The sequence below is a fragment of the Halorientalis brevis genome (assembly GCF_023077655.1).
Genome location: NZ_JALLGV010000001.1, coordinates 164,259 through 389,577, shown reverse-complemented (window position 1 = coordinate 389,577; position 225,319 = coordinate 164,259). Strand labels below are relative to the sequence as shown.

Below are 225,319 nucleotides of genomic sequence, written 5' to 3'. Positions count from 1 at the left end.
TCCGAGGAAGTCGGCGATCAGGGCCATCTCGGCTGGGTCGTCGACGAAGTCCGGCAGGTCACGCCGGTGTCGGACGACGAGGTCAACGACTCGCCCGACGAGGACGCCGAATACATCAACGGCATCATCAACCGCGAAGACGAGGACGACTTCGTCGTCTGGACGACGCCCGAGCTCGCGTTGAACTCCTCGTAACGGTGGCCTTCTCGAACCCAGACACTCTCCTGTGATCGCTGTACTCTCCGTTTCACTATGACCTTCGTTGTTCCATTCGACGGCTCGCCGCTGTCCGAGGCGGCACTGGCCCGCGCCGGCGAGTTCCACGGCCGATTCGACGAGTCGGTCGTCGCCGTGAGCGTCATCCCGAAACGGAACGCGGAGTTCGCCAGAACCAACGCCGGGCTGAACGCGGACAGTCCGCCAGAGACCGACGCCGTCGCGGCGCGCCTCCGCTCGAAGGCGACCCGAATCGTCCCCGACGCAAAGTTCCACTACGAGGTCGTCGGGAAGTACGCACAGGTCAGCTCGATCGCCAACCGCCTCCGACGCGTCGCCCGCCGACTCGACGCGACGATGGTGTTCATCGGCAGCGAGAACGCCGGGCAGGTGGTCAACTCCCTCTCCAGCGTCGGCAGTAGCATCGCCGCCGATACGGCCTACGACGTGGTCATCATCAGACACACTGGCGGCTGACCGACTCGCTGGACGCACCGTCGTCAGTCTCTGCCTGTCGCGGGTTCATTCGTTTGGGTTTTCGCCGCCCACGATCCGGTCGTCGGAGTCGCCGGGCTCCCCGTCTCTCGGCTGGGCCTCGCTGGTGGTCTCTCCTGTGAGTCCGAACTCTTCGCGAACCAGATCGACTGCCTGGTGGACGGTTCCCACCGAGGAGAGATACCCGGCACCGACGGTCGTCTTCAGTGCCACTGCTGCGGATCCCGTGAGGACGGCGGACCCGACCTGTGCGACGGCGCCGTTCCCGATCGAGACCAGCCAGCCGGGCGAGTCGAACGTGAAGTTCGCCAGCCTCGGCTCGAAGCCGCGCCGGTCGGTCCGGTCGTACTCGACGAGTCGCTCGACGTTGTCGGCCGCGACGCGGGCCGCACGGACTGCCGATTGGGCGCTGGCTGGCACGGCTTCTCCGTCGGCGTCGACGATCCGCGCCGCATCGCCGACGACGAACGTGTCGTCGACGAGTCGGAGATGGCTCCTGACGATTGGACGCTCGCCGTCCAGTGCCGTCGGTCCGCGAATCCCGCCGGTCCAGATTAACTGGTCGTAGGCGACGGTCGAGCCGTCTGTGAGACGGACGGCGGCGTCTGTTGCCTCCGTGACCGTCGCGTTCGTCTGCACGACCACGTCGCGTGCGACCAGTTCGTCGTGGACGGCGGACTGGAACCGTTCGGGGAAGTTCGGTGCGACGGCGGCTTTCTGTTCGAGCAGTCGAATCTCCACGTCGCCCGCGACGCCCTCCTCCCGGGCGAGCGCGGCCAGTTCGCCGGCAGTCTGGATGCCGGACAGTCCCGCACCACCGACGACGACCTGTGCCGTGTCGTCGCCCGTGGCGACGTCGAGGAAGTCGGCTCGAATCCGCGCTGCGTCTTCGAGTCGTTTCAGCGGCGTCGCATGGGATTGCAGCCCGGGGAGGTCGTAGAAGGCGGTTTCGGCACCGAGACAGACTGCCCCCACGTCGTAGGTGAGCGTCTCGCCGTCGGCGAGCGTCGCGACGCCGGCGTCGCTTTCGACGTCGGTGACCCGTGCCCGTCGTACGTCGGCACGGTCGAGCACCTCCGTGAGTGGGATCCGTAGGTCGTCGGCGATCGCCGGCCGGCGAATCGCGCGATGGATTTCGTGCTGGACGAGGTGATACTCGTCCTCGTCGACGACGACGAGTTCCACGTCGGGCGGTAGCGTCCGTTCCAGGCGACGCGCGAGGGTGAGACCGGCGTACCCAGCTCCGAAGACGGCGATTCGCATACCGGAGTATGGGGCTGGGCCGTGGTAAAGACCGCCGTCGCTCAGAACAGTGCCTGACTCTCGTCTAGGATCTGTGAGGGACCGCCGACTGTCCAGGTGCGGGTGTCGACGCCGCAGTCGGCGATGGCACCCTCGACGCGGTCGACGTAGTCGGCCGTCGTGTTCACGTAGACGCTGGCGCCGGTGTCGACCGAGAAGTACACCGGTACGTCTTCCTCGCGGAGTTCCCGGACGGTGTTGAACACCTCGAGCGTGCGGGGCTGCCAGTACACCCAGCCGGCCGGTCCGGTCATCGTCGTCGCCGCGAGCGAGAGTGAATCGTGCTCGGCCAGCTCGAAGGTGCGGTCGAAGTCGCCCGCGCGGAGCGCGTCGCGCATCTCGGCGATCTGCCCGTGGATGTGGGCCATCCGCGCCTCGAACATGTGGCTGTCCGCTGCTTCCTTGTGAGCCTCTTCGGTCTCCTTGTAGGCCGGCACCTCCGCGCCGACGATGCGGAGATCGTCCTCCAGGTCAGTCTCGATGCGCTCGGAGCGGCAGTCCTCGTCGTTGAGGCCCGTGCGGAGATGTGAGAACGCGCCGGTGACGGCGCGTGCCGCAGACGACGATCCGCGGCGTGCGACAGCTGAAATCTCCGGGAGGGACATGTCCAGCCCCGCTGCCTCGACGAGGGCGCGCGCTGCCGCCGCGAACCCCGACGACGAGGAGCCGAAGCCGATGTTCGTCGGGAAGTTGTTCTCGGACTCGAAGCGAACGTGGTGATCGATGCCGGCGAGGTCTCGGACGTGATCCACGACTGCCTCGATTCGCTCTGCTCCCCGACCGGTGACCTGTTCGCCGTCGATGACGTAGCGGTCGGCGGTGAGCGACGGGTCGAACTCGGCGGTGGTCTTCGAGTGACTCGGTGCGGTACAGACGCTGATCGAGTCGTGATACGGGAGTCGCAACTCCTCGTCGCGCATCCCGTGATACTTGACCAGCCCCTGGATGGGGTGAGCCTTCGCGGTCGCTTTCATACCTCCCGCTCGGAGCCACCGGGACTTCTAAGTACCTCTTCTCTCGTCCCGAAACCGGTGACCTGTCAGCGTCTCTGGGTTGCCTCTCTGCTCCCGACCGCCAATTCGGCCACGCAGCCAGTCACGGCTGGTCGCTGTCACACTCACGACACTCACTGCGACCACTGTCATCGGTGTAACCTGGTTACAGGTATGTCGCCAATAATATATGTGTCCGCAGGACCGACAAGATACTACGATGTCTCTGACAGACGAAGACCGCAAACTCGACGACGAAGTCGCCGCGCACCGCACGCCCGAACACGACGTCGATCCGTTGTTCGTGAACCGGTGGTCGCCGCGTGCGATGACGGGCGAACCGCTGGCCGAAGCGGAGTTCCTGCCGCTGTTCGAGGCCGCCCGCTGGGCGCCGTCGGCGTTCAACAACCAGCACTGGCGGTTCGTGTACGCGACGCGTGACGACGACGAGTGGGAGACGTTCGTCGATCTGCTGACCGAGAACAACCAGGCGTGGGCGACTGACGCGAGCGTCCTCGTGGCGATCTTCTCGAAGACGACCTTCGAGCACAACGGCGAACCTGCACTCACCCACTCCTTCGACACGGGTGCAGCGTGGCAGAACCTGGCTCTGGAGGGGACGCGACGCGACCTCGCGCTGCACCCGATGGCCGGGTTCGACTGGGAGCGCATCCACGACGCCCTCGGCGTCCCCGAAGATGAGTTCGATGCGGAAGCGATGGTGGCCATCGGCAAGCAGGCCGCCACGGACACCCTCCCCGAGGAACTGCAGGAACGCGAGGTACCGAGCGACCGGAAGCCGCTCGCCGACATCGTCTCTCACGGCTCGTTCGAGTAGCTACTTTTCCGCCACGTCGACACTTGCCTGTTCCACGCCCGCGGTGCTCCTTCACGGGAGTCATTTCGACGACTCGCGGCTTTCCAGACTTTCTGAACGAGGTGCCGAGCCAACGCTCCGGCCGAGTACTGCGACTTCGCTGCCGCTGTGAGCGTTCGAGTCGGGCAGAAAAACGAATCGCGTGTTCGGTGGTTAGAACAGCATCGCGGCGGCGTCGGTCGCCGTGCTGGAGACGGGACCGAACGCGACCAGCAGCAGGAACGTCATGACGCCGGCGGCGACGACCGCGGCGTACAGGCCCGTCGGGTACGAGGAGACCTCGAAGCTCCCGTCGGGTTCCTCGATCCACATCGCCTTGACGACCCGCGAGTAGTAGAACAGCGACAGCGCGCTGTTGACGATGAGCGCCGCGGCCAGCAGCCACGCGCTCGCGCTCGTCGCCGCGACCAGCAGGGCGTACTTCGAGAAGAAGCCGCCGCCGATCGGGAGCCCGGCGAGGCTAAAGAGGAAGATGGTCATCGCGGTACAGGCGATCGGTGCCTGCTTGGCGAGTCCGTTGTAGTCCTCGAAGGTGCGCCCGACACCCCAGTACTCGGCGAGTGCGATGAACAGGAACGCGCCCGTGTTCATGAAGCCGTAGACGAACAGGTGCATCATGCTGGCTCCGAGCGCGAAGCTCTGGTCAGCAGCACCCGAGAGCACGGCCAGCCCGATCAGCGCGTAGCCGGCGTGTCCGATCGAGGAATACGCCAGCATGCGCTTGACCTTGTCCTGCGTTGCAGCCGCGAAGTTCCCGAGCGTCATCGTCACCACTGCCAGGACCGTAAAGGCCAGGCCCCAGTCGATGGCGACGCCGGCGACCGCTTCGATCGGGAACGCGACGGTGAACACGCGGAACGCCAGGACGAACCCGGCGGCCTTCGAGGCCGACGAGAGGAAGCCCGAGATCGGTGCGGGTGCGCCTTCGTAGGCCTCCGGCGCCCAGAAGTGGAACGGGACGGAGGCGGTCTTGTAGGCGACGCCGCCGACGATCATCAGGATGCCGACGCCGAGGATGCCGGGGTCGAGCAACTCGCCAGCCGTGATGACGCTCGCGATGGCCGGCAGTTTCAGGACGCCGGTCGCGGCGTACACCAGACTGATCCCGTACGCGAAGACGGCCGAGGACAGCGCGCCGATGAGGAAGTACTTCAGGCCCGCCTCGACGCTCCCGCGGTTGTTCTTGAGGAACGCGACGAGCGCGAACGAGGGCAGGCTCGCGAGTTCGAGGCTCACGAACGCCGTGGCGAGGCTGTTGGCCGAAGCCATCAGGCTCATCCCCGTCGCAGCGAGCATCACGAGCGCGTAGTACTCGGCCTCGTAATCGTGCCCTTTCAGGTAGTCGTAGCTCGCGACGGTGACGAGCGCTGCCACGCTCGCGAAGATGAACGTGAAGAACAGGCTCATCCCGTCGACGACGAGTGCCCCGCTGAACTGGACGATCGCACCGCCGGTGCGTTCCATGCCGGTCCCAGCGACGAGGAACCAGCCGGTGATCACAAGCGCAACCAGCGAGCCGAGGCTCGCGATTCCGGCCAGCAGGCCCGGCGCGCTCGAATCTGGGTCGATACTGTCCACCACGAGCAGCACCAGCGCCGTCAGTCCGAGGGCGAGGGTGGGTGCCAGCGACGTCCACAGCGGCAGCGGCGCGCCGGATTGTAGCGGAATCATTTAGGCACCACCTCCCAGCATCGGCGTAATCGCATCTTGGATCATCGTGTAGAACAGGTCCGGTGCGACACCGAGCGCGATGACGAGCAGGAGCAGGACGATCAGTGGTGCGACGTCCTGGAACGGCGCGCGTCCGACCTCGTAGTCAGTTTCGAGCCGGAACGGCCCGAACAGCGTCTTCTGCATCGCCCGCAGCAGGTAGCCGGCCACGATCACGATACCGAACATCCCGATACCGGTGAACAGCGGTGCGGCCTGGATGACCTCGGAGTGGAACGAACCGAGGAACACGAGCACCTCACCGACGAATCCGGACATGAGCGGCAGGCCCATGTACCCGAACGCCGCGGCGACGAACACGCCGGCGGTGACGGGCATCCGGTCGGCCATCCCGGACATGTCGCCGATCATCCGCGTGTGCGTCTCGTTGTAGATGACGCCGACCGTCATGAACATCAGCCCGGAGATCAGCCCGTGGCTGACCATCTGGAACGTCGCGCCGCCGACGCCGTGTGGCGTGAAGGCGACGAGGCCCAGGATGACGTATCCCATCGACGAGATGGAGGAGTACGCGACGATCCGCTTTAAGTCCTGCTGGGCCAGCGCCAGCATCGCCCCGTAGATGATGCTCACGACGCCGAAGATGGCGATGATCTCCGCGTTGGCCTTCGCCACGTCGGCGAGCATCGTGAAGTTGAACCGCAACAGTGCGTAGGTCCCCATCTTCAGCAGGACGCCGGCCAGGAGCACCGACACCGGGGTCGGTGCTTCGACGTGGGCGTCCGGCAGCCACGTGTGGAACGGAACGACGGGCACCTTGACCGCGAATCCGCCGAACATGGCGATGAACGCCAGGAGCTTCAGCATGCCCGGCTCGATGCCGGCCAGCGAACTGAGCTGGCCGTCGTTCAGTGCCTGGGCGATTTCGGGCAGGCCCAGCGACGTGATCGAGTCGCCGAGGCCGAAGACGAGGGCGAAAAAGCCCACGAACATCACCAGGCTCGCCACGTTCGTGTAGACGAAGAACTTGATGGCGGCGTACTTCCGGCGCGGGCCGCCCCAGACGCCGATCAGCAGGTACATCGGCACGAGGACTGCCTCCCAGAAGACGAACCAGAGGAAAAAGTCCAGTGCGGCGAACACGCCGATGAGGCTCGCCTCCATGAAGAGGACGAGGCCGTAGAACTGGGACTCCCGCTCGTCGATGGGCGTCCACGCGCTGACGATCGCGAGCGTGGTCAGGATGGTGGTCAGCACGATCAGCGGCATGCTGACGCCGTCGAGGCCCACGTGCCAGTTGATCGTGTAGGCACCGAACGAGATCCACTCGGCCATCGTCTCGAAGGCGAGTTCGCCGCCCAGCAGCGCGTTGCCCGAGCCGTCGAAGATGCTGTACATCCAGAGGCTCAGCACGGCCGGGACGACGCTGAGTGCTGCTGCGAACTTGCCGGCGTACTCGTCGGGTGCGAGCATCACGAGCACCGACGACAGCAGTGCCGTGACGAAGAGGAGTTCGACCAGCATCTAGAACCACCCCCCGACGATGCCGAACGCGACAAGCAACAGCGTCAGTCCGAGCGTCAGGAGTGCGGCGTAGTTGCTGACGACACCGGTCTGGATACGGCGGACGCGGTCGCCCGAGAACAGGCTCACGCTACTGATGCCGTTGACGACGCCGTCGATGATTCCCTGGTCGAAGCGGTCGGCTGCACGAGCCAGCGGCAGCGTAAAGCCCTGTGCCAGCCAGACCTGGTACTCGTCCTGGTAGTAGTTGTGCATGAGTATCGTCTTCACACCTCCGAGTTTGTTCGTGTGCTCGGTGGGTTCCGGCCCGCTGTACAGCATCCAGGCCAGCCCTGCACCGAACAGCGCCAGGCCCAGCGAGACGGCGGCCGATGCTAGCATCGTACCGAGTTCGCCGAGCGGGTAGGCCGCGGAGACGCCCGCGACTTCTTCGAGCACCACTTCGTAGTGGTGCAGTCCAGTGCCGAACTCATCGGCGACGAGTTCAGATCCGCCGAGCCACGTGTGCAGGAAGTCGATGTGTGCACCCGTGATCTTCGCGACCGGGGCCATGTTGATGAACCCGATCGTCGCTGCCAGAATCCCGAGAACGGCGAGTGGAACCTTGACGTTCCAGCGCACGCCGTGTGGGTCCTCTGCGGTGTCGGACCGCGGCTCACCGTGGAACGTGAGCAGGACCATCCGGAAGGTGTAGAACCCGGTGAAGAACACCGCCAGCAGACCCATCGCCCACGCGGCGAGGAACAGCGGGTTTCCGCCAAGCCCGTGGATGAGCGCCTCGAACAGCACTTCGTCTTTGGACCAGAAGCCCGAGAACGGGACGATGCCAGCGAGTGCGAGCGATCCGGAGAGGAACGCGTAGTAGGTCACGGGCATCTTCTCTTTCAGGCCGCCCATGTCCCACATGTTCTCGTTGTGGTGCATCGCGATGATGACCGACCCTGCGCCGAGGAAGAGGAGGGCTTTGAACACGGCGTGGGTCGTCAGGTGGAACACAGCAGCGATGTAGCCACCCGAACCCAGCGCGAGCATGATGTACCCGTACTGGGAGATGGTGGAGTACGCCAGCACCTGCTTGATCTCCTGTTTGACGACGCCCATCGTCGCGGCGACGAGCGCCGTGAACCCGCCCGTCAGCGCGATGATCGCGAGCGCCGTCGGCGACAGCGCGTAGAACCCGTACATGCGCGCGACGAGATAGACGCCGGCCGCGACCATCGTCGCCGCGTGAATGAGCGCGGAGACGGGGGTCGGACCTTCCATCGCGTCGGGCAGCCACGTGTGCAGCGGGAACTGCGCGGACTTGCCGATCACACCGCCCAGTACGAGCACGCCCAGGATCGTGATCCACTCCTGAGCACCGAACGGCACGAGGCTGAGCATCTCGCTCGCGGCCTCGGGCGTCTCTCCGCCCGTGAGCATCTGTTCGGCCATGTGCGGGAAGCTGTGGAGCGTCGTCCCGTCGCCGTGGACGCTCGCGAACAGCCCCGTGCCGAAGGTCGCGAAGATGCCGACGACGCCGATCAGGAAGAAGAAGTCACCGAAGCGGGTGACCAGGAACGCCTTCTTCGCTGCGCTCGGCGGGCCGTCCTCGCGGAACCAGAAGCCGATGAGCAGGAACGAACACAGGCCCACCAGCTCGAAGAACATGAACGCCATCAGGATGTTGTCCGAGAACACGAAGGCGAGCATGCTGAAGCTGAACAGCGAGAGGGAGGCGTAGTAGCGTGCCAGCCCCGTCTCGCCCTCGTCGTTCATGTATCCGAGCGAGAAGATGAACACGAGCAGTGCGATCAACGAGACGATGACCAGCATGAGCGCCGACAGGGGATCGATGTACACGCCCAGATGCAGGTCGAACGTGTTGATCCCGGACACCCAGTGCCAGATCGTCGCGTGATGGGCCGTTTCACCGGGAAGGATCCCGGCGACGGTCAGTAGGGTCGCAATCGAAATCGCCAGCGAGCCGGCGAGCGCGAAGATGCCGGCTAATGCACCTCCCTTGGGCATGTAACGCCCGAACAGCAGCGAGATCAGGAAGGAGACGAACGGGAGTGCCGCTATCGCGGGCACGAACGCGTACGCGGTGAGTGTTTCTCCTGCCATCTTACCACCTCATCGTCGTCGCTTTGGTCACGTCGACGTCCTGGAAGTTCCGGTAGAGAACCATGATGATGCCGATACCGACCGCCACTTCGGCGGCCGCTAACGCCATCGTGAACAGGGAAAAGACCTGTCCCGTGAGGTTGCCCCACAGGAACGAGAACGCGACGAGGTTGATGTTCGCTGCGTTGAGCATCAGCTCGACCGACATCAGGAAGATGAGCGCGTTCTTTCGCGTCAGGATGCCGAACAGGCCGATACAGAATACGCCCGCCGACAGGACGAGGTAGTACTCGGCTGGAACGGCCATTCAGTCGTCACCTCCCTCGTCGTTTTCGAGCGTGCGCCGGATGTCCCGACCGCCGTCGGTCAGTGCGCCGCGGACGCTCCCTTCCTCGCGTCGGGCGAGCATGACCGCGCCGACCAGCGCGGCGACCAGCACGACGTCGATGATCTCGAACACGACCAGGAACTGCTCGCTCTCGTAGGCAGCCAGGTCGCCCATGTTGAACATCGCGTAGCCGATCGACGCGGTGATCGAGCCGCTTCCGGGGAAGCCGGCTGCGCTGGGCAGGTCAGCACCCAGGAACACGACGGCCAACACGGCGAACAGCGCGGCCGCGGCCAGCCCGGTGAGCCAGTTCGCCTCGGTCGCGATCTCGGGTCGGGTAGTCATGTGGTCACCTCACTTAGCTCGTCCATGCTCTCCTGGCGGGTGAGCATGACGGCGAAGGTGATCAGGATCAGCACACCGCCCACGTACACGAGTATCTGCATCGCCGCCACGAATTCGGCGCGCAACATCACGTAGTGGACGGCCACGCTCAGCAGTGCGATCCCGAGCATGAGCGCGGAGTGCCACACGTCCCGGAGTAGGACGACGCCCAGGGCGCTCGCGAGGGTTACGAACGCGAACAACCCGAACGCTATGGTTTCGTACAGTGCCATCTTACATGAGTCTCCTTCCGGCGGGCCTTTGAAGATTTCTTTATCAAATTCACGCGCGTGCGCTATGACCCCTCGAATCTGCCAACTAATCCACGGTTATTTTGTGCTCGGGGTGTGAACTACGTGTGACAATTCGTCACAACTGGTCCTCCGGTGTCACTAAGACCGGCTTTCGACCGGGAGTTTTTTAGAGGAGATACCACGCGGAAACGGTACGACGGACCTCCGAGTCGCAAGCGAGTATTTCTGCGGTGAACGAGTGATTGGAGTGCCGGTTTTGCGATCGAGCGGTACCCTAACAGTCACGGAACGAGCGGAATCGCATGGTGTTCGATTCTGCTCGGCGGTCGCACCGAGCGCGCGTCCGACTGCAACGCTGAGGAAGAACGGGATGCCGAGGGTGACCACTGCCATGACGGCGGCGCCGAAAAGCGTGAAGTAGAGCCACAGGCCGCCAGCAGTGAGAAGTGTGATAATGGCTTTACTTGGCTCTCCACTCAGTACGGATGGGAGACCTGGCGCTCCCATCACGAACCTGGCCGCAAGGAAGGCTGCGATGGGCATCGTCCCGGTGAGATAGGTCACGAGTCCAATGGTGCCGCCTACGACTGTCCCGCCCCCTGCTGTCAGGTTGCTTCCACTGTGTTCAGCCAACCGGTTCCAGAGCCACCCGCCGACGTAGCCGGCGTTCAGTACACAAAAGAGACTCATAGCCACCGCTCCGACGACCAACCCGGCGAGTTCGAGGCTGGTCCATTCCCCTGTTGCGAGCGCCTCACGCTGAACGGGATCGAAGATTGCGGTCCCCAGATACACGGTCGCGAACCACACCCCGCTGAAGACGGCCGCAACGCGACAGAAGAGTCGGCGGACATCCGCCGCGTTCGTCGGGTCGTCCACGTATCGACTCACGACCCACTGCATGGGCAAACGTACAGTCTAAGCGACATTCAGCGTTGGGGTCGGTGGGGCCATCATAAAACAAGCATCCGGCGAACGAAGTGAGCCGGCTCACTCCGCGCGAGTATAACGAGCGCGGAGCAAGTTTTAGTCCAGGTTTTGCGAACGAGTGGTTCCCGCAGCGAACGAAGTGAGCGAGGAAACCCGAGTGAGTAAAAAGTGGTTATTGGTAGTCGACTTCGCCGTCGCCTTCGCCGATCCACGCGCCGCGGTCCGGCTCACGCGATTCGAGCGGGTCGATGTCTTTGTACCACGGGACGTTCTTGAGCTGCTCTTTGTTGTAGGCGAGTTCGTCCTTGGTGTCGGCGGTGAACTCGAAGTTCTGGGTGAGCAGGATGGCGTCGACGGGACAGACCTCCTCGCAGAGTCGGCAGTAGATACACTGGCCGATGTGGAGGTTGTACTGCTCGCCGTTGCGCTGTTCGTCGGTGACGATGTTGATCGTGTTGTTCGGGCAGACGTTCTCACACTGCCGACACCAGATGCAGCGTTCCTGGCTGAACTTGTGAACGCCGCGGAAGCGCGGGCTCACGTCGGGTGCGGTGTCTGGATACTCGACGGTGAACGTCTCGCCGTCGAGCGCGTGTTTCATCGTCGTCGCCATGCCTTTGAGGAGTCCGATCATTGGTAGTCACCTCCGGTCGTGGAACGCGTCGAGTACATCAGACGACCACCCCCACGAGGACGGCCGTCAGGACGAGGTTCGCCAGCGAGAGCACGAGCATGCCCTTCCAGCCGATCTCGATGAGCTGGTCGATGCGCACGCGGGGGAGCGCCGACCGCGCCCACTGCGTGAACAGGAACACGCCCCAGATCTTGATGACGAACCAGACGATCCCCGGCAGGACCGGGCCGGCCGGGCCGCCGAGGAAGATCGTCGCGATGATGGCACCGCCGAGGAACACGTGGATGAACTCGCCCAGGTACAGCAGGACGAAGTACACCGACGAGTACTCGGTCTGGTACCCGGCGACGATCTCGGTCGGCGCCTCGGGGATGTCGAACGGGTTCCGTCCGACCTCCGCGAGGTTCGCGACCATGAACAGCACGAACGCGAACGGGTTCACGAACGCGTACCACGACGGGATGGCCAGGCCACCGATCGAGAACAGCGTCTCGGTCTGTGCGGCGACGATCTCGCTCATCTGCAGCGTGCCCGCGAAGATGACGACGGACGCGCCGGTCAGTACCAGCGGGATCTCGTAGGCCAGGTTCTGCGCGACTGCACGCAGCGAGCCGAGGAACGAGTACTTGTTGTTCGATGCGTAGCCGGCCATCACGAGGCCGATTGACGCGATCGAGGCGACGGCGAAGACGTACGCCAGCCCCGTCTCGGGGTCGGCGACCTGGATACCGTTGCCCATCGGGATGACCGCGAAGCCGAGCAGCGCCGAGCTCGCGAGCACGAGCGGCGCGAGGTCGTAGGCCGGGCGGTCGACTTTTTCCGGAACGATGAGTTCCTTCGAGAGGAGTCGAACCGCGTCAGCCACGATGATGAGCAGGCCGAACGGTCCGACTCGGTTGATCGCGATGCGGTCCGTGAACGCGGCCGTGATCTTCCGCTTCGCCCAGATGACCAGTGCCGTGTTCGTCAGCATGAACGTGCCGACCAGCGCCGACGCGATGATCGCTGCCAGGAAGAAGTGCAGCGGATTGTCGGCGTTGAGACCCAGCAGGTCGACGAGGGTCTCCGGCAGCGGTGCACTCGGTGCGTTCTGGAGCGGTACCATCACCGATCCACCTCCCCGAGCACGATGTCGAGGCTACCAAGCGACGCGACCATGTCCGGGATGTACTCGCCCTCGGACATCACGGGCAGCGTCTGCAGGTTCGAGAAACACGGGCTGCGGATCTTGAACCGGGCGGGCTTGTCCGTCCCGTCCGAGCGGATGTAGATCCCGAGTTCGCCCTTGGCCCCTTCGACCGCGCGGTAGATCTCCGTGTCGGGGTCGGGCTTGAGCGTCCGCGGGACGTTGGCCTGAATCTCGCGCTCGTCTTCGGGCCAGTCCTCCAGCAGGTCGACACACTGCCCGATGATCTTCGCGGACTCCTCGACCTCCTGCATGCGCACGAGGACGCGCGCGTAGTTGTCGCAGCCGTCCTCGGTGACGACGTCCCAGTCGAGTTCGTCGTAGTAGCCGTACGGGTCGTCGCGCCGCAGGTCGTAGTCGATGCCCGAGCCACGAGCGACCGGGCCGGTCGCGCCGTAGTTCTTGGCGACCTCCGGCTCCAGCACGCCGGTGTCGACACACCGGAGCTGGAAGATCTCGTTGCTCGTGATGAGGTTGTGGTACTCCTCTAGCTTCTCCGGCATGCCGTCGAGGAAGTCACGAATCTTCTCGAAGAACTCCTCGCGGGGTTCGGGCAGGTCCCACACGACGCCACCGAGCCGGAAGTAGTTGAACATCAGCCGCTGGCCGGTGAGGTCTTCGAGGATGTCCTGTGCGATCTCGCGGTCGCGAATGCCGTACTGGAAGATCGCCGTGAAGTCGCCGTAGACGTCCAGCGCGAACGTCGCGAGCGCGAGCATGTGCGAGGCGATGCGGGAGAGTTCCGCGCCCATCGTCCGGATGACCTGGGCGTATTCGGGCACCTCGATGTCTGCGAGGTCCTCCGCGGCGCGCGCGTACGCCCACTCGTTCAGCAGCCCCGCCGAGATGTAGTCCCAGCGGTCCGGGTACGGCATGATCTGGTGGCGGTACGTTCCCTGCTGACAGAGCTGCTCCTCACAGCGGTGGAGATAGCCGATGTCGGGGTCGAGGTCGGCCACCTGCTCGCCGTCCAGGACGGTCTTGACGTGCAGGACGCCGTGCGTCGCAGGGTGGTGCGGGCCGATGTTGATGAACATCGTGTCCGAGTTCTCGCCCGCACGGTGGTCCTCCTGCAGCGGGTTGGCGTGCTCGCGCAGCGAGACGATCTGGGGCTGGGTCTGATTGTAGTCCAGCGACAGGGGATGGCCCTGCCAGGTCTCGGGCAGGAGGATGCGGCGCAGGTCCGGGTGATCCTCGTACTCGATGCCGACGAGGTCGTAGGCCTCCCGCTCGTGCCAGTCTGCGGTTCGATAGACGTCGTTCGCGCTCTGACTGACCGGATCGTCTTTGCTGGTCGGCACGACGACCGACAGCTCCTGCGTCGGGTCGTCGTACTTCTTGAGGTGGTAGATGGACTCGTAGCGGTCCTGGTACTCCTGGGCAGTGACGCACGAGCAGTGGTCGAAACCGGCGTCCTGCTTCAGCGTGCTGAGTGCGTCCTGGACGTCGTCGGGACGGACGACGAACCCCTCGGCGTTGACGTGCTCCTCGCGGTCGAGGACCAGGTCACCCAGGAGGGTTTCCAGAGCGTCGTAGTCGAGGCCGTCGTCGGTGACGCCGACTTCCATCTCGGCGTCGCGTGGTTCTTCTAAACTCATGGCGAATCAGTCCAGTTATAGCGCATGACGAGGTCGTCCTCGTCGATCTGGTCGGCGAGCTTCTGGACGATCTCGTCGCGTTCGAGGTCGCCGAACTGCTCCAGCTCGTAGGGTTTGACCGTCACGGGTGCGGACTCGCCGTTGGCGACACGTTCCTGGAGCTTCGCGACTCCGTAGATGAGTGCCTCCGGGCGCGGCGGACAGCCGGGGACGTGAATGTCCACCGGAATGACTTCCTCTGCACCTTTGATGACGTTGTATCCTTCCTGGAACGGGCCACCAGAGATCGTACACGAGCCCATGCCGACGACGAACTTCGGCTCGGGCATCTGGTCGTAGACGCGCTTCATCCGGGGCGCGAACTTCGAGACGATCGTCCCCGGAACGATAATCACGTCAGCCTGTCGTGGTGACGCACGCGGAACCCCTGCACCGAAGCGGTCCAGGTCGTGTTTGATCGCGTACGTGTGAATCATCTCGATGCTGCAGCAGGCGATTCCGAACTGCAGCATGAACATCGAGGAACCCCGGACCCAGTTCATGAACTTGTCGAACTTCGTGAGGATGAACGGCGACGAGCCGAACGCCTCCCGAAGCGGTGAGTTGAACCGGTTGTCCGCTTCCTGCCCCATCCGGGCTTCCTGCGTCGAAAGTGAGTCGTTTGTCGTGTCGTTACTGCTCATTGGTTTGTCCTCCGTTCACTCGCAGCCCGCGGGGAGCGGACCCATTTGACTGCGCCGTTGCGCCAAGCCCACCCGAGACCGATGACGAGTACGCCGATGAACACCAGCATCGGCGCCAGGGCCTTGTCCAGCCCGACGCCGCTCTCCAGTGCGCTCCGGTAAATGACCGTCCAGGGGAAGATGAGGACGGTCTCGATGTCGAAGACAACGAACAGGAGCGCGACCATGTAGTACTGGATGTTGAACCGTATGCGGGTGTCACCCGTCGGAATTTCACCGCTCTCGTAGGTGGTGAGTTTCCCTTGCTCGGGCACGCTTGGCCGGAGAAGCTTTGAAATCGCCATCATCCCAAGTGGGATGAGTACACCAACCAGCGCCAGCGCCCCGATGGCTATCCATGGATTGCTCATCCGTGTGCACCTATCGTTTTGCGGGTTAGGAACGGGGCCATATAAGGGTTCATTCTTCCGGATTTGGCCCCGCTCGTTACTTCCTCGGGCGAGCGGTCACCGGTGTTCCCCGACCTCGACTTCGCATACCCTACCCGCATCTACCTGCCGGGAACCGGGTACAGAGGATGCTACGAGCCGTAGTAACGCCGTATGCACTCGTCTGCCAACTGACGATCGCTGCTTCGTAAGCTGGTCTTTCTGGCTCCCGTCACGGCTCGATCCAGTGGAAGCGTCGGGACTACGCTCGACGGAGGCGACGCATCGGCGCGCACCCGACGGAACGCTACGGCCGGTTCGAATCGACGAGTTCCATCGTCAGGAAGGTTTGTCCGGCCTGCGAACCGCGCATCGAGACGGCGAAGGGATAGTCCTCGTTGACGCAGGTCCGGAGTTGCTGCTGGGAGTCTTCGGGGACGACGACGTACTCGGTACACTGAATGCCGTTCACGGTTGTTTCTCCCTGCGGTGCGACCGTCGCAGTTCGGCCAGCCACCGAACTGTTCGTCGGGAGTTCGTTGCCGTCGACGGTGAAGTTCTGACCGGACCCGTCGCCCATCCCAGCGATCGCGAGCGGCGCGCGTGCGTAGACGAACATCCCAGCCACCTCGTCACGACCCGCTTTTCGCACGATCTCGCTGTGCGTTCCCGTGATCGTCGTGTTCTTGGTCGTGTCTCCGTTGCTGGAGGTGACCTCGACTGTCACGTCGTCACCGTCCACTGCGACGACTGTCCACGTCTCCGTCGCCGTCGATCCGAACAACGAGCTGTCGTAGGTGTACGACTCACCGTCAGTGAACTCGTAGGTCGAGAGTCCGATCTCCCCTGGATCTGACCCACCCCCGTCCCCTTCCGCGGGTGCGTCTGTGGGCGCGTCCGTGGTGGGTGACTGTCCGCCGGTGTTACAGCCTGCCAGTACCAGCAACAGACTCATCAACAGGACGCCGACAGTCTGCCGGGTTGCTAATCGTCCCATGCCAGCTAGTTTGTCTATTGGTCATAAAATGCTATTGTGTGTCAACATATGTTCACCATATTATAACTGAGTGTCACAGTGTTCTGTTATGTGTGGGGTTTTAGAAAATGTGCTTATACTTTCGGCTACCCGTAGCGGTTACTGAAAGGGCTGGTCGTTCCAGAACAGCGTGGTTCCGGGAGGCTCAGTCCCGCTGCGATTTGAACTCGGGCGTGCCGAGTTCGTGCAGGTCACGCGAGACGTCGCCGACGCCGTCCTGGAGCCCCTCGTGATAGGAGACGAGACGGTCGCGGAGGTCCTCGTGCTGGCGGGCGAGTATCTGGACGGCCGACAGCGCGGCGTTGAACGACTTGCCGGCGTCGACGGCCACGATTGGGGCTCCCTGGGGCATCCCGATGACCGACGGGAGCGACTTCTCCTGGACCGGGACCCCGATGACCGGGAGCGGGTAGGCGATCGAGGCGGTCATGTTCGGCAGGTCGGCGGATTTTCCACCCGCGCCAGCGATGATGACGTCCAGTCCGCGGTCTGCAGCCGTCTCCGCGTAGGTGTACATCAGTCCTGGGGTGCGGTGGGCCGAGACGACGAACGTCTCGAACGTGAACCGCGACTCGGGGGGGTCGTCGTAGTCGGTCTGTTCCTCGAAGCCGAGTTCCTCCGTCAGAACGTCGTACGCGCCGGGGCGGCCCGCTTCGGACCCGGCCATCACGTCGAGGTCCGAGTCGGACCCCATGATGATGCCGATCTCGGGCGTCGCCTCGTCGGGGGTGTCCTGCTGTGCCTGTGCTTCGAGGTCGTCGATGAGTGACTGAACGTTCTCTGCGGTGGTCATGACTGGAAGGTGAGTCCGTCGCGCAGTTCGCGTACCGATTCGAGCAGTTCCGTTGGGTCGTCGTCGGCGTCACCGGTCAGGGTCACGTGGCCCATCTTTCGGAGCTCGTAGACCTCTTTCTTTCCGTACCAGTGGAGGTGTGCCTGCGGGGTCTTGAACACCGACTCTTCGCCGGTGAGCGTTGCGTCCTGACGCTCGGCAACGTCGCCGAGGATGTTGGCCGAGACGGTCGGCGCTCGGCGCTCTGTCGACCCGAGCGGACGGCCGGTCACGGCGCGGACGTGCTGTTCGAACTGGGAGGTGTGACAGCCCTCGATGGTCCAGTGGCCGGAGTTGTGGGGCCGCGGTGCGATCTCGTTGAGCAGGATCTCCTCGCCGGTGTCGAACAGTTCGATCCCGAAGACGCCCCGGCCCTCCATCACGTCGAGGACGTCGGTCGCGACGTCTCGGGCGTCTTTCCGGACCACTTCACTCGCGCGTGCGGGCGAGACTGTTTCGCGGAGGATCTCTTCCTCGTGGATCGTCTCGGTCACGGGGAACGTCGTCGTCTCGTGGGCGCCGCGACAGCCCATGACGGCGAGTTCGCGCTCGAAGTCGAGGAACTCCTCGACCATCGCCGGGCCCGCGATCTCGTCAAACGCCGCCGCGACGTCGTCGGGCGACTCGACGAGGATGTTCCCGCGGCCGTCGTACCCGCCGGTCCGGGCTTTCAGCATCGCGGGATAGCCCAGCTCGTCGAGCGCGTCCCGAAGTTCGTCCTCGGTATCGACCTGTCGGAACGCCGGAACAGGGACGCCCGCGTCCTGAAGCCGTTCTTTCTGGACCAGTTTGTCTTCGATGAGTCGGAGCGTGTCGGGTGCCGGGTGGACCGGCACGCCGGTCTCCTCGCTGACCGCTTCGAGGAGGTCCGGGTCGGCCAGTTCGATCTCGTAGGTGAGGTAGTCGGCGCGTTCGCCGAGTTCGTGGAGCGCGTCGTGGTCGTCGAAGTCTCCGACGACCTGGTCGCGGACGACCGGTGCGGCCGGTGCGTCCGGCGTCGGGTCCGAGACGACGAGTTCGACGCCCAGCGGCCCGGCGGCTTCAGCGAGCATCCGGCCGAGTTGGCCGCCACCGACCACACCCAGCGTCGGTCCTGGCGAGGTGAGTGTCATTGGGCGCCGCTTCCCGAGCGACCTGCTTAAGCGTTGTTACAGCGGGTCGCTCCCCGTCCAACTGCGCCCGAGCTACCCGGTCGCGTTGGGTTCCGTGGCGTAGTCCGGGTGGAACAGGAAGACGGTCTCCGTCCCGTAGGAGCGCAGTTCGTAGGTCGCGAGCCAGTAGTCCGGGAACTCCTGGCGGACCGTGTCTTTCTCGGACTGCCGCGTGATGATGACCGGCGGCGGGTCCGACTCGTACTCGCTCAACTCGGCCGAGTCGTCGGCACAGCTCACCGTCGAGTTCTGCTTCTCGAAGTACCAGGGTAAGGGGAGCGAGTTGAACCACTTCGCGCACGCGGGTTGCCTATCGGCCTCTTCGGCTCCGTCCACGAAGAACGACCCGTACAACAGCACGTCGGTCCCGTTGTCGTGCCGATCCGACGCGGCGGCCATCCGGTCGAGCGACGGCTGGAGGTTGCCGGCGGGCTGTGCGTACTGGACGAGCTTGTTCTCGTCGGACTGGGGTTGCATGTACACCCACTGGCCCGCGGAGAAGGCGACGAAGCCGACGATGACCAGCAACAGCATTGCGCTGAGTCCGACGGACAGTGAGTCGTCACGGGCGAGTGCCGACCGGCCCCAGCGAACGATCACCGCCACCCCGACGGCGGCGGGGATCGCCAGCGGGACGACGGCGTGCATTCCCGCCCACGGTGCTTGGATGTCCGTGATGATCGGGTAGCCGAGCACGGAGACGAAGCCCGCGTAAAAACTGAACGCGACGACGTCTCGCGGCCCGTCCTCTGCGTACCGGTCGACGACGAATCCCAGCACGGCGAGCAGGCACAGCGCCAGCGCGCCGTATCCCAGCGTTTCGAGGAGGTCGCCAAGATACGGGAGGTAGGAGTGGTCCTGGTGGCCGCCGTTGACCCAGAGGCCGAAGAACCGCTTCCAGGAACCGACGACCGCTTCCTCGATGACGGCGGGAAACAGCGTGGGATCGTTCAGCGCGTCGCCGAACGTCGCCGTTCCCTCGAGATCCGTCCCCTCCAGGTCCCCGCGCGGCGCGTAGAAGTACACGATGATAGCCACGAATTCGAGGATCGCGAACAGCAGGGACGGCAGCCAGTGCCAGAGCTTATAGGCGGTCGTTTTGACGTACTCCCACAGCAGCGTCGACCACTTCTGGTCTTGTTCGGTCGCGTAGAGGAGTCGGTGGTCGAGCAAAAGCACTGTCGCGCCCAGCCAGGTCACCAGGTAGATGAGCACGTTCTCTTTGGCGGTGGTCGCGAGCGCGACGCAGGCGACGCCCGCAAAGAGGTATCGCCGCCGGCCGGTGTCGATGAGGCGGACGAACAGCACGAACGCGAACAGCATGAAGAAGGCGACGAGGGGGTCCCCGCGCATGAACCGGGAGTAGTACAGCAAGAGCGGGTTGACGGCGAGCAGCAGCGCCAGCGCCCCGACTTCCACGTCGCGGAGCCGCTCGCGGAGACCGAGGGCTGCCAGCGGCGTCAGGCCACCCAGCAGCGCCACGACCAGGCGCATGTTCGCGTCCGAAACGCCGAACAGATCGAACACGAGCGCGTTGACGTGGTGGTAGAAGGGACCGTGGATGATCGGGCGATAGTACATGTCGCCGGTTTGCATGTAGTCGAGAATCCACCAGCCGACGCGGGCTTCGTCCCAGTGGGCGGTGCGCTCGCCGAGGGCGAACAGGCGGATGAGGAGAGCGAACGCCACGACGGCGCCGACCGCGAGGGTCAGGCGGTCGACGCCGTATCTGGTGAGAAAGCCGGTCTCGGACTGGTGGCTACTATCAGTCGTGGAGGGCGAGTCGTCGTCCTCGACCGTTGCCATTGTGAGTCGTCATGCTCCCGGGGGTTAGGATTCTTCTGGTTCCGGATGCCCGTCGGTGCCGAACGGTATTTCTTTAGGTCCCCGTTGCTATCCCCGCCATATGGTACGGCTCGGACTGGTGGTCGCGAGGTTCAATCGCGACGTCACCGAGGAAATGGAGCGGACGGCCTTGGAAGCCGCCGAGGAACTGGACGCGGAGGTCGTCGAGACCACGCACGTCCCCGGTGCGTACGACGCACCGCTGGCAGCGGATCGGCTGGCTCGTCGGGACGACATCGACGCAGTCACGGTCATCGGCGCCATCAAGTCGGGTGACACCGACCACGACGAGATCATCGGCAACGCGATGGCCCAGGGCCTGACCGAGGTGAGCCTCGACCGAGACACCCCCGTCACGCTGGGCGTCACTGGCCCCGGCATGAGCATGGACGAGGCCCACGCTCGCACCGGCTACGGCGCGAGCGCACTGGAAGGAGCCGTCGACCTCGTGGAGTCACTAGCATGAGCATGGACTTTGCATCCCGCGTACGACGAGTCGAACCGAGCGCAACTCTCGCGATCAGCAACCTGGCGTCCGAACTGGAGGCCGACGGCGTCGACGTCGTGGACCTCTCGGTCGGCGAACCGGACTTCGATACCCCCGAGAACGTCAAACAGGCTGGGAAGGACGCGATGGACGCCGGCCACACCGGCTACACGTCCTCGAACGGCATCCCACAACTCCGAGAGGCCATCGCGAACAAACTGCAGGACGACGGCCTGGACTACGAGGCCGACAACGTCATCGTCACCCCCGGTGGGAAGCAGTCCCTCTTCGAGATCTTCATGTCGCTCATCGACGACGGCGACGAGGTCTGCCTGCTGGACCCCGCGTGGGTCTCCTACGAGGCGATGGTCAAGATGGCCGGCGGCTCGCTGTCCCGGGTCGACCTCTCGCCCCACGACTTCCAGCTCGAGCCCGCGCTGGACGAACTCGCCGACGCGGTCTCTGACGACACCGAACTGCTCGTCGTCAACTCCCCGTCGAACCCCACTGGAGCCGTCTACTCCGACGCCGCCCTCGAAGGCGTCCGCGACCTCGCCGTCGAGCACGACATCACCGTGATCTCCGACGAGATCTACAAGGAGATCACCTACGGCGTCGAGCACACGAGTCTGGGCACGCTCGACGAGATGGGCGACCGCACGATCACGGTCAACGGCTTCTCGAAGGCCTACGCGATGACCGGCTGGCGGCTGGGCTACTTCGCCGGCCCCGAGGAACTGATCTCCCAGGCGGGCAAACTGCACAGCCACTCCGTCTCGTGTGCCGTCAACTTCGTCCAGCACGCGGGCGTCGAAGCACTGGAGAACACCGAGGAGTCCGTCGTCGAGATGCGCGACGCGTTCGAGGAACGGCGCGACATGCTCGCGGACCTGTTCGCCGAGCACGGCGTCGACGTGCCGGTCGGCGACGGCGCGTTCTACATGATGCTCCCGGTCGACGACGACGACCAGGCCTGGTGTGAGGGCGCCATCGAGGACGCCCACGTCGCCACGGTTCCGGGCAGCGCGTTCGGGACGCCCGGTTACGCCCGGCTCTCTTACGCGGCGAGCAAAGAGCGCCTCAAGGAAGGCGTCGACCGACTCGCCGAGAACGGCTACCTGTAGACTCACACCGCTCTTTTACTCTCACCAAGGCGTATATCCCTGGCTGGACAGCAATCGAGTAGGATGATCCAGCGCGCGCTTCCGCTCTTGCTCGTCGCCGCGATGCTGGTCGCTGGCTGTGTGGGTGGCCCCGGCCAGACGCCCACGGACACCGAGACAGCCGTTCCGACCGCGACGGAGTCGCCGTCGACGACGACCGACGAACCGACGCCCGACGAGAACGCGACCGTCGAGTGGCCCGAGGGACCGAAGTCACAACCCGACCGGCCAGCGACCCTCACGACCGAGCGCGTCCGCGAGTTCGCGAAGACCCACGAGTACCGCTACGTGTACAACTCGCTGTGGGTCAACGAGCACACGAACGTGACGCTGGACTGTTCCGTGAACGAGGTCGGCCCCGCCGGCGACGGGTACGAGGCGATCGTGAGCTGTACCGGCTATTCGAACACCCGCGGTCCGACAGCCGGAACGCAGACGGCCACTGACGTCCACGCCGACTGGTTCACGCAGACGTACGTCTACTACGTCGACGATGACTCCCTCCGGCGGACGCGCGCCGACGAGTGAGCGGTTCGGACGCCGCTGGGATCGACACCGATCTGCCTGTGTTCCGGTCGTATGTGGGTGAAAACCGCAAGCGGGCGGACCAATCCTTTTCCGCCGCCTCGGCGTACCGATCCCATGCGGCTCGTGCAGATCTCAGTCTCCGACGACACGCGCGACGCCGTCCTCGACGTGCTTCGTGACAACAATCTCGGCTACACCATCACGGCGGGCGCGGGCGAGCAGTCCGACCGGTCGCTGGTCTCGTTCGTCCTGCCGGCGGACGCCGTCGAGCACGTGCTCGAAGATCTCCGGGAGACCGGGTTCGAGGAGGATCAGTTCACCGTCTCGCTCAGCGCGGAGTTCGCCGAAGTCGAGGGGCTCGACTCCGTCCAGGACCACTGGGCGAACACCTCGAACAAGATCGCTCCGCGAACCCTCCGGTCGAAGGCCAAGGACATCCGGCTGAACACCCGGTCGTACGTCTGGCTGATGTTTCTGAGTACGATCGTCGCCACCGCGGGACTGTTGCTCGGGTCGCCGGCGATCATCGTCGGGTCGATGGTCATCGCCCCGCTTGTCGGCCCGATGCTGACCGCGAGCGTCGGCGCGGTCCGCAATGACCGTCGGATGGTCGTCCAGAGCCTCCACATGCAGGCGCTCGGATTAGGGGTAGCTATCCTCGGCGCCGTCGTCGTGAGCATGCTCGTCCGTGGATTGCAAATCGTGCCGCCCACGCTGGCGATCGAAACGCTGGAACTCGTCGCACTCCGCGTCTCCCCCGGAGTCCTGTCGGCGGCCGTCGGGCTCGCTGCCGGCGCGGCGGGCGCGTTCAGTATCGCCACGAAGGGTCGCGTGAGTCTCGTGGGAGTGATGATCGCGGCTGCCCTCATCCCGACGGCGGCGACGACCGGGATCGCCCTCGCCTGGCAGAACGTCCTCGTCACGGTGGGGTCCCTACTCTTGCTCGTTGTCACCGTCGTGGCCGTCAACGTCGGCGCGTTCGCCGCGTTGCTGTATCTCGGTTACAGACCGGACGAACAGAACAGCGACGGCTCGTTCGTCCCGGAGTCGACGAAAGCCCGGGTCGTCGTCGGGACGACGCTCCTGCTCGCTGCGTTCATCTCCCTGGTCGTCCTCGGTGGGTTCACACAGCAGGCCGTGTTCGAACAGCAGGTCAACGTCGCTGTCTCGAACACGCTGGACGACGGACAGTACGAGAGCCTCCAGTCTGCAGGGCTGACGATGGAGTACACGTCCCCGGTGTTCGTCCAGCAAGAGCCCGTGATTACGGTCACGATCAGCCGCACGTCCGACCGCGAGTTCTCGGAGTTACCGTCGGTGCTCGAGCGCGCCATTCGCGAGAAAACTGGGCGGACCGTCGCCGTTCGAGTCAGGTTCGTCGACTACGAGCACTGAGGCGCGCGGTCAACAGCGCTGGTCGCAGACCCGGTCGATGATGTCGCCGGTCGAGAGCAACTCGTCGTCGTGGTTCGGTTCGCGACCGGACGCGCGACGGACCTCACAGTCGATGCCCCGTTCGTCGAGGGCCTCGGCGATGGAGTCTTCCTCGTGATGCTGGTCGTAGCCGAGGGCGATGACGTCCGGTTCGATGTCGCGGATGGGGACGAAGATGTCCTCGGGATGGCCGATCCGCGCCTCGTCGACGACTTCCAGCGCCGCGACCATGTCCCGCCGTTGCTCGTTCGAGAGCACTGGCGGTTCCTTGTGGGTGACGTTCTCGCGGCGGGCGATGATGACGTGGAGTTCCGTGCCCATCGACGCCGCGTCCGAGAGGTAGTGGACGTGGCCCGGATGGAGGATGTCGAAGGTGCCCTGTGCGACGACTGTCGTCGATGTGTCCGATGGCGATGGCGTCATAGATCGTCTCGTAGTTCCGCGTCGATGTCTGCCTGCGTGAAATCGAAGAACTCCTCATCGGGGAGTTCGACGTCCAGCACGTCCAGGTCGCGGGGATCGCCGTCCTGGTCGAACGCCCGCCAGTCCGTCGGCCCGTAGGGGGCGCCCATGATGATGTGGACGTTGCCCTTGTGGAACGTCTGGAGATCGGCGTCGCTCGGTCTGAGGGCGCCGTTCGGGTGAGAATGGATCGACCCGGCCGCACGCATGTCGTTCGGAATCATGCTCGTTTTGACCGTCGCGCTGACGGGATTGGACTCGGTGCCCGGAATGACGAGCACGTCGGTGATGACCGTCCCGTCTCGTTCGAGGCCGAGTTTCTGTGCGTCCTCGCCGCGGAGGAGTCCCATGTACTCGTTGGGGTGTGCACCCTCCGCAGCTTCGCGGGCGAAGTCGAGGGCCGCCTCGGCGATCCCGAGGATTTCACCCGACCGAAACAGCCGCATAGCTTATTCTCGGTGCGGTTGCCTTCTAAGGGTTCCGGAACCCGCGTGCCGCCTCCAAGAAGACGGTTTCCAAAGCTTGAAACCGGCGAGTGTCGAAGCACGGCTACATGTCTCCAACGCCGACTCCCGACGACGGGGCGGACCTATCCGCCGACGGGGAGCCTGTCGTTTACGACCTCGCCGATGGCTGTACACTCGACGACGTCTCCGAAGGCAACCGCTATCACGCCACGGTCAACGGCGTCGTTGCGTACGGCGTCTTCGTCGACCTCTCGGCTTCGGTTTCAGGACTCGTGCACGAATCGAACCTGGTCGCCGACTACGACGTCGGCGACGAACTGATCGTCGAACTCGCGGAAATCCGTGAGGACGGCGACATCAGTTTCGAGGAAGTGGAACTGGCGAGCTACGAAACCGAACGCGTCGACGCCGGTGCCCAGGTCCCCGTCACGGATCTGGAAGCCGCCGTCGGTGACACGGTGACGCTCGACGGTATCGTCGTACAGATCAAACAGACCGGCGGCCCGACGATCTTCCACGTTCGGGGCGAATCCGGCGTCGTCCCCTGTGCCGCCTTCGAGGAAGCCGGGGTCCGCGCCTATCCCGACGTCGAACTCGACGACGTGGTCCGACTGACCGGACGCGTCGAGCGGCGAGAGGAGTCGGTCCAGATCGAAGTCGACGAGATCGAACGGTTCGAGCCGATGGACGCGAAACCCATCCGCGAGCGACTCGACGACGCCCTCGACGAGCAGGCCGAACCCGCCGAGGTCGAACCGCTCGTCGACTGGCCGGCGTTCGAGAAGCTCCGGCCAGATCTGGAACGCGTCGCCAAACGCCTGCGTGCCGCCGCCCTCGACGGCCGTCCGATCCGGATGCGCCACCACGCCGACGGTGACGGCCTCTGTGCCTCGGTGCCGCTCCAGCTCGCCCTGGAGCGATTCCTCGCCGAGCACCACCACGATCCGGACGCCCCGCGTCACCTCCTCAAGCGCCTCCCGAGCAAGGCCCCCTTCTACGAGATGGAGGACGTCACGCGGGACCTCAACTTCGCACTGGAGAACCGCAAGCGCCACGGCCAGAAACTGCCGATGCTCTGCATGCTCGACAACGGGTCGACCGAAGAGGACACGCCGGCCTACCGCAACCTCGCGCACTACGACGTGCCGATCATCGTCGTCGATCACCACCACCCCGACCCCGACGCGGTCGGCCCGCTCGTCACCGACCACGTCAACCCGTACCTCCACGACGAGGACTACCGGATCACGACCGGGATGCTCTCGGTCGAACTCGCGCGGATGATCGACCCGTCGCTCACGGACGAACTCAGGCACGTCCCGGCCGTCGCCGGGCTGTCCGACCGGTCCCAGGCCGAGGCGATGGACGAGTTCATCGACCTCGCCGCACAGGAAGGGTACGACGAGGCGGACCTGCGCGACATCGGTGAAGCGCTCGACTACGCCACCCACTGGCTCAAGTACAACGACGGGCGCCAGCTCATCAACGACGTCCTGAACGTCAACTGCGACGACCGGGACCGTCACGAGGAACTGGTCGAGTTCCTCGCCGCCCGCGCCGAGCGCGACGTGGAGAAACAGCTCGACGCCGCGATGAGCCACGTCGAACACGAGGAACTCGACAACGGCGCGCACCTCTACCGGATCGACGTCGAGAACTTCGCACACCGGTTCACCTACCCCGCTCCGGGGAAGACGACCGGCGAGATCCACGACCGGAAGGTCCAGGAGACGGGCGATCCCGTCATCACGATCGGTTACGGTCCGGACTTCGCCGTCCTGCGCTCGGACGGCGTCCGTCTCGACATCCCCGAGATGGTCGTCGAACTCACCGAGGAGATCGACGGCGGTGGCGTCTCCGGCGGCGGCCACCTCGTCGTCGGCTCGATCAAGTTCGTCTCTGGCATGCGCGAAGAAGTGCTCGACGCGCTCGTCGAGAAGATGGCCGACGCCGAACTCGACGAGGCGCTCGCAGCCACGTTCCAGGCAGACGAGTAACCCCGTTCGCTGATCGCTGTTCTTCTCCATCGAGTGCCGCAGTGCGCTCCGTCGACCGCTCGGCCTGTGAGTGCAGACAGCGCCTGAACGTGGGAATCCGGTGTCACTGGGTACGCTGAGGTCGAACACGCGATATGCCAGAGCGTGTCGAGTGTCCGGTACGCAGGCCCCCGCAGAGAACGCGGCGGCGTACCCGAGCGACATCAAAAGGTAAAGTGCCTCTGTCTCGGAGACACTGGTATGGCCGACGAGGAGATCGACGACGTGGACAGGGCGGTTCTCTACGCACTCCAGGAAGACGCTCGGAACATGTCGTCTGGAGACATCGCGGAACGGACCGGTACGTCGGACAGCACCGTCCGCAAGCGCATCCAGCGTCTCGAATCCGACGACGTAATCAAAGGATACAGCGCGAACGTCGACTATCAACGGTCGGGCTATCCGCTCCGCATGTTGCTCTATTGCACCGCTTCGATCCCCGAACGCGGCGACATGATCGCCGAGATTCTGGAGATCGACGGCGTCGTCTCGGTCCAGGAGCTAGTTACCGGCGAACAGAACCTCCTCGTGACGGTCGTCGGCGAGTCGGACAGCGACATCACGCCCGTGGCACAGGAACTCCTCGACATGGGACTCACGGTCGCCGACGAGGTACTCGTTCGGAGCCACGAGACGACGCCCTTCGGCAAGTTCGATTCCGAGAACGACGGCTAAACGACGACTCGTTTGACGTCCAGTCCGGTCGCGCGCCGGACGACTGCCCGTATCGGATCGACCGCGCCAGCCAAATTGTCCGAGTCACCGTCGAGAACAGTGAGCGCCGCCCGCCGGCCGGGGGCGATGACGCCACAGTCGAGCCCGGCAAGCTCGGCACCCGCCGTCGTCGCCATCCGGAGCACTTCCCGCGCTGTCACGTCGAACCGCTTCGCCGTGTACGCCATTTCGCGAAACATCGACGGGGAGTTCAACATCACGTTGTCCGTTCCGAGTGCGACCGTCGTGTGGTCGAGTAGCTCCCGTATCGGAGGGGTTCCGACCTCGAGAACGGTGTTCGCGCGCGGACACACGGCGACTGGAACCGACTGCTCCGCGACTCGGTCGAGGTGCTCCTGTTCGGCGTGTACCATGTGGACGAGCAGCTCCGGCTCCAGGTCGAGCGCCGGATGAATGTCGGTCGCGTCCGGTTCGCCGGCGTGGATGGCAAAGGGGGCGTCCCGTTCCTCGCACGCAGCACGCTGTTCACTGAAGTCGTCGTCGTTCGCGCCGGACGCTCCGTACCCGTCGGCGACGTCGAGGACGGATTCGGCTCCGCTCCCGAAGATAAACGGGTCGACGTCTACCGGCCGTGCCGCTTCTCGGAGCGCGCGTGCGCCGGCGGTTCCGGACTCTCGAAAATCCAAACAGGCGATCGTCCCGGTTCGCTGCATGTATCGAAGGGTCCGACGCATGGCCGTCACCAGATCGGACCGATCGGCAGCCGCCAGTTGCCGGTGTTTCAGGCTATCCGGCGGTGCGACCGCCTCGTCGAGCGAGAGCCCGACGGCCGCTTCTTTCGCGACGGAATCTCCCAGGTGCGTGTGGGCGTTGACGAACGCCGGCAGTACGACGTCGGTCGATGCCGTCTCCGCCTCCTCGATCGCCTCGATCCGACCGTCCTCGATGACGACACGACCTCGGATCGGCTCGAACGACCGCCCGACGAGAACGGTCCCAGCGATTTCCTTCATACGAAGATCTCGGATCAGGTAACGATATGGTTTTTCAAATCGATATATCGAACAGTTCGGTAATTTTACTTTGGCACGGGGCCTGATCTGTCCCGGGTGCCGATGGTCGATACTGACGCGCGCGAACGGAGGAGGTCACCTGTCGATGAGCGGGGCCTCTTCGCGGAATCCACACCGCTGCGGACGGTGTGGTATCGACTCGTCGAGTACAACGTCAGCCGCCAGGTTCAGTACCTCCAGCAGGTACTCCCGCCGTCGGTCACGATCGCTGGCTACGTTCACGATCAGGACGGGGCGTACAGTTCGTTCCCCGACAATCGGTATCTGGTCGCGCTCGACGGTGAGACCGACCCGTCTCGGATCAGGACGTTGCTCCCCGAAGACACTTCGGTCCAGGTCGCGAGTCTCTTGCATTATTCCTAACTGTTAGATCTCCTCGCGCAGCCCGAGCCACACAACCATAATGTTCTATAATAACGAACTCTGCGAACACTCTGGTAATATAGATAGCTTTAATAGACGTATTGTTCGTAGATGTGGGTAGCAACGACCGATAGTCGAGGTCGCGGGTCGGTTCGGCCCGCTGACACGGCGGTCGGTCGCAGATAGATCAAACGATGACAGGAGACGAACAGGCGACGACCGTGGGACAGCTTCCAACTCCGACGACCGAGCAGGCGCGTCTGCCGGCGCTGTTGACGCGACTCGTGTGGCTGCTGTGGATCGGAAGCGTCGGCGCGTTTACCGCCCATCTCTGGAGCGGTGAGGCCTGGGCAGTCCCCGGACTCGTGCGAATCGACGGACTGACGGTCGTGATGTGGGTGACGGTCACCTTCTTCAGCGGCATCGTCCACAGCTATTCGCGGCGCTACATGGCCGGGAGTCGCAGTATCGACCAGTTCTTCGGCCGTGTGTTCGCGTTCACGCTCGTCGTGATGGCGCTCGTCGCGGCTGACAACCTCCTGGTGTTCGGAATCGCGTGGCTCGTGATGGGGCTCGTGATGGCTAGTCTGATCGGCCATGTCGACGGGTGGCCACAGGCACAGGCCGCAGGGTCGCTCGCGCGTCGGTACTTCCTCGCGGGGAGTGCGTTCCTGGGAGTCGCGCTCGCGACGCTGTGGTGGACGACCGGAGCGACGACCATCTCAGGGGTCGCGTCGGCTGTCGGACCGACGTCGTCGACGGCTGTGCTCGTCGCCGCCAGTGGGCTCGTGCTCGCGGCGATGATTCAGTCGGCGCTCGTTCCCTTCCACACGTGGCTGCTCTCGTCGATGACGGCACCGACGCCGGCCTCGGCGCTGATGCACGCTGGCTTCGTCAACGCGGGTGGGATCCTCCTGGTGCGTTTCGCGCCGGTCGTCACCGTCGAGTCGGGATTCATGCTCGCGGTCGTGCTCGTCGGCGCGGCGAGCGCGCTCGGCGGGAAACTCCTGAAGACCGTCCAGACGGACGTCAAGGGAACGCTCGGGTGCTCGACGGTCGGTCAGATGGGCTTCATGATCATGCAAGCCGGGCTCGGATTCTTCGGGGCCGCCATCACGCACCTCGTCCTCCACGGGTTCTACAAGGCCTACCAGTTCCTCGCGTCGGGAAGCCAGGTCGCACACGAGAGCCCGGCGAAGGCGAAGCCGACCGGCGCTGCTGGCGTCGTCGGCGTCGCCGTGATCGCTGCCACTGCTCTCGCAGGGGGCGTCCTGTTTGCCGTCCTCACCGGCAAGGGCACCAAGCTGGGCAGCGGCCTCCTGCTCGTGTTGCTCGTCGTCCTGACCGTGCTCCACGCCGCCCGCGACGTCGTCACGGACGCCTCGGTGCCGGCTGCGATCCGGTACGGTGCGATGCCGCTGGTGGCCCTACCGGCAATCGCGGTCTACGCGGCGGTCTACAGGCTGATCGAAGGACTTCTGGCCGGACTGCCTGCGATCGGCCAGCCGGCTGAACTGACCGCGATCCACGGTCTCGTCGCCGCCGCGTTCGTCGTGGCGTATCTCGCCATTGAGAGCGGTGTCTACACGCACAGCCACCGCCTGTACGTCGCGCTGGTGAACGCGACCCAACCCTCGTCTGAAACCCTGCTGACATCTACGGAGGACTACAATGAGTACTGAATCCGCGATCGACGAGAGTATCGACGCAGCAGCCGACGCGGTCGGATCCGTCTGGCCGCTCCACTCGTTCGTGACGGCCAACCCGCTGGCTGGCTACGAAGACCAGCCGTTCCACGAGGCCGTCGCGGACGCTGAACGAGTCCTCGGCGGCGAGGGCTATCCGAGCGCCGACGTGTTCTGCCGGGCGCTCGAATCCGGCCAGATCGACCGCGAAATCATCTCGGACAAGCTGACTGAGCACGGCTACGAGGCCGATCCCGAGTCGTCGCTCGCGGAGATGGACGCTCCGGACGCAGGAGCGACGCCCGACGCGACGACGACGGCCACCGACCGCGTGGTGGACGCCGTACTGACGAAGTGGCTCGCGGCCTTCCTCGACCAGGGAGAGGCGACGTGGTCGATGCCGAACCGCGAGCAGGGCTTCTACGACGCGTTCAGGACCGTGGCCCCACACGACGGTGACGTCCCGAACGGGAGCGCACTCGCGGATCTTCCCGACCAGCCGGTCGACGCGATCCGCGACCGTCTCGCGGCGTATCCGGTCGGGGAGTGGCAGGACATCTTCGAGTACCACCTGTCGGCGCTCCCGGGCTGGACGGGATATCTCAAACAGCGTGCGGCCGACGGCGACGATTGGCAGTCGGCGTACCCGATCACGCTCACTGGCTATCTCGCGGTGCGCCTGGCGCTCGCCGAGGCGTTCGACGCACCGATCGAACCGCCAGAGGGGTTCGACAGCGAGGCCGACGACACCGGGTCCGACGAGCGGGTCCCTCTCCCCGAGGTCTGGTTGAGCGCGTGGGAAGCGACGTACCGCTCGGAGCTGGTCGAGTCACTTACCGAGACCAGTGCGTCGGTGGCCGAGTCCGAGAGCGCCGACCGTCCGGACGCCCAGCTGGTCTTCTGTATCGATACGCGCTCGGAGATCATCCGCCGCCACATCGAAGCCGTCGGCGAGTACGAAACCCACGGCTACGCCGGGTTCTTCGGCATTCCGATGCGCTACGCCGGATACGACGCTGACGTGACTGTGGACGCCTGCCCGCCGATCCTCGACCCACAGCACCGTATCGCGGATCGTCCCGCGAAGGGAAGCGACGCTGGACAGGCAGCCTACGATCGCTGGCAGCGCACCGTCGAGGCTGGGCAGAGGGTCATCAAGCGTCTCAAGTCCAACGCCGCGACGGCGTTCAGCTTCGTCGAGAGCACCGGCGTCGGGTACGGCGCCGCGCTAACCGCACGCACACTCCTTCCGGCGCGCGTGTACGATCTCCTCGAGGGCGCCGACGGGTGCGTCCCCGACGACCACGAGGTCTGTGAGCCCTCGGTCGACTACAACCCGGATTCGGTCCACAGCCTCCGCGAGGGGCTCACGCTCGACGAGAAGGTCGAGTACGCCGTGACTGCCTTCGAACTGATGGGCTGGGAGCAGTTCGCCCGCGTCGTCGTCTTCACCGGCCACGCGAGTCAGACCACCAACAACCCCTTCGATTCGAGTCTCGACTGCGGCGCCTGTGCCGGCAACCCGGGCGGCCCGAACGCTCGCACGCTCGCGGCCATCTGTAACGACGACGCGGTAAAAGCTGAACTTCGCGAGCGCGGAATCGACGTTCCCGAGGACACCGTCTTCGTCGCCGGCGAACACAACACGACCACCGACGAGATCGAACTGTACGACGGTGACGTCCCGGCGTCCCACGAGGACGACGTGGAACAGCTCCGTGCGGACCTCGCAACCGCTCGCGCCGGCGCGGCCACCGAACGCGCAGGCGACATGGGTGCCGACGCCGACTCGGCCGTCCGCGAGACCGAGCGCCGCGCCGCAGACTGGGCGGAGACGCGCCCCGAGTGGGGACTGGCCGGGAACGCCGGGTTCGTGGTCGGCCCCCGCGAACTCACCGACGGGCTGGACCTGGACGGGCGGTCGTTCCTCCATTCCTACGACTGGACGACCGACCCGGACGGCGACGCCCTCGAAGCGATCGTGACCGGCCCCATGATCGTCACCCAGTGGATCAACACCCAGTACTACTTCGCGGCGGTCGACAACGCGGCCTACGGGAGCGGGTCGAAGGTGACCCACAACCCGGTCGGGAACGTCGGGGTCTACCAGGGCAACGGGGGCGACCTGATGACCGGGCTCCCGCTCCAGTCCCTGATGAACGCCGACGACGAACCGTACCACCAGCCGCTTCGCCTCTCGACGGTCGTCCACGCGCCGGTCGACCGCGTCACCGACGTCTTGACCGACCACGAAGAGGTGATCGAACTGCTGGACAACGACTGGCTCTCGCTGACGGTCGTCGACCCGACTCAGGGTCACAGTGCTTTCCACTACGAGGAGGATCTGGAGTGGACGCCAGTGTCCGAACAGACCGAAGCATCCCCGGAGATGCCGACCGCTTCCGCTGTCGCGGACGATTAACTCTCTCTTCGGTCCGGAAAACGTCGGTGGGCTGTTCCGACCCTGTTTCTGATCGCTGATTCGTTCGCGACCACGCAGTACACGGCCGCTAAACCTACTGTAGTCTCACCACTCGACCCCTGTATTTGTTATAGCGGCATGCGATTCATAGACGGTACGTCAGCAGACATCCGGCCTGGCCGGTGGAACACCTGCGATCCGCCCTAGTGGACAGACGGCCCAAACTGTTAATTTACAATAGTTAGTATAGTGTAAATATGGATGCGATGCAGCCCTCCAGGCGAACAGTGCTGCGGTCGATGGGGTGTGTGGGTGTTTTCGGTATCGCCGGTCGGGCGATACAGGGGACACGTGCCCAGCAGGCCGACGCCGAGTCGTGGCCCAGGCCACGATACGACGCGGGTCACTCCGGCTATGCCCCGAAGAACACGGGCCCAGAAGGGGAGGTGGCGGTCGCGTGGACGCTCGACGTCGAGTCGTGGCGAGCGTTCCAGCCGGTGATCGTGAACGGGAACTGGATTCGGGAAACGGCGGACGGGGCGGTCAGCGCGAACGCGATGGCTGACGGAACCGAGCGCTGGTGGGTCGAATTCGACGCCGAGTCGGTCAGCGTTCTGTCGGCGTTCGATGGAACCGTCTACGTCCAGATGGCGTCCGGGAACGATCCCGAGAATCCGACGTTGCACGCTCTGTCTGCGGCCGACGGTAGCGAACAGTGGCAACGTGCAGACGGCGCCACTGCGATCGTGGACGACGTTGCGTACCGGACAGCCAACGGCCTCGTCGCGACGGCAACCGAAGACGGACTGGGTCGATGGCGGACCGATGGGCGGTTCTCCTCTGTTTCGGTCGGGGACGGAACGGTCTACACCGTCGGCGTTCGAGACCCGGAGACTCACCCCAGTAAGGACGATGAGGCGGTGTTTGCGTTCTCGGCCAGCGATGGTTCTCAGCAGTGGACGTTCGAGCCAGACGGGAAGGAAGTCTCGACGGTCGTCGTACGGGGCGACACCGTCTACTTCGAGACCAGCGCGAGCCTGGTGTACGCAGTGGCAGCCAGTGACGGGACGGAACGCTGGAGGACTGTCACCAGCGCCGGAACCGCCCCGGTCGTCACGGACGACACTGTCTACGTCCAAAATTCCGAGCGACTGTCGGCCTTGTCGGCAACCGACGGGAGCGAGCGGTGGCGGTACACCGCCGAGATCACCGGAACCAGTCCGATCGTCGTCGGTGACACTGTCTACGTCGGCACCGCCGAGGGGCTCTTCGCGCTGGCCGTCGATGATGGCTCCGAGCGGTGGCACTTCGAGACGAAGTGGCCGGTCAAACAGTCGCCCGCGGTCGTCGACGGAACCGTTCTCTTCGTGACGCGGGACCCACGACCGCAACCGGGCGGAACGGTGTACGCCCTGTCCGGCACGAGGTCGACGTCGTCGCCAACCCCGAGCACGACGACCTCGTCGCCGCCGTCGACGACGACACAGACGACGCCCGCTCACGAATCGACCACAGAACCGACGACTGCTCCCCGAACGACGACCCAACAGACGGACTCCGATTCGTCTTCGTCGACTGATACGGTCACGGCGTCGACGGCGAGTTCGCCCGCAGACGATCAGCCGGCCACTGTCGTGACGGAGACGGCGACCACCGACGAGGACGGCCCCGGTTTCGGCGTCCTCTCGACGCTTGCCGGCTTCGGCGTCGCTGGGTGGCACATCCTCTCAGACAGCGACGAATAACTCTCTGTAGGCCCGAACTTGCCGTTTCCCGGGTCCTTACACCTCTCTTCCCGATCCGAGACCTGCCCTCGCATCGTCGCCAGCCTCGAACTGGATGCGGCGGCCGAGTAGCACGGCGACGAATAGCCCGACCACGAGGGTGCCGATCAGCCCGAGCGGAAGGGTCCAGTCGCCGCCTTGCCAGTCCGCGTCGAACACCGCTGCGTAGTATTCCGCGACGTCTGCCCCCTCTAACAGGAGCATCACTTCCCGGTTCTGGCGCGCGGAGTGATTGTTCCAGTTCAGCGATCCAACGAGGACCTGCTCGTCGTCGATCACGACGCCCTTGGCGTGGATTTTCTCGAAGCGTCCCCTGGGTGCCGCCATTCGTGCCTTCAGCGGGATGTTCTCCTGAGCCGCCCGGTCGTTGAGCCACTGGATCAGGCGTCGATTGTCTTCGGCGACGTACCAGGCGCTGCTGAGCAGGATTCGGACGCGAACCCCACGTCTCGCGGCCCGAAGTGCGGCCTGCAGAAACGGCTGGCGGCGACCTCCGATCGACATCTGCTCGACCCGCACGGATTCGGAGGCGTTGTCGATGAGTGCGACGAGCCGCCGCTCGGCGTTGTCCGGTGCGCGAAGCAGTTCGATCCGCTCGGCGGTCACTCGTCGCGAATCGAACCGACTCGGGTACGTCTGGTTTGCAGGCGGAGCCTGGGGGGGCTCGAAGGTTCGTCCCTGGCGGTAGTCCGGCCAGGGGAGTGCGTCCCGCCAGGTCGCGTCAGCGCGGAACGTCTCTGCCAGACCGGTGACGACACGGGGGTCCGAGACGACGACGCCCCACCCCCGGCTGGCGTGGCCGCCGGTTCCGGCGGCCTTCCAGTTTTCCGTCGTCACCAGGGCCCTGTCGTCGACGACGGCGTACTTGGCGTGGTGAAACTCGTAGCGGGCTCGGTCCCCGCCGAGGACGGTGACGGTGACGCCCTCGGCGACGAGTCGGTCGAGCGCGGTCGCTTCGCGCCGGGTGAGTCCACCGACTGGACTGCTATCGACGAGCACCTGCACGTCGACGCCACGGTTTGCGGCGTTCGAGAGCCGGTCGACGATTCGCTGGGCGGTCAACGTGTACCCCGCCAAGCGGATTCGGTCGTCGGCAGTCCCGATCGTCTCGGCGGGAACGTCGCTCCCGTCCGGGAGCACGAACGCACGAACCTGGCCGCCTGACCCCGAGACGACGGGGAAATTCGTCGCACCGACGGACTGCCACTGGAGACCCCGAGCGGTCGCACGTCCCCGTTCACCTTCCGGTGCATCGGTGTATCTGACCGAATCGACCTGGGTCGATCCCCGTTCGAGCGTCAGTCGTTCGCCGCTGTTCGCGAGCTGCAGGCCGGGTGTGAGGTGGACGACTCGACGTGACGTGAGGTTCCGGGTGCGGTTCGGCGCCATCGAGAGAACCGTGTGATTTTGCACGGTGACGTCTGGCAACTGGACGCGACGCTCGCCGTCATCGAGCGACCAGTTCCGCAGCGATGTGGGCTCGTCGACCTGGAGAACGACGAATTCGCCGGCGTCGCCGTCGGCGACGGGATTCGGGTAGACGCCGGCGATGCGAACTGTTCGGTTGCCGTCGGCGGGGTGAGCGCTGGCCGGGGTGACACCGGCGATCGCGAGCACAGTGAGGAGAGCGAACGCCGTGAGTGCAGCGGTTTTCGACACCACACGGGCGAGTGGTCCCGTTTCTGGTCATAAACCTTCGTCCGCGATATAGAATGCTGTCGGGTGCGGGTCGCCTGGAACGGACGGCGCAATCGACGACGAGCGGCTACGGCCCCGCAGTCAGGCTGTTTCGTAGCTCTTGCAGTGACTGCCGGATCTCGACGATCAGGTTGTACTTCGAGATCGCAATCGACTGAGCGGCTGATTGCGGTGGAACCGAGTTGATCTCGGCCTGCGCTTTCTGTTGTTGGACGGTGAGCGAGTTGTCGAACTCCTGCAGTCGATCGTACAACTGCTGGACGTTCGGTTGCGTCGTGGGCTGCTGTGGCTGACCCGGTTGTCCGCCGGGGGCTGGTTGCCCCTGCTGGGTTGGGGGCTGCCCAGATCGCGCAGTCGGTTGGCCGGTGGCGGCCGTGGGGGCGCCGGGTTGTTGCGGTGGCCCGCGTTGTGGCGTCGGTTGCTGTGCCGGCCGTCCGTACGGTTGCTGACTGGGCTGGGTGGTGGGCGGTGTCGCGGCGCGTCCTGGCGGTGAGGGGCTCCCCTCCGGTCCGGCACCTGTGGGTTGGCGCGGGTCTCGACCCCCTGTAGCCTGCGTCTCGCTCGGTGCCTGGGGCTCCGGTTGCGGTGGCGTTCGTCCGGTCGGTTCCGGCGTTTCGGTCGATGGCTGCTCGGCTTCCGGCCGTCGTCGGAGCCTGTCGATGAACTCCCATTCGCCGTCGATGGCGTCCGTTCCTAACTCGTTGCGATACTTCTCGACGAGTTCCGGGTGGTAGGCGTCCCTGATCTCGTCGATGTCGATCTCGTCTTCGTCTTCGCCTTCGAGTGCCCGTCGGAGGTCCGAGGCGTACCCTCGCGACGAGTCGGTCAGATCGCTGACGTCCGTCGTTTTCCCCTCCGGGCCGACCGCCATCCAGGCGTTGATGAGCCGCTGTTTCTTCGAGAGTTCCGCTTCGAGTTCGTCCACGTCGCGATTAGCCATGCTGGGGCTGTCCACCGCTCAGCGCTTCGTTATACGTTGCATAGGGTGAACTAAGCCTGAGCAACTGGAACGCACGGACGCACGTCGGGACGGACCCCCGGAATCTACCGGGCGAGCGCGTCGGCGACTTTCTCGACCGGATGCGGTGGCTCCGCGTCAGCGTCGGGTTTGTCGCCGAGTTGCGTCCGGCAGGACGCCCCGGGGGCGACGACGACGTCGCCCGAACTCGCGTCGACCTGGTCGAACAGGATCGAACCGATCGCTCGACTCATCGAGTAGTGTTCAGTTTCGTAGCCGAACGACCCTGCCATCCCGCAGCAGCCCGAATCCAGGGGGTCGACGGCGTAGCCCGCGCGGCGGAGCACGCCGACCGCGTGGTGGTCCTTCGTCAGCGCTTTCTGGTGGCAGTGACCGTGATAGGTCAGCTGTTCGTCCGGCGCGTCGAAGGCGATGGCGTCGTCGAGCCGGTGGGCGTCGACGTACTCCAGGACGCCGTAACTGTTCGCGGCGACGCTGTCCGCGTCGTCCGAATCGAGCAGATCCAGGTAGTCGGACTGGTACATCACGGCGTCGGACGGCTCGACGGCGACCACGTCCCAGCCGTCCGCGACCTTCGGCGCCAGCGTCTCGACGTTCGCTGCGGCCGTCTCGCGAGCCGCCTCGAGGAATCCCTTCGAGAAGGCCGCACGGCCGCTGTCGCTGACGCTCGTCGGAACGTCGACGTGGACGCCTGCTGCTTCGAGGACTCGAACGGCCGCTTTTCCCGCTTCCGGCCGGCTGTAGTTCGTGTAGGTGTCCGGGAGCAACAGTGCGCGGTGGTCGGCCTCGGTCGCCGGGACGGCGGGGTCGTGGGCCTCGAACCAGTCGACGAACGTCGACCGTCGGAACGTCGGGAGCGACCGCTCGCGCGCGATACCGAGCGTCTTCTCCATGACGGTTCGCATCCCCGGGAGTTTCGGCAGCCAGTTCGAGAGCGGTGCCAGGCGACTGCCCAGCGCGGAGAGGCGGTCGACGTTTGCGAACAGTTTGTCCCGGCTGCTCGCCCCTTCGCGCTGGTGGTACGCGTGCGTAAGCTCGGCTTTCAGCTTCGCCATGTCGACTTCGCTCGGGCAGTCTTTCGCACAGCCCTTGCAGCCGATACAGAGGTCGAGGATCTCGGTCACGAACTCGTCGTCGAACTGTTCGCCGTCCGGGAGGTCACCGGCCATGGCTTGCCGGAGCATGTTCGCGCGACCGCGCGTCGAGAGCGATTCCTCGTTGGCTGCACGGAACGTCGGACACATGACGCCGCCGGTCGTGTCCTGGTGGCCGCGGCAGCCGCCACAGCCGTGACACAGCTCCGCCATCCCCTCGAAGCCGTTCTCGGTGTCCCACTCGAGCGTCGGTTCGAACCCGGGATCGAACTCGTACTCCGGCGAGAATCTGAGATCGGCCGTCATGTCCGTCGGGTCGTCGTCGCGGAAGACGACCTGGCCGGGGTTGAGCAGCCAGCTCGGATCGAACGCCGACTTGAGGTCCTTGAACGTCTCCCAGACGTCGTCGCCGTACAGTTTGTGGTTCCACTGCGTACGCGCGCGACCGTCACCGTGTTCGCCGGAGACGCTGCCGTCGTACTCGACGACGAGGTCCGTCGCCGCGTCGGCGATGGCTTCCATCGTCTCGACGCCCGGGTCCGTTTTGGTGTTGACGAGCGGTCGAATGTGGAGGACGCCCGGCCCCGCGTGTGCGTAGAAGCTCGCGTAGGTGTCGTGATCGTCAAGCACGTCTTCGAAGTCCGCGACGAACTCGGGGAGGTGTTCGGGCGGGATCGCGGTGTCCTCGACGAAGGCGATGTGTTTCGCGTCCGTCGTCCGACCCAGAAGGATCGGCAGTCCGGACTTCCGGAGTTTCCAGAACTGCTCGCGCTCGGCGGCGTCGTGGGCTTCGTCGGCCGACACCGCACGGGCTGGCTCGCCGGTCGCCACGCCGCCGTCGGTCGGCGTCGCCTGGGTGTCGGTTCCCGGTGCCCGATCCGCCAGCAGGTCCGCGACCTGCTGACGGCCGTCTTCGTCGTCGTCGGCGTAGAACTCCACGAGCAACACCGCACCGGTCCCTTCGGGCACCATCTCGTCGACGAGGGTGCCGAACTCCTCGGTCTCGCGGGAGAGATCCAGCAGGACGTCGTCCAGTACCTCGACGGCCGCGGGGTCGTGCTCCAGGATCGCTCCCACGTCCTCCATCGCGTCGAGCAGCGTCTCGTATCGAAGCAGTCCCATCGCCTTCGTTTCGGGAATCGGCTCCAGCGAGACCACGGCTTCGGTCACGATCGCGAGCGTCCCCTCGCTGCCGGCGATCAGTCCCGGCATGTCGACGACGCCGTCCTCGCGTGCGCGGTCGACGACCCAGTCGAGATTGTATCCGGAGACGTTCCGTTTGAGGTCGGGATAGGCGGCTTCGATAGTGTCGCCTTCGTCGTCGATGACGCGCTGGACCTCGGCGTAGATGCGGGCCTCGAGGTCGCCGTCGGGATCGGCCCGCTCGCCGAGTTCCGCCACCGACAGCTCCTCGAACCTGGTCACGGTCCCGTCGGCGAGGACGACCTCCAGTTCGTCGACGTAGGCGTCGGTCTTCCCGTACTTCAGCGAGTGTGCGCCGGTCGAGTTGTTCCCGATGGCGCCTCCGAGGACGCTCTTGTCGCCCCACGCGGGGTCCGGCGCGAACTTCAGATCGTGGTCGGCCAGCGCTCCGTTGAGGTGGCCGAGCGTGATTCCGGGCTGGGCGCGCGCCTGGCGCTCGTCGGGATCGACGGCCAGCAGGTCGGTCATGTGGCGGCTGGTGTCGAGGACGACGGCCCGGTTGACCGTCTGGCCGGCCAGGCTCGTCCCGCCGCCCCGAGGCAACACTGGAATCTCCCGCAGCGCGCAGTACTCGACGACGGCTGCCACGTCTGCCGTCGAGGTGGGGAACACGACGCCGATGGGCGTCACCTCGTAGATGCTGGCGTCGGTGGCGTACAGCTCCCGGGAGTACTCGTCGAAGCGTACCTCGCCCTCGACGCGTTTGTCGAGGTCCCTGACCAAGCCCGATCGGGCGACGTCGCCACCGGCGTAGTCGTAGTCAGCACGCCGGTCGACTGCTGGGTCGGCGTCGGGCGCAGGTGTCATGTCCGGGGTTTCGACACCGGACGCGAAAAACGGTTGGCTTTCTAGGCCGCGGACTCGGTCGTTGCCTTCTCGGCTTCGACCTGGACGATGTACGCCGTGTCGTCGGTGTACGACGCGACGGCGTCACGTGCGCGCTGCGTGCCGATCTGGTTGAGTGCCCACGCGGCACTCGCGCGAACCTCGTCGGCGTCGTCGTCGGCGAGCACGTCCGCCAGCGGCTCGATCGCGCGGGTGTCGCCGATGAGGCCGAGCGCTCGGGCCGCGGTGCTGCGGACTTCGGGGTTGTCGTCGACGAGTTGATCGGCGACCGACTGCGTGGATTCCTCGCTGCCGATGGCGCCGAGCGCGCGGAGCGTGGTCTTCCGGAGCGCCACGTCTCCACCCTCGACGTAGTCGGCGATCGTCTCCAGTGCGGCCTCGTCGCCGATCTTGCCCATGATCTCGATGGCGTCCTTGTTACGCTTGGTGGCCAGCGGTTCCAGCGCGTCGAGGGCTTCCGGCGGCGCGATCCGGCGCAGCGTGTCGAGGATGTTCTCCTCCATGTAGTCCGAATCGAACGTCTCCAGCCCGAGCAGGATCATCTCGATGGCGTCGGTGTCGCCCTCCTTGTAGGCTTTCTCGTGGAGCATGATCGCGTTCCACTCGGCCGGGAAGTCCTTGCGGTTCTCGGATTCGAGCGGCTCGTAGAACCCTTTCCGTTCGAGTTGCTCTCTGACCGAGAGATCGGTCCACTGCTCGGCGGCGTCGAGGTCGTCGGTGAGCGTCTCGGCACTCTCGAGCAGCGTTTCGATTGTCCCCTTGTCGTCGTCCGGGTCCAGGTCCGTTTCGTCCACGATTCCGCGGACGTTGGACAGTGCCGCAGCCAGGTCGTCTGGACTGTCGCTGTCCGGCTCGAACGTGTCCACGAACTGGCTGCCGGCGAGATCGAGGAACTCCTCGACGGCGACGGCGGCGTCGTCGGCGCCCTCCGGCGTCCAGTCGCCGTCGGTCAGCGTCCCTTCTGCCGCCTCGATCTCGTCCTGGACGTCCTCGCTGTACGGGCCGCGCTCGTCCTCGACGGCGCTCCGGAGGTCGTCGATGCGGCCGAGCAGGTCCTCCTGTGCGTCCGCCTCTTCAGGCACTTCGGAGGCCTCGACCTCGTCCTCCACGGCGTCGAGTTCGGTCTCGATCTCGTCGAGTTCCGACTCCAGTTCCGCGTCGTCGAGTTCTGCCTCGATCTCGTCGAGTTCGGCCTCGAGGTCCCAGACGGTCGGGTGGTACTCCTCGGGCATCTCGCTGTCGAGGTCCGCGACCCGGCTCTCGAGTTCCTCGCGTTCCTCGGCGTCGGCCGGGATGTCCGAGTCCTCGACGTCAGATTCGACGTCGGCGAGGTCCGCCTGGAGAGCGTTGATCTCCTCGGTGGTCTCGACGGCGTCGATCTCGGTCTCGATCTCGTCGAGGCGGCCCTCGAACGACTCTGCCGCCGGTTGCCACGCCGGCGGGAGTCGGTCGCGAAGCTCCTCGATCCAGGATTCGAGCGTCTCGCGCTCCTCGGCGTCGGCAGGAACGTCCGACGCGTCGAGCGTGCTCTCGATGTCGTCGAGTTCCTCCTCGGCAGCGACGATCTCTTCCTTCGTCTCGACGCCGTCCTCGACCGTCTCCAGAACGTCGTCGAGTCGCGCGCTGAGGTCCTCGACGACGGGTTGCCAGTCCGGCTCGTCGTCGTCCCCGATGAACATACCTAAACCTGCGAGAGTCCCCACAAAAGGCGTTTCCATTCCACTTTTTACTTCGGGGGGTTTCCTCGGCCCGTTCGGGCCTGCGGGAACCCCCCTCGTAAAACCTGGACTAAAACTGCTCGGCGCGAAGCAACTGGCTTCGCGCCGAGGGAACCGCCTCGCGACGCTCGGCGGATGCTCGTGCGTCCCCGATCGAGACTCTCGATCGCTCCGTCAACTCGCTGGTCGTCACGACACCGTGCTGAGTAGCAGGAGCAGAGTTAGTGGCAATGGTCTATCAGATGGAGAGGGCCGACTGCATATAGCACCGTATTCGTCGAAGCGGAGTTGGTGTCTGTGTTCGTCCACTTACTAATTGGTTGCAATTTTCTGCGCGGCTGCAGAGAGACCGTCGTGATAATTGAGGAAGTGACTCTCACCTTCGATGTCCCACTGACCGTCACCGGACCCGACCGCGTCGTGGACTACTGCTCTTCCGTTGTCAGTGTGGACCCGGATTACTTGCAACTGTTCGCCTTCTTCGACGGAGTCTCGCTCGTCAGAATCAGTCGTGAACGCGACCATCGTGGAATCCTCTAATTCGTCGATGAAGCGGATGGTGACGTCGTGATTGTCTGCGATGGTGCGCGCAGCGTCTTCGATAACCTTCAACATATCGGATTTTTGGTTGGTTGGTGAGGCACTAAGATGCTTCGGTGAATCCGGGAGTTCGCGTGAGAGGGAAACTCACCCCGGTTTGAGCTGATCTGAGGGCGAGTACCGGCTCCCGGCATATCGCGTTGAGGAGCGCGAGGATGACCAGACCAACCCAGATCCCGGCGGCAGCGAGCAACCGGATCGGTCGGACCAGTCGCTGGCGGTCGGTTCGACCGACGGCAGCGCAGGTTGGTTCTTCCACGGTCTTCACCATCCGTAGAACTGGTCAGACTGCCTATGACAGTTGGTATCGGTTCTCAGCCCCAGGGAATACGTTTCGGAGCTGTATCGAACGCTCGGTCGGTCTCGGCTCCCGACTTCCCTGTTCCGTCGCGAGTAGTGGCAGCGAAGTGAGGGTATCCGAGCGGGAAACGGGTTAGACGAGGTAGCGTCGGTAGAACCACGGCCCGATGAGGTAGAGCACGGCCATGAACAGCAGCGCGCGCGGGAACAGGCGGTTGAACGCCGTCGGCGCGACGATCGCGCCCAGCTGAATGATCGCCATGCCCATGACGTGACTCACCTTGAGGTCCGGGTACGTGATCGTCGTGACCATCAGGTAGGTGAAGGCCGCGGTGAGTGCGACCAGCAGGGCCGCCTGCTGGAAGCCGGCCAGGTAGACGACAGCGAGGATGGTCGCAGCGAGCGTGGTCTGGACGCCCTCGGTCGAGTCGCTCCCGATGTCGTAGGCCGTGTACATTCCGAGCCGGACGACGCCGGCACCGACGAACAGCGCCGGAATCAGGAAGGACGCAGCGAGTGCGAGCGGCGGATCAGCGGTCGTCAGCGTCAGTCCCCACTCCTGGCTGGCGACGCTGAAGACGAAGACGGCGGGCGCGACGCAGAAGGAGGCCACGTCGGCCAGCGAATCGATGAACTCGCCCACCGGCGTGCCGCCGTACTTCTCGGCGATGACGCCGTCGAGGCCGTCGGTTCCGGCTGCCAGGAGGATCAGGCGCGCGCCGAGGCTGGGGTCGATCGTCGCGGCGACGGCGGCCGCAAAGCCGAGCGCTGCGTTTGCGACGGTCATCGCGTCTGCCGGTCCCAGCCGGCCGACGAACCGCGGCTGCATACGTCCCGGTCCGCCCACCGCCGTCTTAGTCGGTTCGATACGGTCCCGTCACGGCGTCGTCACCTCACCCGAGCAGGAGCATGACGCTCGTCACGATGAGTCCGAAGCCGGCGACGGTCCCGAACACCGTCACCAGTCCGAGCAGCGGCCGGTCCCGGTCGGCGTCGAAGCCGTAGCCTCGTCCCGCGAGCGTCACGGCCCCGACGGCAGCGAGCACGACGCCCGTGACGACGCCGAGCGCGGCGAGCGGGGGAATCTCGTGGCGCAACTGGACGGCCGCGACCGCCACCAGAACGACGGCGAGCGCGATCGATCCGTAGCCGAACGTGTCCGATCCCATACTCCGTCGATGGGGGGCCTGGGTGAAAAGTCCGCCCATCCGGTCGAAACCGCGCGACATTTGACCGTCGAGTCCTGACAATCGACCATGGACAGACGGGCCTTCCTCGCGACGGTCGGCGGCAGTACCGTCGCACTCGCGGGCTGTTTGGGCGCCGGCGGGCAATCCAGCGGCGATCACGACGTCGGCATGTCGTCGTCCCGGTTTCTGCCGGGCGAGTACGCCGTCGCTCCCGGCACGACCGTCGTCTGGAAGAACACGAGCTCGCATTCCCACACCGTGACCGCCTACGAGAGCGGGATTCCAGACGAGGCCGACTTCTTCGCCTCGGGAGACTTCGCGACGCTCGACGCCGCTCGTGACGGCTGGACGTCGGGACTGCAGGGCGCAATCGAGACCGGGGAGGCCTACGAACACACGTTCACGGTCCCCGGGACGTACAAGTACTTCTGTATCCCCCACGAGCAAAACGGGATGATCGGCACCATCGAGGTGACCGACGACGCGACGCGCACACCCACGGGTGGTCGTGAAACCGTCTCGACGCCGCAAAAGAACGAGCGTACTGTGACCGCGACCGAATAGAAAGCAGCGACGAGTTACTCTTCGTCGGCTTCGGCTTCTTCGTCGTCGGCTTCTGCGGCCGCGTCCTCGTCAGCTGCTTCGTCTTCGGCTGCTTCCTCCGCTTCGTCGAGGTCGACAGCGGTCTCTTCCTCGTCGAGGTCGACGGAGGTCTCCTCCTCGGCGGCGACCTCTTCGGGGTGTGCCTCGAGGGTGGCCTTCTGGATCTCGACGCGGCGCACCGGGTAGATCTGCTTTGCCTCGTTGTAGATGGCGCTGGAGAGGCGGCCGGTGATGACGCTGTCGATGAGGTCCTTGAAGGTGCGGTCGCTGGCGCTCTCCTCGACGATGTCGATCATCTCGCGTCGGATGGCCTTCTCCTGGCTCTCGTCGGCGGACTTCGTGGTGAAGGCGACCGGCTGGATCTGCAGGCGGTAGTCGTCCGTCGTGAGGACGGTGATGAACGCCTCGATCTTCGAGGAGCCGCGTCGAACCAGGCTCCGGGTGTAGTCGCGCGTGAGTTCGTACTTCGAGAACTCGGTGTAGGCGGACTTGCCGGCGACCTCGTTGACCTGGAACTTGAGCTTCTTGTTGTTCTCGCTGGCGTCGTTCTGCAGTTCGCCCAGCGTCGTTTCGATGGTCCGTCCGAGGACCTGCTCCGATTCCTCTGCGGGCGTGGATCCGAGTTCCTCGCGCTCGAACATCTCGGGTGCGAGTACGTCGTACCACTGCTTGCCCTGTTTCCGTCGTGAAACTGATCGTTCACTCATGATTGTGTCGTATCTGTCAGTTGATCTGCGATCCGTAGGTTGACCACGTAGTCGTCGACCGTCGCGTGGAGACCGCCTGTCCCCTCGCGCTCGATCGTCGTCCGAACCGTCTCGCCGTCGGCCGTCGTCTCCATCTCGTCGGTGTTGTCCGGGCGCAGGGCGGCTGCGACGCGCGCGGCCCGCTCGTCGTCGCCGTGCGTCGTCGTAATCGTCGCGCGGCGCGTCATAGTGCCTCCCTGAACGCCGTGATGAACGCCGCGGTGTCGGCGTCGAACCTGGCCTGTGCCCCGTGACTCGTCGCGGCCGCGTGGCCGTCGACGGTCGCAGCGGCCTGCTCCATCGTCGCCGTGACGTCCCGGTCGTCGGTCGCCGTGACGGCTGCGCAGCCGTCGGTGACGAACAGCGCGACCGGTTCCGGTGACCGGAAGTCACCGAGGAGTCGCGCGATCGTCCCGACTGGCACCTCGGAACCGTCCGAGACGTCGAGGTCGTCGGTGTCGCCACGGGCGACGAACAGCCCGTCGTAGCGGCCGGTCGTCGCCGACCGGAGCGCGCGATGGGCGCGTTCGCCGTGCGTTCGCCAGGCGGCGAGTGCCGACTCCCGGGCGTCGTGGCCGAGTGCGAGCGCGACGCCCGTTCCCGGCTGCTCGCGAGCGATGGCGTCGAGTACGTCGCCGTACCCTTCGACCGTCGCGAACGGACCGTCGATGGCGTGGGGGCGGAGCGCCCGCTCGACCAGCTCGGCTCCCCGCGCGGTGGCGGCTTCGGGTTTGACGGTGTGGACGGCGACCAGCGACGCGATGCGTCGGTGGGTCTCCTCGTCCACGTCGTCGGTTGCGTCGGAAGCGCCCACCGCGCTGAGCATCTCGCGCGCCCTATCCGCGTCACCGGAGAACGGTGCGTGGACGAGCGTGCTGTGTACCAGGCCGTCGGCAACGTCGTCGGTCGGCACTGCGACGCCCGGTCGCCGTGCGGCACCGGCAGCGGCAGCCCCCTCGAAGAGGTCGCCGCTCGGCGTCGCTGGGGCGGTCGTCGCGCCGGCCAGTGCGAGCACTGGATCGCCGTTCCCGGCGAGTTCGCTCGCGGCAGCGTTGGCCAGTTCGCTCACTGGCTGCTGTCCGTGCGGGAGCGCGCAGTCGCCGGCCGCGGGAGCCAGTCCGATGGTGATGGTGACGTCGGCCTCCGTCTCGCGGGCGGTGTCGGCCGCTGGCTCGACGACGCTGGCCTGAAACGGCCGGTCCGTGGCGTCGAGCGCACGGGCGAGGACACCGGTCGCTGCCAGCGCGTCGCCGTCTGCGGCGGCGACGAGGCGAACGAAGTCGGCGTCGCGGCAGGCGGCGGCGACGTCGCTCGCGGTGGCGGCTGACCCGGCGGGACGGTCGGCTGTGGACATCTATTCGAGAATCTCTTTCGCGGTGTCGTACGAGTAGGTGAAGTCGGCGTCGACTTCGTCGCCGCGGTAGTAATCGACGAGGCGGCGAATCTTCGACTCCGTGTTCTGGAGCGCGCGCTTGTTCTGGTGGTCACCGGGGTTCTCGTCCATGTGCTCGCGCAGGCGGACGGCCCGCTCCATCAGGTTGCGGAGGTCCTCGGGGAGGTCCGAATCCGCGTCGTTCTCCTCGAGGATCTCGGTGATCTTCTTGCCGGTCGCCAGTTTGACGTTCGGCACGGGCGTCCCCTGGACGCCCTCGTCGCGGAGCTTCAGCCCGATGACGCTCGGGTTGTGCCCCTGCTCTGCTAGTTCGACGACGCGCTCTTCGATGGCGTCTTCGTCGACGTCACTCCACTCCGGCGGCTCGTCTGCCACGGGCTTGTCCGAATCGGACGACCCGCGGCGGCGTGTGTGCATTCGTGCCATTGTTCTGATTGTTGGAACCGCATCGACCGCTGTCCAGCGTGTCGCCGGCAGGCGCTCCTGGTCGGAGACCAGCACCGCGAACCGGCGTGTCGCCGAAACACTACCGCAATCCCAAGCCGCGGAAAGGTCGGTGACTCGGGGCGTCGTGCCCGAGAGCCACGTGAGCGGCGAGTCAGAGTTGCGGCCGTGCTGTTCCCACGTGACCGTTCTCCTTGTGACACTAAACGGTTGCTACTCGCGACGAGCGCCCCGCCGCCGTGGCTCTCGGACCCAGAATAGTAAGTGTATTTATATATGGCCAGTGGGCTTATGCCAGCACCTTCCAAAATCCACGCAGTATGAGTCCAGGCGGGGTCCGCCAGCGGCTGTCGGGTGACGCGCGCGGTCAATCCAGCCCTCTCGGGTATTTGCTCGTCATCGCGGTCGTGCTGGCAGGGACGATCGCGGTCGTTTCGCTCGGCACGACCGCGATGGAATCGACGCGGGGCCAGTCGGAACTCCAGCGGGCCGAACACTCGATGACGCTGTTCGACTCGCGCACGGCCATGGTCGCGCTCGGCGCGTCGAACACGCAGACCATCTCGTTCGGCCAGGACAGCGGGTCGTTCACGACGGAACCGGACGCCGGCTGGATCGCCCTCAAACACCACAACTACTCCGAAAACGACAACGTGGAGGTCCTGTACAACGAGTCGCTCGGCAAACTGCTCTACACGAACGGCAAGACCGAGATCGCCTATCAGGGCGGTGGCGTCTGGCGGAAAGACGACGTGGGCGACGCGATGATGGTCTCGCCGCCGGAGTTCCACTACCGCCGGGCGACGCTGACGCTTCCCATCATCCGGGTTCGCAGTGACAGCGAAGGCTCGAGCACGTCGCGGGTCTCCGTGAGCCGGACGTCCCCGGAGCAATCGGTGTATCCGAACGCGACGAGCGCGACCGTCGACGCAGTCGGTGCTCCGTACAACCACACGAGCGGCCCGAAACAGTACGAGAACCCGATCGAGAACGGGACCGTCTACGCCTGGGTCAACAGCGAGTACTACGAGGGATGGGCCGAGTACTTCCGGCAGCGGACGACCGGGAACGTCACGGTCTACGACAACAACCAGACCGTTCGGCTGGAACTCGTCTCCTTCGGCGGTGCACCTGGCCAATTCACGTTACCACAGGCCGGTGACAGCGTCGACGCCGGGGGCATCTCGGACGGCCACCCGATCAACGAGTTCGACGTCACGCTGGACATCGAACAGAACAAGCCCCACTTCTCGTTCTACGCGACCGAGGAGGGCAAAGAGTTCGAGATCCACGTCTACTCGGACGTGAACCCGAACAACGCATGTTCAGACCCGGACGAGGACGTCTACGTCGGCGTTTACTACCACGACGGCGACGGCTCGACGGAGTACGAGTCCTTCGAGACGGCCGTCGATCCCGATTCGGTGTCGGGCATGAACTGGCAGTGCAGCGGCGGCGACCTGAAGCTCCACGTCGACTTCCTCAGCTCCATCCCGATGGAGTACGACGAGATCGGATCTAAAGGCGACAACGACCCGAACATCGACGATCCGAACTGCGGGACCTCGACGGGCGTCACGCTCGGCAACAAGTACGCGTTCAACGAGCACATGCAGGACTGTGACGGCAACGGCTGGGAGCTCCGTGACACCGCGACCTGGGACGAACACGAGGACACCGTGAGCGACGAGCCGGCCGAGTACGACGAAGGCGCTGGGGACACGGAGAGTATGAACGCAGTCGTCAACCACTACTTGCAACTGACCGGCCCCGACGTCGATCTCATTGCCAAGACGGGGCCGGGGAACAGCGACCCGATCAACGAACCTGCCTCCCGAGGGGCGCTCAACTACGACGAGACGAAAGGTTCGGAGTTCATCGCGTTCCTCCACGTGACAGAAAACGACGTGCAGGTCGAGTTCAACTGAACCGGACTACTTTTCCAGGGCGACGGTGATCCCGCTGACTGAGACGTACAGTTCCTCGGGCACGTCGAGCGCACAACTCACCCGGCTGGTGCCGGTCTCCTCGTCGATGGCACACGACGTGACCACTTCCTTCCGTTCCAGGTACTGTTGCCAGATGTCGGCCCGTGGCGTCGTCACGTTGATCCGCAGCTGGCCATAGTGGCTCAACTCGTCGTCCCGTATCTGGCCGGCCGACCGCGCCTCGCTGGCGCGGACGCGAATGGTCGTCCCGCTCAGGCTCTTCGGCGAGTTGGTCTGGGTCTTGACGATCGTGAGGAACATCCTGTCGTCTTCGAGGACGAGCGGGGGCCTGTTGAGCACGACACCCCCGTCCCGTTGGGATCGAACGACGGCCCCGAAGGAGTAGGCGATCTGAGTCTCGCGCCCTCGCGTCGCCGTCCAGACGATGGGTTGGGCCTGGACGTTACGGATCGTCTCCCAGCTGCCGCTCGTGGTGTTTTTCGCCGTGACGTTCATGCGGACGACTGTCGCCGTGTTCAACTGGGCTTTTTCGAGGCTGATCTCGGTCGCGCGATGGGGCGCGCCCTCCTGGTGGACGTCGGCCATGTTGTCGGCCAGCACGTCGAACGCTCGCTCGGCGTTGTTGATCTGCTCCGCGTTCCGAGAGTCCTGGAGCGTCCCGAGGCCGCTCACCGAGATGATGGCGACCGTCGTCGCGACCAAGCCGAACACGAGGACGAACCCGATGACGTCGCTCACTGCGCGCTCGTCGCGGCGACTCATCTGCTGGCACCCCCGCTGACCACTTCTAGATCACCGCTCGCCGTCTCGTTGATGTGGAGCGTACCGCCGTTGATCGCGGTGTCCTGCACGTCGGATTGATTGACCAGATCCACTCTGACGCGGACGGCCGGGTTCTCCGTCGTGAGGATCAGATGGGCGTCCTTCGACGCGACGACTCTGACGTTGTAGGTCCCGCCGGCGACAGTCTCGGGCATGGTGCGTTCGAGCCTGACCGTCGAGTTGCCCTCAGTCGACTGGGACAGTCGGTCCGCCGTCGCGACGTCGGCGGCGATCTGCTGGCCGACGACGCGCAACTCCGTCCGGATGGCGCTCTCGCGCTGGTCCGTGACGAAGGTGCCACCGGCTATCAACAGGCCCGTGATGAGGATGACGCCGATGGCCATCCCCATGGCGTAGTTGAGCGTGATGGCCTGCCCGCGGTCGGTCTGCGGCCGTCGATCAGTCATCCGTCTCACCCGGGACGACCCGTGCGTCGCTCTCGTATTCCATGCGTCGTTCTTCGTACTCGACGAAAATCTTCGCGCCGTAGATCGCCTCGTCCGTGATCGGCGGCGGACCACTGGATCCGGGGGCGTTGTAGGTTGATCCGTCTCTGACGTCGCTTTGCGACTCGTTGACCAGCACCCGGTAGGTGCCCTTCACGTTGTTGCTGTTCCGGAAGCGCAGGTCGTACGTCGGACCGATGTCCTCGCCGAACCTGAGCGCTCGGCACTCGGTTCCGTTGAACGTGCCCGCTGAGACGTTGACCCAGAAGGATTCGACGCCGCCTGTATCATCGAGCACGTCACAGGTGTGTCGGTCGTCGTCACCATCGACGACGGAGACCACGTAGCCCGACTCTGACAGGCCCAACTCGTCGTTGTCCTCGTGTACGATCTCCATTGTCCACGTCGCACCGCTCGTATCCTCGGCGACGATCGTGAAGTTGTGGAGGTCGTCGAGGTCGTCGACGCTAGGGGACGCCGAGATGTTCCCGGTGTTCTCGATCGCGTCAGGGTCTGTGACGTGCAGCCGGAGATTGCGGGCGCCGTCCGCGTCCTCGACCAGCGTCCAGTCGGCGTCGTAGGTTTTGTCGGTGAAGTTCCTGGCCTCGAACGACTGGTTGATCCAGGTCCCCTCGTCGGTGGCGACGAGCGTCGCGTCGACTGCCTGGCCGTTAGCCACCTGAAACTCGCGCGCGTACTGGGTCGTGTTGTTCACCCCGATTCTGACCTGCTCGACGAGCGTCTCGTAGCTGGTCCCGCCGCTGGCGTTGTGTTCGTTGACGTAGCTGATGATCGCGGCCGTCGCGTCGGCCATGTCGGATTTGACCTTCACCGCGTCGGACGCTTTCGCGGCCTCGCTCCGGGTCGCGAGGTTCTCCGTGTAGATGACCGAGTTCAACACGAGCGCGAGCGCGACGAACGACACTGCGAGCGCGAAGCCGGTCACCAGGATGATCTGGCCGCGACTCCGGCTCTCGTCGGCCATCCACTCTCTCAGATCCGCCATACGATCACCTCCACGCGCACCACGGTGTGAACCGGACTGTTCTTGGCGACGTCGTTGGACATGTACGAATCTTCCACGCTCGTTCCGGGCCGCTCGCCGCTTTCGTTGTAGAGGCGCGCGTCGTCTGTCAGCACGACCGTCCGAGCGGACATCACCGCGTTGTCGCTCGGCTCTCCCTGGTTGACCATCAGTTGCTCGCCGACGTTCCCGCTCGCCGTCCGGTAGTAAACTCTGACGTTGTACGCGACCCCGCGGTCGCCGAACTGCCGTTCGAGCGTCCTGCCGAACTCGTTGGGCGGTGCCTTGATCGTGTAGAACGTCTCCGAACTCGTGTTCTGGAACCGCTCACCGGTTTCGTTCCAGTACAGCACGGCGCGACGGAGCGCACCGCTCTCCGCCGCGCTCGCGAGAACGCCCTCGACGCTCGCCTGCTGCTGGTTCTCGATGTGCTGGCTGGACGTACTCGCCGAGAGGGGCGTGACGGCGGTCATCTGGAGCGCGAACACCACGCTGGTCAACAACAGGAGCGCGCCGACGATGGCCTCCAGCGTGTGCACCTGTGCCCGCATCGTCACCACACCTCCACGATGAGCACCACATCGACTTTCTCCGCCGACCCGGCGCTCCGGTTGATCGAGACGACCCGTCGCGCAGTCACGGTCGCGTCGGCACGGTTCGGCGGCGTCTCCCCGATGGCGAACGGTCTGTCACAGGACTTCGCCGCATTGTTCGACGCGTTGCTCTGTTCGACGAGTCGCCCCGGATCTGTTCCGTTGTTGTCCCAGCACAGGAGGTCCTCGGCCCCGCCGTGCGCGGAGAGGTTGCCCCGGAGGGTTACGTTGACCAGTCGCCTGTCCTGGACGCCGATGCGCTCTTCTAACGTCGATCCGGTGAACTGGCACCCGCCGTGACCCGGCGTCGTGTTCTGGAAGAAGTCGATCGTGCAACTCGCGTTCACGATGTGCGGGTTCGCCGGGTCTCCGAGGAGTCCCTCAGAGAGCTGGTCCCCCACTCGGTTCGAGGTCACGATGTTGTCCTGTGCGCCCTTCGTGAACGGTTCCAGCGACCCGGGGATGAACAGGAGCACCGAAATGAGAATAATCAAGAAGACGCTCATCCCCGTCGCGAAATCCAGCGTCGTCTGTCCGCGTCCCCGCGAACGCGTGTTCGTCCCGGTCTGTCGTAAGAGACGACCACTTCTTCGAGCCTCGCTGCCACTGTCAGCGTGTGAACTCCCAGTCCCGCGCGTAGGGTGGTGGGACTGGGAATTCGCGTTCGTATCTGTTGTCACGGAGATCGGTCTTCGATGACTGGGGGGAGTTCGCAACTCTGTACTCTTCGACTATGTGTCCGACTTCTGGTAATTGATAAACGGCTAAGGATATGTTATGGGTTTTGGCCGAGTGTTGATATGAAATGACAGTGTGACTCCCTGACGGTGGCCGGGTGGCTTCGATGGGTTTAAGAAAACCCACCGGAAAGCAGAGAGTGCGAGGGCTCGTAGATCAGCGGTAGATCACTCCCTTGGCATGGGAGAGGCCCCGGGTTCAAATCCCGGCGAGTCCATCACGTTTCCTACGCCGTGGTCGTTGAATTCGTCGGTAGTTCCTTCTCACCCTTTCGACTATACCTACTCATTCCAGCGGATCGCTCTCCCCCTCGTCGTCTTGCAGATTTTCGAGAGACCGTTCGTCGTTGTACTCCTCTGGTCCCGCTTGCTCGCCCGTGAGCTCGTTGAGAACTGCCTCTTGAGCCTCGGCGGGGGATTCGAACCGTTCGTCGGTCAGGCGGTCGAAGACTGACCCCAGAGACTCGGTTTCGTTCGGGAGGTCGACAGTTTCGTCGGCGTATTCGACGGCCAGTTCTTCACTCGTGACCGGATACTTCGCCTCGTCGAGCATGCCGACGCGTCCCAGCATGGATTCGACGGAGTCCGTGCGTTCGCGTGTGCGGTCCCTGGCCTGTTCCTGGACGCGCTCGTGATTCGGGTCCGACTGCTCGGGATCGTTTGGAACCATCGTCTGACATACCGTGAGGAGCCTGAAGTCCTCCGCGGAGATGAGATGGAACTCGTAAGGAAACGGGTGGGAGCGAGACCTTGTTGAGCAGTATCGGGACGGTAGCGGAGAAGTAGTCGACGGACGCGATCAGTCGTCGAGCAGTCCGAGGTCCTTGGCGACGAGATCCGCGACCTGGTCTGCGACGTCGGGGTCCACTTCGGCGATTTGCTCCCCGTCGTGCTGGTTCTCGTTGTGTCGCTCCAGTGTCTCGGCGAGCTGAGACAGGGCGACACGCGTCGTGGTCTCACAGGCCGTACAGACGATCGGGACGGTGGCCTCTTCGCTGGACTCTCCAGACATTGGCCGCAGGTTCTGGGCCGAGTGATAAAACCTGGTCGAATTCCAATCGTCGGGGCGACTCCGCTGTACCTGTTGGGTGGGGTTGCCGTCGAACCAAGAGTTATTCTGGGCCGGGGCGCCCACAGTAGATATGCAGCTACTGGTCGACCTCCTGGAGCGGAACTGGGAGCATGCGGAGGCGTTCCAGGACAGATTCGACAGCGTACAGGACGCGCAGGAACCCGACGTGGTCACGGTCTGCTGTTCCGACTCGCGCGTCCTGCAGGATCAGATGTGGGGAAACGAGGACCCGGGGCACATTTTCACGTGCGGGAACATCGGTAACCGCGTCGTCCAGCGGACTGCGGCCGGCGAAGCGGTCTCCGGCGACGTCCTCTATCCGATCGAGCACACCGGCACGAAAACGGCCGTCGTCGTGGGTCACACCGGCTGTGGCGCGGTGACGGCGACCTACGACGAAATCACTGACGGCCTCTCCGAGCCCGCTGGCATCGAGCACTGTCTCGGGCTCCTGAAACCCCATCTCGAAGCGGGCGTCGACGCGCTGCCGGACGATCTCGACCGAACCGAGGCGATCAATCGCCTCGTCGAGTACAACGTCGACCGGCAGGTGGCGTTCCTCAGAGAGAGCGACGACGTTCCAGCGGACGTGGACGTGATCGGCGTCGTGTACGACTTCCAGGACGTGTACTCCGACCGGCGCGGGGAGATTCAGGTCATCAACGTGAACGGCGAAACCGCAGTGAAGACGCTTCGGGACGACCATCCAGCGATCGAGTCGCGAATCGAACGGCTCTGGGAGTACTAACTCGCTTCGACCGCGTGCTACAGACACACCGAAACGTGCCGACGTGTCGTTGCTGGCCTGGAAACGGCAGTCTTAGCGCGATTCTCGCTGCTCAATCTCGTTCAGTTCGGTAAACGCCACCGTACAAGACGCTGACTGGTGTCTCTTTCCGTCATCACTCTCGATGCTGATGTCGTGTCCGTGCTACGAATACTTCTCACCCCCAAGTGGCTCGTCAGGGGCGAAACTGCCTTGAGTATGAATATGATATGAATACGTATGTTCCAGAGCGAGGAGCGGAAGGTGGGCGAGCGCGGTCAGGTCACCATTCCGAAAGAACTCCGAGAAAAGCTCGACATCCACGGTGGTGACGAAGTCATCATCCACGAGGAAGACGGGAAAATAACCATCGAAAAGCCCGTGAGCCGTGATGAGCTTGCCGAAGGGTATCGGCAGTATGCGGAATCGTCCGAAGCCCTCGCAGAAGAGATGGCTGACGTGTCCCGTGAGGCCGATCAGTATCACGATGATGCGCCGGATTGGTAAGTAATGAAGGTTCGACGCGGAGACGTCGTCATCGTCGAATTGGACCCGACGGAGGGGTCGGAGCAGCGCGGCACTCGGCCCTGTCTCGTCGTGCAAAACGACGTCGGCAACGAGAACGCACCGACCACGATCGTGGTTCCGTTCACAACGTCGAGAGGTGGCAAACTGTATCCGTTCGAAGTTCGTGTCTCGGCTGATGAGTCCCCCCTTCGAGAGGATTCAGTCGCTCTCTGTAGTCAGATACGCACGATCTCTATCGAACACTGTATCACGGACAATATCGGGTCCGTCCCCGACGAACGTCTGCAAGAAGTCGATACCGCACTCGAATACAGCCTCGGTCTGAAAGAACTCTAGCGCGATTCTCGCTGTTCGACCTTGTTCAGGTTCCAAAATGGTGTTACAGATTCTGTCTCGATTGCCGCTTTTTACCTCGTGTCAAACGAGGATTCAACTTCATTGGTCGAGAAGACAGGAACGAGGTCTTGTTCGTCGAAGTCCGAATCGTCGCTCCACACACCTGCTTCACGTGCGAGCGCACACGCCACGTACAACACGTCGTCTGGGTCAGTTTCTCCAATTGCTGCGTCTGCTTGTTCGATAGACGAGTAAAACTCGCTGGCAGGGACCGTTTCGATGTACTGGAACAGCAGGTCGACGAACTGCTGGACTCTCTCTGCGTCCATTCCCGACTTTTCAATGATGAGGTCTTCGTAGTTCCCGATTTCCTCGTGGACGACTTCGGGCGTCAGCATTTCCGGTTCGAGTGTAACGATGAGTTCCCGCGTTTTCGAGTCGGCAACCAGTGCCGAGATGACGACGTTTGCATCGACAACCAACTTCATCTGGCCGAACTACCTCGTCTCTTCATCGACACGCTTGCGTGCGCTTTGATTGATTTTTGCGGCAATTTCTTCGACCCCTGACTCGGTGAGCTCGCTGTCAGCAGTCAGTTGGTCAAGTAGTTCGAGATTCTCGACTTTCTCCCGGATGGCCTGACGTGTGACTTCGCTCCAGTTGATTTCAGGATGCTTTTCCATTCGTTCTTTGAGGTCGTCGTCGACGCTCACCGTGATAGTCGGCATGCAGAAAACTATGGAGACACAGAATACTGTGTCTTTCGGTCAGCACACACCGGACCAATCAACTGGTCAGAAAACCAGTTCCAATATGGCTCTTCGAGGCCTCAGACCGCGAAAAGGGAACTCCTTCACCGGCTCTCGCGCTGCTCGACTTTGTTCAGTTCGATGAGCAGGCGGAACACGGCTTTCACGAGGTTCGAGTCGACGTCGAACTGTTCGGCGTTGTCGCCGGCCCGTTCCATGACGGCCTGCTCCTGTTCCTCGTCGGTCGTCGGCAGTCCCTGTTCTTCCTTGACGTCGGCGATCGCCTCGGCGACGTAGGTTCGCTGGGCGATCAACTCCACGATGTCGCGGTCGATCGTACGGATCTCCTCGCGGAGTTCGTCCAGGCTCATTTCGTCTGTGCGCCGTCGGTCTGTGTTGTCGTCAGCCATGTCGTACCCTCTCGAGTGCTCCAGATGTCTTCGATTCGTTCCAGGTCGCTCCGTTCGCCGATCGCGGTGAAACTCGGGCCCGTGCCGGACAGCGACACGCCCTCTGCGTGGGGCATCGCCTCCACGAGCGGATCGGTCGGGAACCCGAGCGCCGCACAGAACGCGAGGCCGTTGACCGTCATCGCGCGCGGGTAGGCGCCGTCGAGCGCCAGGTCCGCGACGAGGTCGGCCATCGGCGCGATCTGCTTGCAGCGCTCGACGTCCGCATCCGCGGAAAAGGACCGCTCTGGGGGCGTCCAGACGAGGACGTCCCAGTCGGGTTCGTCGCGAGCGAGCAGTTCGTCGGTCGTGTTGTCCGTGACCGTCACGCCGCCGAGCATGCTCGCGCTCGCGTCGTCGAACGCGCCCGTGATCGTGACGCCCACGTCCCGAGCCGCTTCGACGCCGAGGCGACACGCGTCCTCACGCGAGATTTCGTCGGTCGCGTCGAGCGCGGAGAGCGCTGCCAGCACGGTCGCGTTCGCGGCCGCGCTGGAACTCTTGAGCCCGGAGGCCATCGGCACGTCGCTCTCGGTCTCGACCGTGCCACCCTGGCCGTCGCCGAACCGCTCGGTCACCAACTCGACGCAGCGCTCGATGAGCCGCGTGTCGGCGTCGGGGGCGCCGGCGATCGTGCCCGTCACCTCGTCGTCGTCCGTCAGGTCCACGGTGGCAGTCGTGTAGACGTCGATGGCGAACGCCGACCCGGTGCCGGTCGCCAGCGCGTTCAACACGGTCCCTGCCGCGGGTGCTGCTGCCCGACCTTCCATCGCCTACCTCTCGAATACCTCGATACTTACTTGTGATGGTTGCCGTCGAACACGCCACTCGCGGGGAATCCCGTCGCGGCGTGCTCGTCGGCCAAAGAGAGCGCTTTTCCGCTCGCCGCCGGTACCATCGAGCATGACTCTCCGCGACGAGATCTCACCCGATTCGCTGCCCGTGGAACTCCAAGAAGATGGCATCCAGGTCCAGTACACGGACGGTCGCACGGTGTACTACCGCGGCGTGCCGGCCACACGCGAGGGGAGCGTTCGGACGGCACCGGGCAAGGACGTGCACGTCCTCGTGACCGACCCGACGGGCACCGAGGGTGTTCTCACCTACGTCAACGATCAGAAGACCCACGACGACATTCTCCGTGACACGGGCGTCGGACGCGTCCTGCTCGAGACGGACGAGTCGACGACGGTGTTCCCGGGCGTCTCGGTCACGAACGAACAGCACCGCGTCGTCGTCGAGGCGGACCTGGACACCGTCGACGGCCGCGTGTTCGTGTTCGAAGAAGACGAGATGAGTGAACGCTCCTACGAGATCGTCCCCGCGGAGTCCGAGACCAGCGACGACGAGCAATGACCGACGACACGAACGTGCTCGGCGGCCAGCTGCTCCCTTGCAGCAAAGACCCGATGACGGGCTGGGAGCGGGACGGCTGCTGTCGCTCGAATCCGCAGGACACCGGCCGCCACGAGATCTGTGCCGTCGTGACCGAGGAGTTCCTCCAGTTCAGCGCGGCGCGGGGGAACGATCTGGTCACGCCGCGGCCGGAACTTCAGTTCCCGGGGCTGGAGCCCGGCGACCGCTGGTGCGTCTGTATCGACCGCTGGCTCGAAGCCGAGGAGGCCGACGCGGCACCGCCGGTCGTGTTAGAGGCGACAGCCGAGGCCGCGCTCTCGAAGGTGCCACCGTCGACGCTCCGCGACTACGAGTACGACCCCGACGAGAACTGAGTCACTGGATGCCGTTGGGCAGTGCGAGGGGCACCGAACCCTTGGTGTACCCCTCGAAGCGCCCGTTCGGATGGGCTCGGAACACGACCGCTGGTTTGTGTCGAACGTCCGGTTGATCGGCGAGGAGCGCCTTCCAATCGTCGTCGTCGAACGACGAACAGTCGACGAACATCGTGACGCCGCCGTCGTGAGCCTGCAGCTGTCCGCTGGTCTTCGTTTTCGCCGTCTCTCTGATGGACGCGATCGGTGAGGAGGCCGACCGCCGCGACGGTGGGCGGGGCCGGGTCACCTCGACGAGTTGCCCCGATCCGTTGCTGTCGGCCCGGAAGTCGATGAAGTGGCCGGTCGTGACCTCGATCTCCGGGGTGACCTCGTGACCGGCGTCGTCGAGCAGGCGTGCGACCGTGAACTCGCTCATCGCCGAGCGCATCCGGTCGAGGTGGAGCTGCTCGCTGGTCCCCAGTTTCGAGGCCATCACGTAGCGGTCCTCGAACACGTCCCGGTCGAGCAACTCCTCGTAAAAGCCGAGTGCCTCGTCGGTGTCGGCGTCGGGGAAGCCCGCCGCGTGCTCCTTGAGGAACTCCCTGGTCGTGTGTCGGCCGTCCTTCGACAGCAGCACTGGGAGGAAGAACCACGAGACGTTCGGGTACGCTTCGAGCCAGGGCGACTCCTCGTGGAGCTGGGCGAGCAGTTCCGTCTCGGCCCACTCGGCTACCCCGTCGGGAACCTCCTCGAAGGTGTACTTGTTCGTTCGCCAGAGCGTCTTCGGCGTCTCGGTGTTCCCCATCCAGTAGGCCTCGCCATCGGCCCAGCAGAACAGCGCTACGTCGCCGTTGTCCATCTCGAGGCGGCAGGCGTCGTAGCCCTCGGGGGGTTTGTACCACGGACCCTGCTTCGTCGCCCCGAACTTCGATTGCAGGGGCTGGAGGAGTTCGGACCGGACGCGACCGTCGGTCCAGCGCTCGGTGGACCGCCGAAAACGGAGAGGCTTCGCCACGGTCGAGCTATGCAGTCGAGCGATATACCTCTTTTGCGAGTGGTTTTCGCACGATCGGGAAAAAAATTCTCGTACCGAGTCGTCACGCCGTCGTCACGACGGGGTGGTCGCCGGAATCCCCGTGAATGATTCGGTCGACGACGTCGGTGAGGTCCGGTACCTCCCCGTCGTCCGGCTCGTCGGACGGGTAGTGTGGGACCAGAGGCATGCTATCGCCCCGTTCGAATTTCGAACTTACAGTTATAAATGTGTACCCCGGCTCGCGTCCCCGTCGTCGTCGGTCGCTCGATATTCAAGGCTGGAGCGGTTCGTGGCGACCATGGCGGACGAACACGGTGGGTTCGAGACCGTTCGGGAGAACGTGGACGGACACCCGATGTGGAACCTGTTGGCCTACGCGCGGCCGTACTGGCTGCGCCTCACCGTCGGCGTGCTCGCTTCGTTCGTGACGCGCTTCGCCCGACTGATGCCGCCGATCATCGTCGCGACGGCCATCGACCGCGTCGTCCTCGGCTCCGCTGAACCGGGGCTGCTGGCGCGCGCTGGCCTCGTTCCGTCAGCCGCGATCACGGGCGAGGCCGCTCGACTCGCCCTTCTCGAACGGTTAGTCGTCATCGCCGCGCTCGCGTATCTCGTCCGGTCGGCCACGCGGTTCGCCTCCAGATACCTCATCCAGTCCTCGGCCCAGAAGATACAGCGCGACCTCCGCAACGACACCTACGACCACTTACAGCACCTCTCGATGGGCTTTTTCGCCAATCACCAGACCGGCGGGATGATGTCGATTCTCAATAGCGACATCAACAGGTTAGAGAAGTTTCTCAACACCGAGTTCCGCCAAATGATCCGCGTCGTGGCGACGGTCGGCGGCATCGCCGCCGTCCTCGCGACGTACTCCGCGAAACTCGCCCTCATCGCGTTGGCGCCGGTCCCACTCATCGGGTTGGCCAGCGGTCGCTTTCTCACCTGGATCGAGCCGCGGTACAAATCGATCAGAGAGACCGTCGCCCGGCTGAACACGCGCCTGGAGAACAACCTCGGCGGCGTGGCCGTCGTCAAGGCGTTCAACCGCCACGCCTTCGAGCGCGAGCGGGTCGCCGCCCAGAGCCAGACCTACCACGACGAGAAAGTCGGGGCGCTGCGCGTCCGTCGGGCCTTCTTCGCGGCACTGCGACTGCTCACGGGCGTCGTGTTCGTCCTCGTCCTGTACGTCGGCGGCCGCGACATGATCCTCGGGACCCCCGGCGCGCTCTCGACCGGCGCGTTCGCCCTCTTTTTCCTCTACCTTCGCCGGCTCTACTCGCCGATGCGCCGGATCGGGAAGTCGGCTAACAAGTACCAGCTCGCGAAATCGAGCGCCGAACGCGTGTTCGGACTGCTCGGTCGCGCCCCGTCGGTCACGTCCCCGGAGAGCCCGTACTCACCCGACGGCGTCGCTGGTGACGTGACCTTCGACGACGTGACATTCAGCTACGAGCAGGCGCACGATCCCGTCCTCCGCGGCGTCTCCCTGGACGTGTCCGCGGGCGACACCATCGGACTGGCCGGGAGCACTGGCGCCGGAAAATCGACGCTCCTGAAGCTGATTCCGCGGCTGTACGACGTTGACTCGGGCGCCGTCGAGGTGGACGGGACCGACGTGCGCGAGTACGACCTCCAGACACTTCGCGAGGAGATCGCCATCGTCGAGCAGAACCCGTATCTGTTCTCCGGGACCGTCGCCGCGAACATCGCCTACGGCGACCAGCAGGCGCTCGACGCCGAAACCGGCGACGGCGACCCCGATCCCGAGATTCGCGAGCGAATCGTCGAAGCCGCGAACGCAGCGGAGGCCCACGAGTTCGTCAGCGACCTGCCCGAGGGCTACGACACGCAAGTCGGCGAGCGCGGGATCAAACTCTCCGGCGGTCAGCGCCAGCGCATCGCCATCGCCCGGGCGCTGCTGAACGACCCGTCGATCATCGTCTTCGACGAGGCGACGAGCGACGTGGACACCGAGACCGAAGACCTGATTCAGGAGAGTCTGGACCGACTGATCGCCGAGCGGACCGCGTTCGTCATCGCTCACCGGCTCTCGACGATCAAGGACGCCGATCGCATCGTCGTACTGGAAGAGGGAGAGATCATCGAGACCGGCACGCACGCCGATCTCCTCGCGGCCGACGGCGAGTACGCGGGCCTCTGGGACGCCCAAGCGGGCGCCGGCGACTCGGCTGCCGTCGGGGACGACTGAGTGTCGCTCGTCGCGAACGACGATGGCGTTTCAGTATCACGTCTGGTCAGGCAAAGACGGCCAATCGCGTCAGCACGGGCTGGAACTGAATGCGGGAGCGAACCAGGTACCAGGGCGTGACGAGTGCGGTACCGATGGCGTTCGCGTAGGCATCACCGAGGCTGAAGTACCGATTCGGAATCTGAGACTGGCCGACCTCGATGCCGATTCCGTAGAGGACGGCGACGCCGACGACGAACAGCAACCTGAATCGGACGGACCGATCCACGTCGACCGTCGCGTACACGAGCGCGCCCGTCAGTGCGGCGTACGCCAGGAAGTGACGCCACTTGTCCAACGGTAAGAGATCGGGTTTCCCCGGGACGACGGGATTCGGTGGTGGTGTCGTCAGTATCGACGTGTAGAAGATGAACGCTGCCACAGCGCACGCGCCGACCCAGCGCAGCCATCGCGGGAGGAGCGGAACCCGAACCATACGTGTGTCAGGCGGCCGACCGATACAAAAAACTCGCGGCTCACGTGAGCGAGTCGGCGAGTTCGTCCTCGAACTCCTCCAGCGGCACGTCGATGCGGCTTCTGAGGTCTTCGATCCGACTCGTGACCTGTTCGTACGTCTCGTGTTCATCGGTTTCGGCCGGTGACAGTTCGATCTCCATCGCTGCCTGGCTTGCCGCCAGTGCGAGGTATTCCTGCTTCTGGACGGCTTCGTCGGAGCGGGCTGCCATCGTCTCGACCGTCTCGAGCAACGTCGACTCCGCGACCGGACGCACCAACTCTTCGCTGAACCGAGAGCCGAGGCCAGTCGTGCTCTCGCTGTCGTCGCTCAACCCGACGATCGGGCGATCGATCCCCATCGCTCTGAGGTCGTCGAGCAGGACTCGGGGTCGCCGTCGATCAGATCCCTGCCGAGGAGAACGAGGGCAACGTCCGGACGCACGGCTTCCACGAGCTCGTCCCTGTCCTCGACTGTCGTGACAGTCCAGTCGTCGTCGAGCCACGCCGCGTAGTCGGTGTCACGCGCCGACGAAGAGGCGATGAGGACGGCACCTGTAGACTCTGACATATTATCGTATATTCTGTACTATCTGATAAACAACCGTTACTGTTCACTCGGTTTATTTCAGTCTCGTAGCGACAGATGACATCCCCGCTGTGTGCTGGTTCGATGAGGACGACCAGGAGACACGGAGCAGTGGGCCGGGACACTCAAGTGCCAATGCAACGAGTGATTACTGATGACGGTTCTCGTCGACATTAACTGTCCGTCGTGCGATAGTACCGGGGCAGTGCGCAAGCTCGGGATCGGATCGTACCGCTGTGAGGACTGTGGCTGTGAGTTCTCGCAGGCGGATATCTTGCCTTCGTGAGTATAAACGATAATCGTGTGATAAAGATTCCCGAAGTTATTATGGGGTTGCTCCGAAGTGTCGACCTAATGGTAACGACTGAGGAACTGCTGCGGGCGGAGGCTGATTACACGGACGAGCTAACGGGGAGGGGAACGCTGTCGAAACTGTTCGTGGAGAGTGCTCAGCGTCACGCCAACCAGCCGGCTCAGCAGTACAAAGGAGGGGTGTACGATCGATCGCTGACGGACGACGTCGTGCCGGCGCCGCCGGCCGACGAGTTCGCGTTGTTGACCTACGACCAGATGCACGACATCGTGAAGAAGCTGGCAGCGGGGTTCCGCGAACTCGGCGTCGACCGCGGTGATCGCGTCGGGATGTTCGCCAACACGCGGATGGAGTGGGCACAGGCCGACCTCGGCCTGCTCGCGGCAGGGGGCGTCGTCTCGACGGTCTACACGGAGTCGTCGCCACGGCAGGTCCGATACCTGCTCGGCGATCCCGGGGCGAAGGGCGTCGTCGTCGAAAACGAGGAACTGCTGGCACGAGTCCTCGGCGTCGAGGACGACCTCGACCTGGAGTTCATCGTCATCATGGACGACGTGGACATCTACGACGAACGCGACGACATTCTCACCCTGGAGGAAGTCTACGACCTCGGCGAGGAGAACTTCGACCAGTCCGAGTACGAGTCGTGGATCGAGGCCCAGGAACCGGACGACCTCGCGAGTCTCATTTACACGTCCGGGACGACGGGCAAGCCGAAAGGCGTGAAACTCACTCACGCCAACTTCACGGCGAACTTCACGCAGATTCGCAAGCGGTTCGGTCCGCGCCCGGACAAGGACCCCGACACACCGGTGCTCGATTCGCACATCAAGACGCTATCCTTCCTGCCGCTGGCCCACGTGCTGGAGCGGACCGCCGGCCACTTCACGATGTTTTTCTCGGGGGCGACAGTCGCCTACGCCGAGAGCACCGACACCATCCAGGAGGACCTGCAGGCCGTCGAGCCGACGATGGCTACCAGCGTGCCCCGCGTGTACGAGCGCATCTTCGACGCCATGCGCGAACAGGCTGCGACCTCGGACATCAAAGAGCGCATCTTCGAGTGGGCGCTCGAAGTCGGCCGGAAGTACGGCCGCACCGAGAACCCGAGCAACTCGCTGAAGATGAAGTACTACGCCGCGGACAAACTCGTGTTCAGCGAGGTGAAATCGAAGCTCGGCGGCAACGTCGAGTTCTTCATCAGCGGCGGCGGGAGTCTCAACAAGGAACTCGCCGAGTTGTTCCGCGGGATGGGCCTGGAAATCTTCGAGGGGTACGGACTCACGGAGACGGCGCCGGTCGTCTCGGTCAACCCGGCGGAAGACCCCCGACCGGGGACGCTCGGCCCGCCGATGCACGACATCGACGTCAAACTCGACGACAGGGTCATCGGTCAAGACCGCCGTGACAAGGCAGACGGCGAGATCGGTGAGCTCCTCGTGCGAGGGCCGAACGTCACCGAGGGATACTGGGAACGTCCAGAGGCAACCGAGGACGCCTTCACCGAGCACGAAGACGGGCGCTGGTTCCGCACAGGGGACATCATCGAACAGACCGACGACGGCTACTTCATCTACCACGACCGGCTGAAACAGCTCATCGTCCTCACGACGGGGAAGAACGTGGCGCCCGGTCCCATCGAAGACGCCTTCGCCACCAGCGAGCGCGTCGATCAGGTGATGGTGCTGGGCGACAACGAGAAGTTCATCGGCGCCCTTATCGTGCCGAACTTCGAGGCCGTCGAGCGCTGGGCCGAGGAGGAAGGCATCGCGATTCCCTCCGATCCGATCGACATCTGCGAGGACAACCGCGTCAAGGAGTGGGTCCAAGAGACGGTCGAGAACGTCAACGACCGCTTCGAGAAACACGAACGCATCAAGCAGTTCGAGCTCGTGCCCATGGAGTGGACGGCCGAAAACGACATGCTGACTTCCTCGATGAAGCTCAAGCGCCGGAACATCCTGGAGAAGTTCTCCGGGAAGGTCGACGACATCTACAGCGAATAATCGCGCCGCGCACTCCCGGCCTACAGTTCTGCCACCGCCGCTTCGACGTCTTCGCGTGGAAGCGGTCCGATCCACTCCTCGGCGACGTAGGCGAACTGCACCTCCCGGTCGGGAGTCACGACGAACACTGACCGCCAGGGGGTCGCGGTGTTCGCCATGTGCGATCGGTCGGTCCGGAGGTCCAGGGCGTCCATGATCCCGCCGTTCACGTCTGCGAAGATCTCGAACGGCGGCTCGTCGAGGCGGCGCAGGAATGCGTTCTGCGCGTAGGGGCCGTCGCGACCGAAACCGAGGACCGGGACGTCCGCGAACTCGCCCCAGCCGTACTTCTCGAACCGTTTCCACCAGTTGCGAGCGATCGCGCTGAACGCGAACCCAGTGGCGACCAGGACGCCGCCGCGAGCACCGAGCGCGTCCGACAACTGCGTCGACTGGAACGTCTCACCGTCACACAGCAGCGCCTCGAAATCGGGAACCGTCTCCCCCTCGGTCGGTGGCATACGCCGAAATCTCGGGGAAGCCACAAAAAACTCTCCCCGAGACCGGGCGTGTGAGCCCCCGGTACCTTTACCGGTCGCGTTCGTACCGGGAGCCATGACGCTGACGCTCTATCGCCTCGAGGGCTGTCCGTTCTGTGAACTCGTGGTGGATCGGCTGGAGGAACTCGACGTCGAGTACGAGAGCATCTGGGTCGAGGGCCTCCACTCCCAGCGCGACGCCGTTCGACGCGTCTCGGGCCAGCGGGCCGTCCCCGTCATCGTCGACGAGGACCGCGGCGTCACGATGGCGGAGTCCGAACGGATCCTGGAGTATCTCGACAGTTCCTACGCCTGAACTCAGGCGCCGTCGATCTCCTCGTCGTTGATCCCGTGTGGGTCGAGTCCCGGGTCGTCGACGGCGGGCGCACCGACTGCCAGCACGACGCCCGTGTCGTCACCGACGTAGCGGTGGCCGTGGCCGATCTTCGGCTCGGCGACCCAGAACGCTCCCGGACCGACTTCGACGTACTCCTCCTCGCCGGACCGTCCCAGTTTGAGCGAGAACTCGCCCTCGATAGCGTAGTACAGTTCCTCCTGTTCGGAATGTGCGTGATACTGGATCTCCTCGCCGGGCTCGAAGTACCAGAGCGTGACGTGCATGTTACTGACGCCGAGTTGCCGACCGACGGGCCTGATGTCGAGGTCGGGCGGCACGCCCTCCACCTCTGAGAGGTCGGTGATCGGGACGTCTTCGGTGTCGATTACTTCGTAATCCATGACACCACGACCCACGCTACCGATGGGCAAAAACGTGTGGGACCTGGCAGTTACGCGACGAGTCGGTCGCGAATGCGCGGGAGGACGTCCGTGACGTCGGCACGGAAGTCGAAGTCCGCGTAGCCCGACGCCGGGGTGGATTCGAGGTTGGCCAGCACGAGCGTCGCCCCGCGCTCGTTGGCGACCAGCGGCAGCGACGCCGCGGGTTCGACGGTCAGCGAGGAGCCGACGGCGAGGAACAGGTCCGCGTCCTGTGCTGCCGACTGCGACTGCATGAGCGCGTGGTCCGGGAGTTGCTCACCGAACAACACGGTGTCGGGTTTGAGCGTTCCGCCACACTCCTTGCAGGTCGGCGGGAGTTCGCCGTCTCGTGCCCGTTCGATGACCGGGTCGGCGTCGAACCGACGCCCGCAGTCCCGGCAGGCGACGCGGGCCGCCGACCCGTGGATTTCGACGACGTTCTCCGAGCCGGCTTCCTGGTGGAGGCCGTCGATGTTCTGCGTGATGAGCGTATCGAGCTGGCCGGCCGCCTCCAGGTCGGCGAGCGCATCGTGGGCGCCGTTGGGGCCGATGCTCTCGTCTTCGAAGATGGCCGCCTGGAGGTCGACGCGGTCCTCCCAGAACCCCGCTGGGTCCGCCCGGAACCGATCGATGTGAAAGTCCATCGGGTCGTGGCGCTCCCAGAGCCCGTCGTCGCCGCGGAAGTCGGGAATGCCCGACGCCGTACTCACACCGGCTCCCGACATCGCTACCGTCGTCTCCGCGTCGCAAATGGCCGCTGCGACAGCTTCGATCTCATCGTCCTCGACGCTCATGTCCACGACTCAGCGGTTCGATCGACTAAAACGCTCTGTCGCCGCACGAACGGGACAGGGCTCGATTCCCCCGGACTCGTGTCTTCCGCATTTCTTTCCGAACGACCGGCTACAGCGTCCTGGATTCGACTGTCGGGTCGACGTCCGCCTCGGCGAGGTCCTGTCGAATCCGTTCGCGGAGCGGGTCGGGCACGGTGTCTCTGCCGACCGGGACCGCGACGTCACCGTCCGGCGAGACCTTCCAGTACACCACGCAGTCGCTCGGTTCGTAGTACTCGATGCTGTAGCGGTCCGTACCACCTTGGTAGTGGACGCGCGCGGCCTCGTCTTCGGCGTGCCATCCTTCCTGCCGGGCGAGAGACTCGACGGATTCCCCCATACCTGACGATGTGGGACCGTACTCCTACCGGTTTCGATGTTCGACCCCGGGAGGCTATCGACGATCGTGATCCGAGCGGCCACTGACCGGTCCCGGCACGGTGAAAAGCGATCGCTCCGGACGGGACTGGTCCGGAACGTTGCGTCCGACGAAACTGGGGAAATTCGGGCGAGGGATTGGGTGCGAACTGCAACGAGACGTACCACTGCAGTCTGCATCAGTATTTTTCACGATATTATCGGGTGTTTATATCCGTCCCCCGGGTTCGATCAGAAAAGCGGTTCCATATCACCGTCGCCGCTCGAGGAGACGTCTGCGAAGTCGTCGCTGCCGTCTCGCATCGACCGCTGCGTCTCGACGGCGGTCTGTTTCAGTCGTTCGATGCGTGGGGCGTTCGAGACGCCCGAGAGGACGACCACTGCGGCGATGTACTCGGAGTCCGGCACCGGGTAGTCTCCGCCTCGAACCTCCACGGTGGCGGTCGCCTCCTCCAGCCACTTGCGGCTCCGTTCGGCCCCTTTCCGGTCGAGATACGCTGGCGGTCCAGCGACGACGACCAGGGCGCGTTCGGTGCTCGCGATCTCACACGGGAGCGTCAGCCGTCCCTGCGTGGCCAGGCGAACCGTGCTCGTGATCTGGTTCTGCGTGTCGCTCGGTTCGGGTTTGGACCCGGAGAGCCGGGAGAGGAGGCCGCCCTGCGGTCTATCGATGTGGGACGTTGCGTATCCGATCGTCGTCACGCCGCCCGTCCCGAGCGTGTTGCGTATCTCGCTGGCGTCGACGACGCTCTCGGCCACGGTGCCGGTCGCGCCTTCGCCCGCGCTGAACAGGATCCCGACCCGTCGGGCGATGTCCGTGTTGAAGCGCTCGTACTCTGATTCGACGCTCGCGCCCTGTTTGCGCCAGCCGTCGTTGTCCACGAGGAGCAGGTTGTCCGCCTCGCGGACGAACGTCCGTATCGACCGCGCGGCGTTGAGCGCGTAGATTCGGCCTTCGTCCTGTCCGGGCAGGGCCCCAAGGCCGTACACCGGTTCCGTGTAACGTCGACCGAGTTCCCGCGCGATCGCTGGCGCGCCCCCGCTGCCGGTGCCACCGCCCAGGCCGGCAGCGACGAGAAACCCGTCGAGTTCGTGTACCGGGATCTCGTCGACGGCGGCCATCACCTCCTCGATGTCTGCCTGTACGAGTTCCGCGCCGAGTTCGTTATCAGCACCTGCTCCCTGTCCCTTCACCCGCGTTTGACCGATGAGAACCCGATGGTCTTTCGGAACACGTTCCAGCCCGAGGAGATCGGCTTCAGCGGAATTGATCGCGACGGCGTCGGCGATGAACTCCGCTCGCGAGTTCGCTTCGTACGCCACGAGGGCATCGACCAGCTTCCCACCGGCTTGCCCGACGCCGATCAATCCGAGTTTCACGCGTGAGTCCCCGTACGTCTACGTGAGGCTTGACACACATGAAGGTCGCGGCAGACGAAGACGGAGAAGGCGCGTGGGTCTACGTGTGCCGGACGATGTGAACGTCGTAGCGCGGATCCTTCGAGATCGGACTGCCGACGCTCGTGACCGGCGTCGAGACGCGGCCGGCGTTCTCGCTCCCGATGAAGATGATGGAGGCATCGACCTCGTCGGCGACGTTCCGGATCGTCCGCGTGATGTCGTCGATGACGGTCGCAGTCATCGAGTCGCTCGAATCCGGCGTCTCGCATCGGAAGGTCGCCTCGGGCGCGATCTCGCGGACGCCCCGCTCGAACTCCGCACAGAGTTCGTCGACGTCGAGGGACTCGTTTTTGGCGAGCAGTCCCCTGTTCTGGAGGTACTCCTCGTCGTCCGGGACGACGCTGAGTGCGACGACCTCTTCGTCGCGGTACTCGGCGAACTCGGTCGCGCGCTCCAGCGCCGCCTTCGAGAGTGTGGACCCGTCGAACGGAACCAGCAAGACCATACTCTCGCATTCACTCGCCGGTTTCTTAATCGCGGGGGACCCGGCAATGGGCCGGTCGATTCCAGTCGGTCGCTGAGCCGTCCCGAGGTTCTTTGTTCCGGCCGGGCCATCCCGCCAGTATGGAAACCCTGGGTGAGGGCGACGGGCCCATCGACATCCACGACTACCGCCACGGTCTGAAACTGCTCAAGGAGACCCGAGAGACCAGCCTCTGGACCAACAAGAAAGGGTACGCCTGTCCGGCCTGCGGCAAGCCCTTCGAGCAACTGTTCACCTCCGAAAAACAGCACAACACGTTCAGCCCCTCATCGGTGACGCCCTTCTGCATTCGCCGCGAAGCCGACCGCGTGCTGATGTTCCGCCACTGACCCACGAGCGCTCGGCCCGAGACGCCCGCGGCTTACGACACGCCGAGTTGCTTGGCGATGGTGTTGAGCTGGATCTCGTCGGTCCCCTCGACGATCCGCAGGATGCGCGCCACGTGGAGGTGGTCCATGAACGGATTGTCCTCTGAGAGTCCGTTGCCCCCGTGGACCTGGACCACGTCGTCGGCGACCTCCCAGAAGGCGTTCGTCGCGAACCACTTGAGGATCGACGACTCCTCGATGGCCTGGTCGCCCCGGTCCATCTGCCAGGCCAGCTTGAGTCCCGCGGCGTCGGCTGCGTAGGTTTTCGCGCGCCCCTTTGCGAGTTTGTGCGAGATTCCCTGGAACTTCCCGATCGGCCGACCGAAAGCCTCGCGGTCGGTGGCGTACTCCACCCCTGTCTCGATGAGGTTCTCGGCGTACCCGATGGCCTCCGCGCCGAGTTCGAGCCGCCCGAGCGACAGGAAGTCCATCGCGTTGTAGAATGCGGCGTCGACCTGTCCCAGGACGCGGTCTTCGGGGACGCGCACGTCGTCGAACACGAGTTCCGCCTGGAGACCCTGCATCCCGACGGCGTTGTTCATCGATCCGAGTTCGTACTCGTCGTCCTCGACGATGAAACACGTGATCCCGCCGTAGCGACCCGCGTCTTCCTGTGGGGTCGTGCGCGCGAACACCTGTACGAAGTCGGCGTACGGCGCGTTCGTGATCCACTGCTTCTGACCGTTGATGATCCACTCGTCCCCGTCTCTCTCCGCCGACGTCTGCATGCTCGGCGAGTCCGATCCGACGCCGGGTTCGGTCTGGGCGAACGCAGTCGACTTCTCCCCCCGGATGGCCGGCTTCAGGTACTCCTCGACCTGTTCGCCCTCGGCCTGCAGGAGCAGCGGTTTCGGACCTTCGGGACCCGCGAGGACGAACTCGGTGAGCCCCATCCCGTGGGAGGCGACGTGCTTTTTCGCCCGATACCAGGTGACGTTCGAGACGCCTTCGCCGCCGACGTCTTCGGGCAGGTTCATCGCGTAGAAGCCGGCGTCGGCGCTCTTCCGGCGGATCGTCTCCATCGCGTCGACCACCTCCCCGACCAGTCGCCCGTCGTCCTCGTGTCGCAGCCGCGGATTCGACCACGTCTCGCCCAGCTCGGACTCGAGCGGCTCGACTTCCTGTTCGATGAACTCGTCTAAACTGTCGAGGATGAGCCGCGTCTCCTCGTCGGTCTCGAAACTGACCCCGCCGGGACGGGTCGAGTCCTGTGTTGCCATACCGCACTAAACTGTCCACTGGTGCATTAATCCCATCGCTCCCCTGAACCTTCGTGCGTGTCTCGGACGAAAGCGGGAACAGGCGGCTAACGCCGCCCGTAACGGCTCACACCCCGAGCCGGCGACTTAGTGAGTGACGGTGCTCACTCCGCCGGTTCGGTCGGCGGTTCCGTCGGTTCCTGTTCATCTGGCTCTTCGGCGTCCGCTTCCTCGGGTTGGGTCGGCGTGTCTTCCTCCTCGACCGGCGTGTCTTCGTCCTCAGCCTCTGTTTCCGTCGGGGTGTCTTCGTCCTCAGCCTCCGTTTCTGTCGGGGTGTCTTCGTCTTCAACCTCCGTTTCTGTCGGGGTGTCTTCGTCTTCAACCTCAGTTTCCGTCGGGGTGTCTTCGTCTTCAACCTCAGTTTCCGTCGGGGTGTCTTCGTCTTCAACCTCAGTTTCCGTCGGGGTGTCTTCGTCCTCGGCTTCGGTTTCCGTCTCAGTCTCTTCGTCGTCTTCGTCATCGTCGTCTGCCGCTGCCTCGTCGATCTGGACCACCAGCGACTCGCTCCCGTTGACGTCGACCTGCTCGCCGTCTTCCGTCTCGGCGGTCAGCGTGTACTCGCCGGGATCGAGTGCTGACGTAACCGTGTCGTCGGCCGGAACGTCGATCGTCTGCTCCTCTCCGTCCTCGTCTGTCGCGGTTACCACGACCGTTTCGTCGTTCGGGTTCTCGAGAGTGAGCTGGTCGTCGTCCGTGCTGGCCGTCAGACTCTCTACCTCCGCGTCGACTTCTTCGATGGAGAAACTGTACTCGTCTTCGTCGTTCACCTGGACGGTCTCGCCGTCGTCCGTCTCGGCGGAGGCCGTGTAGTTGCCGGCCGGGAGCCCCGCCGAGACTGTCTCGTTCCCGTCGACTTCGAGCGTATCGGTCGCGCCCGCTTCGTCACTGACGGTCACGACGACTGACTCGTCGTTCGGGTTCTCGATCGTGACCTCGCTGTCGTCAGTGCTGAGGTTCAGGCTTTCCAGCGTGGGGCCGGGAGCGCCCACCTCGAAGGAGAAGGCCGACTCGTCGTTCACTGGGACACGGACGTCGTCTCGGGTCTCCGCTGTCAGCGTGTAGTTACCGGGATCGAGCTCTCGCGTGTCGTTCTCTCCGGCCAGCACGAGGAACTGCTCCGTGTCGTTCGCCTCGTCCGTGAGCAGGAACGTCAACCGAACGTCGGTGGGGTTCTCGACGTTGAGCGTCTGTCCGTCGACGCTGGCGGTTGCCGAGGGGAGCGCCTCGACCGGTAGCGTGGCTTCCGATTGCCCGTTCACCGGCACTGCGAAGCGCCGCTCCTCGGTGGCTGCCGTGACGACGTACTCGCCCGGCGAGAGCGTGGTCGTCCGCGAGTCGTTCGCGCCGACCGTGATGGATCGCTGCTCGCCCGTCTCGTTCTCGAACTCGACCGCGACGGACAAGGAGTTGGGGTTCTCGACGGTGACCACGCCGTCGGTGGCGGAGACGGTCACGCTCTCGACGGTCGGCTCGACGGTCAGCTGGAACTCGGCTTGCCCGTTGACGGGAACCGGCTCGCCGTCCGCCGTCTGGGCAGTCACCGTGTAATTGCCGTGCGGGAACGACTCCGTGAGCGCGTCGTTCGCGCCGACGGTGACATTCTGCTCGTCGAACCGGTCGCCCTCGACAGTGACGACGACCGCCACGTCGTTCGCGTTCTCGAACGACACGCTCTGGTTCTCGACCGAGACGTTCAGGCTCTCCAGGTCTATGGGCGGTTCCTCGTCCTGGTCGTCGGTGACGTTCTCGTCGTCAGTGATGTTTTCGTCACCGTCCTCGCCATCAGTAACGTTCTCGACGTCCCCGGTCTCAACAGTAACCTCGACGTTCTGCTCGACGTTCGTGACGGCCTGCTGGATGATGACGTCCGGTTCGTCCGTCCCGGTCTGTGCGGCGTCGTCTGCCGCGTCGGCCGCTGCATTCAGCACGATCGTCTGGATCTGCGTGATTTCGATGGTCTGGATCTGCGTGACGGCGCCTCGCGACGCCCCAGTGGCCGCCGCCTGGATCTGCCGCGCCGATGCCTGCTGGGACTGAGAGATCGCTCCCTGTGACGCACCGACGGAGATCTGCTGTATCTGGACGATCGACACCGACTGACTCTGTTCGAGTGACCCCTCGCAGGCGCCGCGGGCGGCCGCTTGGACCTGCTCGACCGTCACGGCCTGTCTCTGGAAGAGCGCGCCGTGGGCTGCGCCCACCGACGCCTCCTGGATCTTCTTGGGGTCGGCGTCTCCACCGTTCGCGACGCCGCCGCTCGCGGCACCGAACGCGGCAGCTTGCACCTGTTCGATGCTGACGGTCTGGTTCTGACTCAGTGCGCCGTACGCACCGCCCTGTGCTGCTTCCTGGAGCTGGCTGACGCTCAGGTCCTGTGCCTGCGTGGATTCGCTGGCGACGCCTGCAGCCCCGCCGATCGCTGCGGCCTGAATCTGGGTCACGTTGGCCTGCTGGTGCTGGGCAACCGCGCCGTGAGCCGCCCCGTACCCGGCACTCTGTAACTGGACGACGCTGGCGTTCTGTGACTGCACGAGCGCCCCAGCTGCGCCGCCGTACGCGCCCGCCTGCACCTGTTCGACGGCTGCCGACTGACTCTGCACGAGTGCACCGTGCGAGGCACCTTTCGCGGCGGCCTGTATCTGGCGGACCGACGCGTCCTGGCGCTGGGTCTGCCGCGCTGCGCTGACGGCGCCGTCGACGGCTGCCTGCACCTGTCGCTGCGTGACGTTGACACCTTGCTCCTGAGCGAGCAGCGCGCCGTCGCGGGCGCCCCTGATTGCCGCTTCTCGCAACTGCGGCGGCAAGTCGTCGTCCTGGGAGACCTCGGCGCGTGCCAGGGCGGCTACCTCGCCTGTAGCACCGCTGTCTCCGGACCCGGGTGCTGCAACTGTCGCATCGGCGTGACTCTGCGAGGCGAAAACCGGTGTTACAAACGCGCTACAGACGACGATGCCGGCGAGGACGAGCGACGGAACCGCTCTCATCGCTTCCCCGCTCGCGGCTCTCGCTCGGCGGTCGCGTGACTGATCGCTGTGACGTGTGTATGCATACTGATTCCCCACCAGCCGCGGCGTCGTGGCCGCCGCTGGCACTAGAACGTCTCCGAAACAGTGAATAAAGCCGAGCGAACGTTCGTGTCCGCTGAAGGTATCTGTTCCCGAGCCCCGGTCTGTCGAGCCGCTGGCAAGCGCTGGGTAGGGAAGGGTTACTCGCCGCCGTCCACGAGCGCGCTGCACCGGAGCTCGACGGTCCGACGCCGAATCCGCGGGTCAGTCTCGGTACGGTGGCACAAACCCGTCTCGCAGCCGTTAGTTCTGAAACGTGACTGGTCGAGACGCGGAATCGATAGCGGCGTCGACCCCAACCACGACGGCTGACACTTATTGCGCTCCCGGCTGAGGGGCCAGTATGCGACTCGATGGGATACGCGTCCTCGATCTCTCTCGATTGCTCCCCGGCCCGTACGCGACGCAGTTGCTGGCCGACGCGGGCGCCGAAGTCATCAAGATCGAGGACACGGACGCCGGCGACTACGCGCGGCTGATGCCTCCGTACACTGACGACGGCGTCGGGGCGATCTTCGACGCGATCAACCGGGGGAAACAGAGCGTCGCACTCGACCTGAAGAGCGACGAGGGCCGCGAGGCGTTCCTGCGACTCGCCGAGACTGCCGACGTCGTATTCGAGCAGTTCCGGCCGGGCGTCGTCGACCGCCTGGGTGTAGACTACGACTCCGTCCGGGAGCGAAACGAGGACGTCGTCTACTGTTCGCTGTCGGGGTTCGGCCAGACCGGCCCGTACGCCGACCGGGTCGGTCACGACCTGAACTACGTGGGGATGGCAGGCCTGCTCGACCTGACGCGGGAGGACGAGGACAGTCAGCCACAGATCCCCGGCTACCCCATCGGCGACATGGCGGGGGGGCTCTTCGCGGCCTTTAGCATCGTCGGTGCGCTCCTCTCGCGGGAACTTGGAAACACCGGCGGGGAGTACGTCGACGTGGCGATGACGGACGTGGTCGCGTCGTTCTCCCACGCCGTCGCCGACGGTGCGCTCACCGGCGACGACCCCCGACCCAGCGAGACGCCGCTGACCGGCGGGCTGCCGTGGTACGACGTCTACGAGACTGCCGACGGCGAGTACGTGACGCTCGCCGCACTGGAACCGAAGTTCTGGACGCAGTTCTGTACGGCCGTCGACCGCGAGGACCTCGTCGACGTCCACATGACACAGGACCCCGCCGAACGCGAGGCGCTCCGTGAGGAACTCGCCGCGATCTTCGCGACGCGGACGCGCGAGGAGTGGGAAGACCGTCTCGGTGACGTGGAAGCGATGGTGGCTCCCGTCCAGCGCCTCTCCGCGACGCTGGACAGCGAGTACGCCGACGCCCGCGACCTGGTCGACCGGGACGGCGGCCGTCCGCGGGTCGGATTCCCCGCGCTGTCGTCTGAGACGCCCGACGCGTCTGGCGGCCCGCTTCCCGAGCACGGCGAACACACCGACGAGGTGCTCGAAGCCGTCGGGTACGACGCCGCCGAGCTCGTGGCCCTCCGAACAGCCGACGTGATCGCGTGACCAGCGGTCCAGCGCTGGTGGCTGGACCCCCGAGTCGACGCGAGCGGACTTTTTTGGTGACGGCAGTTGGCTGGCCTGTATGGAGCCAGGACTGCTCTTGCCGCCCGCGGACGTGATGGACCCAGTCGGGGTCGCCACGACTGCCGAAGAGCTTGGGTACGACTCCGTCTGGATGCCCGAACTCTGGGGCAGCGACGCGTTCGTCCAGCTCGGCGTGCTCGCCCGCGAAACCGAAGAGGTCGGGCTCGGCACGGCGATCGCGAACGTCTTCTCGCGCTCGCCGGCCGTCGTCGCGATGGCGGCGGCGACCGTCGACCGATTCGCCGACGGCCGGATGACGCTCGGCACCGGCGTCAGCACGCCCAAAGCCGTCGAAGACCTCCACGGGATGGAGTACGACCGGCCCGTCCGCCGCGCCCACGAGACCATCGCTATCGCCAAGCGATACCTCTCGACCAGCGACGAGCCGGTGTCGTACGACGGCGAACTGTTCGAGGTCGCCGATTTCGACCCGCTCGAGGTCGACGTACCGATCTACCACGCGGCGCTCGGGCCGGCGAACCGCCGGGTTGTCGCGCGGCTCGCGGACGGCTGGATTCCGCACAACGTCCCTTTTCCGGACCTCGACGACGCCTTCGCGGAGATCGAGGAGACCGCGCGGGCGGCCGACCGCGACCCGGCGGAGATCACCGTCGCCCCGTACGTGCCGGCCGCAGTCAGCGAGGAGAATCCCGACGCCGCGAGAGACGCGATTCGCGGCCACGTCGCCTACTACGTCGGAAGCGGCGAGGGGTATCGTCGGGCCGTCGCACAGCGGTTCCCGGACGCGGCCGCGACCGTCGCCGACCACTGGCGGGACGGTGACCGCGACGCCGCGACCGAAGCGGTGACCGACGAGATGGTCGACGCGCTGGGCGTGGCTGGCTCGCCGTCGGCTGCGCGAGAACAGTTGGAGCGTCTGCAGGCCGGCCTCGTCGACTTGCCGATCGTCACGGTGCCGGCACAGGCCGCTGGCGACCTGGCGCTCGAAACGATTCGGGCGCTCGCGCCCGAGTAATCACCGGGTTCGCTCGCCGGGCAGCTCGAACTCCGATTCGATGTCTTCGAGTTGCGTCTCTAACTCCTCGATGCGGGATTCGAGCCGGCTGAACTCCTCGTTGTCGGTGAGTTCGGCCTCGGGCTTCTCGACGGCCAGGACGTTTCGCTTCACCTTCAACGTGCTGAGCTCCTGATAGGCGTCGTCGTGCTCTTTCAGCGCCAGCAGCCGCTCTACCGTGGTGAGGAGTCGCTCTTTGCCGACCGGCTTGACGACGTAATCGTCGACGCCCAGCGAGAGGATGTCGAAATCGGGGTTGACGGCCGTCACCATCGCGACTCGACAGTCGAGGTGGCGGTCCTTGATCTCCTGGAGGACTTCGTTACCCGAGATATCGGACATCCGGCGGTCCAGGAGAACGACGTCAACCTCCTCGTCGATCCGGGCGAGCCCCTCCTCGCCACCGTAGGCGATTCGCACGTCGTACTCGTCGTCGAGCGCTGCGGCGTACGTGTCGGCTGCTCGCTTCTCGTCGTCGACGATCAGAACGGTGGCAGTGGCCGAGGACTCCTCGCTCATCGATGCGTTGCCGGGTATTTCCGGCATCAGGTAATAAAATTGACTTTGTATCCTGGCCGATACGTTGTGTCGGCCGACTGCGCGACCCCGGTTCAGTACGTGAACAGGTCCACGCCGCCGGTCACGCCGATGACCTGACCGGTGACGTAACTGGCCTGCTCGCTGGCCAGGTACGCGATGAGGTTCGAGACGTCCTCTTCCCGACCGAGATGGCCCATGGGCGTCGCCCGTGCGATGTCCGCCCAGTGTTCGTTGATGTTCTCGATCTGGTCGGCCGGCAGCTCCGCCAGGTCCCCGACGACGATGGACGGGGCGATGACGTTCGAGGTCACGCCATCGGGAGCGCCTTCGAGCGCCAGCGTCTTCCCCAGCCCGATGAGGCCGGCCTTCGTCGTCGAGTACGAAATCTGTCCGAAGCCGCCGTACGCGCCTGCCATCGAGGACATCGAGATGACGCGGCCCCACCCGCGCTCGCACATGTGTGGAAACACCTCTCGGGTGATGTTGAACGTCCCCGTCAGGTTGATGCTCATGTCTCGGTCCCAGGTACTCGGGTCGAGGTCGCCCGTTCGGCCGACGGCGTCGACCATCCCCGCGTTGTTGACGAGGACGTCCACGCCGCCGGTCGCGTCCCGAAGGTCTTCGACGGCGTCGGCCACGTCGTCTCGGTCCGTCAGGTCACACTCCAGCGCGATGGCGTCCCCGCCGTCTTCCTCGATCTCGTCGGCGACGTCTTTGGCACCGTCCTCGTCCACGTCGAGGACAACGACTTCCGCGCCCTCCTCGCCGAGAATTCGACAGTCCTCGCTTCCGATACGACCCGCTCCCCCCGTCACGAGGGCCGTCTTGTCGTCGAGTCCGAAATCCATTGCAACCGACTGTTCACCACCAGGTGTGTTAACGGTTCGCCCTCACAAACGAGGTGAGCTTACCAACAGTGCGCTGAACTCGCCTTCTCGAAGTCGTTGTTCACTCGTCGACGCCGACGATCTCGAGAAGCTCGCGGTGGTCTTCGACGAAAAAGTCCACGGCTGGGTCCCCGACTACACGGTGACCGTCACGGGAGTCGTCAGCGACGTCCTCGCCGATCCTGTCGCCGTAAGCGACGGTCCAGAGCCCGGCTCGCTGCCCGCCCTGCATGTCATGTTCGTAGCGGTCGCCGACGTACAGGGACCGCGCTGGGTCGACCTCTGCCTCGTCGATCGCCGCGTCGAAGATGCGGTCGTCCGGTTTCTTGTACCCGACGGCCTCCGAGGTGGTGATGCCGTCGAACGCCTCGTCCAGGCCGAAGGTGTCGAGCATCCGGTGTGCCTCCCAGGTGTCGATGTCAGAGATGATGCCCAGGTAGAGACCCGCCTCGTCGAGCGTTTCGATCGTCTTGACGACGTGCGGTTCCGGTTCCATGGCTTCGCGCGTCGTCGCTTCGAAACCCGGCCGCCAATCCGCCTCGGTGAGGTCGGCGTCCACGAGCGCGTCGAACGCCTTGGTGTAGCCGTCGCTGGCGGTCCGGTACTCGTTTCCCTCGGCCGCTTTGAAGTGCTCGCCGAGCGTCTCGCGCCAGGCGTCGATGGCCCGCTCTGGATCGAGGTCGTACTCGGTCGCGAACTCCTGGAGGTACGCCGCGTACCCGGCGCGGATGGACGGGAGGTTCACGATGACGCCGCCGATGTCGAAGAAGACTGCCGCCCACTCCTCGGGGACTGTCTCGGTCATGCCACCGTGAACCGACGGACGCCGTCTTCGAGGGTGCTCGACGCTTCGCCGTCGCGATCGAGTTTCGCCAGTGCGCTCGTGGTCTCGATGACGAGATACCGGATGTCCCGGTCGCCCTTCCGCTGGAACGCCACGTCGACGGCGGTCTTCCCGTCGTCGTCGAGCATCTCCAGGCTCCGCTCTAAGAGGTGGTCGAGGCTCTCCCTGTCGTCGGCGATCGCGTCGTCGAAGTCGGCGTGAACGGGACCGTGGCCGGGGTACACGCGGTCGACGGTGAGTTCGGCCAGGCGGTCGACCCCGGTGTAGTAGGCGTCGATCGCTTCGTCGTAGCCGTCGTCGAAGCCGGTGTGCATCGCGACCGGCCGGAAGGTCGCCAGCGCCATGTCGCCGGCGAACAGCCGTCGCTCACCGTCGAACTCGGTCTGAAAGACGAGGTGATCAGCCTGATGCCCGGGCGTGTGGGTCGTCTCGAACGTCAGCGGCCCGATGTCGATCTCCGTCCCGCCGTCGACCCAGTGGTCCACGTAGTCGGGGCTGAGGAGACCGCCGTCCCGCTCCAGGGATTCGACGGACATCTCGACGGCCTCGTCGAGATACTCGCCGCGGAGGCCGGCCGCCTTGGCGTTCTGCTCGACGGTCTCGGCGAGTTCGTCCGGATCACGATCGAACCGCTCGTCGACCCCCGCTGGCGCGTACACTTCTGGATCGGCGGTCTCGACGATCGCCGGAACTTGCCCGATGTGGTCGACGTGGGGGTGCGTGACGACCAGGTGGTCGACGTCAGCGAGGTCGTAGCCGCTGTCGGCGAGGCCGGCGACGAGTTCCTCGTGGGCGTCCTCGCCCGCCATGCCGGCGTCGAAGAGGATCGGTTCCGCACAGTCGACGAGATACGCCGCCACGTGTCCCGGCGGCCAGTCGACGCTGAACTCGATCCGATGGACTGCGACTGATTCCGCTCGCTGTTCGGCGTCCTGTTCGCTCATTACCCCAGAAAAACGGTTTCGACCCGTTAAGAGTTTGGTTTCCATACAATGTGGTGAACTGATATAAACTAACAACCGATATCGAAGCCAGGTTTTGTTTTACGAGCTACGAACGTGTGTGACAATCTCCCGCATTTCGTAAACTCGTCTGCTCGGCCGGATCGGGTGGCAACGTACTTTTATTAACGATGAACCCGACAGGGCTGATGTAGATTAACAATGGTAAGTACTGATGGTAGCTCGACCGGACCGAGCGGGGTGGCCCGATGAGATCGCAGTTCGGCGTCGACGGCCAGGCGGTCATCGTCACTGGCGCGTCACAGGGGATCGGTCGCTCGATCGCGGAGCGGTTCGCCGACGACGGGGCCGACGTGGTCGTCTGTTCGCGCGAACAGGAGAAAGTCGACGACGTGGCCGCGACGATCAACGACCGCGACGGTGGCGAGTGTCTCCCCGTCGAATGTGACGTGACCGACCGGGACGCCGTCGACGCGCTCGTCGACGCGACCGTCGAGGAGTTCGGCGGCGTCGACACGCTGGTCAACAACGCCGGCGCGTCGTTCATGGCTAACTTCGAGACGATCAGCGAGAACGGCTGGAAGACCATCGTGGACATCAACCTCCACGGCACCTACCACGCCACGCAGGCCGCCGGCGAAGTCATGCGCGAGAACGGCGGCGGCCAGATCGTCAACTTCGCCAGCGTCGCCGGCCAGATGGGCGCCCCGTGGATGAGCCACTACGCTGCCGCGAAGGCTGCGGTCATCAACCTGACCCAGTCGCTCGCCTTCGAGTGGTCCGACGATCAGGTTCGGGTCAACTGCATCGCACCCGGCTACGTCGCCACGCCCGGCGTCGAGTCCCAGATGGGCGTCTCGGCCGACGACATCGAGCGGGACGACGTCCACCGGCGCATCGGCCTCGAAGAGGAGATCGCCGACGTCGCGCAGTTCCTCGCCAGCGAAGCCTCGTCGTACATGACCGGCGAGACCATCACCGCCAAGGGCGTCCCGCAGATCGACGAGTCGCCGGACATCTAACTCCGCAGTACTGCGTTTTCCCGGCCGCTCACTGCGCCCATCCGGCACCGCCAGTCTCCAGTTCTCTCGGCGGTCTCCCCCCAGCAGTTCACACTCCAGCGAGTCGCCACGGCGGCGCTCGATATGTGAGGGTGAAAGTATTTGTTGCAGGAGGGAGCCGTCGGTACCATGGTAACACGAGACGTTTACCTGCCGGTGGCAGCGCAGCCGAGCGTCGAGACGCTGGTCGAGCAAGCCCAGCGCGGGGAACAGCTGGGGTACGAACGCGCCTGGCTTCCCGAAACGTGGGGTCGCGACGCCGTCACGACGCTGACCAGCATCGCCCATGGGACCGACGAGATCGGCATCGGAACCTCGATCGTGCCGATCTACTCGCGGACGCCGTCTCTCATCGGACAGACCGCGACGACCCTCCAGGAAGTCTCGGACGGTCGTTTCCGTCTCGGCCTCGGCCCCTCCGGCCCCATCGTCATCGAGGGCTGGCACGGCGAGGACTTCGGCAACCCGCTCCGCCGGACGCGCGAAACCATCGACATTGCCAAACAGGTGATGCGCGGCGAGGAGGTCGAGTACGACGGGGAGTACTACCAGCTCTCCGGCTTCCGACTGCGCTGTGACCCCCCGGACCCGATGCCGCCGATCGACGCCGCCGGAATGGGTCCCAAGTCCGTCGAACTCGCCGGCCGCTTCGCCGACGGCTGGCACGCCCTGATGCTCACTCGCGAGGGCCTCGAAGAGCGCATGGCGGACTTCGACCGCGGCTCCGACATGGGCGACCGCGACCGCGACGACCAGCGCGTGACGCTCTCGCTGACGTGCTGTGCGCTGGACGATCCCGGGGAGGCAGAACGACTTGTTCGACAACATATCGGATTCTATATAGGTGGGATGGGCACGTTCTATCGCGACGCCTTGGCACGACAGGGGTACGAGGACGAGGCCTACGAGGTGTCCGAGCAGTGGGCCAGCGGCAACCGCGAGGCGGCCATGGACGCTCTGCCTGACGAACTGATCGAGGAGGTCGCTGTCGCGGGCACGCCCGAGGACGCCGCCGACCAACTGGACGCGTTCGCGGACGTCGACGGCTTAGATGCGATCAACATCTCGTTCCCGCGCGCGGCCGACCACGACCAGATCCTCCAGACGATGGAAGCGCTCGCACCAGCCTAGGGGTCGGTTCTGGGGGCGGTGGACCGAGAGGACGCGTCGGTCAGTGACGGTTTATATATGATCGACCGAACATATTGCCCGTTCTTCCTTTTTATTTTTCATTAGATGGGAACGTGCTCCCGGCGTTATGGCCGTCTCAGGGAAAGTTACCGGGTGGGAGCACATGGAAGATCTCACTGGCCAAACAGGTCGTTCGCACGCTTCAGCGACGGTCGGTCCGTCGTGGCCGAATCGCTTCGCGTCCAGTGGCGTCGCTTCGCTACCGGGTGCGAGGCAGCGTCGCCAGATCCCGAGAGGCTCTACCGCCGCGAGTGTGATCGTCCGCCCCTGCGTGCGCCGGACGGGCGGCTACGAGCCTTCCACCATTCCCCACGCCACGAACGGTGCGGTTTGCCGAGGTGATTACTCATGAGTGACAACGACAAGACGCCAGAAGACACGATCAGCGACTACGAATCGAGACTGAACGACGTCCTCGCGGAGGTCGAGGACCCGGCGGTCACAGACGAGCGGGCGTCGCTCGAACTCGCTGGCCTGGAGATCAACCGGCGCGACCTCATGCGGACCGGCGTCGTCGCAGGTGCGGGTGCTGCGACCGGGTTCGCAGGCAGCTCCCTCATGACCCAGAGTGGGCACGCGACCAGCGACGACCACTTCGTCGAGCCCGGGGAGACAGACACGTACTACGGCTTCTGGAGCGGCGGCCACTCCGGCGAGGTGCGCGTCCTCGGGATGCCGTCGATGCGGGAGATCCGACGGATTCCGGTCTTCCAGCGGGACGGCGCGGTCGGCTACGGCCACGACGAGAAGACGAAACAGGTCCTCGAGGAGGGCGGGGACATGTCGTCCCGGCATGGACTGGAGTGGGGCGACTGTCACCACCCGATCCTCTCAGAAAGCGGAGGTGACTACGACGGCAAGTACCTCTGGATCAACGACAAGGGTGGCGGACGGATGGCCCGTATCAACCTGAAGTACTTCGAGACCGACGCCATCACCGACATTCCGAACATGCAGGCCTGTCACGGCTGTTCCGTGCAGTCGCCGGACACGAAGTACGTCTACGGCGTCGGCGAGTTCCGCGAACCCGTGCCGAACGACGGCCGGAACGTCGACAACCCCGACAAGTACTGGTCGACTTTCACGGCCCTGAACCCCGAGTCGATGGACGTCGAGTGGCAGGTCCGCGTCTCCGGCAACCTCGACAACGCAGACTCGGGGAAAAACGGGCGCTGGGCCTTCGCGACCGGCTACAACAAGGAAGCTGCCTTCAAGGTCGAGGGCATGACCCGCGACGACCGGGACTACGTGAAAGCGTTCGACGTCGACGCCATCGAGTCGGCTATCGACAGCGGCAACTACAGGAAAGTCAACGGAGTGAAAGTCCTCGACGGCCGGAAGGGGTCGAGACTCAACTCCAGCGGGGACCCGATCGTTCACTACATCCCCACGCCGAAGAGCCCGCACGGGTGCGACGTGACCCCCTCTGGCAAGTACGTCACCGCAAGCGGGAAGCTCTCCCCGACGGTCACCATCATCGACATCGAGAAGATTCCGAAGGTGGACGACCCCGAGGACGCGATCGTCGGCCAGCCGAAGGTCGGGCAGGGACCGCTTCACACTACCTGGGACGGCCGCGGTCACGGCTACACGACGCTGTTCATCGACTCGAAGGTCACCAAGTGGGACATCGAAGAAGCCGTCAACGCCAAGAAAGGGTCGACCAAGCCGGTCAAGGGGAAGGTGACTGTCCACTACAGTCCCGGCCACCTGCAGGCCGCCGAAGCCGAGACGACGAACCCGTCGGGCGATTGGTTGGTCAGTCTGAACAAGCTCTCGAAGGACCGCTTCCTCCCCGTCGGGCCCATCCACCCCGACAACGACCAGCTCATCGACATCAGCGAGGACGGGACCGACAAGCAGGGCGGGATGGACCTGATCGCGGACCACCCCGTTCACCCCGAACCTCACGACTGCGTCATCGCTCACCGTGACAAGATCAACCCGAAGACCACCTGGGAAAAGAGCGATTACGCGGACGAAAAGCCCTACGTCACGCCGAAGGACAGCGAGGTCAATCGGACCGGCGACCGCTCGGTCCACGTCAAGATGTCGGCCACGCGCAACCAGTACGGGCTCCGTGACTTCACCGTCAAGGAAGGCGACGAGGTCACGATTACGGTCACCAACATCGAAACGACGCGGGACATCATCCACGGGCTGGCGATTCCCAAGCACGGCATCAACCTCGCCGTCGCCCCGCAGGACACCAGGGAGGTCACGTTCACGGCCGACCAGCCGGGCGTCTACTGGTTGTACTGTACGTACTTCTGTAGTGCGCTGCACCTGGAGATGCGGAGCCGGATGATCGTCGAACCCCGGAAGTGACGCTGCCTCCGTGGGCTCCCACCTTATCAACCATGAACTATGAATTGCCAGAGGTCAGCCAGTTTCGCAACGCCCGCCGTGCGCTCCCGGTGGTAGCGGCGCTGCTGTTCGTCGCTGCGATCCTGTTTCCGGTGTGGCGCATCGCGGTTCACGCCGTCCAGTATCCCGAAACCGTCCTGCAGGTGCGGGTGTACGCGTACCCTCGCATCGAAGGGGACTACGTCGAGTTGGCGCGATTGAACCACTACGTCGGGTTCTACTACCCCGATCCGGTGTACTGGAGCCCCAACTTCGAACCCGACCCGTACGCGGTCGACGTGCCCGAGTGGTCGCTGGGTCCGCTCGCGTTCGTGGCCGTTGGCTCGCTGTCGCTGTTCGTCGCACTGGCTCCGACCACGGAGAAGCTAAAGCGCGGTATCAAGCTGCAACTCGCCGGGACCGTCGGCCTGTTCGCGGTGATCACGGCCGACATCCAGTACCGGCTCTACCGGGCCGGCCACCGCCTCGATCCCGACGCCCCGCTGATCGGCGTCGACCCGTTCACGCCACCCCTGTGGGGCCGCTACGAGATCGCCAACCTCACCACCTACTCGCGGTTCGGACTCGGCGCCTACATGGCGATGACCGCCATCGCGCTGTTGATCGTCGCCTACTACTACCGAGAGACGGAGGTGACCGTCGACGAACTGCCGGCTCGCGGCCTCGTCACGCTGTTGTCCTTCCTCTTCGGCGCCGAGAAGAGCTCAGGTCCCGACGCCGAGGTCGAAGGGGGCGACGCGTAACCGGAACGATGTCCTCCAAATCACCCCACCTGGAACGCGGATTCGCACTCCTGGCGGTCGGTCTACTGGTCCTCACCGTGGCCACGGCGGGCGCGCTCGGAACGGCCTCACGCACCGACTCGTCCGTCGCGTTCCAGCCCCCGGTACCGGACGAGTACGAGTTCACGTCGCCGAGCGCCGACGGCGTCGCCCGCGTGGACGGAACGACGTACGAGACGGTGGGCGCGGCGGTCGAGGCGGCGCGACCGGGCGACGTCGTGCATCTGCGCGGGCGCTTCGACGAGCGCGTCGTGGTTCGGACGCCCAACGTCACTCTCGCTGGCGCGGGACCGGATCGGACGGTCGTCGACGGAAACGGGTCCGGCGACGTCCTGACGATCGAGGCCGGCAACGTGACGGTCCGCGACCTGTGGGTCCGCAACGGCGGGTACAGCCCGTCCGACAACGACGCCGGCATCTGGGTCAACGCGAGCAACGCCACCGTCGTCGACGCCCGGGTCACGAACATGACCTTCGGGGTCTGGCTCGACGGCGGGCGGAACCTGCGCGTGAGCAACAACACAATCATCGGGCGCGAATCGGTCACGCCGCTGTCCAAACGCGGCAACGGCATCCACATCTGGAAGGTGACCGACGCGGTGATCACGAACAACCGCATCACCGACGTCCGGGACGGGGTGTACTACTCCTGGGCGTCGAACGTGACTGCCAGCGAGAACGTATTGTGGGACATCCGGTACGGCATCCACTACATGTACTCCGACGACTGCACGCTCAGGGAGAACCTCGCGTTCGATAACGACATCGGCTACGCGCTGATGGTCTCGAAGCAGCTGCACATCGTCGACAACACCGCCATCAACAATTCGGGCCAGAGCAGTCACGGCATCCTCCTGAAGGGCATCGACGACACGGAGATCAGGAACAACACGCTGGTGGACAACGGCAACGGCCAGTACGTGTTCAACTCGATGGACAACAACATCACTGGCAACCTGCACCTGGCGAACGACGTCGGCATCCACCTGACGGCCGGCAGCGTCAGGGAGCGGGTCCACCACAACAGTTTCATCGGGAACGGCGAGCAGGTTCGTCCGGTCATCGGCGAACAGGTGGCCTGGAACGCGAGTTCGAGCGGGAACTACTGGGCGAGCGCACGAACGGCGGACGTCGACGGCGATAGCGTCAGCGAGCTGCGCTACCAGCCGGCGGGGCTGGTCGAGCAACTGGTCGTCGACGAACCGGCGGCCGGCCTGTTCGTGGACAGCCCGGCCTTCCACCTGATCCGGCTCGCGGAGAGTTCGGTGCCGGTCATCGAGTCGCCGGGCGTCGTCGACCACCACCCGCTCGTCGACTCACCACACGAAGACTGGAGGCGATTCTATGAACGACGTTGAGATCAAGCGCGTGACCAAGAGCTACGGGCAGGTGACGGCGCTGGAGGACGTCAGTCTCGCCGTCGAGGCGGGGACGACCTTCGGCCTGCTCGGGACGAACGGAGCCGGAAAGACGACGCTGTTCCGCCTGCTCATCGGCCACGAGGCCCCCGACGCGGGCGCCGTCGAGATCGCGGGCCTGCCCGCGGAACGGGGCGTCGAAGTCAGACGACGGGTCGGTTACCTCCCGGAGCACGCCGGGTTCCCGCCCTCGTTCACCGGGCGGGAGGTCCTCGGGTTCCACGCAGACGTGCGCGGGGTTCCGGCCACCGTCCGGGACGAACGCATCGCCGCCGCGCTCGCGACGGTCGGCCTCGCGGACGCGGCCGACCGGTCCGTCGGCGGCTACTCAAACGGGATGAACCGCCGCCTCGGGCTGGCGACGGTGCTGTTGACCGAGCCACAGGTCCTGTTGCTCGACGAACCCACCGCCGGACTCGATCCGATGGGCGTGGACGCGTTCAACCGCATCGTGGAGCGCATCGCCGCGGAGACGCCGATCACCATCGTCTTTTCCTCGCACAGCCACGCCGAGGTCGAACGAGTCTGCGACCAGGTCGCCATCCTCGACGACGGCCGCGTCTGCGCGGCTGGCGACGTCGACGACCTCCGCCGCGACGTCGGCGAAACAGTCACCATCGACCTCCGCATCGGCGAGGACGACTCCCCGTCGGCCGTGGCCGACCGCCTGCGCGACGCGCCGGGCGTCACCAGCGCCGAACCCTCCGACGACCGCGGGCTCCGCGTCCGGTGTGCCCGTCCAGACACCTACGGCGTCCTGTCGATGGTTCACGACGTCGCCGCGGTGGACGGGTTCGAGGTGCGCGAACCAAGCATCGAGGACGTGTTTCGCGAGGCGATCGACGGGGGCGTGAGCGACGCGTCAGGAGACCAACGGGTCGGTTCGGGCCCCACGGGTGGTGCGCTGTGACTGATTCCGAGGCGGACCCCGACGGTGGCCACGTCCAGGCCAGCGTGGGCGACAGCGTCGACCACGAAGCTCCGATTCCGCTTTCGGGCCCGCGTGCCGTGGCGCGCATCGCCGTCCGAGAGTACCGCATCGCCGTGCGGAGTCGCTGGGGCGTCGGACTGGCCGTTCTCTTCGCCGTCTTCTCGGTGGCCGTCGTCGGGTTCGGCACCGCCGAAGTCGGCCCGAGTCGGTACGGCAGCGTCGTCGCCAGCCTCGTCGAATTGAGCGTCTACCTCGTCCCGCTGGCGGCGCTGGCGGTCGGGTACGACACCGTCGTCGGGGCCGAGGAGACCGGCGCACTGGACATGCTGTTTGCCCTTCCGGTGTCGCAGGCACAGGTCATCGTCGGGAAGTTCCTCGGGCGCGCCTGCGTCCTCGGCGGCGCGATGGTCGTCGGGTTCGCCGGCGGCGGCGTCGCCGCGGGCGCGACCATCGGGGTCGCTGGTCTCGGACAGTACGCGGTGTTCGTGCTCGCTGCCGTCCTGACGGCGGTTGCGTTCCTCGGTCTGAGCGTGCTGCTCTCGACGCTGGCGAGTGCGAAGACCCAGGCGCTCGGGACCGCGCTGGTCGCCTGGCTGTGGTTCGTGCTCCTCCACGACCTCGTGGCGCTGGGCCTCATCGCCGGCATGGACCTGCCCGACGCGGCCCTGACGGCGATGGCGCTGACGAACCCCGCCGACGTGTTCCGGCTGCTGGTGTTGAGCCAACTTGGGACGACGACCGGTGGGTTCGCTGCCGTCCTCACGGCCGCGAACCTCTCGACGCCGGTGTTGGCCGCGACCCTTCTCGGCTGGCTCGTCGTTCCGCTCTCCCTCGCGGTCGTGGCTATCCGCCGCCGGCGGCCGTAACCGACCGGTGCCGTTCACTCACAACCCCACCCACCGACCATGACTGAATCCAACGCAGACCAACGCGACGGACGACACGCATCGGCCACACGACTACGCTCCCGCGGCGACGGCGGTCGGCATCTCGTCGACCGCCGTACCGTCCTCCGGGCGAGCGGCGTCGTCGGCGTCGCAGCCCTCGCCGGCTGTTCGGGCTCGGGGTCCGACGCCTCGCCGTCGTCGCCGGACCCGACGTCGCTCGGCGACAGCGAACAGTGTGACGTCTGTGGGATGGTCGTCTCGGAGCATCCGGGGCCGAACGGACAGATCTTCTACCGGGAACACACGCCTGAGGGGCACGACGACCCGGCGGTGTTCGACTCGATCCGCGCGTGTCTCCTCCCGTACTACTTCGATCACAAACAGTCGGACTGGTCGGCCGCCGCGGTGTACGTCACCGACTATTCGGCCGTCGAGTACGACGTCTCGACCGTGCAGGGCACTCCCTACATCGAGACGGCCACGGCTTCCGAGACGTTCGCGGCGGCGGCGGACGTCGTCTTCGTGATCGAAAGCTCGGTCCACGGCGCGATGGGGCCGGACTTCGTGCCGTTCTCGGACACGGCCGACGCCGACGCGTTCGTCGAGCAGTACGGCGGCCGGACGGTCGCGTGGGACGAGATGAACCCGGACCTCCTGGCCGGCTAATCCTGTCGGACTGACGTTCGTACAGACCGGGACCCGGCCCCATACTTTTGGGCTGGAGGCTTCAACGAGTAGGTATGCGGACGAAGCGCGCGGTCGCCCTCTGCGGTGCGTTCGTCGCCGCGATGTTCGGCGCGAGCGTCCTCGTCGGTCCCCGTCTCCCCGAGACGATGGTGACCCACTGGAACGCCGTCGACCAGCCCGACGGCGCGATGCCGAAGTTCTGGGGGCAGTTCTTCGTGCCCCTGCTGGCGCTGGGGGTCGTCGCGCTGGTACTCCTCTCGCCCCGTATCGATCCGAAACGGGAGAACATCGAAGCGTTTCGCCCCCTGTACAACGAGTTCGTCGTCCTGTTGACGGCCTTCCTCGCCGGTGTGCACGGCGTCGTCCTGGCCGTCAATCTCGGCTACGACGTGCCGATCAGCAGCGTCGTCTTCGCCGGCGTGGGTCTGGTGGTGTTCTACACCGGGCGCGTGCTGGCAAACGCCGAGCAGAACTGGGTCGTCGGCATCCGGACGCCATGGACGCTGAGTGACGAACAGGTCTGGGAGCGAACCCACGACGTCGGCGCCGCGCTGTTCAAACTCTCGGGCGTCCTCGCGTTCCTGGGGGCGTTCTCCCCTCGCTACGGAGCGGCCCTCGCCGTCGGGCCGGTTCTGCTCTCCTCGCTCGCGCTGGTCGCGTACTCGTACTACCTGTACGAGGAGCGCGACGGAACTGACGGTCCCACGGCGTAGCCCGATTGTCTCTCGGTTCACCCCGAGGTGCTTTACAGATTTTACCCAGGAGGCCGAGAGGCCAACGGGTGAAAGGCCGCTGGTGCATGGGTGAACTATTTTAGGGGTGGCCGGCACAGTCCAGGTATCTCCATGCCAGACGAGTACACGGGTGCCGACCTGTTCGTCGACGCCCTCGAACAGTACGGGGTCGAACACGTGTTCGGCAATCCCGGCACGACCGAACTTCCGGTCCTCGAGTCGATCAGCGACAGCGACCTGGAGTACGTGCTCGGGCTCCACGAGGACATCGCGGTCGGGATGGCTTCCGGGTACGCCAGCACGCGCCGCTATCACAGCACGCACGACGACGACGTGATGCCAGCCGGCGTGGTGAACCTCCACATCACGCCCGGACTGGCCCACGGCCTGGGAAACGTCTACGCCGCGTCGTTCGCCGGGACGCCGCTGGTCGTCACCGCCGGCAATCACGAGCGGGACTTCCGCCACGAGGAACCGCTGCTGTACGGCGACCTCGTCGACATGGTCGACCAGTTCACCAAGTGGTCCGCCGAGGTCCTGGACGTCGAGGCGCTGCCGACGATGCTTCGCCGGGCGTTCCGCGTCGCGCTGACGCCGCCTACGGGACCGGTCTTCCTTGGGCTCCCCATGGACACGATGCTGGCCGAAACTGATCCGGCGGAAATCGAACCGCTGGGTCCCATCCCGAACGCGGGCCGCGGCGATCCCGCACAGATCGAGCGGGCGGCTGACCTCCTCGTCGAGGCCGACGATCCGGTGCTGGTGCTGGGCGATCACGTCGCCCGCTCGGGAGCGGACGCGGTCGACGCTGCCGTGGACTTCGCCGAGACGATCGGTGCACGCGTCCACGGCGAGATCCTCGCCTGCGAGGTGAATTTCCCCACGGGCCACGACCAGTGGATCTCCTACATCCCGCCGGACGAGGGCCTGGCGAGCATGCTCATGAGCAGCGACACGGTCGTGTTCGTCGGCTGTTCGACCAACACGACGCTGATGAACCACGACGACGACCTCGTGGGGGCAGACACGACCTGCATCCACGTCTCCGACGACGCCTGGCAGGTCGGGAAGAACCAGCCGGCCGACGCGGCCGTCGTCGGCGATCCGGGTCTCGTCGTAGAGCAGTTGACCGACCGCGTCGACGACCGGTTGTCGGACGAGACGCTGGAGCAGCGCCTCCAGAAAGTCGAGACGATGAAAGCCTCGCTCTCGGACACCATCACGGGGCTGAGCGAGGACGAGCGGCCGGACGGCGACACCCGCGCCGGGAAACACGAACTCGTCGACGCGATGCGGGAGGTCGCGCCCGACGCGTACGTCGTCGACGAAGGCGTCACGTCGAAGTATCCCCTCCTGATTCGCTGGGAGATGGAGGCCGAACAGATGGTCTCGAACAAGGGCGGTGGCCTCGGCTACGGCCTTCCCGCGTCCGTCGGTGCCGCGCTGGCCGAGTCCATGCGCGAGGACCCTCGCGAGGTCATCGGGTACGTCGGTGACGGCTCGTATCTCTACTACCCCCACTCGATCTACTCCGCCGTGCGCCACGACCTGGACCTGACCGTCGTCGTCCCGGACAACCGCAACTACCGCATCCTCAAGGACAACACCCAATCGATCTTCGGCGGAACCGACGAGGACCACGACTACGTCGGGATGGACTTCGACCCGCCGGTCGACCTGGTGAAAAACGCGGAGAGTCACGGCGCCACTGCACAGCGCGTCGAGACCGCAGACGAGATCGCCCCGGCGCTGGAGGACGCTCTCGACGCCGACGGCACCACGGTGCTCGACGTACTGGTCCACGATTGACGGAATCGAACCCTGCAACGGTTCTCGTACGTAGTTTATATATAATTCGTCCGTCAAGTATATACTACGGAGTCTCGACGAGTCTCACAACGGCAGTTTGGACACAGATGACGGGCACGACACTCGGTCGGCGATTCTGGTGGCTCACGCGGAACCGTCACGGCAAGCGGGTGTACGAGTTTCTGGCGGAACGGGGAATTCGCGTCTCCAAACTGGAGCGGTACGTGCGGTCGACCGGTGGCGTCGAGACGGCCGCGGTCACAGGCCCGGAGGACGTCGAGTTCACCTGTCAGCAGGCCAGCGACGTCGATGCGACCGCCGTCGACGCGTTCGAGGAACCGGCCGCGACCGACCGCATCCTGATCGCCACCGACGACGAGACGGTCGTGGGTTATCTCTTCCTGAGTCACGACCGCTCCGTGTGGGTCGACCCGTTGGAAACCGAACTGGACGTCGACGGTGCATACATCTGGCGCGTGTTCGTCGATCCGGCGCATCGAAAGCGCGGTATCGCGACCGCGCTCGTCGAACGAGCGGTCCAGGAAGCCGCACGGCTGGGGGCTGGGCAGGCCATAGCACTCGTCGCGGTCGACAACTACCCCTCGAAACAGGTGTTCCAGGCGAACGGATTTCGGGCCGACCGCGTCATCGGCTACTACCGATTGTTCGGGCTCACGCGGCGGACGGTTCGAGAGGGTCCCCGGTAACTCGTTAAACCGTACCCGGCAACTACCTCGCAGGCAGTATCGGTATTTCAGCTATATATTTATCTTAGCGTATTTTATATAGTCTCGATGTTGCAACTCAGGTGAACAGGTAATGACCGACGAGAACAGACACGCGGTACGAACGGCGTTGAATAGCCTGCGAACGCAGGTCGACCGTCGGACTGCCGGTGTGGACGAGCCCTACATGCTGTTCAGGCTGAACGTCGCCGACTACATCAGTCTCGTGGCGCTGTTTTTCGCCTGGTGCGCGACGTTGCTCTTGCTCTCGGGCGAACCCAACTGGGCGATCATCACGATGCTGGGTGCGTTCGGATTCGACAAACTCGACGGGTTCTACGCCCGCGAGTTCGGGGAACCGACGGTTCTCGGCCGGCAGATCGACGCGTACATCGACGTGTTCACCTACCTGGTTCCCGCTGCGGCCCTCTATCATTTCGTCCTCTCTCCCCACGTCGTCGTCAGCGCCGTCGTCGGCTTCGCGGTGCTGATGTTCGGTGGGCTGCGACTGATTCGCTTCACCAACGAGGGGCTGAAAGACGACGACGGGACCAGTTACTACCGCGGCATCACCGTCGTTCACGTGAACCTCCTGGTACTGGCGAACTACTTCGCGTTCGAGCTCCTGGCGCCGTGGAACGGCTGGGTGGCGGCTCTGACCGTCGTCGCGGCCGCTCCGGTCATGATCTCGGACTATCGGAGTTACAAGACGGTCGAGCGCCACTCGGTGGTCGGGGTGCTTGGACTCGTCGTCGTCGGACTCTGCTTTGTTCTCGAATACGGACTCTGAGCAGCGATGCCACCACTCTCTCTCCGAATCGATCCACACGTCCACTCGGCTGCATCGTTCGACGCGACCGCCTCGATCGACGCGATCCTCCGACGGGCTCGGGCCGTCGGTCTCGACGGCGTCGTGGTCACCGATCACGACGAACTCGACGCCTCACTGGAAGCCGCCGAGCGCGCCGCCGAATTCGGTCTCGTCGGGATCCCCGGCGTAGAGGTGTCGACGGCCGTCGGCCACCTGCTCGCACTCGGCGTCGAACGCCGCCCTGAGCTGGGCCTCCCGCTGGCCGAGACCGTCCGGCAGATCCGAACTCAGGGTGGCGTAGCAGTCGTGCCACACCCGTTCCAGCGCAGTCGCCACGGCATCCGAAAATCGGATCTGGGGGACGTCGACGGCATCGAGGTGTACAACGGCCTGGCGATGACGGGGTATCGAAACAGGTGCGCGCGTCTGTTCGCAGCCCAGTGCGGATATCCGATGATCGGGGGGAGCGACGCGCACACGCCCGATCTGATCGGGCGCACCCACACCCAGGTCCTCGTCGACACGCCGGCCGACCGTCCTGCCGACGTGTCCCCGTCAGCCGTCCTCGACGGCATCAAAGCCGGCGCGACCCGCATCGAAGGCCGTCGGACGCCGCTGTCTCGGTACGTCAGGAAACACGCCTGGCACGCGGAGTATCGGACGAGCATGGTGCTCCGGGCGGGCGTCGGCGCGCTGGTGGCCCGTCTCGTCTGACGGTCAGTCGTCGGTCGGCTCTGCTTGCACGCGTTCTCCCTTCGCGGTTTCGGGAAATATCTTCCCGGGGTTCAGCGTGTCTCTGGGGTCGAGCGCGCGTTTGAGCGCGCGCATCGCCTCGACGCTGTCGGCGCCGTGCTCCAGTTCGAGGTACTGACGCTTCCCTCGGCCGACGCCGTGCTCGCCGGTACAGGTGCCGCCCAACTCGATCGCTTTCTCGACGACGGCTTCGTAGATCTGTTCGCCCACGGCGACGTCGTCGGGGTCGTCACGATCGACCAGCGTCGTGTAGTGGACGTTGCCGTCGCCGGCGTGCCCGAAGCAGGGCACGATTTTGTCGTGTTCCGCGCCGAGTTCCTTCGCGTAGCGGATGATCGCCGGCAGTTCGCTGATCGGGACGGTCACGTCGCCGGGGTGGAGCGGTTTCAGGTCGGGGTCCCAGGTCTGGAGCGCGAAGGCGAGTTCGCTCCTGGCTTTCCAGAGTTCGTCCATCGCCTCCTCGTCGGCCAGCTCGAACCGCTCGACGTCGTGGGACTCGAAGATAGTTCGACAGAAGTCGATCTCCTCCTGGACGCCGTGGTTGGCGTGGAACTCGACGAACGTCATCGGCGCGTCGGGGAGGTCGGTCCCGAGGTAGTCGTTTGCCATCTCGGCGCTGATCGCGTCGACGAGTTCGATCTTCGCCACGTCCACCCCGGAGCGAACGGCGTCGAAGACGGCCTCGGCCGCGTCGTCCAGCGTCGGGAAGATCGCGCGCCCGCCGCGGATCTGCTGGGGAATCCCCTCCAGTTCGAGCGTCGCTCGGGTGACGACGCCCAGCGTCCCCTCGCTCCCGACGAGCAACTCCTTGAGGTTGTAGCCGCTCGAGGTCTTGACGGCCTTCGAGCCGGCGGTGACGACCGACCCGTCCGCGAGGACCGCCTCTAGTTCGAGCACCCAGTCGGCGATCTCGCCGTACTTGACCGTCTGCATTCCGCTCGCGTCGTTGGCGATCATCCCGCCGATCGTCGAGATGCCGCCCGAGGACGGGAGCGGGGGGAAAAACAGTCCCTCGCCGCTGACCGCGTCGTCGATCGCGGTGCCCATGACGCCGGGCTGGACGTCGATCTGGAAGTCGTCGGGGCGAACGTCGAGCACGTCGTTCATGCGCGTGAGGTCCATGCTGATGCCCGCGTACTCCGGCACGGCGTTGCCTTCCAGGCTCGTTCCGGCCGCGTAGGGCGTCACCGGGACGCCGCGGTCGTTTGCCGCTTCCAGCACTGCGGAGACGTCGTCGGTCGATTCGGGCCAGACGACGGCGTCGGGCGTCACGCCGGTTCCCGCTTCGTCGGCGGCCCAGTCGGCCGCGTGACTCTCCCGCGCGGACTCGCCGAACGACACGTTCCCCTCCCCCAGGCAGTCTGTGAGAAATTCACAATCGTATCCCATACCCAACATCCCGCTCCCGTGACGGCTTAAATTTACGCCGTAAACGACAGGTGATTCATATCGACGCTTCGAAGACGCGTTCGGAAGACCGTTCCCTGGAATCGAACGCTGATCGTGACTGTCGGGACGCGCTGGCCTCTCACCGGCGCCGCCGAGATCGAGGAGTGGAAAACGCCAAGAAACCCACTGCCTGTTCCGCTCTCCGGGGTTTTGCTATCGGACTGGCCTGCCGAAGGGAATGACTTTATCACGCATGATTTACAATGGAAAGTCATGCGAGCTGCAGAGGTAACAGAGTTTGGGGATAGTTCCGTGATCGAGGTCGCCGAGCAGGACGTGCCGGAGCCGGACGCGGGCGAACTCCGCATCGAGGTGAAGGCGGCGGGGATCAACTTCGCGGACATCATGCAGCGCCGCGGACACTACCCGGAAGGTCCCGACCCGGGCTACACGCCGGGGATGGAGGTCGCAGGCGTCGTCGACGCGGTCGGTGACGGCGTCGGTCGCGAAGTTGGCGACGAGGTCATGGGCTTCGTCAACCACGGTGGCTACGCCGAGTACGCCATCGCGAACGCGTCGGGCGTGTTCGACCTGCCGGAGGCAATGAGTTTCTCGGAGGGCGCGGGGTTCCCGGTGCAGTTCCTGACCGCGCACAACTGCCTGTTCGGGTGGGGCGACCTCACCGAGGACGAGTCGGTCCTGATCCACGCGGCGGCCGGCGGCGTCGGCACCGCTGCGGTCCAGCTCGCCAGCAACGCCGGTGCCGAGGTGTTCGGGACGGCCAGCACCGAGGAGAAACTCGGTCTCGCCGAAGACCTCGGCTGTGACCACCCGATCCAGTACACCGAGGTCGACTTCGTCGAGGCGGTCAACGACCAGACCGACCACGGCGTCGACCTCGTCCTCGACGGCATCGGGGGCGAGACGACCACCGAGAGCATGAAGTGCCTGAAAGACTTCGGCCGGATGGTGTCGTTCGGTGCCGCCAGCGGCGAACCGGGCAAACCCAACACCGGCGACCTCCTCTTCCACAACCAGACGGTCATCGGCTATCACCTGGGGCAGGCTATGCGGCGCGAGCCCGGGCGCGTCTTCCAGGCCGTCCCGAAACTCACCCAGCAGCTCCAATCGGGCGACCTCGACGTCATCGTCGGCCACGAGTTCCCGCTGGCCGACGCCGCCGAAGCCCACCAGTTCATCGAGGACAGAAAGAGCAGCGGCAAGGTCGTCCTGAAGCCCTGAGCGAACGCAGCTGAACGCGTCACCGACTGTCGCGCTTCCCGATCGTGACGCTCACTCGAACTGCAGGTCGATGTCCAGCGTGACTTCGTTGGTCACGTTGTCGTACACCGGCGACGTCTCTTTGACTTCCTCGTGCAGTTCGCGGAGCGCTTCCTCCGACGCGTCCGCGTCGATGTGCGTCGTGGCTCTGATCGCTTCGTACCCGGGCCGGACCTCGTCGCTCAGTCCGAGGAAGCCGCGGAGGTCGATGTCGCCCTCGAACTCGAAGCGCATGTCCTCGATTTCGATCCCCTTCGCAGCGGCGTGACCCGCGTAGGTAACGCTCAGGCACGAACCCAGCGCGGCGAGAAGGTGTTCGACCGCGTTCGGGCCGGCGCGGTCGCCGAGCAACGCTGCCGGCTCGTCACCGGTGATCGTGAACTCCGGCGATTCCACGGTGGTCCCGTCCTGTACGAAGTCACTAATGTGCGTCTCACTCGCGAACCCACCGGTCCACTCCGTCTCTGCCTTGAACGTGAACGACGCCTGTGCTGGGTCCGCTGCCGCGCCTTCGATCAGCTCTTCGAGGTCGTCGACGTCCAGTCCGTTGACTCCGGTCATGTATATAGTGTACAATACAATATCAGGGCATGCGCCCGTTAATCGTTTCGGACTTCGCCCAGAAATAGACGAACAGCCGTCATTAACGGATTGATGCGGTGTATGTTGCTGTTTGCGGATGGGTACGTCTTGGGGCGCATCGCACTATCTGAAATGGCATTTCGATAATTGGACACAGCTGGTGTGGATCTCCGAGACCCTCGGCTGTCAGTCGGTAGGGCCTGGGCCGGGGCGGGATCAGCGATCGGTGAGGCCGAAGTGTAGTCGAACAGGAGGCGAGTGGCCCGAACGCGAACGTAATCGGGGTATAACAATGGGTACTCACGGGGTCCGAGGCTCATGGACCGACGGACCGCTTTGCGGCGTGGCCTCGTGGTCGGGGCCGCCGGCCTGGCGGGATGTAACGATCTCCTCGGATCTGGACAGTCGACCGAACACCGCCCCGGGACGACGGAATCACCTTCGAACCACGACGGGAACCCGTCGGACGGCGCCGGCATCCGCGCGGTCTTCGAACGGCAGTTTCCAGCCTCTGACGGCGTCGGCGCCTTCGAGGACGTCACCGTGATCGACGACGGGGGTTACGTTCTCGTCGGAACGCAAACGACCCCGAGCGGCGGGTCCCGCGGGTGGATCACACGAACTGACGCTCAGGGACAGGAACGCTGGGGGAACACCTACGGGAGTGGTGCCGCCCAACTCCACGGCGTCACGATCGCGGCCGACGGCGACGTGCTCGCTGTCGGTCGCCGGGGAAATCAAACCGGGCGAGCCCGGGCCTGGGCACTCCGCCTCTCGCCTGACGGACGTGAACGGTGGTCCAGAACATACGAAGGCGCAAACGATCCCATCTTCCAGGCCGTTGCTCCCGCCCCGAACGGATTCGTTCTCGCTGGCGTTCACGAGATGACTACACAGGGCGGCGGGAGCGGGTGGCTCTTGGCGGTCGATGGCAACGGGAAGGTCGTCGACGACCGCGTGTTCGAGTCGGGGTACTACAGACTGTTCAACGACGTCGTCCGAACCGGCCAGGGCAGCTACGCGCTCGTCGGCAGTGCCAGCGACCGGCGTGACGGCACCAGCAGCGGGTTCCTCGTCGGAATCGACGCCGACGGGAAGACGCGATTCGAACGCCAGTTCTCAGCGGCACGGCAGAACGTGTTCAGGGCCGGCGTCGCCCGTCCGGACGGTGGCCTCCTCTGTTGCGGTGAGACGAGTCCAGCGCCGGCCGGGAGAAACTCCGGCGAGGACGCCTGGCTGGTCGCTGTCGACCCGTCCGGACGCGAACAGTGGTCGACGTCCCGCGACGATCTGAACGGCGACAGGCTGTGGGACGTTGCGACGGCCGCGGACGGCTCGGCGCTCGCCGTCGGCCAGACGAACGGAACCGGACAGGGCACCCGGACTGGGTTGCTTCTCTCGGTGGCTGCCGACGGGACCGTCCGGTCGGTCCGCACGACGGCTGACCTCCGCGGTAGCAGTGACTCCCTCGCAGCACTCACCGGCGTCGCGGCCGACGGGGACGACTACGTGGCGAGCGGCCTGCAGAACGTCGGGGGAACCGACGCCGACTCCGCCGAGGGGCGGGGATGGCTGCTGAAAATCTCCGCGTGATCGTCACGTCAAGGACACAAGAATTAGGGCGGGGTCGTCCGTATCACGTCGTCATGACGCGGGACGCCCTGGAGAAGGGGTTCGAAACGTACGTTTCTGACATCATCTCGACGGCCTACGAGCAGTTCGACGTGACCGCCGCGTTCGGCACCGGGACGACCGCCAGCGGTCGCCTGGTCAGCCAGCTCGTCAAGAACAACGCCCTCCTCGATCGGAAGGTCGTCCAGCCGGCGCTGGAATCGTACGAGACCGACGTGCTCGATCAGGTCCAGGTCCTGCTGGACTACGCGGAAGCCCCCGACGCTGACTTCGCCGACTACAGCGACGAGGCGCTCTCCCACGATACGTTCTACCAACAGCTCCGCGAGGACCTGCCGGCGGAGCGAAAGCGCGAGATTCGCGACGAACTCGTCGAGCAACAGCGGCGGCTCGCAGCGGCCGCGAGACCCATCGTCGAGGCCGACGAAGACGAGTTCTGGCCGGCGGTCGAGGCGACGCTCTCCCGCGACGAGGCCGAATCGCTCGTCACGGAACACTTCGCGTTCACCGACCCGCTCCGCGATCACCCGGACGCGTTCCGGTTCACGGAGACGGTGAATCCCGCGAAGCTACTGGCCGGCCCGCTCACTCTCGGGATGCCGACGCCGTCGCTGACTCTGGACTACACCGACGAGGTTCGCCGCGTCCTGACTGAGGCCGAACAGGACACGATCGAGCGCGTCCTCGACGAGATCGATCGCCGGTACGAGTGACCGCTATCTCGGGAGGTCGCTCGCGTCGATCGCGTCCCGCCGCCCGTCGAGAACGCCGAACCGCTCGCCGCGTCGCTGCTCCAGCCAGGACAGCAGCCGCTCGGCCCACGCCAGCTTCTGCCGCTTCAGCTGTCCGACCGCGGGGTCGTCGAAGTCCCAGCCGACGAACACCAATTCTCCGGCCCCGAAGTGATCCGCGAGGAACGCGGCCCTGTCGCCATCGGTGAACCCACCAAAGTTGCGAACGGGGCCGACCGGCTCGGCCTGCGTCGTCGGTAACACCCATTCGTCCTCGAAGGTCGGTACGTACTCGCGAACGGCCGGCACGTTGTCGCCGTGGGCGTGGGCGGCCACCGGTACCCCGCGCTCGGTCAACTCTCTCGCGGTCTCGGGCGTTTTGTCCAGATCAGTCACCATGCAGTCCACGTCGACGCCGGCCGCGAGCAGCCTGTCGGCCGCAGTCGACGCCGCCAGGACTGCATCGGCCGAGGCCGCACGATCCCGCTCGGCGTCGAGTGACGGTCCGGCACCGGCGATGGCGACCTGCCGGCCGGCCAACGAGAGCTTCGAGCAGTCGAACGAGTCGGTGAGGTCAGCGAGCACGTCGCGTGCGCGCTCGTCTGCGGCACGGTCGAAGCCGAAGTCGTCCAGGATCGCTTCGTAGACGGGTGCCCAGGTTGGATAGTCCATAGCCGTGGCTCACCGATCTGGTCCAGATAAATCGAGGCGAGCCGAAATGGCACAACCTGGTACCCCTACCCGGGTGCCCTTTCGGCCTTCACTCGTGCATTTAGGCGCATCTGTCATAAGTTTTCTCTCTCCGTCAGACACGCGATCCGTACGCCGTCTTGCGATTGGCGCTCTCAGCGGGATTCGCCAGACGGAACCGTATCATTTAAGTGATTCACCGATTCGTTCGAGGGCAGTTTCGACCTGTGCGGGACCGTCGAACCCGTCGGTCAGTCTGGCGAGCGCCCCGACCGTTCCGAACAGGAGCACCTCGTCGCCGGTTCCCGCGGCCACGGTGGCACCGTAGGTGCCGGCCTGGGCTGCGAGCCGATCGCAAGCCGCGTCGTCGAGATCGGACAGCTCGAACACGCGGATGGTCGTGTCCTCGGCGTACGCGTCGTCGATGCCGAGGCGTTCCACGTGCCGTTGGCTCTCTCGGACGGTCGTCACGTCGAGTTCCTCGACGCCGGCGTCCGGGTCGCGGAGGCGGTCACGGCTGAAGGCGTCGCCGATGACGGCGGCGTCCCTGGTCGCTGCCACGTCGTGGGTCCTGACGACGTGAGCACCGCGCTCGACGGCCATCGAAGTCGCAGCGAGACTCACGGGCAGCGCTTCCTCGGTCGAGCGACCGGCCAGTTCACGGAGGAAGTTCTTCCGGTTGATCGAGACCAGGATGGGGTAGCCGTAGCCGCGGAACTCGCGGAGCCGCCTGAAGGTGTCGCGGTCGTCTTCGAGCGTCTTGGCTTCGCTCCAGCCGCCGAACGCCGGATCGAGGATGGTCTTGTCGGTGAAACCGTTGAGTTCGAGGGCGTCGTAGATGTCGTCCACTTCTTCGATCGCGCCCGGCCGCTCCAGGTCAGGTGGACTGGCCATCTTCGCAACGGCCACGTCGTAGTCGTCACAGACGCGGGGCATCTCCGGGTCAGCGAAGCCGCAGATGTCGTTGACCATCTCGAAGCCGCGCTGCAGGGCTTCCTCGGCGACTTCGTGGTACCGGGTCTCGATGGAGAAGACGGCGTCGCCGCTGACGCTCTGGATGGCTTCGACGGCGGTGTCCAGTCGGTCGAGTTCCTGCTCGGCAGAGAGCACCTCGAACTTCTTGTTCGCCGATTCGAGGCCCACGTCGACGATGTCGGCCCCCTGGTCGATGAGTTGCTCGTCGACGTATGCGGCTGCCTCGCCGGGGTCGTCGAAGACGCTGGGATCGTACGGTGACTCCTGTGAAACGTTGAGGACGCCCATGATTCGGGGCGGATGGTCGTCACCGATTCCCAGCCCGGCCGCGTCCACGTTGCGCATACTGGTGGCTTGGGACAGACGGACAAAAACTGTCGGTTACTGACCCTTTGTCTCGGGCCGCGACCGCTCACGCTGCGTCCGCTCGATCACCGTTCGATTCGTGCTGCCCGAACACGTCCAGATTGTGCGCGACGAACAGTAACTCCCCGTCGGTGACCTGCCGATGACGGCGCGTGAGCCACTGTTCGAGCCGCTCGCCGTCGACGTCCGGCTGGTCGTCGACCGCGCTGGCGATCGTTTCGAGCAGGTAGTGCAAGACGTATCCTTCACCTTCGGGATACGTCCCGCCCGTCGGATGGATCGTCCAGTCAGCGCCGCCGACCGCCGGAACGTCCCAGCCCGCCCCTTTCAGTTCCGAGACGAGCCGCCGGCCAGCCTGACTCCCCAGCGCGCCGTCGTTCATGGTGGCGTGGTAGCGACGTTCGATCAGCGCGTCGAACGCCGGATCGGCCGCGGGATGGAATCGGGTCATACCGTCGAAGGTGATCGGGAAGTAACACGCGCCGTCGGGCACCGCGCCCAGCAGTCGCTCGACGGCCGACGCGCCCACCAGGTCGGCGAACGCGGCCCCGATCAGGAGGTCCCACGTGCGCTCCGCCCGCTCGACGAATGCGAACGCGTCCGCTTCGCGGACGGTCACCGTGATTTCACGGTCGTCGCGCACCAGTCTGACCTCCTCGGCGGCCTGCTCGCTGATGCGGTAGTCGGCAGCTCTCGCGGCCGCTCGAACTGTCTCGCGTGCGAGGGCGACGCTGTCGGGATCGATCTCGATGGCCGTGTAGGCGGTCCCGTCCGGGAGCAGGTCCCAGGCCAGCGCTCGGGCGACCATCGCACCAGTCCCGGCACCGACTTCGAGGACGTCGGGGGCGTCTCGCTCGTCGAGAAACGTCGTCACCCGGTCGAGGACGCGGCGATTCAGCGCCCGGTCATCCACGGATCGCTTCGCTGTCAGGTACTCCTGCATCGAGTAGGACGCCGGTGTGTCAGCCATCGACCAGGCCTCCCGACGACGCTGCTGGGGCTGACTGGTTGCTCTCGGCGACTGCAGCGACGAACTCCCTGGCACCTGCCATCGACTCCTCCCAGGTGGGATGCTCGGCGTAGCGATCGAGCGCAGCGAGCGAAAGCCGTTCGAGGCGGTCCCGGTCGGTCCGCAGCGATTCGACGACGCGAGCGATCGCCTTCGGATCGTCGGGCGGGACCAGCCGTCCGTTCTCGCCGTCGGTCACGAACTCGCTGGCGCCACCGGCAGTGGTCGCCACTGGTGGGACGCCGAATCCCATCGCTTCGAGGTAGACGATGCCGAACCCCTCGTACTCGGACGGGACGACGAGCAGGTGGGCGCGGGCGAGGTGGGCCGCGACCGCGTCGTCCGGTAGTCGACCAGTCAACGTCACCGCGGCGTCGAGACCTAACTCGTCGATTGCGGCTCGGAGCCGCCGGGTGTAGTCCGGCTCGACCGTCTCGTCGCCCACGATCGTCACCTCGGGTGGCGGTGAGAGGCCGGCGACGGCCCGCAGCAGGGTTTCGACGTTCTTCCGCGGCACGAGGTTGCCGAGAAAGAGCACGTGGAACGGGTCGGTCCGCGCGCGTTCGCGGACAGTTGCTCGGTCCACGTCGGGTTCGAAGCGGTCTCCGGCCGGGGGCGCAACCTGCGTCGGAACGTCGGCCAATGCGGTGACCGACGCGGCCGTGGTCGCGCTGTTACAGATGGCGCCGTCCACCGTCGCGAGGTACGCGCGCTCGACCTGCCGATAGAGCCCCTGTGCGAGTGACCCGCGCGCTTCGCTGCTCGTGAGGTGGTGGACCACGCTGACGACGGGACGGGCTCGGCCGAGCCGGTGGTTGATCCTGAAAAGCGACGGGTGACACAGTTCGTCCTGGAGGACCACGTCGAAGTCGCCGGCCAGCCGACGGTGGATCGACGGACGGGCGTTGTGGAGGAACTGTCTGGGATAGCTCGGCCACGGCAGGTCGATCACCTCGACTGTGTCACCTCGGGCGCGCAACTGCTCGACGAGCCGGCGGTCGTAGTGGAAGCCCCCGGACGTGTTGTCGAGACCACCGTAGACGGCGAAGCCGATCTTCATAGCGTTCGTTCGTAGGCCGCCCAGGCGACGTCGTCCTCGTGTATCCTGACGGTCACGCTCGTCAGCCGATCGGTCGGGAGCTGATCGAGGAACCGGTCGCAGAACAGTCGCGTGAACCGCTCGACGCTCGGGTTGTCGTCGCCGAACTCCGGTAAGTCGTTGAGCGTGGCATCGCGGTACCGCGCGACGAGGTCGTCGATCGTCGCGGTGACTGCGTCGATGTCCACGAGATACCCCCACTCGTTCAGCGACTCGGCTTCGAGTTCGACCTCGACCTCGTACTGGTGGGAGTGGAGATCGCCCTCCGGGCCCGGGTCCGGAACTGTGAGGTAGTGCTGTGCGACGAACGGCTCCGAGACGTTCAACGTGTACGTATCGTCGGTCATGGATAGGTCAAAAGCACCTGGAGCGTCGAGTTCGGCGCGTCGTCGAGTCGCTCGTAGGCCGTCGGTGCCGCCTCGACTGGCACCCGGTCGGTGATGAGCGGCGACGCGTCGAGCGAGTCGAGCCAGCGCCAGGCCTCGTCGAGCCGCCGGTCTTTCGACCACCGGCCCCGGTGGACCGGATCGATGGTACTGACCTGGCTGGCTTTGACGTCGATGCGGCTCCGGTGGAAGTAACCGCCCAGATCCAGCTCGGCGCGTTTCGTCCCGTAACAGGAGCCGACGACGACGCGCCCGTTCTCACCGGTCGCGGCGATGGCGTCGTCGAGCGCCGCTGGATCGCCACTCACCTCGATGGCCAGGTCCGCCCCGTTGCCGTCGAGACGCTCTCGGACGGCCCCCGCGACGTCCGCCGACTCGGGATCGATCACTGCGTCCGCGCCGAACTGCCGAGAGAGCGCCCGCCGGTGTTCCAGACACTCCACGGTGACGACGGTCTCGACGGGACACTCGGCGAGCAACGCCGTCGTGAGCAGCCCGACGATCCCCTGGCCGAACACGACGACGCGCTCGCCGATCATCGGCCGGCCGTCCATCAGGAAGTTGACGGCGGTCTCGACGTTCGGGACGAGGGCGGCCTGGTCGGTCTGGCACGTTTCCGGAACCCGGAGCAGGGTCGACGGCTCCGCGACGAAGTGACTCTCGTGGGGATGGAACGCGAAGACGCGCTCGCCGCGCCACCAGTCCGGGACGTGCTCCCCGACCGCATTCACCTCACCGACCGCGGCGTACCCGTACTGCATCGGGAACTCCGTTTCTCCGCCCACGGCGTCGATGGGGTCGTCGGCCAGCAGTTCCGCCGGCGCCTCGCCGTGGAACACTAACAGCTCCGTGCCGGGACTGATCGCCGAGACGTGCGTCTCGACGCGGACTTCCTCGGCGGCACACGCCGGAATCGGCCGCTCTTCGACTGTCACCGACTCCGCGTCGGTGAAGTACAGCGACTGCCGGGTCGAATCAGTCGCCATGGGCAGTCGCGAGGTCTCGTTCGATCCGCGTTCCGTTCGTTCGACACTCCTCGAGGGCGTGCTTGGCCGACATGCCGGCCTCGTGGGCGGTCCGTCCGCGGCCGATGCCGACCTTGAGCTCGATACCGGTCTCCGCGGTGACGTGCTGGATGGCACCCTGGTAGTTCGTCGGCTCGGCCGACGGACAGATCGAGACGATGTTGTCGCCACCCACGAAAAACGACAGGGCGTCGCACTCCCGATACAGGTACCGCATCAGGGTCGCGTACGCTGTCGTGACCGACATGTGCGCGTCGAACGCGTCGACTCGATCCGTGTATCGGCTGGTGAAGTCGTCCACGTCGAAGTGCGCGACGGTGACGTCCTCGGCCGTCCGGGCCTCGTCGTCGAGTGGGTCCCCGACGAGCGCTTCTTCCCGGTTGCTGTCCTGGGCACTGCCCACCCGCTGAAGTCGCTCGGAGGCCAGTTCGAGGGCGGCGGCCGGCGTGTCGCTGGCCGCCACGCTGAGACTCACTGTCACGGGATACTGGTTGCGAACCGTCCGTTGGATCGCTGTGTGGTCCTCGTCGTCGAGGCCGTTCGTCACTGCGATCATGTTGTCGAACCGGGAGTGGAACACGTATCCGCCACCGGTCCCGACCTGCCGAGACACGTCCGCGAACAGGCGCGCCTGCAACGACTGGAGGTCGGTCTCCCGCCGCGGTTCCGGTGTCACCGTCCAGGGACCGTAGTTGTCCAACTGGACCAGCGTCACCTGTATCGTTGGGGTTGACACACCCTCACAATCACCGGCTCGATTCTCAATACTTTTGCCGCCTCTGGATATACTTTCGCGCTTATTCGATGCGCAGAGACGGCTCCTGCGGGTGATGCGCTGACAGGGGCCCAGGCGTCCGTCACGCCACCTCGCGAGACCGGGAGGAAGGGTGCGGTGACAGCGGCTTACTCGTGCTCGTTGCCGATTCCACTGATCTCGAACCTGGCACCGCCGGAGGTGCCTTCAGTGACGCTGATCGACCACCCGTGGGCGTCGACGATCTCTTTGACGATGTTGAGCCCGAAGCCGGTCCCCGACGAGTGGGTGGTGTACCCGTGATCGAACACCTCGTCTCGGTCCTCGGGGTCGATGCCCGGCCCGTCGTCTTCGACGTAGAACCCGTCCGCCAGCGTCCCGACTCTGACGGTGACGTCTCTGCCGCCGTGTTCGATGGCGTTCCGGAAGAGATTCTCGAACAGTTGCTGGGCGCGGCCGGTGTCGACGTCGAGGGTCAGATCGGTGTCGACGACGATCTCGGCGGCGTCCGTCTCGACCGTTTGCCAGCAGCTCTCGACGAGTCTGGCGAGATCGACGCGTTCGGTGTCTTCGACCTGCTGGCCGTGGCGAGCGATCGCCAGTACGTCCTCGATGAGTTCCTCCATGCGGACGAGTTGCTCGTCGATCACTGCCATGTTCTCGTGGAGTTCCTCGTCCTCGCAGGAGCGCTCGACGAGTTCGAGCCGCGATTGCGCCGCGTTGAGCGGGTTGCGAAGGTCGTGCGTGACGATGCTGGCGAACTGTTCGAGCTGCTCGTTCTTCCGTTCGAGTTCGCGCTCGCGGCGCTTCCGATCGGTGATGTCCTGGAGGATACCGTCGAAGTACACCTCGCCGTCCTCTTCGACTTTCATCGCCGTGAGCGACACCTGGATGGTCTCGCCGGCCAGCGTCTCCTGTTCGACCTCCAGGCCCGTGATCGTGCCTTCCTCCCGAAGAGACTGACTGAACGCCGCGCGCTCGTCGGCGTCGGCGTAGAACTCGCTGACGTTTCGCTGGAGGAGTTCGCTCTTCGAGTACGCGTCGTAGATCGACACGAGTTCCGAGTTCACCTCGACGAACTCGCCGTCGTCCCCCGGCGTGGTCCGGAACACGCCGACGGGCAGGTTCTCGATGATGTGCTCGTACTGCTCTAACTTCTGCTCGTAGGCCTTTCGCTGGGTGATGTCGGTGTTGATGGCGACGAACCGATCGATCTCGCCATCGGCGGTTTCGACCGGTGCGATGGTCTGTTCGACCACGTACTGGTGACCGTTCTTTCGCTCGTTTATCACCTCGCCCTTCCAGGTGCTCCCCGAGAGGATCGTGTTCCACAGCGACGCGTAGTACTCGCTGCTGTGCTCGCCCGAGTTGAGGATGTTCGGGTTCTCCCCGACCGCCTCCTCGTAGGAGTAGCCCGTCGACTCCTCGAACGCCGGGTTGACGTACTCGATCAGTCCGTCGGGGTCGGTGATGTAGATCGCGTGGCCTGCCTGCTCGACCACTTCGCGAAACCGGCGGAGTTCCCGCTCTCGCTGCTTGTGTTGTGAGATGTCCGTGAGCGTCACGACGACGCCGTTGACGGCCGGGTTCGAAAGCTGATTGCGGGCGCGACATTCGACCCAGCACCACGACCCGTCGTTGCACTCGATCCGGAACTGGACCGTGACGGTTCGTTCGGGCTTTGCGAGCACCGTCTCGAACACGTCGTGAATCCGGTCGACGTCGTCGGGATGGGTGATCGCTCCAACCTCTTTGCCGGTCAACGTGGACGGTTCGCACTCGAACAACCGGTCGCCAGACGGACTCACGTACTGAATCGTCCCCGACTCGTCGAGGACGCAGATGGTATCGGTCGTCTCCGCGAGCAGCGTGTGGACCGTCCCCCCGGCGCCGGTCCTGGGTACCGTGGTTCGATACCGCTCTGCCGCGCGCTGAATCCGCTGGGCCGTGACCGCGTACGGCGCCGGCTCCGCGTCGAGCAGGACGTACTCCGTGCGGTCGGCGTCGAGTGCGTCGAGGACCTGGTCAGTGGCTCCGTCGCTCACGAGGAGCAGGAACGGCAGTGCGGCGTCGTGCTCGGCGACGGACTGGCGAACTGATTCCCAGTCGGAGTCGGCCAACTCGTCGTCACAGACCACGCAGGCGAACGACTCCTCGGACAGTCGATCGAGCGCGTCTGGAGCCGCTGGTTCTTTGACGACGACGGCGTTCTCACACCCGAGTTCGTCAGTCACGCGTTCGACCAGGAGAGAATCGGACCCGATGTAGAGGACGCGGAGATGGGGTTTGCTGCCCATAGGTGAAACTCAATTGCTTTGATCGTTGGCTTCCAGTTCGGAAATACTCCCCGGTTTGTGATATGTGTCTAGTCCACGCTGCTTATATCAGTCAGCCGGCTAGCGTTCGAACATGGGTAAGGTCAATATCGGGCTCCGCGGTTGGCGGTTCGACGAAGACGAGGTGTTCGACGAGAGCGGCGAGTTGCGCCCCCTGGAGACGATGGAACCGGACACTCGCGACCGGATCGTCCGCCTCGCGTCGATGATGGGCGAACCCTGCGACGCGTGCTATCTGATTCACGGCGACGAGGACATCCAGCAGTGTAACGTCGCCCGCGTCATCTACGGTGAACCGCTCGGCGAAGTGTTGCTCTGTCCCGACCACGAGGCGGACTTCCTCTACTGGTTCCGCGAGGACGGCGGCAAACAGTACGCCGGCGAGACGGAACTCGAAGACGAGTTCCACGAGTGGTTCGCCGCCGGCGGTCGCGCCCCCGAGAACTACGGCGGCCTTCAGCACGTCAACACCGACCCGGACGACATCCCCGAGGAACCGGACATCAGCGACGAGATTCCGACGCTCGAAGAGGAAATCGAGAAACTCGACGACGAAGATCTCGACGCGCTGGACGTGAACCTCGACGATCTGGACTTCTAACATGTCCATCGCCGTCGCCGTCGTCGACGCAACGGAACCGGGCAACGTCGGCACGATCGCCCGCTCGATGAAGAACTTCGGGTTCTCGGAGCTGCTGCTGGTCGACCCGCCGACGCTGGACCCCGACGGGGAAGCCTACGGCTTCGCCGGGCAGGCGCGTGAAGACGTCCTCCCGAACGCACGGGAAATCGAGTTCGAAGACCTGGCCGCGAACTACCACACCGTCGGCTGTACGGCCGTCACGAACGAGGACTCGACGAAACACACGCGCTATCCGTTCAAAACCCCGACTGAGATCGCTGACAGTCTGGCCGGCGTCGAGGCCGACACGGCCATCGTCTTCGGACGCGAGCGCGTGGGGCTCACCAACGACGAACTCGCGCAACTGGACGAGATCTGCTCGATTCCGGCCAGCGCCGAGTATCCCGTGTTGAATCTCGGGCAGGCCGCGACGATCGTGCTCTACGAGTTGCGGTCGCTGACGCTCGACACCACCCAGCATCCCGACGAACGCCACGAGCGAGCCGACGAGGCCGCGATCGAGGGGCTGCACGACGAGTTCGCGGACTTCCTGGCGGCGATCGGCCATCCGGCGGAAAAACGGTCGAAGGCACAGCGGCTCTGGCGACGGTTCGTCGGGCGCGCACACCCGACGGGCCGCGAGGCCCGAACGTTACGCGGCTTCTTCCGGAAGGCGACGCTCCGCGCCACCGACGACTCGTCGGAGGACGACTAGCGTCACCGAGCGGATGTGTGCGGCGGTCCGAACACCGGCGTGAAATCGTACACGACGTCCGAGAGGATGTGGCCCAGCAGGACGACGCCGGTGACGATCGCCAGCGATGAGCTCACTGGGGCGAGTCCGGCGACGAGTCCGACGGTGATGACGGCGTGACTCGCGAGCCGCCTCACTGCCCCGACTTCCCCGTCCTCGAAGATGGCTTCCTGCTCGAACAGCAGCAGTCGAGGGTTCTCGACGACGGCGACTGTCGCTCGCCAACTGCCGGTGTTTCGCCGTGCGAGCAGGAAGTGATCCAGGTCGACCAGGACGCCCAGCGCCGCTCCGTAGCCGACGACGAGCAGTGGCGACACCGGCGGCTCGACGAGTACGACGACTACCGCGGCGAGGACCACCGAGATGAGGAAGTGATGTTTCGAGAGAATCGGAACCCACCTGTCGGTATCTCGGCGTCCGCGGCCGAATGGGTTACGGTCGGGGGAACACTCGCCGACCCCGTCGAACTGTCACCGCAGAAGGCCGACGAACGGTCGCGTTCGTATCTGTGAGCAGATGGGTGGCATAGCTGTCAATTGTGGAACAATGCTTATTCTCGCTCCGGAGTAGCTTGGCGTAACGATTCAACGATGACTGGGAGCTTTAACGGGGGCGAAACGCAGGATACTGCGCCGCTCACGACTGACGTACTGTTCGACGTGTTCTCGGACGTCACCCGGCGGATCGTCCTGTTTCACCTCCGCCAGCAACGGGCGGCGACGACCGACGAACTGGTCGACGTGATCGCAGAGGTCGGCGAGTACAACTTCTGTGAGGTCGATCACGACCGCATCCTCTCGTTGTTAGTCCACACACATCTGCCCAAACTCGAAGCCGAGGGGCTGGTGACCTACGACCCGAGCGACGGCGTGGTCACGTCCTCGGCCCTCCACCAGGAGATCGGCGAGTGGCTCGACCTGGCGGTGCGGCGCGATCTCCAACTCGAACCGACGGCCGACGACGAGGACCAGACCGACGAGCAGGGGACGATCCGCGTGTTGCTCGCCGACGACGAGCCGGGGCTCCCCGAAACGATCGCGGGATACATCGAACGCGAGAACCCGGACGTCTCGGTGACGACAGCGACGAGCGCGCTCGAAGCGGTGACCACGCTCGAATCCGAGCCGTTCGATTGCATCGTCAGCGACTACCAGATGCCGGCCATCAGCGGGTTGGACTTCCTGAACGCCGTGCGTGACAAAGATTCGGCGATCCCGTTTATCGTCTTTACTGCCAAGGGGAGCGAGGAAGTCGCCAGCAAGGCCATCGCGACGGGCGTCACGGACTACGTCCAGAAGGGGCCCGACACCGACCAGTACGACAAACTGGTCGAGCGCGTCCGAAACGCCGTCGAGCGCGCACAGTCGAGGTAGTACGCCGAACGACGATGAGCGACCAGCGCAGTGCCGTCACAGACGGATCTGAGGCCCGCGACGAGCCGACCATCTCTGTCCTCTGTGTCGACGACGAACGTGACGTCGTCGATCTAACTGGGGCGTTCCTGGAGCGGGAGAGCGACCGCATCACGACGCGGACTGTCACGAACGTCCGGGACGCGCTCGAACGACTCGACGCGGAACCGATCGACTGCGTCGTCAGCGACTACCAGATGCCCGGCACCGACGGCCTGGCGTTTCTCGACGTCGTCCGCGACGACTACGACGACCTCCCGTTCGTGCTGTTCACGGGGCAGGGGAGCGAAGAGATCGCCAGCGAAGCCATCTCGCGCGGAGTGACGGACTACCTCCAGAAGGAACCGGGGACTGACCAGTACGCGGTACTGGCGAACCGCATCGAGAACGTCGTCGTTCGACACCGGGCCGAGAGTCGCTTCGAGAGCTTCCTCAACTCTGCCCCCTACGGCATCGTCATCAGTGACGCCGAGGGCCACATCCACCAGGTCAACGAGCACCTGAACGAGCAGTTCGGCTACGAACGCGACCAGTTGCTCGGTGAACCGATCGAGGTGTTGTTGCCCGAACGCTACCGGGACGAACACGCGCGACACCGCGGGCGGTACGTCGCCTCGCCCGAACGTCGCCCGATGGGTGCCGACTTCGATCTGTGGGGCCGCCGGACGGACGGGTCCGAGTTTCCCGTCGAAATCACGCTCAGCCCGATCGACCTCGACAGCGACCTCGAAGTCGTCGCGTCCGTCCACGACGTGACCGTCCAGCGGGAGCGCGAAGAGCAATTCGAACTCGCCGAGACGCTGTTCGAGAACGCGCAGGACGCGCTGTTCATCATCGACGTGGACGAAGCCGCCGACGAGTTCCGGCTGGAACGTGTCAGTCCTGCCTACGAGGCACACGCCGGACTCTCGAACGACGAAATCCAGGGTCGATCACTGCGAGACGTCTTCGGCGACGAGGAAGGGGAGGCCATCCTCCGCCGCTACCGCGAGTGCGTCGACCGGCGCGAACCGCTCGAATACGAGGAGCGACTGTCGGTCCCCGAAGCGGGGACGTACTGGGAGACGCGAATCGCCCCGGTCGTCATCGACGGGTGCGTCGAGCAACTCGTCGGCGCGACGCGCAACGTCACCGAACGGAAGAAGCGCGAACAGAAGTACGACGCGATCTTCAACCAAACGTACCAGTTCACCGGTCTGATGGAGCCCGACGGAACCATGGTGGAAGCGAACGAATCTGCCCTGGAATTCGGCGGGCTCGCCCGCGAGGACGTCGTCGGCAAACCAGTGTGGGAGACTGGCTGGTTCACTGATGACGAGGCCACGAAAGACGTGGTGTCGGACCTCGTCGATCGCGCGAGCAGTGGCGAGTTCGTCCGTGCTGAACTGGACATCTGCGGAGCGGACCGGGACGTAACCGTCGACTACTCCATCAAACCCATCACCGACGAGACGGGCGAGGTCGGCCTGCTGTTACCGGAAGCCCGGGACATCACGGCCCTCAAAGAGCGCGAGGAGGAGTTAGAACAAAAGCGTGAGTTCCTGGCTCAGATCCAGGAGGTCGCCGACATCGGTGGCTGGGAGTACGACAGCCGAACGGACACGATGCGGTGGACCGAGGAGGTCTACCGCATCCACGGGATGCCGCTGGACTACGAGCCGACAGTCGAGGAAGGTATCGACTTTTACCATCCCGGCGACAGAGCGACGATCAGGGACGCGTTCGAGCGCCTGACGACGGCTGGGGAGCCGTACGATCTGAAGCTCCGGATCATCACGAACGACGACGAGATGCGCTGGGTCCGCTCTCGGGGGGAGCCGTGGTACGACGACGACGGCGACCTCGTCGGTGTGCGAGGCGCGTTCAGAGACATCACCGAGCGGACGGAACGCGAGCGGGAACTCGAACGGCAGAACGACCGGTTAGAGGAGTTCGCCGCCGTCGTGAGCCACGACCTCCGCAATCCGCTGACCGTCGCCCAGGGATCGCTCGAACTCGGCCGCCAGAGCGGTGCACCGGAGGACTTCGAACGCGTCGAGAACGCCCACGAGCGGATGAACACGCTCATCAACGACCTGCTGACGCTCGCTCGGCAAGGACAACTCGTCGAGGAGACCCAGTCGGTCGTGCTCGATACGATTGTCGCGGCTGCCTGGGAGACCGTCCGGAACGGGCCGGCGACGCTGGACGTCGCCCTCGATGGCTACCGACTCGACGCCGACGAATCGCGGTTGCGCCAGTTGTTCGAGAACCTCCTCTCGAACGCGGTCCGACACGGCGGCGATGACGTGTCGATCCGCGTCGGGCTGCTCGACGATGGTGACGGGTTCTACGTCGAAGACGACGGACCGGGCATCCCGGCTGCCGAACGCGAGAGCGTCTTCGAACACGGCTACTCGACGACCCGCAAAGGGACCGGGTTCGGGCTGGCGATCGTCGAGGAGATCGCCGAGGCCCACGGCTGGACGGTCGCGGCGACCGAAAGCGCCGACGGCGGCGCACGCTTCGAGATCGCTGTCGAACCCGCGAACGCGGCCGTGACGGCCGAGTAAAAGGCGATCTGCAGGCCGACCGACTCAGGCTCGCTTCTGAATCTCTTCGCGCAGGACTTCGCTGACGAGGTCGCCGTCGGCCTGACCGCGGAGCGCGCCCATGCACTCGCCCATCAGGCCGGAGAACGCCTGCATCCCCTCGTCTTCGACCTGGGCTGCGTTGCGTTCGACGACCTCGACGACGGCGTCGCGAACCTCGTCCTCGGCGGCGCTGCCGAGGTCTTCCTGTTCTGCGGCCTCGGACGCCGTCAGTTCGGGGTTCTCGGCCAGCGCGGTCAACAGGTCCGGAACGCCCTCCTTGGCGAGTTCGCCGTCGGCGAGCAACGCGAAGACCCCGCGGAAGTGGTCGTCGGTGAGGTTCTCGACTGGCACGTCGTCACGCCGGATCTCCGTCACGTCTGACTCGACGGTCCGTGCCGCGAGGTTCGGGTCGACGCCCGTCTCGACGGCCTCCTCGAACAGTTCCCACCGCTGGCCGTAGGCGACCTGGTTGGCGACGCCCTCGCCGAGGTCGAACTCGGCCTGATACCGCTCGACTTTCTCGGTGAGCAGTTCCGGCGGCTTGACCTCGGCTGGATCGGGCTCGACGGGGGGCACGTCCGTCTCGGGGTACATCCGCGCCGCACCGGGGAGCGGGCGGAGGTAACTGGACGTACAGTCCTCGTTGGCGTCGCGCGTCTCCTCGGGCACGCCGTCCATCGCCGTCTCGGCGCGAGCGGCGACGGCCTCGATGGCCTGCTCGGCGGTCTCCGGGTCGTCGGCGACGATGGCGACGGCGTCGTCCTCGCCCGCACCGACTGCCTCGGAGAGGGCGCTGACTTCGTCCTCGGTCACGCCGTAGGCCGGCAGTTCGTCCGTGTGGAAGATGCCGCCCGCACCGTGGCGCTTGGCGTGATCGGAGAACTCCGTTCCCAGCCGGCGGTCGGGCTGGATCTCCCGACCCACGAGGCCGTCGAAGCCGTAGAGGGGGACGGCCATGACTTTCCCGCCCGAAGAGAGCGCGCCACCGATGACGCCAGAGTCGGTGTCCTCGAACACTTCGGTGACGTCCCGGGGATCGCCGACCTGGCCGTCGCGTTCGTGGAGTTCGTCCTTGATGTCGAGGAGTTCGACCTGGCGGCGGACCTCGTTGCGGACGAGGTCGTCGATGTCGTCCAAACTCTGGACGCCCTTCATCTCGATGCGGGCGCCGTCGGCGATAGAGACGTTGACGTCCTGGCGGATCGTCCCGAGGCCGCGCTTGACGTGGCCCGTCGAGCGCAGGAGCATCCCGATGCGCTTGGCGGCCTCTTTGGCCTGTTCGGGTGAGCGGATGTCCGGCTTGGTGCCGATCTCGACCAGCGGGATGCCCAGACGGTCGAGGCTGAAGCGGACGCCGTCGTCGGTTTCTTCGACGCGCTGGCAGGACTCCTCTTCGAGCATCATGTCCTCGACGCCGACCGGCCCCTCCGAGGTTTCGATCTCGCCGTCGTTGGCGACGAGCATGGAGCGCTGGAAGCCGGTGGTGTTCGACCCGTCGACGACGATCTTGCGCATGACGTTGATCTGGTCGACGACGTTCATATCGAGCAGCTGGGCGATCTCCATCGACACCTCGATCGCCTCGTCGTCGACCCGGTGTGGCGGCTCGTCGTCTTCCTCGACGAGGCAGGTCGTGTCGTAGGCGAGGTACTCGAACTCGCGATCGACCATGCTCTCTTCGAGGGCGGCCTCGTCGATCTCGCCGAGTTCGCTCTTCGTGGGGTGGAGATAGCGGGTGAACCGTCGATCGGACGCTTCGGGTTCGCGCAGTTCCGTCGGGCAGCCACAGAACAGTTTCTCCGCGGTGTCCAGTTGCTGGTGGATCTCCAGCCCTGCAACGAGCCCCAACTCCTCGTAGTCGTAGTCGTCCGCGTCAGTCATTACTCGGTGGTGGGTCCCCGGGGCGCAAAAAACACACCGTTGTCGGTCACGCACACCGCCGCCGACCGATCGCTGGCGCCGCTCAGTCGACCGACCTCTCGATTTCGAATGGAAATTTCGCTCTCACTGAACGTCTTGAGGCTGGGCGTCGACAATACCGTCATGCGTCGCCGAAAGCTCCTCACAGGTATCGGGACCGCGTCACTGATCGGGCTGGCAGGCTGTGGCGGGAACGGCGGTGGCGACGGCGGCGGCAGTCCGACGGACGGTGGCGGCGGTAGTCCGGGCGGTGGCGGCGGCGGAAACCAGATCGAGATGCGCACGGAGGGCTCCGAATACATCTTCGATCCCATGGGCCTGTTCGTCGAATCTGGAACCACTATCACGTGGCTAAACGTGTCGGGTGCACACTCTTCGACGGCCTACGCGGAAGGGACCGGACCGGCGACAGTCACACAGATTCCCCAGGACGCCGAGCCCTGGAACAGCGAGACCATCAGTCAACAGGGCGCGACCTTCGAGCACACCTTCGAGGTTCCGGGGACGTACAACTACTTCTGTATCCCGCACAAGACGCTGGGGATGCTCGGCCGAATCGTCGTGGACGAACCCGGCGGGCCCGGCGAGGAAAGCATGCCCCCGGACGGCGAGGTGCCAGAGAGCAGCACGATCGTCGAGCAAGGCTCGGTCAGCTGGCAAGAGTTCCACGGTTAGCCGATTCGAGCGACGGCCGTCGACTCAGAACGGTTTCAGCCCCCCTCGACGGGGATCTTCGCCAGGTGAACTCGCTTCGTGAGCGTCCGAGGCGTCCCGGAGTCGTTGTCGAACCGCACCGCACTGACCGTCACCGAGTGGGGAGTCGTCCCCGAGGGTATCCGCCAGCGAGCGGTGACCGTGGCGGTCTCCCCCGGTTGCAGTCGGCGCGTCGTGTTCCCGTCCGGTACCGTTCGCCCGTCACCGAGCGTCAACTCCTCTAGGCGGAGTTCGTACGGCGTCGTTCCGTTGTTTTCGACCTGGACTGTCAACGTGACGGTCCACTGCCCCGAACCGGTCCCGAGAGAGGCGTCGGTCAGCGTTTCCCGCTGGGGCGTCTCCGGCAGTAGCTCCTCACCCACGGCGACGCGACGGGGCTGCGGCGTGGCCGGGGTCGGTTCGTCGCCGCCGTCACCGAACAGCTGGAACTGCATCAGCCCGGCGAACGTCAGCACCTCGACCAGGATGGGGATGGCGATCGCGACGACGACGAGAACTCGAACGAGCGTGCGGCGCTCCATAGCGATGACTCGGTCAGGGCTGGACGGGTGGCAGCCCCGGGACCAGTGGTCCGTTCGCGACGAGCCCGTAGACTGCGGCTCCGTACGCCAGGACGACGAGGACGATCGCGAGGGCTGTCCAGAGCTTGAGGTTGTCGAGGATCTCGGGGGCGTGTTCCGGCCCGGAGAGTGCGGGCGGGATCGTCCCGTCGGCCTCGATCGATCCGTCGCGGCCGGTGAACCACGTCGCGAGGACGACGAACAGGTAGAGGAGCAGGGAGGTGAACAGCAGGACGGCGCCGAGCCCCATCTGGAGGCGCATCTCCGTGACGTCGCCCAGCACCGGCTGAAACTCGACGAACCGGTACTCGGTCGCGACGGCGGTTCGGCGCGGGACGCCCGCGAGCCCCGCCCGGAACATGGCGTTGGCGAGGAACGTGACGCCGACGAACCAGAGGTACGGCTGGACGAGTGCGACCCCGCGGAACCGGAGTCGCTTGCCCGTCACCTGGGGGAGGAGCCAGTAACTGCCGGCCATCATCGTGAGCGCCGAGGCCGTGCCGACCATGAGGTGAAAGTGACCCGGCACCCAGAGCGTGTTGTGTACCAGGTAGTTGACGTTCATGCCAGCGTTGACCATCCCGGAGAAGCCGCCGGCGGCGAACATCAGGCCCGAGAGCACCATCCCGGCGAACGCCCCGTCGCCCCACGGCAGGTCGGTCAGCCAGCCGAGATACCCCTCGCCGCCGAGTTGTCGGCCGCCGTGCTCGATGCTCGCGATGACGGTGAACGCGGTCAACAGCGACGGCAGTAACAGGAACATCGTGTTCGTCATCGCGATGAACTTGAACCCCTCCGAGATGCCCGGGTCGAGGAACTGGTGGTGGAAGCCCACCGGCGTCGACAGGAGGATGAACAGGACGAACACGACGCGAGCGAGGGGGTCGCTGAACAGCCGGCCGCCCGAGAGCTTCGGAAGTACCGAGTACCACAGGAAGTACGCCGGCAGCAGCCAGAAGTACACGACCGGGTGGCCGAAGTACCAGAACATCGTCCGGGTCAACAGGGGGTCGACGACGTCGATGATCCCGAGCGACCAGGGGAGCAGAAAGACGAGGATTTCGGCCGCCACGCTCACGCTGGCGATGTACCACATGATCATCGTCGCCAGCACCATGAACGTCTGGAGCGGGATGCGCGCGTCGGAGTTGTCGTCACGCCAGTCGAAGTACTGCCAGAACCAGTCGACGCCGGCGAGCCACGTGCCCACGACGAACAGCGCCAGTCCCGCGTAGAACAGCGGGTGCGCCTCGAGCGGCGCGTAGAACGTGTAGAGAACCGCCGCGCTGAAATCTACCTCGGAGAGCAAGCCGCCGAGGATCGCGATCGTCGCCATGACCGCCCCGACGAGCATCAGGCCGAACCAGAGCCAGGAGAACCACCGATAGCGGACCGGCTGGTCCAGACTCCGCGTGGTTCCCCAGTGATAGAGCGCACAGAGGCCGAAAATCGTGAACACGAGCGCCAGCAGGACGCCGTGGCCGGTCAGGACCGTGTAGTACTCCACGGACGTGATGAGGTCGCGGTAGATGCCGGTCCGGTGCAGGGCCTGGATCAGCCCGAAGAGTCCCCCGATGACCAGCGCCGTCAGAGAGACGGCGTAGCACGCCCGCGTCACCCGCGCTTCGGCCGGATAGTCGTCGACGAACGCCACGGTCAGTCCTCCTCCTCGTACTCGGACGGCGGGACGACCTCGATTCGCCCCTCCATCGTGTGGTGGCCGGAGCCACAGTACTCGTTACAGACGACGTCGTACTCGCCGGTGTCGTCGAAGGTGACCGAGAACACCGCTGACTGACCGGGCACTGCCATCACGTTGACGTTCGTACCGACGACTTCGAACCCGTGGAGGACGTCCGGACTCGTGAGGTGGAAGGTCACGTTACTTCCCGCCGGAACCCGAATGGGCTGGGCCGTCCCGGGCTGGAAGAAGAAGCGTCGAGCCAGCACGTACACGTCACACGACGACCGATCGTCGTTGCAGTACACCCCGGGGTCGCGGAAGTCCGGCGATTCCGTGGGGTCCTGTGGGTTTGCGAGCGCCCCGCCCCGGTCGCCGACCATGTCGACGCCCGCAACGACCGCGCCGTAGACGACCGTCGCGACGAGTCCCACGATGAACAGGAGGGCGACGAAGAGCCACCCCTTCTCGTAGCGATGAATCTCCACGGCTGTCACCCCCCGATAGTCGGTCCACCGCCGAGGAACTCCACGAAGTACGTGAACAGCCAGAGGAGGGTTATCAGCGCGAAATACAGCGCGATGAGGACGACCGTTCCGATCGGATCGTAGTCGTCGTGGTCGATGTGACGGACGACCGTCCGGCGCGGTGACGCCCACGCGTCGGGGTCGATCCGCCCGGCGAGCCCCACGGCTCCGACGAGGCCCGCACTCACTGCTAACTCGACGACGCCGGGGTGCAGCGGCGCGTCCGTCGTTCGGACAGCGGACGCTCCGCGGAGCGTTCCAGGACGTCGCAGTCGCGTCGGTTCCGAGCGGCGAGCGATCGACGGTGTCCCAGCGTGACTCCTGGTCGGCCAGCGGTGTGGCGTCGGCTGATGGATCGGTAGCCTGTTCGACGGCCAGCGGCGGTGTCGGAGAGCGGGGGCCAGCGGACGCTGGCTCCAGGTCGGAGGCCGGCGAGACTGCTCGTCGAAGCTGCGTGCGGGCGAGAACTCGGCTCGTTCGCTCCCTGCGTCTCGGAGCCGAATAGCCATACCCGGCTATCCACGAATAGCCGGAAAAAGATTCTCTGCGCCTTCTGGAACCTCTCTCGGGGGGACATGTCGAGTGCGGAATCGGTGGGTGCCGTCGGCGCACGGGGCGGCGAGTAATTGACGGTGCTGGACGTGGACCCTCGCTGCATGGACCCCCGCGCAGCGCTTGCAGACCTCCCGACGTTCATCGCCCTGGAGGCGACCTCGGTGCTCACGGGCCATCGGCGGGGTGCCAGTTTCCCGCTGGACCTGCCCTACCTCCAGAGCGTCGTCCAGGCAGCACGTGCGTACGCAACCACCAGCGGCGACAGCGAACGCAGCCAGCGCCGGATCGAGTGCGTCCACCAGTCGCGATTGCGCCTCCAGACGACGCAGGTCTCGGTCGACGAACTGGAGCTCGACCCATTGCGGGAGACCTCGGCACGGATTCGGGACGTGGCAGCCCAACTCCCCGAAGTCCAGTTCCTCCGGGAATCGTATCCCGGCGACGCCGTCGTCGTCCCGGAGTGGCTTCGATACGGGCGCTCGGTCGAGTGGGGTCTTCGGGTGTACCTGTTCCGCGGCGGGGAGGCTCCTGCACCGGAGACCGTCGTCGACCGGAACCTCGAAGCGGTCGTCGACGGGTCCCGCTCCGAGTTCGAGGAGTACCAGGGGCGACTCCACGGCTACCCGGACTGTTGTATCGACGCCTTTCTGGAGCGAGCGAGCGACGACGAGCGACCGGAAGCGCGGTCGGTCGCCCCGTTGGCCGACCGCATCGACGAGCGCGCCCTCGGTGGTTCCTCCTCGATCGAGACGGTCCTCCCCGAGTTCTTCGCGTCCGATCACGCCGACGCCTTCTTCGCGCGGGAGTTCTTCCCGGAACCGGACTGCGAGACCGCACGCGAGATGGGGACGACGGTGTTCGACGCGATGACCGCGCACCTCGACACCACGCTCGTCCGGGATTTCTTCCGGCTGAATTACGCGTACTGCTACGCGGTCGCGATGACGCTGTCGAACGCGTCGGTAGCGGCGGGTGCTGGGCGGCCGGGGGCCGGCGACCTCGCTGCGGAGCACCAACTGTGGTACCTCCCGCTCGGGACGACCGCGGCGATGCCGCGGTACGACTGACTCCCCGACGCGTATCAGACCACCGTGCTGTTGTGTTCTTTCGTCTCGTAGGTGACCAGTTCGGCGGGCTCGTAGTAGCTGCGGCTGTTGTACTCCCAGGTGTACGAACTGGCCATGGACACGCTCCCCGGTTTCTCGGGGGCGGGGTACAGCTGCGTGTGGTTCTCGTCCGGGGTGTGATCGACCACGAACGTCACCAGTCCGGAGCTGCTGGTCGTGAACTCGTCGATCTGGACCGCTCCGTAGCAGGTCGCGTTCGCCGACCGGTTGGAGAACTCACCGACCTGTATTTGCTTGGTCTCGTTGCTGATGACGGCAGTGCCGAACGTGGTCGCGCCGAGCGAGGTCTCCTCGACGCAGCCCGGGAACCTGACGTTCAAGTTGTAGTTCGTGAGCACTCTGTTGTCGTCGTTGCGGAGTTCGACCACGTACAGCGAGTAGTTCTCCTCCTCGTGGATGTCGAAGTTCTCGGCGATGGCCTCGTCGGACACGCCGCTGACCTCGTGCACCGAGACCGACGGCTCCGGCTTGTCGACGATCCCGCTCTGGACGTGGAGGTCGTACATCGCCGGTCCGATCGCGGGACTGAGACTCGCGAACACGACGCCACCGATGAGACCGCCGATGATGGCAGTCTCGACCTTGTCGGCGAGCTCTAAGTTCCAGCCAGACACGCCAGCGTGCTGACAGAGGGAGCGGGCGGTCTCGCTACCGATCGCCTGGCGCAGGAACTTCGCGATGACGACGGTGAGCGGCAGCAGGACCGCCGCCGCGACGATACTGATCACGACGCCGATGAGGATGCGGAGGAGCGAATCTATCATCTGGAAGACAGTCATCGGCGATTCTCCCAGGGCTGTTAAGAATTAATCCGTTTCATATATGGTACAGGTAGTTGCGGGATGGAAACGACAGTACGGTACAGGCCCTGCGTACCTCGCGGACAGCAGACGAGCGGTCAGTCCTCAGCCGTCAGCGATTCGACGTCGATCTCACCGCGGAGGTACGACCGGCCTCGCTCGGAGAGCCGATAGAGGGCACGCGGTTCGTCGTGATACTCCACGAGGTCGTGGTCCGAGAGGAGCAGCAGGTGCTCACGGACAGTCTGGCGCTTCCAGTCTGTGTTCGCAGCGATGACGCCGGGCGTCAGGATCAACTCTCGGCGATCCCCGTTCTGGAGCAGTTCCAGGATGTCCCTGTCTACCGGCGTCATCCACGGGGCGAGGGAAGGGCGCATTGCTTGCTATACTGATTTTCCCTCTGAAATTCATTTCCATGTGAATTTCGTCTTCGATGAAGTTATTTGTCGAGCACACAGTGTCGGTGGTAACAATTAAATACATAATCAACAGGGCTGTTGCTAGGGACGTATCGGAAACCTGTTCGCTGATCGACTCACCAAGCGCGTTCATTTGACAGCGAACTGTCTCCATACGGAAAATGACAGAACAGGTGGTTTGCCCCGAGGGAGAACGACGGCGAGACGGTCTCGATCACGGGTCACAGCGGTGACTCGCTCCGCAGACGGGACGTGTTGGGCTGTCGTCGTGCTCGAACGACCGGTCGCGACCCGACAGCCAGCACAGGACGCCACCACACCAACTGTAGCATGACAGAAAACACCGCAGATACGAAGGAAGACGTCCAGTATGCTAATCTGAGTGCATTCCAGCGCGACATTCTGCTCGTTCTCCAGCGCCTGGAAGGCAGTGAGGAGGACAGCTACGGGCTCGCGATCAAACGACATCTCGAAGATCGCTACGACAGCGAAGTCAATCACGGACGGCTGTATCCGAACCTCGACGAACTGATCGAGCTGTCGCTCGTGGAACGGGGACAGATCGACAAGCGGACGAACCGCTACACGCTCACTGACGCTGGTCGCGAGTTGCTCCGATCACACGGTGCAGAAGTCACTGAACTGTTCAAGTAGTCCCACATCCTTCCGGCCAGGCGACCGGTCGTCTCGGGCGACTCGGTGCCCCGCCTGTCGTCGGTTGCCACGAGTGGTCTGTCGCGTCAATCGTCGCTCGGATACCGTTGTCGGGCCGGCGAGCGACTCTGCGGACGTCGTTTCGTGTACAGTGAGTAGGTGAGCACGGCGAAGCCGGCGGCCGTGAACACGCTCTGGATACTGGTACTCAACTCGAGCGGCAATCCAGCGAGTTGGTGGAGGATACCTCCCAGGATGACGCCGCTGGTGACCAGTCCGATCCCGATGGTCAGCGCACGTAACGCCGGTGAACCCGTGCGACGAAACGCCCTGTACGAGAGGTAGGTGATCGTCCCACCGAACAACAGGGTGACCGACTTTGTGGCAACCAGGAGGGCGATACTCCCATTCATACTTTTCGATTCGCTATTCTCACCAATATAAACGCGGGCGCGTTTCCACGCTTCGAGAATAGGCGACCGTTTCATCTTTTCAGTGCGTCTTGATGTGCATACTGAGGCGAGAGAGCGACGCGGTAGACGGCCATTCCCGGTGCCCGGGGTCGCCGCTTGGTCCGTGGGAGAAACCAAAACCATTGAACCACTCTCGACGAAGTTATCACAAATGGTTTCAAGGCTGCGAAAGAACCTGGACATCTGACATGGAACTCTCGCGACGGGCGCTACTCGGCACGATCGGCGGGGCAACGATAGCCGGCGTCACTGGCGTGACTCTCTACGGCGAGGTCGGTCGCGAAACGGAGGACCGTACGACCGCACTCGTCGCGGGCAGTTTGCTCGCAGTCGCAAACGAGGTCCCGGGCGCGACGGTGGAGGCGCACGGGAGCGCGGCAGTCAGGCGTTTGATCCTCGACGGTCACCGGGACCCCGACGCCGTCGCGCTCGCAGATCCGACGCTGTTCGAGGGGATCAGCTCCGATGCGACCTTGTTCGCGACGAACAGCCTGGTCCTGGCGTACAATCCGGAGTCGGACGTTGCAGACGACATCAGGCGCGACTGGCAAGCTGCGGTCCAGGACCCCGACGTCGGCGTGGGGCGGACGGACCCGGACCTCGATCCGCTGGGCTATCGCACGGTCATGGCGCTCGAACTGGCTGCGAACCGCACCGATATCGACGCTGATCGCGTCCTCGCGAACGCGACGACAGTACCGGAGACGGATCTGCTGAACGTCCTGGAGGGCGGGGAACTGGACGCCGCCTTCGCCTACCGGAACATGGCCGTCCAGCGCGACCTCCCAGCAGTGTCGCTGCCCACCTGGATGAACTTCTCCGACCCCGAGGCCGCCGACCAGTACGGCCAGGTCACGTACGATCTGGGGGACAAAACAGTCCGCGGGGCTCCGATCCGCTACGGCGCCACGGCCCTGACCGAGGCGGGCCAGTCGTGGATCGAGCGACTCGTGACGGGGACGGAGCGCCTCGAACGGATGGGCTTCAGCGTTCCCCAGTCGTATCCCGACCGCGACCGATCGGTCGCGACCGTCGGCGGCGAGTGACCTTCCGAACGCCTAAGCCCTCCCGCCCGTCATCGCCGGACAGATGCGACCGATTCGCGAGAGTCTCACCGCGGGGTCCTTGCTCGTCGTGACTGGCGCCCTCGCCTGGGCGACCGGCCAGCCGTTCGTGTTCCCGAGCCTCGGCCCGTCCGCGTACCTGCTGGCGACGACGCGACCGGGATCGATCCGCGGGCGAGAACTCGTGGGTGGCCATCTCGTCGGGATCGTCGCCGGCCTGGCGGCGTATCACGCGTTCGCGACGGGCACCTCGATCATGACCACCGAGCCGGGGTTCACGACGGCCCAGCTTCGCCTCGTGGCCAGTGCGGTCACTGCCGTGACGCTGACGACCGGGGGGATGCGGCTCACCGGGACCGGTCACGCGCCCGCGTGTGCGACGACACTCATCGTTTCTCTCGGACTGCTCACGACGCCGACCGAGGCGACTATCATCGCAGTCTCGGTCGTGACCCTCTACCTCGCGTTCGTCGCCCTCGACGGGACCGACCTGGCGAGGTGACGGCACCACGGCTCGGCGGCAGCTACTCCAGCGCGTCTGCAGTCCGAATGGTGACGTCGTAGTGCTGTGGGACGTCTCCGAGGTCGACGCGGACGATCAACACGGTCGTGTCCGGGTCGCTCTCGGCGTGGTGCCGGACCATCTGGTCTCGCTGGTTGCGACCGAAACTCGTCGACCCGTGTTTGATTTCCGCGACGTAGCGGTGGAGAAGCGGCCCGTCATACGCGTACGGCTGTTGGTCTGTTTTTCGCCGCACGCGGAACTCGAAGTCAGGACGCCAGAGGCCGCTCCCGCCCTTCGATTCCGGCGTGCCGACGGGCGACGGGGCGCGTTCGACCGCCACGCGGAACGCGTCGGGATCGAGCTCCAACTGGCGAGCGGCGAAGTCGACGATCGGCGGCGGATCGTAACTGTAGGCGCCGAACAGCGTCTCCGCGAGTGCGCCGACTTGTTGGGCGTCGAGCTGGTGGGTCCAGCCGTCGGCTGGTGGCCCGCGCTCGTCGGGCTCCGGCCGCAGCTCTCTCCCCTTGATCAGGTACGCGTCGACCGGGTTGGGGTCGTTCGGCGCCGCGTCCTGCAATCGGAGCGCTCGGCAGTCGATCGACTCGAGGAGTTTCTCTTCGGCCGCCCGCCGCGACTCGTACGTGACTACCTCGCCACCGTCTTCGCGTCGGGCCGCCACCTCGGGCGAGACCTCACACGCCGACTCTTTGAGCGCGACCCGAAACGGTCCCGACTCGTCCTCGGCCGGGTCGTCATCGTCGTCGAGCGGTTCACCGGGGACACCCGGCCACTCGTCTTTCCAGGACATGGTCACTCGAAGCGAGCGGTCAGTTCCGCTCGGCCCGGCCAGTCGTCCACTCTCATGTGCTTGGCCGTCGTTCGGCGACGCCAGTTGTTAGTTCACCGGTTCTCCCCGTCCACTCGACCGGGCGATTGTTTCGAGCGGTTGCGCGGTGACCCGTCGTAGTCCCCGACTGCGTGCTGGTTCCGGTCGGGCGTCTTTCCCGGATTCGAGTGGAGTTCCCGGTATGGACCTCCAGCAAATGACGCTCCTGTTGATACAACTCGTCGCCTTGCTGTTTCCCTTTCTGGGCATCGTCCTCCAGATGACGATCGGCCAACTCCGCGACGTCGACGAGACGCAGCACTGGCTTCCAGTCAGGGACATCGTCCTCGTCGGTGGCGGCTTCTCCGTCATCTTCCTCACCGGCGCGACGATACTGCTGGTGAACGTCGTCATCAGAACTACCCAGTACGGTATCGACACGCCGTTCGGATTGGCGCTCACCTTCCTGCTGGCGTCGCTGGTCATCTTCGGTCTCGTTACGGTACTGTTCCTGTGGGGAGTGTTGGTCACCGAGACCGAGTAGTCGGCGACAGGTCGTGCTCGAACGCCCGCAACAGCCCCCCGAAGACGAAGAGGCTGCCGTACACGACGTACAACCACCAGGGAACCTGGACTCGTCGCTGCGTCGGCGCCGAGGTCGAATCGTCCCGGGCGGGTTCTGATCGTCGCGGAGTGGCGGACTGTCGGTCGTCTGCGTTCTGAATCCCCTGCTCGGCGATGGACGGCAACCGATGGGTTCCCAGCGGCTCTCTGATCTCGACCGACGCGATGTCTCGCTGATCGTAGATGTGGAGGTCGTCGGCGAATATCCCGCTCGCAGTCCCGGTGTCCGAGACGATCCGCGGAACGAACTGCCACCGTGACGCGATCGATCGGTTCTCGCCGAAATCCCGGCGGATCTCCCAGGTGCCGTTGGGTTGCTGTTCGACGGTCAGTCGCGACACGTCTGCAGCGCGCAGCGTCGATCTGTCGTCGTACGCTGCCTGGCGCGTGTCGTACGCGGCAACGTTTCCGACCCACTCGTAGGTCCATCGGGCGGCGTAGTACTCGTAGGTGGTGTTGTCGACGAACTGAATCGCGAACGTCCAGTTCGGCTCGTACGCCGGCTCTGACGTGCGCGTCGGCGTCGGCGAAGGGGTGGCTGTCGGTGTCTCTGTCGGTGTCGGTGTTCCGTTGCCGTAGCCCCCGCCACTCACGATGGGTGGAACGAGAGCCAGCGTGACGAGCCCCACGACCCCGAAGACGATCAGTAGATTGTAGCCGTTCGTGACGACGTCGTCGCACGACAGGAAGACGCCCAGCGTGACCAGTCCCGCAACGGCGATCACCGCCTCGATTTCGATCCGGCCCCAGTCGGTGAGGACGGTCAACAGCGCGTATTCCGAGAGGATCACCAGCAACGAGAACGAGAGCGTTTCGAGGGCGTAGAGAAGCCGTACCTGGCCGCCGTCCTCTGCCTGCAGAACCTCGGCTCCGACGACCCCGCCGATGATCCACCCGACGAGTGCCACCGCTCCTCCGACAGGCCTGAACAGTAGCGCCCCGACGAGTGCACCCAGAACGAGCCCCACCTTGCTCCGATCGGCGAACGAGGGCGGGACGGCGAACCCTGTGCTACCGTCCCCCATGCTAGGCGGTTCGGTGAATCTCGGGTTAAGTCAATTGTCGGCTTGTTTTTCCCTTGGGTTTGCGTCGCACGACGGGAGCAGGTTCACACCACCCTGTCTGTGACTCGTGGTCGCGGCCAGGCGACCGTCCGTGTGAGAACCTGCGTGAATGGGGACGACGTACCAGTACACTGGACCTACAGTTTCGGTGTCTAGTGAGAAACTGCGGTGTGACTCCTGGGCTGTGTCGCCGACTTGTGTTCTCTCTATTATGGGCGAAACGAATGCGTATGCGTGGATTACGACCCATCTACCCTTCGAATTGCGGCTTCGAATCTAGCGATTGATGGCAGAGGGAGTATTAAGAGGCTGCTAACTAGTACCAAAAAGTATGTCGAGTACCCCCGAACGGGACAATACGGAACAGCAGTTGGCGCGCGTGTGCGAAGCGCTGGGGATTCCGGAGAGTACTGCCCGGAGCGCGCGCGAGCGATTCGACGGCGTTCGTTCCGTGACAGTGCTGGAAGACAAACGAAACGCGGCCATCGGTGCGGCGGTGCTGTCGCTCACCACGCGCGAGGACGGGTTGCCGATCACGGTTGCGAACATCGCCGACACGTGGTCGAAGACGCTGAGCGATCAGCCGCTCGACCCCGACGAGATCACCTCGCTGTTCGGGGTACTCACAGCGAATCTCGATTTCCAGGGGACGCCACCGCAGCCGCGGGCGCTCATCGAGCGGTTCGGCACCGACCTGGGTCTCCCGGACGGGATCATCGTCGTCGCGAACCGCATTCTCGTCGACGTCTTCACCCAGGACCCCGAAATGATCGCGGAAGGAACGTCTCCGGACGGCATCGCCGGGTCCATTCTCTATCTGGCTGCCAAGCTCAACGGCTACGACGACCTCACCGAAAGCGACATCAGCGACACGCTGGGGACGGGCCAGTTCACCGTCCAGAACCGGAGCAAGAAGCTCCGCGACGCGCTCGGGAAGGAGCGACTCGCGAACGACGATCGGTACCACCTCCATCCGGAGACGGGAGTGCCGAAGTCGAACGAACCAGCTCCCAGCGACCCGGGAAGCGGCGATCCAAACGCGAAAGCCCGACCGGACGGCTCGGCTGATTCCCCAGCGGCCACCGACGAAGACGCGGACGAGTCGACGACCGCTGCAGACGACCAGGCGTCGGACTCGCAGACTGAAACCGAAGCGGGCGCCGACGAAGCCGAGGACGCGGACAGCGAGGACGACCCGGCGGCTGCTCCTGAAGACGAGCAGGATGACGCCACGGCGGCCGACGACGACGAGTCGGCGGCCGATGGGGACGACGCTGACGCTGTGGTGACCGGTGACGGGGAGTTCAGGGACATCGAAGCGGTCGTCCAGTCCCTGTTCCCAGACGAGTTGCCCACGACGGAACACGTCGCTGCGGAACTCGACGTGCCGATCGCGACGGCGCAGTCCGCGCTCGAAAGTGCAGCAGCCGACGGCGACATCGACCAGAAAGAGGCGGGGTCGACCGTCGTCTGGCTGCCAGGCGACCGGTCGCACCTGACGCCCGACCTGACCGAGGACGCCGTCCAGAACGAAGTCGACGAACTCGCCGAGGAACTCGACCTGAGCGCCTCGCTCCGGGTGTTCGCCCGTGGGCTGGTCAGTGACGCCGTCGACACGCTCTCCGTCGAGGACGCGAACGAGATGGCCGGGGCAGCCGTCCAGGCCGCCAGCCGAATCCAGGACGTCGACGTCGAGGCGGCCGACATCGCTGCCGCTGGCGAGTTCGAGGTGCGGATGCTCCACACGTGGCTCGACAGACTCGCCGAGACAGTCGCCGTCGAGATTCCCCGGTCCAGTCCGGAGTCGCTCGCCGAAGAGATCGCAGCGTCCCTCGACCTCGACGAGACCGTCCGTGAAGAGGGACTCCGCGCGCTCGAACAGTACGAACCTCGCGACGACGATCTCGAATACACGGCGTCCGAACTGGCCGCCGGGGGGATGTTCTTCGCCGCGACGGTCGGTGGTGCCCCGGTCGACCTCGACGAGCTGGGGTCCGTCAGCGGTGCCGACCCCGAGTACATCGAGGACGCCATGAACAGCATCCTCGTGTCGCTGTGTCTCGCGCTCGTCCGCGGCGAACTCGCGTACGAAGAGACGCCGTGGACCGGCGACCTGCTCGAATCGGACCTCTCCCAGGACTTCGGCGACATCGAGGTCGAGAAAGCCATCGCACTGGCGAAGACCCACGTCGCCGGCCGCGAGTCCCAGGCCGTCGACGAAGCGACGATCGACGTGTTGCTCCAGGAGTAGTTCCCCGCGGCTGGCCGTTTTTACATCTCGATCCAGTGGCCGAAACCACAGCCCACTTGCTCGTCCGCCGTCGAGCAACGTCTGTGCCAGACGGTCACGAGAACGCAGGCTATCAGCGCGTGTTCGGCCCCGACGCTCTCACGTTCGGAACGGGATTTCCGCTCACGGGGGCTCGGGAGTCGCGGCCAGCGATCGAGCGGGAACTGGACCTCGCTGCACACGCCGAGCGCGTCGGCTTCGACGCGCTCTGGGCGCGTGACGTGCCGCTCTACTGGCCGCGATTCGGCGACGCGGGACAGACGTTCGACACGTGGCCGTGGCTGAGTCACGTCGCCGCCCACACCGACGACATCGCCTTGGGGACGGCCAGCGTCGTCCTTCCCCTCCGACACCCGCTCCACGTCGCCAAGAGTGCGGCGACCGTCGATCGACTCTCCGACGGGCGCCTCCTGCTCGGGATCGCAACGGGGGATCGCGATCCCGAGTTCCCGGCGTTCGGGGTCGACCGCGACGACCGCGGCGAGCTGTTCCGCGAGAGCGTCGACGTCATGCGGACCGTCTGGCGAGAGGACTTCCCCGAGCTAGCCACTTCCTGGGGAGAGCTAGACGGCGACTTAGACCTCGTGCCGACACCGACGACCGAGACGATTCCACTGCTGCCGACCGGACGGTCACGCCAGTCGATGGAGTGGCTCGGCACGCACGGCGACGGCTGGCTGTTCTATCAGTTGCCGCGGGAGACGCTGGAGACGTATCTCGACGACTGGCGAGCCGTTGCCGGTGCGAAACCGTACGCGATGGCTGTCCGGACCGAACTCGCCGACGATCCGACCGCCGACCCGGAACACGTCCATCAGGGGTTCCGCGCTGGCAGCGAGTGGTTCGTGGAATACTTCCGCGACCTCGATGCCATGGGCGTCGACCACGTGCTCGTCTCGACGGCCGGCGACGACCCCGAGCGCGAACTCACTCGATTCGCCCAGTCGGTCATCGAACAGCTATGACCGTCGACTGAGACCCCGACAGTCGCGGGACCTACGATCCGCCGACCAGTCGCCAGCCGTCGTCGTCGGCGACGACGACCTCCCGCCGCTCCATCTCGGCGAGGATTTCGTCCATCCGGTCTGGTTGGGCGATCTCCATCTCGATGCGGTCTACCGAGTGATACGCCGAGAGGAAGTGACGGATGTCGTCTTCGGCGAACACCTCCTGGTCGGCCCGGTCCATGACGCCGCTGACGAGTTCGATCATGTCCTCGATGAAGTTCCACGGGTAGACGACCCAGGTCCACGATTCGAGGTGTTCCCCGACGAACTCGGGTTCGAACTCGCTGGTGTCGAGTAACTGGAGCGTGGCCGTGCGGACGTCGTTGGCCTCGCGGTCGGTGACGTATTCGTAGGCGCGGCTGATCGAGCCGCCGGTGTCGGCGATGTCGTCGATAATTAGGACGTCTTTGTCGGCGACGGAGCCCTCGGGCATGGGGTAGCGGACCTGCGCTTCGGTTCCTTTCTCCGCCGTCCCGACGTAGTGTTCCATCTTGAGACTCGTCAGGTCGTCGAGTCCGAGGAAGTCACAGAGACACCGGCCGGCGAACCAGCCGCCGCGTGCGAGTGCCACGACGACGTCCGGTTCGAATTCGGACGCCTTCACCTGGTCGCTGACGTCGCGACAGAGACCGTAGATGTACTCCCAGTTCGTTATCGTACAGTCGAAGTCGTCGGGCAGATCAGACATTCTCGAGTTCACCTTGAGCGGTTACTCTCGACAACGAAGCGACCGTAGTAGAATGCTCCGACAGGGATTCGAACCCTGGTCATTGCCGTGAGAGGGCAATATGATTGGCCGGACTACACCATCGGAGCGTGTGCACTCATTCGTAGCCGCGAGTTGTGTTTAACAGTTGCGCTTTGACTCGGCCCTGCTGCGAATTACCATCTGACACGGCACCCGCAGTCTGTTACTCCCAGACTGCCACCAGTCGTTCCGATGATCTCCGCAGCTGAAGTCAGGTCCTTAATTCCAAACTAATGCCTGAAACAAGAATCTGCGAGCAGCAGCCGAACGTGAGCGACTCTATCGTGGACTGCAAGTAAATGGACAGTAGACGGCCGCGATTCGCGTATATTCCCGCGAAATTGTTGCGAAAATATACTGGGTAGAGACTGACGAACGTACACAGGTGGTTGCGAGAGAGGAACGCGTTGGTTTGGGGGTACGATAGCTGGAGCAACCACACGAAGTAGGGACCCTCTTGGGGGCGGTAGCGTGTCTCGTGGCGACAGGAGCTGTCAGCCACGTCGAGTGCTACGGAGGGGCGACGGTTGGTCGGTCACGAGACAATCGCAGCACTGCACCCATGTACGATACAAACCTCCTCGCTAAGAGCACCGGCGCATCGTTGGGGGTCGTCGCGCTCGTCGGTGTCCTCTTTCTGAGCACCGGAACAGCCTTCGCCATGCCAGTCGCCGGCATCGGCGGCTTCCAGATCCAGGCGGATAGCATCGAGGGCGACGACCTGCTCCTGTATCCCGGCCTCGCTGACGGGAGCAACGAAGACGACTACCCACACTCGATCGTCGAGCTTCGAAACAACGAGATCGAGGACCTTCGACTGACGAAGACGCTCGACCTCTCGGACTACTCGGATTCGGTGGACGGCAGAGCGCGGCTGGTCATCGAGTCCGGTGGGACGGTCACGATCGACCGCCTGCTGTTGAAGACGCCGAAACTCTCCGCTGACGAGGCGACGTTCAGCGGACTCGAAATCAGCGAGAGTGATTCCGACACCCTCGAAGAATCGTTCTCGATTCGCGCCCCGTCCGACCCGCCGGATACCCGGCAGATCGAACTCGACGGTGGGAGCAATCCCGGCCTCGAGATGACGGACGCCAACATTCGGGCCACGTACCTCGCAACCGACGAAATCACGCTGCCGGACCTCGAACTCAAGTTCCAGTACGACAGTGACGACGACGGTGACTACGAGTACACGTAAGGTTCCGCAAGTAGCCCCGTCGCCATTTTTTCCACGGGTTTCCGGTCCCCGGTTCGTCGCCGGTCAGTCCTCGTCGTCGAACGGTGAGCCTGCGGCGTCGGGTTCGTGACCGACGAGGCTGACGATGTTTTCCCTGCCGACCCGGAGTTTGCTGATCAGTTCGTCGTCTTCCATGTCGGACAGGAGCATACTGACCTTGGATTTCGACCAGCCGGTTTCGTCGACGATGTTCGCCTGTTTCATCCGGCCACCGTTCGTCTCGAGCATCTGGAGCACGCGGTCTTCGTCCGAAAGGAGTTCCTCGTCGGTCACCGCCGGTTCGTCGCCTGCGGCCTGGTCGGCCGTCTCAGTCCCGACTGCTCGCGTGCCGGTGTCAGCGGGCGAACTCGCAGCGGCGTCCGTCTGTGTCTCCCCGTCCCCGCTCGGATCGGTGTCAGCGGTAACCGCCTCGACCAGCCCCGACCGCCAGACGACGCCGGCGACGAGCCCGACTACGAGGATGACGAGTCCGAGCACCACGATCGGAACGGAGCCGTCGCCGCCTGCCTGCTTGGCCGAGACGTTCGGCGTCGCCGTCTGTGACGATGCGCCACGAGATTGCTCCGCGGCAGTGAACACGATTCGCGGGCGGTTGTCCGGAAATCGCTGCTCCCCGAACCAGGTGATCGTGTCGCTCTCGACCACCGTCGTCCCGGAGTGCTCGTCGGGGGCGGGATCGATTCCGTCGGCAGTGAACGACAGTTCCGGCCCCGTCTCGAAGACCAGCCACTGGTTCGGCGCGATGTAGAACTCGCCTTCGAAGACGTCACCGACGATCACTCGCTGGGCCTCCGTTCGGGCGAATTCGTGCCACACGAACGACATCCGCACCTGTCCGCGGTTGCCGACCGATTCGAGCGAGGCAGACCGTTCGAACCCCGTCGCCGACATGTTCCGGCCTGTGCTGTTGGCGCCCGTGTTGACGAGCGCTCGGGCGCTCCCCCGGAAGTTCGTCCACATGTCGAGTTCCTGAGATTCGAATCGCCGAGCGTAGTCCCTGAACTGCGTTCGCTCGCTCTCGTTCAACGAGTCGGTGTAGTAATTGAACGACCACCGCGCCGACCCGTTCTCGTAGACGTGAATGTTGAACGTCGCGGACGCGAACCGACTGGGCGTCATCATTTCGGGCGAGCGGTCGCTCGTAGAAGGGACACCGTCAGTCGCCGTCGCGACACCTGCAGGCATCACGACCGCCCCGACCAGAAGGACGCAAACGAAAGCCAGCGAGAGCAGGCGAGACATCTAGTAGCAGATGAACTGCCGGCCAGCATAAAAAACACTGTGTCTGACCGAGTGAACGATTCCCAACGAAACCTGTCCGTTCCGGTGATTCGTCGGCGGGAAACCGTGCCGGGATTCCACAGCCCGATGTCGAAAACAATCAGTTCCAATACGTGTTTGAGAGCAGAACGATCCTCCGTTACGGGGCGAGTCTGTTCTTTCTGTTTTTCATGTGCTCTTCGTAGTACTCGAACGTGATCGGACACCACTCCTCGGCGAGATCGAGGATGCGTTCTGTCATCTCTCTGATCTCCCACTGGGCGTCGGCCGCGGCGCGCATGTCCGCGACGTGCATGAGCATCCTGACGTTCATCGACATGACCATGTTGACCTCCGTCCCGATCGGCAGGACGAAGCGGGCGTCCTCGGGCGGCATTCCCAGTTCGAGGAGTTCCTGGTAGGACTCGACGGCGTTCTCGATGGCGTCATTGAAGACCTGTTCGCGGCGCTCGGCCTCGTCTTCGCCGATGCTCCCGGTCTTCTGGTTGCGGCCCACCCAGTCCGGATCAGTTGCCGAGGGCGGCGTGACGACGAGTTCACCTTCGCGGACGTCCGCGGGATCGACGTCGTCGAAGGAAACGTACCGCATACTACGCACGTCGAACGACACGTGGCGGTGACGGGTGATCTGACCCATACAAGAGCGACTGATACCCTTGACCGCAAAGGTGGCCTGGGGATGCTCGAACGGGCCGAAGTGGCCGTGATCGAGCAGATGACCGATCAGCGTTTCCATCTTCTCTTCTGTGGAATCCCCTTCCACTGTTGTCATGATCTCCTCGAACGAGAGATCTCCCACGAACTCCTCCATATAATCGTTCCGTGCCCCTTTGCAGATGAGCCGCTCCGGCTCGGACGTTGCCTCGAGTAATTCGACTTCCATGTCAGGTTGCATTGGTGGTCGTGTGCCTCCAATAAAACGCTTCCTTCGTTTTCTCGTACTGTTCCTTGCTTTCTGTCGCAAACTTGTACTCGAATCCTGGTACTGGCCTGCCGATGTACTCGAAAAACCACTCCGTCTCGTCACTGGTGAGCATGAGCCGACCATCACGGAAAGAGGGTGAAATCGGTGTCTGCTCGAACAGCTCTCGAATGTATGCAATCCGATCCCTTTCGTTTTCCGCTGAGACCCATACCTGTGGACGGACGTGTCCTCCAGATCCCCAGATCAGATGCCCATCACAGACGTACCATAGCTTGAGAATCGTTGGCGAGAGGGTGAGGTCTCTCGGGTATCGTTTCTGACCTGTATCGTACCACTTCACGTACCTCTCGAGTTCCGGGTGGCGTCTCGTCGTGAGAACGTACTGATCGCGGACACTGTATTCACACGAAGCAAATCGCTCCAAACTCGATTCCCTGTTTGTTTCGTAGATGTCATCACTGGTTCGTCGGAGTTTCACGCCGGTAGATAGCCACTCGAACTGTTTGTCAATCCACGACAGAAAAGTGATTGATGTTGTGGATCTCGATGCGCGGATTGGCCGCAGATTTCGCTTCGTGAACTGTCCCATCACCCATGAGTAATCCCGTGAGCATCTTGTGGATCGCGTCGGGAATCGTTGGATACGAACACGCTGCGGACATGGCCCAGTGTTGATCCAACCGTTCGTATTTCACTCCACAGGACGGACACTTGTCTGATCCCATCGAGACAGAGCCTTCGTCGTGATCTCTGATAAACATCTGTCGGCTATTCTCTGTGGGGTCGGGCGTGTAAATTGAAACCGTTCGCTCCCGAATCCGTGCCATGGGCTATCAAACAGCCTCGACAGCGACCGTCGACTCGGTCATCGACGACGAGTACGGCGGCATGTGGTTCCTGAAGGACGCACTCGGGACGGACGAACTCGGCCTCACGATCATGGCACTCGAACCGGGGGCCAAGGGCAAAGAACACGACCACAGCGCCGACGGACAAGAGGAAGTGTACTGCGTCGTCGACGGCATCGTGGACGTGGATCTCGACGACGAGACGGTGACGCTGGGCGAGGGAGAAGCGATCCGGATCGACCCGGACGAAACTCGACAGCTGTACAATCGGGGCGACCAGCGGGCGAGACTGGTGCTGGCGGGAGCGCCGGTGTAGCGGTGGCAGCCAGGACTACAGCGTGGCCCAGGTGGTAGGGCTGTCGGTGATGCCGAGGACGCGCGCCTGGCGAGCACCTTCTGACTCCCGGATTTCGATGAGTCCGTCGAAGGCCTGCTTGATGACCTGGAGCGTCTGTTCGTCGTGAGCGCCGGTGTCGATGGTGAACACGCCGACGTAGCCGGCGGCGTCCAGTCGGGACGACAGGACGTGACAGAACTTGAACACCGTCTCGCGGTCGGTGTAGGTGAGCATCGTCGACAGCGAGACGAGGGCGAGTCGGCCCTCGGTCGCACCGTTGCTGTGGAGCGATTCGAGACACTTCGTGATGCCGATCCCGATCCCGGTCAGGTCGCCCGGTGAGGAGACGTGGTGGATGTACAGCCCGGGGGGCGTCTCGGTATCGCCGCCGCGGCCGCTCGATCCCTCGGCACGGCAGTCGACGACGCCGAGTTGGATGTTGTTCGCTCCGGAGACGCGTTCCTGGTAGTCCTCGACGACGGTGTCAGCGTCGTCGCCAGTGGTCACGACGAGCGCGCCTTCGCCCTTCCGTGACCCGTCAGCGAGAATCTCCATCGCCAGGCTCTCCTTGCCAGTCATCGCCGGGCCAGCGATGAGTACGCTCGTCCCGGGACGAATCTCCGACACCGCTTCGGTTTCAAGAACGTTTGAGAGGTCGTACATAGTTGCTACGTGTCATCTCCGCCGATCTGCTGAATCGCGGTAATGAAGTCCGAATCGTCTTCGATACCGCCCATCGTCTGCGAGAGGTCGTCTTGTAGTTCGGACACCCGGCCCTGTAATTGTTCGTATTCGTCACTCTCGGCCAGTTCCGCTCCGCTCTTTGCCGTCTCCAGGGTCGCTTGCTTTTCCACGAGTGCGTAGTACTCCTGGAGGAGGTCGTCGTAGTTCGAGCGTTCGAGGAGTTTTTCCACCGTGTCGTGGAGGTCCTCACTGCGAATCGGCTTGCTGAGATAGGCGTCGAACCCCATCTCGAGAATGTCGAAGTCAGGCTCGACCGCGGTGACCATCGCAACCCGGCAGCTCAGGTCTCGGCTCCGGATGCGCGCTAACACCTCGTCGCCAGAGAGGCCCGGCATCATCCGGTCCAAGAGAACCACGTTCACGTCTTCGTCGAGTTTGTCGAGCCCCTCGTCGCCGCTCTCGGCGATCCGAACCTCGTAGTCCGCCTTGAGCCAGAGGTTGTACGTCTCGGCGACGTCGGGCTCGTCCTCGACGATCAACACGACAGGCGCTGTCGAGTCTGTCATTCTGCTCTCTTTTACTCGTTTACCATTCCTCATACATAGCCCTGTGGGTCGTTCCGGTCCCGGGCAACCGCCACGCGGCTGCGGTTCTCGGCCACGCCCCTGCTGACGAGGAGCGCAGGAAAACGGTACGCACAAGCGGCGGGTCACTGTAGGGACTGTTATGATTGTAAATCTCGCTCGGGGTCAACGCGTCTTCACCAGCAACGCCTTTCTGGTCGACGGGGACCGCACCGTGCTCGTCGACGTCGGCAACGACTTCGACGTGGTGAGCGAAGTCCGTGACCACGTGGACGATCTCGACGCCGTCGTTCTGACTCACACGCATCCCGACCACGTCGGGAACCTCGGCGCGGTGACGGACGCCTTCGACGTCGACGTCTGGGGATACGACCCCGACTTCGCCGGCGTCGACCACGAGATCGACGACGAGGAGACGGTCACGCTCGGCGACCACGACTACGTGGCACTGCACACCCCGGGGCACAAGAACGACCACCTCTGCTTCTACTCCGAGGCGGCGGGAGTGCTGTTCGCCGGCGACCTCGTGTTCGCCAACGGCGGCTTCGGCCGGACGGACCTCGCAGAGGGCGACCGCCAACTCCTCATCAACAGCATCGAGCACCTCGTCGCCGTGATCGACGACGACCTCGAAGAACTGTACACGGGACACGGTCCGGCCGTAGTGACCAACCCGTCCCAGGACGTCGAACTCGCCCTGCAGGCCGCCCGAATGGGGTGAGTCCCTACACCGCGTCGTCCGGGTCGTGTCGGTCCATCATGCGCGCGGCTTCGTCGGCGTAGCGCTCGCGCGTCTCGGCGTCCTCGACCGGCGCGAGTTCGTCCGGATTCGCCTCGATGGCCGCCGTCACCTCCGGGGCACGGCCACCGAACCGGTTGAACGCCCGCTCTTGCTGCAGATACCGCTCGCCGTATGGCGTCGCGTAGACGATGACGAGAATGTGCGGTGAATCCGCCGAGAACGTCCGTTCGACCATCCAGACCTGCTCGGTTTCGGACTCGGACAGTTCTGCCATAGCGGAACTCGGCCGTACCGACGTATCAACCGACGGGCCGCTTCCCACACCCTGAGAACCCGTCCCTCTCAGGCCGTGCTGGCAGCATCGAACAGTGACTCGTACGCGTGCCCGTACGCGTCCGCGACCGCCGTCGGGTCCGTTCGTTCGGCCGACGACAGTGCGGGCAACTGCACCGAGTCGACGGCGTCGATGAGGTCGACGACGGCCGGGGCGCGTTCTTCGAGTTGCCCCTCGCGCGGGCCGCCGCTCGCGACCGAACAGGCCTTGACGTATCGGCTGCCCTCGTACACCCTGGCACGGCCCGGTTCGACCACTGCGACGGCGTCGGGATCGTACTCTTGCAGCGGCCGGGCGACGTTCCCGTAGGACTCGACGACTGCGCGGTCCTGCTCGCGGATTCGTCGGAGAATGCCCTCCAGTGCGACCAGATGGAGTTGCTCCATCACCTCGTTGAGTTCGTCCAGGGTGCTGACGTGGATCGCGTCGTCGAGCGGGAGGTGAGTTGCGGCGAACTCGGGGACGTCGACGGTCTCGTTGACGACGTAGTTCTCGGCGACTCTGTCGACGACGAACTCGCGGTCTTTCTGGCCCAGCATACCGGTCCCGTTGCCGGGTGACGGTCGCCAGAACCGGTGGACCGGGTTGATGTCCTCGGGATCGAACTCGCCGGCACTCGCGTCGGCGAGGCGGCGGGCGTCCTTCCCGAATAGCCGGCCCTGTTCGACGGCGTGACGGTAGTCGTCGTGGTGGAACCAGTGATCGTTCCCGGCGCGGGGTTTGAACCCGACCGCGCCGGTGTGTTCGAGGAGGCCGACGGTGAACGTCGTCTTGCCGGCGTCGACCCGGTCGGCCCCGGCGACGAGGAGCTTCATTCCTCAGCGAGTCCGTACAGCCCCGGCTCGTCCTCGCTCTGTGGCTCGGCGAAGACGAACGACTCGGCGTTGTTCACCATCCACGGGATGGTCCAGTCCAGCAGGATAGCCTCGGTCTCGGGATCGAGCTGCTGGCCCGGCTCCAGACCCTGGAAGAGGCGGGCGATCTCGTAGACGCTGTACATCTCGTCGGGATCGAGGACTTCCTCCGGGTCGCGGAAGGAAAGCGATCGCAGGTCTTCGAACTCGGACTTGGGAACTGGCATTGCCGGGCGTTGGCACCGACGGGAGTAAACCCTCCGGACTCGCCCCGAGGTGCCCGCCGGAACAGCGACTCAGGCGAGGGCGTCCCGGATCTTCTCGATCGGATGGGGCGGCCGGTCCTCGCCCGGACGGTCTCCGAGCTGGGTCCGACACGATGCGCCGGGCGCGACCACTTCCTCACCCGGACTCTCGTCGACCTGGTCGAACAGGATGCGCCCGATGGCCTTCGAGAGGTCGTAGTGTTCGGCCTCGTAGCCGAACGAGCCGGCCATGCCACAGCAGCCCGAATCCAGCTGATCGACGTCGTAGCCGGCCCGCTGGAGCGCCGCTGCGGCGTGGTGGTCCCGGTTGAGCGCCTTCTGGTTGCAGTGGCCGTGATAGGTCAGGAACTCACCGGCTCCGTCGAACTCGATGCGATCGTGGACGCGATGGGTGTGGAGGTACTCACAGACGCCGTACGCGTTCGCACCGACTGCCGCGACGTCGTCGCCGTCCAGGAGGTCCTGGTATTCGTCCTGGAACATCACGGCGTCCGAGGGCTCGACGAACAGCACCGACCAGCCGTTCTCGACTGACGGAGCGAGCGTGTCGACGTTCCGCTCGGCGCGTTCGCGAGCATCGTCCAGCAGTCCCATCGAGAACGCTGCGCGACCGCTCGGTGCCACCTCGTCAGTGTCGAGCACGCGGACGTGGACGTTCGCGGCCTCTAAGACCTCGACGGCGGCTTTCCCCGGCTTGGGGTAGCTGTAGTTCGTGAACGTGTCCGGGAAGAGCAACACCTTGTCGTCGGCCTCGTCGAGCGAGACCTGCGGCCCTCGCTCGTCGAACCAGTCGACTAGCGTCTCCCGGCGGAACGTCGGGAACGTCCGCTCGGGCGCGACGCCCAGCACCTTCTCGGCGACGAGGTCGGCACCGGGCAGTTTCTGGGCGACGTTCGAGAGCGGAGCGAACGCACTCCCGAGGGCGCTCACGCGGTCGACGTTGCCGAAGAGGCGGTCCCGGAGCGTCGTCCCCTTTTCCTCGTGGTACTGGTGTTTGACCTCGGCTTTCAGCTTCGCCAGGTCGACCCCGGTCGGGCAGTCGCTCGAACAGCCCTTGCAGCCGACACAGAGATCGAGCACTTCCTCCTGGAACCGGTCGGAGTAGATCTCCTCCTCGGGGAGTTCGCCGCTGATGGCCGCCCGGAGCATGTTCGCCCGGCCGCGAGTGGCCTGGATCTCCTCGCGGGACGCCCGGAAGGTCGGACACATCACGTCCGACCCGTGCTGGCGACAGGTCCCACAGCCGTTACACAGTTCGACGAGGTGGGAGAACCCGCCCTCGTCGGCGAAGTCGAGTTCGGTCTGCGGTTCGATCGACTGGTAGGACGGCCCGTACCGGAGGTTCTCGCGCATGTCCGCGCCGACGCCGCGGTCGCTTTCCGGACCCACGTCGGCTGCGCCGTCGCGGTAAACGACGTTGCCCGGGTGCAACAGCCACTCCGGATCGACGGCGGTCTTGATCTCCTTGAACGCCGTCCAGAGGTCGTCCCCGTACATCTTGGGGTTGAACTCCGTGCGTGCCATCCCGTCGCCGTGTTCACCGGAGAACGCGCCGTGGTGATCGAGGACGAGATCGGTCACGTCCTCGGTGATCGAGTGCATCTTCTCGATGTCGGCCTCGGTTTTGAGGTTGAGGATGGGGCGAATGTGGAGCGTGCCGCTGCCGGCGTGGGCGAAGTACGCCGCGGAGGTGTCGTGGTCTGCGAGGACGTCCTGGAACTCCTGGACGTACTCGGCGAGTTCCGCGGGGGGGACCGTCGCGTCCTCGATGAACGGGTACGGCTTGGGGTCGCCTTCCAGGCTCATGAGGAGCGGAATCGCGGCCTTCCGGAGCTTCCAGAGGTCGGTCTGGTCCTCGTCGGTGTAGGCCTCGATGACGTCGAAGGCGTCGCCCTTGTCGACGAAGTGGGCGTTCGTCTCGGCGACGGCCGCCTCGAAGTCGTCGTGGAGCTCCGAGTCGAACTCGATCATGAGCGCGGCGGCCGCGTCCTCGGGGATCGGTTCGACGTACTCCGAGTACCCGTCGGACTCGGCGGCCAGCCGGAACACCTCGTCGTCCATCAACTCGACCGCGCTCACGTCGAACTCCAGGGCCTCCGGGACCGCTCTCATCGCAGCCACCAGGTCCTCGAAACAGTACAGCGCGAGCGCCGTCTCTTCCGGAACTGTCACCAACCCGACTGTCGCCTCGACGATCACGCCGAGGGTCCCCTCGGCGCCGACGTAGAGTTTCGCGAGGTTGATGACGTCCTCGCCGTCGTCGTTCTCGTAGATGACCCGGTCGAGGTTGTAGCCGCTCACCCGTCGCTTGAGGTCGGGATAGCGTGACTCGATCTCGTCGGTGTTGTCCTCCACCAGCGACCGAACTGTCTGGTAGACGTGGGCCTCGCGGTCGTCTCTGGCGACGATCTCGTCCCACTCCTCGCTGTCGAGGACGACTTCGCGGGCGTGGAGTAACGTGCCGTCCGGGAGAACGGCCTTGACCTCCTCAGTGTAGGCGTCGGTGATGCCGTAGCGCACCGAGTGGGCTCCGGTGGAGTTGTTGCCGATGCCGCCACCGACGGTCGCCCGGCCAGAGGAGGCCGGGTCGGGGGCGAACTTCAGGCCGTGCTCGGCGAGGTGGTCGTCGAGGTCGTCCTGGACGACGCCGGGTTGAACCGTCGCGCGCTTCGCCTCGGGATCGACGTCGAGAATGCCGTCCATGTGCCGGGACATGTCGAGCACCACGCAGCCGGGTCCGACTGCCTGGCCGGCGAGTGAGGAGCCGGCTCCCCGAGGCATGATCGGGGTTTCGTGCGCTGTCGCGACTTCGACGGCAGCGCGGACGTCGTCGACGTCCGTCGGCGCGACGACGCCGGCCGGTCTGGCCTGGTAAATACTGCCGTCGGTCGCGTAGAGGATCTGTGCGTACTCGTCGAACCTCACGGCACCGTCGACGGCCTCGCGGAGATCCGCCGCGAGGTCCGTGTACTCCTCGACGGTTGCTCCTGCCTCGCGTGCGAACGCCGACGGATCGCCGGGTGGATCCGCCGGTCGAACCATCGGATCCCGATTATCAATTCCCATACTCGACACTGGGGATTGCCACCCATTAACTCTCTGGGTGTCCCAACGCGTGCACCAGACGCCCCTGACCCGGACCCACAGTGAGTGAAACGGTCGAACCCACTATATGATGGTAGCAGCAATATTGCCTTGCATTGCCAAACCTGACCGCATCGCCGCAGGACATCATCCGCATCGCGGGCACGGTGATCGTCCTCGCGCTGGCGTTCGTCACGGTCCGGCATCGACGGGAGTCCGGTGCCTGGGCGGTGACCGGACTGCTCGTCTCCATCGCGGTGTGGCTCGGCTCCTCGGTGCTATCCGCGGCCAGCGGACAGTCGCCACAGGCCGTCGTCTGGGGCAAACTCCTCTACACTGCTGCCCCGTTCGTCGTGTTGTTTCTGTTCCTGTTCGTCCTCCGGTACACGGGCAACGACGAGTACATTACACCGCGAACCCTGGCGCTTCTGGCCATCGAACCGGCCGTTGTCACCGTCGCTGTCTGGACGAATCAGTTCCATCACCTCTTCTGGCGGGACCTGCAGTTCGTCTCGGGTGGCTACTGGCACTTCCAGATGACTATGGGGCCCGTTTTCCACGCGAACGTCGCGTACTCCTATCTGCTCGTGCTGGTCGGCATCGGACTCGTGGTGCGGCTGCTTCAGGTGAGCCAGTCTCTCTATCCGGGGCAGGTGTACGCCGTGCTGGCGGCGATTCTCGCGCCGTTCGTCACCGATCTCGTGCGCCAGTTCGGCGACCTCCCGATCTCTCTGACGCCGGTCGCGTTCACGTTCAGCGGCCTCGTCGTGACGATGGCCATCTTCCGATTCAAACTGTTGGACATCTCGCCCGTCGCCCAGGACAGCGTCGTCGAAAACATTCGAGACGGGTTGTTCGTCCTCGACCGGGACGACGAGTTCGTCGAGATCAACTCGGTGGCCCGCGAGTATCTCGACCTCGAAGCCGAGCAGGTCGTCGGCAGGTCGTTCGCCGACGTGCTCACCGACTACCCCGAACTGTTCGACGAGTTCGCGGACGAGACGGACAAGGAAAGCGAGGTACGCGTCCGGACCGCAGACAGCGAGCGATTCTTCCACGTGCAGGTGACGCCGTTGACCGACCACCGCGACGAGCTGATCGGCCGCCAGTTCCTGATACACGACGTTACCGAGCGAGTTGCGCGAAAACGGGAACTCGAACGGCAGAACGAACAACTCGACCGGTTCGCGAGCGTCGTGAGCCACGACCTGCGCAATCCGCTCAACGTCGCGAGCGGACGGGTGGAACTGTTACGCGAAGAGATCGACGATCAGCACGGCCACGTCGACGCGATCCAGCAGTCCCACTACCGCATGGAGCGATTGATCGACGACATGCTGACGCTGGCTCGTGACGGACAGACAATCTCGGAGACGGAGCGCGTGTCGCTCCCGTCAGTCGCGAACGCTGCCTGGGAGAACGTGACGACGCGAGACGCGACGCTGACTCTCGGGACCGCCCTCAGCCTGGAAGCCGACGAGGCGCGGCTCTGCCGCCTGTTCGAGAACCTGTTCCGGAACGCCGTCGAACACAGTTCTACGGCCCCTCAGTCGCAGGCTCCTGAGGACGCCGTCGAGCGCGGATCGACGAGTCTGACCATCGAAATCGGAGCGCTCACTGGACCCGCGGACCGACGGCCTGTCGGCTTCTACGTCGCCGACGACGGCCCCGGCATTCCACCCGAGCAGCGCGACCGGGTCCTTGAGGACGGGTTCACGACTGACGACGACGGTACCGGGTTGGGGCTGTCGATCGTCGCGAGCATCGTCGACGCCCATGGCTGGACGATCGACGTGACGGAGAGCGACCAGGGCGGCGCGCGGTTCGAGATCCGCGACGTGACCTCTGCCAGGCAGGCCGAGCGAGCAGCCGAGCACTCGTCGTGAGAGCGCCGTCGCTGGCGGACCGAGCGCGAAAGAAGTGTGCTGTTTGACGACTGGGCTGCTTACTCGTGTTTCGAGACCGTGTTCTGGTACTGCTCTTCGACGTTGTCCCAGTCGACGACCTCGAAGAACGCGTCGATGAAGCTGCCGCGGTCCGGGCCGTAGTCGTAGTAGTAGGAGTGCTCCCAGACGTCGAGTGCCAGGATCGGATGGGCGCCCCAGAGCGCACCCTGGTCGTGCTTGTCGACCACGACGTTGCGCAGTTGCTTGGCGACGGGGTCGTACACGAGCAGGGCCCACCCACCGGCAGCGCCGGCAGCGGCCTTGAACTCGCCCTTCCAGCCCTCGTAGGAGCCGAAGTCCTCCTCGATGCGGTCAGCGAGTTCACCGGACGGCTCGCCGCCGCCGTTGGGGTCCATGTTCTCCCAGAACAGCGTGTGGAGATAGTGACCACAGCCGTTGTGGGTGACGTTCCCGATGGCGGCTGCAGACGAGCTGAAGTCGCCGTTCTCGCGGTTCTCCGCGAGGGTCTCCTCGGCGCTTTCGAGACCGTTGACGTAGCCCTGATGGTGGGTGTCGTGATGCCATTCGAGCACCTGCTGACTGATCGAGGGCTCGAGGGCGTCGTAATCGTACGGCAGTGGCGGCAGTTCGGGTTCAGATTTCTCGGGCATGCGTAATTCCTCCAGACAGAGAGTCGGCTGGACACCTGTTAAAGGTTTAGAAGGCGGCCTTTATCGTGCAATAACCGGCCCTCACGTAACTGATCGTGGCTAGTTCCCCGCCACTGGATTCGACCAGTCGGCACGAGAACGGTGCGGGGGTCGACGGCGCAATCGTGGCATCTCGCTGTCATTCGTCCGCGACTGCTGCCTGGGGTGGAACCGTCGGAACCTCGACGCGGACGACCGTCCCTCGCTCCGCTCGGGACTCGACGCTGACCGATCCACCCATCGTCTGGACGCCCCAGTTGACGAGCCACAGGCCCAGGCCGTTGGAGTGTTTCAGTGGGGTCTCGTCGCCACGCCGCAGCACCGCGCGCTCCTCGTCGGGAATCCCCGGCCCGTTGTCTCGTACGTCGACGGTCGCGGTGTCGGCGTCGAGCGTGACGTCGACGGTGACGCGTGGCTCGTCGGCGTCGTTGTGCTTGGCGGCGTTCTCGATGAGGTTTCGCAGGACCGAGCCGATCGTTCGCGGCACGAGGCGATCGGTGTCGGGACAGGACAGTTCGAAGGTGACCCCGGGGTGTGCGTCTCGTGCGCGATCGACTTCGATCTCCACGATGTCCGAGATCTCGATCGGGGGCCCGTCCTGATCGTCGTTCAACATCTGGTCGATCTCGCGGGCTTTGTTGCCCAGGTTGACCATCGTCATGGCCTTCTCCTGAATCCGGTCGACCGCGTCGCCGTCGTCCAGTTGGTCCGCGTAGCCGTACACGACGTTCATCTCGTTGCGGAGGTTGTGACGGAGGACTCGGTTCAACACGTCCAGTTGTTTGACGCGGTTGCGCCGGTTAGTCACGTCGTGAATCGAGACGACGGCCCCGCGCTGGCGGTCGTCACGCAGCCCGGTCATGCTCAGTTCGTAGTAGTGGGTGCCGTTCGCCCGGTCGAATTCGACCGTTTCGCAGTGATCGGGGTCGTCGGCCGTCCGTAACCGCTCGTACGCCGGGACGATCTCGCCCGCCGGGGCGTCGATGACCGCCGAATCGGAACAGTCCAGGATCGACGCCGCCTGGCGGTTGATGTCGACGATGCGGTCGTTCGCGTCCACGACGACGACGCCGTCGTCCATGCTCTCGATGACCGTCTCCCTGGCGATGCGGCTCGTGACCGGCAGCGCGTCGAGGAGCTTGAACTGCGTGAGAGCCGCGATCCCGGTCGCCCCGGAGATGAGAAACATGAACGGCGTCGGATCGAAGTTCCGCACCGGGGAGAGCCCGGAGATGAAGACGACGTTGCCCGCCCACGGCGCGAGGACGGTAATGAGCAGTGCCACCGCCTGGGTTCGGTAGAGTGCGCTCGCCTCGCCGATGAGTTGGAGCATCAACAGCGTCCCGACCCCCATGAGCACGTACGCATATGCGGTGTACACCCAGAACCACGGACCGGTGGACAGTTCGACGATGCTGACGTCCCCGTAGACGTGGACCGCTCGCGACGCGTACACCAGGCCGTGACTGTCCGTCGTCATCGCCAGGACGAACGTGACGACCGGAATCACCGCCAGCAGCGCAACGGTCCGCTTCGTGAGGTACTCGTCGCGGCTCGTGTATTCGAGCGCGAACAGGATCCAGGCCAGCGGAATCACGATCAGGCCGGCCCATTCGAGTTTGTGCAGGAGCAACCGACGCGCCGCGTCGAGCGTGAACAACCCGATCGACGACGTCGCCACCCACCAGGTGCCCGCTGCCATCAAGACCGCAAATGGCTCGGCCCCTGCCTTGGGCCGCTGGCGCCACGCCAGCACCGTCAACGCCGCGGCCGCAGTGATCGACCCCCAGACGAGGGCAAAGGACAGAAGCGGGCTCACCATGGTCAAAGAGACAACGTATCTAACACCTGTTCACTCTTTATTCATAAGATAACCGGTAGGTTATGACAGCCTACTAACTGGACGTGCGACCGAGCGAACGGGTTACTCGCCGTCGCGTGCGTGCTCGAACATCTCGATCGCTCGCTCCCTGCGCTCGCTGTGTTCGACGATCGGATCGGGATACTCCGGTGCGGCTTTCCGGCGCTGCGTCGGGGAGAGTGACGGCCAGTCGTGGATCAGGTCGGGGTCGACCCCCCGGAGTTCGGGGACGTATGTCGTGATGTAGTCCGCGTGTGGGTCGTAGCGTTCCCCCTGGGTCATCGGGTTGAAGATGCGGAAGTACGGCTGGGCGTCGGTCCCGGTCGAGGCGGCCCACTGCCAGCCGCCGTTGTCGTTGCCCGTGTCGTGATCGACGAGTTTCTCGCGGAACCAGTCGTACCCGCGCTGCCAGTCGACGAGCAGGTCCTTTGTCAGGAAGGAGGCGACGATCATCCGAACGCGGTTGTGCATGTAGGCCTCCTCGCGGAGCTGGCGCATCCCGGCGTCGACGATGGGATACCCCGTTTCACCCGCTTTCCAGGCGGCCAGCGCCTCCGGGTCGTCTCGCCACTCGATGGGCCGGGCGTACTCCTTGTAGTTCGCCGTGACGACGCTCGGGTTGTAGAAGAGCACCTGCGTGTAGAACTCCCGCCAGGCCAGTTGCTCCTGGAACGCTTCGACCGATTGCCGTCTCGCCTCGGCGTCGCCGACGCCCTCTGCGTTGACGTCGACGCTTTCCGCGTCGGCTTTCGCGGACTCGGTCGCGGCGTACACCTCGCGGATCCCGATAGTGCCCCACTTGAGGTGTGCCGAGAGCCGGGACGTGCAGTCGTCAGCGGGGTAGTCTCGCCGCTCGTCGTAGCGATAGACGTCCTCGGCACAGAACTCGCCGAGCCGACGCCGGGCGGCCTCGGGACTCGCCTCCGGGACGGTCGCCTCGGGGTGCTCGAAGCCGAGGTCGTCGAGCGTGGGGATCGGTTCCGCGTCGGTGAACGCGTAGAGGGCGTCTTCGTCCGGCGGATCGACGGGGGCGTCTTTCTCCCGGTCGTGCCACTTTCGGCCGTAGTAGGTGAACACCGAGTACGGCTCCCCGTCGGTAGTCGTGATGGCACCCGGCTCGTGATGGACGGCGTCGTGGACGCTTTTGCGCGCCACGTCTTCGTCGGCGAGCGCGGAGCGAACGTCGATGTCGCGGTGGCGGGCGAGCCCGGAGTAGTCCTTTCCCCACGTCACGCCGTCGGCGTCGTACTCCGCAGCCAGGTCGGGGAGCACGCCCGACGGATCGCCGTCTGTGACGAGGAGATCGCTGCCGCGGTCGCGATACCAGTCGCGCAGCGACTGGAGCGCGTCGAGCATGAACGCGACGCGCGGCGGCCCAGCGTGAGCGAGGACGTCGCGATCGAAGACGAACACCGGGAGCACGCCGCGGTCGTCGGGGTCGTCAGCGGCCGCCTCGACGGCCGCGTCGAGACCGAGATTGTCACCACCGCGGAGGTCGCGTCGGTGCCAGTGGATGCGCATACTCGGTGAGTCGCCCCCAACGGACCTGAATCCAGTGCCCAACCTGTGGGGTATCGGGTACTGTCAGCGCTCAGAGTGGATTCCTCACGCGAGTAAATCGAGGGAGAAGGGGTATCAGCCCGTTTCAGACGAGCTGCGTCGCGGTTACCGGCCCCGTTCCGTCACTCCGACGGCGTCCCGCTCTGCTGCTGGAGCCGTGATTTGACCTGCTGGAAGTCTTCTTCGGCCAGGAGGGCGCTCACTTCCTCGTAGGAGAGCGTTCCGAGGAGCGCGCTCGGGGAGCCCGACACCAGAAAGACGCCGAACTGATCGAGGGAGTCGTCGATGGTGAGGTCAGACTCGTCGCTGAGCCGGTTCTCGAAGGTGGTTGCGACCTCCCCAGTCATCTCTTCCTGAATGCGCTGCATCTCCTGCTGTGCTTCCTGCCGACTCATGTTCCCGCTCTGTACCTGTGACTGGACCTCCATCTGCTGTTGCTGGAGCTCCTGTTGATCGGGCTGGACCTGCACCGCCACCCTGTCGCCGTCACCGGTACTGCCGTCGTCGGTCCCGTCGGCGGTCGTCTCGCTCCCCGACTGGAGCGCGTTACAGCCGGCGATCGAGAGAGCTGTTCCCGTTCCCGCGAGTTGCATAAACCGTCTCCGGCCTGTGCTGTCGACCATTCGCTCGGAATTGCGAAGCGGTCCGGATAAGTGTTGGTTTTCCGTCTACTGACAGCGGACCGAACAGAACGCTCGTTCTACGGCCTCCGGCGTCACCACGGCGTCGTTCGCAACCGGAGACTCCCGAGCACGCCAACGCTTATTCGAGCGGTGGCGAAACACGGGCGCATGTCAGATCTGTTCGACCTCTCGGGACGAGTCGCGGTCGTCACCGGCGGGAGTCGTGGTATCGGTCGGGCCATCGCAGAGGAGATGGCCGCCGCCGGCGCGGCCGTCGTGCCTGCGTCACGGAGCGCCGACGCCGTCACCCAGGTCGCAAGCGACATCCGGGACGCTGGTGGCACCGCTCACGGCGCCACGGTCGACGTGGCCGACCCCGAGAGCGTCGATAGCCTCATGGACGAAGTCGTGGACACGTTCGACGGCGTCGACGTCGTGGTGAACAACGCCGGCGTGAACCCGGACGACGCGCTCGGTCGCCCGGAAGACGTCACGCAGTCCGGGTTCGAACAGACCGTCGCGGTCAACCTCGAGGGCGCGTTCACCTGTGCGCGAACGGCCGCTCCGTACTTGCAGGCGAGCGATCACGGATCGCTCATCAACGTCGCGAGCGTCGGCGGACTGGTCGGCCTCCCGCGACAACACCCGTACGTTGCGAGCAAACACGGCGTCGTGGGCCTCACCAAGAGCATGGCGCTGGACTGGGCACCGGACGTGCGCGTCAACGCCGTCGCCCCGGGCTACGTCGCCACCGACCTCATCGAGGACGCGCTGAACACCGAATCCGTTCGCCAGTCCCTGCTCGACCAGACGCCTCTGAACCGATTCGCCGAGCCTTCGGAGATCGCCGGCCCCGCCATCTTCCTGGCGAGCGACGCTGCATCGTTCGTCACTGGTTCCACCCTCAGCGTGGATGGCGGCTGGACCTGCCGGTAACTCCTGTACGCTTCTTACACTGTTAGGAACCTTCTCAGAATCAGCAACTACTGGTAGGTTCCAGGACAAGTTATTTGAACGGTTGCGTCGTTAGCAGTTGTAGCATGTCAGAAGAGGCCGTACTACTCGACGTCGAGGACGAGATCGCCACGATCACGCTGAACAACCCGGAGATGCGGAACGCGTTGACCGGGGACATCTCTTCCGGTATCGTCGACGCGCTCGACGAGATCGATGACACCGACGCCCGCTGTGTGGTCATCGAAGGCGCTGGCGACGCGTTTTCCGCCGGCGGAGACATCAATTCGATGATGGAGGGACTGGCCGGGGAGACGGAACCCTACGAGAAAGTCGAGGTCGTCGAGGAGACCGGCGCTGCGCTCCAGGAAGTCTACGAGTTTTCCCTGCCGGTCATCGCGAAAATCGACGGGACGGCGTTCGGCGCAGGAGCGAACCTCGCCATCGCCTGCGACACGCAGATCGCCAGCGAGGGCTCGAAGATCAGTTTCGGCTTCCGGCAGGTCGGCCTCGCCGTCGACTCCGGGACGTCGTATTTCCTCCCCCGCATCGTCGGCGAGAACAAGGCCAAAGAACTCGTGTTCACCGGTGAGATGCTCGGCGCGAACGAGGCCCACCGGCTCGGCATCTTCACGAAGGTCTTCGACGACGACGAGTTCGAGGCCCAGGCCGAAGAATACGTCGACCGGATCGCCTCCGGGCCGACCATCGCCCTGAAAACCTCGAAGCGACTCATCCGCCAGGGTCTCCAGAGCGACATCGACCAGGCGATGACCAACGAAGCCGCCGGCCAGACTGCCGTCTTCGCCACCCAGGATCACGAGGAGGGTGCCACTGCCTTCATGGAGCAGCGAGACGCCGAGTTCGAAGGCGAATAATTACGTCATCTGTAGAACATTGGATTCTAACGACAGTTGTTAGCCTCTGCAACATTTCCCAATCCATTGTAAGGTATAGGGGCGTTTTCTGGGAACGATGGTTGGCTTTGCCGCAACTATTTTAACCAGTAGAATCATACTGGTACTTGATGACAAATCTCGTCGCAGACATTGCCGACACGGCAGCGGAGATGCCCGAGAACGTCGCGCTTTCCTTCGCCGGTCAGGACGTTCCGTACGCCGCGTTCTGGGCGCGTGTCGGGCAGTTCGCGCGGGGGCTGGCCGACGCCGGCGTCGAACCGGGCGACAGGGTCGGCATCTACCTGCCGAACCTCCCGCAGTACGTGACGGCGTTCCACGGCGTTCTCCGTGCCGGGGGGATCGTCGTCCCGATGAACCCCCAGTACAAGTCCCGGGAGATCAGTCACCTGCTCGCCGACAGCGAGGCATCTGTCGTCGTGACGCTGTCGGACCTCGTCCCGTTCGTTCAGGAAGTGCGGGACGAAACGGCGGTCGAAACGGTCGTCTCCGTCAACGGTGAGGCCGACGGGGCCGTCACCTTCGAGGAGTTCCTGGCCGACGAGGTACTCGACGTGGTCGACCGCGCTGACGACGACGTGGCCGTCCAACCGTACACCTCTGGGACGACGGGAACGCCCAAAGGCGTCCTGCTCACCCACGAGAACCTCGCCTGGGACGCCCGCGCGACGGCGGACCTGATGCCCGGTGGCGTGAAGGAAGACGACATGTTCCTCGGCGTGCTGCCGCTGTTCCACATCTACGGGATGACGGTCACGATGATCGCCACGCTGTTCGAGGGCGGTGGCTACCGTCCGGTCCCGGAGTGGGACGCCCAACAGGCCGCCGACATCATCGAATCCGAGGGCATCACGGTCATGCACGGCGTCCCCGCGATGTTCAACGACCTCGTCAATCAGCCCAACGCCGACGAGTTCGACCTCTCGTCGCTCCGGTTCGCGAACTCCGGCGGCTCGAGCCTGCCGATCGAAGTGATGGAGCGGTTCGAGGACCTGTTCGATGTCGAGCTCTTCGAGGGCTACGGACTCACGGAGACGGCGCCGGTCACGCACGCGAACCAGCCCGGTGAGCGTCGACCCGGGAGCATCGGTCGACCGCTCGACGGCGTGGAGGCGAAGATCGTCGACGGCAACTTCGACGAAGTGGCGCCGGTCCCCGAAGGCCCGGTCGACGAGGAAGAGACCGACCTGGACGAGATCACTGGCGAACTCGTGGTCTCCGGTCCGAACGTGATGAAGGGGTATTACAACCTCCCCGAGGCCAACGAGGGCGCGTTCACCGAGGCAGCGGGCAAGCGGTGGTTCCACACGGGCGACATCGGCTACCACGACGAGGACGGCTACTTCTTCGTCGTCGACCGCGAGAAGCACATGATCGTCACCGGCGGGTACAACGTCTACCCCCGCGAGGTCGAGGAACTCCTCTTCGAGCACGAAGACGTCGCCGACGCGGCCGTCGTCGGCATCGAGGACGAACGCCGCGGCGAGACGGTCAAGGCCTTCGTCGTTCCCACCCCCGGTGCCGAGGCGACGCCCGAAGACGTCAAGCAGTACTGTCTCGACAACCTCGCGGAGTACAAGCATCCCCGTGAGGTCGAGTTCGTCGACGAACTCCCCCGCACGACCACTGGGAAAGTCCAGAAGTTCGAGCTGCGCGAGGACGCGGCCGAGTAACTGCAGTCGACTGGCAGTCAGTACGGTCCTGCTGAACGTCCGTTTTCTTCTCGTGGTGGACTGGCGGAGCGGTGGTGTCACCCCCAGGAGTGACACCGGTTATATGGCGACGGCGTTCCACCTGCAAGTATGATCGACCAGATTCTCTTCCCGACCGACGGGAGCGAGGCGGCAGCCGACGTGTTCGAGTTCGCACAGCAGATCGCGCTCGAACACGACGCGACGCTGACCGTGCTCAACGTCGCAGACACGAACAGGGACAGCGTCACCCAGATCAGCGGCGAGGTGATCGACGCCCTGGAGACCGAAGGCGAGCAGATCGTTCAGGAGCTGGCCGACGACGCGAACCCGAGGGTTTCGATCAGGACAGACGTGGTGCAGGGTGAACCGCGCCAGACCATCGTCGAGTACGGCGAGCGGATCGACGCCGATCTCATCGTGATGCCGACACACGGTCGGCGAGGCCTCGAACGCGTGCTCCTGGGGAGCGTCACCGAGCGGGTCGTCAGCACGGCGACCGTCCCGGTGCTGGCGGTCAATCCCGGGGACGACGGTGCGCCGTCGTATCCGTGTGACGACGTCCTCGTTCCGACCGACGGTAGCGAGGGCGCGACGCGGGCGCTACGGACCGGCGTCGACCTCGCGAAAGCGACTGGCGCGACCCTCCACGTCCTGACCGTCGTCGAGACGGCGAGTCTCGGATTCGACGCGCGCTCGATGCTCAAAGACGAGGAGCTCGAATCGAACGCGACCGAGACCATCACGGAAGCGACGGACGTCGCCGAGGCATCGCTGGACGACGTCAGGAGCTCGATCCGGCACGGGCGGCCCTATCGAGAGATCCGCGCGTACGTCGACGACAACGACGTCGATCTCATCGCGATGGGAACTCACGGCCGCACCGACTTCAGTCGCTATCTGCTCGGAAGCGTCGCGAACAAGCTCCTGCGCTCTTCACCGGTTCCGGTGCTGACAGTGCGGGCTGACGCGGACGACTGACGAGCCGGCGCCGTCCAGGCGAGCCGGCCCACGGACCGGACGACTGGGCTCGCCGACTCGGACGGGCCGTCGATACGGGGTGTAAGGAGCGGGATAACTGTCGTGAACTGGGGTCGCACGCCTGTCGCGGCTCGGCTCACGGCGTGGCGGATTCGTTCTAACGTCGTTTCCGTGGGGCGGAAGATATTTTTCCAATGGAAGTGAACGGCGAGATATGTCGTTTCGGCAAATCGCATTCCGGCGAGCCCAGACGGCACGTGCATTCGCCGAGCACTGGGACGGGACAGTCGATGGGCGAGCGACCGGGCTCGCGGACTGGAGCGCTGATCCACGCCGATGACCGAAACGACGTCCCTCTGGTGCCGATCCGACCTGGGTGGCGACGCGGTCGAACTCGACGCCTCTCACTCGGTCGTCGAGGACCGTCCCGGGCGAGTCACGGCAGGCGTAAATCGATTCCTAATGGAGTGAGACAGACGAGATGAACACACAGCACGAGGCGGTACGAACGGAGGGCGAATCGTGACGGCAGACCAGAACCCACCGGACTGGGAGTTCAAGGAGCGCGACGTGCTCATTCTGCGAGAGCTCTCGCGGGACCCGCAGCTGTCCTCGCGCGACCTCGCTCGCATCCTCGAAGAGGACCACGACATCCAGGTGTCCCACGTGACCGTCAGCGAGTCGATCCGCGGGATGCGCGAAGAGGGAGTCTTCCGCGAGGCCATCATCCCCAACGAGGAGTACTTCCTCTTTGCCATGTTCGAGTTCAAGATCAACCCCGAACACTTCGAGGAGGGGTGGCGCGAGGCTATGGAGTCCATCCGCGACTCCCCGAACACCCTGATGTACTTCCTCTCGGACGGGGAGTACCAGTGGAAATCGGTGATGATGTTCCCGGACCGCGTCGCCGAGTCCAAGTGGATCCACGATTTCTACAAGGAACACGGCGACGTCGTCCACAACATCAGAAACTCCGTGGTTCACAACGTCCTCAAGTTCCGCACTGATCCCGAGATCCTCGAAACCCTCCACAACGAGGAGTAACCGACGTCTGGACGCACCGGTAGGAGACGCCTTCGATCGGTGGCCGGCTCGTCGGCCGGCTCGTCGGCCGGTACCGACGGACGGTGCGCCGGTCGGTCGTCGCTCACTCACGGCATCGAACGATCCCAGGCCGACAGCCTCAGCAGTGAACACTCGGTTGGTCTCGTGTCTGCCCACCGTGTCAGGACGCTGATCGGGGGTCGTCGTCGGGGGCTGGGCGTTGCGTCCCAACCGCGTCGGGGCGTGTGTAATCACACGGACGATTTCCGACAGCGGCCGGTGTAGAAACGGTCGTGGCACCTCTGTGGTGCTTAGGAAGAGTTTCAGGCCTCGTCCAGTGCCACGAAGATAGCTATCGGGTGTTCACGGTTGGTGACACACCACACCCTGGTAAGTCACTGTTTCCGGAGAAAGCGTAGATAAGTACTGGCCACTTATTCGGGCCTGGTATCAATCCATATTTGAATTCGAATTCGTGAAGTCCGAAGACATTTACCTATTCGTGGTGGACGAATTAGCGACACCGGACATCGCACGTTCGGTCGGTCCCCGTGCGTGGTCCGTGGTGTCAGACATACCATGTTGCCCTCCACAAAAAAGGCGCTCCTCGTGAGCGTCACGGTTCTCTTAGTCGGGGGAATCGTCACAGCGTCCGCGATGCCGGCGCTGGCATCGAGCCAGTCGTCACAGGCGGATGCGAACAACCTACAGAACGTACAAGAAGACGCAGAGATCAGTTGGAACGCCCGCCTCCAGTCGGACGAAACCGTCTGGCAGAACCAGCGGGTGTACGTTAACGGTGCGGAAGTCGTGAACAACGCGAGTATTCAGCCGGTCGCACGCGCCAGTGCACAGGCCCGGACGTTCGAGATTCGAACCGTGCAGAACGACTCACTCGGTTCGAGAGTCGGACAGTTCCAGGTCAGTCCGTCTGGCGTCGCCGTCATCGATATGGGTAGCTACGAGCCGGGCGAGTACGTCATCTCGTACGAAGACATGCCGGTCATGATCGACGACGGTGACGCCGAGTTCACCACCGACGTCGCGGAGGCGTCCTTCGGCGTCGCCACGCAGACGATCAACGCGTCGTTCGATCCAGACCAGGCAGATCCTGACGAGTCGACGCAGCTCGAAGTCGACTCGAACCGGGACAGCAGTTACCTCATCAGCGTCACGGCGACGGGACTCCACCAGGCCCAGGTGACGCGCCTCTTCCAGGAAGGTGAGCCCTTCGAGAACTCCTCGGTGCAGAGCGGAACGATCCTGCGCATCGACGACGACGTCGAGATCCAGCTCTTCAACGCTGGCATCGACCCCGGGACCTACGAGTTCCAGATCGACGTTCTCGGCGCCAGCGCGAGTGACACCACGTCACTGACGGTCGGCGAACCCCAGGAGACTGGAAACGAGACGATGGGGAACGAGACGGGTGGCGTCGGTGCCACGCCCGGCAACGAGACGGGTGCCGAGAACGGCACTGACGACATGTTCACTGACACGCCCGGCAACGAAACGGACATGCCGTCAGACAGCGACACGCCCACCGAGAGCCAACCCGCCGGCGAGGAATCGCCCACGTCGACGGAACCAGGCGACGGAAGCACTGAAACGACGACGGAAACCGGTCCCGGATTCGGTCTCCTCGTCGCCGTCGTCGGGTTGCTCGGTGCTGCCCTGCTCGCCCGACGCAGAACGGACTGACTCCGTACAGCGATTCAGCACCCGTCTTTTTTGCGACCGCTCCGTGGTAGTGGCGACAGCAAAAGTCGTGCTGCGGGACCGCTACTGCATCAGCGAGAGGAACTCGCAGGTGATGACCGGTGCGTCGTTCTGTTTTTTGATCTCGGCCGCGGTGTGAAGCACGCCAGCGGCCACCGGGTGCTCTGGCTTCTCGCGTTTCTCGACGACCTCCGTCTCGACGTGGATCGTGTCGCCGAACACGACGGGGCCGACGAATCGGAGGTCGTCGACGCCGTAGAAGGCCACGAGGCTCTCGCGTTCGGCCTCGGAGCGTGACTGCCACAGGAGCCCCGTCGCGACCGAGAACACGAGCGTCCCGTGTGCGATGCGCTGGCCGAACTGGGAGTCTTCCATCCGCTCGGCGTCCATGTGGAGGTGGTTGAAGTCACCGCTCACGCCGGCGAAGTTGACCACGTCCGCTTCCGTGATGGTGCGCGCTTCGGTTCGGTCCGTCTCACCGACCTCGACGGTCTCGAAGTAGCTGTCGGATGTCCGTGTCGCGTCGTCGCTCATAGGGAACTCTCCGTGAACAGTCGGTACGTCGTCGCACCGATCGCGATCTCTTTGCTGTTGCCGTCGTCGTCGGTTCCGAGCACTGTGACTCGCGTCACGCCCGTCGACGTGCCCGCGCGGATGACCTCCGCCTCGACCGTGATGTCCGACGTGGCTGGCCGGACGTACTTCACGTTCAGGTCGGTCGTGGCCAGCGTCGTGTTCATCGGATCGTCGACGCAGGTCCGGAGCGCGAAGGCGCTACAGGTGTCGACGACCGTCGCCGTGACGCCGCCGTGGATGGTTCCCGTGACCCAGTTCGTCAGCTTCTCCTGATATGGCAGTTCCATGACCGCGCGGCCGTCCTCGAGCGTTTCCAGGGAGACGTTCAACCACGACAGGAAGCCGTGGTTCTCGATGACTGCCGAGGCGTCCTCGACGGTCACCTCGCCCTCGAAGTCGATTGGCACGTCGTCGGACCCGTCGCTCATCTATTTCCCCTCGAACTCGGGGTCACGGTCTTCCATGAACGCGCTCGCACCCTCCATCATGTCGTCGGTGCTCATCAGGAGGCCGAACGCCTGGCTCTCCATGGCGAGGGCGGCCGGCATGCTGGCGTCGTCGCCTTCGTTCATCACCTGTTTGGCGAAGCGCAGGCCGACCGGGGGTCCGGACACCAGGTCGTCGACGAACTCACCGACGACGTCGTCGAACGCTTCGCTGGGGACGGCGCGGTTGATTAGTCCCCAGTTCTCGGCCCGGTCTGCGCTGATCCGGTTGCCTCGGAAGACCAGTTCCTTGGCGCGCGCTTCGCCGATCATCCGCAGGGCGCGCTGGGTACCGCCGCCACCGGGCAGGAGGCCGAGGCTGATCTCGGGGAAGCCGAACTCCGAGTCCTCGGTGGCGACGCGCAGGTCACAGGCCAGCGCGAGTTCGTGGCCGCCGCCCAGGCAGAAGCCGTCGATCTTCGCCAGCGTGGGGCGCGGGAAGTCGTTGACCGTCTCGAACATCGACGTGACTTCGGCGGCCTCGTAGGGCTCCATGCCGGCGAACCCGCCGATGTCGGCGCCGGCCGAGAACGCTCGATCGCCCGCGCCCTCGAAGGTGACACACCGGACTTCGTCCAGGTCGGCGTTGTCAAGGACGTGTTCGACCTCGTCCATGAGGTCCTCGTTGAGAGCGTTCATGCGCTCGGGACGGTCCAGCTCGATGGCGAGCACGCCGCGGTCGTCCCGCTCGACGTTGATGGTGCGGTACTCGCGGTTGCCGTCGTCGCTCCCGTACTCGTAGAACCCGCGGCCAGCGTCCTCGCCCGTGTGGCCGCCGTTGACGAGTTCGACGAGGTAGTCCGCCGGGCGGTAGCGTTCGGCTTCCGTCTGTTCGTAGCGAGTCTCTAACGTATCGAGAATCTCGTCGAGGCCGATCTTGTCGGCGCGACGGCACGGCCCCTCGGGGAAGCCTGCACCGAGCCGCATGCCGGTGTCGATGGCGTCGGGGGTCGCAACGTCGTTGCCGACGAGCTTTGCCGCTTCGTTGACCATCCGTGCCTCGATGCGAAGCGTGTCGAAGCCCTCGCCGTCACCGGGTTCGTACGTGGTCCCGTCACCGTCCTCGTACTCGTAGTAGCCTTTGCCGGTTTTCTGGCCGAGGTTGTCGTTCTCGACTTTCTCCTCGACGATCGGCGGGATGGGCTGGCCGGCTTCTTTCCGGACGTGATAGCCGATGTCGATGCCGGTCATGTCAGACAGCTCGAACGGCCCCATGGGGTACCCGCGCTGGTGGACCATCGCGGCGTCGACCTGTTCGATCGTCGCGTCACCCTCCGAGACCGCCCAGGCAGCCTCGTCACCGAACGGCCCGAGGACCGAGTTGACGACGAACCCGCGGACGTCTTTCTTGACGTAGATCGGCGTCTTGTCGATGGATTCGATGAACTGGGAGGCCGTCTCTGCGGTCTCGTCGCTGGTCTCGTCGCCGTAGATGACCTCGACGAGATCCATCTTCACCGGCGGGTTGAAAAAGTGCGTCCCGACGACCTGTTCGGGGCGATCGGTCGCGCTCGCCATCTCGGTGATCGAGAGCGAGGACGTGTTCGACGCGAGGATGGCGTGTTCGGGGGTAAACTCGTCCAGATCCCCGTAGATGTCTTTCTTGAGATCCATCTGCTCGGGGGCCGCCTCGATGACGAGGTCGACGTCTTCGACGGCGGCTTCGAGGTCCACGGCCGTCGAGACCCGAGCCATCACGTCGTCGGGGTCCTCGTCGATCAGGCCCTTCTCCGAGAGTTTCTGCAGGCTCCACTCGATGTCGTCGTACCCCTCGTCGACGATCTCCTGTTCGATGTCTCGCATCACCACGTCGTACCCGCCGATGGCGACGACCTCTGTGATACCGTGACCCATGCTTCCTGCACCGAGCACCGCTACTCGGTCGATGTCATCGACTTGCATGCCAGAAAATGTGTCCGCGTCCGATATAACTCCACCGACGACCCGAACCAGTGTAAGGCATATGCGCCTTTTCTGGTTACTATGTTAGGGCCAGTGTACGTGACTCGCTCACTGTTAACTGCACTGGCGAAGCAGGTTTCGTATAGTCGACTCTGTCTGTTTGTCGTCGGTAGTATCCGGATTTGAGCGAACGGTTCGTGACTCGTCACGCCGGACACTCGGGAGTCCTGCGGGTCTCGACGGGGTGGCTACGTGAGAAATATCGTCGTATTACAGCTTGCTCTCGGCGTCTTCGGCGAGTTCCTTCATGCGTTTGCCGATTCGCCCGGCGTCCGAGAACTCGTCTTCGCTCATGGCAGTCGCCAGTGCGTTTCCGAGGACGAACACGGCGTGCTTGTGCTCGCTTTTCGACATGTGCACGTCGTTCGGCGTGACGTCGAGTTCGTCGTAGCCCTCGAACAAACTCGAGTCGACGTCCTCGAGATCTTTGAAATACTCCATGATCATGACCATGTGCTCGTGAAGTTCGAGTAACTCGTCTTTGTGCATCCGTACGTTCTCATTCGTGAGACGCCGGTTTAAGAATTTCTGACAACCGTTCGCACAACCGGCAACGCGTCAGTTGCCAATAAACGGCGACGTGAGTACATCTCGCTGCTGTTTGTTTCTGGCCCCGGCAGTACCGACGGGTAATCTGCTAGTTACACTACACAGCGACGGGGCAGTGCAGTTTGCGGAGTGGTATGCCTCCTGGCTGCGGAGACGTCGCGAAAAATCGGCACTAGAACACGTATTCGTCGTCGTGGCCCATCATACCGTCGTCTTCCAGACCGGTCTCCTCCTCGTCATCAACGGGTCCACTCGTCTTGTACGCCTTGATCCCTGTCGAGAGTAGGTCCTCGATGGCCTCCTCGCGGTTGAGGAATTCGCCCTTCTCGACTAACTGGGCGATCTGCATTTCGAGGTGCTCCGGGATTGTGATCTCTGCCTTCGGCATCTGAACGTTGGGGATTTCGACAGAGGGGTATTTAATTCTGACGGGGGTCATCCGCCTCTATTTAAAACGATTTCGCGATAAGAAAACCTGTGTTTTCGTACTGCAGGATGATGTTCCCGACATCGGTATTGATGTTGTGTGATATGAAACCGTCACTGCTAGTTCGGGACGAAGCTGGTTCCTAATCAGGCCTCTCTGTGTGTGACGTGCGCGAGGGTTTCGTGGTGGATCTCGATTCCTGGAGGCCGTTCGAGTCGATACGCATAGGGGCTGCCGGTCCCGTCTCTATACTGTGACAGCAACCGACGTCACGGACCTCTACGAGGAGTTCGGCGACGAGCGATTACCGCCGGGACAACACGAGACGACGGACTTTCCGGTGCTCTCGAAGTCCGGCCGACCGTCGTGGGATCCCGACAGCTGGGAGTTCACGGTCACCGGGGCCGTCGACGAGGAGTTGTCCTTCTCCTGGTCGGAGTTTCAGGCCCTCCCAGCAGAGACACAGCGGCAGGACTTTCACTGCGTGACTGGGTGGAGCAAATTCGATTGCGAGTTCACAGGCGTCCCGTTCCCCGAACTCGCAGAGCGTGCGGGCGTCCACGAGGACGCCTGTCACGTCATGTTCGTCGCCCTCGACGACTACACGACGGACCTCTCACTCGACGCGTGCATGCGGGACGAGGTCCTGTTCGCCTGGGCGTTCGATGGCGAACCGCTGGCCCCGGACCACGGCGGGCCACTGCGCGTCGTCACGCCGCACAAGTACGCGTACAAGGGGGCAAAGTGGGTCAGTGGCCTCGAGTTTCTCACCGAACCCGAGCGAGGGTTCTGGGAGCGGCGCGGCTACTCCGACACGGCGAACCCGTGGGCCGAAGACCGATACAGTTGAGGGGTGGACGTGTCGGCGCAGGAAGGACACTCTCAAGAGGGCGGAACCCTGAGTTGCAGCAGATGGAACCGGCCCAGCGCGAGGAGCGAGCAGGCCCACGCGAGGGTGCGGTGCTCGTCGGCCGCACCCGCGAGGTCACGGACGTCTCGTATCGTGCGTTTCTGGCGAGCCAACCAGCACCACGGGTCCACTGGGCAGCGCCCGACGGCCTCGAAATCGTCGGGAGCGGCTCTGCGGTAACTGTCACTGCCCACGGCCCGGATCGGTTCGACAGCCTCCGCGAGGCTGCCTCGACCGTGTTCACTGACGTCGACCGGACGGGACCCCCCGAGACCCGTCCGCGACTGCTCGGCGGACTTGCGTTCAACGAGCATCACGAGTCCGAACCGCCGTGGGAGGACTTCCCGGCGGCCGCGTTCACGCTCCCGCAGACACAGTTGACGACTGCAGGCGATACCACCTGGCTGACCGTGCGGGCCTACGGAGAGGACGTCACGGCCGACCAGGTCGAACAGCGACTTGACGCCGCCGCCGAGTCGTTGTCGACCCTCCCGATGATGCGCCCGAGCGGCGGCCCACCTGGCGTCGTCGAGACCCGCACGACGCCGTCGAAAGCCGAGTGGACCGAGCAGGTCGAGCGGGCGATCGATCGGATCGAAGCGGGCAACCTCCGAAAGGTCGTCCTCGCGACGGCACTGGAAGTCGATCTCGCCGGCGAACTCGACGTGCCGGACGCGCTCGAACGGCTCCGACGGACGTACCCGAACTGCTATCGCTTCCTCGTCCAGCCGGGCACCGAGGCCGCCTTTTTCGGTCCGCCACCCGAGCGACTCGTCAAACTGACGGGCCAGCGCGTCGAGACGGAAGCGCTCGCCGGCTCGGTTCCCCGGGGAGAGACGCCCGAGGAGGACGCCGATCTGGCGGCGTCGATGCTCGACAGCGAGAAACTCCAGCACGAACAGCGACTCGTCGTCGATGCGATCATGGATCAACTGTCGCCGCTCGGTGACGTGCAGGAGGGCGAGCAGGGCGTTCGGAAGCTGACCAACATTCAGCACCTCCAGACGCCGATCACGGCGACGCTCTCGGCGGACGAACACGTCCTGAGTCTCGTCGAGGCGCTCCACCCGACGCCGGCAGTAGGCGGTCTGCCGCCGGACAAGGCCTGGCAGGTCATCCGCGAGACGGAGACGTTCGATCGGGGCTGGTACGCCGGGCCGATCGGCTGGTTCGACGCCGACGGTGACGGGGAGTTCGCGGTCGGAATCCGCTCCAGCGTCGCCGGCGGTGAGACGGCCACGCTGTTCGCCGGCTGTGGCATCGTCGCTGACTCCGATCCCGACGAGGAGTGGGAGGAAGTCCAGCCGAAGTACCGGCCGATCCTCGACGAACTGACGAGCGACGACGCGGCGACCGACGGACGATGACTGCACCCAACCGCGCCACGCTCTGGGGCCGACTCGTCGCCGACGAACTCGCGAAGTCTGGCGTCACCGCCGCGTGCATCTCGCCCGGCAGTCGATCGACGCCGCTGACAGTCGCTATCGCGGATCATCCCGACATCGAGGTGTTTTCGATACTCGACGAGCGCGCGGCGGCTTTCTTCGCGCTCGGTCGCGGTCGTCGCACCGGCGAACCGACGGCCATCGTCTGTACGTCGGGCACCGCCGCGGCGAACTTCCACCCGGCCGTCATCGAAGCCAACCAGGCACGCGTCCCGCTGGTCGTCCTGACCGCCGATCGTCCCACCGAACTCCACGACAGCGGCGCGAACCAGACCGTCGATCAGCAGGACCTCTACGGCGACGCCGTCAGATTCCAGCGGACGCTGCCAGAGCCGGAACCGACGGCCCGAAAACTCCGCTCGGTCCGGACGACGGTCGACCGGGCAGTGGCCGCGGCGATCGGCGTCCCTGCCGGCCCAGTCCACCTCAACTGTCCGTTCCGAAAACCGCTCGAACCGGTCGAGGTTTCCGGCGACGTTCCCGAGGAACTCGCCGACGAGGCGCCAGCGGCCGTCGACGGCCGCGACGGTCCCTTCGTCGAGACCGCCCAGGGGCGTCCCGAACTGGCTGACGGTGCAATTCGAGACCTCGTCGCCGAGGTCGAGCGCGCTGAACGCGGGCTGATCGTCGCGGGTCCGATGGACCCGAGGACGGGCGACACTGACGCGATAGCCGACCTCGCGGCCGCGACGGGCTTTCCGATCCTCGCGGATCCCCTCTCTGGCCTTCGGTTCGGCGAGCACTGCGACCGCGACGGCGTGACGGTCTGCGGCGGCTACGACTCGTATCTCGCGGGCGCTGACGACTGGCCGACACCCGAGTTCGTTCTCAGAGTCGGTGCCTCCCCCACCTCGAAGGTCCTGCGTCACTCTCTCCGAGACAACGCCGACCGACAGATCGTGGTCGATCCCGCCGGTGGCTGGCGTGAGGCCGAGTTTACCGCGACGGACCTCGTCGTCGCGGATCCGATGCGACTGGCCCGCGCGGTCGCCGAACGGCTCGGAGACGACGAACCCGACGACGCCTACCGCGAGCGCTTCGAGACCGCCGAACGGGAGTACTGGGACCTGATCGCGGACGCCCGCCAGTCCGAATCCTTCGAAGGCAAAATACTCGCAGACGTCGTCGAGCGAGCGCCGGACCCGTCGACCGTCTTCGTCTCGAACAGCATGCCAGTTCGGGACGTCGACCGGTTCGGGCGACCGCGGGCGGCCGACCTGACCGTGCTCGCCAACCGCGGCGCCAGCGGCATCGACGGGATCACGAGTACGGCCCTCGGTGCCGGGAGCGCGACAGACGACCCGCTCGTCCTGGTGACTGGCGACCTGGCGTACTATCACGACATGAATGGCCTGTTGTCGATCGCTCGCTGTGGCGTCGACGCGACCATCGTGCTCGTCAACAACGACGGCGGCGGCATCTTCCACCTCCTCCCGATCGAGGAGTTCGACCCGCCCTTTACCGAGCAGTTCAGGACGCCGCACGGACTCGACTTCGAGCCGACCGCCGACCTTTACGGACTCGCGTTCCAGCGCGTTACCCCCGGCGAGGCGTTCCAGCGGGCGTTCGACGAGTCGGTCGCGAGTGAGGGAACGCAGGTCATCGAAGTTCGCGTCGACGGCGCGGCAAGTCACCGAACCCGCGAGCGGATACACGAAACCGTGCGTGACCGGATCGACGGCGCCTGATTCATCGGCGCAGCGCGTGCCGGGTCAGCAGCGCGAGGCCGAACGGGAACCACGTGACGAGAAGCGCGAGCACGCCCCAGATGCTAACCAACGGTAGTTCGAACAGCGACAGGAACAGGAGCGGGGCGAGCAGGCTCCAGGCGCCGAACACGACGATCGCGACCTCCGGGATCGAGAGGAGATAGGCGACGACGAACAGCGTACAGAGGCCGACGGTGACGTTTACGGCCACCGGGAACGCGGGGAAGAAACTCGCGAGCAGGAAGACCGGATAGAGCGCGAACAGCGCGCCGATCTGGATGATCGTTTGTGGCGTCAACGGCAGTCGAACCCGGTCGACCGAGTGGTCGGTGTAGGTCGTCCGTGTCGCGTACCCGCTGGATTCTCGCTGCCGTCCGCTTCCCGTCGTCGTTCGTTGCCACTCGGCCGTCCCCGGGTTACTCCCTGTTCGACCGGTCGACTCGTGAGCTCCGTCGGTACTCTCAGAGTCTGACTCCGACCCGGACGGCCCCTGCTCCCGTCGCCCGGATCGATCGTCAGCGGTCCCGTCACCTGCCGTGGGTTCGCTGCTCGACGGTCCCGCCTGCGCTGGCTCGTCACCCGTCTCACCGCCGGCGTGCTTGCTCCCGTCGACGACGTTGTCGGCGGCGCTGACGAACTGTTCGTGGCCGAGTCGGTCGTATCGAGCCCGCAGGTCTGGGTCGGTCAACACTTCTTTCGCCCGCGTGATTCGCTTGAACCGGGCTTCGGCGTCCGGCGCGTCGCTCACGTCGGGATGTGTCTCTTTGACCTTCGCGCGGTAGGCCGACTCGATCTCCTCGGTCGTGGCGTCGTCGTCGACGCCGAGGACCTCGTAGTACGTCTCTGACATGGAGGGTGTCACGGGGATGGACCGACTCAGCGGGGACGCCGCGTCTACGCGCACATCTGGTGACGTCCTGATAAGAACTTCGGCGCGATTCTCACGAGTGAACCTCGACGAGTGTCTACGCGACGGCAGTCCGGTCGTTCTCGTTTCAGGGTCCCGAACGCGGCCGCGGAAATCGAAGACGGGGAATCTATTTGGTGTCGCCGGTCGGAGTCCGCGTATGGTCTCGGATCTTTTCGACGCAGAGCGGTGGGAATCTATCGACGAGTTCGACTTCGAGGACATCACCTATCACCGCGCCGTCGACACCGGCGCGGTCCGGATCGCCTTCGACAGGCCCGAACTCCGCAACGCGTTCCGACCCCCGACGGTCGACGAACTCTACGTCGCGCTCGACCACGCCAAGCGCCAGACCGACGTGGGCTGCGTCCTGCTCACCGGTAACGGCCCCTCGCCGAAAGACGGCGGGTGGGCGTTCTGTTCCGGCGGCGACCAAACCGTTCGCGGGCCGGACGGCTACGAATACGACGAGGAGGGCAAAACTGGACGGTTACACATTCTGGAAGTCCAGCGACTCATTCGGACCATGCCGAAGGTCGTCGTCGCCGTCGTGCCCGGTTGGGCCGTCGGCGGCGGTCACTCCCTGCACGTCGTCTGTGACATGACGCTCGCCTCCGAAGAACACGCCAAGTTCCTCCAGACCGACCCAGACGTGGCCTCTTTCGACGCCGGCTTCGGCTCGGCGTACCTCGCTAAGCAGATTGGCCAGAAGAAGGCCCGTGAGGTGTTCTTCCTCGGGAAGACGTACGACGCCGACGAGGCCGAGGAGATGGGCATGGTCAACGACGTGGTCCCACACGAGGAGCTAGAGGAGGAAGCCCTCGCGTGGGCCGAGACGATCATGAACAAGTCGCCGACGGCCATTCGCATGCTGAAGTACGCCTTCAACCTCGTCGACGACGGACTGATGGGACAGCAGGTCTTCGCCGGCGAGGCCACGCGACTCGGTTACGGGACCGCCGAAGCCCAGGAGGGTCGTGACGCGTTCAACGAAAATCGGCAGCCGAACTTCGGGCAGTTCCCCTGGCACTACTAAAGCACCTTTTTTCTTCGGCGGGTTTCCTCGCGCGCCGAAGGCGCGCTGTGGGAACCCACCTCGAAAAAATCTGCACCAAATAAGGCCGAGAGCGCGCGTCGCGCGCTCTCGGATGCTCTACCTAGTTTCTGCCGCACTGCACTGCACTGCGCCGCACTGCACCGCACTCCTGTCCACCACAGATCTCCAAATCCCTTCGCTCCTGCCGGTCGTTCGTCATTTCCCAACTCCGTCGCGCCACGAACGCCGCGACCAGCGCGCGCCAAACTGTTGGTGGTCCGCCAGTAGGCGATTCCTGGCGTGGCGTCTGCTGGCACGCCGCAACCGCAGGAACAAGGGCCAAACTTCACACGGCTGGGGAACGAACGCCGTTGTAATGGCAACGGCTGATGCCGAGGTGTCACGCACGAAAGCCTGGCTGATGGCCGCACGACCCCAGACGCTCCCCGCGGGGGCGGCACCGGTGATCGTCGGGACTGGGCTCGCAGTTCACAGCGGCGTGTTCGCCGCGATACCGGCGGTTGCAGCGCTGCTGGGGGCGCTGCTGCTGCAGGTCGGGACGAACTTCGCGAACGACTACTTCGACGCCGTCAACGGGGCCGACACCGCCGAGCGCGAGGGGTTCACTCGCGTCACGGCAGGTGGGCTCATCGAACCGGCGCGCGTCAAGCAAGCGATGGCCGCGACGTACGCCCTGGCCGTCGTCGTCGGTCTCTATCTCGTCTACGTCGGCGGACTCCCGATCGTCGTCGTCGGCCTCTCCAGCATCGCGGCCGGCGTCGCCTACACCGGCGGGCCGTACCCGTACGGCTACCGCGGACTGGGCGACCTCTTCGTGTTCGTTTACTTCGGTCTCGTCGCGGTGATGGGGACCTACTACGTGCAGGCGGCTGCGACGCTCCCGTGGGTCGACCCGCTCGCACTCGCGGTTCCGGCGGGGACGGTCACGATGGAAGCGTTCGTCGTGAGTCTCCCGGCCGCGGGGCTCTCGACGGCCATCTTGGTCGTCAACAACATCCGGGACCGCGAGACCGACGCGGCCTCCGGCAAGAAGACGCTCGCAGTCATGCTCGGCTACACGTGGAGTCGCGTCGAGTGGCTCGCGATGGTCGGGATGGCCTACGTCGTCCCCGTCTTCTTCGCGCTCGACGCGGAGTTCGGGCTGCCGGCGTTGCTCCCGCTAGTGACGCTCCCGCTGGCGGTCTCGCTGGGACAAACGGTGCTGACGCGCACCGACGGCGAGGCGCTCAACCCCGCGCTAGAACGGACCGGACAGTTGCTGGCCGCGCACTCGGCGCTGTTCGCAACCGGGCTGGCACTCACATGATGGACGTCGAACCTTTCACACTCGACCTGGCGCGTCCGCTCTCGACCGCCCGCGGAGAACTCGAGCACCGCGAGGGCTTTCTCGTCAGAATCCAGTACGCTGACGCCGTCGGTGTCGGTGAGGCCAGTCCGCTCCCGGGCTGGACGGAGTCGCTGGACGCGTGCCGAGAGGCCCTCGAATGGGCGCCCGAACTCGCCGAGGACGAAGACTGGGGCGTCGCGCTCGGCGAGACGAACGCGCCGGCGGCCCGCCACGCGCTCTCGCTGGCGCTGGGTGACGCCCGCGCACAGCGTGCGAACAAACCTCTCTATCGCTCGCTGGGCAACGATAGACTCGTCCGTCGCGTCCCGGTCAACGCCACGGTCGGTGACGGCGCGGTCGAGGAGACGGCTGACCGCGCCGCCGCGGCGGTCGACGCCGGCTTCGACTGCGTCAAGATCAAGGTGGGCGCTCGGTCGGTCGACGACGACGTCGAACGACTCCGTGCAGTGAGGGACGCGATCGGCCCCGAGGTCGCCCTGCGGGCCGATGCAAACGGCGCCTGGTCTCGCGAAGCGGCCGAGCGCGCCTTCGACCAACTGGCCGCGCTCGACCTGGAGTACGTCGAACAGCCGCTCCCCGCCGACGACATTCCCGATCTGTCCGGCCTCCGTGACGACGGGGTGGCGGTCGCGCTCGACGAATCGCTGTCCAGCCGATCGGTGACCGACGTGTTGGCCGCCGAAGCCGCCGATTACCTCGTCCTCAAGCCGATGGCGCTGGGCGGCCCGGACCGCGCGCGGATGGCCGCACGGCAGGCCCGTCAGGCCGGCGTCACGCCGGTCATCTCGACGACCATCGACAGCGTCGTCGCCCGGACTGCCGCGGTTCACGTGGCGGCTGCGATTCCGGAGATTCCCGCGTGCGGACTCGCCACGGCGGAGTGGCTCGCCGAGGACCTCGGGCCGGACCCGGCGCCCGTCGCGGACGGCCAGATCGAAGTCCCACAACACAAGGGCCTCGGCGTCGAACTGGCGGAGTAATGCCGACGCCGGGCGAGTGGCCCACACAGGACCTCGTTTCGCACCGCGTAGCAGCGACGCCCGATCGGACCGCCGTCGTCGACGTCGACTCCGGCGAGTGCCTGACCTACCGGGCGCTGGACACTGCTGTCGCCGAACGCACTGCCGCACTCGATCGACTGTGTGACCGCGGTGGACCGACCGTCGCCGTCCTCCTCGACACGCGCGTCGCGTTCGCCGAAGTCGTCTTCGCCGTGCAGCGACTCGGCGGCCGCCTGGTCCCGCTGAACGCCAGGCTGACGCCGGACGAACTGGCCGCCCAGGTCGATCGCCTCGATCTCGACGTGCTCGTCTGTGGAAGCGACACCGAAGCGACGGCCGTCGAGGTGACTGACGCGCCAGTCGCGACCGTCGACGAGTCCGAACGGGAAGCGGGGCTGGAGCTGCGGGCACCAGCCGACGCTGCTCCCGACCCGGTCTCGTTGGACCGCGAGTCCGACGCGCTCGTCATGTTCACGTCGGGAACCACCGGCCAGCCGAAGGGCGTTCGCCTGACGATCGGGAACCTGCTTGCCAGTGCGACCGCCTCCGCGTTCCGACTGGGGGTCGACCCGACCGACCGCTGGCTCTGCTGTCTCCCGATGTACCACATGGGCGGTCTCGCTCCCGTGATTCGGTCAGTCCTCTACGGAACGACGGTGGTCGTTCAGTCCGACTTCGACGCCGCGCGGACTCCCCGCGTCGTCGACGAGTACACGGTCACCGGCGTGTCGCTCGTCCCGACGATGCTCCAGCGACTGCTCGACGCCGGGTGGACGGCACCTGACCAGCTCCGATTCGTCCTCCTGGGCGGTGCGCCAGCGTCAGCCGAACTCGTCGACCGGTGTGCAATCGCAGGCGTCCCGGTGTACCCGACCTACGGCATGACCGAAACCGCCTCGCAGATCGCGACAGCGACGCCGGAACAGGCGTTTTCCCACGAAGGTACTGTCGGCCAGCCGCTCCTGGGGACGGACGTGACGGTCGTCGACGAGGCGGGTAGTCCCTTACCGACCGGTGAGCGCGGTGAACTCGTCGTCGACGGCCCGACGGTGACGCCCGGCTACCTCGACTCGACGACGACCGACGACGCGTTCGGTGAGTTCGGGTTGCACACGGGAGACGTCGGCTATCGCGACGACGACGGGCGGCTGTGGGTGCTCAACCGGGTTGACGACCGTATCATCAGCGGCGGCGAGAACGTCGATCCGGGCGAAGTGGCTGACACACTCACCAGCCATCCCGATGTCGCGGCCGCTGCCGTCGTCGGACTCGACGATCCGGAGTGGGGCGAACGGGTGGGTGCGCTGGTCGTTCCGGCGGCGGACGAGTCGCTCGATGTCGACGCCGTGGTGGCCTACTGTCGAGGCCGGTTGGCGGGATTCAAGTGTCCGCGAACGACCGCCGTCGCCGAGGAGCTGCCGCGGACGGCGTCGGGAACGGTCGACCGCGAGGCCGTGCGTGATCGCCTGCGGTGACCCGGATACTTAACCGAGACGGACGTCTATGCTGGGGCGTGTGCACACTCGTCATCGCCTGGCAGGTGTTCGCGGACACGCCCATCGCCGTCGCCGCGAATCGCGACGAACACCTCGATCGACCGTCGGACCCGCCCGCGAAGATCGCTGCCGATCCAGGCGTGGTCGCACCCCGAGACAGCGAGGCCGGTGGCACGTGGATCGGGTACAACGAACACGGCCTGTTCGTCGCGATCACGAACCGGTGGGTGGAGGCCGACCTCGCCGGCGATCGCTCTCGCGGCCTGCTGGTCCGGGACGCGCTCAGACACCGGACGGCGGAGGACGCTGCCCGATTCGTCGAGCGCGAAGTCCAGGACCTCGAGTTCGAGGGGTTCAATCTCGTCGTCGCCGACGCCAACGCGGCGGTCCTGCTGGAGTGGGGTGGCCAACTCGCCGTGCGAAACTTCGATCCCGGCGTCCACGTCGTCGTGAACGTCGGTGCCGACGGCGACTTCGTCGTCCCGAGTCACCGCCCCGAGGTGAGCGAGCAACAAGCGGCAAACGCCGCTTCGGTCCGGACGGCCCTGCAGCCCGAACCCGGCGAACGGGCCGGGGTCTGGCTCGAACGAGCGGCGGACGTCATTAGCGACCACGAGTACGGCGTCTGCGTCCACCACAACTCCTTCGGCACGCGCTCGTCCTCCTTGGTCACCATCGGTCCCGACGGCGCAAGCTACCGGTTCGCGCCCGGCCCGCCCTGTGAAACGGAGTACTACCGCGTCGACGCGTCGTTGTAGCGGATCGCTCCGACTGCGACCGCGGTCGGATCCGTCGCGTCGAAAGCCAGTTTTAAGCGGGAGACAGTCTGAAGGTAGATATGAGCATGGCAGCGTCGGAAGAAAACCTCACCGAAGACGAGCGCGCCGGGCTGGAACTCGTCCGCGAGACGGGCGGTATTCACCAGAGCGAGTTCTGGAAGGAACTGGACGTCTCATCGCGGAAAGGCAGCCGAATCGTGGAGTCGCTCGCAGAGAAAGGACTCATCCAGCGCGAGGAGACCATCTACGAAGGGCACAACACCTATCACCTCACACCTGCACCCCGTGATCTCAACTTCTCGCTGCTGATGGCTGGCGACATGTTGTCTCCGTTCATCGGCGACGAAGAGGTCGATCCCCACTCCGACGCGTTCTCACAGTGGGTCATGAACCTCGCGTACGAAGAGTAGCTACCCGCCGTCCGCTCGCGCTCTTCTCGTCGTTCGCGACACGTCACAAGAAGTAGCGTCCAGCATCCAAAACGTCGCTCAGTCCGCGTCGCCGGAGAGCCGACTCGCGAGTCGGCGAGCCCCCGTAGTAGGTCATCTCGGCACCGTAACAGAACACACAGCCGCGGAACGGCGGGCGCTCGATACCGTCGCCGTCAGCAGAGACTTCGGCCGATTCGGTCGCCATACCGTCTCAGTGGCGAGCGACGAAAATGAACCTTCGGCCGCCAGCGTCCGTCACGCACAGTCGCGGCTTCCGAACTCAGGCAAGCGCACTGCCTGCCCGAATGATCTCCTCCTGCACCCACCTTTTACATCGTCGGGTTTCCTCGCTCACGCCGTTCGCTGCGGGAACCGCGTGGCGGCGAAGCCGCCACGTTATCCGGTTGCGGGCCGCTGGCCCGCAACCCACTCCTCGTAAAATCTGGACCAAAACCGCTGCTCGCGCTGGGGCGCTCGCAGTCGTCAGGCCAGCGCACTGCCGGCCCGAATGATCTCTTTCTCGCCGAACGCCGGGCCGATCAGCTGGAGGCCCACAGGTCCCTCCTCGGTTTCGCCCGCCGGAACTGAGATCGCCGGGAGGTTCGCCAGGTTCACCGGCGTCGTGTTGCAGTCGGCCAGGTACATCTGCATCGGGTCGTCTAAGCTCTCGCCCATCTTCATCGGGGGCACAGGCATGGTCGGCGATGCGAGCACGTCCGCCTCGTCGAGCGCTTCGTCGAAGTCCCGTTTGACCCACGCACGGGCGTCCTGGGCCTTCTTGTAGTACTTGTCGTGGTAGCCCGCTGAGAGCGCGTAGGTGCCCAGGAGGACGCGACGCTTGACTTCCTCGCCGAACCCTTCCTCGCGGCTTTTGGCGAACTCCTCGTTCCAGTTGCCCTCGTACTCGCCACCGCGTCCGTAGCGGACGCCGTCGAACCGCGCCAGGTTCGAGGAGGCTTCCGACATCGCGATGACGTAGTAGGCTTCGACCGCGTGTTCGACCGACGGGAGGTCGACCTCGTGGTAGCTGGCGCCCTGGGCTTCGAGTTCCTCGATGGCGTCCCAGAAGGTTTCGACGACGCCCTCGTCTGCGCCCTCGACGAGTTCGGTCGGAATCCCGATGTCGAGGCCCTCGACGTCGCCGTCGGCGGCAGCGGCGAAGTCGTAGTCCGAGCCCGCTTCCCGTGCGTCCCGGGTGGTCGAATCGTGCTGGTCGGGGCCGGCGATAACCTCCAGGAGTTCGGCCGCTTCCTCGACGGAGGGGGCGATCGGCCCGATCTGCTCTAAGGAGTTGGCGTAGGCGACGAGCCCGTAGCGAGAGACTAACCCGTACGTGGGCTTGATGCCGACGACGCCGCAGAACGCGGCCGGACAGCGGATCGAGCCGCCGGTGTCGGACCCGAGCGCCATGTCCGTCTCGCCCGCAGCGACCGCTGCAGCGGAGCCGCCAGAGGACCCGCCGGGAACGCGCCCCTCAGCCGCGGGGTTCTCAGTGGGGCCGAACGCGGAGGTCTCGGTGGTCGTCCCCATCCCGAACTCGTCCATGTTGGTCTTCCCGGGGATGGTCGCACCGGCGTCTTTCAGCCGCTCGACGACCGTCGCGTCGTAGGGTGGGACGTAGTTGGCGAGCATCTCCGAGCCGCAGGTCGTCGGCACGCCCTCGGTCGAGATGTTGTCCTTGACTGCGACGCTCCGTCCGGCGAGGGGTCCGTCTTCCTCGCCTTCGATCGACTTCGTCGTGATATATGCGTTGTAGGACATGCTTTACGAGACCTTCGGGCCCTTGAAGTAGCCTGCTTCGCTCTCCGGCGCGTTTTGCAGCGCCTCTTCCTGGCTGAGACACTCACGTTCCTCGTCGGGGCGCATCACGTTCGTCAGGTCCGGCTCCGCCTCGGTCTCGGGCACTTCGTCGAGACGCTCGAACGAGGCGAGGATGTCGGCGAACTGCTCGGTGAAGCGGTCGACCTCGTCCTCCTCGAGATCGACGCGGGCCAACGAGGCGACGTGACGCACTTCCTCGGGGTCGACGGCCGAATCGGTCATACTCGCCGGCAGGCCCGGGCCAGCGGTAAGGGTTTCGGTCGCCGCTGTTATCACCTGTCTCGCCGCGGGGCCCACGCTCGCACGACCGAGCGCAGTCGGGGCCAACAACCGGCAAAATGGGCTGCTTACTCCTCGGCAGTGCTGTAACCGCAAACGGCCGATATCGGCAACTCTGAGGGCTCAAACGGTCGAAAGGTTTAAGTCGGCGCAGCCACAACATAACATCGTACTGGATAGTTCTCTGGGCACCAGTGCCCGCCGATTCAACCAATGACTGACACCACCATCAGAGAGTACACGGGCGAACGCGCGAGCGAGAGCCAGGACGAGGAACCCATCGAGCAGGAGGACGAAACGCTCGTCTGTCCGGAGTGCGGTGGGTCGTTAGCCACGGATTCGGAACGCGGTGAGACGGTCTGTGAGGAGTGTGGCCTGGTCGTCTCGGAAGACGAGATCGATCCCGGGCCGGAGTGGCGCGCGTTCAACGCCAACGAGAAAGACGAGAAGAGTCGGGTGGGAGCGCCGACGACGAACATGATGCACGATAAGGGGCTCTCGACCAACATCGGCTGGCAGGACAAGGACGCGTACGGCAACTCACTGTCGTCGCGACAGCGCGAGAAGATGCAGCGACTGCGCACGTGGAACGAGCGCTTCCGGACACGCGACTCCAAGGAGCGCAACCTGAAACAGGCCCTCGGCGAGATCGACCGCATGGCCTCGGCACTGGGGCTGCCAGAGAGCGTCCGGGAAACCGCGAGCGTCATCTACCGCCGCGCCCTCGACGAGGATCTGCTGCCGGGCCGGTCCATCGAAGGCGTCGCCACCGCGTCCCTGTACGCCGCTGCCCGACAGGCCGGGACGCCCCGCAGTCTCGACGAGATCGAGGGCGTCTCTCGCGTCGAGAAAGACGAGATCGCCCGCACCTATCGGTACGTCATTCGGGAGCTAAACCTGGAGATACAGCCCGCTGACCCGGAGAGCTACGTCCCGCGCTTTGCCTCCGAACTGAACCTCTCGGACGAGGTCGAGCGGCGGGCGCGTGACCTCCTCCAGACCGCAAAACAGGAAGGCGTCCACAGCGGGAAGAGCCCCGTCGGACTCGCTGCCGCCGCAGTGTACGCGGCCTCGCTGCTGGCCAACGAGAAGGTCACGCAGTCGGAGGTCAGCGACGTCGCTTCCATCAGCGAGGTCACGATCCGCAACCGCTACCACGAGTTGCTCGACGCAGAAGGACAGATGCTGTAACGCGGTCGAGACTGGTTTTCCGGGGCGGATCGCTCGCTACTGTTCGCGGAGTCGCTCCACGTCGGTCTCGATGCTGTGGACCTGTTCGACCTGTTTCTCGTTTAGGTCTGCGACCTCGATCGCGCGGTCGGAGATGCTGTCGGCTTTCCGCACGGCGTCGTCGACCATGCCCGCGACCTGCTCGGTGCTGTGGGCCTGTTCGTCAGTCGCGGCGGCGACTTCGTCGATCCCGTTCGAGGTTTCACGCACTGCGGTGACGATGTCTTCGAGGTTCCCCATCGACTCTTCGACCATCTCCCGACCCATGTCCACCTGCTCGTTGGCGTCTTGCAGGCTGGCGACGGTCTCTTCGGTGTCTTCGCTGATGGTCGAGACGACGGACTCGATCTCGCTTGCGTGCTGCTGTGACTCCTCGGCCAGCGATTTGACTTCGTTGGCGACGACGGCGAAGCCTTCCCCGGCCTCACCGGCGCGCGCGGCTTCGATGGAGGCGTTGAGCGCCAGGATGTTCGTTTGCTCGGCGATGTCGTTGATGACGTCGACGATATCGTCGATCTCCGCGACCGCTTCTCGGAGGCGGTTCACGTCGCTCGTGACGTCGGCGGCAGCCGAATCGATGTTTTCCATCACGTCGATCGCGTCTTCGGCCGAGTCGCGGCCCTCCTCGGCGAGTCGTTCGGCCTGCTCGCTCGACGCGTTGACCTCTTCGGCGGAGGACGCGATCTCCTCGACCGTCGCGGAGAGGTTCGAGACCTCTGCCGAGATGTCTTGCATACTCGCGTGTTGCTCTTCGACCAGCGCCGTGATCTCCTGAGAGTCGCTGCTCACTTCCTCGGAACTGTCGAGCAGGTCGTTCACGGACGTCTGGACGCCGTCGGCGACCGAGCGGCGGCGCTGCATCTCCTCGATCATGTGCTCTGCCGTCTGGTCCAGGTCGTCGACGATCTTGCCGAAGATGCCCGGCAGCGAGTCGACGTCGCGGTCGGTGTCGAGGCGCGCGTCCCGGAGGTCGTCCGTGATCTGATCGAGTTGCTCCATGGCCTCGTCGACGACCGCGATCATCTCGTTGAGCGACTCGCCCATGTCCTCGTAGTACCACTCCAGGTCCGTGGTGTCGACTTCTGTGTCGAGGGACCCGCTGGACACGTCGTCGACGACGTCGTTGAACTGCTCGGTCACGGACTTCATGTCCGAGAGGTCGATGAAGCTCTCGGAGATCGCGACCACGTCGCCCGCGTCGTTTTTGATCGCGGTGGCGACGAGTTTGGTCGGAACGGTCCGCCCGTCGTAGGTGTCTTTCTCCACTTCCACTTCGATCCGGTCGGTTTCACCGGCCATGAGTCGCTTGAGGGTGCAGTTGTCCGTCCCGCAGACGTCGTCGTTGCACATCGCACCGTAGCAGGGCACCTCCTCGAGCCTGTCGTCGTCGACGCCCGACAACTCGTCCATCATGTCGTTTTGCATGATGACGTTGAACTCCGGGCCGATGATCCGCATCGCCGTCCCCGAGGCGTTGAGTACCTGCTCCAGGTTGGCCCGAACGGTGCCTTCGACTTCGCCTGTCGTGAACTCTGTGGGTGCGTCGATTTCCTGGTAGTAGTCCTCGTCGTGATCGAGCGACGGGCTGGGTGCCGCCTCGTCCGCAGAGACGACCGCGCCCCCATCGCTCGCAACTGCCGACGCTGGCGATTCCTCGTCCGCTGCTCGAACAGGGTCGGTCTGTCCCGTCCTCTCCGAGTCTATCTCTCGTTCGTTAGTGCCGGTAAATCGACGCAGTAATGATGAGATCATTGCGTGGTACTCTCTCGTTACCGGGACTTTGCCACACCCCATAAAAACTCTATACTCCTATTTTCATATTTTGAGAACAATATTTCTGACACTCGGTGTGAATAGCCAATTTGCCCACAAATATTTCTGTTACTTATATTGACAGTAGGGCTCGAATACATATATTGGGCGCTGTCTGGGCTAAGCCGTCGATTTTCATCGAACTGGTCGCGATTGCTGTGCACCCAGACGATCGGTGAACGAGATCGGAATCTCCGATAACGAGTAACTTCACAATTATTTATACCTATACGACATTTATAGTGCAGTGTTCGCGGAGATGATTGGTCGGAAGGAATCCGCCGTCGGTCCGATGGCTTGCTGCCGCTCCTCTTCGCCTCGGCCGTTTTCGCCGTCGGTTCCGGTCTCTCTCTGGGAGAATCCACCGTCTACAAACCGAACGAGCGCTTCGCGACTCACATGGAGACGACGCGTCACTACACCGCGACTGTCTACATCGTGGCTGACGGAGCGACGGCCCTCCACGAACACGAGCGTCTCGGAATCCGCATTCCACCGGGCGGACACGTCCACCGTGACGAACTACCCCACGAGGCCGCCGTTCGGGAGGTCCGCGAGGAGACCGGGCACGATCCGGACCTCGTGGCCGACGACCCAGGAATTCGCACCGACACCGGTCGCTCACTCCCGCAGCCGCGCTATCAGATGCTGTACGACATCGACGTCTGCGACGGCGAGGTGGCACACCAGCACGTCGATCACGTCTACTTCGCGCGCGTGGACAGCAGGGACGTCGATCCCGCTGCCGGCGAGGAAGGCCCCGAGGTCTGGGACTGGAACACGCCCGCGGACCTTCGGGCAACGAGCGTGGACGAGGACGTGGCGCAGATCGGCACGGAAGCGATCGAGACCGTCTCTGACGCCTGAAAACAGCGTTACGCGAGCAACGATTCGACGTACTTCGTCACGTGGTCGTCCATCCTGCGTTTGAACCCGTTCTGTCTGGCTAGCCGGTCGAGTTCGCGAGCGATCAGACTCCCGTACTGGACGGCTTTCTTGTCTCGAGTCGCGATCTCGTCGGGCAGCCACTCGCTGGCCGCGCGCCGGAGCGCGTGCTTGCGCACCCCGTCGTCACCGGGCTCGGTGACGAGCATGTGACCGGGCAACTGGAGTGCGGCTTCGACGACCCGGTCGTGGAGCAGCGGCGCGACGGGTTCGACGCCTGCGGCACGGAGCGTCAACACGTCCCGTTCGAGTTGGTCGGGGAGGGACTGAATCACTTCTCGCGTGGCGCCCCGGACCGTGTCGGCGTCGACCCGGGGATCAGTGGGCGCCTTGGCGACTTTCGCGTAGCCGCCGAACAGTTCGTCAGCGCCCTGTCCCACTGCGAGCCGGTCGTAGCCGTCGTCGGCGACCCGCTCGGCGACCAGGTACAGCGGGAGCGCGATCTGGACGTCCATCGCGTTCGTCCGACCGATTGCGGTCGCGACTTCCGGCACGGCCCGGACGACGTCGTCGTGCGTGACCTCGACGACGCGAACGTCTCGGTCGAGCGACGCCGCAGCCGACTGCGCCGCCTCGACGTCGTGACTGTCGGGGAATCCAACCACGTACAGCGGGGCGTCCAGCCGCGCGGCCAGGAGCGCGGAGTCGACGCCACCGGAGAACGCGATCGCAAGCGAGTCCGCGACCACCTCGTCCAGACTCGCGTCGATAGACGCACGAACCGTCGCGACGGCCGCCTCGTCGTCCTCGATGGTCGGCACGTCGGGGAGCGACCAGACGCGCTGGTCTCCCTCAGCAGTCCTACCATGCCCTGCCGGTACCGATTCCGGCTGGTCCAGTTCGGTCGGATCGAAACTCCACGTCGTCGGATCGTCGCGCTCGGTGAAACAGGGGTATCGACCCAAAACGTCTCTGACGAGTCGATCGTCGACCGCGCCGGCGAAGCCCCGGGTGCCTGACAACGGGTCGCCCGACTCGATGGCAGCTCGGACGCAGTCGACGGACGCCCCGTCGAGACTCGACTCATTGCCGTCGGAAGCCCTGCCGGTCATAGGAAACTGTAGAATCGGTTCTTCACGCGGCGCTTGACGCCGCCGGCGGCCTGTCGGAAACTGATCCGCCACGGCGTTCGACGACCCTCAACCGTGGTCCGACCGTCGCGGATGGCGTCGAGGATGGCGTCGACGCTACGTTCGGCGGCGTCGATGCGAGTGACCGCCTGGCCGACCATCTCGCTGATGTGGGCGTCGCTCCCGGCCGTCATCGGCATTTCGCGGAGCTTGGCGAATCGTTCCGCCTGCCGGTTCGCTCGTCCGGTCAGCAGCCGGGAGTTGTACACCTCGATGGCGTCGGCCGCAGTCAGGTCGTCACGCGAGATGTGGGCCAGCACGCCGCTGCGTGACTCCTGGAACGGGTGTGGAACGACGGCGATGCCGCCGAGATCGCGGACGCGGCCGAGCGTCTCTCCGAACGAGAGGCCCGACGGAACTGCTTCGGTCACGCCGAGTGCGAGGACGTGGCCGGCAGCCGTCGACACCTCCAGCCCCGGAATGGCGATGAGGCCGTACTCCGGGGCACGCTCGGCGGCCTCTAGGCTCGCGTCGATCTCGTCGTGATCCGTGACGGCGATGGCGTCCAGGCCGACCGCTTCTGCCTGCCCGAGCAGAAGGTCGACGGGATCGCGGCCGTCGTACGAAAGCGACGAGTGACAGTGCAACTCGGCGGCGAGCACACCTGAGCGTATGGGGCGTCTGCTCAAAAGCGAACCGGTCCTGACCAGTCAGACGTAATGACATGTGCTATCGTGAGACACGAAACGTAGTGGGCTGCTCAGTAGTGATTGTGGTGTTACATATCCGTGTAGCGGCTACCCACGGGCGGGCTGGCGGTTGTGTGGCAGGTATGTCGGAGCGGTTATATGGCTTCGTCCGCCAACCTCCGTTACATGGTCCGTGATCCGTTCGCGGACGAGGAAGGACCCGACCTGCAGGACGTTCTGGACGCCCTTGACGATCCGAAGTGTCGCGTCATCGTCCGGAACCTGGAGGAACCCATGACAGCAGAGGAAATCGCCGAAACCTGTGACGTGCCGCTCTCGACGACCTACCGAAAGTTGGACATGCTGACGGAAGCTTCGTTGCTCCGCGAGGGGATGGAGATCCGTCCGGATGGTCAACACGCTAGTAAGTACGAGGTCGATTTCGAGGAAGTCGTCGTCGGACTCTCGGAAGACCGAGACTTCGACGTCGGCATCAGCCGCGTGCCCAGAACAGCGGACGAACGGCTACAGGACCTCTGGTCGGAGGTGCGCAAAGAAACGTGACCGGAATCGTCCCACTCATCCACGTCCCGTCAGTGATCGTTGCCCTCAAGACAATCACCCTGTTCCTCGGGGGCCTGATAGCGTTCTTCTCGTTCAAGGCCTACCGTCGGACCGGGGCGAAACCGCTGCAGTTGCTAGCCGTCGGCTTCACCCTCGTCACGCTCGGATCACTCATCGCAGGTGCGCTCGACCTCGCAGGAACGGCCAACATCGGGCCAGTAATCGACCGCGGATACGCGATCGTCGTCGAAGCCGCCCTCACGGCGCTGGGCTTCGCGGTGATCGTCTACTCGCTGTACGCTCAGCAGTAAGCGGCGCGACGGTTCGATGCTGCGTTTCTGAGTTGCTTTCTCCCGTCAGGTGGCCGGCCCGGCGTTGTGAGCTTCGGAGCACCGGTGTCGATTCGGTTCGGCATTGCTCTCGGGAACTTCCATTCTTCGCTCGCGTGTGCGAATCGGGACACTGGCACTGAGTTTTCAGACGCCGAGAACGAACTACGAAGTTATGTGGGGGGCCCGACTATCTTCAGGTATGAGCGAACACGTACTCGTTCCGATGGACGAATCGCCGCTGTCAGCGAAAGCGCTCGAACACGCACTCGAGAAACACGAGGACGCCGAGTTCACCGTGATCCACGTGCTGGACTTCGTCGACGCGGGTTACGGAGCTCCGATGGAGTCGACTCTGCCCGGGTACTGGGAGGAGTGGTACGAAAGCGCCAAGGAAGAGGCCGAGACGCTGTTCGACGACGCCCAGGACGCGGCCGACGACTACGACGTCACGCTGGACTCCGAGGCTGTCGTCGGCCAGCCGGGACGCAGCATCGTCGAGTTCGCCGACGAAAACGACGTCGACCACATCGTCATGGGGAGCCACGGTCGGAAAGGACTCTCCCGACTCATCCTCGGCAGCGTCGCCGAGAACGTCGTCCGCCGCGCTCACTGTCCCGTCACCATCGTTCGGTGAGGGGGACCGACTGAGCGGTTTTCTTTGGTACTGGTTCCCACTCCCCGAGACGTTTAGGCGGGCTTTTAACTATCGGTGAAAATCGTCGCATATGGAGCGGCGTGGAGACGTCCGGCCCCCGCAGACGCCGCACTGGGACGGACGGCAGGGCAGCGACGAGACGCGCCACGGAGTGCGGCGGAGTTCGGAGTGACAGACATGAGCACGAACGACAACACCGGTGCATCCACGCAGAGCCGTCGCGGGTTCCTTCGGGCGACGGCCACTGGCGCCGCAGCCGCGGGGCTGGGCGCGAGTGCAACCGGCACGGCAGCAGCACAGGACGGTAGCAAATTCGGCGGCTATCTCGCGGAAGCGAACAACTACGACGGCACGGTCGTCGACGAGACGGGCAAAAGCGAAGTGACCGTCGAGGTCGGCGCCGCAGACACCGGGCTCGCGTTCGGGCCCGCAGCCGTCAAAGTCGATCCCGGCACGAAGATCGTCTGGGAGTGGACCGGTGACGGTGGCTCGCACAACGTCGTCGCCGAGGACGGCAGCTTCGACTCGGGCTCGGCCGTCTCTCAGGCTGGCACGACGTTCGAACAGACCTTCGAGGAGGAAGGCGTCGTCCAGTACTTCTGCGAACCGCACAAGATCTCGGGCATGAAAGGCGTGATCGTCGTCGGAGACGTCGACACGTCCGGCGGTGGCGGCGAAGGCGGCGAACACGGCGGCGGCATCGTCTTCACGCCGGAACTGCAGGCGATGGGCGCTGCACTCGCGCTGGGTATCCTGTCGCCGATCGTGTTCGCGGTGCTGCTCGCGCTCAACCGCGACAAACTCGGCGGGACCGAGCAGTCCGGCCGCGCGGACCGCGACCTCAAGCGGATCGAATAGGCCCGTCGATCGAAACGATTGACCCCCGACCGTCGCCGTTGACGGGCAGTGTTTTTCCCCTCCCACGTCCCCGTGACGCAGGAAGCGGACAGCGCGTTCAGTCCGCAGCAGCGGTGCCGTCGGTGTCGAGACTCACGAGCTCGTCCACGTCCGGGATCACCGCGTCTTCGTCGGTGATGATGTCGATGCGTCGGGTCAGCTTGTCGCGCGCGTACGTGACGAGCGGGACCGCGTTGACTGCCTCCTCGAAGTCGTTCACCGTGTTCGCGACGTGGGGCATGAGTTCCTGCAGGGTGTCCTGGACGACCTGCTCGTCGACCTCGCCGCTCTGGACGTAGCGGCGGACTTTCTGCATGCCGAAGCCGACGTGACGGCCCTCGTCGCTGCGGATCTTGCTGATGCCCTCGACCAGCCCTTCGAGGTGCGGGAACTCGCGAATCGCCACCTCGTCGGATCCCTTCGAACTGAACGCCGACGTGATGCCGTAATAGCCTGTCTGGGCGAGCACTGATTCCACCGTCAGGTGGTAGTGACAGTACGCCTTGGCGCGGTTTTCCGGCGTGTCCTCTTCGAGGAGTAGCTCCATCGCGGCCTCGGTGTCGTCGAACAGTTGGATGTAGCCGTCAGGATAGTATCGCTGATCGGTCGGGTTCGTCACCTCGAACCCGTGGTGTTCGGCGACGGGGTTGATGACGTCCCGCCAGTAGCGGTCGAAAAACTGCGTGTGTTTGGCCTCCTCGTAGATCTGGCTGGAGACGAACATCTGGTCGTTGATGTCCTCCAGCACGAGCCCCAGGGGCATCAGGTCCTCCGTCACCGCCTCTTCGCCCGCGCCGAACCGAGCGAGCGTCTGCCGGAGTTCCTCGTACTCGGCCTCGGTCAGATCGTCCTCGTCCATCAGTTTCTGTTTGTCCTCTTCGAGTCCCTCGATCGCGTACGGGTCCCAGTGACGATACACTGCGTTCTCGAAGTACCCCTGTGCGAACGAATCGCGGTCAAGCCGCATCTCGCGGCTGGTGTCCTCTACCTGCGTCATGGTACACCACACCGTAGGGTGGGGACTGCCCTATAAATACCGCCGAACAATTCGGGTAATTTAAATGGTGGCTACTGCGAACGCAATTTTCGGGCCGACGAGCGGTGTCTCGTCGGGCGCAACGGTGAAGACGCCGTGTCCGCAAGACGGCGTGTGGACGAGACAATCGAGTGGCTCCGCGGGCGGCCGTACTACGAGGGGCAGGTTCACCACCACGAGGTCGTCCCCGGTCGCGACGCCAGTTTCGCCGACGTTGATCTCGACTCTCGGCTCGGGAGCACGCTCCGTGACCGCGGCATCGAGCGTCTCTACAGTCATCAGGCGGCTGCCATCGACGCCGTCCGCGGCGGTCGGAACGTCGTCCTCGCCACCGAGACGGCCAGCGGGAAGAGCCTGGCATACACGGTCCCCGCGTTCGAGCGCGCACTCGACCACACTGGCTGTACCCTCTATATTGCGCCCCAGGTCGCGCTCATCAACGACCAGACCGACACCCTCCAGAACCTCGCCCGTGGCCTCGGGTTCGGGAGTCGCGTCACGGTCGACCAGTACACCGGCCGGCAGTCGAAAACCGAGAAACGCCAGGTGCGCGACCGCCAGCCGACCGTCCTGTTGACGACGCCGGACATGCTCCACTACGGGATTCTCCCGCACTCGCACCGGCTCTGGGACTGGTTCTTCGAGCGCCTGGAGACGGTCGTCGTCGACGAAGTTCACGAGTACCGCGGCGTGTTCGGCAGCCAGGTGTCGCTCGTGCTCCGTCGTCTCAATCGCGTCTGCGAGCGGTTCGAAGCGGATCCGGAGTACGTCTGTTGTTCGGCGACCATCGGCAATCCCGTCGAGCACGCGGCGACCGTCACCGGGCGGCCCGCGGCCTCGTTCGCGGCGGTCACCGAAGATCGGAGCGCGACGGGACCGACCCACTGGCTGCTGTGGAACCCGCCGGAGTATGCCGACGGCGGGGGCTGGGGGAGCGGTCGCCGGAAGTCCAGCCACACCGAGACCAAGCGGCTGTTCGTCGACCTGGTGAGTCGTGGTTTCCAGACCGTGGTCTTCACCAGTTCGCGCCAGACCGCAGAGCGTTACGCCACCGACAGCGCTACTGAACTGCGCCGACGCGGTGAGCGCGACGCGGCCGAGAGCGTCACTGCGTACCAGGCGGCGCTGACCAGCGACCGACGGGAGACGGTCGAACAGGGGCTGTCCACCGGCGAGATTCGCGGCGTCTGGAGCACGAACGCACTGGAACTCGGCGTCGACATCGGCGGGCTCGACGCGGTTCTGCTGGACGGCTACCCGGGCACGCGAATGGCCGCCCACCAGCAGGCAGGGCGGGCCGGTCGCGGGACCGATCCGAGCCTCGTCGTCATGGTCGGCGGCGAGGACCAGCTCGACCAGTACTTCATGGCCAATCCCGACGAGTTCTTCGAGGGCGAGGCGGAACGCGCCATCTCGAACCCCGAAAATCAGACGCTCATGCCTGGACACGTCCTGTCCGCTGCTCGGGAGACGTGGCTGAAACCCGACGACGACCGCCACTTCGGCCCGACGTTTCCGGAACTCGTGGGCGACCTCACCGAGTCGGGCGAGCTCGATCGACGGGAGACCGACGCCGGCATCCGCTGGCTGTACGACGGCGACGGCAGCCCCCAACACGAGATGAATCTCCGGACCATCGACGACCGGCAGGTCCAACTGCGGGACCGCGCGAACGGCGAGACGATCGCGAAACTCCCTTTCGGCGACGCGCTGCGGGACGCCCATCCGGGCGCGATCTACCACCACCAGGGCCAGAGTTACGAGGTGACCGACCTCGACCTGGACCACCGGATCGCCGACCTCTCGCGGACGCGCGCGGAGTACTACACCCAGGTCCTTCACGACAAGACGATCACCGTCGAGTCCGACCTCGAGGAGCGACCGATGCCCGGCCGCGAGGACAGCACCCTCCGGTTCGCGGACGTGACGATGCGCAAGCAGATCACCGGGTACGAACGTCGCGACATCGCGTCCGGCGAGCCGGTCGGGCAGTTCTCCCTCGACCTTCCGGAGACCACGCTGGAGACCAAAGCCCTGTACTTCACCGTCCCCGGCCCGGTCGAGATGGAGATGCGGGCACGCGACGGCGACTTCGACGGCGGCATCCACGCGGCCGAACACGCGATGATTTCGATGATGCCCGTGGAGTTGCTCTGTGACCGGCGAGACATCGGCGGGCTCTCGACGCCCCTCCATCCCCACACCGAGAAATCGACGATTTTCATCTACGACGGCTATCCGGGCGGCGTCGGGTTGACCGACCGCGCCTACCGTGACGTTAGTTCCCTCGTAGGAACCACTCGGAAGATGGTCGCGTCTTGCCCCTGTGCCGACGGCTGTCCGGCCTGCGTGCAGTCGCCCCACTGCGGCAACGCGAACGATCCGCTGGACAAGGAGTTGGCGCTCGTGTTGCTCGACGCGCTCGAGGGCGAGAACTGAGCGGTCCCGTCAGTCCGCGGGCTCGGGACCGGTGTCGACGACGGGGTTCGAGCCGGTGACCTCGCCATCGGTGAGATAACACTGCGGGTCCGGCGCGAAGGGGTCGTCGTGGACCGAGAGCGCCCGGAGTCGCGACCCACCGCGACAGATGGACTGGTACTGGCAGTCCGCACACTTTCCGGTGAGGTGGTCCTCGCGGTTCCGGAGTGCGCGGAGAAGCGGGTTCGAGTCGTCCTCCCAGATGGACGAGAACGGGCGGTCGCGGACGTTCCCGAGCGAGTAGCCCTGCCAGAACTGGGTGAGGTGGACGTTGCCCTGGTAGTCGATGTCGGCGACGCGCTCGCCGGTCGGGTCGCCACCGTTGGCCTCGAGGTAGCGATACACGCGCTCGGCCGTGTCGTGGCCGAGGTGTTCGCGGGCGTACTCGACCATGTACGCCGCGTCGGCGTAGTTGCCGACCAGCAGCGTCTCGATCTCTTCGCCCCGGTCGTGGTACTCGCGGGTCATGTCACACACCGTCTCGACAGCCTCGCGGCGTTCCTCGGGTGTGAGGTCGACGTCCATGATCTCGTTGCCGCGGCCGCCGTAATCGAGGTGGTAGAAACAGAACCGGTCGAGCCCCTCGTCGTACAGCATCGAGACGATGTCTTCGAGGTCGGGGGCGTTGTGTTTCGTGATCGTGTACCGGAGTCCGGTCTTGAGTCCCACGTCGAGACAGGCGTTGATTCCCCGGAGGGCGGCGTCGAAAGCGCCCTCCTTGCCGCGGAACTCGTCGTTCGCTTCCGGGAGGCCGTCCACGGAGATGCCGGCGTACTTCAGACCCGCGTCCTTGAGGGCCTGAGCGCGTTCCTCGGTGATAAGCGTCCCGTTGGTCGAGAGAACTGCGCGAATCCCCTGGTCGGTCGCATAGGCGATCAACTCCTCTAAGTCCTCGCGAACCAGGGGTTCCCCGCCCGAGAAGAGCACGACGGGGATGCCGTAGTCGGCGAGATCGTCGAGGAGTCGCTTCCCCTCTTCCGTCGAGAGTTCGCCCGGCGCACACTCCGTGTCGGCGGCGGCGTAACAGTGGTCGCAGTAGAGGTTGCACTGCTTGGTGAGGTTCCAGACGACGACCGGTCGTTGCTGCTTGCGCTCGGTGATCTGCGGTTTCTTCGACTCCTCGGCGGCGTCGTATCGGAGGCCGTCCCCCTCGGCGTCCAGGTCACAGAGCAGTTTGCTGACCGAAATCATTGGTCCGTCTCCGTGGTCGAGAACCGCTCTACCTCGTCGGCGGGACAGAGCCACACGTCGGTGACGCTCCACCCCAACAACTGCGTGGCCTGGTCGCGGGCCACGTCGGCTGTGGGTGCAGAGACACTGCCGGCGTGTCTCGGCGGGCCGTCGTCGTCACGCACGAACACTTCCCATTCGCGGCCTGTGGTCGCTCGGACATTACTGGGTCCGGTCGAGTGGGCACGCTCTGCCATGCGAATATGTTCGAAAACGCACTATATACCCCTCACTACGATTCCCATTCTCTGGGAACGGAACCGGTGAATTTACAACTGGCACGTTCTGAGACACAATGAGGTGACCAAGTGATGGATAGACGGAATTTCGTACGCGGTGTTGGTGTTCTGACAATCACCGGCGGACTGGCCGGGTGCTCGGAGGGTAGTAATTCAGGCGACTCGAACAACGGTGATACCACGACCGAGGGTGGCAGCGCCGAGATGGTGTCGGCACCGAGCGAGGTGTCGAGCTACCTCGACGGGGCGATCGGATTCGACGGCGACATGGCGGATCACACCGGCAAGGACTCCGTCGAGGTTCAGGTCGGTGTCGGCCAGGGCGGCCTCGGCTTCGGTCCCGCCGCGATCAAGGTCTCGCCCGGGACGACCGTGACCTGGGTCTGGACCGGTGACGGTGGCGCACACAACGTCGTTGCCGAAAGCGAAGCGTTCGACTCCGGCACCTCCGAAGCGGGCGCCGGGGTGACCTTCGAACACACGTTCGAGGAATCCGGAACGGAGACGTACTACTGCAACCCTCACAAGGTCTCCGGCATGAAAGGCGCCGTCGTCGTCGCGTCGGAATAAGGGCGTTCTCGACGATTCGTCACGGCGTTCTTTTTTACGTGTTGTCGCCGTGTGCAGCGCGTTAGCTCAGTACCAGGACGAAACCCGTCAGGAACATCAGTACAGCGATGCCGGCGAGGACGAGGAGCAGGAGGTCCTTTTCGGACATTACTCGTGGGTAGGAAGTGAAACGGTTAATCACCTTCGTCTCCAATCTGGAGCAATGACAGATGCCGACACGACGAGCGGAAGCCGGGTGGTCCTCACTGTTTTCACGGTCGTCGTCCTCATCGCTGGCGTGATGGGCACGATTCTGGGTGCGATCAGACCCGAGGATCTGGACCCGGAGCTGTTCGGGATCATCCAGCTTCCGCCGACGCCCCTGGGAACCGCTCTCTTCGGAATGATAACCGTCGGGGTCGGGCTCGGTGCCCTGATCGGCGCGGTCGTCTACATCTCCAATCGCTACGACGCCGACGCCGTCGAGTGAGCCAGGTTATCCCTGGCCGACCATCTGGTCTTCGTCTTCCCACTCCTGTTCGCGGAGTTCGTACTTCTGGACTTTCCCGGTCGACGTGGTCGGCAGTTCCTCGACGAACTCGAAGCGGCGCACGACCTTGTAGCCCGCCAGGTTGTCCTCACAGAACTCCTTGAGTTCCTCTTTCGTCACGCCCGGTTCCTCGGGGTCGCCGTTGTCCGGAACGACGAACGCCTTGGGCGTCTCGCCCCACTCCTCGCTCGGCGACGGGATGACTGCAGCGGACCCGACGGCGTCGTGCTCGAACAGCGTGTCCTCCAGTTCGATGCTGGAGATGTTCTCCCCGCCGGAGATGATGATGTCCTTCTTGCGGTCCTGGATGGAAATCATCCCGTTGTCGTCGACGGTGGCGAGGTCGCCCATGTGGTAGTACCCCTCCACGCGGTCGTTGAACGCTTGCTCGGTCTGCTCGGGCTTGTTCCAGTACTTGTCCATCACCTGGTTGCCCCGGACGACGATCTCCCCGATGGTGGCGTCGTCGCGCGGCACGTCGTTGCCGTCCTCGTCGACGACTCTGACCTCGGTGCCGAGGTAGCCCAGCCCCTGGCGCTTCTTGATCTTGAAGCGGGCGCTGGAGTCGTCGTCGAACAGCCGCTTGGCGTCGGAGGTGGTGATGAGCGGCCCGGTCTCGGTCGCGCCGTACACGTGTTTGAGGTACCAGTCGAACTCGTCTTCGACCGTGCGGATGGTCGCCTCCGGCGGGGCGCTCCCCGCCGTGGCGATGCGGACGTCGTTTTCCCCGCTCGTGGGGATGTCGCCGTCGTTCTCGTCGTAGTGGTCGCTCAGCATGTTCAGCACCGTGGGGGCACCGCACATGTACGAGACGTCCTCGTCGACGACGGTGTCGAAGATCCACTCGGCGTCGACCCCGCGGGTACAGACGTGTTTCGCGCCCATGCCGGTGATGGCGTAGATGTGCCCCCAGCCGTTGACGTGGAACATCGGCAGCGTCCACAGGTAGACGTCGTCGTCCGTGATCTCCTGGTGAACGGTGATGAGGTACGCGTGGATCGTCTCCGTGCGGTGGGTGCGACACACGCCCTTCGGGTCGCCGGTCGTCCCGGACGTGTAGTTGATGGTGATGACGTCGCTCTCGTCCATCTCCGGCCGGTCGTAGTCGGTGCCGGCGTCCTCGATGACCTCCTCGAAGGACTCCCAGTCGCCGTCGACGGCGTCGGCGTCGTTCGTGATGAACGTCTCCGTCGGGACCTCGTCTCGGATGGCCTCGATCCGGTCTGCGTACTCGTAATCGGCGAAGATCGCGTCGACTTCGGCGTCAGAGAGAATATATGCGAAGTCGTCCGGCGTCAGTCGGTAGTTCAGCGGCGTGTGGACGGCACCGAGCTGCATGCTCCCGTACGCCGCAGCCAGGTGGTAGTGCGTGTTCGGGTCGAGTACAGCGACGCGGTCTCCCTTCTCGATGCCGCGCTGCTGGAGTGCCGCCGAGAACCTGTCGGCGCGCTCCCCGAGTTCGTCGTAGGTGAACCGTTCGCCGGTCGTCGCCACGACGGCCTCTTCCTCCCCGTAGTACTTCCGGGCACGGTCCAGAAAGTCCGTGACTAGCAGTGGTTTTTCCATCGCACCTCGGACAAACGTGAATGAATAAAAAAGTGGTTTCTGTTTGTTCCCGAGATTTGAGAACTCGGTCAGTTGCCACGTTTCGTCGCCAAGAACACGTCGAACTCGGCGTCAGCGCCACGCTGCCACCGATCGAGCGCTGGCGAATACGTGCTGACTGCCAACCGTCGCCGATCGGGGTCGACGGTGAGCAGTCTGAGCCACCCGTTCCCGCCCCGGCGCTCGGTCTGGTAGTTGACGAACATCTGTGACACTGCGGTTCCGGCCCCGCCGTCGTCGAGTCGACGGCCGGTGTTGCCGGGGACGTGGTGACCGCTGTGGACGTTCACGAGGTTTGCGTGGTTCCGGACCAGTTCCGCCCACAGCTCGACGCCGTTGTGAACGTCGGTCAACCCGTACTGTCGCGGATTGTGATCGTCGTCCCTGTCGACCCTCGTGTCGTCGAAGTAGAGATACGAGTGTGTCGTGAGGAACGCGAGAGCGTCGCTGTGGGCCGAGAGGACGCGGTCGGCCCACTCGACGACTGCCTGTCGGGGTCCGAACTCGACGGTGAGGTACAGCAGGTCTTCGCCGGCGACCCGCTGGCGAAGGTACGCGTTCTCGGGATTCCCGTCGTACGTGCCGTATCCCACGATGGAGTCCGTCCGCGACTCGGCGGTCGCGTATCGCGCCGTCGGCAGTCGCCTCCGGAACGCGGTCGGGGCCCGGATCTCGGCCGCGTCGTGATTGCCCAGTGCGACGAGCGTCGGAATCCCGGCGTCGTCGAGCATCGACACTGCGTCCGTCGCCACGTCCCACTCTGAGTCCTCCGCCGGATTGTCGACGAGGTCCCCGAGATGGAGTACCGCCGCGACGTCGTGTTCGTCCTGGTTGTCGACGATCCACCGCGCCTGTTGCTCGAAGAGACCGTTGTCGAGTCGGGAGTAATGCTGGGTGTCCGGCAGGACGACGATGGAGAACCGTCGCTGGGCAGACTCGGGTGGACGGACGCGACAGCCCGAGAGCGTCGCTCCCAGGGCCAGACTCCCGACTGTCGCGATCGTCCGTCGACGTGTCGGCTTCCTCGGGTCTCTCTCGGTGCGCGTCATCCGTTACGCAATATGATGGTCTGTCGAAATCGTGACCCTCGCGTAATGTGTTTTGTGAAGGTCACTTTGCATATCGGACTCGTTGACACCGAGGCCAGCGCATCGAGCAGGCCTGCGTGCAGCTGTCACTCCGCGGCAGGAAACGTGAGGCGGATCGTCGTCCCTCGGTCGCTGGACTCGACGACCGTGATCGTGCCTCCGTTCGTCCGGACGATCCAGTTCGCGAGCCAGAGGCCGAGTCCGCTGCCGTGGTTGAGCGGCGTCTCCGTCTCCCCCTCCAAGACGGCACAGTCCTGGGACGGCAGGCCTGGGCCCTCGTCGCTGATCGTGACCGCGAACTGTTGCCCGTTCGAAACCCGCGAGACGGTCACGGACACGGTCGGCTCGGCCGTCGTCGCGTGTTGGAGCCCGTTCTCACAGAGTTCACGGAACGCGACGTCGACGGTCGTCTCGACGGCGGCGGGCGCGGCTTCGGCACCAGCAACGTCGACTGTCCCTGCGGGATAGTCGGCTTCGAGGTTCGCACTGATCTGGTCGAGTATCGCCCGGAGATCGACCTGCTCCAGGTCGGTGTCGCGTTCGTCGACTTTCTGGAACGTCCGGGCTTTCTCACCGAGTGCCGTCAGCTTTCGGCCCGTCTTCAGAATCTCGGCTGCGCTGCGTTCGAGGGCGGGATCGCTGGCCTGATCGCGGATCATCGCGGCGCGCCCGATGACGACGTTCATGTCGTTTCGGATGTTGTGCCGGAGCACGCGGTTGAACACGTTCAGCGCCTGTTCGCGACGCTTGCGCTCGCTGATGTCCCGGAGGCTGGCGAGAATCCTGGTCCCTTCGGGCAGTGCTATCGTCGCGGCCGTCACCTCGAGGGGGATTCGGTGGCCGTCCTGGCCCGCACAGGCGAGTTCCTCGATCCACCCGCGACCGCCCTCTCGAACCTCCGTGATCAGTTCCTCGAACCGTTCTCGGTCCTCGGGACAGATCGTCGACGCGGCGACCGACTGGAGGGATTCGGGGTCGTCGTACCCGAAGAGGTCCGTGGCCCGGTCGTTGCAGTCGACGATCTCGTCGTCGTCCGGATCGATGAGCAAGAGTCCGTCGCTGGCGGACTCGAAGATGCGTCTGGAGCGTTCGTGTGCAGCGCTGAGTTCCTCGATCCACTCGGTCCGCTCGAGTGCTGCCACGGTGTTCGATCCGATCATCTTCAACAACGAGACGTCGATCGCGTCGAAGGCTTCGGCCGTCTCGGCGGACACCGTTACGACGCCGAATCCGTCGAGCGGGATGACGACCTCGCTCTGGACGGTTCCCGCCGACGCTGCCTCGTTCTGCGGGACCGCGGTGCTGTCGAACGTCGTCACCTCGCCCTCGTCGACGGCCGCCCACAGTCGGTCCGTTCCGGCGTCTCCCCGGTGGAGCGTTCGTGACCCTACGTTGCCGCTGAGACTCGTCACCTGCTCGAGGGTCGTCTCGTCGTCGTCCAGGAGCCACGCGCGGGCGCTGGGGGCCTCCACGGCGTCCCCGGCGATGCCGATCGCGATCTCGCAGACGCCGGCTTTCGTCGTCGCACGCATGAGTTCCGTCATCCCACCCTGGAGCGTTTCCAGTGCCTCCTCTCGTCGCGTCCGCTCGAGTTCGTGGCTCAGCCACCGGGCGATGAGGCTCACGAAGGTCTGTTCAGCCTCGCTGAAGCTACTGTGGGGCGAACGGTCGAGAAAGCAGACGGTCCCGTACAGCGTGCCGCCGACCACGACGCGCGACCCCAGATAACACTCGATGTTGCTCCGCTCGTAGGCCGGATCGTCGCTCCACCCCTGTTCACTGGCGTGGCTGAACGCGAGGACGTCGTCGGTCTCGATCGTCTTCCGGCAGAACGTCCGTGGGAGGTCCATGAGATCGCCCGGTTCGATCGGCAGGTCGCCGATGCTCGCGACGATCTCGTAGTGTTCGGGTTCCCGGTCGATGGTCGACAGGTGGGCGTTCTCGACGTCGAGCCTGTCCAGCCCGATTTCGAGCATCCGGTTCGCTTTCTCCGTGAACGACAGCGACGCGTCGGTCGCGACTTCGTAGAGGTCGGTCAGGTGCGCCACGGACGCCGTCTGCTCGCGTTCGTCGTCCGACCGCCGCATCTCGACCATCCCCCGAACGCGGTTCGCCAACCGCTCGAACCGGTCCTCGCCCCCCGCGACGACGTCCGTCACCGTCGCCGTCTCCGGGCCGCGATGCCCGCCAGCCTCGGATTCGCCGGCGAGCACGACCACGGGCGGCCGGGATGCGCTGGCCGCCGCGTCTTCGACGACCGCCCACTCGTCGTCGGAGAGCGGAGCGACGGCGACGATACAGTCCACTGCGGGTCGACCGTCTGTCGATTCCAGGATCGTCACTCCGTCGTAAACCTCATCGAGTGCTGTCTCGATGCGGTCGACCGGCTCTGCCGTGTTAGCGACGACCACCGCGGTGAGTCCTTCAGACATCACGCGCTGGTTCCGAGACGACGCCAGCTACTTGCCAACTGATGAGAAGTGAGCTCCACTTCGATGCCACGTGGCAATTCATTACGTAACTCGCAGGACCAGACCGATATGAAGGTATTGGGACACACTCCACCAATGGCCACGCTGTGGGCCCGTGACAGCAGGCGGGATGCCGAGTTCTCGGACGTCACGCCAGTCCGACGGTCTCCTGGTAGGACCCGTAGTACTCCTCGAAGACGGCCATGATCTCCCCCATCGTCGCGTAGGCCTTGACGGCCGCGATGATCGACGGCATCACGTTCTCGTCGTTCGCGATGGCCTCGCGAACCGACTCGAGGGCGTCCGCGACCGCTTCGTCGTCGCGGTCGGCTTTGACCTCTGCGAGCCGTTCGCGCTGGCGTTCCTGCACGTCGTCGTCGACTTTCAGGATGTCCGGCTCGGTGTCCTCCTCGATGGTGTACTTGTTGACCCCGACGACAATCTCCTCCCCGTCGTCGACGCGCTCCTGGTACTCGTAGGCCGAGTCCTGAATCTCGCGGTGGAAGTACCCCTGCCGGATACCCTCCAGCACGCCGTCCCGGACGGAGCCGTCGCCCATTTCCTTGATCTCCTCGATGTAGGCCATCGTCTGCTGTTCGACCTCGTCGGTCAGCGCCTCGATAGCGAAGGAGCCGCCCATCGGGTCGACGATGTCCGCCGCACCGGACTCCTCGGCGATGATCTGCTGCGTGCGGAGCGCGACTCTGACGGCTTCTTCGCTGGGCAGGGCCAGGGCCTCGTCGAAACTGTTGGTGTGGAGGCTCTGGCTGCCGCCCATGACGCCCGCCAGCGCCTGAATGGTGACGCGGACGACGTTGTTGAGCGGTTGCTGGGCCGTCAGGGACTGACCCGCCGTCTGGGTGTGGAACTTCAGCTGCTTGGCCGCCGGTTCGTCGGCGCCGTACCACTCGTCCATGATCCGCGCGTAGATGCGGCGTCCGGCGCGGAACTTCGCGACTTCCTCGAAGATGGAGTTGTGCGAGTTGAAGAAAAAGGAGAGTTGGGGACCGAACTCGTCGACGTCGAGGCCCCGCTCCAGACAGTCCTCGACGTAGGCGAAGCCGTCCGCCAGCGTGAACGCGAGTTCCTGGACGGCTGTCGATCCGGCTTCGCGGATGTGGTACCCCGAGACGGAGACCGGCTTGAACGTCGGCGTTTCCGCGACGGCGAACTCGATGACGTCGGTGACGACCGAGAGCGAGGGTTCCGGCGGCACGACCCACTCCTTCTGCGCGATGAACTCCTTGAGCATGTCGTTCTGGAGTGTCCCGCGGATCTCCTCGCGCGGAACGCCCTGCTGGTCCGCCAGCGCGATGTACATCGCGTAGATGACCGGCGCGCTCGGGTTGATGGTAAAGGACGTGGAGACCTCGCCGAGGTCGATCCCGTCGAACAGGATCTCCATGTCTCGCAGCGTGTCGACGGCGACGCCTTCCTTTCCGACTTCGCCGTCGCTCATCTCGTCGTCGCTGTCCAGGCCCATGAGGCTCGGCATGTCGAACGCCGTCGACAGGCCGGTCTGGCCCTCGTCGATGAGGTAGTGGAAGCGCTCGTTGGTCTCTTCGGCGGTGCCGAACCCGGCGAACTGCCGCATCGTCCAGGTCCGCCCGCGGTACATCGTCGGATACGGCCCGCGAGTGAACGGCTCCTCGCCGGGGAATCCGAGATCCTCTGCGTAATCCAGATCGGCGACGTCCGCGGGCGTGTACAGCCGGTCGACCTCGAGGTTCGAGACGGTCGCGAAACGCTCTCGGCGCTCTCCGTAGGCGTCGAGCACCGGCCCGAGGGTCTCTTCTTCCCACTCAGTGCGCCCCTCGCGAATCGCCGCGAGGTCGTCCTCGTCGTACATGCCACATGTTTACATTCGGCGCGCGCTTAACCCTTCGGCCGGGAATAATGACTTCGATGTCGGGGACGACACCGACCGCCGACGAAGTGTGTCGGTTTCGAAGTTTCAATTTGAACCTCATTTCTTAATAGGGGGGACTCGACTGGGGAATCGTCCGAAATGGATTCGTTCCAAACACTCCTTATCATCGCCTATATTGCGTGCGGTCTTTTGCCGTTGATTCTCGTCCGTCCGGTGCTCCGGAACAGGGACAATCCGGGAGCGGTCGGCATGGGAATCGTCATTGCGGGGCTCAGCCTCTGGGGACTCGCCAGTGCTGCACACACGGCTGTCACGACGCAGGGACTGGCGTTCATCACCTGGAACGTTCTCCTCCTGGGCGCGAGTTTCTCGATCATCGGTTGGTTTCTCGTCTTATCTGTGTACACTGGGCTGCTCACACCGACGCGTCGCGTGCTTGGTCTCCTCGCGCTCGAACCCCTCCTTTTCCAATTGTTCGTCTGGACGAATCCCGCTCACCACCTCGTCTACGGTCAGGGAACCTCGTTTACCGCCGTCACGAGCATCGTGTCGAACTATCAGGCTATCTTCTGGGTGCACGCCGTCGTCGGATACGTGTTCAACCTCGTCGCTGCCCTGCTCGTTCTCAGTGAGGTGCTCAGTGCACGCGGCGTTCGCCGAACGCAGAGCATTGCACTGTTCGCGAGCCTGATTCCGCCGACCATATTCAACGTGGTCCACATCGTTGCGGAGACGCCGTTCGACCTGACGCCGTTCGGGTACGTTGCGACGGTGTTCATCCTGGGCTGGGCGCTCTTTCGCGCGCAGCTGCTGGACATCGTCCCGATCGGTCGAGCACGGGCCGTCGAGAACATGTCGGACGCAGTCGTCACTGTCGATACCAACGGGCGAGTCGTCGACTGTAATCCGGCTGCCCGCGAGATGGTCGACGTCGGCCCGAACTACGTCGGCATCTCGGGTGAGGAATTCTTCTCCGCGTTCCCGGACGCGGTCGATCGCTTCCAAGACAGGGACGTGGTCGACACGGAGATCAGCGTCACCCAGGACGGTACTGTCCGATACTTCGACATTAGCATCTCGCCGATTCACGATCTCGCCGGTAAACAGGAGGGGCGACTGATCGTCCTTCGGGAGATCACGCTCCTGAAAAAACGGGAACAGGAGCTCCGGGAGCGCGAGCAGGAACTCGATCTGTTACGGCAGGTACTGTCACGCGTGCTTCGCCACAACATCCGGAACGACCTCACGGTCGTCAAAGGCTACAACGAACTGTTGGCCGCTGACCTCGCCGGTGAGCAGCAGGCGATGGCGGAGAAAGTCATCTCGAAAGCGGACGACCTGGTCGCGATCAGTGAGAAAGCACGATCCATCGAGAAACTGATCCAGAAAGACCAGCAGCCGATGACGATCGACCTGAGTCAGATCCTTACGGAGACGTTCAACGAATACCGGACGCAGTTTCCGACGGTGTCGTTCACGCTCGACTGTCCCGAGAACTGTACCGCGGTCGTGACGCCGTCTATCGAACTCGCAGTCAAGAATCTACTCGGGAACGCAGCGAAGCACAACGACTCGGCAGCCCCTGAGGTCGACGTGAGACTCACCGAACGTGACGAGACCGTTCGCCTGACCATCAGTGACAACGGACCGGGAGTACCCGCGCAGGAACTCCGAGTGCTCGAGCAGGGAGAGGAAACGCCGCTCGAACACGGGAGCGGCATCGGCCTCTGGATCGTGCACTGGGTCATCAGCAACTCGAACGCGTCCATCGACTTCGACGTCGACGACGACGGAACCACTGCCGTACTCACCGTCCCAGCGTGACCCAGCCTCGCGAGTCCCCACTCGACGTCCTGGGGCCGTCCCGATGAGCGAAGGAAGGGCTCGTTGGGGTCGCGTCGCGCCTACCCTGCTCGAACTGTCCCGGAGGACGTCGCTACTCCGTGATCCGTGGGACCACGTCGCTCGTGATACTCGCCCGTTGCGTTCTCGATGTTTTCGACGCGAACTGTGACGGTCGTTTCACCCGGGAGCGTGTAAGGAACGCCGTTCTCGTCGACGACCCAGTCCAGCCGGACGGTGACCGTGTTCGTCGGCTGCGACTCGGGATCGAGGTTGTCGGCCGTGACCGACAGTGTGCCGATCTCGACGGTCCCGTTGGCCGTGTTCGCGTCGAAGACTTGTGCGTCCGCCTCCGAGCGGTGATCGCCCCAGCTGGAGCCGGCTTGCATCGACGTGGCGTTGACGTCCAGATCCAGCGAGAGGCCGATGGCGGGCGGTCCCGTTCGGTTCGCGCTCATCGACATCGCACCGACACCTGCGGTGACGTCGTGGAGCGTCACGTTCGTCGCGGTTTCGTTCCCCACCGGGACCGAGAGCGTGGTGTTGCGCAGCGAGAACGACACGGGGCGTGGCGTCTCTGCGCCGATCACGAGTCGACGCTCCGCGACCGCACCGCCCTCGCTGGTGTCAGCACCGCGGAACGTGAAGTCGTACAGGCCGGCGTCCACGTCGTCGACGGTGAGCGTGAGGTTCTCCGTTCCGCTCGCCGGGAGTCGCGCGACCGTCGTGCCCCGGAACTGCTCGATGCTGACGGACTCGTCGGCGAACAGGTTCCGGAGGGTCTCGGCTCCGACCTCGTCCCCGCGGAACCGATCGGCGCTGACGAGCAGGTCGTAGTTCTGGCGCTCGGATTCGATCGTGAGCGTCGCGTTGGACTCGCCAGCGGCGCGATCGACGTACTGCTTCGGTTCGCGCCCGGGGTAGTAGCCCCGGTGGAGCTCCTGGGTCTCGAGCTGGAAGGTCGCACTGTCGCGGTCGCTCTCTTTCAGCGCCCACCCGCTCGTGCTCCGGATCGGCGATCCGTCGCTCGTCTGGAGGTAGTACGTCCCGCGCTCCAGGGTCGCTGATTCGACGATCACGCGGCCGTCCCCGTCGAGTTCGACGCGGCGGACGACGTGCGGATCGAAGTCGTCGTATTCGCCGGGCACGACGACGAGGTCGACCGTCTCACCAGCCGCGCTCGGCCGAACGAATTCCAGATCCTGGCCGCGGTAGTACGTCTCCCCGGATGTGAGCGGCTCGATCGGTGACTCCTCTTGGTCCGTGGCGTTCTCCGGGAGTGTCATCGTCAGGACGCTACTCGAGACGGTTCCGGACGGACCTGGGTACCCCTGTATCCCGACGAGAGTGACCTGCCGGTTCGATCCGGGAACTGCGACTGTCGACCTGGCGCCGTCGACGCGCTCGCTGAAGCGTTCGTTGCCGTTCGGTCCGACGCCGACGAGATAGCTGCTCGCGTCTTCGGGGTCGCTCATGTCACCGCCTCCGACGAGGGTGATGCCGTCGCCGTCGGGGAAGGCGTTCTGCACCTGCACGTCGTCCGCCTGCGGATACACTCGACTCCAGCGGGCGACGCCGTCACGTCCGAGTTTGGCCGCCCACGGGTTCTGTCCGTGGTGATCTGCGCTGTACGCGCCGGCGACGAGGTACCCGTCGTCGGTCGGCACCACGCCGGCGAGTCGCTCGACGCGAGAGCTCTCGTAGGTCCGATTCGCCTCGACGGCTCCGTCGTCGCCGGTCTCCAGCACCCACGGGTGTTCGTATCCGACGGTGCCGGCGATGAGATAGCCGTCGCCGTGCGCTTCGATCGTCTGCGGCGAGGCGTCGATCTCGTACGTGCGATTCCAGCGCAGGTCGCCGTCAGTGCCGAACTGCTGGAGGGTGACGGCTTCTCGGTCCGGCGACGGACCGATGAGCGCAGGGCCGTCGGCGCCGACGGCGAACCCGCCGCCACCGTAGTGCCCACTGCGGTTGAGCGGTTCTCGCCATCTGACCTCGCCGGCTTCCGTCGCGCTGACCAGCCAGACGGAGTACCCGCCGAACCCGTCCTCCGACGGCTCGTACGCGTACTGGAGGAAGTAGACGTTACCGTTCGGTCCGGTATCGAGGGCAGCGATACCGCTTCGGTTCGCCGTGTCGTAACTCCGGGTCCACGCCGTCGACCCGTTGGCGGCGAGCTTCAACAGGGTACCGTCTCCGTCTCGGAAGCCGGTACTCCCGCCGAGGAGGACACCACCGTCGGGCGTTCTCGTGGCCGTTACGATGGCCGTGTCGTTGAAGGTTCGATTGCTGCCGTCGTCGGCCGACTGGGCTGACGACGCGTCCGATACACCCGTCTCACTGGCCGTCACTGGCGCCGCCATCGCGGCGACGCCGAGGAGGGCGACGATGACTGCCAGTTCACGTGTTCGCAGTCTGCGAGGACACATCGTCCGAGGGGTTTCATTTCATTCGAGAACAACCTTTCGAAATTAGAGACGTCTGTGAGAACGTGTGTCGTAACCAGACGCGACGTGTCCACCGGGACGTTACTGGTCGTCCTGGAGTCGTTTCGTCGTCTCGATCAGCGGATGGTGGGCGTAGTCGACCTCTTCGATGTCGTCGATGCTGGAGAGATTCTCCTTTTCGGCGGTCTTCGCCATGCCCAACTCGACGCGTTCGTCGATGACGATGACGTACGCGTCCATCTTTTCGATGTCCAGTTTGTCGGCGGCTTTCACGCGGTGGTGCCCGTCTGCGAGCAGCAACTGGCCGTCGTTGTCGATGACGACGAGCGGTTCGGCGAGGCCACGCTCGAGTTCGTACCGTCGGCCTTCGAGTTCGTCGGCGTACACTCGACTCTGGGTGGGAATCAGGTCCGACAGGGGGACCTTCCGGCGATCCTCGCTGGCCTCGATGCCGTGGATGCTTTCGAGCGTCCGGATCAGCTTGTCGACTTTCCCGGGCGTCGCGCGCTCGATCTGGCTGCGGATGACGTCGGCGTTGCTGATGATCCCGACGAGATTGCCGGCGTCGTCGACGACCGGGAGGCGCTGGATCCCCGCCCGGAGGATGACCCGAGACGCGTCGGTCAACTTCATGTCCGGATGTGCGACCAGCAGATCCTGGGTCATGACCTTGAAAATCGGCTCGTGATCTTCGGCCAGCAGGAGGTCGCGTGCGCTGACGAACCCCTCGACGTGGCGACCGTCACAGACCGGGAACCCGCTGTGGGTGTCGTCAGACTCAGCAATGCGTCGAGCGACGTCGTCGACGAAATCATCGGGTGACACGGTCGCAACGTCGCGGGTCATGTAATCTTTGACCCGTGGCTTCCCGTCGTCGTCCATCAGGGGAGTCATCTTCCCCCGCGGTGAAAACCCCTTCGCTACCGTCCCTATTCGGTCGTCGACACCGGCTCGTGGCCCTCACCGAGTCGCGAACCACGAGTCGTCGGTCGTGAACGCCAACCCGGCCGTCTCCCGTCGTGGCCGAGACCTGAGTGCCTCGTAGAAGCGCTCGGTGACGAACGTCTCCAGATCCGTCGAGGGACTGGGTTCCGAGGTCACTGCGGCCGTCGACTCGCCGTCTGACGCGCTCTCTTCGGACCCGACGGCGTCGACCGTCGCCTGGCCGTCGCCGTCGGCGCTCGTGATCGGCACCTCCGGGTCCGTCGCGAGCGTCGTCTCGGCGACCGGAATCTGTGCCCCGGCCATGTCGGCGTGGCCGCCGGCGCTGCCGATCTGGTCGAAGGCGTCCCGGAGCGTCTCGCCGAGGTCCAGGTCGGTGCCGCGGGCGCGACCGGACACGTAGATGACGCCGTCGATGACGCCGAAGACGACCGTCGCGTTGATCCCGTCGAGGTCGAGTAACTGGTCGGCTGCCTGGGCGAGCGCGTCCCTGTCACCGAGGCCGTCGACGCAACTCGTGAGGACTGCTCCGCGGCGCTCGCGGTTGCTGATCGCGCTCGCGACGGTCTCCATCGTATCGCCGCTGATGCTGGGCGACTCGATCCGTTCGAGCGTGCCGATGTCGGCCGTCGGGACGATCGTCGCAGCCGCGTGGAAGTCCGCGATGGACACCTCCCGACTGAAGTCTTTGGTGTCGATTCGAATCCCGAACAGCAGCGCCGTCGCGACCGTCTCGTCGAGTTGGATGCCGAACTGCTGGAGGTACTGGACGAGGAGCGTGCTCGTCGCACCGACGCTGCTCCGCAGGTCCACGAATCGGGCGTCGACGGGCGCCCGCGGCGGATGGTGGTCGATCACGATGTCGATGTCCGTGTCCGGCGGCAACTGATCGTTGACGCCGGGGCGCGAGTGATCGACCAGCGCGAAGCCGGCGTACTCCGAGAGATCGACGTCGGACTCCAGGCGACAGAGGTCCAGGTCGAGCAGATTGATGAACGCGCGGTTCTCCTGGTGGGAGATGCGGCCGTAGTAACAGATCTCGGCGTCGACGCCGAGCGCGTCCGCGATCCGCTGGAGGGCGACCGCGCTCGCGATCGCGTCCGGGTCCGGGTTGTCGTGTGTCACGATGGCCAGCGTGCCCTCGATGTCCCAGAATACCTGGCGGAGCTGGCGAATCTGGAGCCCGTCGTCGCCGATGCGATCCATCAGGAACTCCGTCGTCGCCGTCCCAGAGTCCACGACGTCGTCGGCGACCGAACGGAGCTCCGCCACGACGTCCGAATCCGGGTGGTCGCCTGCGTACGCTAACACAATCGCGCCGGGAAACGCGACGCTGACGGCGCGAGCCGCGTCGAGGTTGGCCGAAGGGTCGTCGTCCGCGACGACGACTGTGTCGACGCCGTCGACCTGTTCCCTGAGCGTCCCGGCATCGATGGTGGGCACGTGCGTGGCTGCGACGCCTTCTTCGCGCAATCGCTCGACGCGCCGCTCGTTCTCGTCGACGACGAGCAGCGTCCCCGGATAGCCCGCCATGGCTTCGACGAGGCCGTGTCCGAGCGACCCACACCCCACCACCAGCCGGGTGTCCATGTCCGTCCCTCACCGCCCGAGGTCAATAAAGGCTTAGAAGCAGGGCTGTCCGCCGACGAACCGGGAAACCAAGCACCGTCCACGGAGCGGACGGGCGTCTGCGATCGTTACTTCAGGCGTTCCTGCAGGAACGAGGGATGAGCGGCCGGAACGCCGTCGATGGTGAGGATGTCCTCGTTGATGACGTCCCCGAGCGCGTCGCCGTCGGGGGCGTGGACCTCGGCCATCAGCATGTGGTCGCCGCTCGAGGTGTACAACGCCTCTACCTCGTCGATGTTTTTCAGCGTCCGCGTCACCTCGACGTACCTCTCGCTTTCGACGTCCAACCCGACCAGGGCGATGGACTTCGAGGAGAGTTTCTTCGGATCGACGTCGGCAGAGTACCCGACGATGACGCCTTCGTCTTCCATCTTTTTGATGTACTTGCGAACGGTCGGTTTGGAGACGTTTGCCCGTTCGGCGATCTCCGCGTAGGATGCCTGGGCATCCTCCTCCAGAACAGATAAGATGCGTTCCTCCGTGGACTCGACGGCCATAGTAGTAGGTTTTGCTTCCGCGAAAAAATACCTTCCGAATCCGCAAATCGCGGTTTGGCTGGTCGAGTCTCGATTCGTTCCGGCCGACATCGCACCGTCGCCTACCGACGAAACCCCACGAACAGCGGTTTGCAGCCGTCCGGAGACGATTGTCGCTCTGTGGACAGGAACGCGACGGTGGTCGGGGAGTGGAAAATATCGGCGTGGTGGGTTACCGGTGGTAGTGCATCAGGTCGGCGGACCGCTCCCACTCGGCGTCGTCGTCGAAGTACTTCTCGGCGAGCGGCTCCTCGGGCATCTCACCGATCGCGCGCTTCTCTTCGCCGTAGGACGGGCGGTCCTCGTCGACGTAGAAGCGGCCGGTGAGGACTTCGCCCTCGTACAGTTTGGACTCGACTTCGTACATCATCTTCCCGGCTTCCTCCCGGTCGGTCACGTCGAAGTCGTAGTCGTCGGACTGCTGGACGTCCGTGTACGGGACGTACTGTTTCGCGTCCTTGTTCCAGGTGGGACACTGGGTCAGGAAGTCCACGTGGGCGAAGCCGTCGTGCTCGATCGCCTCGGCGAGGATCTCCTTGGCCTGGTTGGGGTTGACGGCCGCCGTCCGGGCCACGTAGGTCGCCCCGGCGGTCAGCGACAGCGAGAGCGGCCGGATCGGCGATTTGGCGCTCCCGTGGGGCTGGGTCTTGGACTTGTGGCCCATCGGACTCGTCGGGGAGGTCTGACCCTTCGTCAGCCCGAAGATCTCGTTGTTGAACACGATGTAGGTCATGTCGTGGTTCTCGCGGGCCGTGTGGATGAAGTGGTTGCCGCCGATCCCGTAGCCGTCACCGTCACCGCCGGCCGCGATGACCTCCAGACCGGGGTTGGCCAACTTGGCAGCGCGAGCGACCGGCAGCGATCGGCCGTGGATGGTGTGGAAGCCGTAGCTCTCGAAATACGAAGAGAGCTTCCCGGAACAGCCGATGCCGGTACACAGGAGCGTCTCCTCGGGGGTACGGCCCACTTCGGGCATGGCCTGTTTCAGCGCCTTGAGGACGCCGAAGTCGCCACAACCCGGACACCACGTCGGTTGCGGTTCGATGCCGGGGGTAAACTCGTCGCGGTCGATCTCCCGTTCTTCGTCGATTGCACTGAATGCACTCATGATTAATCACCTGCCGCAGGGACGAATTTCGTTCCCTCGGGGATTTCCGGCTCCCCGTCGACCGTCCGTTTGAACCCGTCGACGACCTCGTAGGGCTCGAACGGTTCGCCGTTGTACTTGAGGAAGCTGTGCAGTTTCGGCCCGAACCGACCCAGTTCCTTCTGGGTGAGGCCGCGGAACTGCGCGGTCGCGTTCATCTCCACGACGACGCACTCCTCGACCGATTCGAGGAAGTCCGTGACTTCCTGTTCCGGGAAGGGGGCGAGGTCGCTGACGCCCAGGGCCTTCACGGAGTGACCGTTGTCGTTCAGTCGGTCGACGGCCTCGAACACCGTGTCCTGGTGACTGCCCCACGCCATGATGCCGTACTCGGCGTCCTCGGGGCCGTGGTACGTCTGGTGGGACTCCTCGCCGCCGTCGAGTTCCTCGCGAATGGCGTTCAGTTTGTCGAGTCGGGCGTCCATCTGGAGGACGCGGTTCGTCGGGTCCTCGCTGATGTGGCCGACCTCGTTGTGCTCGTTGCCGGTCGCGAGGAACCGACCGCCCTTCTGGCCGGGCACCGAACGCTGGGCGACGCCGTCCTCGCGGTCGTAGTTGAACCGCTTGAACTTTCCGGAGGCGTGGTGGGCGGCTTCAGCGAGTTCCTCCTCGGTCATGGTCGCGCCGGGGTCCGGATTTGGTTCCCGGTCGAAGAAGGACTCGTCGACGTTGCGCAGTTCCCCCTGGAGCTTCTGGTCGTAGACGAGAATCGCAGGGATCTGGTACTCGTAGGCGAGGCGGAACGCCGCGCGAATCTGGTCGTAACACTCCCGGATGTTGGCCGGGGCGAACACCACGCGCGTGGAGTCGCCCTGGCTCGTATACAGGACGTGTTCGAGGTCTGCCTGCTCTGGTTTGGTCGGCATCCCGGTCGATGGGCCGGCGCGCATCGCCTCGATGAGGACGACCGGCGTCTCGGTCATCTCCGCTAGCCCGAGTGGCTCGGACATCAGCGCGAAGCCGCCGCCGGACGAGCCGGACATCGCCTTCACGCCGGCGTGGGAGGCGCCGATCGCCAGCGACGCGGCGGCGATCTCGTCCTCGACCTGCTCGGAGATGCCGCCGATCTCGGGCAGGTGCTTGGACATGATCGTGAACACGTCGGTCCACGGCGTCATCGGATAGCCCGAGATGAACCGACAGCCCTCGTCGATCGCCCCGTAGGCGATGGCGTTCGACCCCGAGAGCAGGACTTGCTGTTCGTCGTGCTCGCCCGTCGGTGCGCGGAGGTCGTGCGTGAACTCGTAGTTCTCTTTGACGTCCTCGTAGGCCTCTTCGAGGATCTGCAGGTTCGCCTCCAGCACGTCGCCGGACATGGCGTCTTCCATCAGGTCCTCGACGTGGGTCAGATCCATGTCGAGTAGCGCTGCCGTCGCGCCCACGCCGGCGGTGTTGCGCATGACCTCGCGGCCGTGCTCGCGGGCCAGGCCGCGCAGATCCAGGGGGTAGACGTGCCAGTCGTTCTCCTCGGCGCGCTCGTCGAGGTCGGCGACGTCGTCCTCGTCGAGGAGCCCTTCGTCGTAGACGACGACGCCGCCCTCGTTCAGTTCGTCAAGGTTCTCGGTGAGCGGTTTGACTTCCTCGTTGCCGTAGTAGGAGTCCTCCGAGGGGTTCCGCGCGAAGCTGTCGCCCAGCGCCAGGAGGAAGTTGAAGCCGTCGCCCCGCGAGCGGACCGGCTCCGAGTCCGCGCGTACTTCCACGTACGTATGCCCGCCGCGAATACGCGACGGATAGTGTCTGTGTGTGAACACGTGCAGTCCCGCCCGCATCAAGGCCTTGGCGAAGTTCTGGCTCGTCGAATCGATCCCGTCCCCGGAACCGCCAGCGATTCGCCACATCAATTCCGTGTCTGTCATGATAAATCATCGGCCGTGGTCGGCCGCCGTATACGAGAAACCGTTCGCCGTAGCCAAAGAGTTTGCGAATTGTTAGCACGAATTAATAATGACAAATCGCGGAAACAAACACAGAAGTTCGTGATGAACAGCGGGGGCGTTGTCGGTCGTCACCCGGCTGTCACGCCCGGCCGCACAAACGCTAAGGGGACCGACCGCCGATGGAGGGACAAGGCGAATGTCTCTCACGGAACTGATCGCGGGGGTTGAAGCCCACGAGAAGACGCTGACGGTGTTCAACGCTGCCGACGCAGTCACCCAGGAGCTGCGCGATCAGTTCGCAGACCGGAACCTGACCGTGACGAGCGAGACGACAGCGAGCGGAAAACCCGGAGAGTTCGTCACGCTAAGCGACGACGGCGAGGTGCTGACGGCGACGAGTCTCGACAGGCTCCGGTCGACGCTCGCCGACGGCGAGACGGTCATCGGACTTTCGGAGAGCCCCTATCGTCCGCTGCTCGAGTACCTCGACGAGACGATGTTCACGTCCTGGAGCACTGATCGGATGGTCGCGGCCTCTCGGGAGATCGAAGATCGCGCCTGGCGAGTGGGCGACGGCGAACTCTACGCCGGCTTCCAGTACCTCTCGACGCTCCGCGGTGAGCTCCCCGCCTACGAACGACTGGGCTCGAAAAACCTCGACGTCCACGCGTACGCGACCCCCGACGAGGACCCGCCCAGCCATCTCGGGTTCACTCTCCACATCGAACGCGCCGAAGAGATCGAACAGTCCTGGTTCGTCGTCTTCGACGGCAACGGGAAGGACGCGAACAAGTGCGCACTGCTCGCTGAGGAGCGCGAGCCGCGATCCTTCTACGGCTTCTGGACCTACGACCCCGACACCGTCGACTGGATCATCGACTACCTGGACTCGGAGTACGGGTACGTCGAGCAGTGATCTGACGGCCCTTCACGGAGGTTACGGTCGTTACCCGTGCCTCACCACTGCCCGTAGATCAGATTGCGCTGCACCTCGTTGGCACCCTCGTAGATGACGGGGATGCGCACGTCGCGGTACACCCGAGAGATGCGGTTTTCGGTGAGCACGGATCGACCCCCGTGAAGTTGCATCCCGCGTTCGGCACACATAGTCGCGGTCTCGGTCGATTTGACCTTCGCCTGTGCGGCCCAGAAGCCAGCGTTCTCGTCGTCTTCCACCTTCTGACAGGCGCGCCAGTTGAGTGCGCGGGCGCTCTCGAACTCCGTGCGCATGTCCGCGAGCGTGTGCTGGACGGCCTGGAACTCGCTCACGGTGCGGCCGAACGCGTTGCGACCGTGGACGAAGTCGTAGGCTTCCTCGATGGCCGCGGCAGCGAGCCCGAGCCCGTGGCCGCCGACGACGACGCGACCGTGGTTGAAAAACTCCGCCAGCATGTAGAACCCCGCGCCCTCGGTACCGATGAGGTTCGCTTCGGGGATGCGGCAGTCGTCGAGGGTAATGTGGGCCTGCTTGGAGGCGCGAAAGCCCATCTTCTCGGGGATGTGTTCGGCCTCGTAGCCGGGCGCGTCGGTCGGAACGACGAACAGCGAGAAGTTGCCGTAGCGGTTCGTCTCGTCGTCGCCCGTCCGCGCGTACAGCGTGATCCAGTCGGCCTCGACGCCGTTGCCGATCCAGTACTTCTCGCCGTCGATGACCCACTCGTCGCCCTCCTTCCTGGCGGTGGTCTGCATCCCAGCCAGGTCGCTCCCGGTCTCGGGCTCGGACACCCCGAGCCCCGTGCGCTGGTCGTTTTCCGCGACCGGGCGGAGGAACTGTTCTTTCTGCCGCTCGTCGCCGTACTCCTGGAGGATCTCTGCGCCGAAACTCGCCAGTTGAAGGGTCAGGGCGATACCGGCATCCGCCCGGTAGAACTCCTCTGCGATCGCCAGCACTTGCGCGAGCGACAGTCCGCGGCCGCCGTACTCCTCGCTGATGTCCTGTGAGACCAATCCGGCGTCCATCCCGGCCTGGAGGATCTCCTCGGGATACTCGCCCGACTCGTAGTACTCGGCGGCGTTGGGCTCGATGTGCTCCGCCGCGAACTCTCTCGCTTCCTGTTTCACGTCGCGAGCGTGCTCGGGGACGATGTCCTCGGTCAGTAGTTCCATGCCGTACGTCCACAGGGGCCACACTTTATTAAGCGCATGGAACGCTGGAAAGTAAAAACGGGGTTGTAGTTTAATCTGGTAACGCAGGCAGGTAGAAAATATACCGTTTCTGAGGACGGGTGCGGCGGGACCCGGTCGCTCGATCAGTAGCCTGGTCGAGACGGCTCAGTCGTCGTCGGGGGCTGCTTCTTCCGGGACTTGCCCCTCGACGAGTGACTCGTCGGCGTACTGCTCGCGCAGGACCTTCTTGTCGAACTTCCCGGTCGCGGTTTTGGGGACCTCGTCGATGGTCATGAACTCGTCCGGGAGCCACCACTTCGGATACTCGTCCTGGATGAGGTCGCGCAGGTCGGCCTCCAACTGCTCGTCGTCGACGCCTTCGGCGGGGACGACGAACGCGACGGGTCGTTCCTGCCAGCGCTCGTGGGGAACGCCGATGACCGTCGCCTCTGCCACGTCCTCGTGCGCCATGAGAGCGTTCTCGAGTTCGACCGAGGAGATCCACTCGCCGCCGCTCTTGATGACGTCTTTCGACCGGTCGACGATCTTGACGTACCCGTCGTTGTCGACGCTGACGATGTCGCCCGTTTTCAGCCATCTTCCGGAAGACGTACCGTCTTCCGACTCCCCGGTCGCTTCGCTCCCGGGGACGTCTTCGAAGTCGGATTCGTTCGCTTCCGGACGCTTGAAGTACTCCGTGGTGACCCACGGTCCGCGGACGTACAGTTCGCCGAACTCCACGCCGTTCCAGGCGATCTCCTCGCCGTCGTCGTCGATGACCTTGAACTCAAGGCCGGGCGCGATGAGGCCCTGTTTGGTGCGCTTTTCGACCTGCGTGTCGTAGTCCGCGTCTTCGAGATCGCCCTTGAGATGCGAGACGCTGCCGATGGGCGCCATCTCGGTCATCCCCCAGGCGTGGAGGACTTCGACGCCGTGGTCGTCGAAGAAGCGCACCATCGCCTCGGGCGCTGCGCTCCCGCCGACGATGACGGTCTCCAGCTCGGAGAGGTCAACGTCGTTCTCCTTGACGTACTCCATCAGCCCGAGCCACACGGTCGGGACGCCCGCAGTGATCGTCACGCCCTCGTTTTCGATGAGTTTCGCGAGGTCTTCGGGCTCGGGCGATGGACCGGGATAGACGTGTTTCGCGCCGCCGGCCGTCGCACTGAATGGCATTCCCCAGGCGTTGACGTGGAACATCGGGACCACGGGCATGACGACGTCGGTGTCCTCCATCGGAATCCCCTGGGGCGACTGGCTCGCCATCGTGTGGCTCCAGAGCATCTTGTGGGTGTACTCGACGCCCTTCGGCTTGCCCGTCGTCCCCGAGGTGTAACACATCCCCGCGGGTCGGTCCTCGGAGAGCGTGGGCCAGTCGTAGTCGATGTCGTGGCCCTCGATGAACGACTCGTAGTCGGTGATCGGGTCGAGGTCGGTTTCGGGCACCTCGTCGCCGATGACGACGAACTGGTCGACGCCGTCGAACTCCTCGGCGCCGGCGGCTGCACCCTCAAGTTTCGGCAGGAGTGAGGGATCGACGAAAATGACGCTATCGTCGGCGTCGTCCACGATGAACTGGATGTGCTCGTCGGGGAGCAGCGGGTTGATGAGGTGGAGTTGCCGCCCCGTCGTCGGGATGGCGAAGTACGTCTCGAAGTGGCGGTTGTGGTTCCAGCAGAACGTCGCCACGCGGGCGTCCTCGGCGACGCCTGCCTCGTCCAGCGCGTGCGCGAGTTGTGCTGTCCGGTCGCTGAACTCGGTGTACGTGTACCGCTCGATTCCCTGGTGGGTACGGGAGACGATCTCGGTCTCGGGATAGAGTTTCTCCGCGCGCCACAAGAACGGCCGTAGGGTCTGGTCCGTGCCTCCGGGCATGTGAAGGGATACCAGCGCTTGCGCCTTGATTGTTCCCCCAAACTATGTTGGGATCTAGTTACGAAACGGTTGTCACTGTTTGGGTCCGGGGTGGCTGCAGTAACCAACGGAAACGAAGGACCAGGTCCGGACTACACTTCGAGTTGCTGCATCAGCCCGACGAGTTCGTTGAGCTGGGGGAACGTGTACACCTTGACGTCGATGTCCTCGTCCTGGGCGTGCACGCGAGAGTCGAACATCAGCGCCATGTCGCTGTCTCGGTCGCCGATGATCTCTTTGACCGTTCCGCTGCCGGGACCGAACGTGAAGTTCGGCGTTCCCATGTCGATGGTCGTCTCCAGCACGTTCGCCCACCCGTCGATGAACGCGCTGGTCATGATGTTGCCGATCTCCTGGATCGCGCTCTTCTCCATTTCGGTGAACCCGCTGGCGTTGGGGTCGGTGTCGCCCATGTCCCCGATCATCCCGGCTGCGAGGTTCTTCGCGCTCTGGGAGCTGAACAGAAAGAGAACGTGCCCGTGTGGCGGTTCCTTCATCTCGATGTAGATCCCGATCTGGCGCTCGTCGCCGACGTGTTTCAGGATGTCCGGCACGTCGATGAAGTTGATCTTCGTGATCTCCATCTCCGTTTCCATCCCGGTCATCTGGCTCATGTGGCTCGCGACCGTGTTCCCGCCCTCCTTGGCCATCTTGTTAAAAATACTCAACTTACGGATATCGATCATCAACTCGCTCATACTGGGCCCTAACTGCCCGTGAGTTCCCATGGGTCCTATATAACTGGTCCCCAGCGAGTATCAAATGCTATAACGTACGGCCCGGCGGCCCCGTCACGCCGTCCGGTGACTGACGGCGATCCCCTCGCCCAGCGGGATGACGCCGGTCTCGAAGGCGGGGTCGCCGCGGACGGCTTCGAGGTACTCGTAGACGCCCTGCGTCTGTGCGTTCACGTCACCGATGGGTTCGTCGCCCTCGACCAGCGTCGAGAGCGCATCGAAGTCGATCGGACCGGCAGTCATCGCGTTGTCGGCGACCACGACGCCGCCGGGGGCCACCTTCTCCCGGACGGACTCGAATGCCTCGCGGTACCGATCTTTCTCGTTGTCGATGAGTACCACGTCGAACGGGCCGTCGTACTCGTCGATCGTCTCGATGGCGTCGCCGAGTTCGTAGCTCGCGAGGTCGTCGAACCCGCCGCGGGCCATGTACTCGCGGGCCTGGTCCAGTTCGTCCTGGTCGACCTCTGTCAGGACGACCTCGCCGTCGTCGGGGAGCGCACGAGCGAACCAGTACGCCGAGTAGCCGAACCCGGAGCCGAACTCGAACACGCGGCGCGCGTCGACCAGGCGGGCGAGCAACTGGAGCCACCCGCCGACCTCGGGGCCGACCGTCGGGAATCCCTCGGCGGCGGCCTGGTCGTCCATCTCGTCGATGACGTCGTCGGTCTCGGGGCCGAGCATCCGCGCGAACCTGGCGCTCGTCTCGGGGACGATGTCCGCAGTCATCACCTCATCTTCACTCGGCGTGGACAAAACGCTGGCCCAGGACGTTACCGGTCTCGCGCGGCCACGATCCGGCTCACCCGCTCCGGATCGACCGGATTCGTCGTCACGCCGTCCGTTTTCAGTGCCGTCCCGACGATAGCGCCGTCGGCCACCGAGAGCAGGTCGCCGACGTTCTCGGGGGTGACGCCGCTGCCGACGAACACCGGGATCGACGCGTCGACGTCGTCGCGCTGGTCAGTTACGCGCCGGAGGTCGGTCGTCTCTGTCGCGCGCCCGGTCGCCGGTCCTGAGACGATCAGCCCGTCGGCGTTGCCGCGGTCGATGACGTCCGCGACGGCCGTCTCCAGCGTCCGATTCCCCAGCGGCGCGGAGTGTTTGACCGCCACGTCCGCGAAGATGGCGACGTCTGCGTCAAGCCGGTCGCGGAGGCGGAGCGTCTCGTGGGCCCGCCCCTCGATGACGCCCTGATCCGTGACGCGCGCGCCAGTGTGGACGTTCACGCGGACGAAGTCGGCGTCGACTGCCGCTGCGACCGAGAGCGCAGCGGTCGCGTCGTTTCGAAGGACGTTGATCCCCAGCGGGAGGTCGACGGCCGTCGAGATCACCTCGGCCACACACGTCATGTCTGCGACGACGTGCTCTGGAACGCTCTCGGGGTAGAACGGCGCATCACCGTAGTTCTCGATCACGAGTCCGTCGACGCCGCCGTCGGCGAGGGCGCGAGCGTCCGCGAGTGCACGCTCTCTGATCCCGGCCCGGCCGGCCTGCTCGTCGTAGCCAGGTGCGCCCGGGAGCGCCGGCAGGTGGACCATCCCGACGACGGGCTGGGCGGTGCCGAACGTCGCTGTGGGGTCGAGTGGCATTGTACCCTCTTCTCTGCCGGCGACAAAACAACTTGGCTGTCTGGGTGTCCGATCTCTAACGGGTCACCCGAACATACTCCCGGCTTCTGCCCGTAGTTCACTCGTCCGATGTCTCCCGACCACCCACAACCTGATCCGCTCTACCGATTCCGCCACCTGATCGGACCGGCGATCGACCACATCGCACACGCGTTCGGACAGCGGGAGTACGTCGTTCGCGACGAGGGGTACGTCGGCACGGCCCCGGAAACGGCACCGGAGTTCGAGAAGACGCTCCGTGACCTCGGCTTTGCCTGGGACCCGCTGAGCCTCTACCACCACACGCCATCGGGACGGACGTCAGACGCGAGTTGGACCTACCGGGAGACCCCACTGGTGGACCGGCAACTCCACGTCGTGCTCTTCGAACAGGGGGACGACACCGTCGACATCTACGCTCACGAGGAACCCAGTTGGGTCCGGCATCCGCTGAAACACGCGTTGATGGACGACATCGATCGCTCCAAAGGCGTCGCCAGGACGTGCGCGCTGTTCGATCAGGCAGCGATCGAGTACCAGCAAAAGTCACCCTCGGCGATCACAGCCGGGCGGCTCACTGACTCCATCCGAGCCAAGCTCCCCGTACTGTAGCAGTCAGTCACAGTCGGGCGACGGTCGAAAAGACCGCCTGTCGTCGATCAGTCGTCCTTCCACTTGATCGAGCAGCCGCGACTCGGCTTGAACTCGTCGTCGATCGCTTCGCCGTCGAGCAGGCGGTCGATGAGCTCGCGCATCTCGTGGTTCGTCGGTTCGTCGTCGGGATTCAGCGCGTCGTCGATGCGGCCGTGGTACGCGAGCCTGAACTCTCCGTCGTCGGCCTCGAAGAGGAACGGGTCGGGCGTACACACGGCGCCGTACTCCCGGGCGACGTCCTGGGACTCGTCGCGGAGGTACGCGTCGTACTGGATCGTCCCGTCGGCGACGAGCTCCTGCATCTTCTCGTAGGAGTCCTCGGGATACTCCTCGGCGTCGTTGGCGTTGATCCCGATGACGGCGACGGAGTCGTAGGCGTCGGCGATGTGGTTCAACTCGTCGAACTTCGCCTTCGCGTACGGACAGTGGTTACACGTGAACACGACGAGTGCTGCGTCGTGGTCGTCGAAGTCCGCCAGCGAGTGCGTCTCCCCGTCTGCGCCCTCGAGTTCGAACTCGGGTGCGACGTCCCCGCGCTCGATGGCGTCCGCTTCGGAGTCGAGTGCGACCATACGAACGGTTTGGAGGGCCGCAACCAAAAGGATGGTACTACCGTGGTCAGACCAACGACTGGCAGTTACTCGTCACTGTCGGTGTGGACGTAGTTGCGGACGGTCACGTATCCGGGGACGAACAGCGAACCGACGACGCCGGCACCGACGCCGAGCAGCGTTCTCGTCTCGGTGCTGGAGGTCGGGGAACCGACTGCCTGCAACGCGAACTGACCGCTGTGCCAGACCGCGAGCACGGCACCGATCGTCGCGAGGACCGCCGCCAGTGCACGGACCGGGATGGACACGAGCTTGCGGGCATGGGAGGGGGACATGCATGCGGTCGTTGGCGGGTCCGACCCATGTGTCTTCAGCCAATCCTTTGTGGCCCTTTTAATTCACGCCAGTGAGGTAGACGGCAAGTATCGCGAAGCCGATCCCGGCTAGTTTCCGGGCTGTGAGCGGTTCATCGAGGACGGCCATCCCGATGATGGAACTCGTGACGATGAACAGACCGAAGATCGGAACGACGACGCTCACCGGTCCGGCTGCGAGCGCCCGGTAGTACGCGAGAATGCCGATCGTGAGACAGATCCCGGCACCGTAGGCGTAGATCGCGTGGGAGTCAGTGAGATACGGGACGACGGCCGTGTCGGAGGCGACGACGACGACCGTAGCACCGATCACGAGCATCCCGTTCGCGACCAGGAGCGCGACGTCGCTGGGGATCTCGGCCGTCGCAAGCTTCACCAGCGGTGCAACGAGCGTGTAACTCGCCAGTGCCAGCAGTGCCCACGAGAGATAGCGCATGGAGAGACGCAGTGTCTCATCGTGATAGCCCTTTCCTGTTGACGTCGACGCAGTTCCGTCGCGACCGATAGGTCAAAACTCGTCCGGACCGTACGTCTCGACATGACCGGCCCGTCACTGCTGGCGATGCGCTGGGAAGACGTCGTGTTCGCTCACTGGGCCATCGATCCAGCGATCGTCGCTACGAAACTACCGGCGGACCTGTCGGTCGATACCTTCGACGGAAACGCCTACCTCAGCGTCGTCGGGTTCGACATGCGAGACATCCGTCCCCGCGGGTTCCCGCTCGGCCGGTCGTTCCCAGAGCTGAACCTGCGGACGTACGTGCAGGGCGATGCCGGCCCCGGGATCTACTTCTTCAACCTGGACGCCGACGACGCTCTGAGCGTGGCGCTGGCCCGCCGGCTGTTTCGCCTGTCGTACTACCGCGCCGAGATCGAGATCGAGGAGGGCGACGACGGCGTTCTGATTCGGAGTCACCGAACGGACGACAGCGTGCCGCCGACGGACTTCGACGCGACCTGTCGACCGCGGGGCGACCCCGACGAGCCCGAACCGGGGACGCTCGCGTGGTTCCTGACCGAGCGCTACCGGTTCTACGCCAACGTCGGCGGCGGCGACCACCTGTTCGTCGGGACCGTCGATCATCCTTCCTGGCCGCTCCAGTCGGCCGCACTCACTATCCGCGAGAACGATCTGTTCAGAGTCAACGGGTTCGAGACGCCCTCCGAGGACCCGCTGGTCCACTACAGCCCGGGCGTGGACGTGACGGCCGGCGCCGCCCTCCCGCTCGCGGCGACCGGGTCGTTGTGGGGCTGATCCGCCGGGACGGTCCGCTTGCTGCAACCGAAAACGGAAACCGACGCGGCGGTGACACTCCGGGTATGCCATGGACGGTGATGCCGTCGTTCGAGACGCACGAGCAGGCCCGCGAGGAGTTCGCGTGGGACCTGCCCGACGAGTTCAACCCGGCCGTCGATTTCCTGCAGAAACAGGACAATCCGGACCGCATCGCGCTCGAACAGGCCTACCCGGACGGTCGTCGAGAGTCCTACAGCTACCGTGACCTGGACCGCCGCTCGGACCGGCTCGCACGGGGCCTCGCCGATCTCGGGATCGAAGCGGGCGACCGCGTCGGCGTCGTCGTGCCGCAGAAACCCCAGAACCCCATCACCCATCTGGCGAACTGGAAACTCGGCGCGGTGTCGATCCCGCTCACCGTCCTCTTCGGCGAGGACGCGCTCCGGTACCGCCTCGACGACGCCGGTGCGTCGGCCGTCGTCGTCGACCCGAGCGTCCGCGAGGAGATCGACGCCGTCCGCGACGACTGCCCGGCCCTGGAGCACGTCGTCGAGATCGAGACCGACGACCCCGCGGGTGACGTCCGCGCCTTCGAGGACGTGCTGGCGGGCGAGGACGGTGACGACGTCGGTTTCGAGCCCTACGACGCGACGCCCGACACCCACACCGCCATCATGTACACCAGCGGCTCGACCGGCCCGCCGAAGGGCGTGCTTCACAGCCACGCGCTCTGGCTCGGTCGCGCGGCCGCAGCGTACAACTACTTCGACCAGGGACTCGGTCCCGACGCGACGGTCTGGACGCCGGCAGACTGGGCCTGGGGCGCGGCACTCGGTGGGACGCTGTTTGCGACCTGGCACCACGGCGGCACCATCGTCGGCTACCCCGCCCGGGGATTCGACGCCGACGACGCGTTCTCGCTGCTGGAGGAGTACGACGTCACGCAGTCGTTCATGCCGCCGACGGCGCTCCGGATGTTGATGGACGTGGACGACCCCACCGACGAATACGACCTGGCGGTCGAGACGTTCGCCGCGGCCGGCGAGCCGATGACGCCAGAGATCGTCGAGTGGGTCGAGACCGCGTTCGCGGACGTGGCGGTCAACGAGTTCTACGGCCAGACGGAGCTCAACCTGGCCGTCGGGAACTCCTCGACGTGGTTCGAGACCCAACCGGGAAGCATGGGCAAACCCCTGCCGGGCTACGACCTGGCGATCCTCGACCCCGAGGCGGCCGACGCGGGTGACGTCGAGCGCCTCGACGCGGGAGAGACGGGTGAAATCGCACTCCGTCCCTACGACCGGTCGGTCTTCTTCGACGAGTACTGGAACATGCCCGCGAAGACCGCGGCGAAACGGGTCGGCGACTGGTTCCTCACCGGCGACCTCGCCGAACGAGACGAGGACGGCTACGTCTGGTTCAAATCGCGCAAGGACGACGTCATCATCACTGCGGGCTATCGCGTCGGTCCGATGGAGGTCGAGGAAGCCATCCTCGAACACCCGGCGGTCGCTCAGGCCGGCGTCGTCGGCGTCCCCGACGAGACCCGCGGGGAGATCATCAAAGCGTTCGTGGAGCCGACCGAGGCCCCGCGTGAGACCGACGACCTGCGCGCGGAGATTCGAGACCTCGTCCGAGACAACCTCGCCGAGTACGAGTACCCGCGCGAGATCGAGTTCGTGGACGAACTCCCGCAGACGACCACGGGGAAGATCCGGCGGCTCGAACTGCGCGAACGCGAAAACGAGTAGCGAGGGGATTCAGTCCGACTGTGCAGCGGTGACGGCGTCGCCGAACTCGCGGGCTTTCTCGAGGACTGTGCTGTCTTCGTTGACCGAGTAGGCGACTTCTTCACCCTCGGATTGGTGTTTCTCCAAGATCCCGAGTTCCACGACGTGTTCGACGTCGTCCATGAGATGCAGCGTCTTCAGGGCGATCCCGGTCATCTCTGCGAGCTCCGAGCGGCTGTACGTCTCCCCTTCCTCCATGGTGAGGGCAGTGTTGATGATCGTTGCGACCTCGTCGTTGTCCGCGACGAAGGCCCATCCCGTCTCCGCTGTCGTATCACCCTGCATGTGAGTGTCAGGTTCGTTGGGGTGCTGATATCTTAAACCTAGGAGCCCTTCGGCGCGCTGAGTCGCCGTCGAGTAAACAGCGGCTGCCGCGCGGGAGGTCGCAGTCTGGACGAGATACCTATTTCCCCGGTCGGGGGCAATACGAGAATATGTCGCCGAATCGAGATTCGCTCGCGGGGTCGTGGCTCAAGCGACAACTTGTGGTGTTCGGTGGCGTGTCGTGCGTCTCAGCCGTGCTGGTGAAACTGCTGTGGCTGACGACGCTGAGCGAACTCTACGGCACGCTGGCCGTCGATCTCTGGCTCTCGCTTTCCGTCGCGCTCTCGGTAGCCATCGTCTTTTACGTCAGAACTGACGCGCTGTAGGGGCGGTCCCACTGGGAATCGGAGCGGCATGTAGCAAGTCTTTAGTCCGCGCTCGGGTGCGTGTAGGTATGAGCAGTCGCGCTGAGATACTGGAGTTGCTCCGGGAGAATGCGCGCTACTCCACCGAGGACATGGCGCGCCAGACCGACCTATCGGAGAGCGAGGTCGAGGCAGCGATCGAGGAGCTCGAAGCCGACGGCGTCATTCGCGGGTACACGGCCGTCGTCGACTGGGGCGAGACGGACGAGGAACGGGTCCGCGCACTGGTCGAACTCAACGTCACCCTCGACCGCGAGACCAGCTACGCCGACATCGCGGCGCGACTGGCGAAGTTCCCCGAGGTCGAGTCGCTCCGACTCGTCAGCGGCGACTACGACTTCGACATGGAGGTCGAGGGCGACTCCATGCGCGAAGTGTCCCGGTTCATCAGCGACAAGGTCGCGCCCGTCCCCGAGATCACCCAGACCGTGACCCACTACGTCATGGAATCCTACAAGGAAAGCGGGATCGAGTTCGGTGACGGCCACGACGACGACCGCCTGTCCGTCTCACCGTGACCATGAAGGTGTCAGATCGCGTCGACCAGGTGCCGCCGTCGGGCATCCGCCGGTTCTTCGAACTCGCCGAGGAGATGGACGACATCATCTCACTGGGAGTCGGTGAACCGGATTTCTCGGCACCCTGGAGCGCCCGAGACGCCGCCATCGCGTCGCTCGAGCGGGGCCAGACCTCCTACACGGCCAACCGCGGCAAGAAAGAACTCCGCGAGGCCATCGCCCGCGACCAGAACGAGCGGTACGGTCTCGACTACGACCCCGAGGAGGAGATCATCGTCACGGCGGGTGCGAGCGAAGCCATCGACCTGGCGTTCCGGGCGCTGGTCGACCCCGGCGACACCGTGGCCGTCGCCCAGCCCAGTTACGTCTCGTACGTGCCGGGCGTTATCTTCGCCGGCGGCGATCCACTGCCGGTGGCGACCCGCGCCGAAGACGAGTTCAAACTGACCTACGAGGTCTTAGAAGAGAGCGGTGCGGCCGACGCCGAGGTGCTGGTCTACTGCTACCCGAACAACCCGACGGGGGCGACGATGACGGGCGACGAACTCCAGGAGGTCGCGGAGTTCTGTCGCGAACACGATCTGATCGTCCTCTCGGACGAGATCTACTCCGAACTCACCTACGAGCACGAGCACACCTCTATCGCGACGCTGCCGGGCATGCGCGAACGGACCATCGTGTTCAACGGTTTCTCGAAGGCCTACGCGATGACCGGTCTCCGCCTCGGGTACGCGATGGGGCCGCCGGAGGCAATCGCGGGGATGAACCGCGTCCACCAGTACACGATGCTGTCGGCGCCGACGACGGCCCAGCACGCGGCGCTCGACGCCCTCGAGAACTGCGACGAGGACGTCAGGGAGATGACCACCCAGTACGACCGCCGCCGCAAATTCGTCCTCTCGCGGTTCGAAGAGATGGGCCTGTCCTGCTTCGACGCGGCCGGTGCGTTCTACGCGTTCCCCGAGTGTCCCTGGGACGACGCCGACGAGTTCGCCGAGGAACTCCTCCACGAGGAGAAGGTCGCGGTCGTTCCCGGCAACGCCTTCGGAGAGGGCGGCGACGGCCACCTCCGCGTCTCGTACGCGACGGGACTGGGCGAACTCAAAGAGGCGATGTCGCGCATCGAAGCGTTCCTCGACTGACGGCCCGCGTTCACCGTTGCTGTACTGTCGGTTCCACGGTTAGTACCGCGATTTCGACCCCGATTATCAGACTTCGAATTCACAGGGCCACCGGCGGCTATCGCGTCGACTTGTCTCTCATCTAATCTGATAGCGAATCATCTTGTTTGGTTCGAGACTCGACCGATACCGCATATTGAATCCCTAAAAAGACGTCTGTCCGCGGAATCTACTTCCGTTGGTCGGATATCACAAAAATGTCTACTGACGACTGGTCTGTGATTCAACTGGTCGGATAGAGTTGGTGAAATAGTCAAACCGCAAGACGTGAAGGTTGTGTGATTTGATAAACCGCCCACAACCTTTTTTCCCTCTTACGAGCAACCTGTTGAGCAATGGCAGCCGATGACAAAGACGGGGGCGACGCCGAGCAGGCCCAATCCGATCAGAGCCTCGGGAGCGACTCTGAGGCGGAGGAACTCCTCGCTCGCGTCGAACGCGCGTCCGTCGGGGAGTACACGTGGGAGGACTTCAGACGAGAGTTCCACACGGGTGGTCCGTTCGACCGGACGGAGTATCTCGGATTCGACCCGCGGAAGATCGAGGACAAGCTCATCCAGGGAGCGAGCGCAGCCAAGGGCGTCAACGAACCCTGGGAGGAGTTTCTCGATCCCGATAACGTCCCGATCGTCAAGGACACGTACAAGTGGGAACACTACAAGCAGGAGTACTACTACGACGCCAACGGTGATGCACCGCGGACCAGCGGCGGCGAGAAAAAGCCCTTCGACAAGGAGGAGGAACTCGGCATGTCGACTGCCGACCTCGAGGGGCTGCTCAGTTTCGGACAGGGACTGGCGGACGAACTCCACGGGATCGTCGACGAGCGGACGGTCAACGTCAACGAGGATCTAGACGAGGACATGTTCTTCTCGACCGTCGACGGCAAGACGACGGTCGTCAACCGCTACGACGTCGAGAAAGCCGTCCCACTGGAGAAAAAGTCCCACTTCGAGGAGATCGAACGCTACTGGGTGAACAAGCCCTACGCGTGCGTCATCATCTTCCACTCGAAGAAGGAAAACGAGAAGAAGTACTACGTCATCGAGCCGTATCTCAACTCTATCGAAACGGACCTGCAGGACTTTCTGGCCGGGAAGCTCAAGACCGCGATCAAGTACTCGGAGGACGACGTCATCGTCGAGGGGACCGAGGCGGACCGGGCCAAAGTCATCCAGCGCGAAGCCCAGCGGTTGATGGACCGGTACAACCTCTACGAGGACGGCGCGGAGCCGGTCTTCGAATCCCCGATCGACGACGAAGACGAGGAGCCCGAACCCGAGCCAGAACCTGAACTCGGCGCGATCGGCGAGTTCAAGAAGATGCTCGGGATGGAGGTCGAACCGCCCGAACCGCAACCGCCGGAACCCGTCGAGGAGTCCGAAGACGAACCGGAACCCGACTCCGACGGTGAACCGGAACTCGGTGCGATCGGCGAGTTCAAGAAGATGCTCGGGATGGACGTCGAAGTACCCGACGCAAACGACGGCGACCTCGCCGGGATCAGCGCCCGTCCGGAACCCGCGGTGCTCGAAGAGGACCCGGACGAGCTGAACGAGTACCAGGTCGAGAAGCTCCTCTACGTTCTCAAGCGGAACTTCATCGGGTTCGCGAAGATCGACCCCATCAAACACGACATCAACGTGGAGGACGTGTCGTGTGACGGATACAACTCGCGGGTGTTCGTCTATCACACCGACTACGAACAGATAATCTCGAACGTCGAACACGGCGAGAAGAGCTTGGACGACTTCGTCGTCAAGCTCGCGCAGCGGTCAGGGAAAGGCATCTCGAAGCGGCAACCGCAGGTCGACGCGACGCTCCCGGACGGGTCGCGTGCCCAGCTCACCCTCGGACGCGAGGTGTCCGATCACGGGACCAACTACACCATCCGTCAGTTCAAGGACGTCCCGTTCACGCCGATCGACCTCATCAACTGGAACACCTTCTCCCTGGACGAGATGGCGTTCCTGTGGCTCTGCATCGAGAACCACAAGTCGCTCATCTTCGCCGGGGGTACCGCGTCCGGGAAGACGACGTCGCTGAACGCGGTGTCGCTTTTCATTCCGTCGAGCGCAAAAATCGTCTCCATCGAGGACACCCGCGAGGTCGAACTGCCCCAGCGCAACTGGGTCGCGAGCGTCACTCGACCGTCGTTCGGTGAAGACGACACCGGTGACGTCGACGAGTTCGACCTGCTGGAGGCCGCACTGCGCCAACGTCCGGACTACATCGTGATGGGTGAGATCCGTGGTGAGGAGGGTCGGACCCTCTTCCAGGTCATGTCGACGGGTCACACCACCTACACCACGTTCCACGCCGACTCCGTTGGCGAGGTCATCAAGCGGTTTACCACGGAACCGATCAACGTCTCGAAGACGCTGTTCACGGCGCTGGATCTCGTCTCCATCCAGACCCAGACGCGGACGGGCGGGCGCAAGGTACGTCGGAACAAGACGCTGACCGAGATCAACGAGTACTCCGCGGAACACGACGAGATCAACGTCAGGGACGTCTACCAGTGGCAGGCCGAGACGGACACGTTCATCCAGATGGGCCAGTCCAACACGCTGGAAGACATCAAGTTCGACCGCGGATGGAACCAGGATCGGTTGGACGAAGAGCTGTTCAAACGCGAAGTCGTCCTGGCGTACCTCATCAACAACAACATCAACACCTATCAGCAGGTGGCCGCGACCATCCAGGCGTTCATCAACGATCCGGACACGATTCTCACTCTCATCGCCCACGGGGCGCTCGAGGAGAGCCTCGAAGACCTCCGGGAGATGGAGTCGGTCTCGATCAACATCGACCAGAAGAAAGAGGAGATGGTTCCTCGGCCGGAGGCAGGCGAGGAGATGCTGGAGGAGACCGACGAGATTCTGGACAACGCCCAGCCGATGTTCGACCGGTTTAAGAGCACCGAGACGCCGGACATCGTCCAGGCGCTGGGTGGCATCGAGATCGAGGACGACGTCGAAGCCACCGAAGAACAAGAGACGGACACGGAGATCGACTTCGGCCAGTTCGTGACGAAGGCCGGGACAGAAATGGAAGAAGGAGAGTAAACGATGAGTCTCGATACTCGCGACAGCCAGTCGATCAGTAGTGGCGGCAGCCTCGGCGACACGTTCTATCCCCTCTACGAGTCGATGTTCGACACGGAGGGCGACTTCGTCAGCGGCGTCGAGAACAAGCTCGCCCAGGCGCGTATGCCCCAGAACGTCGAGTTGTTCCTCTCCCGCGCGCTCGGCGTCGGTGCTCTCGCCGGCCTCGCGCTGTGGCTGATCGGCTCGATGATCGGGTACGCCATCTTCATGCTCTTTCTGGACGAGGCGCCCGTCATTCTCGGGCTGCCCAAGTCACAGATCCCGCCCATCGTCACGACGCTGAAGGTACCGCTGCTGATCTTCATCACCGGTATCGTCTTCGGCCTGATCGGCTTCGGGATCGGCTTCGGCTCGATGGTGTCGATCCCGTACTTCCGTGCCGGAGCGCGCAAACGCGAGATCAACGTCCTGCTGTCGGACGCCATCTCGTTCATGTACGCGCTGTCCGTCGGTGGCCTCAACCAGCTCGAAATCCTGCAGGCGATGGCACGGGCGGACGACACGTACGGCGAAGTGTCCAAGGAGTTCCAGTCCATCGTCCTGGAGACCGAGTACTTCGACACCGACTACCGCACCTCGATCCGGAATCAGGCGCTCCAGACGCCCAGCGACGAACTGGCGCAGTTCCTGACCGACATGCTCTCGATCGTCGACTCGGGGGGTGACATGACGGGGTTCCTCGAGGACCAGAAGGAAAAGCACATGCGAACGGCCAAGCAGGAGCAAAAGCAGGTTCTGGAGACCATGGAGCTGTTCGGCGAGATGTACATGACGCTCTCGCTGTTCCCACTCCTGCTCATCATCATCCTCGTCATCATGTCGATGATGGGAAGCTCCAAGCAGATGCTGCTGCTGGGGACCGTCTACGGACTGATCCCGCTCACCGGCATCGGCTTCCTGGTGTTGGTCTCGACGATCACGCAGGACGAGATCGGCGACGGCTACCTCCGACCGGAAGGCAAGCGAGAAGACGTCGTCGTCCGCGAAGGGCTTGACGTGCTCAACCTCGGACTGGTCGAGCGCTACACGGGCGAGTACGGCGTCTTCGACAAGATCAGGAGCCGGGAACGCTCCTACGAAGTCAACGAGATTCTCGCGAAACCCCACCTCTTCTTCAGAGACAACCCGACGGTCGTGCTGGCGGCGACGGTGCCGCTGTCGCTCGTGGCACTGCTCATCTCCGTGCTGTGGGGCATGGCGCCCCTGTCGCCGCAGGGCTTCGTCGACCATCCAGTCAGGTCGACGTTCTTCTGGGTGTACGTTCCCCTGTACATCAACTTCGTCCCGCTGATGATCTTCTACGAGTGGAACGTCCGCGCTCGGAAGGGCGTCGTGGGCCAGCTCTCGGAGAACCTACGGAAACTCTCCAGTGCTAACGACACCGGGATGACGCTGCTGGAATCGATGAAGGTGGTGTCCGAGACCTCTTCGGGGAAACTGGCCGACGAGTTCGAGACGATGTACGCGAAGGTCAACTACGGCACCAGCCTCAGGGACGCGATGCGGGAGTTCAACAACAAGTACCACATCCCGCGACTCGCCCGCACTGTCAAGCTCATCAGCAAGGCACAGGAAGCGTCGAGCCAGATTCAGGACGTCCTGACGACCGCGGCGCAGGCCTCGGAGAATCAGGACGACATCGACCGCGAGCGCAAGTCGCGGACGCGGATGCAGGTCGCCATCATCATCATGACGTACCTGACGCTGCTCGGCGTCATGGCCCTGCTGAAAACCCAGTTCCTCGACGTGATGTCGGGGCTCGCCAACCAGGCGTCAGGGAGCGGTGGCGGCGGCGCAGCGGCCGGCGGTGGCCAGTTCGGCGGTAACGTCGACACGAACCTGCTGTCGGTGCTGTTCTTCCACGCCGTGACGCTGCAGGCGATCCTGTCGTCGTTCATCGCCGGGTACATCCGCGACGTCGATCTCATCTCCGGGGTCAAGTTTGCGGTGATCCTCCCGACGATCGCACTGATCACCTGGATCGCGGTGGCCTGACGACCCTCTCCCCCAACAATGTCCTCGAAACCTCCGACCAGAACGCGCCGCTCGGGATCGCTGAGCGATGACGACCGGGCGCAAACGCTCCACGACTTCCTGTTCGGCATCAGCCTGTTCCTGGTGACGGTCACGCTCGTGTTCGGGCTGTTCCCGAGTTTTCTGACGCCGTTTACCTCCGGTGTCGGCTCTGCGGAAAAGGCGCAGGCAGACCGCGTGGGGCGAGCCATCCTCCTGAACCTCTCGGAAGGGACTGAACGAAACGAGCTGAACGCCACGGAGCTGCAAACCGTCCTCAGTAAATCTGAAGACCAGCTCCGGACTCGGTACGGACTCCCGAGGAATGCAAACATAAATATATCTGTCAAGTCAATCAACAACAACGAATTGGTGACGTACGACGGGACCGTCATGGCCACGCCGAACTCCGCGTCGAATCAGAGCGCGGCGTCGAGCGCCCGGATCGTCACGTTTCGCAATCGAACGACCGACGCTTGTCGCCCCGCCTGTCGCCTGGTGGTCAAAGTCTGGTAATCATGTCTCGGAGAACGAAACGCACACGCACGGATCGATCGCAGGCGTTCACACTCGAGGGGCTCGTCGGCTCGATCGTGGTGCTGTCCGCGGTCGTGTTCGCACTGCAGGCCGTCGTCATCACGCCGACGACGGGCGGATCGGTCAATCCGGAGGTACGGACGCAGCTCCAGACCGAGGCGAGCGACATCCTCATTTCTGTCGGCCAGAACGAGACGTTCGGGCTCCAGCAGTACGTCCTGTACTGGTCACAGGACAGCCAACGGTACGCAGGCTCCGTCAACCAGCGGAT

223 protein-coding genes and 2 tRNA genes (2 of these 225 only partly in view) are annotated in these 225,319 nt (G+C 64.7%); 95 read left to right on the top strand and 130 right to left on the bottom strand.

What is annotated here, in order from left to right:
* Both MU553_RS02020 and MU553_RS02015 read left to right on the top strand, forming a co-directional pair.
* On the top strand, positions 1-195 hold the 3' portion of the coding sequence (locus tag MU553_RS02020; protein ID WP_247374272.1) for a chemotaxis protein CheW. The gene continues 909 nt to the left of window position 1, outside the view; the window shows 195 of its 1,104 coding nt (coding positions 910-1,104); its start codon lies beyond the left edge, outside the window; the stop codon is at positions 193-195.
* Between the two features lie 57 nt (positions 196-252).
* Entirely contained in the window at positions 253-693 is a 441-nt protein-coding gene (locus MU553_RS02015; RefSeq protein ID WP_247374269.1) for a universal stress protein, read from the top strand.
* A gap of 45 nt (positions 694-738) precedes the next feature.
* Here the strand turns inward: MU553_RS02015 and MU553_RS02010 are convergent, their stop codons facing one another.
* A complete protein-coding gene (locus MU553_RS02010) occupies positions 739-1,974 on the bottom strand; it encodes an NAD(P)/FAD-dependent oxidoreductase (RefSeq protein WP_247374267.1) in 1,236 nt (411 codons plus the stop codon).
* 41 nt (positions 1,975-2,015) lie between these two features.
* Positions 2,016-2,987, bottom strand: coding sequence for a phosphomevalonate decarboxylase MvaD (mvaD, locus tag MU553_RS02005; protein WP_247374264.1), 972 nt, complete (start codon positions 2,985-2,987; stop codon positions 2,016-2,018).
* 238 nt (positions 2,988-3,225) lie between these two features.
* Between mvaD and MU553_RS02000 the strand changes: the two genes are divergently transcribed.
* On the top strand, positions 3,226-3,843 hold the full coding sequence (locus tag MU553_RS02000; RefSeq protein ID WP_247374252.1) for a nitroreductase family protein: 618 nt from the start codon (positions 3,226-3,228) through the stop codon (positions 3,841-3,843).
* A gap of 192 nt (positions 3,844-4,035) precedes the next feature.
* Here MU553_RS02000 and MU553_RS01995 read toward each other — a convergent pair whose 3' ends face one another.
* The 16 genes from MU553_RS01995 to MU553_RS01920 form a co-directional block, all read right to left on the bottom strand.
* On the bottom strand, positions 4,036-5,553 hold the full coding sequence (locus tag MU553_RS01995; RefSeq protein WP_247374250.1) for an NADH-quinone oxidoreductase subunit N: 1,518 nt from the start codon (positions 5,551-5,553) through the stop codon (positions 4,036-4,038).
* Positions 5,554-7,077, bottom strand: coding sequence for a complex I subunit 4 family protein (locus MU553_RS01990; RefSeq protein WP_247374248.1), 1,524 nt, complete (start codon positions 7,075-7,077; stop codon positions 5,554-5,556). It abuts the gene before it with no gap.
* Positions 7,078-9,183 carry an NADH-quinone oxidoreductase subunit L gene (gene nuoL / locus MU553_RS01985; protein WP_247374245.1) on the bottom strand — a complete coding sequence of 702 codons (2,106 nt, stop codon included), beginning with the start codon at positions 9,181-9,183 and terminating at the stop codon, positions 7,078-7,080. It lies immediately after the preceding gene.
* 1 nt (position 9,184) lies between these two features.
* Positions 9,185-9,490 carry an NADH-quinone oxidoreductase subunit NuoK gene (gene nuoK / locus MU553_RS01980; protein ID WP_247374234.1) on the bottom strand — a complete coding sequence of 102 codons (306 nt, stop codon included), beginning with the start codon at positions 9,488-9,490 and terminating at the stop codon, positions 9,185-9,187.
* Entirely contained in the window at positions 9,491-9,856 is a 366-nt protein-coding gene (locus MU553_RS01975) for an NADH dehydrogenase subunit 6 (protein WP_247374231.1), read from the bottom strand. It lies immediately after the preceding gene.
* Positions 9,853-10,128 (bottom strand): NADH-quinone oxidoreductase subunit J, encoded by a 276-nt coding sequence (locus MU553_RS01970; protein ID WP_247374229.1) that lies wholly within the window; start codon positions 10,126-10,128, stop codon positions 9,853-9,855. The genes MU553_RS01975 and MU553_RS01970 overlap by 4 nt, the downstream gene beginning before the upstream one ends.
* 159 nt (positions 10,129-10,287) lie before the next feature.
* Positions 10,288-11,052, bottom strand: coding sequence for a hypothetical protein (locus MU553_RS01965; protein ID WP_247374227.1), 765 nt, complete (start codon positions 11,050-11,052; stop codon positions 10,288-10,290).
* Positions 11,053-11,251: 199 nt separating this feature from the next.
* Entirely contained in the window at positions 11,252-11,713 is a 462-nt protein-coding gene (locus MU553_RS01960) for a NuoI/complex I 23 kDa subunit family protein (protein ID WP_247374225.1), read from the bottom strand.
* Positions 11,714-11,750: 37 nt separating this feature from the next.
* Positions 11,751-12,818: a complex I subunit 1/NuoH family protein gene (locus MU553_RS01955; RefSeq protein WP_247374222.1), complete on the bottom strand. Its 1,068-nt coding sequence runs from the start codon at positions 12,816-12,818 to the stop codon at positions 11,751-11,753.
* Complete coding sequence (locus MU553_RS01950; RefSeq protein WP_247374220.1) at positions 12,818-14,497, bottom strand: NADH-quinone oxidoreductase subunit D; 1,680 nt, start codon at positions 14,495-14,497, stop codon at positions 12,818-12,820. The genes MU553_RS01955 and MU553_RS01950 overlap by 1 nt, the downstream gene beginning before the upstream one ends.
* On the bottom strand, positions 14,494-15,129 hold the full coding sequence (locus MU553_RS01945) for an NADH-quinone oxidoreductase subunit B (RefSeq protein ID WP_379814345.1): 636 nt from the start codon (positions 15,127-15,129) through the stop codon (positions 14,494-14,496). The genes MU553_RS01950 and MU553_RS01945 overlap by 4 nt, the downstream gene beginning before the upstream one ends.
* Positions 15,130-15,176: 47 nt before the next feature.
* Entirely contained in the window at positions 15,177-15,590 is a 414-nt protein-coding gene (locus tag MU553_RS01940) for an NADH-quinone oxidoreductase subunit A (protein WP_247374216.1), read from the bottom strand.
* Positions 15,591-15,915: 325 nt separating this feature from the next.
* Positions 15,916-16,605 carry a hypothetical protein gene (locus tag MU553_RS01935; RefSeq protein ID WP_247374213.1) on the bottom strand — a complete coding sequence of 230 codons (690 nt, stop codon included), beginning with the start codon at positions 16,603-16,605 and terminating at the stop codon, positions 15,916-15,918.
* A 184-nt stretch (positions 16,606-16,789) separates the two neighbouring features.
* Positions 16,790-17,437, bottom strand: a complete 648-nt coding sequence (locus MU553_RS01930) for an AIR carboxylase family protein (protein WP_247374211.1) — start codon at positions 17,435-17,437, stop codon at positions 16,790-16,792.
* The gene (locus MU553_RS01925) at positions 17,434-18,588 is read right to left on the bottom strand and encodes a 5-(carboxyamino)imidazole ribonucleotide synthase (RefSeq protein WP_247374202.1); all 1,155 of its coding nucleotides are present in this window, start codon (positions 18,586-18,588) and stop codon (positions 17,434-17,436) included. The genes MU553_RS01930 and MU553_RS01925 overlap by 4 nt, the downstream gene beginning before the upstream one ends.
* Positions 18,589-18,660: 72 nt before the next feature.
* Entirely contained in the window at positions 18,661-20,433 is a 1,773-nt protein-coding gene (locus MU553_RS01920; protein WP_247374200.1) for a flippase activity-associated protein Agl23, read from the bottom strand.
* Positions 20,434-20,533: 100 nt separating this feature from the next.
* Between MU553_RS01920 and ribH the strand changes: the two genes are divergently transcribed.
* From ribH to MU553_RS01900, 4 genes are all read left to right on the top strand, one after another.
* The gene (ribH, locus tag MU553_RS01915; protein ID WP_247374198.1) at positions 20,534-20,938 is read left to right on the top strand and encodes a 6,7-dimethyl-8-ribityllumazine synthase; all 405 of its coding nucleotides are present in this window, start codon (positions 20,534-20,536) and stop codon (positions 20,936-20,938) included.
* The gene (locus MU553_RS01910; RefSeq protein WP_345893344.1) at positions 20,935-22,083 is read left to right on the top strand and encodes a pyridoxal phosphate-dependent aminotransferase; all 1,149 of its coding nucleotides are present in this window, start codon (positions 20,935-20,937) and stop codon (positions 22,081-22,083) included. Before ribH ends, MU553_RS01910 begins: the two co-directional genes overlap by 4 nt.
* Positions 22,084-22,146: 63 nt before the next feature.
* The gene (locus MU553_RS01905; protein ID WP_247374185.1) at positions 22,147-22,650 is read left to right on the top strand and encodes a hypothetical protein; all 504 of its coding nucleotides are present in this window, start codon (positions 22,147-22,149) and stop codon (positions 22,648-22,650) included.
* A gap of 114 nt (positions 22,651-22,764) precedes the next feature.
* Entirely contained in the window at positions 22,765-24,045 is a 1,281-nt protein-coding gene (locus MU553_RS01900; protein WP_247374182.1) for a TIGR00341 family protein, read from the top strand.
* A gap of 9 nt (positions 24,046-24,054) precedes the next feature.
* Here the strand turns inward: MU553_RS01900 and MU553_RS01895 are convergent, their stop codons facing one another.
* The gene (locus MU553_RS01895; RefSeq protein ID WP_247374180.1) at positions 24,055-24,507 is read right to left on the bottom strand and encodes an FAD synthase family protein; all 453 of its coding nucleotides are present in this window, start codon (positions 24,505-24,507) and stop codon (positions 24,055-24,057) included.
* Entirely contained in the window at positions 24,504-24,992 is a 489-nt protein-coding gene (locus MU553_RS01890; protein WP_247374178.1) for a Mov34/MPN/PAD-1 family protein, read from the bottom strand. Before MU553_RS01890 ends, MU553_RS01895 begins: the two co-directional genes overlap by 4 nt.
* 107 nt (positions 24,993-25,099) lie before the next feature.
* On the opposite strand from MU553_RS01890, the gene han reads away from it, so the two are divergent.
* A complete protein-coding gene (gene han / locus MU553_RS01885; RefSeq protein ID WP_247374155.1) occupies positions 25,100-27,010 on the top strand; it encodes a Hef-associated nuclease in 1,911 nt (636 codons plus the stop codon).
* 240 nt (positions 27,011-27,250) lie between these two features.
* Entirely contained in the window at positions 27,251-27,724 is a 474-nt protein-coding gene (locus MU553_RS01880) for an Lrp/AsnC family transcriptional regulator (protein WP_247374143.1), read from the top strand.
* Here the strand turns inward: MU553_RS01880 and MU553_RS01875 are convergent.
* Positions 27,721-28,737, bottom strand: coding sequence for an amidohydrolase family protein (locus MU553_RS01875; protein ID WP_247374141.1), 1,017 nt, complete (start codon positions 28,735-28,737; stop codon positions 27,721-27,723). The genes MU553_RS01880 and MU553_RS01875 overlap by 4 nt on opposite strands.
* A 102-nt stretch (positions 28,738-28,839) precedes the next feature.
* On the opposite strand from MU553_RS01875, the gene MU553_RS01870 reads away from it, so the two are divergent.
* From MU553_RS01870 to MU553_RS01855, 4 genes are all read left to right on the top strand, one after another.
* Positions 28,840-29,160 (top strand): hypothetical protein, encoded by a 321-nt coding sequence (locus MU553_RS01870; RefSeq protein ID WP_247374130.1) that lies wholly within the window; start codon positions 28,840-28,842, stop codon positions 29,158-29,160.
* Positions 29,161-29,354: 194 nt separating this feature from the next.
* Positions 29,355-30,842, top strand: coding sequence for a proton-conducting transporter transmembrane domain-containing protein (locus MU553_RS01865; protein ID WP_247374127.1), 1,488 nt, complete (start codon positions 29,355-29,357; stop codon positions 30,840-30,842).
* The gene (locus MU553_RS01860; protein WP_247374124.1) at positions 30,832-33,267 is read left to right on the top strand and encodes a DUF2309 domain-containing protein; all 2,436 of its coding nucleotides are present in this window, start codon (positions 30,832-30,834) and stop codon (positions 33,265-33,267) included. The genes MU553_RS01865 and MU553_RS01860 overlap by 11 nt, the downstream gene beginning before the upstream one ends.
* A gap of 257 nt (positions 33,268-33,524) precedes the next feature.
* Entirely contained in the window at positions 33,525-35,012 is a 1,488-nt protein-coding gene (locus tag MU553_RS01855) for an outer membrane protein assembly factor BamB family protein (RefSeq protein WP_247374122.1), read from the top strand.
* A 36-nt stretch (positions 35,013-35,048) separates the two neighbouring features.
* Here MU553_RS01855 and MU553_RS01850 read toward each other — a convergent pair whose 3' ends face one another.
* The 7 genes from MU553_RS01850 to MU553_RS01820 all read right to left on the bottom strand — a co-directional run bounded on the left by MU553_RS01850 (position 35,049) and on the right by MU553_RS01820 (position 44,658).
* Positions 35,049-36,713 carry a phospholipase D-like domain-containing protein gene (locus tag MU553_RS01850; RefSeq protein ID WP_247374120.1) on the bottom strand — a complete coding sequence of 555 codons (1,665 nt, stop codon included), beginning with the start codon at positions 36,711-36,713 and terminating at the stop codon, positions 35,049-35,051.
* Positions 36,714-36,816: 103 nt separating this feature from the next.
* Complete coding sequence (locus MU553_RS01845; RefSeq protein WP_247374118.1) at positions 36,817-37,689, bottom strand: hypothetical protein; 873 nt, start codon at positions 37,687-37,689, stop codon at positions 36,817-36,819.
* 104 nt (positions 37,690-37,793) lie between these two features.
* On the bottom strand, positions 37,794-40,832 hold the full coding sequence (locus MU553_RS01840) for an FAD-binding and (Fe-S)-binding domain-containing protein (RefSeq protein WP_247374116.1): 3,039 nt from the start codon (positions 40,830-40,832) through the stop codon (positions 37,794-37,796).
* Between the two features lie 41 nt (positions 40,833-40,873).
* The gene (locus MU553_RS01835) at positions 40,874-42,550 is read right to left on the bottom strand and encodes a HEAT repeat domain-containing protein (RefSeq protein WP_247374102.1); all 1,677 of its coding nucleotides are present in this window, start codon (positions 42,548-42,550) and stop codon (positions 40,874-40,876) included.
* A 351-nt stretch (positions 42,551-42,901) separates the two neighbouring features.
* Positions 42,902-43,204: a hypothetical protein gene (locus MU553_RS01830; RefSeq protein WP_247374100.1), complete on the bottom strand. Its 303-nt coding sequence runs from the start codon at positions 43,202-43,204 to the stop codon at positions 42,902-42,904.
* A 418-nt stretch (positions 43,205-43,622) separates the two neighbouring features.
* A complete protein-coding gene (locus MU553_RS01825; protein ID WP_247374098.1) occupies positions 43,623-44,318 on the bottom strand; it encodes a protein sorting system archaetidylserine synthase in 696 nt (231 codons plus the stop codon).
* Between the two features lie 64 nt (positions 44,319-44,382).
* Positions 44,383-44,658, bottom strand: a complete 276-nt coding sequence (locus MU553_RS01820) for a hypothetical protein (RefSeq protein ID WP_247374086.1) — start codon at positions 44,656-44,658, stop codon at positions 44,383-44,385.
* Between the two features lie 87 nt (positions 44,659-44,745).
* Here MU553_RS01820 and MU553_RS01815 point away from each other — a divergent pair, with 87 nt between their 5' ends.
* Positions 44,746-45,243: a cupredoxin domain-containing protein gene (locus MU553_RS01815; RefSeq protein ID WP_247374084.1), complete on the top strand. Its 498-nt coding sequence runs from the start codon at positions 44,746-44,748 to the stop codon at positions 45,241-45,243.
* Positions 45,244-45,257: 14 nt separating this feature from the next.
* Here MU553_RS01815 and MU553_RS01810 read toward each other — a convergent pair whose 3' ends face one another.
* The 4 genes from MU553_RS01810 to MU553_RS01795 are packed head-to-tail and all read right to left on the bottom strand — an operon-like array spanning position 45,258 to position 47,847.
* The gene (locus MU553_RS01810) at positions 45,258-45,989 is read right to left on the bottom strand and encodes a 30S ribosomal protein S3ae (protein ID WP_345893341.1); all 732 of its coding nucleotides are present in this window, start codon (positions 45,987-45,989) and stop codon (positions 45,258-45,260) included.
* Positions 45,986-46,216 carry a KEOPS complex subunit Pcc1 gene (locus MU553_RS01805; protein ID WP_247374082.1) on the bottom strand — a complete coding sequence of 77 codons (231 nt, stop codon included), beginning with the start codon at positions 46,214-46,216 and terminating at the stop codon, positions 45,986-45,988. Before MU553_RS01805 ends, MU553_RS01810 begins: the two co-directional genes overlap by 4 nt.
* Positions 46,213-47,382, bottom strand: coding sequence for a hypothetical protein (locus tag MU553_RS01800; protein ID WP_247374079.1), 1,170 nt, complete (start codon positions 47,380-47,382; stop codon positions 46,213-46,215). Before MU553_RS01800 ends, MU553_RS01805 begins: the two co-directional genes overlap by 4 nt.
* A complete protein-coding gene (locus MU553_RS01795) occupies positions 47,383-47,847 on the bottom strand; it encodes a 30S ribosomal protein S15 (RefSeq protein ID WP_247374076.1) in 465 nt (154 codons plus the stop codon).
* 338 nt (positions 47,848-48,185) lie between these two features.
* Between MU553_RS01795 and MU553_RS01790 the strand changes: the two genes are divergently transcribed.
* Positions 48,186-49,793 (top strand): DUF7289 family protein, encoded by a 1,608-nt coding sequence (locus MU553_RS01790; RefSeq protein WP_247374074.1) that lies wholly within the window; start codon positions 48,186-48,188, stop codon positions 49,791-49,793.
* 6 nt (positions 49,794-49,799) lie between these two features.
* Here MU553_RS01790 and MU553_RS01785 read toward each other — a convergent pair whose 3' ends face one another.
* Genes MU553_RS01785 through MU553_RS01765 form a run of 5 tightly spaced genes read right to left on the bottom strand, consistent with a single transcriptional unit; the run spans position 49,800 to position 53,205 of the window.
* The gene (locus tag MU553_RS01785; protein WP_247374072.1) at positions 49,800-50,576 is read right to left on the bottom strand and encodes a DUF7289 family protein; all 777 of its coding nucleotides are present in this window, start codon (positions 50,574-50,576) and stop codon (positions 49,800-49,802) included.
* Positions 50,573-51,043, bottom strand: a complete 471-nt coding sequence (locus tag MU553_RS01780) for a DUF7266 family protein (RefSeq protein WP_247374070.1) — start codon at positions 51,041-51,043, stop codon at positions 50,573-50,575. Before MU553_RS01780 ends, MU553_RS01785 begins: the two co-directional genes overlap by 4 nt.
* Entirely contained in the window at positions 51,036-52,088 is a 1,053-nt protein-coding gene (locus MU553_RS01775; RefSeq protein ID WP_247374068.1) for a DUF7261 family protein, read from the bottom strand. Before MU553_RS01775 ends, MU553_RS01780 begins: the two co-directional genes overlap by 8 nt.
* Positions 52,076-52,657: a DUF7288 family protein gene (locus tag MU553_RS01770; RefSeq protein WP_247374057.1), complete on the bottom strand. Its 582-nt coding sequence runs from the start codon at positions 52,655-52,657 to the stop codon at positions 52,076-52,078. The genes MU553_RS01775 and MU553_RS01770 overlap by 13 nt, the downstream gene beginning before the upstream one ends.
* A gap of 2 nt (positions 52,658-52,659) precedes the next feature.
* Positions 52,660-53,205 carry a DUF7287 family protein gene (locus tag MU553_RS01765; RefSeq protein ID WP_247374055.1) on the bottom strand — a complete coding sequence of 182 codons (546 nt, stop codon included), beginning with the start codon at positions 53,203-53,205 and terminating at the stop codon, positions 52,660-52,662.
* Positions 53,206-53,582: 377 nt separating this feature from the next.
* Here MU553_RS01765 and MU553_RS01760 point away from each other — a divergent pair.
* Positions 53,583-53,654 (top strand) — tRNA-Ala (locus MU553_RS01760).
* Between the two features lie 68 nt (positions 53,655-53,722).
* On the opposite strand, the gene MU553_RS01755 is transcribed toward MU553_RS01760, so the two are convergent.
* A complete protein-coding gene (locus tag MU553_RS01755; RefSeq protein WP_247374053.1) occupies positions 53,723-54,106 on the bottom strand; it encodes a DUF5789 family protein in 384 nt (127 codons plus the stop codon).
* A 129-nt stretch (positions 54,107-54,235) separates the two neighbouring features.
* Entirely contained in the window at positions 54,236-54,448 is a 213-nt protein-coding gene (locus tag MU553_RS01750) for a DUF8149 family protein (RefSeq protein WP_247374050.1), read from the bottom strand.
* Positions 54,449-54,578: 130 nt separating this feature from the next.
* Between MU553_RS01750 and MU553_RS01745 the strand changes: the two genes are divergently transcribed.
* The 3 genes from MU553_RS01745 (at position 54,579) to MU553_RS01735 (ending at position 56,138) form a co-directional block, all read left to right on the top strand.
* On the top strand, positions 54,579-55,256 hold the full coding sequence (locus MU553_RS01745) for a carbonic anhydrase (RefSeq protein WP_247374048.1): 678 nt from the start codon (positions 54,579-54,581) through the stop codon (positions 55,254-55,256).
* Between the two features lie 258 nt (positions 55,257-55,514).
* On the top strand, positions 55,515-55,781 hold the full coding sequence (locus MU553_RS01740; protein WP_247374045.1) for an AbrB/MazE/SpoVT family DNA-binding domain-containing protein: 267 nt from the start codon (positions 55,515-55,517) through the stop codon (positions 55,779-55,781).
* A 3-nt stretch (positions 55,782-55,784) separates the two neighbouring features.
* Positions 55,785-56,138: a type II toxin-antitoxin system PemK/MazF family toxin gene (locus MU553_RS01735; RefSeq protein ID WP_247374043.1), complete on the top strand. Its 354-nt coding sequence runs from the start codon at positions 55,785-55,787 to the stop codon at positions 56,136-56,138.
* A gap of 71 nt (positions 56,139-56,209) precedes the next feature.
* Here the strand turns inward: MU553_RS01735 and MU553_RS01730 are convergent, their stop codons facing one another.
* The 4 genes from MU553_RS01730 to MU553_RS01715 form a co-directional block, all read right to left on the bottom strand.
* Complete coding sequence (locus MU553_RS01730) at positions 56,210-56,626, bottom strand: PIN domain-containing protein (RefSeq protein WP_247374041.1); 417 nt, start codon at positions 56,624-56,626, stop codon at positions 56,210-56,212.
* A gap of 9 nt (positions 56,627-56,635) precedes the next feature.
* On the bottom strand, positions 56,636-56,866 hold the full coding sequence (locus MU553_RS01725) for a hypothetical protein (protein WP_345893340.1): 231 nt from the start codon (positions 56,864-56,866) through the stop codon (positions 56,636-56,638).
* Between the two features lie 125 nt (positions 56,867-56,991).
* The gene (locus MU553_RS01720) at positions 56,992-57,297 is read right to left on the bottom strand and encodes a chorismate mutase (protein WP_345893339.1); all 306 of its coding nucleotides are present in this window, start codon (positions 57,295-57,297) and stop codon (positions 56,992-56,994) included.
* Entirely contained in the window at positions 57,255-58,106 is an 852-nt protein-coding gene (locus tag MU553_RS01715; RefSeq protein ID WP_247374033.1) for a shikimate kinase, read from the bottom strand. Before MU553_RS01715 ends, MU553_RS01720 begins: the two co-directional genes overlap by 43 nt.
* Before the next feature lie 133 nt (positions 58,107-58,239).
* On the opposite strand from MU553_RS01715, the gene MU553_RS01710 reads away from it, so the two are divergent.
* Both MU553_RS01710 and MU553_RS01705 read left to right on the top strand, forming a co-directional pair.
* Positions 58,240-58,692, top strand: coding sequence for a DUF5796 family protein (locus MU553_RS01710; RefSeq protein WP_247374022.1), 453 nt, complete (start codon positions 58,240-58,242; stop codon positions 58,690-58,692).
* A complete protein-coding gene (locus MU553_RS01705; RefSeq protein WP_247374019.1) occupies positions 58,689-59,066 on the top strand; it encodes a DUF2237 family protein in 378 nt (125 codons plus the stop codon). The genes MU553_RS01710 and MU553_RS01705 overlap by 4 nt, the downstream gene beginning before the upstream one ends.
* Before the next feature lies 1 nt (position 59,067).
* On the opposite strand, the gene MU553_RS01700 is transcribed toward MU553_RS01705, so the two are convergent.
* Together MU553_RS01700 and MU553_RS23515 are read right to left on the bottom strand one after the other, a co-directional pair.
* Positions 59,068-60,063 carry a DUF5784 family protein gene (locus MU553_RS01700; RefSeq protein ID WP_247374007.1) on the bottom strand — a complete coding sequence of 332 codons (996 nt, stop codon included), beginning with the start codon at positions 60,061-60,063 and terminating at the stop codon, positions 59,068-59,070.
* Positions 60,064-60,145: 82 nt separating this feature from the next.
* Complete coding sequence (locus MU553_RS23515) at positions 60,146-60,271, bottom strand: hypothetical protein (protein WP_282594004.1); 126 nt, start codon at positions 60,269-60,271, stop codon at positions 60,146-60,148.
* 111 nt (positions 60,272-60,382) lie between these two features.
* Here MU553_RS23515 and MU553_RS01695 point away from each other — a divergent pair, with 111 nt between their 5' ends.
* Positions 60,383-62,296 carry an ABC transporter ATP-binding protein gene (locus MU553_RS01695; RefSeq protein ID WP_247374004.1) on the top strand — a complete coding sequence of 638 codons (1,914 nt, stop codon included), beginning with the start codon at positions 60,383-60,385 and terminating at the stop codon, positions 62,294-62,296.
* Between the two features lie 46 nt (positions 62,297-62,342).
* Here the strand turns inward: MU553_RS01695 and MU553_RS01690 are convergent, their stop codons facing one another.
* Genes MU553_RS01690 through MU553_RS01680 form a run of 3 tightly spaced genes read right to left on the bottom strand, consistent with a single transcriptional unit; the run spans position 62,343 to position 63,359 of the window.
* Complete coding sequence (locus MU553_RS01690) at positions 62,343-62,771, bottom strand: VanZ family protein (protein WP_247373993.1); 429 nt, start codon at positions 62,769-62,771, stop codon at positions 62,343-62,345.
* Positions 62,772-62,811: 40 nt separating this feature from the next.
* A complete protein-coding gene (locus tag MU553_RS01685) occupies positions 62,812-63,150 on the bottom strand; it encodes a HalX domain-containing protein (RefSeq protein ID WP_247373990.1) in 339 nt (112 codons plus the stop codon).
* Positions 63,120-63,359 (bottom strand): hypothetical protein, encoded by a 240-nt coding sequence (locus tag MU553_RS01680; protein ID WP_247373988.1) that lies wholly within the window; start codon positions 63,357-63,359, stop codon positions 63,120-63,122. Before MU553_RS01680 ends, MU553_RS01685 begins: the two co-directional genes overlap by 31 nt.
* A gap of 372 nt (positions 63,360-63,731) precedes the next feature.
* Here MU553_RS01680 and MU553_RS01675 point away from each other — a divergent pair, with 372 nt between their 5' ends.
* Complete coding sequence (locus tag MU553_RS01675; protein ID WP_247373986.1) at positions 63,732-65,696, top strand: AMP-dependent synthetase/ligase; 1,965 nt, start codon at positions 63,732-63,734, stop codon at positions 65,694-65,696.
* Positions 65,697-65,716: 20 nt separating this feature from the next.
* Here MU553_RS01675 and MU553_RS01670 read toward each other — a convergent pair whose 3' ends face one another.
* Positions 65,717-66,196, bottom strand: coding sequence for a redoxin domain-containing protein (locus MU553_RS01670; protein WP_247373983.1), 480 nt, complete (start codon positions 66,194-66,196; stop codon positions 65,717-65,719).
* 94 nt (positions 66,197-66,290) lie between these two features.
* Here MU553_RS01670 and MU553_RS01665 point away from each other — a divergent pair, with 94 nt between their 5' ends.
* On the top strand, positions 66,291-66,530 hold the full coding sequence (locus MU553_RS01665) for a glutaredoxin family protein (protein ID WP_247373981.1): 240 nt from the start codon (positions 66,291-66,293) through the stop codon (positions 66,528-66,530).
* A 2-nt stretch (positions 66,531-66,532) separates the two neighbouring features.
* On the opposite strand, the gene MU553_RS01660 is transcribed toward MU553_RS01665, so the two are convergent.
* The 5 genes from MU553_RS01660 to MU553_RS01640 form a co-directional block, all read right to left on the bottom strand.
* Positions 66,533-66,952, bottom strand: a complete 420-nt coding sequence (locus MU553_RS01660) for a cupin domain-containing protein (RefSeq protein WP_247373979.1) — start codon at positions 66,950-66,952, stop codon at positions 66,533-66,535.
* Positions 66,953-67,002: 50 nt separating this feature from the next.
* Entirely contained in the window at positions 67,003-67,767 is a 765-nt protein-coding gene (locus MU553_RS01655) for an NAD-dependent deacylase (protein WP_247373967.1), read from the bottom strand.
* A 109-nt stretch (positions 67,768-67,876) separates the two neighbouring features.
* On the bottom strand, positions 67,877-68,146 hold the full coding sequence (locus tag MU553_RS01650; RefSeq protein WP_247373965.1) for a DUF7538 family protein: 270 nt from the start codon (positions 68,144-68,146) through the stop codon (positions 67,877-67,879).
* Between the two features lie 269 nt (positions 68,147-68,415).
* Positions 68,416-69,564, bottom strand: coding sequence for a tubulin/FtsZ family protein (locus tag MU553_RS01645; protein ID WP_247373963.1), 1,149 nt, complete (start codon positions 69,562-69,564; stop codon positions 68,416-68,418).
* Positions 69,565-69,643: 79 nt separating this feature from the next.
* Entirely contained in the window at positions 69,644-70,090 is a 447-nt protein-coding gene (locus MU553_RS01640) for a universal stress protein (RefSeq protein ID WP_247373961.1), read from the bottom strand.
* A gap of 119 nt (positions 70,091-70,209) precedes the next feature.
* Between MU553_RS01640 and MU553_RS01635 the strand changes: the two genes are divergently transcribed.
* A complete protein-coding gene (locus tag MU553_RS01635) occupies positions 70,210-70,458 on the top strand; it encodes a DUF7385 family protein (protein ID WP_247373958.1) in 249 nt (82 codons plus the stop codon).
* A gap of 32 nt (positions 70,459-70,490) precedes the next feature.
* On the opposite strand, the gene MU553_RS01630 is transcribed toward MU553_RS01635, so the two are convergent.
* Complete coding sequence (locus MU553_RS01630) at positions 70,491-71,717, bottom strand: acyl-CoA dehydrogenase family protein (RefSeq protein WP_247373956.1); 1,227 nt, start codon at positions 71,715-71,717, stop codon at positions 70,491-70,493.
* Positions 71,718-71,860: 143 nt separating this feature from the next.
* Complete coding sequence (locus tag MU553_RS01625) at positions 71,861-74,740, bottom strand: midas domain-containing protein (RefSeq protein WP_247373954.1); 2,880 nt, start codon at positions 74,738-74,740, stop codon at positions 71,861-71,863.
* Positions 74,741-75,164: 424 nt separating this feature from the next.
* On the opposite strand from MU553_RS01625, the gene MU553_RS01620 reads away from it, so the two are divergent.
* On the top strand, positions 75,165-76,331 hold the full coding sequence (locus MU553_RS01620; RefSeq protein ID WP_247373951.1) for a CaiB/BaiF CoA transferase family protein: 1,167 nt from the start codon (positions 75,165-75,167) through the stop codon (positions 76,329-76,331).
* 79 nt (positions 76,332-76,410) lie between these two features.
* On the top strand, positions 76,411-77,388 hold the full coding sequence (locus tag MU553_RS01615; RefSeq protein ID WP_247373949.1) for an LLM class flavin-dependent oxidoreductase: 978 nt from the start codon (positions 76,411-76,413) through the stop codon (positions 77,386-77,388).
* Here MU553_RS01615 and MU553_RS01610 read toward each other — a convergent pair whose 3' ends face one another.
* The 4 genes from MU553_RS01610 to MU553_RS01595 all read right to left on the bottom strand — a co-directional run bounded on the left by MU553_RS01610 (position 77,389) and on the right by MU553_RS01595 (position 80,642).
* Positions 77,389-77,946 carry a response regulator transcription factor gene (locus tag MU553_RS01610; protein ID WP_247373946.1) on the bottom strand — a complete coding sequence of 186 codons (558 nt, stop codon included), beginning with the start codon at positions 77,944-77,946 and terminating at the stop codon, positions 77,389-77,391.
* A 92-nt stretch (positions 77,947-78,038) separates the two neighbouring features.
* Positions 78,039-78,815, bottom strand: a complete 777-nt coding sequence (locus tag MU553_RS01605; RefSeq protein WP_247373934.1) for an SDR family NAD(P)-dependent oxidoreductase — start codon at positions 78,813-78,815, stop codon at positions 78,039-78,041.
* 100 nt (positions 78,816-78,915) lie between these two features.
* On the bottom strand, positions 78,916-79,659 hold the full coding sequence (locus MU553_RS01600; RefSeq protein WP_247373932.1) for an HAD family hydrolase: 744 nt from the start codon (positions 79,657-79,659) through the stop codon (positions 78,916-78,918).
* Positions 79,656-80,642: an MBL fold metallo-hydrolase gene (locus MU553_RS01595; RefSeq protein WP_247373930.1), complete on the bottom strand. Its 987-nt coding sequence runs from the start codon at positions 80,640-80,642 to the stop codon at positions 79,656-79,658. The genes MU553_RS01600 and MU553_RS01595 overlap by 4 nt, the downstream gene beginning before the upstream one ends.
* Before the next feature lie 266 nt (positions 80,643-80,908).
* Between MU553_RS01595 and MU553_RS01590 the strand changes: the two genes are divergently transcribed.
* The 13 genes from MU553_RS01590 (at position 80,909) to MU553_RS01530 (ending at position 94,777) form a co-directional block, all read left to right on the top strand.
* A complete protein-coding gene (locus MU553_RS01590) occupies positions 80,909-81,682 on the top strand; it encodes an SDR family NAD(P)-dependent oxidoreductase (protein WP_247373921.1) in 774 nt (257 codons plus the stop codon).
* 168 nt (positions 81,683-81,850) lie between these two features.
* Complete coding sequence (locus tag MU553_RS01585; protein WP_247373910.1) at positions 81,851-82,852, top strand: TIGR04024 family LLM class F420-dependent oxidoreductase; 1,002 nt, start codon at positions 81,851-81,853, stop codon at positions 82,850-82,852.
* 408 nt (positions 82,853-83,260) lie between these two features.
* Positions 83,261-85,240, top strand: a complete 1,980-nt coding sequence (gene nosZ, locus MU553_RS01580) for a TAT-dependent nitrous-oxide reductase (protein WP_247373907.1) — start codon at positions 83,261-83,263, stop codon at positions 85,238-85,240.
* A 32-nt stretch (positions 85,241-85,272) separates the two neighbouring features.
* Positions 85,273-86,022 (top strand): hypothetical protein, encoded by a 750-nt coding sequence (locus MU553_RS01575; RefSeq protein ID WP_247373895.1) that lies wholly within the window; start codon positions 85,273-85,275, stop codon positions 86,020-86,022.
* 8 nt (positions 86,023-86,030) lie between these two features.
* On the top strand, positions 86,031-87,419 hold the full coding sequence (gene nosD / locus MU553_RS01570) for a nitrous oxide reductase family maturation protein NosD (RefSeq protein WP_247373893.1): 1,389 nt from the start codon (positions 86,031-86,033) through the stop codon (positions 87,417-87,419).
* The gene (locus MU553_RS01565) at positions 87,406-88,389 is read left to right on the top strand and encodes an ABC transporter ATP-binding protein (protein ID WP_247373880.1); all 984 of its coding nucleotides are present in this window, start codon (positions 87,406-87,408) and stop codon (positions 88,387-88,389) included. The genes nosD and MU553_RS01565 overlap by 14 nt, the downstream gene beginning before the upstream one ends.
* Positions 88,386-89,276, top strand: coding sequence for an ABC transporter permease (locus MU553_RS01560; RefSeq protein WP_247373878.1), 891 nt, complete (start codon positions 88,386-88,388; stop codon positions 89,274-89,276). Before MU553_RS01565 ends, MU553_RS01560 begins: the two co-directional genes overlap by 4 nt.
* A 39-nt stretch (positions 89,277-89,315) precedes the next feature.
* A complete protein-coding gene (locus tag MU553_RS01555; protein ID WP_247373876.1) occupies positions 89,316-89,963 on the top strand; it encodes a nitrous oxide reductase accessory protein NosL in 648 nt (215 codons plus the stop codon).
* A gap of 74 nt (positions 89,964-90,037) precedes the next feature.
* Positions 90,038-90,697 (top strand): SdpI family protein, encoded by a 660-nt coding sequence (locus MU553_RS01550; RefSeq protein ID WP_247373874.1) that lies wholly within the window; start codon positions 90,038-90,040, stop codon positions 90,695-90,697.
* A 132-nt stretch (positions 90,698-90,829) separates the two neighbouring features.
* Positions 90,830-92,527 carry a thiamine pyrophosphate-binding protein gene (locus tag MU553_RS01545; RefSeq protein WP_247373872.1) on the top strand — a complete coding sequence of 566 codons (1,698 nt, stop codon included), beginning with the start codon at positions 90,830-90,832 and terminating at the stop codon, positions 92,525-92,527.
* 107 nt (positions 92,528-92,634) lie between these two features.
* The gene (locus MU553_RS01540) at positions 92,635-93,234 is read left to right on the top strand and encodes a GNAT family N-acetyltransferase (protein ID WP_247373860.1); all 600 of its coding nucleotides are present in this window, start codon (positions 92,635-92,637) and stop codon (positions 93,232-93,234) included.
* Positions 93,235-93,346: 112 nt separating this feature from the next.
* Complete coding sequence (locus MU553_RS01535; protein ID WP_247373857.1) at positions 93,347-94,042, top strand: CDP-alcohol phosphatidyltransferase family protein; 696 nt, start codon at positions 93,347-93,349, stop codon at positions 94,040-94,042.
* A 6-nt stretch (positions 94,043-94,048) separates the two neighbouring features.
* Complete coding sequence (locus tag MU553_RS01530; protein ID WP_247373846.1) at positions 94,049-94,777, top strand: CehA/McbA family metallohydrolase; 729 nt, start codon at positions 94,049-94,051, stop codon at positions 94,775-94,777.
* Between the two features lie 3 nt (positions 94,778-94,780).
* Here the strand turns inward: MU553_RS01530 and MU553_RS01525 are convergent, their stop codons facing one another.
* Positions 94,781-96,205, bottom strand: a complete 1,425-nt coding sequence (locus tag MU553_RS01525; RefSeq protein WP_247373843.1) for an FAD-binding oxidoreductase — start codon at positions 96,203-96,205, stop codon at positions 94,781-94,783.
* Positions 96,206-96,478: 273 nt separating this feature from the next.
* On the opposite strand from MU553_RS01525, the gene MU553_RS01520 reads away from it, so the two are divergent.
* Positions 96,479-97,447, top strand: a complete 969-nt coding sequence (locus MU553_RS01520) for a quinone oxidoreductase family protein (RefSeq protein WP_247373840.1) — start codon at positions 96,479-96,481, stop codon at positions 97,445-97,447.
* A 51-nt stretch (positions 97,448-97,498) separates the two neighbouring features.
* Here the strand turns inward: MU553_RS01520 and MU553_RS01515 are convergent, their stop codons facing one another.
* Complete coding sequence (locus MU553_RS01515; RefSeq protein WP_247373838.1) at positions 97,499-98,047, bottom strand: OsmC family protein; 549 nt, start codon at positions 98,045-98,047, stop codon at positions 97,499-97,501.
* A gap of 339 nt (positions 98,048-98,386) precedes the next feature.
* Between MU553_RS01515 and MU553_RS01510 the strand changes: the two genes are divergently transcribed.
* Entirely contained in the window at positions 98,387-99,661 is a 1,275-nt protein-coding gene (locus MU553_RS01510) for a hypothetical protein (protein ID WP_247373836.1), read from the top strand.
* 53 nt (positions 99,662-99,714) lie between these two features.
* Positions 99,715-100,413, top strand: coding sequence for a hypothetical protein (locus tag MU553_RS01505; RefSeq protein ID WP_247373834.1), 699 nt, complete (start codon positions 99,715-99,717; stop codon positions 100,411-100,413).
* Between the two features lie 3 nt (positions 100,414-100,416).
* On the opposite strand, the gene MU553_RS01500 is transcribed toward MU553_RS01505, so the two are convergent.
* From MU553_RS01500 to MU553_RS01465, 8 genes are all read right to left on the bottom strand, one after another.
* Positions 100,417-101,103 (bottom strand): 6-hydroxymethylpterin diphosphokinase MptE-like protein, encoded by a 687-nt coding sequence (locus tag MU553_RS01500; protein ID WP_247373832.1) that lies wholly within the window; start codon positions 101,101-101,103, stop codon positions 100,417-100,419.
* A 201-nt stretch (positions 101,104-101,304) separates the two neighbouring features.
* Positions 101,305-102,441: a dihydropteroate synthase gene (folP, locus tag MU553_RS01495; RefSeq protein ID WP_247373830.1), complete on the bottom strand. Its 1,137-nt coding sequence runs from the start codon at positions 102,439-102,441 to the stop codon at positions 101,305-101,307.
* A gap of 67 nt (positions 102,442-102,508) precedes the next feature.
* On the bottom strand, positions 102,509-103,432 hold the full coding sequence (locus MU553_RS01490) for a polyamine aminopropyltransferase (RefSeq protein WP_247373828.1): 924 nt from the start codon (positions 103,430-103,432) through the stop codon (positions 102,509-102,511).
* Complete coding sequence (locus MU553_RS01485) at positions 103,425-104,531, bottom strand: glycosyltransferase family 4 protein (protein ID WP_247373825.1); 1,107 nt, start codon at positions 104,529-104,531, stop codon at positions 103,425-103,427. Before MU553_RS01485 ends, MU553_RS01490 begins: the two co-directional genes overlap by 8 nt.
* Positions 104,528-104,917, bottom strand: a complete 390-nt coding sequence (locus MU553_RS01480; protein ID WP_247373823.1) for a 6-pyruvoyl trahydropterin synthase family protein — start codon at positions 104,915-104,917, stop codon at positions 104,528-104,530. Before MU553_RS01480 ends, MU553_RS01485 begins: the two co-directional genes overlap by 4 nt.
* A complete protein-coding gene (locus MU553_RS01475) occupies positions 104,914-105,942 on the bottom strand; it encodes a zinc-dependent alcohol dehydrogenase (RefSeq protein ID WP_247373821.1) in 1,029 nt (342 codons plus the stop codon). Before MU553_RS01475 ends, MU553_RS01480 begins: the two co-directional genes overlap by 4 nt.
* Entirely contained in the window at positions 105,932-106,717 is a 786-nt protein-coding gene (locus MU553_RS01470) for a GTP cyclohydrolase III (protein ID WP_247373811.1), read from the bottom strand. The genes MU553_RS01475 and MU553_RS01470 overlap by 11 nt, the downstream gene beginning before the upstream one ends.
* 167 nt (positions 106,718-106,884) lie before the next feature.
* On the bottom strand, positions 106,885-109,032 hold the full coding sequence (locus MU553_RS01465; protein ID WP_247373799.1) for a hybrid sensor histidine kinase/response regulator: 2,148 nt from the start codon (positions 109,030-109,032) through the stop codon (positions 106,885-106,887).
* A gap of 112 nt (positions 109,033-109,144) precedes the next feature.
* On the opposite strand from MU553_RS01465, the gene MU553_RS01460 reads away from it, so the two are divergent.
* Positions 109,145-109,672 (top strand): DUF8114 family protein, encoded by a 528-nt coding sequence (locus tag MU553_RS01460; protein ID WP_247373797.1) that lies wholly within the window; start codon positions 109,145-109,147, stop codon positions 109,670-109,672.
* Between the two features lies 1 nt (position 109,673).
* Positions 109,674-110,408: an RNA methyltransferase gene (locus tag MU553_RS01455; RefSeq protein ID WP_247373795.1), complete on the top strand. Its 735-nt coding sequence runs from the start codon at positions 109,674-109,676 to the stop codon at positions 110,406-110,408.
* A gap of 2 nt (positions 110,409-110,410) precedes the next feature.
* Here the strand turns inward: MU553_RS01455 and MU553_RS01450 are convergent, their stop codons facing one another.
* Positions 110,411-110,806, bottom strand: coding sequence for a hypothetical protein (locus MU553_RS01450; protein WP_247373793.1), 396 nt, complete (start codon positions 110,804-110,806; stop codon positions 110,411-110,413).
* Positions 110,807-111,037: 231 nt separating this feature from the next.
* On the opposite strand from MU553_RS01450, the gene MU553_RS01445 reads away from it, so the two are divergent.
* Entirely contained in the window at positions 111,038-111,820 is a 783-nt protein-coding gene (locus tag MU553_RS01445; protein ID WP_247373791.1) for a response regulator, read from the top strand.
* Positions 111,821-111,834: 14 nt separating this feature from the next.
* Positions 111,835-114,411: a PAS domain S-box protein gene (locus MU553_RS01440; protein WP_247373788.1), complete on the top strand. Its 2,577-nt coding sequence runs from the start codon at positions 111,835-111,837 to the stop codon at positions 114,409-114,411.
* A gap of 24 nt (positions 114,412-114,435) precedes the next feature.
* Here MU553_RS01440 and gatE read toward each other — a convergent pair whose 3' ends face one another.
* The gene (gatE, locus tag MU553_RS01435; RefSeq protein WP_247373785.1) at positions 114,436-116,313 is read right to left on the bottom strand and encodes a Glu-tRNA(Gln) amidotransferase subunit GatE; all 1,878 of its coding nucleotides are present in this window, start codon (positions 116,311-116,313) and stop codon (positions 114,436-114,438) included.
* A 162-nt stretch (positions 116,314-116,475) separates the two neighbouring features.
* Between gatE and MU553_RS01430 the strand changes: the two genes are divergently transcribed.
* The gene (locus tag MU553_RS01430; RefSeq protein WP_247373783.1) at positions 116,476-117,027 is read left to right on the top strand and encodes a plastocyanin/azurin family copper-binding protein; all 552 of its coding nucleotides are present in this window, start codon (positions 116,476-116,478) and stop codon (positions 117,025-117,027) included.
* A 35-nt stretch (positions 117,028-117,062) separates the two neighbouring features.
* Here the strand turns inward: MU553_RS01430 and MU553_RS01425 are convergent, their stop codons facing one another.
* Genes MU553_RS01425 through MU553_RS23715 form a run of 4 tightly spaced genes read right to left on the bottom strand, consistent with a single transcriptional unit; the run spans position 117,063 to position 119,980 of the window.
* The gene (locus MU553_RS01425; RefSeq protein WP_247373781.1) at positions 117,063-117,587 is read right to left on the bottom strand and encodes a hypothetical protein; all 525 of its coding nucleotides are present in this window, start codon (positions 117,585-117,587) and stop codon (positions 117,063-117,065) included.
* Between the two features lie 13 nt (positions 117,588-117,600).
* Positions 117,601-119,280 carry a b(o/a)3-type cytochrome-c oxidase subunit 1 gene (locus MU553_RS01420; protein ID WP_247373779.1) on the bottom strand — a complete coding sequence of 560 codons (1,680 nt, stop codon included), beginning with the start codon at positions 119,278-119,280 and terminating at the stop codon, positions 117,601-117,603.
* Positions 119,281-119,282: 2 nt separating this feature from the next.
* Positions 119,283-119,795: a cytochrome c oxidase subunit II gene (locus tag MU553_RS01415; protein WP_247373766.1), complete on the bottom strand. Its 513-nt coding sequence runs from the start codon at positions 119,793-119,795 to the stop codon at positions 119,283-119,285.
* Between the two features lie 5 nt (positions 119,796-119,800).
* Positions 119,801-119,980 carry a cytochrome oxidase gene (locus MU553_RS23715; protein ID WP_345893351.1) on the bottom strand — a complete coding sequence of 60 codons (180 nt, stop codon included), beginning with the start codon at positions 119,978-119,980 and terminating at the stop codon, positions 119,801-119,803.
* Between the two features lie 510 nt (positions 119,981-120,490).
* Here MU553_RS23715 and MU553_RS01405 point away from each other — a divergent pair.
* Positions 120,491-121,456: a hypothetical protein gene (locus tag MU553_RS01405; protein WP_247373761.1), complete on the top strand. Its 966-nt coding sequence runs from the start codon at positions 120,491-120,493 to the stop codon at positions 121,454-121,456.
* Between the two features lie 14 nt (positions 121,457-121,470).
* Here the strand turns inward: MU553_RS01405 and MU553_RS01400 are convergent, their stop codons facing one another.
* On the bottom strand, positions 121,471-122,295 hold the full coding sequence (locus MU553_RS01400) for a hypothetical protein (protein WP_247373759.1): 825 nt from the start codon (positions 122,293-122,295) through the stop codon (positions 121,471-121,473).
* A gap of 119 nt (positions 122,296-122,414) precedes the next feature.
* Complete coding sequence (locus tag MU553_RS01395) at positions 122,415-122,693, bottom strand: helix-turn-helix domain-containing protein (protein WP_247373757.1); 279 nt, start codon at positions 122,691-122,693, stop codon at positions 122,415-122,417.
* A gap of 372 nt (positions 122,694-123,065) precedes the next feature.
* Between MU553_RS01395 and MU553_RS01390 the strand changes: the two genes are divergently transcribed.
* Positions 123,066-123,389 (top strand): PadR family transcriptional regulator, encoded by a 324-nt coding sequence (locus MU553_RS01390; protein WP_247373754.1) that lies wholly within the window; start codon positions 123,066-123,068, stop codon positions 123,387-123,389.
* Between the two features lie 86 nt (positions 123,390-123,475).
* Here the strand turns inward: MU553_RS01390 and MU553_RS01385 are convergent, their stop codons facing one another.
* Entirely contained in the window at positions 123,476-123,802 is a 327-nt protein-coding gene (locus MU553_RS01385; protein WP_247373752.1) for a DUF7521 family protein, read from the bottom strand.
* Between the two features lie 248 nt (positions 123,803-124,050).
* Between MU553_RS01385 and MU553_RS01380 the strand changes: the two genes are divergently transcribed.
* Together MU553_RS01380 and MU553_RS01375 are read left to right on the top strand one after the other, a co-directional pair.
* Entirely contained in the window at positions 124,051-124,908 is an 858-nt protein-coding gene (locus MU553_RS01380) for an extracellular solute-binding protein (protein ID WP_247373750.1), read from the top strand.
* Between the two features lie 43 nt (positions 124,909-124,951).
* Entirely contained in the window at positions 124,952-125,428 is a 477-nt protein-coding gene (locus tag MU553_RS01375) for an HPP family protein (protein WP_247373748.1), read from the top strand.
* 22 nt (positions 125,429-125,450) lie between these two features.
* On the opposite strand, the gene MU553_RS01370 is transcribed toward MU553_RS01375, so the two are convergent.
* A complete protein-coding gene (locus MU553_RS01370) occupies positions 125,451-126,239 on the bottom strand; it encodes a DUF8081 domain-containing protein (RefSeq protein WP_247373746.1) in 789 nt (262 codons plus the stop codon).
* 220 nt (positions 126,240-126,459) lie between these two features.
* On the opposite strand from MU553_RS01370, the gene MU553_RS01365 reads away from it, so the two are divergent.
* A complete protein-coding gene (locus MU553_RS01365; RefSeq protein ID WP_247373744.1) occupies positions 126,460-126,801 on the top strand; it encodes a hypothetical protein in 342 nt (113 codons plus the stop codon).
* Here MU553_RS01365 and MU553_RS01360 read toward each other — a convergent pair.
* A complete protein-coding gene (locus tag MU553_RS01360) occupies positions 126,785-127,906 on the bottom strand; it encodes a glycine zipper 2TM domain-containing protein (protein ID WP_247373742.1) in 1,122 nt (373 codons plus the stop codon). The two genes, MU553_RS01365 and MU553_RS01360, sit on opposite strands and share 17 nt — an antisense overlap.
* Positions 127,907-128,276: 370 nt before the next feature.
* Between MU553_RS01360 and MU553_RS01355 the strand changes: the two genes are divergently transcribed.
* Together MU553_RS01355 and MU553_RS01350 are read left to right on the top strand one after the other, a co-directional pair.
* Positions 128,277-130,196 carry a transcription initiation factor IIB family protein gene (locus tag MU553_RS01355; protein ID WP_247373740.1) on the top strand — a complete coding sequence of 640 codons (1,920 nt, stop codon included), beginning with the start codon at positions 128,277-128,279 and terminating at the stop codon, positions 130,194-130,196.
* Between the two features lie 83 nt (positions 130,197-130,279).
* Positions 130,280-131,200, top strand: a complete 921-nt coding sequence (locus MU553_RS01350) for a TIGR03571 family LLM class oxidoreductase (RefSeq protein WP_247373738.1) — start codon at positions 130,280-130,282, stop codon at positions 131,198-131,200.
* Positions 131,201-131,231: 31 nt separating this feature from the next.
* Here MU553_RS01350 and MU553_RS01345 read toward each other — a convergent pair whose 3' ends face one another.
* Positions 131,232-131,930 (bottom strand): phosphoribosyltransferase, encoded by a 699-nt coding sequence (locus tag MU553_RS01345; protein ID WP_247373736.1) that lies wholly within the window; start codon positions 131,928-131,930, stop codon positions 131,232-131,234.
* A gap of 53 nt (positions 131,931-131,983) precedes the next feature.
* Positions 131,984-132,058: transfer RNA gene (locus tag MU553_RS01340), tRNA-Glu, on the bottom strand.
* Between the two features lie 494 nt (positions 132,059-132,552).
* On the opposite strand from MU553_RS01340, the gene MU553_RS01335 reads away from it, so the two are divergent.
* The gene (locus MU553_RS01335) at positions 132,553-133,191 is read left to right on the top strand and encodes a DUF6230 family protein (protein WP_247373734.1); all 639 of its coding nucleotides are present in this window, start codon (positions 132,553-132,555) and stop codon (positions 133,189-133,191) included.
* A 63-nt stretch (positions 133,192-133,254) separates the two neighbouring features.
* Here MU553_RS01335 and MU553_RS01330 read toward each other — a convergent pair whose 3' ends face one another.
* The 3 genes from MU553_RS01330 to MU553_RS01320 form a co-directional block, all read right to left on the bottom strand.
* The gene (locus tag MU553_RS01330; protein WP_247373732.1) at positions 133,255-134,472 is read right to left on the bottom strand and encodes a helix-turn-helix transcriptional regulator; all 1,218 of its coding nucleotides are present in this window, start codon (positions 134,470-134,472) and stop codon (positions 133,255-133,257) included.
* A 178-nt stretch (positions 134,473-134,650) separates the two neighbouring features.
* Positions 134,651-135,394, bottom strand: coding sequence for an FAD-dependent thymidylate synthase (gene thyX / locus MU553_RS01325; RefSeq protein ID WP_247376123.1), 744 nt, complete (start codon positions 135,392-135,394; stop codon positions 134,651-134,653).
* Between the two features lies 1 nt (position 135,395).
* Positions 135,396-136,025: a hypothetical protein gene (locus tag MU553_RS01320; protein WP_247373730.1), complete on the bottom strand. Its 630-nt coding sequence runs from the start codon at positions 136,023-136,025 to the stop codon at positions 135,396-135,398.
* Between the two features lie 236 nt (positions 136,026-136,261).
* Here MU553_RS01320 and MU553_RS01315 point away from each other — a divergent pair, with 236 nt between their 5' ends.
* Entirely contained in the window at positions 136,262-136,600 is a 339-nt protein-coding gene (locus MU553_RS01315; protein WP_247373728.1) for a cupin domain-containing protein, read from the top strand.
* Positions 136,601-136,615: 15 nt separating this feature from the next.
* On the opposite strand, the gene MU553_RS01310 is transcribed toward MU553_RS01315, so the two are convergent.
* Both MU553_RS01310 and MU553_RS01305 read right to left on the bottom strand, forming a co-directional pair.
* Positions 136,616-137,284 (bottom strand): RAD55 family ATPase, encoded by a 669-nt coding sequence (locus MU553_RS01310; RefSeq protein WP_247373726.1) that lies wholly within the window; start codon positions 137,282-137,284, stop codon positions 136,616-136,618.
* Between the two features lie 5 nt (positions 137,285-137,289).
* Positions 137,290-137,871 carry a HalX domain-containing protein gene (locus MU553_RS01305; protein WP_247373724.1) on the bottom strand — a complete coding sequence of 194 codons (582 nt, stop codon included), beginning with the start codon at positions 137,869-137,871 and terminating at the stop codon, positions 137,290-137,292.
* Positions 137,872-138,031: 160 nt separating this feature from the next.
* Here MU553_RS01305 and MU553_RS01300 point away from each other — a divergent pair, with 160 nt between their 5' ends.
* Positions 138,032-138,610: an MBL fold metallo-hydrolase gene (locus tag MU553_RS01300; protein ID WP_247373722.1), complete on the top strand. Its 579-nt coding sequence runs from the start codon at positions 138,032-138,034 to the stop codon at positions 138,608-138,610.
* A 4-nt stretch (positions 138,611-138,614) separates the two neighbouring features.
* Here MU553_RS01300 and MU553_RS01295 read toward each other — a convergent pair whose 3' ends face one another.
* The 4 genes from MU553_RS01295 to MU553_RS01280 all read right to left on the bottom strand — a co-directional run bounded on the left by MU553_RS01295 (position 138,615) and on the right by MU553_RS01280 (position 143,151).
* Entirely contained in the window at positions 138,615-138,905 is a 291-nt protein-coding gene (locus MU553_RS01295; protein WP_247373720.1) for a DUF7967 family protein, read from the bottom strand.
* Between the two features lie 68 nt (positions 138,906-138,973).
* Positions 138,974-139,780, bottom strand: coding sequence for an ATPase (locus MU553_RS01290; protein ID WP_247373717.1), 807 nt, complete (start codon positions 139,778-139,780; stop codon positions 138,974-138,976).
* Positions 139,777-140,046 (bottom strand): DUF5827 family protein, encoded by a 270-nt coding sequence (locus MU553_RS01285; protein ID WP_247373715.1) that lies wholly within the window; start codon positions 140,044-140,046, stop codon positions 139,777-139,779. The genes MU553_RS01290 and MU553_RS01285 overlap by 4 nt, the downstream gene beginning before the upstream one ends.
* Before the next feature lie 69 nt (positions 140,047-140,115).
* On the bottom strand, positions 140,116-143,151 hold the full coding sequence (locus tag MU553_RS01280) for an FAD-binding and (Fe-S)-binding domain-containing protein (protein ID WP_247373712.1): 3,036 nt from the start codon (positions 143,149-143,151) through the stop codon (positions 140,116-140,118).
* 134 nt (positions 143,152-143,285) lie between these two features.
* On the opposite strand from MU553_RS01280, the gene MU553_RS01275 reads away from it, so the two are divergent.
* A complete protein-coding gene (locus MU553_RS01275; RefSeq protein ID WP_247373699.1) occupies positions 143,286-145,055 on the top strand; it encodes a histidine kinase N-terminal 7TM domain-containing protein in 1,770 nt (589 codons plus the stop codon).
* A 59-nt stretch (positions 145,056-145,114) separates the two neighbouring features.
* Here the strand turns inward: MU553_RS01275 and sod are convergent, their stop codons facing one another.
* The 4 genes from sod to MU553_RS01255 all read right to left on the bottom strand — a co-directional run bounded on the left by sod (position 145,115) and on the right by MU553_RS01255 (position 149,809).
* On the bottom strand, positions 145,115-145,726 hold the full coding sequence (gene sod, locus MU553_RS01270; RefSeq protein WP_247373687.1) for a superoxide dismutase: 612 nt from the start codon (positions 145,724-145,726) through the stop codon (positions 145,115-145,117).
* A 178-nt stretch (positions 145,727-145,904) separates the two neighbouring features.
* Positions 145,905-147,587 carry a histidine kinase N-terminal 7TM domain-containing protein gene (locus tag MU553_RS01265; RefSeq protein WP_247373684.1) on the bottom strand — a complete coding sequence of 561 codons (1,683 nt, stop codon included), beginning with the start codon at positions 147,585-147,587 and terminating at the stop codon, positions 145,905-145,907.
* A 102-nt stretch (positions 147,588-147,689) separates the two neighbouring features.
* Entirely contained in the window at positions 147,690-149,147 is a 1,458-nt protein-coding gene (locus MU553_RS01260; protein ID WP_247373682.1) for a cryptochrome/photolyase family protein, read from the bottom strand.
* Between the two features lie 161 nt (positions 149,148-149,308).
* Positions 149,309-149,809, bottom strand: coding sequence for a hypothetical protein (locus MU553_RS01255; protein WP_247373680.1), 501 nt, complete (start codon positions 149,807-149,809; stop codon positions 149,309-149,311).
* 168 nt (positions 149,810-149,977) lie between these two features.
* On the opposite strand from MU553_RS01255, the gene MU553_RS01250 reads away from it, so the two are divergent.
* The 6 genes from MU553_RS01250 (at position 149,978) to MU553_RS01225 (ending at position 157,097) form a co-directional block, all read left to right on the top strand.
* Positions 149,978-150,745 (top strand): SDR family NAD(P)-dependent oxidoreductase, encoded by a 768-nt coding sequence (locus tag MU553_RS01250; protein WP_247373678.1) that lies wholly within the window; start codon positions 149,978-149,980, stop codon positions 150,743-150,745.
* Between the two features lie 104 nt (positions 150,746-150,849).
* Entirely contained in the window at positions 150,850-151,641 is a 792-nt protein-coding gene (locus MU553_RS01245) for an enoyl-CoA hydratase/isomerase family protein (RefSeq protein WP_247373676.1), read from the top strand.
* Positions 151,642-151,790: 149 nt separating this feature from the next.
* Positions 151,791-153,353 (top strand): long-chain-fatty-acid--CoA ligase, encoded by a 1,563-nt coding sequence (locus MU553_RS01240; protein ID WP_247373674.1) that lies wholly within the window; start codon positions 151,791-151,793, stop codon positions 153,351-153,353.
* Positions 153,354-153,482: 129 nt separating this feature from the next.
* The gene (locus tag MU553_RS01235) at positions 153,483-154,352 is read left to right on the top strand and encodes a universal stress protein (protein ID WP_247373672.1); all 870 of its coding nucleotides are present in this window, start codon (positions 153,483-153,485) and stop codon (positions 154,350-154,352) included.
* 522 nt (positions 154,353-154,874) lie between these two features.
* On the top strand, positions 154,875-155,396 hold the full coding sequence (locus MU553_RS01230) for an Lrp/AsnC family transcriptional regulator (RefSeq protein WP_247373660.1): 522 nt from the start codon (positions 154,875-154,877) through the stop codon (positions 155,394-155,396).
* Positions 155,397-155,975: 579 nt separating this feature from the next.
* The gene (locus MU553_RS01225) at positions 155,976-157,097 is read left to right on the top strand and encodes a PGF-CTERM sorting domain-containing protein (protein WP_247373658.1); all 1,122 of its coding nucleotides are present in this window, start codon (positions 155,976-155,978) and stop codon (positions 157,095-157,097) included.
* An 81-nt stretch (positions 157,098-157,178) separates the two neighbouring features.
* Here the strand turns inward: MU553_RS01225 and MU553_RS01220 are convergent, their stop codons facing one another.
* From MU553_RS01220 to MU553_RS01200, 5 genes are all read right to left on the bottom strand, one after another.
* Positions 157,179-157,649, bottom strand: coding sequence for a MaoC/PaaZ C-terminal domain-containing protein (locus MU553_RS01220; protein ID WP_247373644.1), 471 nt, complete (start codon positions 157,647-157,649; stop codon positions 157,179-157,181).
* Positions 157,646-158,119 (bottom strand): PaaI family thioesterase, encoded by a 474-nt coding sequence (locus MU553_RS01215; RefSeq protein ID WP_247373642.1) that lies wholly within the window; start codon positions 158,117-158,119, stop codon positions 157,646-157,648. Before MU553_RS01215 ends, MU553_RS01220 begins: the two co-directional genes overlap by 4 nt.
* Positions 158,120-160,078 (bottom strand): 3-hydroxyacyl-CoA dehydrogenase/enoyl-CoA hydratase family protein, encoded by a 1,959-nt coding sequence (locus tag MU553_RS01210; protein ID WP_247373640.1) that lies wholly within the window; start codon positions 160,076-160,078, stop codon positions 158,120-158,122.
* Between the two features lie 270 nt (positions 160,079-160,348).
* Entirely contained in the window at positions 160,349-160,627 is a 279-nt protein-coding gene (locus MU553_RS01205; protein ID WP_247373637.1) for a UPF0058 family protein, read from the bottom strand.
* Positions 160,628-160,859: 232 nt separating this feature from the next.
* The gene (locus tag MU553_RS01200) at positions 160,860-161,075 is read right to left on the bottom strand and encodes a ribbon-helix-helix domain-containing protein (RefSeq protein ID WP_247376120.1); all 216 of its coding nucleotides are present in this window, start codon (positions 161,073-161,075) and stop codon (positions 160,860-160,862) included.
* Between the two features lie 292 nt (positions 161,076-161,367).
* Here MU553_RS01200 and MU553_RS01195 point away from each other — a divergent pair, with 292 nt between their 5' ends.
* The 3 genes from MU553_RS01195 (at position 161,368) to menD (ending at position 165,157) form a co-directional block, all read left to right on the top strand.
* Entirely contained in the window at positions 161,368-161,964 is a 597-nt protein-coding gene (locus MU553_RS01195) for a sulfite oxidase-like oxidoreductase (RefSeq protein WP_247373635.1), read from the top strand.
* 62 nt (positions 161,965-162,026) lie between these two features.
* Positions 162,027-163,391: an isochorismate synthase gene (locus MU553_RS01190; protein WP_247373633.1), complete on the top strand. Its 1,365-nt coding sequence runs from the start codon at positions 162,027-162,029 to the stop codon at positions 163,389-163,391.
* Positions 163,388-165,157 carry a 2-succinyl-5-enolpyruvyl-6-hydroxy-3-cyclohexene-1-carboxylic-acid synthase gene (gene menD, locus MU553_RS01185; RefSeq protein ID WP_247373631.1) on the top strand — a complete coding sequence of 590 codons (1,770 nt, stop codon included), beginning with the start codon at positions 163,388-163,390 and terminating at the stop codon, positions 165,155-165,157. The genes MU553_RS01190 and menD overlap by 4 nt, the downstream gene beginning before the upstream one ends.
* A gap of 1 nt (position 165,158) precedes the next feature.
* Here the strand turns inward: menD and MU553_RS01180 are convergent, their stop codons facing one another.
* Entirely contained in the window at positions 165,159-166,028 is an 870-nt protein-coding gene (locus tag MU553_RS01180) for a DnaJ domain-containing protein (RefSeq protein WP_247373628.1), read from the bottom strand.
* A 217-nt stretch (positions 166,029-166,245) separates the two neighbouring features.
* Here MU553_RS01180 and MU553_RS01175 point away from each other — a divergent pair, with 217 nt between their 5' ends.
* The 6 genes from MU553_RS01175 to MU553_RS01150 all read left to right on the top strand — a co-directional run bounded on the left by MU553_RS01175 (position 166,246) and on the right by MU553_RS01150 (position 172,176).
* Complete coding sequence (locus tag MU553_RS01175; RefSeq protein ID WP_247373614.1) at positions 166,246-167,121, top strand: 1,4-dihydroxy-2-naphthoyl-CoA synthase; 876 nt, start codon at positions 166,246-166,248, stop codon at positions 167,119-167,121.
* Between the two features lie 376 nt (positions 167,122-167,497).
* Positions 167,498-168,448 (top strand): 1,4-dihydroxy-2-naphthoate polyprenyltransferase, encoded by a 951-nt coding sequence (locus tag MU553_RS01170; RefSeq protein WP_247373612.1) that lies wholly within the window; start codon positions 167,498-167,500, stop codon positions 168,446-168,448.
* A complete protein-coding gene (locus MU553_RS01165; protein ID WP_247373598.1) occupies positions 168,448-169,470 on the top strand; it encodes a mandelate racemase/muconate lactonizing enzyme family protein in 1,023 nt (340 codons plus the stop codon). The genes MU553_RS01170 and MU553_RS01165 overlap by 1 nt, the downstream gene beginning before the upstream one ends.
* Positions 169,470-170,966: an o-succinylbenzoate--CoA ligase gene (gene menE, locus MU553_RS01160; RefSeq protein ID WP_247373596.1), complete on the top strand. Its 1,497-nt coding sequence runs from the start codon at positions 169,470-169,472 to the stop codon at positions 170,964-170,966. Before MU553_RS01165 ends, menE begins: the two co-directional genes overlap by 1 nt.
* A gap of 38 nt (positions 170,967-171,004) precedes the next feature.
* Complete coding sequence (locus MU553_RS01155) at positions 171,005-171,745, top strand: NRDE family protein (protein WP_247373594.1); 741 nt, start codon at positions 171,005-171,007, stop codon at positions 171,743-171,745.
* A gap of 80 nt (positions 171,746-171,825) precedes the next feature.
* Positions 171,826-172,176 carry a helix-turn-helix transcriptional regulator gene (locus MU553_RS01150; protein WP_247373592.1) on the top strand — a complete coding sequence of 117 codons (351 nt, stop codon included), beginning with the start codon at positions 171,826-171,828 and terminating at the stop codon, positions 172,174-172,176.
* Between the two features lie 43 nt (positions 172,177-172,219).
* On the opposite strand, the gene MU553_RS01145 is transcribed toward MU553_RS01150, so the two are convergent.
* From MU553_RS01145 to gatC, 3 genes are all read right to left on the bottom strand, one after another.
* Positions 172,220-172,402 carry a hypothetical protein gene (locus MU553_RS01145; RefSeq protein WP_247373589.1) on the bottom strand — a complete coding sequence of 61 codons (183 nt, stop codon included), beginning with the start codon at positions 172,400-172,402 and terminating at the stop codon, positions 172,220-172,222.
* A gap of 278 nt (positions 172,403-172,680) precedes the next feature.
* Complete coding sequence (gatA, locus tag MU553_RS01140) at positions 172,681-173,958, bottom strand: Asp-tRNA(Asn)/Glu-tRNA(Gln) amidotransferase subunit GatA (protein ID WP_247373587.1); 1,278 nt, start codon at positions 173,956-173,958, stop codon at positions 172,681-172,683.
* 3 nt (positions 173,959-173,961) lie between these two features.
* Positions 173,962-174,240 carry an Asp-tRNA(Asn)/Glu-tRNA(Gln) amidotransferase subunit GatC gene (gatC, locus tag MU553_RS01135; protein WP_247373575.1) on the bottom strand — a complete coding sequence of 93 codons (279 nt, stop codon included), beginning with the start codon at positions 174,238-174,240 and terminating at the stop codon, positions 173,962-173,964.
* Between the two features lie 270 nt (positions 174,241-174,510).
* Here gatC and MU553_RS01130 point away from each other — a divergent pair, with 270 nt between their 5' ends.
* Positions 174,511-175,488 carry a transcription initiation factor IIB gene (locus tag MU553_RS01130; RefSeq protein ID WP_247373573.1) on the top strand — a complete coding sequence of 326 codons (978 nt, stop codon included), beginning with the start codon at positions 174,511-174,513 and terminating at the stop codon, positions 175,486-175,488.
* Between the two features lie 36 nt (positions 175,489-175,524).
* Here MU553_RS01130 and MU553_RS01125 read toward each other — a convergent pair whose 3' ends face one another.
* On the bottom strand, positions 175,525-177,279 hold the full coding sequence (locus tag MU553_RS01125) for a methyl-accepting chemotaxis protein (RefSeq protein WP_247373562.1): 1,755 nt from the start codon (positions 177,277-177,279) through the stop codon (positions 175,525-175,527).
* 459 nt (positions 177,280-177,738) lie between these two features.
* Here MU553_RS01125 and MU553_RS01120 point away from each other — a divergent pair, with 459 nt between their 5' ends.
* Complete coding sequence (locus MU553_RS01120) at positions 177,739-178,206, top strand: NUDIX domain-containing protein (protein WP_247373560.1); 468 nt, start codon at positions 177,739-177,741, stop codon at positions 178,204-178,206.
* 8 nt (positions 178,207-178,214) lie between these two features.
* Here MU553_RS01120 and MU553_RS01115 read toward each other — a convergent pair whose 3' ends face one another.
* Together MU553_RS01115 and MU553_RS01110 are read right to left on the bottom strand one after the other, a co-directional pair.
* The gene (locus tag MU553_RS01115) at positions 178,215-179,336 is read right to left on the bottom strand and encodes an asparagine synthase C-terminal domain-containing protein (RefSeq protein WP_247373558.1); all 1,122 of its coding nucleotides are present in this window, start codon (positions 179,334-179,336) and stop codon (positions 178,215-178,217) included.
* The gene (locus MU553_RS01110; RefSeq protein ID WP_247373556.1) at positions 179,333-180,016 is read right to left on the bottom strand and encodes a PHP domain-containing protein; all 684 of its coding nucleotides are present in this window, start codon (positions 180,014-180,016) and stop codon (positions 179,333-179,335) included. The genes MU553_RS01115 and MU553_RS01110 overlap by 4 nt, the downstream gene beginning before the upstream one ends.
* A gap of 213 nt (positions 180,017-180,229) precedes the next feature.
* Between MU553_RS01110 and MU553_RS01105 the strand changes: the two genes are divergently transcribed.
* The 4 genes from MU553_RS01105 (at position 180,230) to MU553_RS01090 (ending at position 182,452) form a co-directional block, all read left to right on the top strand.
* The gene (locus MU553_RS01105) at positions 180,230-180,607 is read left to right on the top strand and encodes a transcriptional regulator (protein ID WP_247373554.1); all 378 of its coding nucleotides are present in this window, start codon (positions 180,230-180,232) and stop codon (positions 180,605-180,607) included.
* Positions 180,604-180,918, top strand: a complete 315-nt coding sequence (locus MU553_RS01100; RefSeq protein ID WP_247373552.1) for a DUF7521 family protein — start codon at positions 180,604-180,606, stop codon at positions 180,916-180,918. Before MU553_RS01105 ends, MU553_RS01100 begins: the two co-directional genes overlap by 4 nt.
* Positions 180,919-181,138: 220 nt before the next feature.
* Positions 181,139-181,573: a universal stress protein gene (locus MU553_RS01095; RefSeq protein ID WP_247373550.1), complete on the top strand. Its 435-nt coding sequence runs from the start codon at positions 181,139-181,141 to the stop codon at positions 181,571-181,573.
* Between the two features lie 198 nt (positions 181,574-181,771).
* Positions 181,772-182,452, top strand: coding sequence for a halocyanin domain-containing protein (locus MU553_RS01090; protein ID WP_247373548.1), 681 nt, complete (start codon positions 181,772-181,774; stop codon positions 182,450-182,452).
* Positions 182,453-182,549: 97 nt separating this feature from the next.
* On the opposite strand, the gene MU553_RS01085 is transcribed toward MU553_RS01090, so the two are convergent.
* Positions 182,550-183,488, bottom strand: coding sequence for a ferritin family protein (locus MU553_RS01085; protein ID WP_247373546.1), 939 nt, complete (start codon positions 183,486-183,488; stop codon positions 182,550-182,552).
* A gap of 153 nt (positions 183,489-183,641) precedes the next feature.
* On the opposite strand from MU553_RS01085, the gene MU553_RS01080 reads away from it, so the two are divergent.
* On the top strand, positions 183,642-185,966 hold the full coding sequence (locus tag MU553_RS01080) for a DEAD/DEAH box helicase (protein ID WP_247373543.1): 2,325 nt from the start codon (positions 183,642-183,644) through the stop codon (positions 185,964-185,966).
* A 9-nt stretch (positions 185,967-185,975) separates the two neighbouring features.
* Here MU553_RS01080 and MU553_RS01075 read toward each other — a convergent pair whose 3' ends face one another.
* The gene (locus tag MU553_RS01075) at positions 185,976-187,196 is read right to left on the bottom strand and encodes a TIGR04347 family pseudo-SAM/SPASM protein (RefSeq protein WP_247373541.1); all 1,221 of its coding nucleotides are present in this window, start codon (positions 187,194-187,196) and stop codon (positions 185,976-185,978) included.
* A complete protein-coding gene (locus tag MU553_RS01070) occupies positions 187,193-187,432 on the bottom strand; it encodes an Htur_1727 family rSAM-partnered candidate RiPP (RefSeq protein ID WP_247373539.1) in 240 nt (79 codons plus the stop codon). Before MU553_RS01070 ends, MU553_RS01075 begins: the two co-directional genes overlap by 4 nt.
* Before the next feature lie 114 nt (positions 187,433-187,546).
* Between MU553_RS01070 and MU553_RS01065 the strand changes: the two genes are divergently transcribed.
* Together MU553_RS01065 and MU553_RS01060 are read left to right on the top strand one after the other, a co-directional pair.
* Positions 187,547-188,044 (top strand): halocyanin domain-containing protein, encoded by a 498-nt coding sequence (locus tag MU553_RS01065; RefSeq protein ID WP_247373536.1) that lies wholly within the window; start codon positions 187,547-187,549, stop codon positions 188,042-188,044.
* 202 nt (positions 188,045-188,246) lie between these two features.
* Positions 188,247-188,513 (top strand): DUF7520 family protein, encoded by a 267-nt coding sequence (locus MU553_RS01060; RefSeq protein ID WP_247373534.1) that lies wholly within the window; start codon positions 188,247-188,249, stop codon positions 188,511-188,513.
* Positions 188,514-188,519: 6 nt separating this feature from the next.
* Here the strand turns inward: MU553_RS01060 and MU553_RS01055 are convergent, their stop codons facing one another.
* The 4 genes from MU553_RS01055 to MU553_RS01040 form a co-directional block, all read right to left on the bottom strand.
* A complete protein-coding gene (locus tag MU553_RS01055) occupies positions 188,520-190,139 on the bottom strand; it encodes a long-chain-fatty-acid--CoA ligase (RefSeq protein WP_247373532.1) in 1,620 nt (539 codons plus the stop codon).
* A gap of 68 nt (positions 190,140-190,207) precedes the next feature.
* On the bottom strand, positions 190,208-191,227 hold the full coding sequence (locus tag MU553_RS01050) for a metallophosphoesterase (RefSeq protein ID WP_247373530.1): 1,020 nt from the start codon (positions 191,225-191,227) through the stop codon (positions 190,208-190,210).
* Positions 191,228-191,352: 125 nt separating this feature from the next.
* Positions 191,353-193,698, bottom strand: a complete 2,346-nt coding sequence (locus tag MU553_RS01045; RefSeq protein ID WP_247373518.1) for an ATP-binding protein — start codon at positions 193,696-193,698, stop codon at positions 191,353-191,355.
* A 187-nt stretch (positions 193,699-193,885) separates the two neighbouring features.
* The gene (locus MU553_RS01040) at positions 193,886-195,586 is read right to left on the bottom strand and encodes a methylmalonyl-CoA mutase family protein (RefSeq protein ID WP_247373516.1); all 1,701 of its coding nucleotides are present in this window, start codon (positions 195,584-195,586) and stop codon (positions 193,886-193,888) included.
* Positions 195,587-195,745: 159 nt separating this feature from the next.
* Here MU553_RS01040 and MU553_RS01035 point away from each other — a divergent pair, with 159 nt between their 5' ends.
* Positions 195,746-197,431: a histidine kinase N-terminal 7TM domain-containing protein gene (locus MU553_RS01035; protein ID WP_247373514.1), complete on the top strand. Its 1,686-nt coding sequence runs from the start codon at positions 195,746-195,748 to the stop codon at positions 197,429-197,431.
* Between the two features lie 80 nt (positions 197,432-197,511).
* Here the strand turns inward: MU553_RS01035 and MU553_RS01030 are convergent, their stop codons facing one another.
* The 6 genes from MU553_RS01030 to MU553_RS01005 all read right to left on the bottom strand — a co-directional run bounded on the left by MU553_RS01030 (position 197,512) and on the right by MU553_RS01005 (position 206,006).
* The gene (locus MU553_RS01030; RefSeq protein WP_247373512.1) at positions 197,512-199,878 is read right to left on the bottom strand and encodes a hypothetical protein; all 2,367 of its coding nucleotides are present in this window, start codon (positions 199,876-199,878) and stop codon (positions 197,512-197,514) included.
* A gap of 99 nt (positions 199,879-199,977) precedes the next feature.
* Positions 199,978-200,778: a CBS domain-containing protein gene (locus MU553_RS01025; RefSeq protein WP_247373510.1), complete on the bottom strand. Its 801-nt coding sequence runs from the start codon at positions 200,776-200,778 to the stop codon at positions 199,978-199,980.
* A gap of 78 nt (positions 200,779-200,856) precedes the next feature.
* Positions 200,857-202,428: a DHH family phosphoesterase gene (locus tag MU553_RS01020; RefSeq protein ID WP_247373497.1), complete on the bottom strand. Its 1,572-nt coding sequence runs from the start codon at positions 202,426-202,428 to the stop codon at positions 200,857-200,859.
* Positions 202,429-202,535: 107 nt separating this feature from the next.
* Positions 202,536-202,964 (bottom strand): HTH-type transcriptional regulator LrpA1, encoded by a 429-nt coding sequence (lrpA1, locus tag MU553_RS01015; RefSeq protein ID WP_247373495.1) that lies wholly within the window; start codon positions 202,962-202,964, stop codon positions 202,536-202,538.
* Positions 202,965-203,175: 211 nt separating this feature from the next.
* Entirely contained in the window at positions 203,176-204,111 is a 936-nt protein-coding gene (locus MU553_RS01010) for a thiamine pyrophosphate-dependent enzyme (protein ID WP_247373493.1), read from the bottom strand.
* Positions 204,112-204,113: 2 nt separating this feature from the next.
* On the bottom strand, positions 204,114-206,006 hold the full coding sequence (locus MU553_RS01005; protein ID WP_247373491.1) for a 2-oxoacid:acceptor oxidoreductase subunit alpha: 1,893 nt from the start codon (positions 206,004-206,006) through the stop codon (positions 204,114-204,116).
* A gap of 217 nt (positions 206,007-206,223) precedes the next feature.
* On the opposite strand from MU553_RS01005, the gene MU553_RS01000 reads away from it, so the two are divergent.
* Positions 206,224-206,943: a DICT sensory domain-containing protein gene (locus MU553_RS01000; protein ID WP_247373489.1), complete on the top strand. Its 720-nt coding sequence runs from the start codon at positions 206,224-206,226 to the stop codon at positions 206,941-206,943.
* Positions 206,944-206,984: 41 nt separating this feature from the next.
* Here MU553_RS01000 and MU553_RS00995 read toward each other — a convergent pair whose 3' ends face one another.
* The 5 genes from MU553_RS00995 to MU553_RS00975 form a co-directional block, all read right to left on the bottom strand.
* Positions 206,985-208,133 (bottom strand): acyl-CoA dehydrogenase family protein, encoded by a 1,149-nt coding sequence (locus MU553_RS00995; protein ID WP_247373486.1) that lies wholly within the window; start codon positions 208,131-208,133, stop codon positions 206,985-206,987.
* 165 nt (positions 208,134-208,298) lie between these two features.
* On the bottom strand, positions 208,299-210,008 hold the full coding sequence (locus MU553_RS00990; protein WP_247373484.1) for a long-chain fatty acid--CoA ligase: 1,710 nt from the start codon (positions 210,006-210,008) through the stop codon (positions 208,299-208,301).
* Between the two features lie 131 nt (positions 210,009-210,139).
* Complete coding sequence (locus MU553_RS00985; protein WP_247376118.1) at positions 210,140-210,733, bottom strand: chemotaxis protein CheC; 594 nt, start codon at positions 210,731-210,733, stop codon at positions 210,140-210,142.
* Positions 210,734-210,838: 105 nt separating this feature from the next.
* Positions 210,839-211,513, bottom strand: coding sequence for an O-methyltransferase (locus MU553_RS00980; RefSeq protein ID WP_247373482.1), 675 nt, complete (start codon positions 211,511-211,513; stop codon positions 210,839-210,841).
* 44 nt (positions 211,514-211,557) lie between these two features.
* Positions 211,558-212,376: a BtpA/SgcQ family protein gene (locus tag MU553_RS00975; RefSeq protein WP_247373479.1), complete on the bottom strand. Its 819-nt coding sequence runs from the start codon at positions 212,374-212,376 to the stop codon at positions 211,558-211,560.
* Positions 212,377-212,484: 108 nt separating this feature from the next.
* On the opposite strand from MU553_RS00975, the gene MU553_RS00970 reads away from it, so the two are divergent.
* Entirely contained in the window at positions 212,485-213,006 is a 522-nt protein-coding gene (locus tag MU553_RS00970; protein WP_247373466.1) for a hypothetical protein, read from the top strand.
* Between the two features lie 47 nt (positions 213,007-213,053).
* Here MU553_RS00970 and MU553_RS00965 read toward each other — a convergent pair whose 3' ends face one another.
* From MU553_RS00965 to MU553_RS00955, 3 genes are all read right to left on the bottom strand, one after another.
* A complete protein-coding gene (locus MU553_RS00965) occupies positions 213,054-213,620 on the bottom strand; it encodes a thioredoxin family protein (protein WP_247373464.1) in 567 nt (188 codons plus the stop codon).
* 65 nt (positions 213,621-213,685) lie between these two features.
* Positions 213,686-213,934 (bottom strand): hypothetical protein, encoded by a 249-nt coding sequence (locus MU553_RS00960; RefSeq protein WP_247373462.1) that lies wholly within the window; start codon positions 213,932-213,934, stop codon positions 213,686-213,688.
* A 58-nt stretch (positions 213,935-213,992) separates the two neighbouring features.
* The gene (locus MU553_RS00955; RefSeq protein ID WP_247373460.1) at positions 213,993-214,409 is read right to left on the bottom strand and encodes an EamA family transporter; all 417 of its coding nucleotides are present in this window, start codon (positions 214,407-214,409) and stop codon (positions 213,993-213,995) included.
* Positions 214,410-214,511: 102 nt separating this feature from the next.
* Between MU553_RS00955 and MU553_RS00950 the strand changes: the two genes are divergently transcribed.
* Together MU553_RS00950 and MU553_RS00945 are read left to right on the top strand one after the other, a co-directional pair.
* On the top strand, positions 214,512-215,228 hold the full coding sequence (locus tag MU553_RS00950) for a YqjF family protein (RefSeq protein ID WP_247373458.1): 717 nt from the start codon (positions 214,512-214,514) through the stop codon (positions 215,226-215,228).
* A 65-nt stretch (positions 215,229-215,293) separates the two neighbouring features.
* Entirely contained in the window at positions 215,294-216,961 is a 1,668-nt protein-coding gene (locus MU553_RS00945; RefSeq protein WP_247373456.1) for an acetate--CoA ligase, read from the top strand.
* 9 nt (positions 216,962-216,970) lie between these two features.
* On the opposite strand, the gene MU553_RS00940 is transcribed toward MU553_RS00945, so the two are convergent.
* On the bottom strand, positions 216,971-217,285 hold the full coding sequence (locus MU553_RS00940) for a hypothetical protein (protein ID WP_247373454.1): 315 nt from the start codon (positions 217,283-217,285) through the stop codon (positions 216,971-216,973).
* 149 nt (positions 217,286-217,434) lie between these two features.
* On the opposite strand from MU553_RS00940, the gene MU553_RS00935 reads away from it, so the two are divergent.
* The 7 genes from MU553_RS00935 to MU553_RS00905 all read left to right on the top strand — a co-directional run.
* Positions 217,435-217,650, top strand: coding sequence for a hypothetical protein (locus MU553_RS00935; protein ID WP_247373452.1), 216 nt, complete (start codon positions 217,435-217,437; stop codon positions 217,648-217,650).
* Between the two features lie 68 nt (positions 217,651-217,718).
* The gene (locus MU553_RS00930; RefSeq protein ID WP_247373449.1) at positions 217,719-218,207 is read left to right on the top strand and encodes an Lrp/AsnC family transcriptional regulator; all 489 of its coding nucleotides are present in this window, start codon (positions 217,719-217,721) and stop codon (positions 218,205-218,207) included.
* 2 nt (positions 218,208-218,209) lie between these two features.
* Positions 218,210-219,349, top strand: a complete 1,140-nt coding sequence (locus MU553_RS00925; RefSeq protein ID WP_282593993.1) for a pyridoxal phosphate-dependent aminotransferase — start codon at positions 218,210-218,212, stop codon at positions 219,347-219,349.
* A 374-nt stretch (positions 219,350-219,723) separates the two neighbouring features.
* Entirely contained in the window at positions 219,724-222,456 is a 2,733-nt protein-coding gene (locus MU553_RS00920) for a type II/IV secretion system ATPase subunit (RefSeq protein WP_247373435.1), read from the top strand.
* A 3-nt stretch (positions 222,457-222,459) separates the two neighbouring features.
* Positions 222,460-224,493, top strand: a complete 2,034-nt coding sequence (locus tag MU553_RS00915) for a type II secretion system F family protein (protein WP_247373422.1) — start codon at positions 222,460-222,462, stop codon at positions 224,491-224,493.
* Positions 224,494-224,511: 18 nt separating this feature from the next.
* Positions 224,512-225,027 carry a DUF7287 family protein gene (locus MU553_RS00910; protein ID WP_247373410.1) on the top strand — a complete coding sequence of 172 codons (516 nt, stop codon included), beginning with the start codon at positions 224,512-224,514 and terminating at the stop codon, positions 225,025-225,027.
* Positions 225,028-225,029: 2 nt separating this feature from the next.
* Positions 225,030-225,319: the 5' end (the start) of a DUF7288 family protein gene (locus MU553_RS00905; protein ID WP_247373408.1), read on the top strand. It continues 352 nt past the right edge of the window; only the first 290 of its 642 coding nucleotides appear in the window; it begins with the start codon at positions 225,030-225,032; the stop codon falls past the right edge of the window.

Bases quoted from the DNA above. Each gene is read 5' to 3' on its own strand.
- MU553_RS02015 (WP_247374269.1), top strand. From the start codon at position 253: ATGACCTTCGTTGTTCCATTCGACGGCTCGCCGCTGTCCGAGGCGGCA.
- MU553_RS02010 (WP_247374267.1), bottom strand. From the start codon at position 1,974: ATGCGAATCGCCGTCTTCGGAGCTGGGTACGCCGGTCTCACCCTCGCG.
- mvaD (WP_247374264.1), bottom strand. From the start codon at position 2,987: ATGAAAGCGACCGCGAAGGCTCACCCCATCCAGGGGCTGGTCAAGTAT.
- MU553_RS02000 (WP_247374252.1), top strand. From the start codon at position 3,226: ATGTCTCTGACAGACGAAGACCGCAAACTCGACGACGAAGTCGCCGCG.
- MU553_RS01995 (WP_247374250.1), bottom strand. From the start codon at position 5,553: ATGATTCCGCTACAATCCGGCGCGCCGCTGCCGCTGTGGACGTCGCTG.
- MU553_RS01990 (WP_247374248.1), bottom strand. From the start codon at position 7,077: ATGCTGGTCGAACTCCTCTTCGTCACGGCACTGCTGTCGTCGGTGCTC.
- nuoL (WP_247374245.1), bottom strand. From the start codon at position 9,183: ATGGCAGGAGAAACACTCACCGCGTACGCGTTCGTGCCCGCGATAGCG.
- nuoK (WP_247374234.1), bottom strand. From the start codon at position 9,490: ATGGCCGTTCCAGCCGAGTACTACCTCGTCCTGTCGGCGGGCGTATTC.
- MU553_RS01975 (WP_247374231.1), bottom strand. From the start codon at position 9,856: ATGACTACCCGACCCGAGATCGCGACCGAGGCGAACTGGCTCACCGGG.
- MU553_RS01970 (WP_247374229.1), bottom strand. From the start codon at position 10,128: ATGGCACTGTACGAAACCATAGCGTTCGGGTTGTTCGCGTTCGTAACC.
- MU553_RS01965 (WP_247374227.1), bottom strand. From the start codon at position 11,052: ATGCAGTGGGTCGTGAGTCGATACGTGGACGACCCGACGAACGCGGCG.
- MU553_RS01960 (WP_247374225.1), bottom strand. From the start codon at position 11,713: ATGATCGGACTCCTCAAAGGCATGGCGACGACGATGAAACACGCGCTC.
- MU553_RS01955 (WP_247374222.1), bottom strand. From the start codon at position 12,818: ATGGTACCGCTCCAGAACGCACCGAGTGCACCGCTGCCGGAGACCCTC.
- MU553_RS01950 (WP_247374220.1), bottom strand. From the start codon at position 14,497: ATGAGTTTAGAAGAACCACGCGACGCCGAGATGGAAGTCGGCGTCACC.
- MU553_RS01945 (WP_379814345.1), bottom strand. From the start codon at position 15,129: ATGGGGCAGGAAGCGGACAACCGGTTCAACTCACCGCTTCGGGAGGCG.
- MU553_RS01940 (WP_247374216.1), bottom strand. From the start codon at position 15,590: ATGAGCAATCCATGGATAGCCATCGGGGCGCTGGCGCTGGTTGGTGTA.
- MU553_RS01935 (WP_247374213.1), bottom strand. From the start codon at position 16,605: ATGGGACGATTAGCAACCCGGCAGACTGTCGGCGTCCTGTTGATGAGT.
- MU553_RS01930 (WP_247374211.1), bottom strand. From the start codon at position 17,437: ATGACCACCGCAGAGAACGTTCAGTCACTCATCGACGACCTCGAAGCA.
- MU553_RS01925 (WP_247374202.1), bottom strand. From the start codon at position 18,588: ATGACACTCACCTCGCCAGGACCGACGCTGGGTGTGGTCGGTGGCGGC.
- MU553_RS01920 (WP_247374200.1), bottom strand. From the start codon at position 20,433: ATGGCAACGGTCGAGGACGACGACTCGCCCTCCACGACTGATAGTAGC.
- ribH (WP_247374198.1), top strand. From the start codon at position 20,534: ATGGTACGGCTCGGACTGGTGGTCGCGAGGTTCAATCGCGACGTCACC.
- MU553_RS01910 (WP_345893344.1), top strand. From the start codon at position 20,935: ATGAGCATGGACTTTGCATCCCGCGTACGACGAGTCGAACCGAGCGCA.
- MU553_RS01905 (WP_247374185.1), top strand. From the start codon at position 22,147: ATGATCCAGCGCGCGCTTCCGCTCTTGCTCGTCGCCGCGATGCTGGTC.
- MU553_RS01900 (WP_247374182.1), top strand. From the start codon at position 22,765: ATGCGGCTCGTGCAGATCTCAGTCTCCGACGACACGCGCGACGCCGTC.
- MU553_RS01895 (WP_247374180.1), bottom strand. From the start codon at position 24,507: ATGACGCCATCGCCATCGGACACATCGACGACAGTCGTCGCACAGGGC.
- MU553_RS01890 (WP_247374178.1), bottom strand. From the start codon at position 24,992: ATGCGGCTGTTTCGGTCGGGTGAAATCCTCGGGATCGCCGAGGCGGCC.
- han (WP_247374155.1), top strand. From the start codon at position 25,100: ATGTCTCCAACGCCGACTCCCGACGACGGGGCGGACCTATCCGCCGAC.
- MU553_RS01880 (WP_247374143.1), top strand. From the start codon at position 27,251: ATGGCCGACGAGGAGATCGACGACGTGGACAGGGCGGTTCTCTACGCA.
- MU553_RS01875 (WP_247374141.1), bottom strand. From the start codon at position 28,737: ATGAAGGAAATCGCTGGGACCGTTCTCGTCGGGCGGTCGTTCGAGCCG.
- MU553_RS01870 (WP_247374130.1), top strand. From the start codon at position 28,840: ATGGTCGATACTGACGCGCGCGAACGGAGGAGGTCACCTGTCGATGAG.
- MU553_RS01865 (WP_247374127.1), top strand. From the start codon at position 29,355: ATGACAGGAGACGAACAGGCGACGACCGTGGGACAGCTTCCAACTCCG.
- MU553_RS01860 (WP_247374124.1), top strand. From the start codon at position 30,832: ATGAGTACTGAATCCGCGATCGACGAGAGTATCGACGCAGCAGCCGAC.
- MU553_RS01855 (WP_247374122.1), top strand. From the start codon at position 33,525: ATGGATGCGATGCAGCCCTCCAGGCGAACAGTGCTGCGGTCGATGGGG.
- MU553_RS01845 (WP_247374118.1), bottom strand. From the start codon at position 37,689: ATGGCTAATCGCGACGTGGACGAACTCGAAGCGGAACTCTCGAAGAAA.
- MU553_RS01840 (WP_247374116.1), bottom strand. From the start codon at position 40,832: ATGACACCTGCGCCCGACGCCGACCCAGCAGTCGACCGGCGTGCTGAC.
- MU553_RS01835 (WP_247374102.1), bottom strand. From the start codon at position 42,550: ATGTTCATCGGGGACGACGACGAGCCGGACTGGCAACCCGTCGTCGAG.
- MU553_RS01830 (WP_247374100.1), bottom strand. From the start codon at position 43,204: ATGTTGAAGGTTATCGAAGACGCTGCGCGCACCATCGCAGACAATCAC.
- MU553_RS01825 (WP_247374098.1), bottom strand. From the start codon at position 44,318: ATGCAGCCGCGGTTCGTCGGCCGGCTGGGACCGGCAGACGCGATGACC.
- MU553_RS01820 (WP_247374086.1), bottom strand. From the start codon at position 44,658: ATGGGATCGGACACGTTCGGCTACGGATCGATCGCGCTCGCCGTCGTT.
- MU553_RS01815 (WP_247374084.1), top strand. From the start codon at position 44,746: ATGGACAGACGGGCCTTCCTCGCGACGGTCGGCGGCAGTACCGTCGCA.
- MU553_RS01810 (WP_345893341.1), bottom strand. From the start codon at position 45,989: ATGAGTGAACGATCAGTTTCACGACGGAAACAGGGCAAGCAGTGGTAC.
- MU553_RS01805 (WP_247374082.1), bottom strand. From the start codon at position 46,216: ATGACGCGCCGCGCGACGATTACGACGACGCACGGCGACGACGAGCGG.
- MU553_RS01800 (WP_247374079.1), bottom strand. From the start codon at position 47,382: ATGTCCACAGCCGACCGTCCCGCCGGGTCAGCCGCCACCGCGAGCGAC.
- MU553_RS01795 (WP_247374076.1), bottom strand. From the start codon at position 47,847: ATGGCACGAATGCACACACGCCGCCGCGGGTCGTCCGATTCGGACAAG.
- MU553_RS01790 (WP_247374074.1), top strand. From the start codon at position 48,186: ATGAGTCCAGGCGGGGTCCGCCAGCGGCTGTCGGGTGACGCGCGCGGT.
- MU553_RS01785 (WP_247374072.1), bottom strand. From the start codon at position 50,576: ATGAGTCGCCGCGACGAGCGCGCAGTGAGCGACGTCATCGGGTTCGTC.
- MU553_RS01780 (WP_247374070.1), bottom strand. From the start codon at position 51,043: ATGACTGATCGACGGCCGCAGACCGACCGCGGGCAGGCCATCACGCTC.
- MU553_RS01775 (WP_247374068.1), bottom strand. From the start codon at position 52,088: ATGGCGGATCTGAGAGAGTGGATGGCCGACGAGAGCCGGAGTCGCGGC.
- MU553_RS01770 (WP_247374057.1), bottom strand. From the start codon at position 52,657: ATGCGGGCACAGGTGCACACGCTGGAGGCCATCGTCGGCGCGCTCCTG.
- MU553_RS01765 (WP_247374055.1), bottom strand. From the start codon at position 53,205: ATGAGCGTCTTCTTGATTATTCTCATTTCGGTGCTCCTGTTCATCCCC.
- MU553_RS01755 (WP_247374053.1), bottom strand. From the start codon at position 54,106: ATGGTTCCAAACGATCCCGAGCAGTCGGACCCGAATCACGAGCGCGTC.
- MU553_RS01750 (WP_247374050.1), bottom strand. From the start codon at position 54,448: ATGTCTGGAGAGTCCAGCGAAGAGGCCACCGTCCCGATCGTCTGTACG.
- MU553_RS01745 (WP_247374048.1), top strand. From the start codon at position 54,579: ATGCAGCTACTGGTCGACCTCCTGGAGCGGAACTGGGAGCATGCGGAG.
- MU553_RS01740 (WP_247374045.1), top strand. From the start codon at position 55,515: ATGTTCCAGAGCGAGGAGCGGAAGGTGGGCGAGCGCGGTCAGGTCACC.
- MU553_RS01735 (WP_247374043.1), top strand. From the start codon at position 55,785: ATGAAGGTTCGACGCGGAGACGTCGTCATCGTCGAATTGGACCCGACG.
- MU553_RS01730 (WP_247374041.1), bottom strand. From the start codon at position 56,626: ATGAAGTTGGTTGTCGATGCAAACGTCGTCATCTCGGCACTGGTTGCC.
- MU553_RS01725 (WP_345893340.1), bottom strand. From the start codon at position 56,866: ATGCCGACTATCACGGTGAGCGTCGACGACGACCTCAAAGAACGAATG.
- MU553_RS01720 (WP_345893339.1), bottom strand. From the start codon at position 57,297: ATGGCTGACGACAACACAGACCGACGGCGCACAGACGAAATGAGCCTG.
- MU553_RS01715 (WP_247374033.1), bottom strand. From the start codon at position 58,106: ATGGAAGGTCGGGCAGCAGCACCCGCGGCAGGGACCGTGTTGAACGCG.
- MU553_RS01710 (WP_247374022.1), top strand. From the start codon at position 58,240: ATGACTCTCCGCGACGAGATCTCACCCGATTCGCTGCCCGTGGAACTC.
- MU553_RS01705 (WP_247374019.1), top strand. From the start codon at position 58,689: ATGACCGACGACACGAACGTGCTCGGCGGCCAGCTGCTCCCTTGCAGC.
- MU553_RS23515 (WP_282594004.1), bottom strand. From the start codon at position 60,271: ATGCCTCTGGTCCCACACTACCCGTCCGACGAGCCGGACGACGGGGAG.
- MU553_RS01695 (WP_247374004.1), top strand. From the start codon at position 60,383: ATGGCGGACGAACACGGTGGGTTCGAGACCGTTCGGGAGAACGTGGAC.
- MU553_RS01690 (WP_247373993.1), bottom strand. From the start codon at position 62,771: ATGGTTCGGGTTCCGCTCCTCCCGCGATGGCTGCGCTGGGTCGGCGCG.
- MU553_RS01685 (WP_247373990.1), bottom strand. From the start codon at position 63,150: ATGGGGATCGATCGCCCGATCGTCGGGTTGAGCGACGACAGCGAGAGC.
- MU553_RS01680 (WP_247373988.1), bottom strand. From the start codon at position 63,359: ATGTCAGAGTCTACAGGTGCCGTCCTCATCGCCTCTTCGTCGGCGCGT.
- MU553_RS01675 (WP_247373986.1), top strand. From the start codon at position 63,732: ATGGTAACGACTGAGGAACTGCTGCGGGCGGAGGCTGATTACACGGAC.
- MU553_RS01670 (WP_247373983.1), bottom strand. From the start codon at position 66,196: ATGCCACCGACCGAGGGGGAGACGGTTCCCGATTTCGAGGCGCTGCTG.
- MU553_RS01665 (WP_247373981.1), top strand. From the start codon at position 66,291: ATGACGCTGACGCTCTATCGCCTCGAGGGCTGTCCGTTCTGTGAACTC.
- MU553_RS01660 (WP_247373979.1), bottom strand. From the start codon at position 66,952: ATGGATTACGAAGTAATCGACACCGAAGACGTCCCGATCACCGACCTC.
- MU553_RS01655 (WP_247373967.1), bottom strand. From the start codon at position 67,767: ATGAGCGTCGAGGACGATGAGATCGAAGCTGTCGCAGCGGCCATTTGC.
- MU553_RS01650 (WP_247373965.1), bottom strand. From the start codon at position 68,146: ATGGGGGAATCCGTCGAGTCTCTCGCCCGGCAGGAAGGATGGCACGCC.
- MU553_RS01640 (WP_247373961.1), bottom strand. From the start codon at position 70,090: ATGGTCTTGCTGGTTCCGTTCGACGGGTCCACACTCTCGAAGGCGGCG.
- MU553_RS01635 (WP_247373958.1), top strand. From the start codon at position 70,210: ATGGAAACCCTGGGTGAGGGCGACGGGCCCATCGACATCCACGACTAC.
- MU553_RS01630 (WP_247373956.1), bottom strand. From the start codon at position 71,717: ATGGCAACACAGGACTCGACCCGTCCCGGCGGGGTCAGTTTCGAGACC.
- MU553_RS01625 (WP_247373954.1), bottom strand. From the start codon at position 74,740: ATGAGAGCGGTTCCGTCGCTCGTCCTCGCCGGCATCGTCGTCTGTAGC.
- MU553_RS01620 (WP_247373951.1), top strand. From the start codon at position 75,165: ATGCGACTCGATGGGATACGCGTCCTCGATCTCTCTCGATTGCTCCCC.
- MU553_RS01615 (WP_247373949.1), top strand. From the start codon at position 76,411: ATGGAGCCAGGACTGCTCTTGCCGCCCGCGGACGTGATGGACCCAGTC.
- MU553_RS01610 (WP_247373946.1), bottom strand. From the start codon at position 77,946: ATGAGCGAGGAGTCCTCGGCCACTGCCACCGTTCTGATCGTCGACGAC.
- MU553_RS01605 (WP_247373934.1), bottom strand. From the start codon at position 78,815: ATGGATTTCGGACTCGACGACAAGACGGCCCTCGTGACGGGGGGAGCG.
- MU553_RS01600 (WP_247373932.1), bottom strand. From the start codon at position 79,659: ATGACCGAGACAGTCCCCGAGGAGTGGGCGGCAGTCTTCTTCGACATC.
- MU553_RS01595 (WP_247373930.1), bottom strand. From the start codon at position 80,642: ATGAGCGAACAGGACGCCGAACAGCGAGCGGAATCAGTCGCAGTCCAT.
- MU553_RS01590 (WP_247373921.1), top strand. From the start codon at position 80,909: ATGAGATCGCAGTTCGGCGTCGACGGCCAGGCGGTCATCGTCACTGGC.
- MU553_RS01585 (WP_247373910.1), top strand. From the start codon at position 81,851: ATGGTAACACGAGACGTTTACCTGCCGGTGGCAGCGCAGCCGAGCGTC.
- nosZ (WP_247373907.1), top strand. From the start codon at position 83,261: ATGAGTGACAACGACAAGACGCCAGAAGACACGATCAGCGACTACGAA.
- MU553_RS01575 (WP_247373895.1), top strand. From the start codon at position 85,273: ATGAACTATGAATTGCCAGAGGTCAGCCAGTTTCGCAACGCCCGCCGT.
- nosD (WP_247373893.1), top strand. From the start codon at position 86,031: ATGTCCTCCAAATCACCCCACCTGGAACGCGGATTCGCACTCCTGGCG.
- MU553_RS01565 (WP_247373880.1), top strand. From the start codon at position 87,406: ATGAACGACGTTGAGATCAAGCGCGTGACCAAGAGCTACGGGCAGGTG.
- MU553_RS01555 (WP_247373876.1), top strand. From the start codon at position 89,316: ATGACTGAATCCAACGCAGACCAACGCGACGGACGACACGCATCGGCC.
- MU553_RS01550 (WP_247373874.1), top strand. From the start codon at position 90,038: ATGCGGACGAAGCGCGCGGTCGCCCTCTGCGGTGCGTTCGTCGCCGCG.
- MU553_RS01545 (WP_247373872.1), top strand. From the start codon at position 90,830: ATGCCAGACGAGTACACGGGTGCCGACCTGTTCGTCGACGCCCTCGAA.
- MU553_RS01540 (WP_247373860.1), top strand. From the start codon at position 92,635: ATGACGGGCACGACACTCGGTCGGCGATTCTGGTGGCTCACGCGGAAC.
- MU553_RS01535 (WP_247373857.1), top strand. From the start codon at position 93,347: ATGACCGACGAGAACAGACACGCGGTACGAACGGCGTTGAATAGCCTG.
- MU553_RS01530 (WP_247373846.1), top strand. From the start codon at position 94,049: ATGCCACCACTCTCTCTCCGAATCGATCCACACGTCCACTCGGCTGCA.
- MU553_RS01525 (WP_247373843.1), bottom strand. From the start codon at position 96,205: ATGGGATACGATTGTGAATTTCTCACAGACTGCCTGGGGGAGGGGAAC.
- MU553_RS01520 (WP_247373840.1), top strand. From the start codon at position 96,479: ATGCGAGCTGCAGAGGTAACAGAGTTTGGGGATAGTTCCGTGATCGAG.
- MU553_RS01515 (WP_247373838.1), bottom strand. From the start codon at position 98,047: ATGACCGGAGTCAACGGACTGGACGTCGACGACCTCGAAGAGCTGATC.
- MU553_RS01510 (WP_247373836.1), top strand. From the start codon at position 98,387: ATGGACCGACGGACCGCTTTGCGGCGTGGCCTCGTGGTCGGGGCCGCC.
- MU553_RS01505 (WP_247373834.1), top strand. From the start codon at position 99,715: ATGACGCGGGACGCCCTGGAGAAGGGGTTCGAAACGTACGTTTCTGAC.
- MU553_RS01500 (WP_247373832.1), bottom strand. From the start codon at position 101,103: ATGGACTATCCAACCTGGGCACCCGTCTACGAAGCGATCCTGGACGAC.
- folP (WP_247373830.1), bottom strand. From the start codon at position 102,441: ATGCGCAACGTGGACGCGGCCGGGCTGGGAATCGGTGACGACCATCCG.
- MU553_RS01490 (WP_247373828.1), bottom strand. From the start codon at position 103,432: ATGGCTGACACACCGGCGTCCTACTCGATGCAGGAGTACCTGACAGCG.
- MU553_RS01485 (WP_247373825.1), bottom strand. From the start codon at position 104,531: ATGAAGATCGGCTTCGCCGTCTACGGTGGTCTCGACAACACGTCCGGG.
- MU553_RS01480 (WP_247373823.1), bottom strand. From the start codon at position 104,917: ATGACCGACGATACGTACACGTTGAACGTCTCGGAGCCGTTCGTCGCA.
- MU553_RS01475 (WP_247373821.1), bottom strand. From the start codon at position 105,942: ATGGCGACTGATTCGACCCGGCAGTCGCTGTACTTCACCGACGCGGAG.
- MU553_RS01465 (WP_247373799.1), bottom strand. From the start codon at position 109,032: ATGGGCAGCAAACCCCATCTCCGCGTCCTCTACATCGGGTCCGATTCT.
- MU553_RS01460 (WP_247373797.1), top strand. From the start codon at position 109,145: ATGGGTAAGGTCAATATCGGGCTCCGCGGTTGGCGGTTCGACGAAGAC.
- MU553_RS01455 (WP_247373795.1), top strand. From the start codon at position 109,674: ATGTCCATCGCCGTCGCCGTCGTCGACGCAACGGAACCGGGCAACGTC.
- MU553_RS01445 (WP_247373791.1), top strand. From the start codon at position 111,038: ATGACTGGGAGCTTTAACGGGGGCGAAACGCAGGATACTGCGCCGCTC.
- MU553_RS01440 (WP_247373788.1), top strand. From the start codon at position 111,835: ATGAGCGACCAGCGCAGTGCCGTCACAGACGGATCTGAGGCCCGCGAC.
- gatE (WP_247373785.1), bottom strand. From the start codon at position 116,313: ATGACTGACGCGGACGACTACGACTACGAGGAGTTGGGGCTCGTTGCA.
- MU553_RS01430 (WP_247373783.1), top strand. From the start codon at position 116,476: ATGCGTCGCCGAAAGCTCCTCACAGGTATCGGGACCGCGTCACTGATC.
- MU553_RS01425 (WP_247373781.1), bottom strand. From the start codon at position 117,587: ATGGAGCGCCGCACGCTCGTTCGAGTTCTCGTCGTCGTCGCGATCGCC.
- MU553_RS01405 (WP_247373761.1), top strand. From the start codon at position 120,491: ATGGACCCCCGCGCAGCGCTTGCAGACCTCCCGACGTTCATCGCCCTG.
- MU553_RS01400 (WP_247373759.1), bottom strand. From the start codon at position 122,295: ATGACTGTCTTCCAGATGATAGATTCGCTCCTCCGCATCCTCATCGGC.
- MU553_RS01395 (WP_247373757.1), bottom strand. From the start codon at position 122,693: ATGCGCCCTTCCCTCGCCCCGTGGATGACGCCGGTAGACAGGGACATC.
- MU553_RS01390 (WP_247373754.1), top strand. From the start codon at position 123,066: ATGACAGAAAACACCGCAGATACGAAGGAAGACGTCCAGTATGCTAAT.
- MU553_RS01385 (WP_247373752.1), bottom strand. From the start codon at position 123,802: ATGAATGGGAGTATCGCCCTCCTGGTTGCCACAAAGTCGGTCACCCTG.
- MU553_RS01380 (WP_247373750.1), top strand. From the start codon at position 124,051: ATGGAACTCTCGCGACGGGCGCTACTCGGCACGATCGGCGGGGCAACG.
- MU553_RS01375 (WP_247373748.1), top strand. From the start codon at position 124,952: ATGCGACCGATTCGCGAGAGTCTCACCGCGGGGTCCTTGCTCGTCGTG.
- MU553_RS01370 (WP_247373746.1), bottom strand. From the start codon at position 126,239: ATGTCCTGGAAAGACGAGTGGCCGGGTGTCCCCGGTGAACCGCTCGAC.
- MU553_RS01365 (WP_247373744.1), top strand. From the start codon at position 126,460: ATGGACCTCCAGCAAATGACGCTCCTGTTGATACAACTCGTCGCCTTG.
- MU553_RS01360 (WP_247373742.1), bottom strand. From the start codon at position 127,906: ATGGGGGACGGTAGCACAGGGTTCGCCGTCCCGCCCTCGTTCGCCGAT.
- MU553_RS01355 (WP_247373740.1), top strand. From the start codon at position 128,277: ATGTCGAGTACCCCCGAACGGGACAATACGGAACAGCAGTTGGCGCGC.
- MU553_RS01345 (WP_247373736.1), bottom strand. From the start codon at position 131,930: ATGTCTGATCTGCCCGACGACTTCGACTGTACGATAACGAACTGGGAG.
- MU553_RS01335 (WP_247373734.1), top strand. From the start codon at position 132,553: ATGTACGATACAAACCTCCTCGCTAAGAGCACCGGCGCATCGTTGGGG.
- MU553_RS01330 (WP_247373732.1), bottom strand. From the start codon at position 134,472: ATGTCTCGCCTGCTCTCGCTGGCTTTCGTTTGCGTCCTTCTGGTCGGG.
- thyX (WP_247376123.1), bottom strand. From the start codon at position 135,394: ATGGAAGTCGAATTACTCGAGGCAACGTCCGAGCCGGAGCGGCTCATC.
- MU553_RS01320 (WP_247373730.1), bottom strand. From the start codon at position 136,025: ATGGGACAGTTCACGAAGCGAAATCTGCGGCCAATCCGCGCATCGAGA.
- MU553_RS01315 (WP_247373728.1), top strand. From the start codon at position 136,262: ATGGGCTATCAAACAGCCTCGACAGCGACCGTCGACTCGGTCATCGAC.
- MU553_RS01310 (WP_247373726.1), bottom strand. From the start codon at position 137,284: ATGTACGACCTCTCAAACGTTCTTGAAACCGAAGCGGTGTCGGAGATT.
- MU553_RS01305 (WP_247373724.1), bottom strand. From the start codon at position 137,871: ATGACAGACTCGACAGCGCCTGTCGTGTTGATCGTCGAGGACGAGCCC.
- MU553_RS01300 (WP_247373722.1), top strand. From the start codon at position 138,032: ATGATTGTAAATCTCGCTCGGGGTCAACGCGTCTTCACCAGCAACGCC.
- MU553_RS01295 (WP_247373720.1), bottom strand. From the start codon at position 138,905: ATGGCAGAACTGTCCGAGTCCGAAACCGAGCAGGTCTGGATGGTCGAA.
- MU553_RS01290 (WP_247373717.1), bottom strand. From the start codon at position 139,780: ATGAAGCTCCTCGTCGCCGGGGCCGACCGGGTCGACGCCGGCAAGACG.
- MU553_RS01285 (WP_247373715.1), bottom strand. From the start codon at position 140,046: ATGCCAGTTCCCAAGTCCGAGTTCGAAGACCTGCGATCGCTTTCCTTC.
- MU553_RS01280 (WP_247373712.1), bottom strand. From the start codon at position 143,151: ATGGGAATTGATAATCGGGATCCGATGGTTCGACCGGCGGATCCACCC.
- sod (WP_247373687.1), bottom strand. From the start codon at position 145,726: ATGCCCGAGAAATCTGAACCCGAACTGCCGCCACTGCCGTACGATTAC.
- MU553_RS01265 (WP_247373684.1), bottom strand. From the start codon at position 147,587: ATGGTGAGCCCGCTTCTGTCCTTTGCCCTCGTCTGGGGGTCGATCACT.
- MU553_RS01260 (WP_247373682.1), bottom strand. From the start codon at position 149,147: ATGCGCATCCACTGGCACCGACGCGACCTCCGCGGTGGTGACAATCTC.
- MU553_RS01255 (WP_247373680.1), bottom strand. From the start codon at position 149,809: ATGGTCGACAGCACAGGCCGGAGACGGTTTATGCAACTCGCGGGAACG.
- MU553_RS01250 (WP_247373678.1), top strand. From the start codon at position 149,978: ATGTCAGATCTGTTCGACCTCTCGGGACGAGTCGCGGTCGTCACCGGC.
- MU553_RS01245 (WP_247373676.1), top strand. From the start codon at position 150,850: ATGTCAGAAGAGGCCGTACTACTCGACGTCGAGGACGAGATCGCCACG.
- MU553_RS01240 (WP_247373674.1), top strand. From the start codon at position 151,791: ATGACAAATCTCGTCGCAGACATTGCCGACACGGCAGCGGAGATGCCC.
- MU553_RS01235 (WP_247373672.1), top strand. From the start codon at position 153,483: ATGATCGACCAGATTCTCTTCCCGACCGACGGGAGCGAGGCGGCAGCC.
- MU553_RS01225 (WP_247373658.1), top strand. From the start codon at position 155,976: ATGTTGCCCTCCACAAAAAAGGCGCTCCTCGTGAGCGTCACGGTTCTC.
- MU553_RS01220 (WP_247373644.1), bottom strand. From the start codon at position 157,649: ATGAGCGACGACGCGACACGGACATCCGACAGCTACTTCGAGACCGTC.
- MU553_RS01215 (WP_247373642.1), bottom strand. From the start codon at position 158,119: ATGAGCGACGGGTCCGACGACGTGCCAATCGACTTCGAGGGCGAGGTG.
- MU553_RS01210 (WP_247373640.1), bottom strand. From the start codon at position 160,078: ATGCAAGTCGATGACATCGACCGAGTAGCGGTGCTCGGTGCAGGAAGC.
- MU553_RS01205 (WP_247373637.1), bottom strand. From the start codon at position 160,627: ATGCACAAAGACGAGTTACTCGAACTTCACGAGCACATGGTCATGATC.
- MU553_RS01200 (WP_247376120.1), bottom strand. From the start codon at position 161,075: ATGCCGAAGGCAGAGATCACAATCCCGGAGCACCTCGAAATGCAGATC.
- MU553_RS01190 (WP_247373633.1), top strand. From the start codon at position 162,027: ATGGAACCGGCCCAGCGCGAGGAGCGAGCAGGCCCACGCGAGGGTGCG.
- menD (WP_247373631.1), top strand. From the start codon at position 163,388: ATGACTGCACCCAACCGCGCCACGCTCTGGGGCCGACTCGTCGCCGAC.
- MU553_RS01180 (WP_247373628.1), bottom strand. From the start codon at position 166,028: ATGTCAGAGACGTACTACGAGGTCCTCGGCGTCGACGACGACGCCACG.
- MU553_RS01175 (WP_247373614.1), top strand. From the start codon at position 166,246: ATGGTCTCGGATCTTTTCGACGCAGAGCGGTGGGAATCTATCGACGAG.
- MU553_RS01170 (WP_247373612.1), top strand. From the start codon at position 167,498: ATGGCAACGGCTGATGCCGAGGTGTCACGCACGAAAGCCTGGCTGATG.
- MU553_RS01165 (WP_247373598.1), top strand. From the start codon at position 168,448: ATGGACGTCGAACCTTTCACACTCGACCTGGCGCGTCCGCTCTCGACC.
- menE (WP_247373596.1), top strand. From the start codon at position 169,470: ATGCCGACGCCGGGCGAGTGGCCCACACAGGACCTCGTTTCGCACCGC.
- MU553_RS01150 (WP_247373592.1), top strand. From the start codon at position 171,826: ATGAGCATGGCAGCGTCGGAAGAAAACCTCACCGAAGACGAGCGCGCC.
- MU553_RS01145 (WP_247373589.1), bottom strand. From the start codon at position 172,402: ATGGCGACCGAATCGGCCGAAGTCTCTGCTGACGGCGACGGTATCGAG.
- gatA (WP_247373587.1), bottom strand. From the start codon at position 173,958: ATGTCCTACAACGCATATATCACGACGAAGTCGATCGAAGGCGAGGAA.
- gatC (WP_247373575.1), bottom strand. From the start codon at position 174,240: ATGACCGATTCGGCCGTCGACCCCGAGGAAGTGCGTCACGTCGCCTCG.
- MU553_RS01130 (WP_247373573.1), top strand. From the start codon at position 174,511: ATGACTGACACCACCATCAGAGAGTACACGGGCGAACGCGCGAGCGAG.
- MU553_RS01125 (WP_247373562.1), bottom strand. From the start codon at position 177,279: ATGATCTCATCATTACTGCGTCGATTTACCGGCACTAACGAACGAGAG.
- MU553_RS01120 (WP_247373560.1), top strand. From the start codon at position 177,739: ATGGAGACGACGCGTCACTACACCGCGACTGTCTACATCGTGGCTGAC.
- MU553_RS01115 (WP_247373558.1), bottom strand. From the start codon at position 179,336: ATGACCGGCAGGGCTTCCGACGGCAATGAGTCGAGTCTCGACGGGGCG.
- MU553_RS01105 (WP_247373554.1), top strand. From the start codon at position 180,230: ATGGTCCGTGATCCGTTCGCGGACGAGGAAGGACCCGACCTGCAGGAC.
- MU553_RS01095 (WP_247373550.1), top strand. From the start codon at position 181,139: ATGAGCGAACACGTACTCGTTCCGATGGACGAATCGCCGCTGTCAGCG.
- MU553_RS01090 (WP_247373548.1), top strand. From the start codon at position 181,772: ATGAGCACGAACGACAACACCGGTGCATCCACGCAGAGCCGTCGCGGG.
- MU553_RS01085 (WP_247373546.1), bottom strand. From the start codon at position 183,488: ATGACGCAGGTAGAGGACACCAGCCGCGAGATGCGGCTTGACCGCGAT.
- MU553_RS01075 (WP_247373541.1), bottom strand. From the start codon at position 187,196: ATGATTTCGGTCAGCAAACTGCTCTGTGACCTGGACGCCGAGGGGGAC.
- MU553_RS01070 (WP_247373539.1), bottom strand. From the start codon at position 187,432: ATGGCAGAGCGTGCCCACTCGACCGGACCCAGTAATGTCCGAGCGACC.
- MU553_RS01065 (WP_247373536.1), top strand. From the start codon at position 187,547: ATGGATAGACGGAATTTCGTACGCGGTGTTGGTGTTCTGACAATCACC.
- MU553_RS01060 (WP_247373534.1), top strand. From the start codon at position 188,247: ATGACAGATGCCGACACGACGAGCGGAAGCCGGGTGGTCCTCACTGTT.
- MU553_RS01055 (WP_247373532.1), bottom strand. From the start codon at position 190,139: ATGGAAAAACCACTGCTAGTCACGGACTTTCTGGACCGTGCCCGGAAG.
- MU553_RS01050 (WP_247373530.1), bottom strand. From the start codon at position 191,227: ATGACGCGCACCGAGAGAGACCCGAGGAAGCCGACACGTCGACGGACG.
- MU553_RS01045 (WP_247373518.1), bottom strand. From the start codon at position 193,698: ATGTCTGAAGGACTCACCGCGGTGGTCGTCGCTAACACGGCAGAGCCG.
- MU553_RS01040 (WP_247373516.1), bottom strand. From the start codon at position 195,586: ATGTACGACGAGGACGACCTCGCGGCGATTCGCGAGGGGCGCACTGAG.
- MU553_RS01035 (WP_247373514.1), top strand. From the start codon at position 195,746: ATGGATTCGTTCCAAACACTCCTTATCATCGCCTATATTGCGTGCGGT.
- MU553_RS01030 (WP_247373512.1), bottom strand. From the start codon at position 199,878: ATGTGTCCTCGCAGACTGCGAACACGTGAACTGGCAGTCATCGTCGCC.
- MU553_RS01025 (WP_247373510.1), bottom strand. From the start codon at position 200,778: ATGGACGACGACGGGAAGCCACGGGTCAAAGATTACATGACCCGCGAC.
- MU553_RS01020 (WP_247373497.1), bottom strand. From the start codon at position 202,428: ATGGACACCCGGCTGGTGGTGGGGTGTGGGTCGCTCGGACACGGCCTC.
- lrpA1 (WP_247373495.1), bottom strand. From the start codon at position 202,964: ATGGCCGTCGAGTCCACGGAGGAACGCATCTTATCTGTTCTGGAGGAG.
- MU553_RS01010 (WP_247373493.1), bottom strand. From the start codon at position 204,111: ATGAGTGCATTCAGTGCAATCGACGAAGAACGGGAGATCGACCGCGAC.
- MU553_RS01005 (WP_247373491.1), bottom strand. From the start codon at position 206,006: ATGACAGACACGGAATTGATGTGGCGAATCGCTGGCGGTTCCGGGGAC.
- MU553_RS01000 (WP_247373489.1), top strand. From the start codon at position 206,224: ATGTCTCTCACGGAACTGATCGCGGGGGTTGAAGCCCACGAGAAGACG.
- MU553_RS00995 (WP_247373486.1), bottom strand. From the start codon at position 208,133: ATGGAACTACTGACCGAGGACATCGTCCCCGAGCACGCTCGCGACGTG.
- MU553_RS00990 (WP_247373484.1), bottom strand. From the start codon at position 210,008: ATGCCCGGAGGCACGGACCAGACCCTACGGCCGTTCTTGTGGCGCGCG.
- MU553_RS00985 (WP_247376118.1), bottom strand. From the start codon at position 210,733: ATGATCGATATCCGTAAGTTGAGTATTTTTAACAAGATGGCCAAGGAG.
- MU553_RS00980 (WP_247373482.1), bottom strand. From the start codon at position 211,513: ATGACTGCGGACATCGTCCCCGAGACGAGCGCCAGGTTCGCGCGGATG.
- MU553_RS00975 (WP_247373479.1), bottom strand. From the start codon at position 212,376: ATGCCACTCGACCCCACAGCGACGTTCGGCACCGCCCAGCCCGTCGTC.
- MU553_RS00970 (WP_247373466.1), top strand. From the start codon at position 212,485: ATGTCTCCCGACCACCCACAACCTGATCCGCTCTACCGATTCCGCCAC.
- MU553_RS00965 (WP_247373464.1), bottom strand. From the start codon at position 213,620: ATGGTCGCACTCGACTCCGAAGCGGACGCCATCGAGCGCGGGGACGTC.
- MU553_RS00960 (WP_247373462.1), bottom strand. From the start codon at position 213,934: ATGTCCCCCTCCCATGCCCGCAAGCTCGTGTCCATCCCGGTCCGTGCA.
- MU553_RS00955 (WP_247373460.1), bottom strand. From the start codon at position 214,409: ATGCGCTATCTCTCGTGGGCACTGCTGGCACTGGCGAGTTACACGCTC.
- MU553_RS00950 (WP_247373458.1), top strand. From the start codon at position 214,512: ATGACCGGCCCGTCACTGCTGGCGATGCGCTGGGAAGACGTCGTGTTC.
- MU553_RS00945 (WP_247373456.1), top strand. From the start codon at position 215,294: ATGCCATGGACGGTGATGCCGTCGTTCGAGACGCACGAGCAGGCCCGC.
- MU553_RS00940 (WP_247373454.1), bottom strand. From the start codon at position 217,285: ATGCAGGGTGATACGACAGCGGAGACGGGATGGGCCTTCGTCGCGGAC.
- MU553_RS00935 (WP_247373452.1), top strand. From the start codon at position 217,435: ATGTCGCCGAATCGAGATTCGCTCGCGGGGTCGTGGCTCAAGCGACAA.
- MU553_RS00930 (WP_247373449.1), top strand. From the start codon at position 217,719: ATGAGCAGTCGCGCTGAGATACTGGAGTTGCTCCGGGAGAATGCGCGC.
- MU553_RS00925 (WP_282593993.1), top strand. From the start codon at position 218,210: ATGAAGGTGTCAGATCGCGTCGACCAGGTGCCGCCGTCGGGCATCCGC.
- MU553_RS00920 (WP_247373435.1), top strand. From the start codon at position 219,724: ATGGCAGCCGATGACAAAGACGGGGGCGACGCCGAGCAGGCCCAATCC.
- MU553_RS00915 (WP_247373422.1), top strand. From the start codon at position 222,460: ATGAGTCTCGATACTCGCGACAGCCAGTCGATCAGTAGTGGCGGCAGC.
- MU553_RS00910 (WP_247373410.1), top strand. From the start codon at position 224,512: ATGTCCTCGAAACCTCCGACCAGAACGCGCCGCTCGGGATCGCTGAGC.